The following is a 230,686-nucleotide window of genomic DNA, read 5'->3' as shown; positions in this document are numbered from 1 at the left end:
ACGATTTCACGGTCACCGAGGAAGCTCCACACCTTGTCGGCGGATCCCACTACGGTGAAAGCCGATCCTCTGATCGTGTCGGCGTCGTCGTCCATGATGATCCGGCCCTGGTCGATCACAATCACGTGCTCCAGCAGGTTGGCGACTTCATCGATCAGATGGGATGAGAGTACGACCGTGCGCGGATGCCGCGAGTAGTCCTCAACCAGCCGGTCGTAGAAGAGTTGGCGCGCGACGGCGTCCAGCCCCAGGTACGGCTCGTCGAAGAAGGTGATCTCCGCGCGCGATGCCAGTCCGATGATCACGCCGACTGCTGAGAGCTGCCCGCGGGAGAGCTTCTTGATGGTACGGCGTAGCGGTAGCTGAAAGTCTGCTGCCAGCCGGTCCGCCAACTCTTGATTCCAGTTGGCGAAGAAAAGCGCCGCGGACCTGAAGGCATGCTCGGCCGTGAAGGAGTCCGGGTACTTCTGGGATTCGCGGATGAAGCAGATGCGGTTGAGGACGCGCTCGTTCTCGTAGGGGTGCTCACCGAATACCCGCACCTCCCCGGACGATGCGAACCCCTGCGCGGTGAGGATGGACATCAGGGTGGTTTTTCCTGCACCGTTGCGGCCGAGAAGGCCGTAGATGCGGTCCGGCTGCAGTGCGAGGTTGACCCCCCGCAGAGCCTCCGACTTCCTGTACTTCTTGGTGAGGTCGTTGACCTCGATGATGGTATTCACTGTGCTCCCCCCTGGAGGGCGTGCTCGCCCTGCCTGATCATTTCTGCAAGTTCGTCCGGTTCGATGCCCAGCTTGCGCGCCTCCCGCGTGAGCGGCTGCACGTACTGGTCGAAGAACTTCTCACGTCGGCGCTGCATCAGCACGGTTCGCGCTCCTGGGGATACGAACATGCCGATTCCCCGTTGCTTGTACAGAATTCCGTCGTCGACGAGCCTGTTGACACCTTTGGCTGCAGTCGCCGGGTTGATGCGGTAGAAGGCCGCGAATTCGTTGGTGGACGGCACCTGAGACTCCTCTGCCAGCGTCCCGTCGATGATGTCGCTTTCGATGCGTTCAGCGATCTGGAGAAAGATCGGCCGACCATCATCGGTCAACACGTTGCTTCACCAACCACGGCCACGGCGGTTGCCCGCTTGGTTGGTTCATCACTCATGTAACTAACCATACAACCCGGCGGGTCAAAGTCAACAAGCAGTTGAGAGGAACGAGTTATCGCCCCTGGAGAAGGAGTAGTACAGGATGCCCGGGGTCACCCAGGACTGCTGGCGCTACGAGGCTTCGCGCTTGCGTCGGACCTTCCGCACCTTATTGACGACGAAGAACGCCATCACCAGCACGACGGCGGCAATCACCAGTTTTTGGAAGATGTCCGCGTACTGCTCCACCAGATGCCAGTTCTCGCCGAGGTAGTAGCCGGCCAGCACGAAGATGGAGTTCCAGATGAGGCTTCCGGCCAGCGTGAGACCCAGGAATTTCCACACGGGCATTCGTTCGATGCCTGCCGGAATTGATACGAGGCTGCGGAAGATCGGGACCATACGGCCAAAGAACACAGCCTTGTAACCGTGTCGGTTGAACCACGCCTCGACGCTGTCAACGTCCTCAAGGTCCACCAGCGGGACCTTGGCCACGAGGCGTCGCATCCGCTGCCGCCCGAGCAGAACGCCGAGCATGTAGAGCAGATAGGCACCCACAACGGAGCCCGCTGTGGTCCAGAAGAGGGCTTCGAACAGAGTGAAGTCTCCCCTGCTCGCTGTAAATCCGGCCAGCGGAAGGATGACCTCACTGGGGAGAGGCGGGAAGAGGTTCTCCAGTGCGATGGCCAGACCGGCGCCGGGCGCCCCGATGGTCTCCATCATGGCAACAGCCCAGTCAGCGACACCTCCGAGTGTGGATTCGTTTCCGGTCTGCAGGGGCAAGTTCTTCACGTCTGTTCTCATATCCCGGTTAAGTCTGCCCTATTGAACTGTGCACGCCGAAAGAGCAGGGGGCCGCAGGCGCTCCTCCCACCGGTCAGCGCAGGACGTCGACGATTGACGGCAGAAGTTCCTCGAACGCTTTGGCACGGTGACTGATGGCGTTTTTCTCCTCGGCCGTCAGTTCGGCGCAGCTGCGCTCCGCGCCGAGCGGCTGCAGCACGGGATCATAACCAAATCCCCCCTCGCCGCGCGGCTCACTCAGCAGAGTGCCGGCCAATTCCCCACGTTTGACGACGTCGGTCCCGCCCGGTACCGCAAGAGCTGCGGCACAGACAAACTGCGCGGCTCGCCGGTCCGCCGGAATATCCGACAGCTGGTTCAGCAGGAGATCGAGATTCGCCGAGTCATCACCATGGCGGCCTGCCCAGCGGGCCGAGAAGATACCGGGAGCGCCGCCGAGGACGTCAACGGCAAGGCCGGAGTCATCCGCGACCGCCGGGATGCCCGTGGCCTCGGCAACGGCCCGCGCCTTGAGCAGCGCGTTCTCCTCGAAGGTTGTGCCGCTCTCCACAACATCGGGGGCGCCCGCGGCAGCTGCATCGATCACCTGCGTGTCGACGTCGAGGCCCGGCACCTTGCCACGCAGCAACGCACGAAGTTCACGCAGCTTCCCGGCATTGCGTGTGGCGAGTACCAGCCGCGCCTGGGCCGGCGGTGTTTCCTCAGGCACCGGCCGCCTCCCCCAGAGTCTCCCGCTGAATCTGTGCAAGCTGCGCTGTACCGAGCAGTGCCAGGTCAAGGAGTGCATCAAGTTCCGACCGGTCGAAGGGGGCGCCCTCGGCGGTCCCCTGGACCTCAACGAAGCTCCCGCTTCCGGTCACGACGACGTTCATGTCGGTCTCTGCGCGGACGTCTTCCACATAGGGCAGGTCGAGCATCGGCACCCCGTCGATGATGCCGACGCTTACCGCTGCAACGGTATCGGTCAGGGGGCGGGAAGACGCCGGAATGATTCCATGCTCCTTCGCGTAGCGGATCGCTTCGGCGAGCGCCACATAGGCACCGGTGATCGCAGCGGTGCGGGTGCCTCCGTCGGCCTGGAGAACGTCGCAGTCGAGCACGATGGTGTTCTCTCCCAGCGCGCGCGTGTCAATGATCGATCGGAGTGACCGGCCGATCAGCCGGGAGATCTCGTGGGTGCGCCCGCCGATCCGTCCCTTCACCGATTCGCGGTCCGAGCGGGTGTTGGTGGCGCGGGGCAGCATGGCGTACTCAGCCGTCACCCACCCCTTACCCTCGCCCTTGAGCCAGCGGGGAACGCCTGTAGTGAGTGACGCGGTGCACAGCACCCTGGTGTTGCCGAATTCGATAAGCGCTGAACCCTCCGCCTGGTTCGACCAGCCGCGCGTGATGCTGATGTTCCTGAGCTGGTCCGGAGCACGACCGTCGGCACGGACAACCTCGCTTCCGGATGCGGAACGAGAGGTGGACGCGGAAGCCTGCCCGGCGGAGGATGGGGAAGTCATGGGATCCAGTCTGCCAGAGGCCTTCCGCGCGGGCGATTCGATCCCGCGGGGCGGTCCGCCGTCGTCAGACCAGGTATGAAACTCCGGCAACAGCTACGGCAACATCTCCCGTATAGCTGCTGCGCGCCTCTTCCATGGTCCGGACTGCGTCATTCCAGACGGGCAGGTGAGTCAGCAGCAGTCGGTGTGATGCGGCGGCCGAGGCCACATCGCCCGCACGCTTACCGGTCAGGTGGACGCCGCGGACGGCGTCATCCCTGCCCTCGTGGAAGGCTGCCTCACACAGGAAGATGTTGGAGTCAGCAGCGGCCTCGATGAGCCCGTCACAAGCATCGGTGTCGCCCGAATACGTCAGGACACGCTTGCCGCCCGGCGCCTCGGAATCGGCCACTTCAACGCGGAGGGCGTAGGCCTCATCCACAGGATGCAGTACCGGGAAGGGCGTGATAGTGAAGGGCCCTACCTGCACGGGCGTGCGCGGTGACCAGGCCCGGAACTCAAAGTCCTCGTGCATGCCCGGGTCCAGGTCAAGGCCGTATGCGGTGGCCATGCGGTCTGCGGTCGCAGCGGGCCCCCAGACGGGAATCCGCGGCTGGTTCCACCCCTCCGGGTCCCAGTGCACTGCCACATGCAGTCCGCACAGGTCCATGCAGTGATCGGGGTGAAGGTGACTCAACAGGACAGCGTCGATATCCCTCAGGTCCATGTAGCGCTGCAGGGCGCCGAGCGACCCATTACCGAGATCCAGCAGAATCCGCCACGTCTTGCCGTCCTCCTGCAGCGTCACGAGGTAACAGGAGGCCGGTGATTGCGGACCCGGGAAGGATCCGCTGCACCCGACGATGGTCAGCTTCATGCGAGGCGGTTCCCGCCCGCGCCCACATCCGCTCCCGCCGACGCAATCATCTCCGGCGTGATCCGGGCCATACTCCCGGTCGGATACTGGGCTGAGACGTGGTCAACATGCTCCACGCTCAGCACTTCCGGACCGAGGAAGCGCCGTGCGAGTTCCTCGAAGCGGGCGGCGTTCCCCGTCGCGACGAAATGGTGCCGGGGCTGGCCCGGGCCCTTGCGCAGCAGATCATGCGATACGAGGGCGCGGTAGACGTCCTTCGCAGTTTCCTCCGCGCTCGAGACGAGGGTCACCGAATCTCCCATGACGTAGGAAATCACGCCCGTAAGGAGCGGATAGTGCGTGCACCCGAGAACCAGGGTGTCGACGTCGGCCTCCTGCAGAGGGCGGAGATAGCGGGCTGCGGTTTCCAGCACGTCGGACCCCGCCGTGACACCCGCCTCCACGTAGTCGACGAACTCGGGACAGGCTACGGAAAAAATCTCCAGATGGGGAGCGGCGGCAAAGGTGTCCTCATAGGCGCGCGAGCCCACGGTAGCGCTGGTGCCGATGACGCCGATGCGTCCGGTCCGTGTGGATGCGACCGCGCGCCGCACCGCCGGCTGGATCACCTCGATGACGGGTATGCCGTAGCGCGCGGTGTAGCGCTCCCGGGCGTCGCGGAGCACCGCGGCCGACGCCGAATTACAGGCAATGACGAGGAGCTTCACTCCGGAGTCCACCAGTTCGTCCATCACCCCCAGCGCGTAGGCCCTCACCTGCGCAATGGGCAACGGACCGTAGGGCGCATGTGCGGTGTCTCCGACGTACATCACCGATTCGTGGGGAAGCTGGTCGATAACGGCCCGCGCCACGGTGAGGCCCCCGACGCCCGAATCGAAGATCCCAATGGGTGCCTCAGTGGACCTCAGAGCGGCCAGCTCGGCAGCCTCAGCTGCGGCAGTGTTCGAACTCATGATCCTCTGAGGATAGGACGCACCGCACCGGTTGGCTAAGCGGCGCGGCGTGGCCTTAATCACAGTGCAGGGATGTCCACTCGGCCTGCGGCCGCTCTTGGGCGACTAGTCGGAAGCGTCGACAGAGGCGAGAAGCGCCTGCATCAGCCCCTCCTGCACCCAGGTCACGAAGTTATAGACGAGGGCCAGGTAGGACTCGAGATCCTCGGCGTCCTCGAGATCTGAGATCTCATGCAGCCGTGCCGCATCCTCCTCGGATGTGATGTCGAGGCGGTCGGCCAGCACCAGCCGCACGTCGTTGAGCGCGCGGGCCAGCACCTGGGCCTGGTCGTTGTTCAGGACCACCTGCGTGTTCTCCAGCAGAAGCGCCGCGCCGCGCAGGGCACTGACTTTCTCCTCCCGGAGCGAGCGCTCGGTGAGGCGCCGGAATTCGAGCGCCTCGCCGTCGTCGTTCCTCACTGCATCCGGAAGCAGACGGATCACTGCGCTGTCATCCGGCTTCACCGCTTCCAGGTCGAGGCCCACCAATGCGGCCAGCGGATCCTCGTTCTCCCGCTTCTCCGGCTCAAGCAGCTGCACGACGTCGGCGAATAGCCGCCGCAGCAGCCTCACCTCCCCGGATTCGAACTCCCCGGTGATACCGCGCCGTGTCTTACGAAATGCCCTGGCCACTGCCGCTCCCTACGCGTCCGCTGTCTGGAAAGTGGCCCACAGGCCGTACGAGTGCATCGCCACGGTGTCCCGTTCGGCCTGTTCACGCGATCCCGTGGAGACCACCGATCTGCCCTGCTCGTGCACCTCGAGCATGAGGGTGCGGGCCTTCGCCTCGCTGTAACCGAAGTAGGTCTGGAAGACGTAGGTCACGTAGCTCATCAGGTTCACCGGGTCATTCCAGACGATGACCACCCACGGAACATCGCTGCTGGTCAGCGAGTCCTCTTCCGTTTCCTCAGCCTGATGGGTTTCGGGAACAACGCCAACACTCATGGTCCCCATTGTAGGTTGGCAGGCCCGTCCGTCCCGCCCGCTCCACTCCGCCGCCCACCTCGCCGCCCTACCTCGCCGCCACTGGCTGATCCGCTCACGGCTCCATCGCGGTACTCACGCAGCAACTGCAGGGCTAGAGTTTTCCTGTGAGCCCACACCGAACCTGGCAGCACCCGAACTCCGCTCTTTACACGGATCACTATGAGCTGACCATGCTGCAGGCTTCCCTCCATTCGGGAGCCGCGCACCGCAAGTCAGTCTTCGAAGTCTTCACCCGACGCCTGCCGGAGGGCCGCCGCTACGGTATCGTGGCCGGCACCGGCCGCTTGCTGGAGGGGTTGAGGCATTTCCGCTTCGAACAGGCACAGCTGGACGCGCTTTCCGCTGCCGGAGTCGTCGATGACGCCACGCTCGGCTGGCTCTCCGATTTCCGATTCACAGGCAATATCTGGGGGTACGCAGAGGGTGAGGCCTACTTCCCCTCCTCCCCCATCCTCATCGTCGAGGGCAGCTTCGCGGAGGCCTGCATCCTTGAGACCTACCTGCTCTCCGTCCTCAACCACGACAGCGCCATCGCGTCCGCTGCCTCCCGCATGACCGGTGCCGCCGGAACGCGGCCCTGCATCGAGATGGGCTCGCGGCGCACCCAGGAGGAATCCGCGGTGGCAGCCGCACGCGCAGCCATCATCGGCGGTTTCGCCAGCACCTCCAACCTCGAAGCGGGACGCCGCTACGGAATCCGCACCGTCGGCACGGCAGCGCACTCCTTCACGCTGCTCCACGACTCCGAGCCGGAGGCCTTCGCCGCGCAGGTTGCCGCCCTCGGTAAGGGAACCTCACTGCTCGTGGATACGTACGACGTCGAGCAGGGTGTCCGCAACGCTGTCGCGGCCGGCGGTCCGGACCTTGGTGCGGTACGGCTCGACTCCGGCGACCTCGTCGAGCAGGCCCGCTGGGTGCGGCAGCTGCTTGATGACCTCGGCAATCACCAGACACGCATCGTGGTCACCTCCGACCTCGATGAGTACGCTATCGGCCTCCTTGCCTCCGCACCCGTGGATTCCTACGGAGTCGGCACGTCCCTCGTGACCGGCTCGGGCGCGCCGACCGCAGGGATGGTGTACAAGCTGGTGAGCAGGACGGACGACGACGGCGAATTCGTTTCAGTGGCCAAGGCCGCCAAGAACAAGGCGTCGGTGGGCGGCCGCAAGTACGCCCTGCGCCGTCTCAACGAGTCCGGCACCGCCGTGGCGGAAGTCATCGGCATCGGTAGCCACCCGTACGACGACGGCAATGACCGCCCCCTGCTGCAGCAGTTCGTGACCGACGGTGAAGTCCTGCCCGGATGGACCGGACCCGAGGGCGTGCAGCGCGCCGTCGAACGCCACCGCGAGACCATGGCCGAGCTGCCGGGATCAGTGATGAGGCTCCAGCGCGGCGAGCCCGCGATTCCCACCGAATTCGAGGAGGAGTCCGAATGACACGGGCGCTGATCATCGTCGACGTGCAGAACGACTTCTGTGAGGGCGGCTCCCTTGCCGTGAGGGGCGGGGCGGAGGTCGCCCAGGCGCTCAGTGACTACCTTGACGCGCAGGGGGACCACTACGACTACGTCGTCGCCACCCAGGACTGGCATATCGATCCGGGCTCGCACTTTTCCGACAATCCGGACTTTGTTGACTCCTGGCCGGTTCACTGCGTGGCCGACCGGCCCGGCGCCCAGTTCCACCCGAATCTGGACACGGAAGGACTCGACGCAGTCTTCCGGAAAGGACAGTACGAGGCCGCATATTCCGGATTCGAGGGCGTTCTCGCGCCCGAAGACCTCGTGCCAACGGGTGAGCAGAAACTGGCCGCAGCCGTACCCGTCACTGCCGATGACGCCGTCTCGCTCGATGACTGGCTGCGCGACCACGAAGTGGACGAAGTGGCTATTGCAGGTCTGGCTGCCGATTACTGTGTGCGGGCCACCGCCCTGGATGCCGTGGGCGCCGGCTACACCACGCGCCTGCTGGTCGACTACACCCGTCCGGTGCACCCCGACCGCCTCAGCGAGGTGCTTGCCGAGTTGGAGGACGCCGGCGTCGACCTCGTAGGCTGAACCAGGCGGGGTCCAACTCAACCTGCTCCACAGCGTCCTAGGCGTCAGCGGCTTGCTCTACAGCGGCCTGGCGGTCAGCGGCCGATGAACCAGTCCTGCAGCTTCTTCAACCTGCGCCGAAGCTGTTCCTCGTTGGCTTGGGCCACGGCCGGACCGCCGCAGGCCTTGCGGAGTTCAGTGTGAACGACGCCATGGGGCATCCCGGACCGGGCCGACCAGGCCGACACGTTCTTGGCGAGCTGCCCGCGCAGTTCCGTGAGCTGGCGGTGATCGACGACTTCCGGCGCCGCCGGCTCGTGGGCGGCGACCGGCCGTCGTCGTCGTGATTGCTGTTCCTGCTGGCGCTGCCTCAGCAGCACACCCACCTGGTCCGCGTCGAGCAGGCCTGGAATCCCGAGGAAGTCGAGCTCCTCTTCGCTGCCCATCTCGCCGCCCGTGCCGAACTCGCCTCCGTCGAACAGGACGCGGTCAAACGCCGCCTGCGACTCAAGCGCTTCGAACTTCTGCTTCATCAGCTCGCCGGAGGCCTTCTCCTCCCGGTTGGCGGCTTCCATGAGGGCCTCTTCGGGCGCGAAGCCGTCCTCGTTATTATCCGGACGATCGAGCGCATGATCGCGCTCCACCTCCAGCTGGTTGGCCAGCATCATCAGGTTGGGCACCGACGGCAGGAAGACCGACGCCGTCTCTCCCCGCCGTCGGGCACGTACAAACCGGCCCACCGCCTGAGCGAAGAACAGTGGGGTGGCAGTGGAGGTGGCGTACACGCCCACCGCCAGCCGGGGGACGTCGACACCCTCGGACACCATGCGGACTGCGACCATCCAGCGGGTCTCGCCCGCCGAGAATTCCTCAATCTTTCCGGAGGCCTTGGCATCATCCGAGAGAATGACAGTGGGTGACTCACCGGTGATCTTCTTGAGCTGTCCGGCGTACGCGCGGGCGTCGTCGTGGTCAGTTGCGATCACCAGACCACCGGCGTCAGGAACAGCCCGGCGAACCTCAGTAAGGCGCCGGTCGGCAGCCGCGAGCACAGCGGGGATCCATTCGCCGTTCGGGTTCAGGGCGGTCCGCCAGGCCTGGGCCGTGATGTCCTTCGTGACGGCCGCTTCGCCCAGCGACGCCGCCATTTCCTCGCCCGCGCTAGTGCGCCAGCGCATCTGGCCCGAGTACGCCATGAAGATCACCGGGCGGACCACGTGGTCCCGGAGGGCATCGCCATAGCCGTAGGTGTAGTCCGACCGGGACCGGCGGATACCGTCGGCGTCCTCGGCGTATTCCACGAAAGGGATCGCCGCGGTGTCAGAGCGGAATGGGGTACCGGTGAGGGCTAGCCTCCGGGTTGCGGGTTCGAACGCTTCGCGGATACCGTCGCCCCACGACAGTGCGTCGCCGCCGTGGTGGATCTCGTCCAGGATCACCAGCGTCTTCGCCGCCTCGGTCTTCGCCCGGTGCAGCATCGGCTTGCTGGCGACCTGGGCGTAGGTCACAGCGACACCGATGAAGCCCTCACCATGCCGGCCGTCCGCGTTACGGAAGTTCGGGTCGATCGAAAGGCCGACGCGGGCTGCGGCGTCTGACCACTGCCGCTTGAGGTGGTCGGTAGGGGCCACGACGACGATGCGATTCACGATGCGCCGGTCAACCAGTTCGGTGGCGACACGCAGGGCGAAGGTGGTCTTACCGGCGCCGGGCGTCGCGACAGCCAGGAAGTCCTGGGGAGAGTTCGCGAAATACTTCGCGAGGGCCTCTTCCTGCCACTGTCGAAGCTTGGGTGCAGTGCCCCAGGCAGCACGCTCCGGGTACGCGGGAGGAAGGGTCTGGCCGGCTCCGAACAGTGCGTTATTGCTCACTCTTGGGACGGCACCTTTCCTGGATCTGTTGTTGCGGCAAGGGGTTCCCGGTCACCGCGGGCGGCCCTCAACCCGGCCACTATACCGACTACCGCAAAGACGCACAGAGCCAACCAGATTGCAACAAACACGGACACCTGTCCGGGTGCATCGGGGTCCCGCAGGAGGGCGAACAACCCTCCGGCGCCCGCCGTTCCTATGACACCTCCCAATTGGTCCGAGAGCTGCAGCGCCGCCGAATTGCGCCCCTGCTCGTGCGGCGCTGACAGCTTCAGGACGAGAACCGAGGTGCTGGAAAGCGTCAGTCCCATGGCAAAGCCGGCGGCAAGCCATACGAGCACGAGAACCCAGAAAGGGACCTCGGCCGCCGCGGCGAGGGCGAGACCGCCGATGCACAGGGACAGGAGGGTGGAGCCAATGACGAGCAGCCACTGGCGACGGAAACTCACCCTCGCCTGCACGAAGGAGCCTGCGCTCCACCCGATGGCGGCAGCGCTGAGGGCCAAACCAGCGGTCGAGGCGTCCAGGCCTCGGGCGGAGACAAGCATCAGCGGAACAAAGGCTTCTGCGCCGAAGAATGCGACGGTCAGCAACCCGCGGGTGGCAATGACGCTCGGCAGTCCGGGCGCGAGACGCACGGTACCGGTAGGCAGGAGACGAGGGAAAGCAACGGCGGCAGCTGCGAAGCCGGCTACTCCCAATGCAACGAGGAGCCAGGCAGAAACTGGATCGGCAAAACCATCGGCAGCAATCTTCGTCAGCGCGTACTGTGCAGCGAAGACCCCTCCGGCAAGCAGGACCCCGGTCGCGGCGTTCCTTCGCGCCGGGGCGTCAAGTGGTTCACGGGCGGCGGTCACGCGCAGGCTGGCCGTTCGCGGCCAGACCAACAGAAATGCGGCAACCACAACGGGAGCAACCCCGAGAAAGACCCAGCGCCAGCTCGCCTGTTCGGCCAGCACGCCTGAGACGTACGGTCCAATCAGGGAGGGCACTACCCACGCCGCCGCCAGCCAGCCGAACACAACCGGCTGCATCCGCTGCGGGTAAGCCTTGGCGATGATCACGTAGACAGCAACGATCATGAAGCCGCCCCCAAGGCCTGACACTGCCCGACCGAAGGTCATCAGCCAGAAAGCCGGCGCGCTACCGGACACCGCCAGCCCGGCGACCATCAGTGCAAGGCCGGCAGCCAACGCGGGACGCGGCCCCCGCCGGTCACACCAGATACCGCCCAGGACGCTGCCCAGCAGCGACGCGGTGAGGTACATCGAGAACGCGAGCCCGTAACTGGAAACGCCGTCGAGTTCTTGAGCGACTGAGGGCATCGCCGTGACCACCGCCATCGCCTCGAACGCGGCGCACGTGATGATTGCGATAACCCCGATGGTCAGGGGCCTCAGCGATGCGGACATTGCTCCGCCGCGCGGCAAAGCCTCGGATTGTGACATGGCTTCCTCACGAGCGCGCAAACGTCCGCCGGGCCCTGCCCGGCGGACGTTCTGTCATGCGGTATCCCTAGGACTTATCTCCGGGACGCATTGAATTGTAAATTTCCTTGCACGTTGGGCACACCGGAAACTTTTCCGGATCCCTTCCGGGGGTCCACACCTTGCCGCAGAGCGCAATGACGGGCTCTCCGGAGAGGGCCGACTCCATGATCTTCTCTTTGCGCACGTAGTGGGCGAACCGCTCCCGGTCGCCAGGTTCCAGCTCCTCGCGCAGTTCTTCGCGCTCAATCGTGGCCGTGGACGTACCGGAGTCTCCAGGCGAACCGTAGGGACTGTCGTCAAAGGGGTCTGCTGGCGTACTCATGGATCCATCCTACTGCCGATGAGTAGCTCCGACCGGGACTCACTTGTTGACGCTGACCGCCTGCAGCAGTTCCGGGCCCCGTTTGTCATACCAGGCACCGCCGAGCCGTATACCTCCGATCAGCGCCCCGGCCCCCAGGACCAACCCTGTAAGCAGCGTCAGCCAGCCGAACACGGCGTTCCCGGTCACAAGATACGCAATCGCGAACCCGAGCTCAGGCAGCAGGAGCACCGCCAGGACCACCCAGCCAATGAACTGGATGGCGAGCATGGAAAAGCCGGTTCCCGGGGGTGTCTTGAACGGACTCTCCCCCGGAAGCGGGACGTTGTAGGTATAGCGGGCCGACAGGACGCTGGAGAAGCCCGCACCGGTCAGGAGTGCGCCGGCGCTGAGCCCGAGCATCATGGGAAGGTCAGCCAGTGAGCCGCTCACTATAAGCGGAACGACAGTGAAAACGAGTACCACGGGCGTCGCAAAGACCATCAGGGCAAGCGCACGTCCAGCGCGGTCGGCCTTTCCGCTCAACCCGGCCGAAAGGTGGATCCAGAAGGCGGTGTTGTCGTAGGAGATATCCGCCGAGATGGACCAGGCAAGCAGGAATGCAGTGATCGGACCGAGATAGTTCAGCAGGGACAGGTCACCTGACTCACCGCTGATGAACCAGAGAAGAATCGGCAGCAGCGGCACCAGGATCACTGATGCCGCATACCTCGGATCCCGCATCCAGTAGGTCAGGGCCCGGGCAGCGACGGCGCCGGTGGGTGACGCCGGGAAGCGTGAGAACAAACCGAGGTCGCCTGCCCCCTTGCGGGTCACTGCATTGTGCGGCGGCGTGACCAGGGCGTGACTGAGGCTCTTCTGCCACAGGAACGCCATCACGCATATGGTGCCGACCCCGATTGCAAAGCGTGCCAGAGCAGTAGGCCACTCTCCCACAGCCAGGTCCGCAGGAACGGCGAGGAAGACGCCCAACGGTGTCCAGGCGAGGATATGTGCCAGCTCACCGGCGAACCCCGGGGAATTCTGGAATCCTGCCGTGATGCCGGCGAAAATGGGGCCGAGCAAGACCAGCGGGATGATCGCCACGGTGGAGCTGAGGTCCTTGAACCGACGTGACGACGCGAGGGCGGCGCCCGCCGTCGTAATCAAACGGGAACCGACCACGCACAGAAGGATTGCACCGGCAGCACACACGATCGCCGCGAGGGCTGCGACGGGATGGCGGATCCAGGTGACGGCCAGGGTCAGGAGCGCGATCAGCGTAACGATGCCGGGGATGCCGATGACCCCGCCAAGCGCAAGGCCCGTCATGAGTTGGCGCATGGGCACGGCGAAGGTGACGAAGCGGGCGGGATCCAGCGTCATGTCCACCCCGGAGACCACGAGCGGGATTACCAGCCAGCCCAGCACGGCGGCCGACCCACCCAGCACCACAACGGTCCGCACGAGCTCCAGGTCCAAAGCGCCGAGGGTTACCAGGCCCGCGACGACCAGCCCCAACAGGCCCAAGCCGTACAGGCCCCCGAGGATCACGCCGACAAGCTGCCAGGTGCTTCGGCGGAGTGAGTTGCGCAGGAGGAGGAGCTTGAGTTTCAGGAGGTGCGCAACCACGACAGCCCCTCCGCCGTGTTTCGGCCGCCGACGAGCTCCACGAACCGGTCTTCGAGGCTCGCATCACCGCGCACCGCGTCGACTGTTCCGGCGGCCAGGACGGTTCCGGCCGCGATGACCGCAACGTGGTCGCACATCCGCTGGACCAGGTCCATGACGTGGCTCGAGACGATCACTGTTCCACCGGAGCGCACGTAGGTGGTAAGGATGTCGCGGATATTCGCCGCAGACACAGGATCGACCGACTCGAACGGCTCATCAAGCACCAGGAGCCTCGGCGCATGCACGAGGGCCGAGGCGAGCGCAATTTTCTTGGTCATGCCGGCTGAGTAGTCCACCACGAGGGTCCCGGCGTCGTCTGCCAGGTCCAGCGCCTTGAGCAGGTCCGCAACCCGCTCTGCAACCTCGTCGCGGTCCATCCCGCGCAGCAGGCCTGCATACGTCACCAGCTGTTCACCGGTCAACCGGTCGAAGAGCCGGACGCCATCGGGCAGGATCCCCATGAGCCTCTTGGCCTCGAGCGGATCCTGCCAGACATCGACCCCGTTCACCCAGGCCTGACCGTAGTCAGGACGAAGCAGACCCGTGGCCATGGACAAGGTTGTGGTCTTGCCTGCGCCGTTCGGTCCGACCAGGCCGTAAAACGATCCGGTCGGCACATCGAGGTCAATGCCGTTGACAGCAATTTTGTCGCCGAAACGCTTGGCTAGTCCCCTCAGGGCAAGTGCCGGTCGGCCGGCCGCCGCATCGGCGCTGGCGGATTGCTTCTGCTTCTGCGGTTCCGGGGCAGGCGCGGGTGAGGAAACAGGCTGCGAGGTCATGCGTCAACGCTAACAACGGAGCCGGTGTCCGCCCCTCATCCAAAAGGACGAAAAACCCCTGCTTCACAGCGGGATAGTCCGGTGCTGCCCTGCGCAGCGGGACCCGGTTGAGGCTAGAACAGAGCTCTGGCGAGGGCGCTGCGTGCCTTGTTCACCCGAGGGTCGGTTGGGCCGACAATATCGAACAGTTCGAGGAGACGGACGCGCGCCGTCTCCCGGTCCTCGCCGGAGGATCGCGCAATAAAAGTGGTGAGACGTGCGAACGCATCCTCAACATGCCCACCGGACAGGTCAAGATCAGCGACGGCAAGCTGCGCCTCAACCGAGTCAGGAGCGTCCGCCGCCGCTGTTCGCAGGGAAGTGGCGTCGGCATCCTGGAGGCGCTGCATGAGCTGCACCTGGGCGAGTCCCGCCTTTGCATCAGCATCGGCCGGCTGCTCGGCGAGCGCCTTGCGGTAGGCCGCGGCAGCAGTTGCGTAGTCCCCTGCTTCGATGGCGTCGAACGCCTCCTGGTGATGCGGGGGAAGCGGTTCCTCTGCCGGTTCACCGGCGGCCGGGCCGGCCCCTGGCGCATCGCTCAACGAACCGCTCACGCCGTTGGCCTGTGCGACCTTCAGCAACTCATCCACATAGGTTCGGATCTGCGCTTCCGGGAGTGCGCCCTCGAACAGCGGTACAGGCTGTCCCTTGAGGATACCGACGACGGTGGGAACCCCCTGCGCCTGAAACGCCTGCGCGATTCCCGGCTGCGTTTCGAAGTCGACCCGTGCGAGCAATACCCGGCCCGCCTGCTCCACAGCGATCGATTCGAGAGCGGAGAGGACTTGCGACGACTGGTCGCTCCAGGATGCGCCGAGGGCGACAATCACCGGCACCTGCGCGGAGAGCTGCACGAGCTGCGGGAACACCTGCTCGGTGACGTCGACAATGTAGGGGCTGCCGCCGGCGGGTGCACTCCCGGCACCCGGGCTTGCGGCGCCCCCGGCGCCCTGGGCAGCCGTCGGGGCGCTTGACGCCTGGGCCTGGGCACGGGCTTTCAATGCGGAGAGGTCGACTGCTCCGCGGAGGTTCATCGACGACGGCGCAGCGCCGCCGGGTGTATTGGGAATCGTCATGTTGTCACCTTATTACTGGGGCAATATCGATGGGCAAAGGAAATTGCAGCAGTCTTGTTCCTTAGCGGAGCTCGGCGGACAGCAACTGCTGGGCTGCTCCGATCACGGTGATCTTCTGGTCACTGCCTGCGGCGGGAACATACATCATGACGGCTTCCCCATAACGGACGTCGATGCCGTCCTCCGTTGATTCCTCGCCGGTGAGTGTCTCGTAGACCGTTCCCTCGAGGGCGATCGAGTCACCCGGTCCTTCGGGAATGCTGCTGTAGGTATGGTCAAGGTAACCGAACACCATAGCTCCCCCGTCACCGGTGGAGATTGCCTTGGTGTACTCGGCCACCGGCTCATGCGTAAAGGTAATCTCGGCCGAGTCATTGCCTGCGTCCGCAACGACATCGGACTGGAATGATGTGATCGCATCCGCAAAGGAATTCGGTTCGAAGGTGGCCGCGTTCCCACCGTCCGGGCTGGTCAGGTAGTCAGCGATAGCCGCGACTGCGTCTTCGGGGGAAGCCACGAGCTCCTCGCCTGCATCCGCTGCCAACTCACTGAGACCCTCCGGGGACCCTGCCGTGGGGAAGGTGGTGCCCGGCAACATCTGGATGGACGAGGTAAGCCTGTAGTTCGACCGCGGATCCTCCTGCACCAGCACCAGGGCCTGGGGCACCGGGTTGGCATCGCCCTGCGTCAGGGCAACGACCGTCCGGGGCCAGTCGCTTCCGGTGGGAATCATCGTGGTGAGGACCGGATCGGCTGCTACCGGCGTCGGCGCGGGCACCTCGTCCGCCGTTGAGCGGACTGAATAATTGGCGCTGCGCAACGTGGCGGCTGCGTCCGCGACACGCGATTCGAGGAGCGTCGCATCAGCGGCGGCGTCGGCCTCTGTCACTGCAGTGGCGACCGAGGCGAGGATCCGGTCGAGCTGGCTGTCGAGGATCACTGGGTACTGTTCCCCGGATGTCCCCTCGGCCGGCGCAGCGGATTCAACCGGCGGCGCTGATTCTGTTTCCGATGCGGCACTCACTGCCGTTCCCGACAATCCGAGCACGGCGGCAAGACCCAGGACCGACCACGGACGGACCGTATGGACGGCGAAAGAATGCCCGTTGTTGCGACGACGGTTCTGCTGCCGCGTATGCGCCCGGGTTCCGGCAGCGACGGCTTCACGGCGGCTTCGACGAGGTCTGACGAACAGCAGCGCGATACCGAGAACCAAGAGCAGGGCGCCAAGAATGATCAGTGGAACAGCCCAGGGTGTGGCAGTGTCATTGGGGCTCGTGACTGAGATCGCGGTTGGTGCGGGCGCTTCGCCGTCGGCGGCAATGAGGATGGACCATTCGCCCTCTCCCGGATCGAGCCAGCGGTGAGTCAGGGTGCCTTCGGCGGTCTCCTCGCTCGTCCACAGGTCCGCACCGCTGGGGTTGGGAACCGTGTCTTCACCTTCGGCGAACTCAGTCTGAAGCTCATTCTCGCCTACGCCGGTGATGGTCAGGTGGGCAGCCTCACCCACCCAGGCATCGACGTCGGACGCCCTGCCCACTGCGAGCGTGAAAGCGCCCTCCGACTCCACCGTGATGTCGATGTCCTCGGCATCTGCTTCCTTCGCACCGGCGTCAATGACGGTGACCGGGCCGCTCGGGGCATCTGCCGGAACCGCAACAGTCACAGTGGCGGGCGGCGCCCACCACGTGAGCTGGCCGATTCCCAGCAATACCAGCAGCGTGCCGATCACCATGACGGGAACAGCAAAAGGAAAGCGCACTCGAGAACCTAACGTTGGTTGGGTCAAGCCCGGTGACCGGGCGGAAGGGACTAGACCCCATGGTAACGAAGAAGTCTCGGTAGAACCTGTCGGCCGCAGCGGGCGCACCTCGACCGTCCGACGGCGGGCGGTGCGGTCCTGTTACTGTTTCGCTAGTCATGCAACCGGCCCTGCCCGGACCGATACGCAAAGGAAAGCGGATCTTACGTGAGTGAACACGAGGACGTGCCGGTCGGCGAACCTCTGCCGCGTCCGGCGTCGTCAGTGGACCAGACGCAGCCTGAGCCGGCCGACGCAGGGGAAGCTGCGCCGGCCCGCCCGCAGGTCCGGCGCCGGGGTCTTGGCTTCGCCGTGACCCGGTTGCGGCACATGGTTCCGGTCGCGCAGCCCCGCCCGCGTTTCGAGTTTCCGCCCGAGCGCAGCGACGACATTCCAGTCGACGAATCCGTCAGCATCAGCGATGAGCGCTTGAAGTTCGGCGGCCCACAGCCGCGCTCGATGCGGCAGCACCCCATCCATTTCGGTTTCATGGCCAGTGTCGGTGCCGGGCTGGCGCTCCTGGCGTACTTCATGATCACCAACGTCGGCCAGCTGCTTGTCTGGATCGGTGCCGCACTCTTCATTGCACTCGGGCTCGACCCGATCGTGCGGTGGCTGGAAGGCAGAGGCGTTCCGCGCCCCGCCGGCATCTTCCTCGCCCTGCTCATGCTCGTGGGGATCATCGTCGGTTTCTTCGCGGTCCTGATTCCCACGATCGTTTCGCAGACGACCCAGCTCGTGGAGCGTGCGCCCGGCTATGCCCGGGACTTCCTCGCGTCCGACTTCTTCCAGACTGTGGACCAGCAATTCGAGGTGCGCGAGCGCGTCACCGACGAAGTGAACAGGTTCTTCGCCGACTCCGAAGCGGTGGGCGGCATCTTCGGCGGGGTTCTGGGAGTTGGAACCGTCATCCTCAACAGCCTGTTCGGCGTCCTCGTGATCCTCGTCCTGACCCTGTACTTCCTTGCGTCGCTGCCCGCGATGAAGAAGTGGGCCTACCGCCTTGCCCCGCGATCCCGGCGCGCCCGTGTTGAGAGGCTCTCGGAAGAAATCACCCGCAGCGTCGGCAACTACGTGATCGGCCAGGCCTGCGTCGCCCTTCTGAACGCCTCCTTCGCGTTCATCTTCATGTCGATCGCGGACGTTCCATTCTCCGTGCTGCTCGCATTTATCGTCGCGATGCTGGCGTTCATTCCGTTGGTCGGCGCGGTGATTGCCGCCGTCGTCGTCAGCCTCGTGGCGCTGACGGTGAGCTGGCAGACCGCGGCCCTGTTCGCGGTGCTGTATGTGGCCTATCTGCAGGTGGAGGCCTACTTCATTTCGCCGCGCATCATGCAGAAGGCAGTCGCAGTACCGGGCGCGGTCGCCGTCATCGCGGTGATCGCGGGCGGAACCCTGCTGGGCGTGCTTGGCGCGCTCATTGCCATCCCCCTGGCGGCGGGTGCGATGCTGCTCCTCAAAGAGGTCTTCATCGCGCGCCAGGACAACCAGTAACCACGGCTGATCAACCGTTAGTCGGCGCTTGCCGCCGGTCCGTCCCATTCAGTCGGGAGGGTCACCGGCCGCGAGAGTACGACGCCCGCAATCTCCTCCAGCACCCGGCTCACGAACTTCTCCCCCACCCAGAGATGCTTCGCCCCGTCGACGCCCACCACCTTGGCCTGCGGAATCCTAGCGAAACGCTCGGCGGCTTCCGGGGGCTGCAGGTAATCATCGTGCTCCGGTACGAGGACATGCAGCGGAAGCTCCGCTGCAGCCCAGGAGTCAAGGTCCGCGTCGACCGCGCGGTGGAGTGGCGGGGAGAGCAGCACTGCACCCTCGATCAGCTCGGCGACCGGTTCGCGCGCGCCATACTTCAGGCACAGCTCGGTGCCGAAACTCCAGCCGACCAGCCACACGTTGGTCAGTCCCTCGTTGACCGCCCAGTGCACGGCAGCTTCGAGATCGTGCCGTTCCAGCCCGCCGCCGTCGAACTCGCCGTCGCTGCAGCCGCGCGGGGAACAGGTTCCCCTGGTGTTGAACCGGAGGACCGCGATGTCTGCCATCGCGGGAAGCCGGAACGAGGCCTTGCGGTAGACGTGGGAGTCCATGAATCCGCCGGCCGTGGGCAGTGGGTGCAGCGTCACGAGCGTGGCCGCCGGCGTCTTGCCCTCGGGTGCGGCGAACTCCCCCACCAGCGTCTTGCCGTCCGCCGTGGTGAGCTCAATGTTGCGCCGGATTGCCGGCAGAACGGTGCCCGGACGGATCCTCGTGGGTTCGGGGCTGTCGGAAAACTGGTAGGCCGGCTCTGCGCTTGTCATCTGGTCGAGTCTACCGATGGAGCGCGGTCGTCCGCGGTAACGGCGAGGGCTTGGCTATCCGGAGCGTCGGGTGCGCCAGCACGTCAGATGCCAGTGGCGCCGGTCCGCAAGCGCCGTTTCAGCTCCGAACAGGGAATCTTCCTGCCACGCCACCAGATGCGCGACGCCGGGCGGAATGTCGCGGTGGCAACCGGGGCACAGGTAGTGCTTCGCGGCGTTCTGTTCAGTGATGCGCCTCACCGACCACACGCCGTCGGGCGCAGACTCCCTCGTCGGGATGCCGGCGCGCGCCCTCTCAAGATCCAGTTCCGGGGCGTCGGCCCACTTGCGGCGCGGCTGTCCGCGGGGCTTGCGCGGCTGGTTGGATCGGGGCATGGAACCAGTCTGCACCGAGTGCTCGATGATCAGGAAACCACCGACGGGCCGGTAAAGTGCCAAGGGTGCGTTTAGTCATAGCCCGCTGCTCAGTCGATTACATCGGTCGCCTTCGCGCCCACCTTCCGCTCGCCACCCGGCTCCTGATGGTCAAAGCCGATGGATCGGTGCTGGTGCATTCCGACGGCGGCTCCTACAAGCCGTTGAACTGGATGAGCCCGCCTGCCACCCTCCGCATTGTCGAGCCCGCGGCCGAGGACATCGAGCTTGGCGTGACCGAGACCTGGAACGTTCAGCATGCCAAGAGTGATGACCGCCTGGTCATCAGCATTCACGAACTACTTCACGAAAGTTCCCATGACCTCGGAGTGGACCCCGGACTGGTCAAGGACGGCGTCGAAGCTGACCTGCAGCGCCTGCTCGCCGAGCAGATCTCTCTCCTCGGGGATGGCTATTCACTCATCCGCCGTGAATACATGACTGCTATCGGGCCGGTCGATATTCTCGCCAGGGACGGACAGGGCCGTACTGTGGCCATCGAATTGAAGCGTCGGGGCGACATCGACGGGGTGGAGCAGTTGACCCGGTACTTGGAGTTGCTCAATCGCGACCCCCTCATGGCTCCGGTCAAGGGCGTGTTTGCTGCGCAGCAGATCAAGCCCCAGGCACGGGTACTCGCTCAGGATCGCGGCATCGACTGCCTCACCCTCGATTACGATGCAATGCGCGGCGTGGACGACGTCGATTCCCGTCTGTTCTAACGGCGTCGCCGCTGATTCTGGCTGTCAATAGTCAGGTTTGAACCGGTTAGCGCGTGGCTGTTCAGCCAGATATTCGAATTTCGGCTTAACAATCGGTTTAATCGTCGGATTGTCCGTTGACCAGTGCATACGGCTATGTGATGCTTATTTCAGTCTTTGTGTACGTGGTTTTCATGCTCGCAAGACAGGTTGCGAGCGTGAAGTTTCTCGTACGGCACAAGGTAATTCTTGTCCTCGATGGAATTTCCGCGAAGTAACTCGCGGTCGGCGCACAGTGTGCCGACTGGAAATTTGTTCCATTATGAGGAGAAATATAAATGGCACAGGGAACCGTCAAGTGGTTCAACGCTGAGAAGGGCTTCGGCTTCATCACGCCGGACGACTCCGAAGGCGATGTTTTTGTTCACTACTCCGAAATCCAGACCGGCGGATTCCGGACTCTTGATGAAAACCAGCGTGTACAGTTCGAGATCGGCCAGGGCGCCAAGGGCCCCCAGGCTACCGGCGTCACCGCCCTGTAACTCGTTCCAGCGCAAATAGTCAGGGCCCCCACTTGTGCGGGGGCCCTGACTATTTAACGGGTTTCCATAGGCTTTACCAGTGCGGGAGGCGTTGCGGCCGCCGGGCCGTTAACGCCAGGTTCCGATTCCGATGACCGGGCCGGCTTCAAGCCAGGATGAGAGACCCGCATAGACGTCGAACTTCATTGCGAGGAGCACTTCGGTCCCCTCGTAACTGAGGGTTACGACCACGGCGTCCGCTGGAATGGCCGCCTTCTCGGCCTCCGTAGGCGCACGCCGTCCCTTCAACTCAAGCGAGCTTCGCAGGTAGCGGTGCCTGGGCCGTGGGCTCAGCGAGACCAACCGCAGCCACTCCAGGTGCTTGTCCGTATACCGACAAACCCCCACCCGCCATCCCTTGTTAGGGAGGCGGATGGAGGCGTCGAACGTCCCGAGAGCCGTGCGTAACTGATAGCGCCGAAGACAGAAAGCGCCGATCACGAGCACCAGCAGGGCAAAGAGCACTGCGAGCGTGATGAACGTCAGATCGATACCGTCCATCAGGCTCTACGCTACTTTGCGTCTGCGGTCACTGAACCGCCGATCCTGGCGTTGTCGGCAACAATCACCACACGGTTGCTGTCCACGGAGAAGAAGCCCCCATCCACGCCCACGGTCAGGCGTTCGCCTGACACCGGCTGGATGGCGAGTTCGCCTTCGGCGAGGATAGCCAGTACCGGAGAGTGGCCGGGAAGGATCCCGATCTCACCGTCAGCTGTACGGGCCTTGACCATGGTCGCAGCGCCGGACCACACGAAGTGATCCGCCGCGACGATTTCAACTTCAAGTTCAGCCATGGGGGCTTACTTTCCGCTCTGCTCTTGGATCCGTGCCCACTGGCGCTCGACGTCGTCCAGGCCGCCGATGTTGAAGAATGCCTGCTCCGCGATGTGATCGAGGTCACCGTTGCAAATCGCATTGAAGCCCTCGATGGTGTCCTTGATGCTCACGGTGGAGCCCTCAACACCCGTGAACTGCTTCGCGGTGTAGGTGTTCTGGGACAGGAACTGCTGGATACGGCGAGCACGGGAGACGACGATCTTGTCTTCTTCAGACAGTTCGTCCACGCCCAGGATCGCAATGATGTCCTGGAGTTCCTTGTTCTTCTGCAGGATCTGCTTGACGCGGACTGCAGTGTTGTAGTGATCGTGACCGATGTACTGCGGATCGAGGATTCGCGAAGTCGAGGTCAGCGGATCGATAGCGGGGTACAGGCCGCGCGACGCGATTTCGCGCGAGAGCTCCGTGGTTGCATCCAGGTGCGCGAAGGTGGTGGCCGGAGCAGGGTCGGTGTAATCGTCTGCAGGGACATAGATGGCCTGCATCGAGGTGATCGAGTGACCCTTGGTGGACGTGATGCGCTCCTGCAGGAGGCCCATCTCGTCTGCCAGGTTGGGCTGGTAGCCAACGGCGGAAGGCATGCGGCCCAGCAGGGTCGAAACCTCGGAACCGGCCTGGGTGAAGCGGAAGATGTTGTCAATGAAGAGCAGCACGTCCTGCTTCTGAACATCGCGGAAGTACTCCGCCATGGTCAGTGCCGACAGTGCTACGCGCAGACGCGTGCCCGGCGGCTCATCCATCTGGCCGAACACAAGGGCCGTGTCCTTCAGGACGCCTGCCTCTTCCATTTCAACCCAGAGGTCGTTACCTTCACGGGTGCGCTCACCGACACCGGCGAATACCGAGGTACCACCGAAGTTACGTGCAACACGCGTGATCATTTCCTGAATGAGGACGGTCTTGCCGACGCCCGCGCCACCGAACAGTCCGATCTTTCCACCCTTGATGTACGGGGTTAGAAGGTCGATGCTCTTGATGCCCGTCTCGAGCATCTCGGTGGAGCCTTCGAGGGACGCGAAGGACGGAGCCTTACGGTGAATCGGCCAGCGCTCGGTGATCTGGAGCTGGGACTCTTCGACGTCGAGGGGCTTGCCCAGGACGTTGAAGATGTGACCCTTGACCCCGTCACCGACGGGAACCGAGATGGCTGCCCCGGTGTCCTGCACGACGGTGCCGCGAACAAGGCCGTCAGTTGCCTGCAGGGAGATCGCGCGAACCAGGTTGTCGCCGAGGTGCTGCGAGGTCTCGAAGGTGATCGTGTGTGTCTGGCCGTTGAGGGTCACCTCGGTGGTCAGCGCGTTGTAGATGGCGGGAATGGCGTCAGCCGGGAACTCGACGTCGACAACCGGGCCGATGACACGGGCAATGCGGCCGGTCGCGCCGGGGGCAACTGAGTCCGTACTGTTCTCAACAGTCTGGGCAGTCATCTCTCTCACTTCATTCGGTAGATGGCGTGGTGCTAATAGTAGTGCGGGGTGGGACCCGGAGGGATCCGCGGAGGCTGGGGGTCAGGACGCGCTCAGTGCGTCCGCGCCCGCCACGATCTCCGAGAGCTCCTGCGTGATCTCCGCCTGGCGGGCGGTGTTGCGAAGGCGCGTGTACTTTTTGATCAGTTCAGTGGCGTTGTCGCCCGCCGACTTCATAGCGCGCTGACGGGCCGCCAGCTCGCTCGCAGCCGCCTGGAGCAGCGCTGCGAAGATCCGGGACTCGATGTATCGCGGAAGCAAAGCATCCAGCACCCGCTCGGGTTCCGGCTCGTACTCGTACAGCGGAAGGATTTCCGATTCGCTGGTGGCTTCCTCTTCCACGACCTCCAGTGGCAACAGTCGGATGACTGTCGGTTCCTGGGTGACCATCGAACGGAAGCGGGTGTAGACGACATGGATCTCATCGACGCCACCGTCTTCGAAATCCGTCCCGAACTGTTCTAGGAGCACCTGACCCACCTCGCGTGCAGTCTCGAACTCCGGTGCATCCGTGCCTCCGGTCCACACCTGCTCGTACGGCCGGCTGCGGAAGTCGAAATACGCCTGGGCCTTGCGTCCAATCAGGTAGGTCTTGACTTCCTTGCCCTCCTCGCGCAACAGCTCGATGAGGGATTCTGCCTGCTTCAGCACGGTGGCGGAATAGGAGCCCGCCAGGCCTCTGTCCGAGGTAAGAATGAGCACTGCCGCACGCCGAATCTGCTCCGGCTCGGTGGTCAGCGGGTGATCGATCTCGGACTGCGACGCCACAGCGGAAACTGCGCGGGTGATTGCGTTGGCATAGGGCAGTGACGAGGATACGCGTGCGCGCGCCTTGCCAATGCGAGAGGTGGCGATCAGTTCCATCGCCTTGAAGATCTTCCGCATCGACGTCGTCGACACGATCTTCTGGCGGTAGACCCGGATCTGGGCTCCCATACTTGTCCTTTCCTTCGTAGTCCCGTGAAGGCACTACGGCTCAGGCGCCGGGCGTCCGCGCGCTATGCGCGGACGCCCGTGCCGTTAGCGCTTCTGCTTGACGATCTTTTCCTGGTCCACAGCGCCCTCGTCGAGCGGGCTGTATTCCTCGTGCCCCGCAACAAGACCGTCATGGCCCTCATTGAAGAAGCCCTGCTTGAAGTCCGTGATGTGGGTCTTCAGCTCCTGGACAGTGGAGTCCTCGAGCAGGTTGGTCTGCCCGATTGTCGTCAGCACAGAGGACTTGTGGCGCAGGTGCTCCAGGAAACGGGACTCGAACTTGCGGATGTCCTCAACCGGAACATCGTCAAGGTAACCGTTGGTGCCGGCCCAGATTGAAACAACCTGCTCCTCCACCGGGAACGGTGCGTACTGGCCCTGCTTCAGGAGCTCCATCAGGCGGGCACCACGCGTCAGCTGCTGACGAGAAGCGGCATCCAGGTCCGAGGCGAACATCGCAAAGGCCTGCATGTCACGGTACTGGGCGAGATCGAGCTTCAAAGTACCCGAAACCTTCTTCATCGCCTTCACCTGAGCGGCACCGCCTACGCGGGACACTGACACACCCACGTCTACGGCAGGACGCTGATTGGCGTTGAACAGATCCGACTGGAGGAAGATCTGACCGTCCGTAATGGAGATGACGTTGGTCGGGATGTAGGCCGATACGTCATTCGCCTTGGTCTCGATGAGCGGAAGACCGGTCATCGAACCTGCGCCGAGCTCGTCAGAGAGCTTGGCACAACGCTCCAGCAGACGGGAGTGCAGGTAGAAGACGTCGCCCGGGTAGGCTTCGCGTCCCGGCGGACGACGCAGCAGGAGAGACACAGCGCGGTAGGCTTCCGCCTGCTTCGACAGGTCATCAAAGATGATCAGAACGTGCTTGCCGCCGTACATCCAGTGCTGGCCGATGGCCGAGCCTGCGTAGGGTGCAAGGTACTTGAAGCCTGCGGGGTCAGACGCCGGAGAAGCCACGATGGTGGTGTACTCCAGGGCACCCTTGTCTTCGAGGGTCTGACGAACAGCAGCGATCGTCGAGGCCTTCTGACCGATGGCGACGTAGATGCAGCGAACCTGCTTCTGGACGTCTCCGGACTCCCAGTTGGCCTTCTGGTTGATGATCGTGTCCACGGCGATCGCGGTCTTGCCGGTCTGGCGGTCACCGATGATGAGCTGGCGCTGACCGCGACCGATCGGAATCATTGCGTCGATAGCCTTGAGCCCGGTCTGCATCGGCTCGTGTACCGACTTACGCTGGGTGACACCAGGCGCCTGAAGCTCGAGCGCGCGACGCGCCTCCGCCTTGATTTCACCGAGATCGTCGATGGGCTGTCCCAGCGGGTCGACTACGCGGCCGAGGAATGCGTCACCGACGGGCACGGAGAGAATCTCTCCGGTGCGGTGTACTTCCTGGCCTTCTTCGATGCCGGTGTAGTCACCGAGGACGACGACGCCGATCTCACGGGTGTCGAGGTTCTGGGCGAGGCCCAGAGTGCCGTCTTCGAAGCGCAGCAGCTCGTTCGCCATGACGGAGGGAAGGCCCTCTACCCTGGCGATGCCGTCGCTTGCGGTTGTTACGCGGCCGACTTCGACCCGCTCCGCGTTTCCGGGTTCGTAGGACGCCGCGAACTCGTTCAACGCATTACGGACGTCGTCGGCGTTGATGGTCAATTCGGCCATCTGCAGTCCCTGCTCTCCTGTGTTGTGATCACCGCGGGTGGCGGCGACCGGTGTTGTATTCGTCTGTGTCGAAGCCCGCGAGCTTCAGCGTTGCCGTAGCCCGAGGCTAAACAGCCATTTTCCGGCGGAGTTCGGACAGGCGGGTTACCGCCGTGGCGTCCACCACTTCGTCGCCCACCTTGACGCGAACGCCACCCACGAGGAGCGGATTCACGGTCACATTGATTTTGAGGTCCCGCCCGTACAGTGAGTTCAACCCGGCCTGAAGACGTGCGTACTGCTCATCAGACAGCGGACGGGTGACGCTGACGTGAGCAATCCACCGCTCCTGGCGCAGGGCCACGAGCTCAATGAAGCGTTCCACCAATGCAGAAGGACGCAGCCCGCGGGGCGAAAGAACCGCCTGGCGAATCAGCAGCCGCGCTTCATCTCCAGCCGCGGGAACGAGCTTCAGGGCAAGTGCCACCTTGGAAGATCCGGCAGCCTGGGGCTCCGACAGCGCGCGCTGGAGATCGTGGTTCGACTCAACGACACTCAGGAAGGAGAAAAGATCGTTCTCCAGACCCTCGAGGCCCAGAATTCCCTGTCCCCTGTTTTCCGCCACCGCGATGGCGACGGTCGCAGCAAGTGCTTCCAACGCATCCCCGAGGTCACGGGGCTTGGCCCAGCGGCGGGCTACAAGATCCCGGAGGATTTCCCCAGCCTCGGGGGAAACCCGACCCGCGAACAACCGTGTTGCAAGGGAAACCTTGTCCTCGCCTTCACGGTTGGGATCCGTCAGGGCACGGCGGAGTCCCGCATTGCTGTCGAGAGTATCGAGCACTCCGAAGAGCTCCTCCGCCAGGACCAGCGACGCTGACCGAAGGCGGGGTTCGAGCTCCAGCTGTGCCGCCGTGAGGGACTGGCTTGATACGCCTGCCATTATTTGGCTGCACCTGCGCTCTGGGTAGCGGACTGCGCCTCCAGGTCAGCGAGGAAACGATCGACGACGCGAGCTGAACGTGCGTCGTCGGCCAGGGACTCGCCAACGATTCGGCTGGCCAACTCGGTGGCGAGGGTTCCGACCTCTGCACGCAGCGAAACTACTGCTGCCTGGCGGTCCGCCTCGATCTGAGCCTCAGCCTGCGCGGAGATGCGGGTCGCTTCCACGACAGCCTTCTCCTTGAGCTCAGCCAGGATCTGGGCGCCTTCTGCACGTGCTTCCTCGCGAATGCGATTAGCCTCAGTGCGAGCGTCCAGGAGTTGCTGCTTGTACTCCTCGCGCGCTGCGTTGGCCTCGGCCTGTGCGGCCTCCGCCTTCGCGATGCCGCCTTCAATGGCCTCAGTCCGCTCTGCAAACGTCTTTTCAAACGCCGGCATGACGAACTTGATAACGATGTACATCAGTACAGCGAAGCCCGCGACCGTGACCAGCAACTCCCACAGGTTGGGTGCGAGGGGGCTTTCGGCTGCAAGTATGACTGCGTTATCCATGTTTCACCCGTCTTTCTACAACTAGTCCGTTTGGTTGACCAGCGACTCTTCTAGAGTACGAAGGCGAAGACCAGACCGAGAATGGCGAGGGCTTCGGTCAGTGCGAGACCAAGGAATGCGATTGGCTGCAGCACGCGCTGTGCTTCGGGCTGACGAGCAACACCGTTGATGTACGCGGCGAACACGAGGCCCACACCGATACCACCGCCGATTGCGGAGAGACCGTAACCTACGAGGTTCAGATTGCCTTCCATTTTTTTCCTTTCAAGATGCCGCGCTATGCGGCAGGTTGGTTGGGATCATCCCCAGCGGGGAAGACTTTTGTTACGTGTTAGTGGGCGTCCGCGTGGAGCGCGCCCTCAATGTAGATCGCGGCAAGCAGGGTGAACACATAGGCCTGCAGGACCATGATCAAAGCTTCGAGCATGTACATGGCGATCGCTCCGCCCAGAACCAGGAGCCCGGTCCCCTGCAGCAGTACGTTGCCGGAGAGCGCCATGAATTCGATCGCGCTGCCCGCCAGCATGACGATGAGGTGGCCGGCCAGCATGGTTGCGAACAAACGGAGGGAGTGTGTGACCGGTCGAACCAGGAAGTTGGAGATGATTTCGATCGGCACCACGAGCGGCATGATGTACCACGGGACGCCCGACGGGACGACCGCAAGTTTGAAGTAGCGCAGGCCGTGCTTCTTTACGCCGACCGCGATCCAGAGAATATAGAAGATCGCGGCGATCGCGTAGGCGCTGCCCGGGTGGGAGAAACTCGGGATCTGCAGCAGGGGAACTGCGCCGAAAATGTTGTTCACCAGGATGAAGAAGAAGGCGGTGAACAGCCACGGGACGTACTTCAGGAAGTCGCGACCGCCGATGATGTCCTTGCCGATGGAGTTGCGGACGAAGCCGTAGGCGGCTTCACCAACAAACTGCAGCTTTCCGGGCACCAGCTGGCCGCGACGGGATGCAATGTAGAAGAAGGCACCGATGAGGACGACCGACAGGATGACGAGCAGCATCTGCTTGCCGAATCCCGGGGCGAACCATACGCCGTACTCGGTGTTCCACGGAAGGATGTTCGGCGGATGCGCTTCTTCGATCGTGGGTGGGACGAAGCCCTCTTCAGTGGTGGTTTGAGCGGGGAGCGCAAGCGCGATCAACGCGTTTCCTCTCTGCAGTGTCCATCGTTGGGCGTGGTTAGATCGGGCACAGCATTACTGCTCCGACGCATGAAGTTATTTGACGTCACTCTGGGGACCTTCCTCCGAACCCTGCTTGCGTTCTGGCACTGAACCAGGACCGGAAGATGTGGATCGGGTGAGGTTGTGCTTGTAGGAGAGGTAGAAACCACCCACAGCACCCAAGAGGCCCCCGGCGAGCGCGAACCAACGCGTTCCCAGGAGATTGTCCAGACCCAACCCTATCAAACTCCAGACGAGGATCCCGCCAATGATGTAGCTGAAAACGGCCAGGCCGTCGTTGTATCCGCCCTCGCCGAATCGCCCGCGTGCGTCGGGGTTCCCGAAGTCATTTCCCTGGTTCCCACCAGTGCTGGAATTGTCCTTAGGCACGCCCATCGACCGCCTGCGCTCGGGAGGGCTGGCCATCAACTTCGTTGTAAAGCTGGTGACGCGAACGGCTGAAGACCACGACCTCAACGACCTGCCACAGGACAACAGCACCGACAGCGGATCCAAAGAACCAGGCCCGTTCAAGCCACGCCGGCGTGCCGATGACGAAAAGGACGCCGGCAAAACCGACCACCTTGATGGCGTAGGTGACGATGAAGATGCCGAGGGCTCCGCTGGGATTCGACCTGCCCACGAAGTGGCCGATGAGCAGGCTTACTCCGAAGAAAAGCGCGACGACTGCATAACCAAAGGCAGCGCTTGCTGCAGCATTCATGCCCTGCAGCAGTACGGCCACGAGGACCGCGACCAGGAGCGTGGAACCTGTCACAACCAGGCAGCGCAGCAGTATTCGCAGCCACAAGGAATCCGTGGGCCCTGAGGCGGGGACGCCGGACACACGGGCGCGCGAGGCGTCTGGTGTACTCATCGGGTTCCGTCCATCAAGGGGTGGCAAAGCCGGCGAGACTGGCCGGACTGTTCCATGAAATTCTACAACAGATAGAAATCACCCTTCCGCGGTAGTTGCCTCACCTAACTACAACCTGAGCGGTCCTCCGCCCGCCGAGAATTCTCGGGGAATAGATGTAAAGCGCTACAACCGACGCCGCAAACAGTGAACAGGCGATTGCCAGCGGCGGCGGAGCGGTGGCCAACACAAAGCCCGCAACACCGACCAGCGCTGAGCTGACGGTGACCACGAGCGCTGCCTGCACGTGGCTGAGTCCCACGTCCGTGAGCCGCTGGTAGACGTGCTCACGATGCGATGCGTACCAGCGTTCACCCGCCCGGACGCGCCGAAGGAAAGTGATGAAGGTGTCAGCCAGATAGATCAGCACGGGCGAGAAGAGATACTCGAGGTAGACCCCTGCCAGCAATCCCGCCACGGCCATTCCCGCGATGGATGCCCCCAGGAGGTAGCTGCCGACATCGCCCAGAAAGACGAAACCCCGCCCGAGATTCCAGGGAAGAAATCCGGCAAAAGCCGCGGCGACCACCAGGCCCGCGACGGTGAGCCAGAACTGACCCACCATGGCGCCGGCAACGGAGTAGAAGACTCCGACCAGAACGCCGTGGAACCCGGAGATCCCGTTGATGCCGTCCATGAAGTTGGCAGCATTCACGTAGGCCGCAACGGCAAGGGCACCGACCGGAATCCACCAGAACGACTGTTCAGTGGTCCAGGCGAGAGCGGCTGTGCCGATAGCGCCGATCGCCAGCTGGACCAGGGCACGCGAGCGGATGGACAGCCCCCTGTAATCCTCAATCCACCCGAGCAGCGCCGCAGCCGACACGATGGCGAGGATGATAAGAACTATGGATCGGTCGACAGGAACCAGACCGGTCAGTATTGACAATGACAACCCGACGAAAATACCGATCGCAACGGTAATCCCCACCCCGCGGATCACCACGGAGGTATGGGAAGAACGCTCGTTGGGTACGTCGAGCACTCCGAGCTTCTGGAGGATGGGCTTCAGCACGAACGGCAGGAGAAGACTGAGCAGCAGGGCCGCACCCACGACTACCCACAGCAGCATGGTCAGGCCCCTTTTTCAGCCGGAGGGTCGATACGCTCCGAATATACTTCGATGCCGCCCTTGGCTTTCCAGTCCCGCAGGTCCAGCATTGCCGGATCGAGCGCTGCCACCCGTGTGTGCGAAATCTTCGGATGGAGTGGCCGGGAGTCGTCCTCGTCGATGCCTACCAGGTCCTCATGCAGCTTTTCACCCTTGCGTAATCCGGTGAAAACGATGTCGATATCCTTCCCGGACATCGCGATCATGCGTCGCGCCACGTCCAGGATCTTGACCGGTTCGCCCATGTCCAGGATGAGCACCTCCCCTCCCCTGCCGATGGCCCCAGCCTGAATGACCAGCTGACACGCTTCGGGGATGGTCATGAAGAACCGGGTGACTTCCGGGTCGGTGACGGTGATGGGACCGCCCACCCGGATCTGCTCGGTGAAGAGCGGCAGCATGGACCCGCGGCTTCCAATGACGTTTCCGAACCTGACGGATACGTACTGCTTGCCGGACGCGCCGGCAGTCCAGGCGGTGAGTTTCTCTGCCACGCGCTTGGAATGTCCGAGAACGCTGGTGGGGTTGGCTGCCTTGTCAGTCGAGATGTTCACGAAGTTGCTGACTCCGGCCGCTTCGGCTGCGCGAAGGACATTGAGTGTTCCGAGCACATTGGTCTTCCACGCTTCCTCGGGATACTGCTCGAGAAGGGAGACGTGCTTGAGCGCAGCTGCATGAAAGACGACTTCCGGCTTGCGGTCCAGGAAGATTGCGCGGAGTGTGTCCGCTTCCCGAATGTCAGCGAGAACGGTGTCCCGTCCCGTCAGCAGTCCCCTGCCGGTCAGTGAGATCTGCGTCGTCTGGAGTCCTGTCTCGTCCCGGTCGAGCATGATCAGCTCCGCCGGACTGAACTCGGCGATCTGACGGCACAGCTCGGAACCGATCGAACCGCCGGCACCGGTCACCAGCACGCGTCGGCCCGCTATGTACCCGGCGACTTCATCAGGGTGGATGTCCACTGGTCGCCTGCCGATGAGGTCCTCGACTGCCACCTCCCTGAAGTCGGCCAGGTCCTTGCCGCCCCCTCCGGCAAGCATCTCGCTCAACGGAGGCAGAACCAGCACCCGCATGTTCAGCCCGTCCACAAGGTCCGAAACCCGCCGTACCTGGGAGGCTTCGACGTCGGAGAACGCAATGACCAGGGCGGTTGCGCGTGTGCGTTTGGCGATGTCGGGCAGGTCCTCGAGCCGCCCCAGCACGGGTACCGTCGCCAGCCGCAAGTGCTTCTTTGCAGGGTCATCGTCGATCAGGCCGACCGGAAAGTATGGGGATTCGCGGTCCTGCATCATGCGGGTGACCAGCGACTTGCCGAGGAACCCCGCGCCATAGATCAAGGTGCGCTGCGCGTCATCACCCGGCTTGGCCTTGCTCTCGACGTACATCCGCTTGAGGTAGCGCGTCGACGCCATGAAGATGCAGGCGAACGGGAAGGCGATGACCGCCACACTGCGCGGTATCTGGATGACACTGATGAAAGCAACGCTGACGAGCAGCAGAATGACCGACACGATCACCGTGACGATGACCAGCAGCCGCGCCTCGTGGAAGCTGCCGAACGCGTAGCGCCCCCGGTACAGCGCAAAGCTGATGCCGATGATGAGCTGTGAGAGGACAGCCACGGCACAGATGGCGACGGCTCCGGGAACGTTGATCTGGGTGACCAGGAGTTCGAGGCGGAGAATCAGCGCAAGGAAGACCGCCACGATCCAGGCGAGCGAGTCGAACGCGTACTGCGACCACAGCCACAGAGCCGGCTTGTCGGTCCTGCCGGCGGAGTCGTCGCTATTCGCGCGGTGCGCCGAATGCTGGTTGTCCGTCTGTGTCATGGTTCCTTTGAGTGGGCAGGCAGCTTGCGTTCCGCCACCACCGTCCGGCGCGAAATCGCCAGCCGGGCCGTGTAATAGACTTTCCGTACCCGAGAATACTAGCCCGACTGATGCGCGCCCTCCGGAACCACCGCACGGTGAGTGACCGCGTCCGACGAGGCTGGCCGAAAGGACTGTTTTGCAGGAAACCGTGGCTGTAGCGGCAGTGACTTTCGACAGGCCGGATGACGTACAGACACTCCTGGAGGCTCTCGCGAGGCAGGATCACCCGATCGAATCGGTGGCCCTCGTCGACTCGGGCACCTCGGACGTAGCTGCCCTGGCAGAGCGCTCGAACGCTCCGGTGAACTACATCCGGTCCCGCACGAACCTCGGTGGGGCGGGAGGATTCTCCCTCGCAATCCTCTCGGCCATGGCCAGCGGAGCTGAGTGGATCTGGATCATGGACGACGACGCCCACCCTGAGGACACTGCTGTCCTCAGTAGCCTGATGGAGGCTGCGCGCTCCCGCAATCTCGACGTCGTTGTCCCGCTGATTGTTGCGCCTACTGATTCGACCAGGCTCTCCTTCCCCTTCCGGATTCAGGGTCGTACGACTCACGACCGGGAACAGGTTGGGAAACTTGGCTTCATTCCGGATATTGCGCAATTTTTCAATGGCGCCCTTATTCGCACCAGTGTCTTCTTCCGAGTGGGCCTGCCGGACCTGCGGCTCTTCATCCGGGGCGATGAAACCGACTTCATGCTTCGGCTTCGCCGTGCGGGTATCCCTTTCGGCACCGTCACAACCGTTGCCCTGAGCCATCCTCCGGGATGGGCCGAAGTCCAGCACGTGATCGGTGACCGACTTCATGTGCTGGTGCCGGAGACGCCGTTCAAGCGCTTCTACTTCTTCCGCAACCGCGGTCATTTGACCCGCCGGTACCTGCGCGGACGCTCATTCATCGCGGACGTGGTGGGGTACCCGCTCTACTACCTGCGTCGCGGCGATGTTCGCGGACTTGCGGGCTGGGCACGCGCCTACTCAGCGGGAGTACGGGGACGCAGCTTCGGGCCGCCGTCGGACTTTGGGTTCTGAGTTGGAGGTGACGTACCCGCCGGTTACCGTGGTTGTCGCCACGTTCAACCGTGCAGATTACCTGGCGCGCCTGCTCGATTCACTCGGGAAACTGGATCCGGCGCCTGCCGCCGTCGTCGTCGTCGACAATGCAAGCACGGACTCCACGACCGAGGTGCTCGAAGCGGCCCGCGTTGCGTTGCCGGTGCCGCTGACTGTGCACCGGCTGCCGGTCAACGCCGGCGGTTCCGGTGGATTTTCCGCCGGGGTGGAGCGTGCACTGGCCGATGGAGCCGACTGGGTCTGGCTGATGGACGACGACGTCGAGGTCCTCCCCGACGCGCTCGCTGCGTTCGCTCCCTGGCAGCACAAGTACAGGTGCCTGCACGGCAGGCGCCTCGACCATAACGATGAACCGTTCTTCTGGCAGCACAGGTTCAACGCGTTCCTCGGCGTCCATTTTCCGGTACCCGGTGACGTCTTCGCGAGCTCGCCGGTCTTTCGAACCAATGTCGCCTGCTTCGAGGGCGTGTTGCTGCATTCCGACGTCGTCCGCGCGGTGGGGCTGCCCGACCCACGCTTCTTCATCAATGGGGACGACACCACGTACGGCTGGTTGATTTCCCAGCGCGAGCCGGTTGTCTACCTCGACGAGTTCGTCCTGCGGAAGGCCCGTCCGCAGAAGCAGATCGACCTGGGCGTGCGGCACCTGAACGACTCGAGCAACCTTGGCCGGTACTGCGGCATGCGCAACCGCGGCCACCTGGCGAGGTACCTGATGGTGCACGGGCGTTATAACAGGTTCGGATTCGGCATCGGCACCGCGCTGACTGCGGCGAAGGAACTGCTGCGGCTCGTAGCTGTCGAGCGCACCCTGTCGGGGGTGGGGTCGCTCTGGAACGGATGGCGGGAGTCCCGGTTCCTCCTGCATGACCCCGATTGGCAACCTATGCCGGCGCTTGACCGTGGAACGGAGCGCACCGCATGACGTGGTCTGTTGTGGGTGGCAGCGGGTTCATCGGCGGCGCCGTCCTGACGTCGCTTCGTGCGGCCGGCGAGACGGCGCGCCCTGTCGCCGCCCCGCGCGTCGCGTCGTCGGCGCGCACGCCGGGAGAGATTGCCGCTGAAGCGGACCGCCACTCCGACGTCGTGGAAGCACTCGCGCGGGAACTGGCCGGATCCACCGTGGTCGTGAACGCTGCCGGAGCCGCATCCCCCAAGAGCCCGGCGTCACCGGAGCTGACCGGGGCCAATGCGCTTCTGCCCGTCCTGGTCGCGCGCGCCTGCGCTGCCGCCGGGGTGAGACGGCTTGTGCACCTGAGCAGCGCCGCCGTACAGGGCCACCGACCGGTACTGGACGAGTCACCGGAAACAGAACCGTTCTCCCCCTACTCCCGCAGCAAGGCGCTCGGAGAGGAATCGCTCGCCCTGCTCAGCTCCGGTGCTCTGGAGGTTGTTTCAGTTCGCGCCACCTCCGTCCAGGGCGCCGCGCGCCCGACGACGGCGGCCCTGGCTCGGCTGGCAGCGTCGCCTCTCGCGTCGGTCGCCTCTCCCGGCACAGCGCCGAGCCCCCTCACCTCGGTTGATGCGCTGGCGGAACTGGTGCGGCAGGTGGGGCTTCATGACGGTCCAATGCCTGCCATCGTGCTGCAGCCCTGGGAAGGGATGACGGTACGAAGCGTGCTGGAAGCCACCGGGGGCACTCCCCTGGTGCTGCCGGCACCGCTCTGCCGCCTGATCCTGCGCGCCGGGTACGGTGTCTCAGCACTGCTGCGGGAACGCCTGCACGGATCGATCCGTCGGGTCGAACTGATGTGGTTCGGCCAGGATCAGATTGCCGGATGGACCGCTGAGCAGCGCATCACGCTTCCTGCCAGGGTCAGTTCAATCCTTGAGGAGGCCGGGGCGCGTCGACGCGGTCCTCGCCGGGCTCCGTGATCCGGTCCGCGGCGGGGTCGTCGTCGTCGGTGGATGCATCGTCGTCGGTGGATCCGCCCGGCTCAGCAGGCGCGCCGTCGTCGGTGGATGCGTCGTCGTCGCTGGTTCCAAGGACAATTCCCGGAACTACCGCGCGCATCTCCTCGAAGGAAATGGCCCCCTCGCGGACTATCACGGGCAGATCACCGGTGGTGTCCACAATGGTCGATGCGCCGGCATCGGCGGAGCGGGGACCGTCCTCGAGGTACACCTCCACGGCGTCGCCGAGTTGCTCATAGGCTTCGGCGGCAGTGGATGCAGCGGGGCGCCCGGTGCGATTCGCCGAGGAGACCGCGAGCGGGCCCGTCAGGATGAGCAGATCCAGCGCAACGCGGTCATTGGGCATGCGCAGGGCGACGGTTCCATAGGTGTCACCGAGATCCCAGGTCAAAGACGGCTGGGCGTGGCAGATGAGCGTCAGTCCTCCGGGCCAGAACTCCTCCGCGAGCGTGCGCGCCTCGAGGCTGATGTCAATGGCCAGCCCGTCCATTGTCTGCCTGCGCGGAATAAGGACCGGCGGCGGCATGCTGCGGCCCCTCCCCTTCGCTTCAAGCAGGGCAGCGACTGCCTGTGGGGAGAACGCGTCCGCGGCAATCCCGTACACAGTGTCGGTGGGAATCACCACGCACTGCTTTGCGGCAAGTGCCCGCTGCGCACGCGCAATTCCCTCGCTGCGCTCGGTGGGGTCTGAACACTCAAAAGTGGCACTCACGGCTGCCATCCTTTCATTTACTGCCTGCCCATGGCACATCGGTGCGAACTGCGGAGGTGGCCCGGTCCCGTCCGGTGAGGTCCTGATGCGTACACACCGACGTCCAGGAAGGGTTTGCGCCCAGGATCCGGGACAGTGCCGCGGCTTGCACCTCGGCGTGTTCCATGACGAAGTAGCCGCGCGGCTTCAATAGACGTGCCGCTGCGTCGGCTGCGGCGAGGGGCAGCCGCAGACCGTCGGCACTCCCACCGTACAGCGCGATCTCGGGATCATGCTCGGCCACCTCCGGATCACGCGGAACAGCCTCGGTGGGAATGTACGGAGGGTTGGATACCACGACGTCGAACGTCCCGTCGTGCTCACCCAGCGCCTTTGCGTAATCCCCTTTCACCAGCGTGACCGGCAGCGCAGCGAGATTGCGTTCTGCCCAGGCATACGCCAGATCGCTCAGTTCGACGGCGAACACCGTTGCGTCGGGCACCTCTTGCGCGATCGAACCGGCAATCGCGCCGGAGCCGGTACCGAGGTCCGCAACCCGCGCGCCGGGTACCGCCCGGGCTGCATCGATGGCGAGCTGAGCCACCGATTCAGTTTCCGGACGAGGGATGAAGACGCCCGGTCCTACCGCGAGGTCGAGAGCCCGGAAGTGGGCAACACCGGTGATGTGCTGCAGCGGTACGCGCCTTGATCGCTCAGCGACCAGTTCGTCGTACCGTGCCGGCGCGTCGGCTCCGATGAGCGCGAGCGCCCGGACCCGGCCTACGCTCTCCCCCAGCAGATGGGCAGCGAGCAGCTCCGCGTCTGTCCGGGGACTGGGCACACCTGCGTCCGCCAGTGTCGAAGCAGCGTTTCGCAGGGCATCGGCGAGCGACTCCATGATGTTTGGCGTTGAAACTATGCGTCGTCGCCGATGGCGGCCAGGCGGGTCTGCTCGTCAAGCTCGATGGCGGACTGGACCACCGGTTCGAGTTCACCGTTCATGACGGCGTCAAGGTTGTACGCCTTGTAACCGGTGCGGTGGTCGGCGATGCGGTTTTCCGGGAAGTTGTACGTACGGATACGCTCCGAGCGGTCCATGGTGCGCACCTGGGACTTGCGGATGTCGGAGTTCGCGGCGTCGATCTCTTCCTGCTTGGCAGCCAGGATGCGCGAACGCAGCACGCGCATCGCCGCTTCACGGTTCTGGAGCTGGGACTTCTCGTTCTGCATGGCGACGACGATGCCCGTGGGAAGGTGGGTGATGCGCACCGCCGAGTCGGTGGTGTTCACGGACTGGCCGCCGGGACCCGAGGACCGGTAGACGTCGATCTTGAGGTCGTTCTGGCTGATTTCGACCTCTTCCGGCTCATCAACCTCGGGAAGTACCAGCACGCCGGCAGCCGAGGTGTGGATACGGCCCTGCGACTCCGTAACCGGCACGCGCTGCACCCGGTGCACGCCGCCCTCGAACTTCAGGCGCGCGTAGACACCTTCGGCGGGATCGTTCGAGGACCCCTTGATCGCCATCTGGACGTCCTTGTAACCGCCGAGGTCCGATTCGGTGGCGGAGATGATCTCGGTCTTCCAGCCGCGCGACTCAGCATACCGGGTGTACATACGGAGGAGGTCGCCGGCAAACAGTGCAGCTTCGTCGCCGCCTTCACCGCCCTTGACCTCGATGATGACGTTGCGGGCGTCATTGGGGTCCCGTGGGATCAGCAACCGGCGGAGGCGCTCCTGGGCGGTGGCCAGCTGCTCTTCCAGTTCAGGGATTTCCGCAGCGAATTCCGGGTCGTCGGCCATTTCGCGTGCGGCTTCGAGGTCGTCCTGCAGTGCGTTCCACCGGGTATGGGCTTCGACGATCCCACTCAGTTCGGCGTAGCGTCGGCCAAGCTTCCGTGCCAGTGACTGATCGGCATGTACGGCCGGATCGGACAGCCGGACCTGCAGGTCAGCATGCTCGTCGAGCAGGCCCTGAATGGACTCAAACATGGCAGACACAACCTCTTTCGGCTCCTTCGAGCCAGTCTAGATTAGGACGGTTTCGTCGTCCCGTTTCGGAGCGACGGTGGCCTAACGCGGGAAGCCGCTCGAGACATGCCGGCCAGGGAGTGGCTTCGGGCCTGTCGGAGCGCGGAGCGCGAGTCCGACAGGACGAAGCCTCCGCGCGCAGGGGCGGGGCCGGCATGTCTCGAACGGCTACTTAGCTAATCGTTGTCGCTCTTCGATCCCAGTGTGGTCTTCTGGACCTGCATGAGGAACTCGACGTTTGACTGCGTCTCCCGGATCTTGTTGGTGAGCAGCTCAAGTGCCTGCTGCTGCTCCAGCCCGGAGAGGACGCGGCGCAACTTCCACATGATCTTGACCTCGTCCGGAGAGAGGAGGTTCTCTTCGCGGCGGGTACCGGATGCGTTGACATCGACAGCCGGGAAGATGCGCTTGTCCGCGAGATTGCGGGACAGGCGCAGTTCCATGTTGCCGGTTCCCTTGAACTCTTCGAAGATCACTTCGTCCATCTTCGAACCCGTCTCAACCAGCGCGGTGGCGAGAATGGTCAGCGAACCGCCGTTCTCGATGTTGCGGGCTGCACCGAAGAAGCGCTTCGGTGGGTACAGGGCAGCGGAGTCGACGCCGCCGGACAGGATACGGCCCGACGCCGGAGCGGCCAGGTTGTAGGCACGTCCGAGGCGGGTCATGGAGTCCAGAAGGACGACGACGTCCATGCCCATCTCGACCAGGCGCTTGGCACGCTCGATTGAGAGTTCGGCCACGGTGGTGTGGTCATCGGCGGGGCGGTCGAAGGTGGAGGCGATGACCTCACCCTTGACGGTGCGCTGCATGTCGGTGACTTCCTCGGGACGTTCGTCGACGAGGACCATCATGAGGTGTACTTCGGGGTTGTTCACCGTGATCGCGTTGGCGATTGCCTGCAGGATCAGGGTCTTGCCGGCTTTCGGCGGCGAGACGATGAGTCCGCGCTGGCCCTTGCCGATCGGCGCCACGAGGTCGATGACACGCGGGCCGATCTTCTTGGGCTCCGTCTCGAGGCGCAGGCGCTCGGAGGGGTACAGCGGTACGAGCTTCGCGAAGTCGACGCGGTCTTTCAGCTCTTCGGGGTTCTTCCCGTTGACTGAGGTCAGGCGCACCAGCGCGTTGAACTTCTGTCGCGTGCTGTTCTGGTTCTCACCTTCGCGCGGCGCACGGATGGCACCGACGACGGCGTCGCCCTTGCGAAGTCCGTACTTCTTGACCTGAGCCAGGGAGACGTAGACGTCGTTAGCGCCCGGGAGGTACCCGGACGTCCGAACGAACGCGTAGTTCTCGAGGACGTCAAGGATGCCTGCAACGGGCAGCAGAACGTCGTCGTCGGTAACCTCGACGTCGTCGACATCGGGGTTCTGACTGCGGCCCCTCCGACGCTCGTTGCGGTCCCGGAACCGGGTGTTGCGATCTTCTTCGCGGTTGTTCCGGTTGCGGTTGCGGCGGTTGCGGCTGTTGCCCTCGTCGCGGCTCTCGTCGTTCGAGCGGCGCTCGTTGCGGTTGTCGCGGCCTTCCTCGCTAGAGCGGCGCTCGTTGCGGTTGTCGCGGCCGTCCTCGTTGGAACGGCGCTCATTGCGTCGCTCATTGCGGTCGCGGCGGTCGTTGCGGCGGTCTCCCTGGCCTTCGCCCTGTCCATCCGCGGCTTCCGCGCTGTCGCCGCCCTGTTCGGTGCTTTCAGCCTCGGGAGCTGGAGCAGCCTGGGTCTCTGCCTCTGCGCGTCGTCCACCACGGCGGCCGTCGCGGCTGCGGCGTCCGCGTTCAACGGTTTCGCCGTCAGTTGCTGCATTCTCCTGCGCCTGGCCGGCTTCAGCATCAACGGGCGCGGCATCAGCAGGCGCAGCCGTTGCCGGCTCGGCGGACACGGCGTCCTGCGTGGTCTGCTCGGTCTTGACGACCCCGTCGCTGCCGGCGCGCCGGTTGCGGTTGCGGGTGCGCGAAGGCCTCTCGGCAGGCTCCGATGCCTGTTCCTGCTCGGGCGCAGCGGCACCGTTCTGGACGGCGCCGTTGCGGGTGGCAGGCGCCGCGTCTTCCTGGACGGGAGCTGCTGCTGTTGTTGCCTTGGGTCGGTCCGCTACTGCCGAACCGCGCTGGTGGTCGGAGATTGCAGCCACCAGGTCGCCCTTGCGCATGCGGGAGCCCACGGAAATGCCTAGCTGGCCGGCAAGGGCCTGCAGTTGAGCGAGCTTCAGTCCGGCAAGCCCGGAACTCTTGGAAGCTGGTGCGCCGTTCGTCTCGGCGGCTTGAGTATCCACGCCTGTCGGCAGGTCAGTGGTTTGAGTCACGAAGGATTCCTTCCCCCTCGTCGGGCGATCCATCTCTGATGTGGATCGCGGTTTTGGTTTGCCCGCCGCCAAGTCAGAAGAGTTGGTAGCTAAGGTTTTCGGTGCTGACCGGATGCTCTCCGGTGGGGCCGAGCTGAAACCTCTAACCCCAGTGCGGAGCAGTCACCACGTGACGAGCTGCCGCATCAGGTTCTGGGAGGTACACCTGAGATTGAGCCACTGCTGACACACAGGCAGTTTCACGACGGTCACAGAATGTGACGGCCAGATCAACAGAAGCACATCTGAGTACGGAATTGCCTTCGTGATATCAATGCGTGATTAGCGTCAGCGATACAAGCTGGCTATTACCGTTGGTGCACCTTCACTTTAGCACCTTCTGTGTCAACGTTCAGCCGAAGAACACGCCATTCAACGCTGTCCTCTTCGGCGGCAACAATGCGCTCGACGGCCTCAATGACCGCCGATGCCTGTCCCTCGCCGACAGCGAGGGTCATGACGGTGGGACCGGCGCCCGAGATGACGGCAGCGAACCCTTCCGCACGCAGCGCCCGCATCAACGTTGCACTCTGCAGCATGGCCTGGGCGCGGTAGTCCTGATGCAGCAGGTCCCGGGTCCCTTCGAGAAGGAACTCCGGCGCTGTTGTCATCGCGTGCACCAGGAGTGCGGCCCGCCCTGCATTCGAGGAAGCGCTGTTGTGCGGAACAGAGGCGGGGAGCAATGCGCGGGCCGCCTCCGTGGACAATTCGCTGGCAGGAATGGCCACGACGGGCACCAGATCAGGGTGTACCGGAATGATGGTGCTCTTGTAGGCCCGGCCGGTTTCCCAGGACACCGCCAGCGATCCCAGCAGTGCCGGCGCAACGTTGTCAGGGTGCCCCTCAAGCGTGGAACACAGCTGCAGTACCGCTGGACCGTCCATCTGAGCGGACTCCGGCAGCAGTGCGTTGGCCGCCAGAACCGAGGAGACGATCGCAGCAGCCGAGGATCCAAGACCACGGCCGTGCGGAATGACGTTGCGGGTTTCGATCTCCAGGCCCGGACTTGAGAAACCCGCACGCTCAAGGGTGCCCAGTATGGTGGCGGCGACAAGGTGTGTCTCATCTCTGGGAAGGGTTTCCTCACCCTCCCCCGTGACCGTCACCGTCGTCGTGCCGGACTCAGTGGTCCGGACGAGGATTGAGTCGTACAGGGTAACCGCCAGGCCCAGGCTGTCGAAACCCGGACCCAGGTTGGCGCTGGTCGCCGGCACTTCGACCGACACCTCCTGCCCGGAAGCGACTACAGCTGCCGAGGTCACCGCCTGTGCTCCACTAAGCATCTGCCGGCTGGCCCACGTGCGCATCGGCGAGACCCAGCGCGCCGGCAACACTGACGACGTCGAACTCCACCTTGGTGGGCTCGACATCGGAGCCGTCCGCTGCCTTCAACGCCCACTGCGGGTCCTTGAGGCCATGGCCCGTCACAGTGATCACGATGGTCTTGCCCTGGGGCACCTCGCCGGCGGCGTGCTTCTTGAGCAGCCCGGCCACTCCTGCAGCCGAGGCGGGCTCAACGAAGACACCCTCACGGGATGACAGCCAGCGGTGCGCGTCAAGGATTTCCGTGTCCGTCACTGCCTCGATGAGTCCTCCCGACTCATCCCGCGCTGCAATGGCTTGCTCCCAGGACGCCGGATTACCGATGCGGATGGCCGTGGCGATGGTGTCGGGTTCGGTTACGGGATAGCCCTTCACGAGCGGAGATGCGCCCTCGGCCTGGAATCCCCACATCACCGGAGTCTTGGTGGACACGGCGGGAAGCTCTCCGGCCGTCTGCGAGGTGTAAGGCTGTGAATACTCCTTATAGCCCTTCCAGTAAGCCGTGATGTTGCCGGCGTTGCCGACCGGGAGCAGGTGATAGTCCGGAGCGTCACCGAGGAAGTCGACAACCTCGAAGGCGGCGGTCTTCTGTCCCTCAATGCGGGCCGGGTTCACCGAGTTGACGAGGAACACCGGGTAGGACTCAGCGAGCTTCCGGGCGACCTCCAGGCAGTTATCGAAGTTGCCGTGGACCTGAAGCAACTCGGCTCCGTGCGCGATGGCCTGGCTCAGCTTGCCCATGGCGATCTTGCCGTCCGGGACGAGCACCGCGCAGGTCAATCCAGCCTGTGTGGCGTAAGCCGCGGCAGACGCGGAGGTGTTGCCGGTGGACGCGCACACGACTGCCTTGGCACCGGCCTCCACAGCGGCGGTGATGGCCATCGTCATACCGCGGTCCTTGAAGGATCCCGTGGGGTTCATCCCCTCAACCTTCAGGTACACACTGCACCCGGTCAGCTCCGACAGCGCCGGTGCGTGCACCAGGGGCGTTCCACCCTCACCGAGGGTGATCACCCGCGTCGATTCCGTGACGGGCAACCGGTCAGCGTATTCGCGGATTACTCCGCGCCATTGGTGAGCCATCAGACTCCCTCTACTCGGAGGACGGAGGTCACCGCGTTGATGACGTCAAGGTCCTGGATGTGTTTCACAGTCGCCGCCAGAGCGGATTCCGGCGCGCGGTGCGTCACGATCCGGAGTTCCGCACTGGCTGCACCGCCGTCGGCTGCTGGATGGATGGTCTGCCGCATGGTCTCGATCGACACGCCATGCTCGGCGAACAGGTGGGCGATCTTGGCGAGCACGCCCGGCTGGTCAGCGACGTCGAGCCCGATGTAGTAGCTCGTGTTGACCATGTCGATGCTCAGGGCGGGAACATGGCCGGTAGTGGTCTCGGTGCGTCCGGGACCACCGAGGACCATGCGCCTGGCCGAGCTGATCACGTCACCGAGGACGGCAGAGGCGGTGGGGGTTCCTCCTGCGCCCCGACCGTAGAACATCAGCTCCCCGGCATTCTCGGCCTCAACAAAGACGGCGTTGAAAGCACCGCGGACGGCCGCGAGCGGGTGCTCGCGGGGCAGCAACGTGGGGTGGACCCGAACGCTGACGCCGTCGTCGCCCGCGGCGTCCTTGATCAGCTCCGCGATGGCGAGGAGCTTGATGACAAACCCTGCATCCTTGGCGGCGGCGATGTCTTCTGCGGAGACCGAGCTGATGCCCTGGCAGTGGACGTTCTCTAGCGCGAAGCGCGTGTGGAAGGAGAGCGAAGCGAGAATCGCGGCCTTGGACGCGGCGTCGTATCCCTCGATGTCGGCCGTCGGGTCAGCTTCTGCGTACCCGAGACGCTGTGCATCGGCCAGTGCGTCCGCGAACTGGGCGCCCGTGCTGTCCATCTGGTCGAGGATGTAGTTGGTGGTGCCGTTCACGATGCCGAGCACGCGGGTGATGCGGTCGCCGGAGAGGCTGTCGCGGATCGGCCGGAGAATGGGGATCGCGCCGGCGACTGCTGCCTCATAGGACAGCTGCACGTGGGCAGCGTCCGCCCGCTCATACAGCGTCGGGCCGTCCTGAGCGAGCAGCGCCTTATTTCCGGTGACGACAGTGGCCCCGTGGTCGATCGCCCGCAGGATCAGCGTGCGTGCCGGCTCAATCCCGCCCATGAGTTCGATGACGATATCCGCACCCTCGACCAGAGCCTCGGCGTCCGTGGTGAACAGCTCACGCGGCAAATCAGCTTCACGGGGTGCGTCGATTGTCCGCACGGCAATGCCCGTGAGCTCCAGACGCGCACCGACGCGGGCGGCTAGATTATCGGCGTCCTCGAGAAGGATCCGCGCAACCTGCGATCCGACGTTTCCGCAACCGAGCAGCGCAACTCGCACTGTTCGGTTGGCACCGGTGGGATTGGTGGCGTTCATCAAATCGATCAGGCTCCTGGTTTCAGAGTTGCTCGGTCGTTGCTCTGCCCGCGCGGCACATCGCGCGAGAGCAGGTCTTCCTCGGTTTCGCCGCGCACGATCACGCGGGCTTCTCCGTCCTTCACCGCGACGACGGGAGGGCGGGTGAGGTAGTTGTAGTTGCTGGCCAGAGACCAGCAGTAGGCACCCGTCCCGGGTACCGCGATGAGGTCACCGTATGTGGTGTCCCCGGGCAGGTAGGCGCTGCGCACCACGATGTCGCCGCTCTCGCAGTGCTTGCCGACCACGCGCGACAGAACCGGCTCCTCGACGGAGGTGCGGGATGCCACCGTCGCTGAGTAGTCGGCGTCGTACAGCACAGGGCGGGCGTTGTCGCTCATGCCGCCGTCCACCGACACATAGCGCCGCGGATGGGAGCCGCCGTCGAGGTCCACCTGGACCGTCTTGGTGGTGCCTGCCGTGTACAGCGTGAGGGTGCTGGGACCGACGATGGCGCGGCCGGGCTCGATGGAGATCCGCGGCGCGCGCAGCCCGTGCCCGGCGCAGGCATCACCGACGACGGCGGCCATCGCCTGCGCGATGACGGCTGGGGAACGCGGGGTGTCGGCTTCGGTGTAGGCGATGCCGTACCCGCCGCCCAGGTCGAGTTCTTCCAGCTCGACGCCGTGGCGGTCGCGCACCTCGGCGAGGAACCCGAGCAGCCGGCGCGCCGCCAGCTCGAACCCCGCGGACTCGAAGATCTGCGACCCGATGTGGCTGTGAACTCCCAGCAGGTGAATACAGGGGTGGCCAAGCGCAGCTGCGACGGCCTGCGCGGCAGGTGAGTCCCCACCCGGCGACGACGGAGCCAGGGAGAGCCCGAACTTCTGGTCCTCGTGCGCGGTGGCGATGAATTCGTGGGTGTGTGCGTGCACGCCGGGGGTGAGACGGAGCATCACGTTGGCGGTCGCACCGCGGGCCTGCGCCAGCGCACCCACCCGCTGCAGCTCATCAAGGCTGTCCACGACGATGCGTCCGAGCTGCAGGTCCAGCGCGCGGTTCAGTTCGGCATCGGACTTGTTGTTGCCGTGCAGCGCGAGCTGGCGCCCCTGCAGACCTGCCCTCATGGCGACCGCGAGCTCGCCGCCGGAGGATGTATCCAGACGGAGGCCTTCTTCGGCAACCCAGTGGGCTACCTCCGAGCATAGGAAGGACTTGCCCGCGTAGTAAACGTCGACTCCCCCGCACAGATCCCGGAAGGCAGCATTGAACGCATCCCGGAAGCCGCGGGCACGGGCACGAAAATCTTTCTCGGACACCACGTAGACGGGCGTGCCGAACTGCTCGGCCAGATCAGTGACCGCAATACCGTCAACCGACAGGACGCCGTTGCGCCCCCTGGTGACAGTGGATGCCCACAGGGCGGGATTGAGAGAATTGACGTCCTTCGGGTAGGACAGCCATTCGGGGGCGAGAGGTGAGGCAGGCACGTTACATCCGTTCCGGAGCAGATACGCCCAGAAGATCCAGCCCGTTGGCGAGAACCTGCTGGGTGGCGTCGTTGAGCCACAGCCTGGTCCGGTGGACATCCTCGACCGGAGCATCGCCGATGGGAGCGATGCGGCAGGCGTCGTACCACCGGTGGTAGGTGCCGGCAATGACTTCAAGGTGCCGGGCGACCCGGTGCGGCTCGCGGAAGGTGACGGCCTGGGCCACCACACCGGGGTACTGACCCAGCGCCGCCAGCAGTTCACCTTCGGTGGCGTGCGTCAGGGCGGCAGCGTCGAATGCGCGGGTATCGACGCCGGCGGAAGCGGCGTTGCGCTGGACGGCATGGGTCCGGGCGTGCGCGTACTGCACATAGAACACCGGGTTCTCATTGCTTCGCTTGGTCAGCAGGTCGAGGTCGATGTCAATGTTCGAGTCGGCCGAGAACCGCGCGAGGGTGTACCGGGCAGCATCCACGCCGACGGCGTCCACAAGGTCTTCGAGGGTGACAACGGTTCCGGCTCGCTTGGACATGCGGACGGGCTGGCCGTCCTTCATGAGGTTCACCATCTGGCCGATCAGCACCTCGACAGTGTCCGGGTTGTCACCGAGCGCCGCTGCCGCTGCCTTCAGCCGGGCGACGTAGCCGTGGTGGTCCGCCCCCAGCATGATGATGTTCAGGTCGAAACCGCGCTGCCGCTTGTTCACGAAGTAGCCGATGTCGCCGGCGATGTAAGCGGGGCTGCCGTCCGACTTGATGACCACGCGGTCCTTGTCGTCACCGAACTCCGTGGACTTGAGCCACCAGGCGCCGCCTTCGAAGAAGAGGTTCCCCGAGGACTTCAACTGCTCGAGAAGTCCGCCCACGAAGTTGTCGGCGAACAGCGAATGCTCATGGAAGTAGACGTCGAAATCAACGCCGAAGTCATGCAGCGATTTCCTGATGTCACCGAACATCAGGTCGACGCCGACAGCGCGGAACTGCTCGAGCGCTTCCTCGTCCGGCTGGTCCAGGATGGCCGGAACGATCGCCAACACCCGGTCCTTGATGTCCGAGATGTAATCGCCGCCGTAACCGTCTTCCGGTGTGGGCTCGCCCTTGGCGCTGGCGTACAGCGAGCGCGCAAAGCGGTCGATCTGCGCTCCATGGTCATTGAAGTAGTACTCCCGCGTGACGGAAGCGCCCTGGGACTGGAACATACGCGCCAGCGCGTCGCCCACGGCAGCCCAGCGCGTACCGCCAAGGTGGATCGGCCCCGTAGGGTTCGCGGACACGAACTCCAGGTTGATCTTCGTGCCGTTCAGGGCATCCGACGTGCCGTAAGCGCGTCCGGCCTCAACGATCGAGCGTGCCAGTTCACCGGCGGCACCTGCGTCGAGGCGGATGTTGAGGAAGCCCGGACCGGCGATCTCGACGGAAGCAACGCCGTCGATCGCTTCAAGCCGGGACTTAAGGATGCCCGCGAACTCGCGGGGATTGATGCCGGCCTTCTTTGACAGCTGAAGGGCAATGTTGGTTGCCCAGTCTCCGTGCTCGCGGCTCTTCGGCCGTTCGACTCGTACCTCGGAAGGCAGCTCCACGTCAATTTCACCGGCTGCGACGGCGTCTTTCAGGCATGAGGAGATTGCGGAGGAGAGTTCTTCGGGAGTCACCCATCCAGCATAACGGCGCGGGTCTAATCCCCCTGATTCTGTGACGGACGCCAAGTCGCCGACCCATCCCGCAGCCGTTCTGAACCGAATGAGGGCCATTAGCGTTGTACAGGAGCAGAACCGCTTCCAGTTCCCCACCGAGGAGTTTGCGTGACTGACGCCGTGAAGAAGCCTTACCAGCGCTGGGCCCTGACGGGGCTTGCCGCCGTTTCCCTCATGGGATCGGCGGCGTGTGCTGCCAGCCCGACGCCGTCGCCCGGTGGCGGAGGTGACGCTGCCAACGCCGCCGAGCCCGGAGCCGGCGGATCCGGCAGTTATGCCGATGGCACCTACTCCGCAACAGGGTCCTACCAGACGCCCGGCGGCGAGGAGTCAATCGGCGTCACCGTCACCCTCGAGGCAGGCAGTGTTGCCGATGTGCAGACCGAGCCCATGCCGAGCAACGCCACCACCGAGCAGTACCAGGGCAAGTTCAGCAGCGGAATCAAGGAGCAGATCGTAGGGACCCCGCTCGACGAGCTGAGCGTCGACAAGGTCTCAGGCTCCTCCTTGACCAGCGGCGGCTTCAGCGACGCGATCGAGCAGATCAAGGGAGAAGCCGCGCAGTGAGCCCCGCGGGCTACGCGCACAGATTCAGCTTCGACGCCATCGGCACACGGTGGCATATCGACACTCCAGGCGAGTTGACCGCGGAGGTCCGTGCCGCCGTCGTCCGTGTGATCGACCACTACGATGCCACGTATTCCCGCTTCCGCGCCGACTCGCTGGTCTCGGCGCTCGCCGCCGACGGTGGTTGCGTTGACCTGCCTCCCAGTGGTGATGCACTGGGTCGCGTATTCCGAACGCTCCACCGGCTGACCGATGGAGCCATGTCACCGTTGGTGGGGCGGTCACTTGACCAGTTGGGATACGACGCCGACTACTCCTTTGTGCCCCGCGGCGCCCCCGTGCCGGCAGCGGCGTGGGACGCAACCTTCCAGTGGCGTGGGAGCACCATCTCCTCCGGGCAGCCGGTCATGCTTGATGTTGGGGCCGCCGGCAAGGGACAGCTTGTCGACCTTGTTTCGGCAACGCTGGCGGAGGCTGGTCACCGGGAGCACACCGTGGATGCCGGCGGAGACATGGTGCACTACGGAACCGGGGCCCTCCGCGTAGCGCTCGAGCATCCGTACGCTCTGGACACGGCAATCGGCGTCGTGACGCTGCAGGACCGGGCGCTCTGCGCATCGGCCTCCAACAGGCGCCGCTGGGCTGATGGCTTGCACCACGTGCTGGATGCAACAACGGGGCAATGCGTCGATACAGTGGTGGCTAGTTGGGTGCTGGCCGACAATGCGCTCGTTGCCGATGCTCTGGCCACCGCCCTCTTCCTTGTCCCGCCGGAAGTACTCCTTGCCGAGTTCGACTTCGACTACATCCGGGTTTCCTCGGAGGGACGCGCGCATTATTCATCATCATTGGCAGGAGCGTTGTTCTAGATGGTCGGACGGCTGAACTGGGTCACCAGGCTGGACACTTTCCTGGGCAGGGCCACCATGTACCGCCTGGTTTTTATTCTTCTGCTGATCCTGAGTGCATACGCCTTCGTCCTGTCCGCGTTCGGTCTCCTGGCCTTTACGCCAACGGAGCTCGGCGCGACCCTGGCTACCGCGGTGATCGCATCCTGGGGCGGTACGCGGGTGATGGCGATGATGCTCCGGGCACGTCCCCACACGGAGTCCTCTCTCATCACCGGGCTCCTGCTCTTCTTCGTGATGTTTCCGTCCGATGAGGCCTCCGGGGTAGGCGGCATCGCGATTGCCGGCCTTGCTGCCGCCGCGTCCAAGTACCTGCTCGCTGTCCGCGGCCGTCACATCTTCAACCCGGCCGCATTCGGCGCCGTCGCAGCGACCCTGCTCGGGTTCGGCGCCGCCGCCTGGTGGGCTGCCAACCCCGCAATGCTGCCGGTGGTATTGCTGGCCACCATCCTGATCCTGTTCCGAACCCGGAACTTCCCCATGGGCGCCGTTTTCCTCGCCCTCGCGGTCGGAATCCTGGTGGCGCGCCTGGCAGCGGGCGGAACGGATCCGATCACCGCTCTGCAGCTGGTCTTCGTGTCCTACCCCCTGCTCTTCCTGCTCGGCTTCATGCTGACGGAGCCGCTGACCCTGCCGCCAAGGCAGTGGCAGCAGCTCCTGGTCGCCGCCGTCGTTGCCGTGGTCCTTGCGCTGCAGATCAGCATCCCGCCCGTCTTCCTGGGACCCGAGTACGCTCTGCTGATCGGCAACGCCGTCGCATTCACGATGGGCCAGCGACGGCGTGTACGCCTGCGCTACGAGGGTTCCCGGCAGCTGACTCCCACCAGCGCGGAAGTCTCCTTCTCTCCGGAGTCACCGGTGCGCTTCACTGCAGGTCAATATATGGAACTCACCCTGCCGCACGCTCGGGCGGACAGCCGCGGCCTGCGCCGCATTTTCAGCATCAGTTCAGCGCCCGACGACGGCACCATCCGCTTCGGACTGCGACTCTCGAATCCACCGAGTTCCTTCAAGGCTGCCCTGTTGAGCCTTCGCCCCGGGGCGTCGGTGGAGGCAACGTCCGTGGGCGGTGATTTCGTGCTGCCCAAAGATCCGTCGGTGCCGCTGCTCCTGTTCGCCGGTGGAATCGGGATAACGCCGTTCCTCAGCCAGTTGGGATCGATCGCCGGGAACAATACCGCCGGGAGTAATAAGAGGCGCGACGTCGTCGTGGTCTATGTTGTCAGCCGGCCAACGGAACTCGGCTATGTCGACGAGCTTTCAAGCGCACGTGTGCTGCTCTTCTGCCCCGGAGATCCGGGACCGCTGCCGGAGGGCTGGACCCGAGGCAGCACGGACTTCCCGACTGCCGAGGAGTTGCGCTCGCTGGTTCCGGACCTGGGACGGCGGCGCGTCTACCTTTCCGGGTCACCGACCACCCTGGCGCGAGCCAAACCGGTTATTCGGAGCGCCGGTGGGAAGTCGATCAGGACCGACGCTTTCCTCGGCTACTGAGGCCTCTCCGAGCCCTTCAGGCGGCGTTTCGTTCAGCCAACTTTTCCCTGCTAAGCTTCATGAGTCCCTTTCGGCCACTGGTTCACTCCGGTGGCTGCGCCCTCGTAGCTCAGGGGATAGAGCGTCTGCCTCCGGAGCAGAAGGTCGTAGGTTCGAATCCTATCGAGGGCACATTTCTTTCACCTGAATCGCCCTTCGTCAGCGGTCATGACTGCCTGGTGAACCAGTATCAGGCCGGCCCGCGGTGCATATAGCCGTGAGCCCACAGATCCCGCAGCAGCGCCACCTCGGCGAGGTGATGGATCATCTCCCGATTGATGTGCTGGATGAGTGCAGCCATGGGAGCCTCTGCAAAGGGTCCCTCCGCCGGGCCGACCGGGCGGTCAAGCTCGTGCAGCGACAGGGCGGACACGGCACCGGACCAGTGAGCGTACATGCCGTCCAGCTGTTCGAGCGCTGTACCCGCACTGCCCGGATACTCATAGGTCTCGTAGCTGGCCGGCGGACCGCCGAAATGCGCCTCCAGCCGACCGCCCAGTACACCGACGAGGATGTGGCCCAACCGCCAGGCGATCGTGGTGACCGGCGCCGGCTTAGGTTCGGGCAGGGCAAAGTCGATCGTGTAGTCCCCTCCCCCAACCTGCAGAGGTGCCGTGCCAGTTCCGCGCGGACGCACGCTCCAGCTGCCGGGAACGGGTTCCCAGAAGTACTCCTCATCCTCCAGCCCGTCCAGGCGCGGCCGTGCGTGATTCTCCCAGTGCCACGCAAGCTGGTCGGTGAGCTCCCTGCTGATGTCCATCGTTCTTCCTTTCCTCCCGGATATTCGCTGAAAGAATAGAAGCCATTGCGGACAGCAACTGTCCGTGTTGCTGGGTACCGTGGTTCCATGTTGGAAACATCAGCGCGTCTGCTGCAGCTGCTGTCCCTGCTTCAGCTTCGGCGTGAGTGGACGGGTTCTGCGTTGGCGGAACGCATGTCGGTCACCGAACGCACGGTACGCAGAGACATCGGCAAGCTGCGCACTCTGGGCTATCCCATCCACGCGTCGCCCGGCATCGCGGGCGGCTACCAACTGGGCGCAGGAGCGCAGCTGCCCCCGCTACTCCTTGATGATGATGAGGCGCTCGCCGTTGCGATTGGCCTGAGCGCCGTCACCGCGAGCCCCGTGTCAGGGCTCGGGGAAGCCTCGGTCCGCGCCCTGACCAAGCTGGAACAGGTGCTTCCCGGCAGACTTCGGCCGAAATTCGCCGGGCTGCGGACAGCAGTTACACACATGGCTGCGGTGAGCACGCCGGTGAACCCGGAGGTCCTCACGGCCCTTTCCTCAGCGATTACTGAGCGCAGGGTGGTGGTGTTCCGGTATGCACGTCAGGACGGCGATTCCTCCCGACGTGTTGTCGAGCCCGTACGGCTGGTGGACACCGGACGCCGTTGGTACCTTGTCGCATGGGACACCGCCAGGCAGGACTGGCGAACATTCCGCGTGGATCGGTGCCAAAGCGTGCCTTCGCCGCGCGACAGGTTCGCCGCCCGGCCCCTTCCCGCCACAGACCTCGCCGCATACGTGCAGAAGTCGATTACGCGCTCCCCTTACAGCCACGACATCGTCGTGCGCGTCCATGCACCCGCGGTGGACGTCGGCCAGATGATCCCACCCAACATTGCGGAACTTGAGGACGATGCCGGAACCACCCTCATGCGCTTCGGGGCAGACTCGTTCGACTGGCCCCTGATGCATCTGGTGGCGCTAGGGTTGGATTTCGATATCCTCGGCCCTCCGGAGCTTCGGGACCACGCCGCCGCCGCCGCTGGGCGATTGGTCCGGGCAGCCCGGGCCGACGCAGGCGTCATGGAAAGCGCCGCGGGGGCTGAATCCCGAAAGCCCGCAAGCTAAGCCGGCACTCAGGACAGGAGACAGTAGTGGTAGAGACAGTACCGGCCGAGTCGATGCTTGGCGTTGTCATGGCCGAGTTGGCCACGCTTGAGGATCCGAGGACGCGTGAAGTGAACGCCAGGCACGGTGATGACCACGGGGTGAACCTCAGCAACCTGCGCGCACTGGCCAAGGGCTTGAAGACCAACCACGAGCTCGCCCTGCAGCTCTGGGAGACCGGGGACACCGCCGCCAAACTCCTCGCAACTCTGATCTGCCGTCCGAAGGCATTCGACCGGAACGAGTTGGACGGGATGCTTCGTACCGCACCTTCACCCAAGGTGCTCGACTGGTTCCTGAATTACGTGGTGAAAAAGAGCCCTCATGTGGAAGATCTGCGGGCTGCCTGGTTCACCGATCCGGATCCTGTGGTTGCAAGTGCCGGTTGGGCCCTGACGGCGGACCGCGTAGTGAAGAGCCCGGGTGAGCTGGACCTCCCGGCCCTGCTGGACAGCATCGAGGCAAAGATGAAGGACGCTCCGGATCGCCTGCAGTGGGCCATGAACACCTGCCTGGCGCACATCGGAATCAACCATCCCGGGCAACGCGATCGCGCACTCGCCATCGGGGAGCGCCTGGAAGTCCTCAAGGACTACCCCACCTCCCCAGGTTGTACATCGCCTTATGCACCCATCTGGATTAAGGCAATGGTTGACAGGCAGGAGGCCGGCTGACCGGAATCGAGCCTGTGGCGGCCGCAATCAGGTCCTGACCCGGCATGATCACGTAAACTTGCGGGTAATCATGTCGCTGACAATCTCTTACCCCGCCCAGCTCCCGGTTTCGGAACGGCGGGCAGACATCATGGCTGCCATCGCGGCGAACCAGGTCACCATCATCGCGGGTGAAACCGGCTCCGGGAAAACCACGCAAATCCCAAAGATGTGCCTGGAGCTCGGCCTTGCCGAGTCCGGGATGATCGGCCACACTCAGCCTCGCCGCCTGGCAGCGAGGACCGTCGCTGAGCGCATCGCCGAAGAACTCGACGTGAAGCTGGGCGAGGAAGTCGGCTATCAGGTGCGCTTCACCGGCGAGGTGGGCCGAAGCACCCGGATCAAGCTCATGACGGACGGCATCCTGCTTGCCGAGATTCAACACGACAGGCTGTTGAAGAAATACAGCACGATCATCATTGACGAGGCGCACGAGCGCAGCCTCAACATCGACTTCATTCTCGGCTATCTCAAGCGGATCCTGCCCAAGCGTCCGGATCTGAAAGTCATCATCACCTCCGCCACTATTGATCCGGAGCGTTTCGCCAACCACTTCGCAGCGGATGAGCTCGCGCGTGAGAAGGCGCCCGCGCCCATCATTGAGGTGTCCGGGCGCACCTACCCTGTAGAGATCCGTTACCGTCCGCTCAGTCAGCCTGCGGGTGACACAGAGTCGGACACCGATGACGAGCTTGAGGAAGACCGCGACCCGCTCGATGCCGTGTGTGACGCCGTCGACGAGCTTGCACGGGAAGCCCCCGGTGACATTTTGGTGTTTTTCTCCGGCGAGCGCGAGATCCGCGATGCGGCCGACGCGCTTCGTGCACGCGTCCAGGTGAATCCGCGTCTGCGAGGGACCGAGATCCTTCCGCTTTTTGCCCGGTTGTCGCTGCAGGAACAGCACCGCGTGTTCAATCCCGGGGGTGCAGGCCGGCGTATCGTCCTCGCGACCAACGTCGCGGAGACTTCTCTCACGGTGCCGGGAATCAAGTACGTCATCGATACGGGAACCGCTCGAGTCTCCCGGTATTCGCATCGGACCAAGGTGCAGCGGCTCCCGATCGAGCGCGTGTCACAGGCATCGGCGAACCAACGGTCGGGCCGTTGCGGCCGTGTTTCCGACGGCATCGCCATCCGCCTGTACTCGGAAGAGGACTTCGAGTCGCGGCGCCCCTTCACCGACCCGGAGATCCTGCGAACCAACCTTGCTGCCGTCATCCTCCAGATGACGGCGATGGGCGTGACCCGCGGACCAAAGGACGTTGCAGCATTCCCGTTCGTCGAGCCGCCTGATTCAAAGGCAATCAACGACGGCGTCACCCTCCTGCGCGAGCTGGGCGCCCTGGCCCCGGACGGCGGGATCTCTCCGGTGGGCAGGCAACTGGCCCAATTGCCGGTAGATCCCCGGCTCGGACGCATGATTGTCGAGGCGGGCAGGCGAGGCTGCGCGAAAGAGGTTATGGTCCTGGCTGCGGCCCTGACCATCCAGGACCCGAGGGAACGACCGCAACCCGACCAGGCCGCAAAGCTCCAGAGCGCCACCGAGAAGCACCGCAGGTTCGTGGACGAGACATCGGACTTCACCGGGTACCTGAACCTGTGGCGATACCTGCAGGACCAGCAGAAGGAACTGTCATCGACCCAGTTCCGCAAGCTGTGCCGCAACGACTTCATCAACTACCTGCGCGTGCGCGAGTGGCAGGACCTGTTCACCCAACTGCGCCAGCTCGCCAAACCGCTCGGCATCACCCTTCCGCCCGGTGAGGTGGACCCGGTCGCCCAGCATGACGCGGTCCATATCAGCATGCTGTCCGGGCTGCTCAGCCACATTGGCCTGTACGACCAGCGCAAACGCGAGTACGCCGGTGCCCGCGGCACCCGGTTCGCCATCTTCCCCGGCAGCGCTCTGTTCAAGAAGAGCCCGGACTGGGTGATGGCAGCAGAACTCGTAGAGACGTCGCGGCTTTGGGCGCGGGTGGTTGCCAGGTTCGACCCGCTCTGGGCTGAGGAGGTCGCCCCGGACCTGGTGAAGCGCAGCTACAGCGAGCCGCACTGGTCCCGCAAGATGGGCTCAGTCATGGCGTACGAGAAGGTCACACTCTACGGCGTGCCGATTGTCCCGCAACGGCGCATCAACTACGGCCGAATCGACAGGGAGGTCGCACGCGAGCTCTTCATCCGGCATGCACTGGTCGAGGGCGACTGGCGTACTCATCACAAGTTCTTCCACCGCAACAAGGCGCGGATCGCGGAGATCGAAGAGATGGAAAACCGGATGCGCCGCCGCGACCTCATGGTCGACGACGAGACTCTCTTCGCCTTTTATGATGCGCGTGTGGGCCCCGACGTTGTCTCGGAGCGCCACTTCGACAAGTGGTGGAAGCAGGCCCGGCAGGACAGCCCTGATCTGCTGGACTTCAAGCCCGAGGAACTGCTGAGCCGGGATGCCGATCTCGACGAGGGTGCTTTTCCGAAGACGTGGCACCAGCAGGGATTCGAACTGCCGCTGAGCTATGAGTTCTCGCCGAACGTTCCCGGCGCATCCGACGGCGTCACGGTGCAGGTTCCGATCCTTTTCCTGAACCAGCTGGAACCGGCGCCCTTCCAATGGCAGATCCCCGGATTGCGGGTGGAACTGGTGACTGCGCTCATCAAGTCCCTGCCGAAGCAGGTCCGCAAGAACTTCATTCCCGCACCGGATGTCGCCCGAACCGCCGTCGAAGCACTCCATGCCGACTTCGATCCCGCGCGGGATGAGCTCGAACCATCCCTGGAGCTCGTACTGCGGCGCTTGAAGGGACACATCATTCCGCCGGGATCATGGAACAGGGAAACGCTGCAGCCGCACCTGCTCATGAACTTCCAGGTAGTCGACGCCAACGGCCGGGTCCTGGACGAAGACACGGACCTTCATGCGCTTCAGGACCGGCTCGCGCCGCAGACCCGGCGGGCTATCGCCGACTCCCTCGGCGCTACACCGGGCTCGATCCAGCAGAAGCAGACGGCGGGGCGCCGGCACCGGCAGGAGCAGGCATCGTCGTCGTCGTCGGGGAATGGTGATCCGGGAATCAAGGAGATCACCGGCGCAATCGCCTGGACCTTCGGCACGGTGCCGAAGGAAGTGTCCCGCATCGTCGGCGGGCACCGCGTCACGGGTTACCCGGCCCTCGTCGACGAGCAGAACGCCGTGGGACTCAGGGTCTTTCCCAACCCCGCCGAACAGTCCGCCGCCATGCGCGCAGGGGTAATCCGCCTGCTCGCGCTGCGGGTCCCAAGTCCCGCCCGCTACGTCCTGGAGCACCTGAGCAACACGGAGAAGCTGACCTTCACCCAGAACCCTCACGGCAGCGTCAGCGCACTGATCGAGGACTGCTCTATCGCGGCCATTGACAAGCTCACGCCCGAGCAACTGCCCTGGTCGCCCGAGGAATTTGACGCACTATACGAGGCTGTCAGAGCCGAACTGATCGACACGGTCTTCACAGTCACAGCGACCGTGGAGAAGATTCTTGCAAGCGCGCGCCGGATCGAGAAGAGGCTGAAGGGATCGACCAGTTTGGCGCTCATCACCGCCCTCAACGACATGAGGAGCCAGCTGGAGCAGCTGGTCTTCCCCGGGTTCGTGGCGACTACGGGCTACGCCCAACTGGCGCACCTTCCCCGCTACCTCGCGGGCATCGAGCGGCGGCTGGAGAAGCTCGAAAGCAACGTGCAGCGCGACGGTCTCAGCACGGCCATCGTCCAGCGGCTGGAGGACGAGTACGACGACGCCGTTGCGTCCGTCGCTCCCCATGGACGCCCTGTGCCACCCGGCTTGGGCCGCGTTCGCTGGATGCTGGAGGAACTCCGCGTGAGTCTCTTCGCCCAGGAACTTGGGACCGCCTATTCCGTGTCGGAGAAACGTATCCGCGCGGCCCTCGGCGAGGCACTTGCCGCTTAGGGCTGTGGAACGAACTCCGTGTATCCAGCGGCACGCAGCGCGGTGCGCAACCGTTCCGCGTTCCCGTCGAGCTTCTCAGGATCCGCTGAGCGGTCCACGTTGTGCACGTCGAAGTCTGCAGGGCTGCGCGTCGGCCAGATGTGGACGTGGACGTGGGGAATCTCGTACCCCTCCATCAGCACGCCGATGCGCTTGGCGTTGAACACCGCCTCCTGCACCTTCGCTATCTTCTGCGCAACATTCATCACCTTGCCGAGCAGCTCCGGTTCAAGGTCGATCCAGTGCGCCACCTCCCGGCGGGGCACGACCATGAGGTGTCCGTCCGTGATCGGCTCAATGGTCAGGAAAGCCACCACGTCATCGTCCTTCCAGACGAAACGGCCCGGGATCTCACCGGCGATGATCCTGGTGAACAGCGTGCTCATGATTCCTCCTCAAGTGAAGCGGCATCAAGCACGAATCGGTACTTCACGTCTCCCGCTACCATGCGGTCGTAGGCCACGTTGAGCTGGTCGGCGGCGACGAGCTCGATGTCGGACACGACCCCGTGCTCCGCACAGAAGTCGAGCATCTCCTGTGTCTCCGCGATGCCGCCGATCAGCGAGCCGGCATACGTCCGCCGCTTCCGGATCAGCAATCCCGGGTCGACGGCCGGCATCGGGTCGGCCGGAAGACCGAGCTGGAATAAGGCCCCATCGAGCCGGAGCGTCCGGATCAATTGGTTGAGGTCATGCGGGGCTGCCACGGTATCGATGACAACATCGAGCGTGTTGGCAGCTGCTTCCATGGCGTCCGCATCCCTGGAAATAACCACGCGGTCCGCCCCCAACTCGTGCGCGGCGTCCACCTTGCCGGACGACGTCGTGAAAACAGTCACCGACGCCCCCATCGCTTTGGCGATCTTCACGGCCATGTGCCCAAGGCCACCCAAGCCAACGACCCCGACGGCGTCGCCCTTCTCGACACCGAAGTGGTTCAGCGGCGAGAAGGTGGTGATGCCGGCACAGAGCAAGGGTGCTGCTGCGGCCGGGTCCATCCCCTCCGGAATCCGCAGAACGTACCCCTCATTCACGACGATGGAGGTGGCGTACCCGCCCTGCGTGACTTCGCCGTCGTGCCTCCTGTCGGGCGAACCGTAGGTGGCGGTCATGCCCCGCTCGCAGTATTGCTCCAGACCGTCGGCGCAGCTTTCACACTCGCGGCAGGAATCAACCATGCAGCCGACCCCAACCCGGTCGCCCACGGCGAACGACGTCACGGAGCCGCCGACGCGGGTGACCCGGCCGACTATTTCGTGACCGGGCACCAGCGGGTACCGGGCGGAGCCCCACTCGCTCCGTGTGGCGTGAACATCCGAGTGGCACAGCCCGCAGAAATCAATGGCTATCTCGACGTCGTCGTGTGCCGGTTCCCTACGCTCAAGGGTGGTTCGGCCCAACCCGCTGGACGGCGACGTGGCGGCATAAGCGAATGCAGTGGTCATACCGGTTACTCTTCCATATCCGGGCTATCCAGCCGATCAGCAAATGGCGACCGTCACGGACCGGTTGCCACCGGCAGATCAGCGCGCTGGGACCACTGCGACCACGATCCCGGGTACAGCGCCGCCCGGAAACCGGCAACCTCAAGGGCAGCTATCTCGTGCGCGGCGGTGATGCCTGAACCGCAGTACACGGCGACGTCGGCGCTCTCCGTGATCCCGACCGCTGCGAACCTGCGACGCAGCTCAGTCGGCGGCTGGAAGGTCTTTTGGGGCGTGAGATTACCGGTCGTCGGTGCGCTGACAGCACGCGGGATGTGACCGGCCTTCGGGTCGACCGGCTCGACCTCGCCGCGGAACCGCTCAGGTGCCCTTGCATCGAGAAGGACACCGTGTTCGGTGAACGACAAAACGTCCTCGATCGCCAGAACCGGCATATGGCCCGAGCTCAGGTTCACATCGCCCAGGCAATGCTGCTCCTCGCCGCGCTCCGTCTCAAAACCCGCCGCTTGCCAGGCACTCAGTCCCCCGTCGAGAAGGTAGACACTGGTCAGGCCGGCGTTCCGAAGCAGCCACCACAGGCGTGCAGCGGCGAGGTTACCCGTGTCGTCATAGGCGACAACGACATCACCGTCGTTGATTCCCCACTGGCGGGCCGCTTCTTCAAGCTCTACGGGTTCCGGAAGCGGATGCCGTCCCTCGGATAGTGACGCGCCGGCGCAAAGCTGGGCTTCCAGGTCAACGTAGACGGCGCCGGGGATGTGAGCTGATCGGTACTGTTCATGGCCGTGGGGGTTGCCCAACGCCCAACGAACATCCAGCAGGACGGTCTGCTGACCGGAGGTCATCCGGTTCCGCAGCGCCTGCACGTCCATCAGAGTCTCCATGAAGATCTCCTTATGAAGTGTGACCGGTGGCACACCGGTCAGGGTGTGAACCAAGTTCATCACAGCTCCGGGAACGCACCAAGCCATGCCCGCGCCGGTTGCCCGCCGAGCTTCTGGCCCTCCGCGCCGTCAGGGAGTACAACAGGGTAATGACAGTCTCCCTGGTGCTCGGACCGATGCTCCGGTATGTCGACGAAACCTCTGCCACGGTGTGGCTGGAAACAAGCGAAGCATGCACGGTGGTGGTGCGGGTCGGCGGAGGCAAAGCCGCCGCGCCCACCTTTGCGGTGTATGACCACCACTACGCGCTGGTGGAGGTGCGGGACCTCCCTCCCGGGGAAACTCTCGAGTATTCCGTTGAGCTAGACGGCGAGCGCCTCTGGCCGGATCCTGTCTCACAATTCCCGCCCTCATCCATCCGGACCCTCCACCCGGAAAGGCGCTTGCGGCTCGCCTTCGGATCGTGCCGGACAAGTGTCCCCCACGACAGGATGGGCAACGCCACTCACGGCGTGGATGCCCTGCGTGCCTATGCGCTGCATGTCGCGAACGACGACGGCGTCCGTCCCGACCTAGTCGCTTTCCTCGGTGACCAGGTGTACGCCGACTCGACGAGCAGCCAGATGCAGGACTTCATCGAGTCCCGCCGGTCGTTGTCGGAACCGCCGGGCGAGGAACTGAAGGACTACGAGGAGTACGCGCATCTTTACAAGCTCGCGTGGTCGGACGAAGCAAACCGTTGGTTACTCTCCACCCTTCCCAGCGCGATGATCTTCGACGACCACGACATCCGCGATGACTGGAATGCGTCGCTGACCTGGAGGGAGAAGATGCATGCCACCGACTGGTGGCACGGCAGGATAGTTGCCGGACTTGCTTCTTACTGGGTGTACCAGCACCTCGGCAACCTCTCACCCAGTGCGAGAGCGGAGGATCCGTTGTGGAACAGGATCACGTCCCACGACGGCCCCGGTGAACTGGATCTGACCGGCGAGCTGGAATCATTCGCCGAGCAGGCCGACTCGGATCCGGTCAGTTACCGCTGGAGCTACTTCCGGGACATCGGTGACGTCCGGATCATCACCGTCGATTCGCGCGCTGCGCGGGTCCTGGACCCCGGTCGGCGTTCCCTGCTGGACGAGTCGGAACTGGCCTGGCTGAACGAGCACTTCCAGGGCGGCGTGAGGCATCTGCTCGTGGCAACCTCGCTCCCCTTCCTTCTCCCTCGCGGCCTGCACCACATCGAGTCATGGGACGAGGCACTCGCGGAAGGCGCCTGGGGGAAGCAGGGGTCGCGGATCGGAGAGGGACTGCGTCAGGCGCTCGACCTCGAGCACTGGGGGGCGTTCCAGCGCAGCTTCCGGGCGGTAGCAAACCTGGCAACGGAGGTCGCCGATGGGAAACGGGGGCCGGCACCGCAGACAGTCACATTCCTCTCCGGCGATGTCCACTTCTCCTATATCGCGGAAGTCAACCGGTCCTCGGGCAGCCGTATCCTTCAGGCAGTGTGTTCCCCCATCCGCAACCCGCTCCCGCGGGCGCTCCGCTTCGCCACTGTGGCGATGTCCTACGGAGTCGCAAGCCCCATCGGTGCCCTGGTGGCGCGTTCGGTGAGGGTTCCGAAGCCGCCGTTCTCCTGGGAGAACATCAAGGGGCCGTGGTTCGACAACAACCTGGCCGTGCTGGAGGACAGCGATGACGGACTGAGGCTGCAGTGGGCCACCGGTGTGGCCGAAGGCGACCCCAGAACTCCACGGCTCAAGGAAGTGGCCAGTTACACGGTGTCCCCGCGGTCACACGCACCCTCGCCGTCGAACGCTCCCTAGGCAGTGACGCTCTAGACAGTGACGCTCTGGACAGTGACGCTTCAGACAGTGACGCTCTGGCGCGGCTCGAGATGTTCGAAGTCAGTGCCGTAGTGCTTCCCCAGGCGGGCAACATGGCCTTCGACCATCGCAAGGCCCGTTTCGTTCAGCAGCGCATCATGGATCTGGTGTGCCCGCGGCGCGCGGACGGCCGTGACGAAGTCGATCACTTCGGCGGTCTTTGACCAGGGAGCGTGGACCGGCACAAGCAGCGTATTCACCTGGACGCCGTGCGGGACGATGAAAGAATCACCCGGGTGGTAGAGGTTGTCATCGATCAGGTATCCGATGTTTTTCACCACCGGGATGTGCGGATGAATGAGCGCGTGCTGCCCGCCGAAGGTTCTCACGTCAAAGCCTGCGATGGCGTAGCTGCTCTCAGGATCCACCGCGTGAACGCGCGCCCCGCCGTCATCTCCCAGCGCCTCCGTCAACTGCGACGCGACACCAGCCGGCGCATGGACCTCCAGTGAGGGATCAGATCGCATCGACTCAGCGATCCTCTCCACGTCGAAGTGGTCCGCATGTTCGTGAGTGATGAGGATCGCTGCCGCTCCGGCAACGGCCTCTTCGACCTCCGAGAAGTTGCCTGGATCCAGCACGAGGGCGGAACCATCCTTCTCCAGCCGGACGCACGCATGAGTGAACTTCGTCATCAACATCCGCCCAGACTACCGCCGTCGGTGCAGCCTGTCAGCGGCGGCGCCGCGGGCTTTTCCCCAGCCCGGTGCTACCCTTGACGCGGGTCAATCGAGGACAGGAAGGTGACCAGCCAGGCATGTCATCGGAGGCAGCACAGCCCGTCCGCAAAGGACCGGAACAACGCGTGACCAAGCAGCGCCGGGCCGTCGGCGCTACCCTCGATGAGCTCGACGATTTCGTAAGCACACAGGAGCTGTACCGGAAACTTCATGAACGCGGTGAGTCGGTCTCCCTCGCCACGACCTACAGAATCCTGCAGTCGATGGCCGACGACGGCCTCGTGGACGTCCTGCGGAACGGCGAGGGCGAGGCCGTGTACCGCCGCTGCGCAGTCGAGCACCACCACCATCACCTGCTGTGCCGCAAGTGCGGAAGGGCCGTGGAGATCGAGGCTCCGGCCGTTGAGCAGTGGGCGGCACGGATGGCACGGGAGTACGGCTACACCGATGTAGCCCACACAGTCGAGATTTACGGACTATGCCCGGAGTGCACTGCCGCGAAGGACTAGGAACCGGGCGAACTAGGCGGGCTGGACCGCACGCGACTCCGAGGCCGTCGCCTTTTTCGAGCGTCGCCAGTTGATTGTCCTGCACACGAGGTAGATCACGAAGGAAATAGTGGTCACGTAGGGGCTGATCGGGATCCGTCCCCCCAGTGCCAGCAGGATTCCGCCCACCACTGACGTGCACGCAAACACAACACTGAGCAACACGACCAGGCGGGGCGACGACGTAACCTTCAGGGCTGCGGCGGCCGGGGTAATGAGCAGCGCGAGCACCAGCAGCGCGCCGACCACCTGAATGGACAGCGCCACCGACACTCCCAGTAGGAACATGAACACCAGCGACAGCCCGCGGACCGGTACTCCCCGGGCTTCAGCCAGGTCCGGGTCCACACTGGCGAAGGTGAGTGGGCGCCAGATTGCGCCGAGTGCGGCCATGACAACCACCGCGCATCCCGCCAGGAGTGTCAGCTGAACCTGATCGACAGAAACAATCTGTCCGGTCAACAAACCGAATTTGTTCGCGGCCCTGCCCTCGTAGAGCGCCAGAAACAGGATCCCCAGGCCGAGGCCGAAAGGCATGATGACGCCGATGATCGAGTTGCGGTCCCGTGCCCGAATGCCCATCAGCCCGAGCAGCAGCGCCGCAATCACGGACCCGACCAGGGAACCGTATACAACGTTCGCGCCGACGAGCAGGGCGAACGCCGCACCCGCGAAGGAGAGTTCAGCAATCCCGTGGACCGCGAAGGCAAGGTCCCGCATCATCACGAAGGTGCCGATTAGCCCGCCCAACAGGCCCAGCACGGCGCCGGCCCAGATCGAGTTCTGCACCAGGGGCAGCAGCTCGGCGTAGTTGTCGAAGGTGAAGATGGCCCTCAGCATTTCCTCGAGGTTCACGGGTGCGCAACTTCGGCATGATGGTGCGTGGTGGCGTCAGGCAGACCGACCACAACGATGCGGCCGTTGTTGTGAATCACGTCGACCCTGCTGTCATAGAGGTCGGACAGCACTTCGCTGGTCATAACTTCCTTCGGTGTGCCCACGCGGAAACGTCCGCCCGCAAGGTACAGAACGCGGTCCACGTACTCAATGATGGGATTGATTTCATGGGTCACGAATACCACCGCGGTGTTGTACTCCCGGCATTGGTCGTTGATCAGCCGGCTCACTGCCTGCTGGTGGTGCAGGTCCAGTGAAAGCAGCGGTTCGTCGCAGAGCAGCACCTGCGGATCAGTTGCGAGCGCCTGGGCGGCGCGGAGCCGCTGCTGCTCTCCGCCCGACAATCGGCCGACCGGGGCGTCAGCGTACGACGACGCTCCCACCTTTTCGAGGAGTGCATCGACGGTTCGCCGGTACGCCGATCCCGCGCGGCGAAAGCCCCAACGGTGTCCGTCCACTCCCAGCCCCACCAGGTCACGGGCACGAAGTGGCGTTTCGGCGGCGAAGGACTTTTGTTGCGGGATATAGCCGAAGGCACGGCTTCCCCGGTGCAGGGCGTGGCCGTTCACCGTGGCCGTTCCCGAATCCAGGTCCTGCAGGCCGAGAAGAACCCGAAGAAGACTGGTCTTGCCCGACCCATTCGGACCCAGCACCGCTAGAAACTCCCCGGGCCGGATGTCCAGGTCCAGGTCGTGCCACAGAGTGCGACGGCCGAAGGAAAGTGAAGCTGAGCGCAGGCTGACTACGGGGCGTGCTGCAGCACCGCCGTCGTTGGCCACGCGGTCTCCTTGGTTCTGGGAAGGGAGGGTACTGGCCAATTCTGTCAGGACTTCAATGCTTCGGCGATGTTCTGGATGTTGGTGGTCATCCAGGAGATGTAATCAGCGTCGTCCGGCACCGTCTCGGTGAAGCTGACCACGGGCACGGAGGCGCTCTCCGCGGAGCTGCGGACCGCCTGCGTCTGCGCGCCTTCGGTCTGCTCGTTGTAGGCAAGGAAAGCAACAGAGCCGCTTTCCACGAGTTGCTGCATCTCGCTCATGGCAGCCACCGGAACATCGGAGCCCTCCTCGATGGCCTCCGAGTAATCCTCGGGGGTAACGTCTTCAAGGCCCGCCGCCTCCAGGAGGTAGGCAGGCACCGGCTCAGTAGCGGCAACGGACTTACCTTCAGCCTCGCGAGCCAGTGCCTGCGCCTCCTCAAGCAGCGCGGCGATGTCCTTCTCGAACGTCGCAGCGTTGCTCTCATAAGTTTCCGCGTTGTCGGGATCGAGTGCGGCCAGCTTCTCCGCCACAGCGCCTGCAAGATCGGCCATGGCGTCCAGCTTGTACCAGACGTGTTCATTGAAGGAGCCGTGCCCGTGCTCACCCTCGGAGTGAGCCTCTTCCTCGGCGTGAGCCTCTTCCTCGGCGTGGGCCTCTTCCCCGCCTGCTACTCCCGCGATGTCGACGGCGCTCAATACATACTCATGATCCACCTTGACCGAATCAGCGAGCGTGTGCAGGAAGGGGTCATAACCGCCGCCGTTTTCCACCAGCAGGTCAGCCTTCGATACAGCGAGCTTGTCCTGCACCGTCGCCTCGTAGGAGTGCGGATCCTGGCTCAAACTGTCGACGATCGCCGTCACTTCCACGAGGTCACCGCCGACGGATTCGACTATGTTCCCGTAGACGTTCGTGGAAGTCACCACCTGAAGAGTGCCCGCGTCCTCGGCGGAGGCCGTTCCATCGGCATTTTGGCCGCAGCCAGCCAACGCCAGCGGCAGAAGGGCCGAAGCGGAGAGAACCGCAGTGGTTCGCGCGAGAACGGAGCGCATGAGTATCCTCGATCTTTTTGGGGAGAGGGTCAGGCCATCAGGGCAAGGTCAACTCTAACCTAAACGCGAATCATTCGCAGTTTGTGCGGCGGCGTAGGAATGGTGCGACGATGATCCTTCCTGACCCTTTCTCCGCGGAGGTGCCGAAGCATGAACGGTGCAGCCGGCGTCGTCGCGCTGGCTTTTGGGCTCTACGCCGCGAACGCGGCTTTCGGCACGTCAGTGCGGACCGGGCTGATCAACTCGCAGGGATTCCACTGCATCCATCACGCGCTGTATGTCGCGACCCTCAGCCTCGGCCTCGTTGCGCTGAGTTCCCTGTGGTGGAGTTCCAGCACGGCAGGGTGGTTCCTCATTCCTGCGCTGGTGGCGCTGGTCGCCCTGCCGTACGCCGGGTCGGCTCGACGCCACCCCTACCGGCATATCTGGGCTGCGCTGGTTCCGCTGCCGTTCTATATTCTGAGCCTGATAGTCGCACTCCGAACGTGAACCGCAACCATTAGGACACCCGTGGAATTCCTCGATGTCGTATTCAACCGAAAGACCACGAACGGTCCCTTCCTGTCCGAGCCCGTGAGCACAGAGCACCAGAAGGTTCTGATGCAGGTGGCCGGCGCTGCGCCGTCACAGCTGAACAGCCAGCCATGGCGCTTTGTCCTCGTTGAGGACCAGGACACCATCGGCAGGATTGCAGCCATCAGCGGCGAGAGCATGACGCAGGTCATGGCTGAGGGAACGTTCTTCGAGCGCTACAAGCGCTATTTCCGCTTCAGCGAATCCGAGATGGAGGAGCGGAGGGACGGCATGCTGTTCGACCAGCTTCCGGCGCTGCTCCGCCCATTCACCAGGAAGGTGTTCACTCCGTCCGGTCAGACGCTGATGAACAAGCTCCGCGTCCCCCAGACCCTCGGCGAGGAAAACAGAAAGCTCGTTGCGGGCTCCCCGCTGCTACTGGGCGTCATGCTGGACAGGAGCGAGTATCGACCAGGCGAACTGTCCGGCTTCTATTCCGTCTTCAGCATGGGCGCCGCGATGGAAAATGTATGGCTGACCACCGTGGAGCTCGGGATGGGCATCCAGTTTGTCTCCTTCCCGATGGAAGTTCCGGAGAACTGGAGCCGGGTTGAGGCCATTCTTGGTGTGCCGGACGGTCTTGAGCTGATGGCGGTCTACCGCCTCGGCTACCTTCCCGAGAAGCAGCGCCGGCCTGCTATCGACTGGTCCAGCCGTCAACGCAAGCGACCCTCGCAGTACGTGTTCCGGGATACCTGTGCCACTCCTCAGCAAGGATGGGACTGACGTTCCCGCCATGACGGCCGGAGGTCCCCGTACTCCGATGGGAACCCCCGCTGCCTCACCGGAGACTAGCGTGCCGGTCGGGTTCGCAGGTCTCCGCCGTCCTGGAGGAACTCTCCGGTTCTCCGAAGTCCCTGGTTCTGCGTAGCGTCCCGGATCTCGCCCACCAATTGTTCGATAACGTCCTCCAGGAAGAGCACGCCCCGCGCCTGCCCGTCACTGGTCATTACCCGGGCGAGGTGGGAGCCGGTGCGCTGCATTGTTGCCAGCGCGTCCTCGATCTCATCGTCCACGCTCAGGTTGGCCAGAGCCCGCACCTTGTTCTCCGTGATAGGACGCGAGTAGGCGCCTTCCGGCATCGACATGACGTCCTTGAGGTGCATGTAACCCGTGAGGTTGTCGTGTTCATCCACGAGGACAAAACGGGAGAACCCCGTGCGCCCAACGGCTTTTTCGAATTCCTCAGGAGTTGAATCGGTACGAAGCGTAACCAGCTCGTCCAGCGGCACCATGACGGTTCCGGCCGTTTGTCCGGAGAACTCCAGTGCACTGCTGATCAGCCCCGCGTCGTCGTCCACGAGACCATGCCTCGTCGATTCCTGCACAATGGACTGCACTTCTTCGAGCGTAAAGGAGGAAGTGACCTCGTCCTTCGGCTCGATGCGCAGTGCGCGCAGAATATGGTTGGCGGTCCAGTTCAGCGTAGAGATGACGGGATGAACGATGCGCGCCACCATGACGAGCGGCGGCGCGAGGAACAGTGCTGCCTTGTCGGCGACGGATACCGAGATGTTCTTCGGCACCATCTCCCCGAACGTCACGTGCAGGAAGGTTACCAGGGCCAGCGCGATGCCGAATGCGACGCCGTCGGCCAGCGCTTCCGGCAGACCGATCGCCTCGAGCGGGACCACCATCAGGTGGTGAATGGCGGGCTCTGCCACCTGAAGGATCAGCAGGGAGCAGACGGTGATACCGAGTTGCGCACAGGCGAGCATGAGCGAAACGTGTTCCATTGCCCAGAGGGTGGTGCGGGCACGTTTCAGGCCTTGTTCAGCGAGAGGCTCAATTTGGCTTCGACGCGCACTCATGACCGCGAACTCGGCGCCGACGAAGAATGCGTTGCCGACCAGCAGGATGACCAGCCAGAGAATTCCAGCCCAGTCGCTCATCGGGAACCTCCCACTGCAGTTGGGCCGGATCCGGAGTGACCGGCGTCCTCCGGCTCTGCAGGAAGGAAACTAATGCGGTCGATCCTGCGTCCGTCCATACGTTCCACCTCAAGAGTTCCGCCGGACACCTCCACGCGGTCACCTGTCTCGGCGATCCGGCCGAGGACGGACATCATGAAGCCGCCGACTGTCTCATAACCGGATTCGTCAGGCACCACAAGGTTGGGAATCTGGTCGCTGACCTCATCCGGCCGCATGATCCCCGGGAAGAACCAGTTGCCGGCCGCACTTTGCAGGACGCCCGGCTTGAGCTTGTCATGCTCGTCGGCAACTTCTCCAACGATCTCCTCCACCAGGTCTTCAAGAGTGACGACCCCTGCCGTTCCACCGTACTCATCCAGCACGACGGCAAGCTGCAGGTTCGCTTCCCGGAGCTCGCTGAGCAGAGAGTCAAGGTGAACAGTCTCGGGGATGCGCAGGACATCGGTCATGATCGTGCCGGCCGGCAGCTCTGCGCGCCTGGATCGCGGCACGGCAACCGCCTTTTTGACGTGCACCACCCCGCGGATGTCATCGGGTGAGTCCCCGATGAGAGGAAAGCGTGAATAGCCCGTCCTGCGTGCAAGATCAACGACGTCGGCTACCGTCTGGTCCGATTCGACGGCTGCCATGCGGATACGGGGCGTCATCACGTCCGCTGCCGTGCGCTCCGAGAAACTGAACGTTCGTGCCAGGAACGTAGCAGTGCCCTGGTCCAGCGTGCCGAGTTCAGCTGACCGTCGGACCAGGGAGGAAAGTTCAGACGGAGTTCGTGCGCCCGAGATCTCCTCCTTCGCTTCGAGCCCGAACAGGTGAAGCACACGATTCGAGAAGCCGTTGAGGAGGACGATGGCGGGCTTGAAGATGGCGGTGAAGATCAGCTGGGGACGCGCCAGCGTCCGGCCGACCTTGAAAGGCAGCGCGATAGCCATGTTCTTCGGCACCAGTTCGCCGATCAGCATCGAAAGCAGGGTTGCCAACACCATGGCGAGGACGAGGGAGACGGATGCACTTGCAGCATCCGGCACACCGAGTGAGGCCAGGGGCGTCTCCAGCAGCCGGCCCACTGAGGGCTCCATGACGTAGCCGGTCAGCAGCGTGGTGAGCGTGATGCCCAACTGGCAGCTGGACAGCTGGGTCGACAGCGACTTCAAACACCTCAGCAGGGGTTCCGCGCGTTTGTCGCCTTCGTCCACCGCTCTCTGCACGTACGTCTGGTCAAGTGCGACCAGTGCGAATTCGACTGCGACGAAAAAGCCTGTGCCGAGGATCAGCAGGAGACCGGCAACCAGATAGAGCCATTCCACTACGCGATCACCGCCGGGGCGGTCAGCGGCGTGGCGGACCTAACGGGCGGGACGGGTTTCGGAGGTTCCGTCGGCTCGGAGGAGTCCTCCGGTTGAGACGGCTCCGAGACGGCGTCACCGCAGACGGCATCGCCGCCGGCGTCCGCACTGGGAAGCCCAGCCCGAGGCGAACCGCCTGTGGCAGTACGCGCGGAAGCTGAGTGATGGGCAAGTGAACGGGGTCTGCCGGCACTGGATGGCTGCGCTGCACATCGGGTCGATGTTGCCTCTCGCTGCGTGCGCGCCATGGGCCGGCCCCTAGAGGAACTGTCCATAAGATCTCCAGTTTACAGCACCCGAAGGGCCGCCGGCGCTTCAATCACTGCGGCCGACGCGGTTCTACCAGCTCTGCTGGAGCGGACGACCCTCTTCGTAGCCGGCGGCGGATTGCACGCCGACTATTGCCCGCTCACGGAACTCTGCGAGGGAACGCGCGCCTGCATACGTCATCGAGCTGCGTACCCCTGCCGTGATCATGTCCAGCAGGTCCTCAACCCCAGGGCGGGCTGGATCGAGGTACATGGTTGAGGTCGAGATGCCCTCCTCGAACAATCCCTTGCGAGCACGAGCGAATACATCGTCCCGTTGCGTCCGGTTCTGGACGGCGCGGGCGGAAGCCATGCCGAAGCTCTCCTTGTACTGGCGCCCCTGGCCGTCGGTCTGCAAATCGCCGGGACTCTCATAGGTACCCGCAAACCAGGAGCCGATCATGACCTGGCTGGCCCCAGCCGCAAGCGCGAGCGCCACATCCCGCGGATACCGGACGCCGCCGTCTGCCCACACATGTGCGCCGAGCTCGGCCGCAGCCTGTGAGCACTCATAAACAGCCGAGAACTGCGGACGGCCCACCGCCGTCATCATTCGGGTGGTGCACATGGCACCCGGACCCACGCCCACCTTGATGATCGAAGCGCCCGCCTCAACGAGGTCGCGAACGCCGTCTGCGCTCACCACGTTTCCGGCAACCACGGGAACCGACGGATCGAGCGCTGTCACTGCTTTGAGCGCGTCCAGCATCTTGCGCTGGTGGCCGTGCGCCGTATCAACAACGAGAACATCCACACCGGCGTCGAGAAGTTCGGCGGCCTTCGCTGCCACGTCGCCGTTGATTCCGACGGCTGCCGCCACCCGCAAACGCCCCTGACTGTCCGTCGCGGGCTGGTAGATGGTGGAGCGAAGCGCGCCCTTGCGAGTGATAACGCCGACGAGCTCACCATCCTGCTGGACTGCTGCCAGCGATACACCGGCGGCGTCCAGTTCCTCGTAAGCCTGCTGGAGGGCCGCGTCCCGGTCAGTCGAGAAACGTGTTGCGTCGAGGATCAGCGGCCGCGTCCGCATCACCGCTTCAAGGGAGGCGAAGCGGTCCACGCCCTCGCAGTCGGCCGCATGGACCACTCCGACGCAGCGGTTGGAGTCATCGACGACCATGACGGCGCCGTGAGCACGCTTATTGATCAGGTGCAGTGCGTCAATGACGGTGTTTGCGGGGTGCAGCTTCAGCGGTGTCTCGAACACCAGGTCGCGCTGCTTCACCCACTGGGTGACTTCGCTGATCACCCGGGTAGGAACGTCCTGCGGCAGTACGGCAAGTCCACCCCGCCGGGCCACGGTTTCCACCATCCGGCGGCCAGTCACGGCGGTCATGTTCGCCACCACTAGGGGGATGGTGGTGCCGGTTCCGTCATCGCTGGACAGGTCGACGTCGAACCGCGAGATGACTTCGGACGCCGATGGCACTAGGAAAACGTCCGAATAAGTGAGGTCGGTTGAGGGCGTGTTGATGAAACGCACGGGTGCTCCTGCAGTCGGTTACACAAGCGAGTGTATGCCGTTTTTGTGGCCGATCCGGACCGCTTCTGAACCGGATCGGAACATAAGCGCAAGGAAGCGGTAGAGATTGGCTTGTTGCCTGAAACTGTCATTAGACTGAAGTGCAGGTCAACAGGGTCAGGCGAGCGCCGACGTAACCTTTTTTGGGCCAAGGGCAACTCACGGAAGAGGGCGTATAACAAGTGCCACAACAACCCAACCACCGTCTACCGGAAGAATTCGGCGGAAATGAATGGCTTGTGGATGAGCTCTACGAGCAATTCCGGCAGGACCGGAACTCCGTAGACAAGAAGTGGTGGAGCCTTTTCGAATCCTTCGAGGCTGAGAACACCGGTTCTGACAATGGGCGGCACGCGGCCGGGCGGTCGGCTGGTTCCGAAGCCCATCCCCCAACACGGGAGCTTCCCGTCGTCTCAACTGAGCAAAATGCTCCCAAGGCTTCCGGCGAGTCCCCTGCTGCAACCCAGGAAACAGGCACTCCTCCTGTCGCCAAGGAAACTGCGAAGCCGGCGGCTGCGCCAAAGCCCGCCGCGAAGGCGGAACCCAAGACCGAGCCCAAGGCAGAGAAGGCTCCCATCCCGGCCCAGCTCCCGAAGTCGGATCTGAACCCGGAGATGGACGAAGACACCGTCACGGTTCTTCGCGGCCCCGCCAAGGCGATCGCCACGAACATGGATGCCAGCCTGACGGTTCCCACCGCCACCAGCGTTCGCGCTGTTCCTGCGAAGCTGCTGATCGACAACCGCGTGGTCATCAACAACCATCTGGAGCGTGCCCGGGGCGGCAAGGTCTCGTTCACCCACATCATCGGCTACGCGATCATCCGAGCCCTCGCGCAGTTCCCTTCGCAGAACGTGTACTACGACGTGGTCGACGGCAAGCCGGCAGCGGTACAGCCCGCCCACGTGAACTTCGGCCTCGCAATCGACATGCCCAGGCCGGACGGCACGCGCCTCCTGGTCGTGCCAAACATCAAGAAGGCGGAGACACTCAACTTCTCCGAGTTCTGGCATGCCTACGAAGACCTCGTCAAGCGCGCCCGCGCAGGCAAGCTCGGCGCTGACGACTACGCCGGCACCACTGTCTCCCTTACCAACCCCGGCGGCATCGGCACCGTACATTCGGTTCCCCGGCTCTCCAAGGGCCAGGCCTGCATCATCGGAGCGGGAGCCCTCGAGTACCCGGCAGCCTTCCAGGGCGCCAGCGAAAAGACGCTGGCTCAACATGCGATCAGCAAGACCATCACCCTCACCTCCACCTATGATCACCGGGTCATTCAGGGTGCGGGCAGCGGAGAGTTCCTGCGGATTGTGCACCAGCTCCTGCTGGGCGAGCAGAACTTCTACGACGAAATCTTCGAAGCCCTGCGTATCCCCTACGAGCCCGTGCGCTGGAGCGCGGACATCCAGGTTGATCCGATGGACGAGATCAACAAGGTGGCCCGGATCCAGCAGCTCATCCATGCCTACCGGGTGCGCGGCCACCTCATGGCGGACACAAACCCGCTGGAGTACGTGCAGCGCAAGCACGCCGACCTCGACGTCCGTACCCACGGCCTGACGCTCTGGGACCTGGACCGCGAATGGCCGACCGGCGGGTTCGGCGGAAAGCCTGCTCTCAAGTTCCGGACCATCCTCGGGGTTCTGCGTGATGCCTATTGCAGGACCACCGGCATCGAGTACATGCATATCCAGGACCCGGAGGAACGGCAATGGTTCCAGGACGAGCTGGAACACCCGTACTCCAAGCCAAGCCGTGAGGAACAACTGCGTATCCTGCACCGGTTGAACGCTGCAGAGGCTTTCGAGACCTTCCTGCAGACAAAGTTCGTCGGGCAGAAGCGGTTCTCGCTGGAAGGCGGCGAGTCGCTTATTCCGCTGCTGGACGCCATCCTTTCGGACGCGGCCGACGACGGACTGGACGAGGTCGCCATCGGCATGGCTCACCGCGGCCGCCTGAATGTACTCACCAACATCGCCGGCAAGACTTACGCCCAGGTCTTCCGCGAGTTCGAAGGTACTCAGGACCCCCGCTCAGTGCAGGGCTCGGGAGATGTGAAGTACCACCTCGGCACTGAAGGCACCTACACCTCCGACAGCGGCAATGAGACGAAGGTCTACCTCGCCGCCAACCCGTCGCACCTCGAGGCGGTCGACTCCGTGCTTGAGGGTATCGTCCGGGCCAAGCAGGACCGCCTGGACCAGGGCGACACTTTCCCGGTCCTTCCGATCCTGGTTCACGGCGACGCGGCCTTCGCCGGTCAGGGTGTCGTGGCGGAAACACTGAATCTCTCCCAGCTGCGCGGGTACCGTACGGGTGGAACAATCCACATCATCGTGAATAACCAGGTCGGGTTCACGACTTCACCGACCGCATCCCGGTCCTCGGTGTACTCCACCGACGTGGCGAAGATGGTGCAGGCACCGATCTTCCACGTGAACGGAGATGATCCGGAAGCTGTGGTCCGCGTGGCGCAGCTCGCGTACCAGTTCCGTCAGCGGTTCAACAAGGATGTTGTCATCGACTTGGTCTGCTACCGCAGGCGCGGTCACAATGAGGGCGACGATCCCTCGATGACCCAGCCGATGATGTACAACCTGATCGAAGCCAAGCGCTCAGTTCGCAAGCTGTACACCGAGGCCCTGATTGGGCGCGGTGACATCAGCCAGGAAGAAGCCGAGCAGGCATTGCGCGATTACCAGGAGCGGCTCGAGCGGGTCTTCGCCGAAACGCATGCTGCCCAAACCTCGCCTATTCCGGTGGTTACCAAGGACGCAGCAGCCGTCTCGAATATCGAGCGGCCGATCTCGCAGCGTGCGGACAGCGGCGTGGGAGTCCCGGCGAGCACGGCCATTACCGCCGAGACGCTGGCTCACATCGGCAAGGCGCACCTGAACTTCCCGGAGGGCTTCACAGTCCATCCCAAGCTGAAAGCGCTGCTCGAGAAGCGCGAGCAGATGTCCCGCGAAGGGGGGATCGACTGGGGCTTCGGCGAGATCGCGGCTTTCGGCTCCCTCCTCATGGAAGGCGTGCCGGTGCGGCTTGCCGGGCAGGATTCGCGTCGCGGAACCTTCGTACAGCGCCATGCGGTCTTCCACGACCGCGCCAACGGCACTGAATGGCTGCCGCTTGGCGAGCTGAGTGAGGGACAGGCGAAGTTCTGGATCTACGACTCCCTCCTGTCGGAGTATGCAGCGATGGGCTTCGAGTACGGGTACTCCGTTGAGCGGCCGGACGCGCTGGTGCTTTGGGAGGCGCAGTTCGGCGACTTCGTGAACGGTGCGCAAACCATCATTGACGAGTTCATCTCGTCCGCTGAGCAGAAGTGGGGACAGCGTTCGTCACTGGTACTCATGCTCCCGCATGGTTACGAAGGACAGGGCCCCGACCACTCATCCGCCCGCATCGAGCGTTTCCTGCAGATGTGTGCGGAAGACAACATGGTGGTCGCCAACCCCACCAGCGCTGCATCACACTTCCATTTGCTGCGGAGGCAGGCCTACAGCCGCCCGCGTAAGCCGCTCATCATCTTCACGCCGAAGCAATTGTTGCGCCTCAAGGCGGCAGCAAGCAGCGTCGAAGACTTCACGCAGGGTAGCTTCAAGCCGGTAATCGAAGACAGCGCTGGCCTCAACCCGGCGGATGTCACACGTGTCCTCCTGGTATCCGGCCGTCTCTACTACGATCTCGCGGCCGCGCGCCAGAAGGCGAATGACACCTCAACCGCTATCCTGCGCGTTGAGCAGCTTGCACCGCTTCCGGTCGAAGAAATCAAGGCCGCCGTCGCAGCGTACCCGAACGCTGAATTGGTCTGGGCACAGGATGAACCGGCCAACCAGGGACCCTGGCCATTCATTGGCCTCAACCTCCCTGAGCATCTGGATCGCCCGCTTCGCCTGGCATCCCGTCCGGCCTCGGCCTCGACGGCAACCGGATCGGCGAAGCACCACGCTGTGGAGCAGGAAATTCTCATCAAGAAGGCATTCGACCGCGGCTAAGCGAGCCTGAAGCCCGAACGTACAATGGGCAGGGTCTGTTGGAGACCCTGCCCATTGGCGTTTCCCGGACCAGTTGGGCGCCCTGTTGCCCTATCGAGAACCGACCACGACCAGCAAACCCGAGGTGATAAGTGGAACAGCGCAGAATAAGGCTTGCCGCAGTGGGAGACGAACTCCTTGCGGGTCTGGGTGATCCCCGTGCTCTGGGATGGATTGGCCGTGTCCTGGCGCGTACCACCCCGGACAATGCCACGCTCGAAGCGTTCAGCCTGGCAGCCCCCGGTGAGGGTACCGAAGCGCTCGCTGCGCGCTGGCTGGAGGAAGCTGGTCGGAGGTTCTCGGCTCACACGGAGAACCGGCTGGTCATCGCGCTCTCCGATCGCGACCTCGATCTCGATATCTCTACCGCGCGCAGTCGCTTGAACCTTGCCAACATTCTCGACGGTGCAGCGCAAATGAGCATCAAAGTTCTGGTTGTCGGTCCGCCGCCCGGACTGGATTCTGACCGTAACCGCCGTCTCGCCGATCTCTCCGCGGCCTTCGCGGACGTAACCACGCGCCGCAAACACGTCTTCGTGGATACATTCACTCCCCTGCACGCGCATGAACAGTGGCGCTCCGATCTGGCGGCGAACGGCGGCGGCCCCGGTCAGGCGGGCTATGGGCTCATGGCGTGGCTGGTTCTGCACCGAGGCTGGTTCCAGTGGCTGGAGATTCCAGCGCCGCTCTGACGGCACTTCTAAGAAAAAGTGCCCAGCTGCCTTGCCTGGACCTGAAGACGCGATATATCGTGATCTTAACGCGATATATCGCGTTTCTCCTCCATCCATACCCCAGGAGCAGCCATGCAGCAGGACCGTTGGGAGATCGGAACTCCTCAGACCCTTGAGTTCGATGACGTGCTGTCCGTGAAGGCGGGCATCATCGCCGGGCGCATTGACATCCTGGTGCATGATGAGCCGACAACCCGGGTGGAGGTCTCCGACGTCAAGGGGCAGCCGATCGACGTCCGCCTGAACGGGGGCGCGTTGGAAATCTCGCACCTCAGCGGGTCGTCCCGGAGTTGGCTGGGAGTCACGAGCCAGGTAATTCTGGGCAAGCCGAAGGAAGCCGCCGTCATCAGCATCGCGGTACCCGAAGGAACCTCTGTTGCGCTGAGGACTGTCAGCGGCGACGGACTGGCGTGCGGTACGCGGGACACATCCATCGACACCGTGTCCGGTTCCATCATGGCCGATGACACCTCCGGAAGGCTGACGGTCAATACCGTCAGCGGGGAGGCCATCGTGCGCCATCACTCCGGGCATTTGGTGATCAAGACCGTTTCGGGTGAGGTCACAGCCTCGGGCTACTGCGAAAGCATCCGCACCAATAGCGTCAGCGGGGCGGTCACCCTGGACCTCCTGGGGGAGCCCCGGGACCTGGCCGCGCGAACCGTTTCCGGTGACCTGGTCGTACGGCTGTCGCAGACGCTCGGAGTCGACGTCGCGGCCTCCACCGTTTCGGGCTCCCTCTCCGTGAACAACCGAAAATTCACCGGTCACGGGAAAAATACGTTCATCGAGCCGGGCTCCTCCGGCTCCACCCTGACGGTGCGGGCCAACTCTGTTTCGGGTGATGTGGCGATCTTCCATCGTTCCCCGGACGCAGCCGCCGAGCAGGGTGCCGGCGAAGCACAGGACGGTGGGCACTAGTGCCCCCTGTCTTCGCCCACGGCGCTCTGCGTCTCTATCTGCTGGCACTCCTTGAGGACGGCCCCAAACATGGATACGAGATAATCCGGGCCCTTGAAGACCGGTTCGGTGGGACCTACTCCCCCAGCGCAGGCACTATCTACCCGCGGCTGGCCAAGCTGGAGGCGGAGCGCTTGGTGTCAACCCAGGCACAGGGGCGTCGAACCACCTACCTCATTACCGAAGAAGGGCGCCGCGAACTAACGGAACGGCGCGGGGAGCTTGCTGACATCGAGGAGGACATCTCCGCGTCAATACGCCGGCTCGCAGATGGCCTGCGGGAGGAGATCCGGGCAAACATGCGCGGCCTTCGGGCGGACCTTGCGGCGTCGGCCGAAAGTGCGCGCCGGTCCGGACGGCAGGCGGCTGCGGACAGCAGCCGTTCCGACCAGCGGCGATCGCTGAAGGAACTTGAAATGGTCGTCAACCAGTTCCGGGACGACGTTCGCATGGAGCTGCGGAGACACGCCGCCGAGACCGAGCAGGGAATCAGCGATGCCGTCGCCGAAACTGTGGTGACAGTCCTACGCCAGGCACAGGCATCAATCCGGGCGTCGCTCTCATCGAAACAGCGGCCGTAGCCGTCCCCCTCGGAAAGTCGCGGTTCAGTTCCCGTGGTTGAAAATGACCTTTCCGAAAACCTCACCCTTGGCCATCCGTTCGAATCCGGTCCGCGCGTCTTCCAGCGGGTACACGGAATCGATGATGGGTCGCACGCCAGTGACGGCAAGAAACTCCGCCAGTCGCTGGAGCTCATCGCGGGAGCCCATCGTTGAACCCAGTACCCGCAGCTGGAGGAAGAAAACGCGGTTGAGGTCCGCCGACGGACTCGGTCCGCTTGTCGCGCCACAGGTGACGACGGCGCCACCGGGCTTGAGTGCCTTCAACGAATGCGCCCAGGTCGCTTCCCCGACCGAATCGAAAACGACGTCAACGCGCTCCGGAAGGCGAGCACCGGCGTCGAACGCATCCTGCGCTCCCAACTTCAGGGCCAGTTCACGTTTAGCCTCACTGCGGCTGGTCACCCACACACGGTAGCCCGCCGCGCCGGCGAGCAGGATGAGCGCGGTGGAGACCCCTCCCCCCGCGCCCTGCACCAGAACGGTGGAGCCCGGAGCGGCCGGCGACGTCGTGAACAGCATCCGGTATGCGGTGAGCCAGGACGTCGGTAAGCACGCTGCTTCCTCAAAGCTCAGACCGGACGGTTTGGGTACCAGATTACGTGCCGGCACCCAGACGTAATCGGCCATCGTGCCTGGATGGAGTTCTGAGAGGAGCGAGCGGCGGGGATCCAGCGTCTCGTCGCCCTGCCAGTCGGGAGAAGAGATGACGCTGTGGATGAGGACTTCATTACCGTCGTCGTCCACTCCGGCGCCGTCACAGCCCAGGATCATCGGCAGCTTGTCCTGTCCGAGGCCCACTCCCCGCAATGACCACAGATCGTGGTGGTTCAGAGCGGACGCCCGGACACGCACCCTGCGGAATTCTCCGGGATGCTTCGGTTCGGGAAGCTCTCCCACCCTCAACCCGTCAAGCGGGGACTGGGCGGACAGGGACTCTGCGTACACTGCGCGCATCGGCGCTCCTTTGCTCCGGGGTCGCTCGGATCATTCCGTTCCATCCTAGGCACCGGTGCGAGCAGGTAGCCGCCGACTGCCCCGGCCGTTTAGGTTCAGTGCGTCCGGGTGTGGGAGACTGGAGGGCAGTCCGGACCCATGTGGTCGATCGGCAAAAGCCCTATAGGCAACGTAAGGAGGCAGCCATGAGCAAGCGTGCACGCAAGCGCCGTGATCGCAAGCGCGGCGGCGCTAACCACGGTAAGCGCCCCAACACCTGACATCACAGTCAAAGCAAACAGAAGAACCCCCGTACTCGTACGGGGGTTCTTCTGTTTGTATGGGGCTGGCCATCAACAGAGCGCAGATGACGCTAGTGGTCGACGGTCTTGATCTGGCTGATCCGGTCCAGAATGTTCGACTTCAGTTTCGCAGGCGCGACCTCTGTGCAGGAGCGCTTCACTACAGACCGGATGAGGCACTCAAGATCGTGTTCCTGGGCGCACTCCGGGCAATCCTCAAGGTGGTCCTTGATTTCGACCAGGTCAGCGTGCGAGAGAGCCCCGTCAAGGTACTCATACAGCCGCTCGATGCGTGAGTCGTCGCAGTCGCCAAGGCTGTGGCAGTCGCTCATTTTCCGTTCTCCTGTGTAGTTCCACCATCTCCGGTGGAAGCGCGTGCCGAACCGCCCATTCCGCGCTCGTGCGCGTACTCGGACAGCAGGTCCCTGAGGAGCTTGCGTCCGCGGTGCAGCCGTGACATCACGGTGCCGATGGGGGTGTTCATGATTTCCGAGATTTCCTTGTACGCGAAACCCTCGACGTCCGAGAAGTAGACCGCCAGGCGGAACTCCTCCGGAATTGCCTGCAAAGCTTGCTTCACGTCCGAGTCAGGGAGGTGATCGAGTGCTTCAACCTCAGCCGACCGCAGCCCTGACGAGGTATGCTCGGCTGCCTTCGCGAGCTGCCAGTCCTCGATGGTGTCCGAATTCGACTGCAGGGGTTCCCGCTGCCGCTTGCGATACAGGTTGATGTACGTGTTCGTGAGAATCCGGTACAGCCAGGCCTTCAGGTTGGTTCCCGGCTTGTACTGATGGAAGGCGGAGAAAGCCTTGGTGTAGGCCTCCTGCACCAGATCTTCCGCGTCAGCGGGGTTACGAGCCATTCTCATGGCAGCCGAATACAGCTGGTCCACGTACTGCATGGCGTCCCGCTCGAACCGCGCCGTCCGTTCCGCAACGGACTCGGTGGACAGATCCAGTTCCTCATCTTCGGTCGGGGTGGGTCCCGCCGCGGCTGTGGTATTCATTGCTGCAAAGTCTACGCGTCCGACGGTCTGACGGCGCGGCGCCGGCCGTGCCGGTGCGTCCACCTGGATAAGCGGAAAATGGTCCCGTACCGATGTCGCTGTACCCATCTGCTCCTCGTATCGTCTGCTGCCTCATCCGGGCTTCCCTATCGCTAACCAGAAGCCGGGGTGGGATATTCCGTCGCAGGCCCCGGGACTGGATCGCCTCGTTGCGCTAAAGGTGCAAAACTAGACTCATCCATCCACGGTTGTAACTGACTTTGTTCGCATGAGTAGATCCGGTGCCCTTGATGGTGCTGGAAGCCAGGAGGCATTGTGACCCTTGTTCGTGTATTCGCCCGCCCATTGCTTGCCAGCAGCTTCGTTCTGACGGGCCTTGACCGGCTCCGGAACACCGACGCCGCGGCCACCGCCCTCCGTCCCACGCTGGACCGCATCACGAAGATGGTGCCCTCCGCCGCATCGGTGGCGAGCGACGAACAGCGCGTAGCGAAGGTACTCGGCGCCGCACATATCGGTGCTGCCGTGCTGCTGGGAATCGGGCGTTTCTCCCGACTTTCGGCGGTCATACTGGTCGGTACGTCCACCCTCAATGCCGTCGTCGAGTTCAACAATGCCGACTCCTCCACAGCGAAGGCGCGCAAGGACCGGCGCAATCAGCTCCTCAAGAACATCTCCTTGATCGGTGCCGTGCTGCTTGCAGCGGTGGACACAAACGGCCGTCCGAGCTGGGCCTGGCGCGCGGAACACTTCGCCGAAGATGCCCGTCGTAACGCCCTGGCGCTCACTCACGACACCAAGAAGGGCATCAGGAAGGCCGAGAAGGCTGTGCGCAAGACCGCCTCGGAAGTCACGGGCAGCTAAGGGGAATGAACGCGCTGTCCGCTGCACCATCGGCCACGTCATTCTGGCCTGCACCCCACGCACAAGGTCCCGTCGATGCAACCGTTGAGGTCCCCGGCTCAAAGTCGTTGACCAACAGGTACCTCATACTCGCTGCGCTTGCCGACGGACCAAGCCGGCTGCGCGCTCCCCTGCATTCGCGGGACTCGCAACTGATGGTCGCCGCGCTGCGGTCGCTCGGTGCCGGTGTCGAGGAGGTCGACGGTGACGGCAGTTTCGGGCCGGACCTTCTTGTCACCCCCATCCCCGATGGGGCGTCGGGCGATGCAAGCGTTGATTGCGGACTGGCAGGCACGGTCATGCGCTTTGTGCCTCCGCTGGCTGCGCTCCGTCACGGCCGGACTGCCTTCGACGGCGATCCCCACGCGCGTCGCCGTCCGATGGGTGCCGTGATCAGCGCGCTCCGGGGCCTCGGTGTCCAGCTTGAGAACGACGACGACGCCCTCCCATTCACCGTCGTCGGCTCCGGCGCGGTTGAGGGCGGGCCGCTGGTTATTGACGCGAGCGCTTCGTCGCAGTTTGTTTCGGCACTGCTTCTCGTCGGCGCCCGGTTCACCAACGGCCTTCACCTGCAGCATTCGGGCGCGAAGGTTCCCAGCCTGGACCACATCGCCATGACGGTTCGGGTGCTGCGTGAGGCCGGCGTCACCGTGGATGACTCCGTCCCGAATTCCTGGCGTGTGGAGCCTGGAGTCATCGGCGCATTCGACGTACGGATCGAACCCGATCTCTCCAACGCCGGACCATTCCTTGCGGCCGCGGTCGCAACTGGGGGCACCGTCCGGATGCCGCACTGGCCGCGAGACACCACGCAGGTCGGCGAGAAATGGCGGACCATCCTTCCGATGCTGGGCGCGGAGGTCGAGCTGACCGACGATTCCACCCTCGTGGTCCGCGGATCAGGAGTGGTCAGCGGCGCTGAACTGGCTGACACGAGCGAGCTGGCACCCACCGTCGCAGCACTGTGCGCTTTGGCCCAGTCACCGTCCTTGCTGACGGGCATCGCCCACCTGCGTGGGCATGAAACTGACCGGCTGGCAGCGCTGGTCGCCGAGATCACGCGTCTGGGTGGTGACGCGGAAGAGACCGAAGACGGCCTGATCATCCGTCCGGCCGCACTCCACGGCGGCCGTTTCCAAACCTATGATGACCACCGCATGGCCACCGCTGGAGCGATCCTGGGTCTTGCAGTCGAAGGCGTCGAGGTCGAGAACATCGCCACGACCGGGAAGACCATGCCGCAGTTCCCTGCCCTTTGGGAAGCGCTGACGGCCACGGCCGAATCGAGCGGCTCGCGGTGACACCAGCCGGTTCCCGGCGCGGGACCTCCTCCTGGGATGAGTCGGACGTACGCATCAGGCCGAACAAGAAGGGCTCCCGTCCGCGCACCAAAGACCGCCCGGCCCACGACGATGCAGTGACAGGACGCATCATCACGGTCGACCGCGGTCGGTATACAGCCATAGTGGACGAGGACACCGAGGCGGAGCGGGTGGTCATCGCTGCCCGTGCACGCGAACTCCGCCGCTCCCCCGTCGTGGCCGGGGACCTTGTCTCCCTCGTGGGAGACGTCAGCGGCGAGCCGGACACCCTGGCCCGTCTGGTGCGGATACAGGATCGTCTGACTCTCCTGCGCCGCAGCGCCGATGACACCGACCCGGTGGAACGCGCGGTGGTTGCTAATGCTGAACAGCTGGTGATCGTAGTGGCGGCCGCCAACCCGGAACCCCGCACCGGTTTCATCGACCGCGCCATGGTCGCCGCGTACGACGCCGGCATCCAGCCGCTGCTCTGCGTCACCAAGGCGGATCTGAAGGATCCTGCGGAACTGCTGGCCAATTACGAGCACCTTGACCTGCCGATCATCACCAGCCAGACCGCGTCCACCCCCGATGCCGTGGCAACAACCTCGGCCAGCGGCACATCCGCCCTCTTAGCGCCCGGTGCGGTGGCACGTTTGAAGGGTCTTCTGGACGGTAGGGTGAGCGTGCTTCTGGGCCACTCGGGCGTGGGCAAGTCAACGCTCGTCAATGCCCTTACTGGAGCGAATCGTGCAACCGGCGGCGTGAACGCGGTGACCGGCCGCGGACGCCACACCTCATCTTCGGCGTACGCGCTGAAAGCCGCCGATTCGGCCCCCGGAACCTGGATCATCGACACGCCCGGGATACGCTCTTTCGGCCTCGCCCACGTCGACGCCGACCGCATCCTTGCTGCATTCCCTGACCTCGCACCCGGAACGGGAGAATGTGAACGAGGGTGCAGGCACGACGACTCTGCGGTCAATTGCGGACTGGACGGATGGGTTGATTCCGGGGCAGCCGGAGAGTCCGGCCCCGTACGCCTTGCTTCCCTTCGGCGGCTTCTCGGCGCCGGCATTGAACCCACCCAGGGAACCAAGGAATTGGGCCTGCAATAAGAAATGCGTTTACAGCGGCCCAATGCCTGCTAGACTGATGGAAGTTGTTGTGTTGCGCACGAATGTTAAGCCTTGATTTCTCTACGGAGTTCGAAAGCTTTTTTTGCAGGCGAAATGAACACCGCGACGGGAACCCCGAAGTACGGGGGGATCCTCACACTCAAGGAATAAAAAAATGGCAACAGGTACAGTCAAGTGGTTCAACGCTGAAAAGGGCTTTGGATTCATCGCTCCTGATGACGGCGGCGCTGACGTCTTCGCTCACTTCTCCGCAATCAACTCCGGCGGCTTCCGCTCGCTCGAGGAGAACCAGAAGGTCAGCTTCGAGACCACCCAGGGCCCCAAGGGCCCCCAGGCTGAGAACATCTCCGTTCTCTAAGGCTTAGAGCTTCCAAGAAAGGCGCACCGGCCAATCGGCCGGTGCGCCTTTCTTTCGTTTAAGATCGTGGTTCTGAAAGTCGTCCATGTCCACGCCAGCGCGCCAGTTCCGACCTGGCGCATCTGGAAGCCCTGACCATATAGGTTGAAGGGTATGAACCTCCAGAGCTACAACGATGACCTCCGCCTTGCCCATGTAATGGCCGACTCCGTGGACGACCAGACCATGTCGAGGTTCAAGGCACTGGATCTGGCGGTTGAAACCAAGCCTGACTTCACTCCGGTCACGGATGCCGACAAGTCGGCCGAAGAAGCTATCCGCGGACAATTGTCGCGAGCCCGCCCCCGCGACGCCGTTCTCGGTGAGGAATTCGGAAGCAGCGGCGCCGGCTCCCGGCGATGGATCATCGACCCGATCGACGGCACCAAGAACTTCGTCCGAGGGGTTCCGGTGTGGGCAACCCTCATCGCCCTCGTTGATGAGGGTCGTCCGGTTGTCGGCGTCGTCAGCGCTCCTGCCCTGGGCAAGCGCTGGTGGGCGGCGACCGGAACCGGTGCGTTCATGGGCAAGTCGCTTGCCGCAGCAACCCGCCTGCGGGTTTCGAGCGTTTCCCGGCTGGAGGACGCCTCCCTCTCCTATTCCAGCCTCACCGGGTGGAAGGAACGCGGGAACTTAGACGAGTTTATGTCGCTCACCGACTCGGTCTGGCGTACCCGCGCCTATGGCGACTTCTGGTCGTACTGTCTGGTCGCGGAGGGTGCAGTGGACATCGCATGCGAACCGGAATTGAATCTGTACGACATGGCTGCGTTGGTGCCCATTGTTACGGAGGCCGGCGGGCGGTTCACATCACTCGAAGGTGCTGACGGCCCCTTCGGCGGGAACGCACTGGCTACCAACAGCATTCTGCACAACGATGTGCTGAAGATGCTCAACCCCTCGCTGGACGATCTCCTGCAGAAAGGCGCCGGCGCCTGACAACGCCGCGTAACAAAATCCGCATCCTATTCGGGACTGCCCTATTCTGAACTACTAGGTCACGAGTGCCAGCGCTAAACCCCGGTTTGCTGGCCGGCAACCCTCCTTCCGCGGTGGGGTGCCCCGGGTGACGACCAGGCCGTCCAGAAAATTGGTTCGGCAAGCGCGGGGCCAACCTCGGTGGAGCCCCATGAGAATTTGTGGGGTAAATTCCTGTGACCAATGCACTTCTCGAAGACGTTGATGGGCTGACCACTGCACCACTTGCTGCAGTTCTCGGCGCAGAACTGCAGGCACCGGTGATTGACGGCGCGACGGTTCGCTACGTCAACCTGGATTACGCAGCATCTACGCCCGCGCTTCAGTCGGTAAATGACTATGTGCAGCGCGTGCTTCCCTACTACGCGAGCGTTCATCGGGGTGCCGGATACGCTTCGCAGATTTCAACGTCTCTGTATGAGAACGCTCGGAGAACGGTCAGGACCTTCGTCGGTGGCCGAGAAGACGACGCGGTCATCTTCACCCGCAACACCACGGATTCCCTCAATCTCCTGGCAGGCTGCGTACCGGTGGACGGGGAGGTTCTTTACCTCGACCTGGAACACCACGCCAATCTCCTCCCCTGGTTCGACCGCCCTCACCGCGGAATCGTCGCAGCAGAGACCATCGAAGGAACGCTGACTGCGTTGGAGGAAGAACTGGAGTCGGGCCGGGTGAGTCTCCTCGCCGTGACGGGCGCCTCGAACGTCACCGGGGAGATCCTGCCGATCGACCGGCTCGCCCGTGTGGCGCATGAGCACGGGGCGCGCATCGTCGTCGACGCCGCCCAGTTGGCCCCGCACCGGCGGCTGGACCTCGTCAGGGATGGCATCGACTACGTCGTTTTCTCCGGTCACAAGCTGTACGCCCCCTTCGGAGCCGGTGTGCTGGTTGGGAGGCCTGACTGGCTCGACGCCGGGACGCCGCACCTCGCCGGTGGCGGAGCTGTGAAAACGGTGAAGGTTGATTCGGTGTCCTGGACAACCGGCCCAGCCCGGCATGAGGGCGGCTCCCCGAATGTCCTCGGCGCGGCAGCGCTCGCGCATGCGACAGAAGTCCTCGCGGCTCTCGATGCGGATGACTGGCTCGCGCACGAGTCGGCTCTCCGGAACGCTCTGATTGAAGGGCTTGCCGCCCTGTCCGGCGTGACGGTGCACCGTATCTTCTCGGACAGCACCGATGCGATAGGAGTGGTGAACTTCTCAGTTCACGGTTACGACGCCGGCCTCGTCGCCGCATATCTTTCCGCTGAGCATGGCGTGGGGCTTCGCGACGGGAAGTTCTGCGCGCACCCGTTGCTGAAGCGTCTCGGCCTGCCCTCCGGATCACTCCGCGCCAGCTTCGGCCTGGGCTCCCGGCACGACGACGTCGACAGGCTGCTTGCAGGCCTCGCTTCGCTCATCAGGAACGGGTTGGGAACCGACTACGTGGTTGACGCCGGACGCTGGGTGCCTGCAGTGGAGACACGGGCCTTCCCCGACTGGGCTCCACATACGCCCGGAACGGCCGGGGCTGCCCCCTGCACCACCGACTGACATTCGCGAGCGGGACCGGGACTGCCGACGGATGATTTAATTGACGGGTTCTGTAGCCGTCCGGCTGTACCCGTCAATCCAGGAGTTGCCGTCATGGGCGTTGGAGGTCCGCGTCTCGCCGCGCACCGCCGTCGTGAGATGGCGCGGAGCTACCTGCAGGACAGTGAACGCTATGACCGTGTCCGTCCCGGCTACCCTGCTGCATCCGTGGATTGGTTGGTGCCGGCGGGGACACAACGCGTCGCAGACGTCGGCGCGGGAACCGGTAAGTTCACACGGGAGCTGGCGCTGCGCTGCCCGGACGTGACCGCAGTCGATCCCTCTGACGACATGCTTTCAATCCTCGCCCAGCACCTTCCCGATGTCAGAAGGACTGAGGGCACTGCGGAGGCGACCGGACTCGATACCGCGAGCGTCGACCTTGTCACCATCGCGCAGGCGTGGCACTGGTGCGATCCTGTTGCCGCGAGCGCCGAGTCTGCGCGCATCCTCATCCCGGGTGGTAGTTTCGCTCTGGTCTGGAACCAGTTGGATGTGAGCATGCCCTGGGTGCACCGGCTCTCGAGGATCATGCACGCTGGCGATGTCTTCAAACCCAGCTATCGCCCTGCCCTCGGCCCCGGATTCTCGGTACCGGAATCGAAGGTAGTCGGCTGGGCGCAGTCCATTCGGGTTCCGGACATCGTGGAACTCGCCCGGTCCCGCAGCTATTACCAGAACGCTTCTCCCGGTGTCCGTGCGAAGGTCGAGTCGAACCTGCGCTGGTATCTTCACGACCACCTCGGCCACGAGGCCGACGCCGTGCTGCCGCTCCCGTATTTGACCTACTGCTGGCGGGCCACTCGCCTCTAGTCTTGCCCTGAGTCGTCAGAAGTTTCCGATTCGGTATCTGCGCCCTCAGCCGGGTCCTGCGAGTGTATCCCCGTATCAGCAGGATCCTGGGAGGGCTTCCCCTCCGCCGGCTGTTCGGTGTGCTGGCGCGGCTCTTCTTCATACTGCGATTCGTTGCTCATCCCTCATACCCTCCGTGTGTGCTGATCCTGAAGTTGTGTGTCGATCCTGAAGACGTTCCGTGCCTCATAGTTGGTGTCTAACGGTCGGTCCAGCCGACACCTTCGGCGTAGCTTGCAATCAGTGTGCCGGCACCCATCTGGTCTGAGTTGTCACCATCTTCATACAGTTTCGCTTCGGACGCCTTGCTGTGCGCAATGATTTCCTCGGCAGCCTTTCGAGCCTCCTCCGCCGACGAGCCGAAGACACCGCTTCGGATGGGAAGCGCGCCCGCTGTGACTACGGGCGCGTCAGTTTCAGTGAGTGGAACTGTGTAACCCGATTCCTCGTCGCTGACCGGCATCTCAAACTTCTCATCGGCAGCGGCCGACACGGTGTATTCAACGTAAAAAGCCATGGTGCCACCTTGCACCGCGGGGCGCGTCGCTGTCGAGGGGGCGCCCCGGGGGCGGTGGCGAAAACACTCGCTCAGCGCTATGGTTTCGGTATGCCGAAATTCTTGGTTACGGCTTTCCTAATGATCGCCGTTCTTCTGCTCTCGGGCTGTACTGGACCGCGGGTGGAACGAACCGGAGCCGGCGAGGATCCGCGGCCGGTCGTCCTGACTACGTTCTCGGTGCTCGCCGACCTTACCCGCACGGTGGCCGGGAATCACGTGCGCGTGGAATCAATCACCAAGGTTGGCACGGAGATCCACGGCTACGAACCCACACCATCCGACCTCATCAGCGCGCAGCAGGCCGATCTGATCCTCGACAACGGGCTGGGCCTTGAGCGCTGGTTCGAGCGGTTCGTTGTGTCCGTGGATGCGCCGCATGTCGTATTGTCCGAGGGCGTTGATCCTGTCGATATCCGTTCCGGCGATTACCAGGGTCTGCCTAACCCGCACGCGTGGATGTCGCCGAAGGCAGCGCAGATTTACGTCAACAACATAGTCGCCGCTCTCTCAGACCTCGATCCCTCCCACACAGCGGACTACGAAGCGAACGGCGACATGCTGAAGCAGGAGCTTGAGAACCTGCTTGCCGAACTGCAGTCGGCTTTTGAGACCGGTACGGCAACACCCGCCCTGGTCACCTGCGAAGGCGCCTTCTCCTATCTCGCCCGCGACGCCGGATTGGAGGAAGCCTTCATATGGCCGGTCAATTCCGACAATGAGGGTACTCCACGCCAAATCAAGGACGTCATCTCCTTTGTCGAGGAGCACGATGTTCCGACCGTCTTCTGCGAGTCCACGGTGAACCCTTCGGCGCAGCAGCAGGTGGCCCGGAGCACCGGCGCCGCGTTGGCTGGACCGCTGTACGTAGACTCCCTCTCCGAGGCCGACGGCCCTGTGCCAACCTTCCTTGACCTCCTACGGCACGACATCGATCTCATCGTCGAAGGATTGGCCCCATGACCCTTTCACACGCTGCGGGCGCTACCCAGCCAGCAATCGCCGTCGAGCACCTCAGTGTCCACTACGGCGATGTCACTGCCCTCGACAGCGTGAGCTTCACCCTTGACCGTGCCCAGGTCTGCGGCCTGATCGGGGTGAACGGCTCTGGGAAGTCGACGCTGTTCAAGTGCCTGATGGGGCTGGTCACCGCGCAGCACGGTTCTCTGTCGCTTTTCGGCCAGACGTCCACCGCCGCAAGGAAAGGCAGATTGGTCGCCTATGTTCCACAGTCCGAGGACGTGGACTGGAGCTTCCCCGTGTCCGTCGGCGACGTCGTCATGATGGGCCGCTACGCGCACATGGGCCCGCTGAGGCATCCCACGCGTGCCGACCGCTCCGCCGTGGAGGATGCACTGCAGCGGGTAGGCCTCACCGAACTGCGCAATCGCCAGATCGGCGAACTATCCGGCGGTCAAAAGAAGAGGGCTTTCGTTGCGCGCGGCATCGCTCAGGACGCGCAACTCCTCCTCCTCGATGAACCCTTCGCCGGTGTCGACAAGAGTAGTGAGGCCACCATCGTCGAGCTCCTTCACGAACTGAAGAGTGAGGGCCGGACCGTGCTCATCTCCACCCATGACCTCGCGGGCCTACCCCGCCTCTGTGACCGCGCCATCCTCCTTCATCAGCGCATCCTTGCCGAGGGTACGCCCAGTGATGTGCTCACCCATGCCAATCTTGCGAGAGCCTTCGGCGCGGCCGGCACTTCGTCCGTCACTACTCCTACCGCTCCGGGAGCATGAATGGACCCGGTGACCTTTCTGCTCGAGCCGCTTCAGTACGGATTCCTGACCCGCGCACTGCTCGTGACCCTTGCGGCCGCCGTCGTCGCGTCCGTCCTCTCGTGCTGGCTCATCCTGATGGGCTGGTCGCTCATGGGCGACGCCGTCTCCCATGCTGTGCTGCCCGGCGTCGCCCTGGCCTACATAGTCGGTCTTCCGTTTTCCATTGGCGCCTTTATCTTCGGTGCCGGAGCGGTTGCCCTCATCGGGGCAGTCAAGTCGACCACGAAGCTGAAGTCGGACACGGTGATCGGCGTGGTGTTCACGGCACTGTTCGCCGTGGGCCTGGCCATCATCTCGCGAACACCGTCCCAGGTGGATCTCATGCATATCCTCTTCGGCAACGTTCTTGGAGTTACAGACGGTGAACTCTGGCAGGTGCTGATCCTCGGTGCGCTGACCCTCGCGATCGTACTGGTCAAGCGGCGGGATCTCACGCTGCTCGCGTTCGACCGGACTCAAGCCCACGTCATTGGGCTCAACACCAAAGCGCTGGGCGCGCTGCTGCTGGGGCTGCTTGCGCTCAGTGTTGTGGTAGGACTACAAGCCGTCGGAATAATTCTCGTGGTGGCAATGCTCATCACCCCCGGCGCGACGGCGTTCCTGCTGTCACGCAGCTTCGACCGCATGCTGATCCTCGCCGTCGTGATCACCACCACGGCCGCCGTCGCGGGGGTCTACGCCAGCTACTACCTCGACCTTTCCACCGGGGCGTCCGTGGTACTCGCGCAGGCGGTTGCCTTCGCTGTCGCGTACTTCGCAGCACCGCGCACCGGACTCATCCATCAGCTGAGGCAACGACGACGGCGGCGCGCCGGCTCCGCTGCTGGAACGGCCGGCTGACGTGGCGACAAAGCCCAACCCGTCGGGCAGCGACTCCTCCAGCGTGCAGGACTATGTGAAGACCATCTATGCACTGTCGGAGTGGCACGACGAGCCGGTGACATCCTCACGGCTGGCAGCCCGGCTGTCAGTGGCCAACTCCTCCGTCTCCGAGATGATCCGGAAGCTGGCGGAGCTTGGCTTGGTGGATCACACGCCGTACCGGCCTGTCGAGCTGACGCCAAGCGGCCTACGTCTCGCGCTGGCCATGGTCAGGCGGCACAGGCTCCTCGAGACCTTTCTGGTCCAGGATCTCGGCTACCGCTGGGACGAGGTACACGACGAAGCCGAGTTACTCGAACACACCGTCTCCGACACTTTCATCAACCGGCTGGACGCCCGCCTCGGTTTTCCTCCAATAGATCCCCACGGTGACCCGATCCCCACCGCCGAGGGGTCCATCACGCTTCCCGACGCGCTCCCCCTCGGCAGCTTCGACGACGGGCACTCCGGACGCGTCTCCAGAATCAGTGACGAGAATCCGCAGCTGCTGAGGTTCCTGGCGGACGAGGGCATCGGCATCGGCTCGGCCGTGACTGTTGTGGGGCGTACCCCCTTCGGAGGTCCGCTTCAGGCGCGCGTCGGCACAGGCGGTGCTGCGCGCGAGCTCAGTCTCGGGGATGAACTCACCCGGGCGATCTGGGTGGAAACGGTCGGCGAGCACACTGGCTGTAGCTTGGTGCGATGACTGCATCTCGACCCGGTGCACCGGACCGCGCCGGCTGGAAGGTTTGGGTTGCCGTGGCCGCCGGCGGCTTCGCCGGAACGGAAGGGCGGTACCTCCTGAGCCTGCTGTTTCCAGAGCCGGCCGGTTCGTTCCCGTGGACCACGCTCACCATCAACGTGGTCGGGAGTTTCCTGCTGGGCCTGCTGACCGTCCGTTGGTCCGGAGGAGCGCGGAGCCCCCGATGGGTGCAGGCCGCCGTGGGGCCCGGCCTCATCGCCTCCTTCACCACCTTCTCGGCCATCACCCTGACCGGGGTAATCCAACCGGATCTCCTGCTGCCGTACCTCGGCGTTTCCGTGGTGCTCGGTCTGGCCGCAGCGGCCGCCGGGATGGCTCTCGGGCGGAAGAAGTCGGCATGATCGCGGCGCTGGTCGTGGGTCTTGCCGGCTCTGCCGGCGCTCTGGTTCGCTTCGCCGTCGACAGGTCTTTTGAAACACTCCGCGCACGACGGCGGCACTCTGTGCCGCCCCGTCCCCCCTTCCCCGGGGGAACCCTCGTGGTCAACATTCTCGGATCCGGTGCGATCGGCGTGCTGTGGGGGCTGCTCCAGAGCTCTGCGCTCGACCCTTTCTGGTACTCCGTGTGGGCAACCGGGCTGGCCGGTGGCCTGACAACGTTCAGCACCTTCTCGGTCGCTGCTGCCTCGCTGTGGCAGGGCGGGAGGCGGGGCGCCGCCGTCGTGCATGTGAGTGCAAATCTGGTGTGTGGTCTCACAGCAGCGTGGCTGGGGCTGCACGGAGCGAGCCTTCTGTGACCGTGCGGTCCCTCGACGCGACGCGGCCTGCCTAGACTGGGTGCGAACCGTCGATGCATCGAAAGGCTCCCATGACCACCCTGGGTATCGAAGAAGAGTATCTCCTGCTCCATCCGGAATCAGGCCTGCCCGTATTCAATGCGACGGAAGTGCAGGCGCTTCTGGAGACCGGCGACTCCATCAGTACCGAAGATATACAGCGGGAGCTTTTGAGCTGCCAGATCGAGACTGCGACGCCGGTGTGCGAGACGCTTACCGAAGCGGAGGAATCCCTGCTGAATTTCCGGCGTCAGCTTTCAGCGGCGGCCAGGAAGTCAGGGGTACGGGCGAGCGGTTCGGCGACGGCGCCCCGCATCGAGGAGGGATACCCGCAGCTCACGGACAAACAGCGCTACTACGAGCTGAAGTCGAGCGCTCCCGGGATCGTCGCTGACCAGTTCGTCAACGGGCTCCATGTGCACGTGGGAATTCCGGATAAGGAGACCGGAGTCCAGGCGCTGAACCGCATCCGCCCCTGGCTGCCGATTATCACGGCCCTCAGCACCAATTCGCCGTTCTGGCTCGACCGCGACAGCGGTTTCGCAAGCTGGCGCACCGTGCACTACCGACGCTGGCCGGTGCAGGGCTGCCCGCCGGTCTTCGCCGACGCCGGGGAATACGAACGTCGTATCCAGCGACTGGTGGACACCGGTGTCATCATCGACCGCGGAGTCCTTACGTGGGTGGCGCGGCTGTCGGATCACTACCCCACCCTTGAGGTGCGCACGGCGGACTCACAGCTCGAGGCGCAGGATTCGGTGCTGATCGCTGCGCTTGTGCGCGGTCTTGTGACCACCGCGGTCGACGACGCACTAGCCGGAAAGCCGTACGCCGACCCTGACGCGGAGTTGCTGGATGCAGCGCAGTGGCAGGCGGCGCGGCAGGGTCTGAGCGACGTCGTCGTCAATCCGCTCAGCGGCAAGCTGGTGCCCGCCCGTGAACAAATGGACCGGCTCCTTGAGTACACCGGCTCGGCTTTGGATGCAGCCGGTGACACGAACTGGGTCCTCGCAGGGCTCAAGACCGTCTGGGACCGGGGAACCGGTGCGGTCCGGCAGCGGCGCGCGATGCACCACAGCGGCATGACAGGACTGCTCGACCTTTACGCCGAAACGCTGATTGCCGAGCGCTAGTCCATGAGTTGGCAGGACTTGCCCTCTTCGGGGGTGAGAAGGGGTATGTCCTGCCACTCGGCATCAGGTCATCTGCAGGACCCGTACTTCCCAGGGACGCAGTTCGGGAGTCAGCCCGCCGTCGTAGTTTCCGAGGACCAGCGACCCGCCAAGCGACGAGTCCTTCAGCGACGGGTCATCGGGCAGTGCGAGGTCGCTACCGGAGACGTTGCCGACGACCAGAAGCTTGCTCCCCGAAAGCGTGCGCGTGAACGCGTAAAGCGTGGGATGGTCCTCCGCCAGCATCGCGAAATCGCCCAGGCGAACCGTCTCGTTCTTGTGCCGCAGCTCGATGAGCTGTTGGTAGAACCGGAACACAGACCTGCTCGACGCCCGGTCCGACTCGGCGTTGATCGAAGCATGGTTCGGGTTGACTCCGATCCACGGCGTTCCGGTCGTGAACCCTGCGTGCACACCCGGGGTCCATTGCACCGGTGTGCGCGCGTTGTCCCGGCTCATGATCCGCAGATTGCGCAGTACTTCCTCAGGCTCGTGGCGCAATGGGCCCGTCGCCTCGTAGAAGTGGTTGATTGATTCGATATCCCGGAAGTCTTCGACGGTCTCGAACGGCGCGTTGGTCATGCCGATTTCCTCGCCCTGGTAGATATACGGCGTCCCCCGGTGCAGGTGGAGCAACGCCGCCCAGAGCGTGGCCGATTCGTAGCGGAACGCGCCGTCGTTGCCGAAACGGGAGACGAGGCGCGGCTGGTCGTGGTTGTTGAGGTACAGGCTGTTCCAGCCCGTCTGCGCCAACCCCTTCTGCCACCGGTTCCAGGAGGTTTTGAGATCCCTGAGGTCCAGGCCCTTGTAGTCCCATTTGCCGCCTGGTCCGTGGTCGAGCCCGACATGCTCGAACTGGAAGACCATGTCCACCTCACGTCGGGTGGGATCGGTGAAGAGTTTCGCCTCGTCGATGGTGACGCCGGGCATCTCGCCGACCGTGATCAGCTCCGCCTCGCGGCCGTCGAAAACCTCACGATGCATTTCCTGAAGGTAGTCGTGGATGCGCGGACCGGAGATGTAATACTGCGAGCCGTCGCCCCAGAGCTTGCCAGGCTGTACCGGGCCGTCGGGCAGCGCCGGATCCTTGGAGATGAAGTTGATGACATCCATCCGGAAGCCGTCGACCCCGCGGTCCAGCCACCAGTTCATCATCGCGTAGACCGCCTGCCGTACCTGCGCGTTCTCCCAGTTCAGGTCAGGCTGCTCGGGAGCGAAGAGATGGAGGTAGTACTGCCCCGTCGTCGGGTCCAGCGACCAGCTGGGGCCGCTGAAGGCGGAACCCCAGTTGGTGGGTTCGGCGCCTTTCTCGCCGGCCTCGAAACCTTCCCGGGCATCCCGCCACCAGTACCAGTCGCGTTTGGGATTATCGGTCGACGACGAAGACTCACCGAACCACGGGTGTTCGCTGGAGGTGTGGTTGACCACGAGGTCCATGACCAGCTTCATGCCGCGCTGGTGCACTCCTTCGAGGAGCTCGTCGAATTGCTCAAGCGTGCCGAAGGTCGGGTCGATCTGTTGGTAGTCGCTGATGTCGTAACCGTTGTCATGCTGCGGTGAAGAGTAGATCGGCGAAAGCCACACAACGTCGACACCAAGCTCCTCCAGGTGGTCGAGCTTGCTGATGATGCCACGGAGGTCGCCGATACCGTCCCCGTTGGAGTCTGCGAAGCTGCGGGGGTAGATCTGGTAGACGACGGCGCCTGTCCACCATGCGGGTTCACTCACTGTTTCCTCCGGATCTCGGTTCATGTCGGAGCTACCGCCCTTCGTTGCGTCGAGTAAGGCCCACGATCAGGCAGATCAGTCCGACCGCGAGGGGAAGCAGTGTGTAAAGTGTGTGAGTCCCGCCCAGATAGCTCATCACGAAGATGTAGATAAAGGTGGCGATGACGAGCACCAGCCCGACCGTGATCAACGCCCGGCCGCGGTGGGGCGGCGGCAAAGGCGGCAGCCACGGCGGGCGGTCATTCATCGAGCTCACACGCACAGTCTACGTTTGTCCTCGTGCCTGCCGGTGGGAGGCTTAGCGGAAGAGGTTGAAGCTGCCCCAACCAGAGCCGACGATGGAACGCGCTCCCCAGCCTCCACTCGCGTATGGATAGTAGGCAAGTGATCCGTCGGTGAGCCGAGTCATCAGACCCTGTTGTCCCGTTCCGGTGAACCCTGTTGTCGGTGCCATGGAGTCGGCGATCTGCCAGCCGCTTCCGACGGTCTTGCGCGCTTCTGACAGAAAGCGCCCACTTCCGTCAGACCGATACTGAATCAGTTTCCCGTCAGCCCGCTTCGCAAGGATGTCCATTCTCGCATCACCGTCGAAATCGGTCATGGTGAGGTACAGTCCCCGCCAACCTGTACCGATACCCGTCCGGGGGCTCAGCGCCCCGCCGCTGGCGTTTGCGTAGAACCAGAGAGCGCCGTTCGGATCGGTGGCGACAATGCCCGGGAAGCGATCTGAGGATCGCCACTGTCCCACGGTTATGAAATAGTCGCCCCATGCGGTTCCGATTGACCTCGCGGTCGCGAATCCGCCGTCGTACCGCCCGGCATAGAACGTCAGTCGTCCGTCCTTCCATTGGGCGATGATGTCCAGGACGCCGTCGGAGTTCCAGTCAGTGACGAAACCCTGCTTCAGCGACGACCATCCGCTACCCACTTTCTCGCGCGGCAGGAAACCGCCCCTGCCGTTCGACGGATAGTTCCACAGAGTGCCACCGGAGTCCGCAGCGACGACGTCGGCGGAACTGCGCAGAGAAGGCGAACTGCTGACGCCGGCGGCCAGGGTAACAGCGGCGGTGGCGTCGACGATGCCGGTACCACAGCCCCCGGCGCACGTGCCGGGAAACGGCTGGGCGGAATCGCGCAGCATCTGTTCAATCTGTGCGGGAGTCAGCGCCGGGTTGATCGAAAGCATCAATGCCGCTACCCCGGCGACATGCGGGGCGGCCATGGATGTGCCCTGCATGTACGCGTAAGTTGCGGTGCCGGGCGTGGTCATCCCGGTGTTGAAGGTCGACAGGATGTTCTCGCTACCGGTACTTCCGTCTCCGCCCGGCGCGCTGACGTCCACTTCGGGACCATAGTTGCTGTAGCTGGCGCTGTCGCCTGCCCTGCTGGTGGCTCCTACGGTGACCACGTTCCTGCAGTTCGCCGGCATCACGTTCGCTGCGGGCTGGAACTCGTTGCCGGCCGCAGCGATGACGACAGAGCCCTGCTGCACCGCGAAATCGATAGCGTTCTGCAGGGTGCGGCTGCAGGCACCCTCGCTTCCCAGGCTCAGGTTGATGATCCGGGCAGGGCTCGCATTGGCGGGAACACCGCTCACCATGCCGCCCGCCGCCCAGGTGAGCGCGTCGACCGTATCCAGAAGATCCCCGCCACAGGCTCCCATAACGCGGATTGGAAGAAGGTTCGCGCCGTGAGCCGCTCCAGCTACGCCGATAGTGTTGTTGCCCTTGGCCGCGGCGATGCCCGCCACGTGGGTTCCGTGCCAGGAGGACGCGCCAGCTTCGCCTAGTTCGGGGTCCTGGCAAGCGTCGCCCGGGTCGCTTGGGTCGGCATCGCGGCCAGTATCGTCGACCGCGATCTCGGGGTCAGCGACGAAATCGTATCCCGGCAGGACGTTGTCCAACAGGTCATTGTGCGCGGTGATTCCCGTGTCCAGAATTGCGATCGTTTGGCCCGCGCCCGTTGACCGGTCCCATGCAGCAGACACGCGCAGACCCGAGAAGTCATTGAAGAGATTCCACTGGAACCCCTGATATTCATCATTGACGGCCGCGAGCGGGCGCATGAGCACGTCTTTCTCGGCGTACTCCACCCCCGGAAGCAAGTTCAAAAGCGCAACCGCGCTGTCAGCGCCCTGGGATGGGACCTCGCCAGCAGCTTCCACAACGACGGCGCCGCTGACTGTCTGACGCACCTCCTTCACGGAGATTCCCAGGTCCTTGGCTACGCGGCCGAAGGCGTTGCCCTTGATGTTCGAGGCGGCTGATGCACCGCCTTCGAACTTGACGATGAAGCGGTTGGTGGATTCGGTTGGGACCGAGTCCACTCTGGACGCGCCTGCAACCACCTCGTCCGTAAGGCCCTGTCCCGGCGGGGTGGGAGCAGCTCCGGCAGGTGGCGCGGCGAGCAAGGTGCCAAGCACCGCCGTCGTGATGGCGGCGGGTAGAAAGGTATGAAAGCGCGGGGACAGGAAAGGCATAGAGAGAATCCTGAGAGGTGGGGAGCAGGTGGCACTTTCATCAACGGTACAGAACCTCTGCAGCCCGAACCACAGAGCTGTGCGTAACTTGCGGGTCTGCACCGGGCAAAACTGAGCAACGAAAAAGCCCCGGCGAACCGGGGCTTTGTCAGTGGAGATGGCGGGAATTGAACCCGCGTCCGATGCAGTTTAGTCAGGGCTTCTCCGGGCGCAGTTTGCGTCGGTTTTTCTCAGCTCCAGCCATCATGCAAACAAGTGGCTGCCGAGCTCAGTTGCATAAGAGTCCCCTTGGTTCCTGCAACGAAAACCAAGAGCAGTGGCCCTCTAAATGACGCCAGGAACCGGGTCGAGAGCATACCCGGGCTGACGGACTAGCTCTGCTGCTTAGGCAGCGAGAGCGAAGTCAGTGCGCTTCTGTTCGGCACTTATTGTTTTACAGAGAGCGTTTACGAGATAACTCTGTATCCTCGGCCCGCTTCCCCTGTCGCGACTAACATCGTCGAAACCTGTCATCCCCGTGTTCAATTTTCAAGCAGCGTTACCACTCGCTGATTCCCCGAATTGCTCCGGGCTATCTAGTCTAACGCACCCTTCGCTGGAATCATTCCCCAACACGTGGAGTTCCGAAGGTCTCGCTAGAACCTGACGCCGAGAATGACGATCTCCGATTGCCAGATCATCAACACAACAAAGGAAACGGCCACGAAAGCCAGGCCCAGAGCGGCCAGCGCCGTCGTCGCCGCCTGTTTGCGCCGGAAGCTCCACCAGAAGACGCCGATATTGAGCAGGATCAGGACCGGCGAAATCCACACGAGAATTTGCGCGAAAAAGACGTAGATCAAGAAAAAGAACGGTATCAGGGCCAGGAAGCCTGCCGGAACTACGGCGAACAGCAACAGCAGGTTTACAACGGCACCTGCCGTTACCCACCAGGGGCGTTTATACCTGAGTTCCGAGCCTTCCTCAACGTCGTCCGGTTCCTGCGCGTCCCAGAAGACATCGCTCATGCGCCAAGGTTCCGCTCTCGCATGGCGCGCTGCGCCTCACGGTTGTCCTGTTGCTCGCGGAGGGTCTGACGCTTGTCGTAATCCCGCTTGCCGCGCGCGATGCCGATCTCCACTTTTGCTCGCCCATTGAGGAAGTACAACTGCAACGGCACGATGGTGAAACCACTCTCCCGGATCTTGTGCGAAATTCTTGTCAGCTCTTCGCGGTGCAAAAGCAGCTTACGACGACGGCGCGCGGCGTGGTTGGTCCAGCTTCCCTGCGAATACTCGGGAATGTGGATTCCCTCGAGCCAGAGCTCGTCGTTATAGAAGATGGCGAACCCGTCCACCAGGGATGCGCGGCCCGCCCGAAGGGATTTCACCTCGGTGCCCTGGAGGGCGATTCCCGCCTCATAGGTGTCCAGCACCTGGTAGTCGTGCCGGGCCTTCCGATTGGTGGCCACTACCTGACGGCCACTTTCCTTCGGCACGGTTCAACTCCTTCAATAGTGCGGTGCGCTTCAACCCGCAGATGCGGACGGTGCGTCCTAGTCTACGGCGTCGATCAGCTCACTGTGTCGTGCGGTGTCCGGCCGCCAACCGGGCCACGCCGACAGTCCTAAAGGAGGCCCATCGGGTCGACCAGGCTTCCGTTGAGTACTGTTTCGAAGTGCAGGTGGCAGCCGGTGGAGTTACCGGTGGTACCTGTGTAGCCGATCAGCTGCCCAGCGCTCACGCGCTGGCCCGGACCCACCACGTAGTTCGATAGGTGGTAGAAGTTGGTGGCCAGAGCGTTTCCGCCGACCACGCCGTGGCTCAATACGATCCGGTTGCCCGCACCCGGAAGCACGTTCGAGTCCGCATACCAGACTTCGCCGGCCGCGGGCGCATACAGCGGAGTTCCACACGCGACGCCGTAGTCGATGCCCGTGTGAGTGTACCCGCCGGTACCGTTGAAATCGATTGTTCCCAGCGGTGTCGGACGCCACCCATATCCGGACGTAATCGGTCCGCTGACAGGAGCCCGCAACCCGAAGGCGGACGGGCTCGACGTCGGAGGCGGGACGATGACGGGAGCCACAGGCTGCGGGACGACTGGTTTCGGCACCACGGGCGGGGGTTTGGGACGATTCGCTGCGGCTGCTGCTTCGGCAGCACGCCGGTTCGCCTCTGCCGCTTCTGCTGCTGCACGACGGTTGGCCTCCGCCGCTGCGGCTGCGCGCCGTTCGTTCTCGATCCGCGCCCGTTCCTCAGCCTCGGCCTTCAGCCTCGCCTCTTCACGCTTGCGCGCCTCTTCGATCAGCTTGCGCTGGCGTTCCGCAATATCGACAACGACTTGCTGATGTGCTTCTTCCACCTGCGCAAGCTTTGCCTCAATGACGGGCTTCTGCTTCTGCAGTTTTTCTGAGAGCTTGGACGTATCGGAGATGAGGGTGTCGACCTTCGCCTTTTCGGCAGCGGCCTCATCCCTGGCAATCTGTTCTGCGACAAGGGCTGCATCAGCCTTCGTTTTCAGGTCAGCTATCTCCTCCTCGACGGCGACGAGACGGGCCTGCGAGTTCACGTTTGTCGCGTTCTGCTGCGCCAGACGCTCCAGTGCGGAATTTTGGTTGCGCAATGCCTGCTCAACCAGTTCCATGGATGCGAATCCATCGGATCCCTTGCTGCCAAGCATCAGTGAGAGGCCGGTGGGCACACCCCCGCTCTTGTAGGCCTGGGTGGCAATCTGGCCAATCACCGTCCGGGTCTCAGCCATCTCGGCCTCATCCTGCTTCAACTGCTCGGTGATCTTGTTCTTCGTCTCCTGGGCCAGCTGCACCCGCTGAGCGAGAGCGTTGACCTCGGCCGTAGCGGCTTCCACCCGACCCTGCGCATCCGCGAGTGCCTGCTGCGCTCCCGGCAGTTGGCCCTGGTAAACCTTCAGCTGGGCAATCGTCTCGGAGATGTCGGCGTCGAGGTACTCGATCGATTGCTGAACTTCCTCGATCTGCTGCTCCAACGCCGACTTGCGGTCCTCCAGCTCATCGGCGTGGACCGGCCCACTCAGCGTCAGCGTCAGGGCCGTTACGGCAGCCAGTGACAGGGCGATCAGGCTTTTTCCAGCCGCGGGCCGGGCAGTCAGGCCGGGCTTGCAGGGGATCACGCGGGGCATACGGTCTCGTTTCTCACAATCAACAATCCTAAACCTTCAAGTAACGTCTGAGGGTTAGGAGGGACGACGCACCGGCCAGTAACGCTCCGAGGAGGAACAGGGCCGGGACCACCAGGAGGAGTTCCTGCGTCGAGATGAACCCCATCTGCGGGTACTCCCTCGAGAGCCACTCGCCGCCATATCGCAGCACCGCCCACAGCGTCCCCGAGGCGATTGCCGCTCCCAGGATGGCCGCAATGACGCCCTCCAGGACGAAAGGTAACTGAATAATCGCTTTACTCGCGCCGACCAGCCGCATGATGCCCGTTTCCCGCCGACGGCTGAAGGCGGACAGTCTGATGGTGGTGGCAACCAGCAGGATTGCCCCCACACTCATGACGACGGCGATTCCGAGGGCGACGAGGGAGGCGATATTGATGTACCCGAAGATCTCTTCCAGGTATTCACGCTGATCGCTGACGATATCCACTCCCGGTTCCGAGGAGAAGGCCTCACTGATGACCTCGTACTTCTCGGGATCGACAAGTCCCACCCGGAACGACTCGGGAAGCTGCTCGGCAGTCACCGCCTCCACGATGGGCGAGTTGGCAAGCTGGTCACGGAAGTGAACCAGTGCCTGGTCCTGCGATTCGTACTCGACCGTGTCGACGTACGCGCTGAGTTCGGGCGACTTCAGCTTCGCCTCGATCGCTGCGCGCTGTTCGTCCGTGACAGGTCCGGATGCGCAGCTCTCCGAGGTCGAGTTTTCGACGCACAGGAATACTGCGACCTGGACGCGGTCGTACCAGTACCCCTTCATCTGGTTGATCTGTAACTGTAGAAGACCCGCAGCGCCGACGAAGGTGAGCGAGATGAAGGTGACAAGAACGACCGAAACCACCATGACCAGGTTCCGTCGCATGCCGGAAGCGATCTCGCCCAGAACGAATGCAAATCTCATCCGGCGGCCGCCGTCGTCGTCGTTGGTTCTCCGATGTAGATGCCCTGCGCGTCATCGCGGACCACGGAGCCATCCCGGAGTTCGACCACGCGTTTGCGCATGGTGTTCACGATGTCGTCGTCGTGCGTTGCCATTACTACTGTCGTGCCGTTCTGATTGATCTTGTCGAGCACCTTCATGATTCCCATGGAGGTTGTGGGGTCGAGGTTTCCGGTGGGCTCATCAGCGAGCAGGATTCCGGGTTTGTTCACGATTGCGCGTGCAATCGCTACGCGCTGCTGCTCGCCGCCCGACAGTTCATGGGGCATGCGGTTGTTCTTGCCTTCAAGGCCGACTGTTTTCAGAACCTCCGGAACCGTTTCCCTGATGACCGCGCGGCTCTTCCCAATGACCTGCATGGCGAAGGCCACGTTGGCGAACACCGACTTGTTGGGCAGAAGGCGGAAGTCCTGGAAGACGACGCCGATCCCCCGCCGGAGTTTCGGCACTCGCCAGCTGGGGATGTTGGCGACGTTCTGGCCTGCCACGTACACCCCTCCGCGTGTTGCCCGGTCCTCCTTGAGCACAAGACGGATGAACGTCGACTTACCGGAACCGGAAGCACCCACCAGGAAGACAAACTCACCCCGGTCGACGTCCAGGCTAACGCTGTCCAGGGCGGGCTTCGACTTCTGGTCGTAGACCTTTGTGACTTGCTCGAATCTGATCATGACTACTCTGCGCCCACAAAATGCTGCCGGTACACGGGCATGGGTGGGGGAAGGAGAGACCGGCCTCCTCGACTATAGGCAGCCGGTCCCCGCGGACCCGGACAGCTTCGCGGTGTGTCGTGGATTCGAAACGTGCAGCGCTGTGCGGATCAGGCCTCGCTGTTGCGGTTGTTGGCCCGCCAACGAATGCCTGCGTCGATGAAGTCGTCAATCTCGCCATCGAAGACGGCAGAGGGGTTGCCCACCTCATGCTCCGTGCGAAGGTCCTTCACCATCTGGTACGGATTAAGAACATAGGAGCGCATCTGGTCCCCCCACGAAGCCTTCACGTCGCCGGCGAGCGCCTTCTTCTCGGCGTCCTCCTGCTCCTTCTTCAGCAGCAGTAACCGGGACTGGAGAACCCTGAGCGCTGCTGCCCTGTTCTGGATCTGGGATTTCTCGTTCTGCATCGAGACAACGATGCCGGTGGGGATGTGGGTCAGACGGACAGCAGAGTCCGTCGTGTTGACCGACTGGCCGCCAGGACCCGACGAGCGGAAGACGTCGACGCGGATCTCATTGTCGGGGATCTCGATGGAGTCCGTCTGTTCGATGAGCGGGATGACCTCGACCGCGGCGAAGGATGTCTGGCGCCTGCCCTGGTTGTCGAACGGGCTGATCCGGACCAGGCGGTGCGTGCCGGCTTCAACGGACAGCGTACCGAACGCGTACGGGGCCTTGACCTCGAACGTTGCCGATTTGAGTCCGGCTTCTTCCGCGTAAGACGTATCCAGCACCTGGGTGGGGTAACCGCGGCGTTCCGCCCAGCGCAGATACATGCGCAGCAGCATCTCGGCGAAATCTGCGGCGTCCACTCCCCCGGCCCCCGAGCGGATGGTGACAACCGCCTCGCGCTCGTCCCATTCCCCTGCCAGCAGGGTGACGACTTCGAGTTCGTCCAGGGCCTTGCTCAGGGAGGTCAGTTCCTTGACGGACTCAGTGCGGGAGTCTTCGTCGTCCTCATCCTGCGCGAGTTCGACGAGGACCTCGAGGTCATCGATGCGTGCCGTGAGTTTTTGCAACCGGTCGATCTCGGCTTGCTTGTGGGACAGCCTCGACGTGATTTGTTGCGCTGCTGAGGGATCATCCCAGAGGTTGGGTTCACCCGCCTGCTCGCTGAGTTCGGCTATTTCTGCGCGGATCGCTTCTACGTCCGTTACTGCCTCAATGGAGTCGTATTTTGCTCGGAGCGCGCGGATTTCCGCGGAAAAATCAATATCTGCCATGGTGTTTCAAGACTACGTCATGGTCCTGTTCGCTTGGTCAACGTGTAAGGTCGGCGCGTGCATCCGCGGTCGCCGCGATGGGTATGCCTGCAGGAACGAGGAAGTTGACGATCGGCGGGTGGACGACGGCGGTCAGAACCACCCTGGCCGTGCGCTCGTCTGGCGCTCCGGTTGCGGGATCTATGGCGAGGTCGTTGAAGCGCGCTACTGAGCCGGAGCGCTCAAGGTACGCGGCGGCGGCCTGGGACACCGACGTCGAATCGAGCGCGGGAGTCGGTTCGCCGCCGCCGGAGTTGATGGAGGCCACCGAGAAAGTATCGGCTGCACTGAGCGCCGCTCCATCTGCAACGGAGAGCAGCTTCTTGTGCTCGATATATACGGCGGACGCAGCGGTGACGACGGCGACGACGAGCAGTGAGAGCAGCATGTAGCCGATGATCAGCACGGTGATCTGGCCGTCGTCGTTGCTCATGACGTCGTTGTTCATGACGTCGTTGTTCATGACGCGCGAACGTGGGTTGTCTGCTCCGGTTTCCGTCATCCGAACCGCTCCACAAGTTGGGTTGCGCTTGAGTCGACCATTGCTGCTGACGTGTTCAACCCGGGCATTGTGGGGACCAACGGGAGTGGAACCCGTAGATCAACGTCGACAGTCACGCTTGAGCCCGGTTCGAGGCACCTTCCGCCGCAGGTGATGGTCACGCCGGCGTCGTCAGCGGGCAGCCCGAAGTCGGAGATAGCAAGATCGACTGCCTGCTGTGCCCGCACGTGTGCTTCTTCCGGAGTTTCCGAATCCACGAAGACCTTCGCGGCCTGGTCGGCCGCACCGACGACAGCGAAGGACGCTCCCTGGATGGCGCCGACGGTCAGCACCAGATAGACCACGGGCACCAGCAGGAGTAGTCCAAGGAAAGTGAACTCAAGAACGGCGCTGCCGGCGTCGTCGTCGGGCACGGCAGTTTCGACCCGCTCAGGAAGTGAGCGCAGCATGGCCGGTCACCTCCATGGTCCCGCTCGGACCGATAAGCCCGATCACAGGAATGGGCGCGCGAACCGTGACCTGCAGAATTGGCGAACCTCCCTGCTCGATCCGGGCTACCGACACGTCCTGCGCATAGGCGCTGTTGATTGCACCGGTGATTAGAGAGGTGGTGCGAGCGGCTGCATCAGCGGGTGAACGGTCGGCGAGGGTGCCATAGCGGGCACCCGAGGATGCAGCGTCGATCAGCGTGTTCCTGACATGCAGCACCAGAGTGAGTTGAACGATCGCGAGGAAGATGACGGTCAATAATCCGCCGATGAGCGCGAAGTCGACGGTGGCGGCACCTCGTTCTCGTTCTCGTTGAGTCGAGGGCCGTGGCGCGCCTTTGCGCGGCGAGAATTCCACCGGCTTACGGGCTTACGCGGTTGATCGCTTCGTTGAACAGCCCTTCAAGGGCGGGTGCGGCGATCGCCAGAAGGGCAGCAACAAGGACCGCAGACATCAGGGTGATCATGACCCAACCTGGGACGTCTCCGCGCTCCCGATGGTCATCGGATGGTGCTGCCGGCACATGGGCGCGTAGAACGGCAGCAGTGAGCAGGAAGCTTGCGATGAGGCGGTTACGCATGCTGGTTTTTCTCTCTTTCCGTGGTGTTCGTTTGAGGTCTAGGCGGAGTTGCCCGGTGGTCAGAGTCCCAGGTTGATCAGGGCTATGCCGGGGTACACGGCAAAAAGAACGGTGAGCGGCAGGACCCCGAATACCAGCGGGACCATCATGGCGATCTCCTTGCGACCAGCGGACTCCATCAACTCCCGTTTGGACAGGTCCCGAACATCCTGCGCCTGAGCGCGCAGCACGTCAGCCAGCGGCGTTCCGCGGTCTACAGCGACGCTGACACCATCCACGAAGCGCACGAGCGGCGCCAGTTGTGTGCGGTTGGAGAAGTTCTGGAGCGCCTGCAGTAGTGGTGTTCCCGCTCGGGTCTCTGAGAGGACACGGCCGAACTCTCTCGCGAGCTCGCCATGACCCGTGCGGCAGATCCGTTCCAACGCACCCGTGGCACTCTCCCCCGCGCTGACGGCAAGAGCCATAAGCTCGGCGAGACTGGGGAACTCCGCAAGGATGCGGCTCTCCCGTTTTCTTATCTCCGCGCCCAGTAGGTAGTCCCGGAGCAGGTACCCACCGGCCGCACTTCCGAACACGATGAGCACCGCCAGCATCGGGTTGAAGCTGCCGGAGGCAGCGAGGGTAAGGATGACGGTCGTTGACGCGGCGAGCCCGACACTCCCCCAGATGACCTGTTCCGCGCGGAAGTCGAGGACGGACTGCGTCCGCCCGGCCTGTTCGAGTCTGCGGGCGAGTACAGATGACGCTGGACTGAACTTGTTCAGCCAGGTGACGGCGTCGCGCGCGACCGGGCGGATGATCCGTTCCAACGGGCCGAAGGGAGTCACTGCCTGAGTCTTCAGCAGGCGGGATTGCACATCGACGGACTTAAGCTGGGGTGCAATTCGCTCGACGAAGCGGGGTTGACGCATCACCGGTAGCCGCACGAACGTGAGCCAGAGCCCAGAGCCGAGTGTCGCCCCCGCCAAGGCCGCCAGAGCAAGTTCCATCAGCGAAGCACCCTCTCGTCCTCGGGCAGCGCACCGATCCGCAGCATCACCCAGTAACAGAAGGCTGATACGAGCAAGCCTCCAATGAGTACAGCAGCCCCGCCCGTGGTGTTGTAAGCGGCCACTGCCTCCGGTCTCGTCGACAGCAGGGCGAGTACGATCCAAGGTGCGGCTACCGCGAGTCGGGCTGCGTTGACTGTCCACGACTGGCGGGCCTCAAGTTCGCTACGGGTCCGCGCGCTATCGCGCAGGAATTCGGCCAGTGTGCCCAAAAGCCGCCCCAAATCGGTCCCACCAACTTCGCGGGTTAGTCTCAGTGCTTCGACGATCCTGTCCGCCACAGGATCCGCCAACCGGTCCTTAAGACGGTCCAATGAATGGTCGAATTGTCCGCCTGCCCGGTAGTCGCGTGCAAAGTCGCCGAAGGCGGGGCGGAGTTCTTCAGGGCCTTTTACGCCCAGTTGCATCAACGCTTCGGGCAGTGAGAGGCCAGCCCGGATGGCCGAGCGCAGGTGATCCACGACGTCCGGCCATAGCTCCCGGAGTGACGCCGTCCGTTTTCGCGCGCGCCAGTGCACCAGCATGAAGGGTGCAAGCGCGCCGAAGAGCGCGAAACAGGCAGCAATGGCGGGCGTTGCTGTAAAGACGAAAGCGATGAGAAACACGAACAGCCCTGCGGCGGCGCTTGCCGTCAACAAACCCATCGCGGATACCCGCTCTACTCCGGCACGTAGCAGTAGCTCGTCGACCTTGCCGGCGCGGTGTTTGATTCTGGCTGGACGGGGCGGCTCCGTCCATGTCGACCACCAGATCATGAATAGGCCCGCGCCCAACGCCGCCCCCACAGCGACGGTCACGATGGGCTCAGAATGGAGGCAACACTGTAGCCCGCAGCAGCGAACTTCTCTTCGGCCGGCATGTTCGAAGCCGTCATTCGCAATTCACCGTCGACTCGCCGAAATACCGTCGACGTTTCAATCACGCCATTTTCGACCCTGCGGCCGAGCGCAACTATCTCAACCACCCGGCGTTGACCGGTCCGCTCTCGAACGCAATGTACGACCAGGTCAATGCAGGAGGCGACGGTAGGCACCACGAACGCACTTGAGATGTTGTCCCCCGCCAGCAAGGGCAGCGTGCAGATCTTGGTTATTGCGTCGTGCGCACTGTTGGCGTGGACGCTACACATCCCTGGGAGACCTGAATTCAAGGCGATCAGCATGTCCAGGCTTTCAGCCTCTCGGACCTCACCCACGATAAGACGGTCCGGACGCATGCGGAGCGCTTCCTTCACAAGACGACGCAGCGGAATTTCCCCTTGCCCCTCAAGGTTGGGCTGTCTGCACTGCAGGCCGACGACGTCACGCAGCGGAAACTGGAGTTCGAAAATCTCTTCAACGGTCACAACCCGTTCTCGCGGCCCGATGCTGGCTCCAAGACAATTGAGCATCGTCGTCTTCCCCGCCTGGGTCGCTCCGGATACCAGGATATTCAGGCCGCTTGCTACCGCGGCGCTCAAGAATCTAGCCGCGTGCGGCGACAGAGACCCCAGCTCGACGAGATGCTCCAGACGAGTGGCCCGGGAAATGAACTTCCTGATGTTGACTGCCCAATGGCGGCGGGTGACGTCAGGGATGACCACGTGCAACCTCGAGCCATCGGGCAACGAAGCGTCGACGAACGGGGACGAAAGGTCCAGCCGACGACCGGATGATTTCAGCATCTTCTCCACGAGATCGCGGACCTGCTGCTGGGTGAGCGTAAGGGAGGTGAGTTCTGATTCGCCCGCCCGTGCGACAAATATTTCCGATGGGGCGTTGATCCAGATTTCTTCGACAGTGGGATCATCGAGCAGCGGCTGCAGTGCACCGTACCCTGCAACGGCGTCGAAGACATGCCGGCTTGCCTGTTCGATATGCCCCAGCGGGGGAAGCGAGCCGACAAGGGACCGCTCGTCATAGTCCTGGACTGCGGCTTCGACCAGACGCCGCACTTCCGAGCTTTGCATCGTCGGGTCCAGCCCACGGCGACGAATGAGCTCTCTTACCTCATCCTCAACAATGCGCACTGCATCCATAGTTTTCCCCAAGGATTCGGCATGCAGACGGGAGACGCATGCCGGAGACTGTCAGACTGGTAATACACGTTCGAAGTTGTTTCCTGCCTCAAAGCGTAGGACACACTGAATCCACTTACCTAGCCTGATGAAGGCCTGTGGAAAACCTTCCGCGGGCCATCGCATCTGTCCCTCTAGTCACTCATGTAACACGCAGGTACCCTTTGTGGGGAAAATGCCCGGTGCAATCCGGGGCTTGCACCATCTGGAGATCCCTCGTGATAGTTTCCCGCGCGTCCAAATCCCTCGCTCTCTCATCGCTGGTCACGCTTAGTCTTCTCATCGGTATGACGCCGGCAGCAGGAATGGAGACGGCAGATACAGTTCCGGCTGTTCCAGCTGCTCCTACTGCAATAGCAACTGCTACCACCGAGTCAACCGCTCCTCCAGCGGAAGGCACGCCCTCGCCGTCGGATTCGGCAGGCCAGAACGCGGAGGAGAGCAAAGTTGACGCAAGCAGTGTGGGCGATGCTTCTGAATTAGGCAGCGCGCGCATGGGACAAGGCCTGTCGAGGATGGCGGAGGGCGGCGATTCACCGGTTCCGCCAACTCGTGAGCTGGATGGGAAAGCGATCCCATCCCCACTCGAGCACGGGGCAGCCGCAAGCGATGGGACTCTGGTAACTCCGCAGGCAACCACCTGGCGTCCTTCGGGCGGCGTCTTGGGTGTTGATGTCTCGAACTGGCAGGGGACGGTCGACTGGGCTTCTGTATGGGCAAACGGTGCCCGCTTCGCCTACGTAAAGGCCACTGAAGGCAACTATCACGAGAGCAACACCTTCGCGAACCAGTATTCGCAGTCGTACTCACAAGGCTTCATACGGGGTGCCTACCACTTCGCCATCCCTAGTAACAGCTCAGGCGCTGCGCAAGCAGACTACTTTGTAGCCCGCGGCGGAGGCTGGTCCGCCGACGGACGAACGCTTCCGCCCCTGCTGGATTTCGAGTACAACCCCTACGATGCGAAGACGTTGCCCTCGGGTAAGGGCGACACGTGTTACGGGATGTCGGCCTCGCAACTTGTGAGTTGGGTACGCGACTTCTCGAATCGGATGGTTGTTCTCACTGGCCGGAAGCCCATGATCTACACAACCGCTGGCTGGTGGAACTACTGCACCAACAACTCCACTGCGTTGTCCGACCATGCTTTGCACGTTGCGCACTACCAGACAACCCGTCCAGCGATCCCGGCAGGCTGGGGTTACTACAGCGTGTGGCAGTACACCGATGATGGCCCCGTGGTCGGTGACTGGAACCACTGGAACGGCACCCTCACGGACTTGCAGAACTTCGCTCGCGGCGGCGAGACGCCGACTCCTGCTCCGCAGCTGCCGTCTGTGCGTTCATTGGCGGATATGGTGGCGATCGACTCCTCCGGTCGATTGTGGAACTACCCGGCCAACGGCACGGGTAGCTTCGGTACCCGCTTCCAAATCGGTTCGGGCTGGACCGGCATCAAGTCAATCAACCCGGTGGACTGGAACTCTGACGGAACCATCGACCTCCTCACTCAGTGGAAGAACGGAACCCTGAGCTATTACCCCGGCAGTCCGTCCGGTGGATTCAGCCCCTCGGTTCAGATCGGCTCGTCCGGCTGGCAGGACTTCAGCCTGGCTGTTGGACCGTGGGTGAAGGGGCAAGCGGTCACGGTCGTCGGTGCACGATCCGATGGCGAGCTCTACTACTGGCCGCGCACCTCGGCCCACGGGCTGGGGACGGCCGTCAGAATCGCATCCGGGCTCGTGGACATGCCCATCGTCATGGCCGACCAAAACCGTGACGGGCAGATGGACCTCCTCGCCCGAGACGCCAATGACAACCTGTTGCGCTACACCGGCAGCGGAACCGGAGCCCTCGTCTCCGGCTCACGCACCACCGTCGGAAGCGGCTGGGGCTCAGTCAACGCGGTCAACGTTGTCGACGGCTTCGACGGCGCTACCAGCCGCGGGATGATCGGACGCAACACCACCGGTGCTCTGACGTACTACCCCTTCACCACCAGCGGATTCGGTCGCGCCACCAGTGTGGGCTCGGGATGGAGCACCTTCACCATTGCGGGAACGGATTTCACGAAGGCCACTCTTGATCCGGCGCCAGCTCCAACGCCTGCCCCAGAGCCAGTACCCACTCCCGAGCCGGAGCCGGAGCCTGATCCCGCGCCGGCCCCTGAGCCCGCACTGCCGTCGGTACGGTCCCTGGCCGATATGGTGGCGACTGATCCAGGTGGTCGCTTGTGGAACTACCCGGCCAACGGGAAGGGCGGCTTCGGCGCCCGATTCCAGATAGGAACCGGATGGACCGGCATCAAGTCCATCAACCCGGTGGACTGGAACGCCGATGGCACGATCGACCTCCTCACCCAGTGGAACAACGGAAGCCTTAGCTACTACCCGGGCAAGCCGAGCGGCGGGTTCAGCCCTTCGGTCCAGATCGGCTCCTCCGGCTGGCAGAACTTCAGTCTCGCAGTCGGGCCCTGGGTCAAGGGACAAGGGACCACGATCGTCGGTGCACGCTCCGACGGAGCCCTCTACTACTGGCCCCACACCTCGACGCACCGACTCGGCAGCGGCGTGAAGATCGGGTCCGGCTTCGTCGGCATGCCTATTGTCATGGCGGACCACAACCTCGACGGACGCATGGACCTGCTATCCCGCGATTCCAACAACAACCTGCTGCGCTACACCGGCAGCGGAACGGGAACAATTCTGTCGGGGTCGCGTACCGCTGTCGGAAGGGGTTGGGGCGGAGTCGACGCCGTCAATGCGGTGGACGGTTTCAACGGGACAACCAGCCGCGGCATCATAGGTCGCAACACGGCCGGGTACCTTACCTACTACCCCTTCACCACCAACGGCTTCGGCGAGGCCGCTACCGTCGGCTCAGGATGGAGCGCCTACACCATCGCCGGCACACCGTTCAATTGATCCGGCGAGAACAGGCGAATCAACGGCCGGCAGCGGACCTGTAGATCGCTGCCAACTGGGGTATCAGCGACTCGGGACCGTGGTGCTGACGAACCCAGGCAGCAGCATTTGAAGCTTGGGCAGCCGCAAGGGGGTCTTCCAGTACTTCGCTAACCCGCGCTACAAGCCCGTCCCGGCCGACATTTGTCGGGAAAGGACTATCAGGATAGTAGTCGTTCCCTACCTCGATCACGGTCGGGGCACCCATCGCTACGGCCTCAAGTTCGCTTGTCGCAAGAATTCCTGACGTTTGTCCGACGACACAGTGGGCCCGGGAGAGCCATTCGAGGAACTGAGCTTTGGGCATACGTGGGACCAACCGAACTCCCAAGGCCCTGGCTTCCTCGGCGCGGCCGCCCCAGTCCAAGCCTTCAAACACGACATCCTTACCAAGTTGCGCCCTCAAATCACGCAGGAGCTCAAGTTGGGCGCTGCCGCCCTTCGACTCATCCCACCGCGACGAGAAAATCACCTTGGGCCCGCCCTCCGGACGCCACATCGGGAGCTCCATGAAGTCAACCGGAATGGGCAGATATGTCGCATCAGGGCGAAGCCGATGGGCGTGTGGACGCAGGTCAGGCGTGGCATAAACCACGTGCGCCGCCCTTCTCGCCCCCCACTCAATTGCCGGTTTGCTTGCCGCTTGATAGGAGAACTTCCTGATATCCGTTCCATGCCAGTGCATAACAAACGGGATATACGGGCGACTGTTGGCCGCGCCGGTACGGGTCCCGAAATGTATATGCATGACGTCGCACTGAACCGCTTCAAGGGTTCTCCGTACACTCCATTGAGCCCTCGTCAGGACGGGGAACGTCGGCTTTCGGTCCAGCGGACGCATGCTTTCAGGAAGCCATGGCCGGTACCGCCAACGGTGTCCTGCCTCCCGACCGTACTTCACCAATGTCTTTCCGACGTCGGCGCAATCGAAGAAGTGAACTACCTTGGGATCGGTTCCCTCGCTGGTCATGGAGCCTAATGTAACGCTGAACGACAGGTTCGTGGGGATGCCCGCCAAGACGGCCTTTGAAGTGTCTGTCGTTGCCAGCAGCGGCCCTGCTAGACGCGTTGTCCTTCAAGATTGAGGATCGAATTCACTGCGTCGGCCCAAGGCCTAATAGCCTGGTCAGCAGATAAGGAATGGGCAGCGGCGTGGCTGTTCGCTTTGAACCTATTGACGTCAGCAGCGGAGAGCGATCGGATTGCCGCCCGGAGGGACTCGGAGGTGAAGTCGTCGGAGACCACTCCCAGATCATGTTCACGAACGACCCTTGCCATCTCTGGAGACGGGCCGATCACTACGGCAAGGCGCGCTTGAACATACTCGAACAATTTATTGGGAAGCGCCATTTCGTAGTTGAAGTTCGTCGGCGGGAGGAGAAATATCCCTGCATCGTACTCGCTCAAGGTGGAGACCAGATCCTTGAAGGGGACAGGGTCACGGAAACGAACATTCTCTATTCCTTCGGCGTGAGCCTTCAATGACTCGACAGTTCCCTCGCCGGTAGGCATGAGCATGAGGTCCAGGGTCGCGTTCTCAAGTCCCCGCATCGCATCAATCATCAAATCAATTCGCCTAGCGGGATTTGCCCCGCCGCTGTGAACGAGGCGGAGCGGAGTGCGGACCGCAGACGGTTGCAGATCAGCGTACTCGGACGCGTTCATAACGACGCTTGCCTCAATGCCATAGTCACTGCGATAGCGGTCTGCTATGCCCTGGCATACCGTGGAGACCGATTTGGCGCCATGCACTTGCCGCAACTGCCATCGGAGGTAGGGCAATCCCATCAGTGTCCAGTTGAATCCACGTCCCGGCAGTCTAGGTTCCCACTCGTGCAGGTCAGCATGGAAGCCTTTAACTGGTTCGAGCAGTGCGGCAAGAGGAACCGTATTGAGATCGTTCGCGATGATGACATCGAAGGTCCCCTTCGGTACAAGATTCAAGGCGGCACGAACCCTGGGCTCATTCCGGTAGAAAGCTTCGAATCGTCGTCCCAGCAGCAAGGCACCCGCCATGCGCACCTCAGATGGCCACCATCCGATGGCATCTTCAGCGATCTCATAGTGCTCCTGAACGCCATCGGGCGCGGGCCCAAAGCCACACGTTGAAATCTCGTATGAATCACTCAACAGCGCAAGCTGGCGGAGAACACGCGGATCTCGTCTCAGTGGTGAAAAACAAAGGATCAGCAGACGGGGTTTCATGGCAACCAGCCTAGCGTTCACAAGTTCGCGCACCGTACCTGCAAGCATGGGTCGAGTATTCTGAAGCAGGAATGAAAAATTTATTCAAGATTCTTCGGCCGCTTCTTGCAACACTCCCAGCGGGAAGCAGACGCTTTCTGCTGGGGTACGGGCTCGCAAGTGCGTGCCTGGCCGTCCTAGACATGGTCGCTCTTGGCACGATCGCGCTCCTGCTTCCTTCACTTGTCAGCGGCAGTGCTGTGGTCCTCCCCGTGCTGGGTGACGTATCCAACTTCGTCCTCCCAATACTGGTCGCGGTATGCGTACTCATCATTCTCAAAGGTGTTCTTGCGGTTGTTCTCCTACGGTTGGCCACCGCAAGGTTCGCGCAACATGAAGTTTCCATCGGAAACCAGCTGTTCGCTTCCTACCTGTCCTCTCCCTGGTCCGAACGTCTGAAAAAGAACTCGAGTGAACTCGTTCGCATGGTCGATGTAGGCGTTGGCATCACCGTCTCTGGCGTGCTGATTCCCGCGATGACTCTCTTCGGCGAGTTCGGAACGCTCATCGCGGTCATCGTCGTCCTTTTCGTGGCGGAACCGGTGATCGCGGTTGTTACGCTTGTCTACCTCGGGCTCGTCGCCCTTGTTTTGGCAAGGATCATCTCGCCACGGGCGGTGCAAGCGGGCAGAGACAACCGACTCTGGTCAAGCAAGACCGTCATGATGCTCACCGAAGCTATGAACACCCTTAAGGAACTGACTTTAGCTGGGCGCGCTCCCGATGTGCAGGAACGGGTAAACGAGACGCGGACCAGGAGTTCGAAGGCTCGTGCGCAGTCGATCTTCCTTAGTCAGGTACCGCGATACGTCCTCGAGACAGCGCTTATCGTCGGCTTCGCGCTCGTTGGGGGTGTAGGACTTGCGATTGGCGGCCCCGAAGGTGCCGTCAGCGCTGTCGGGCTGTTCGCCGTGGCGGGTTTCAGACTCGTGCCGTCGCTGACCCGACTCCAGGCCGTGCAATCACAAGCGAATTCGAGCGCTTCTTTTGCCAACAACGTCATGCGCGACATTCGTGCAGGAGAGGAGCTCCTCGCGGCTCGGAAACGAGATCGTCCGCAGCAAAAACTCAGCTCCGGCAAATTGGATATCCAATTGCGGGACGTCAGTTTCACCTACCCCAATTCAGACTCCCCGGCTCTCGACGATGTGACGATAACGATTCCTGCTGGTGCTCACGTCGCTTTTGTGGGCTCATCCGGCGCGGGCAAGTCAACAATCGTGGACTTGCTGCTCGGACTACTTGAGCCCAGCAGCGGTTACCTCGAAGTGGGGGGTACACGCATGGAGTTCGTGTTGGATGACTGGCGGAAGCGGATCGGATATGTCCCACAGGAGGTATCCCTCTTTGATGCAACCGTCGGTCAGAACGTAGCGCTCACGTGGAATCCTTCCAATGTTGATAGGGCAAAGGTCGAGACGGCTCTACGGCGTGCTCAGCTCTTGGAAACGATTAGAAGCCGCCCTGACGGAATCGACGCTATGGTGGCCGAGCGCGGACTCTCACTTTCGGGGGGTCAGAGACAACGACTGGGAATAGCTCGCGCTTTATACAACAATCCCAACGTCCTTGTTATGGATGAAGCCACCAGCGCACTTGATACCTCAACAGAAGCGGCAGTCACCACCGCGATCAACGAACTCCACGGAGAAGTCACCGTAATTACGGTGGCGCACCGACTTTCAACGATCAGGACCGCCGATATCGTTTTCTTCATGAAGGACGGGCGTGTCGAGGCCCAAGGGTCCTTCCATGAGGTCGTTGCGCAGGTTCCCGATTTCGCGCGCCAGGCTGCTCTAGCAGGATTAAGCTAGCTCGCGGTAGATAGCAGCGAGGCGCTCCACAGCAACATCTGGAGAATGATGTGCTTCGATCCACCGCCGGGCCTGGAGCTTCTCCGACATTGCAACCGGGTCACAAACAGCACTAGACACTTTGTCTGCGATTTCCTCGGGCGTATCCCCGCCAAGTACGGGAATGGGTGGTGGGTAAAATCCGCTGTCGACCGGAGCCGCCAGCGGAACCCCGATCGCCATCGCTTGCAACTCGCTCATCGCCAGAATTCCGGAGGTTTGCCCGACAACACAGTGCGCGCGGGAGAGCCATTCCAGGTACCTGTCCTTGGGCATCTTCGGGACGAGCTCAGCTCCTCGAGCTCGTGCTTCAGCGGCACGATCGCCCCAATCAAGGCCCTGAATACGCACTTCAGGACCCATTGCCCGACGGACCGCTGACAGCAACTCGAGTTGCCGCTCTCCGCCCTTCGAGCTTTCCCATCGGGATGAGAACGCTACGACAGGTTCACTTGTCGGTTTCCACGTGGGCACTTCAGCCAGATTGACCGGGTTCGGGAGATAGATTGCGTCACCACGCGCTGCCTCAGCGTGCGGCTTCAAATCGGGCGTGGAATACAGCACAGCAGCTGCGTTGTCCGCGCCCCACTGAATCTTCTCCCGCTGCGAAGGGTCATAGTAGAAGGTCCGAATATCAGTGCCGTGGTAATGGACGACGAAGGGCCGGCGCGGCCGCTTCGTAACAACGTCCAGCCTGGTGCCGAAGTGAATGTGCAGCAGGTCAGAATTGGCACTGTCAAGCCAGCGCCGGGCAGTCCAGCCTGCTATCCCGGAAGCCCTTCGGAGCGATCCCAAAACGTTGGGCCCATCAGCAGCCGTATCCCGTGCGGGCAGGTACCGCCATGGCCGACCTGCGGCCCGGCCATACTCAACGAGTGTCGCGCCGACGTCGGCGCAGTCGTAGAGGTGAAGTGCGCGGGGCTCATGGGTGCCAGAGAACATAGTCCGAACCTAGCAGAGGTGTTTGGTGCCGTGGTTCTGCCCCGATGTAGAGTTGCTAGCGGCCTAGCCGAGGGAGATAACTGGATGTCCGCTGAGAAAAGACCCCATCTGCTTTATGTCGCGTGGGGGTATCCCCCTTCTCGAGGTGCAGGCGTGTATCGCGCGCTCGCCACCGCAAACGCATTCGTTCGCCATGGATGGGATGTCACCGTTCTCACTGCAAGTCGCGAGGTCTTCGAGTATCAGACCGGCACCGACACAGAGCTTGAGAAGAACGTCGATCCAAGGGTGAACGTAGTACGGGTGCCGTTCAGTTGGATCCGTGGTGAGCCGGATCTGTCCAAGTGGTCCCGCGGCCGAGTGGCATCGAATCTCCTGTGGACTTACCTACGCGCGCAGAAGGACCGTATCTCCTTCCCTGAACCGGTATACGGAGGGTGGAAGAGCGCACTGCTGAGTGCGACGGACGAGGTGCACCGGAACCATCCTGTGGACCTCGTCATTGGTACGGCGAATCCTAACGTTGACTTCATTCCCGGTTGGCACCTTTTCAAGAAGGCCGGAGTCCCATACGTCATGGACTATCGGGACACCTGGCATTTGGATGTGTACCAGGACAAGCGTCTCGGATCAGTGCGCTCGCGCTCCGCACGGGCTGAGCGGCGCCTTTTGGCCCATGCTGCGGAGGCATGGTTCGTCAACGCCCCTATTCGCGACTGGCACGAGCGCGAGTATGCTCCGCGTGCATCCAATTACCACGTTGTCGCGAACGCTTTCGAGGAGGAGTTTGCTGATCAGTTCCGTGGCATGAAGCCTGCCTCCGTCGACCCATTCGATAGCGGTCTTGTATTTGGCTACCTCGGTACGATCTACGGTCCGATGCCGCTGCGTGAGTCGCTGAACGGCTGGAGGCTCGCCCGCGAAAAATCGGAGCTTGTCAGAGCGTCCCGTCTCATCATCAGGGGACGTCTTGGGCACTATTCCGAGCCTGATCCCAAAGTTCTCTCGCTTCTCGACGAGTATCGGGATGTTGGTGTCACTTATGAAGGTCCTGTCAGCAAAACGGAGGTGGCCGCCGTTTACAAGACATTTGATGCCTTGTTGCTCATTCTCGGACGAAGCAAGTATGTAACCAGTGGAAAGGTGTTTGAGTACGCTGCGACCGGACTCCCCATAGCATCACTGCACCATCCGGAGACCGCTGCAACCACTGTTCTCGAGGGACGGCAGGATTGGTTTGCCCTTAGCGAGGTTAGCGCCGAAAGTGCTTGCGAAGTATTCCTTCAAACGGCGGATCGCGCGGCGTCGATGACAGAAGATGATTACGCGAAAAACCAAAAGTGGGCGGCTCACCTCTCCAGAGAGAAACAACTCCTCCCTCGCATTCAGCACCTGCGCTCGCTCATCGGAAAGGACAGCGGCTCGTGAACGCCCAGCTTAAGGTTGTCGCGATCATCGGATCCCCGACGGATCCCGACCAGTTGCTTCGCTCCGGATTGGGTGAAGCGTCTCTCGAGGAAGAACTTGAGAGAGTTTCTCAGCGCGATGTAGCCGTGCGTCTCGTTAGCTGGCTGCCCTCCCGGGACATTCCGGAAGGCGTAGTCGTAGGCACGCCCCAGCGGGCCCCGCTGGTGGATCGTCTGCTTGCGCGCATCGGAGCCGGGAAGCTCCAGCGGGTGCTCCAGCGTTATCCCGCTGGTCGGTTGCTGAACTCCCTGGGACCGCTGGACCAGTCCCGAGTTTTCTGGCGGGCCGTGCGAGAAAACAAGAGCGCACTGTCAGTCCTCGATGCGGCCGACGTGCTCATTGCAGTTGACCTGTCGGCAGTGCGAACAGCCTGGATTACAAGTCGTCGCAATCCATCCGTCGACGCGTACTACGGACTTGCCTCAACGCTGAAGGTCTTTGCCACACGATTCGCTCACAAAACGTCGTCGTAGTGATCAGCCAGCTCAGCGCAACTCTTGTGCAGGCTTCGTTCTTCGACCGTGAACCTCCGTGCGGCTGCGGACATTGCACGGTACTCATCGGGTGGAAGCCCCAGCATCTGCTTGATCGCATCCGCTAGCGCTTCGGTGTTGCCTTCTTCAACCAGCACGCCGGTTGTGCCGTCGACGATCATTTCACTCAAGCCCCCGCAATTGTTGGCGATGACGGGGGTTCCACATGCGGCAGCTTCCAGGGCAACAAGTCCCGCGGCCTCGCGCCATCCGTTGTGCGTCCGGCTGGGGACAGCGAGTGCCTTTGCGTCCCGCAACAGCTTCCGAACTGCTGCGCGGTCCTGGGAACCGACGAGCTCGACCCGAGGATCAGATGCAGTTGTCTGCCGGATATGCTCGCCGAGCTCACCATCTCCTGCAATCACCAATCGGTGCGGTACTTGTAGTTGCACGGACGAAGATGCGCGAAGGAGGTCCCTGACTCCCTTCCGTTCGCTCAACCCACCGACGAAGAGCAGGACAGGCTCTTCGTCTGTCTGAGCCCGATCAACCGCGTCATCCGGCGTGAAGTAATCGGTGTCGATACCCTGATAGTGCACCTCGAGCTTTTGCCGATCCAATCCGGCGGCGACAGCCTCTCCGGCAAGGAAATTACTTACGGCAAGGAGCTTGCCGCTTTGCTCGTTGGCCGCACTGATATTGCGATGATGCCACCTGGCCATCGCGGTCGAAGCCTGACGTCCGAAGGCGAAAACGTCGGCACCATGAAGAGTGGTCACCAGCGGAATACGTGAGCTTTTTGCCGCCCGTGTGGCCGGCAGAGCCCAGGTACCGAAATGCTGGTGGATGAGATGGGGCTGGAATTTGGTGACCGCGTGCACCATCGCGGGAATGAACGCAGGCATGATGACTTCTCGCTTGCGAAACCCAAGCCGGCGCAGAGGTACGAAGTCGTGGACCGGAACTCGTGTTGCGGCCTGGACGTCTGCTACCAGACAAAACATCTCGAACTCGTGCTCTCCGGCCATCAGCTCGGCATGAGTCAGGGCGAAATACGTCGGGGGAACGCGCAGCGTCCCCTTGGTGACAGCGACTTTCACACGCACCCCATCCTTGTGAAGGCAGCCATTGATACGCGGCCTAGACTGCCGGTCCGATATGGCTGTCGGAAGACTTCTTGCTCTCCCATGGCCGAACGGCTTCATCCAACGCCACACGGCGCGCGAGCTTGGTTATCGACGCCTCCGTATGCCGGAAGCGTTGGTGCGTTGTCGACATGTAGACGAGGAAACTGACGATGAAGGCGTACAGGACCAGGTCGGTGCCGCGACCAATCCCGAGCAGGTGAGCAGCCTCTGTCAACAATGACGGGAAGAATATGGAGAGTGCCGCGGTCAGCGCGAAGAGCAGGACCATGATCCTGCGAACAGCCATGTGCTTTGCATTTGACCCGCCGCGGATCAACACCAGCGAGACGATGGCGACGGCAAGGACCAGCAAGATTTGCACGATGAATAGCACGTTAGATCACCTAAAAAGTAGGTCAGCAATGATGTTGACCGAATTGAGGAGGGACTGTCCCTTGGACTTCGAATAGTCCGTGTAAATAATCTGGACCGGATGTTCGGTCCAGCGTGGTTTCAGCACGGCCAGCAACTGCACGAGCTCGGACGCATGCGCCATCCGGTTCTGCGTCAGATGGATATTGGACGTGACGCTGCGTGAAAATGCCCGGAGCCCGTTGTGCGCGTCAGTCAGCGGCATCCCGGTTGTGAGGCGGGTCTGAAATGCTGCGGTCCGCAGGACCAAGCGCTTCAACCACCCAATATTAGTGCGGTTATCCAGGAACCTGGAACCCAGTACAACCTCCGCCTCGCCCGAGTTGAGCCGTGCGACCATCGCCATCGCGTCCTCGACCCGGTGCTGGCCGTCCGCGTCGAAAGTGACCACGCTGGTCATCTCCGGATCCGAGAGCGCGTACTCGAACCCGGTCTGCAGGGCGGCTCCCTGGCCCAGATTGACCGGGTGCTGAACAACGACGGCCCCCGCCTCGCGGGCAGCCTCTGCCGAAGTGTCGGAGCTGCCGTCGTCGACACAAACCACATAGGGAAAGTACGGAAGCAGTCCCCGGACAACCTCGCCAATTACGGGGGCTTCGTTGTAGAGGGGAATGACGATCCAGGTGCGACTCACCCAGCAAGTATCCCATAGCAGGCACCCCTCCCTCCGAAGGCCGCCCTAGCCGAACGCATGCAAGCTCCCGCGGTTACGGATGACGGCGGTTCTTCCAGCAGCGACGTCGTGCCGGCACACCAAGCGGCGTACGTGCGCTGCGCTAAGGTCTTTCTATGAATCGCAAGCCCCTCTATCTTGTCGGCCCGTCGGGACACCCGAATTTCGGCGACGAGTTCATCACGGCGTCCTGGCTCCGATTCCTTGCAGCTGAAAGGCCCGACGACGATGTCTGGCTCGATTGCCCGCACCCCGGTTCGGCGCAAATCCTCTTTGCCGGCCTTCATCCGCGTCTGCACATCACGAATACGCTGTGGCGGTGCGCGGCCGAGAACCAGGATCTGCCGGCATCCGAACTCACGGAACGGATGATGTCGCTGGTAACCGACCTCGGTTCCCCTTCCTTCGACCTGGGTCTGCTGATGCTGCGTGAGGCGGCCTCGCTCCATCTGATTGGCGGCGGTTACATCAACGGCATGTGGGCTCATCACGCGGCCCTCATCTACGGGATGCGTGCCGTACACAATCTGACGGGTGCCCCGCTATACGGGACCGGTCTTGGGCTCATGCCGGGTCTCTTTGACGAACCTGCCAATCGCACCCTGTTCGACGATTTCGCGCATGCAACCGCTCGGGATGCGGCGAGTTCGGACGCGTACGGGCTCGCTCAGACTCCAGACGATGCGTTTCTTGGGATAAAGCGCGAACTTGGGAGAAACCAGCGCGACGGCGTTTTCGTATGCATTCAGAGCGACACGGCCGATCCCGGCCTGGCGGACAGCGCGATCGCCACCGCGCGGGCCATCCTCGAGCCCATGGTTGCTGCCGGACGTTCCATCCATTACGTGGAAGCGGTTCCGGGAGCAGACCGCGTCGCGTTCGATCGCCTCGCTGAAATCATTCCCGCTGAGAACTTTCTGTCCTTCGCGGAAATCTGGCAGCAAGGGCTACCGCTGTCCGGACGGCAGACATGGATCACCACGCGGTTCCATTTTCATCTTCTGGCGGCAGCGGCAGGAGCGGACGGCGTCGCGCTACCCGTCAAGCCCGGCTATTACGACGTAAAGCACCAATCTCTCATTGATTTGGGGAGCCGGTGGAGCCTGGGAGGCGGTCATGCGAACAACAGCCCGGAAGGCGCCGGATCACTTGCCCTGCGACTTGACGAGCTCAGTGTGCTCAAGGAGTCCGAAGCGCGGGAGCTCTACGGCCAGCAAAGCCCCGCGCCGGCGCTCCGCGGTCCGTTGACCCGGTTCGGACGGTCCGCGGGCAGGTCGCTGGGCAGCCGGCTTCGTCGATGAGCCCTGCCTCCTGATGCTGCAGGAAATCGTTCACCTGGCAGCACTAGTGCCTGTGGGTTTGATCGCCGCCGCAATTCTCGTTGTGCCTGGTCTACTAGTCCTGCTGCCTCTTGGCACCTCTCTGCCGTCTGCCCTGGTTCTTGCGCCCGCTGTCGGGCTTGTCCCCTTGAGCGTCGCCGGCGTCGTGCTCGGAGTGCTGGATATTCCGTGGAACCTCACGACGGCGGCACTCGCCACGGCGGTCACTTTCGGTATCTTTTGGCCGGTTGGACGGCGGTTCCGGTTCGAACGGAAAGCGGTACCCGACTACGGGTGGCTGTTCGTTTCGGCTCTTGGTGCCGCCGTCGCCGCTTCATCATTGTTGACGGTGGTCGCGCTCCATAGGGGCATGGGAAGCGTGGACACCGCGTCACAGGGCTGGGACCCGATCTTCCACATGAACGCTGTCCAGTGGATACGCGAGTCCGGACAAGCCACTCCCTGGAGCGTGTCCCCTATTTTCGCTGCAGGCGGCAGCTACTACCCCGTCGGCTGGCATGTGGTGGTATCGCTGATACCGGATGACGTTGTTACAGCCTCCAACATCTTGACGCTCGTCATCGGTGGGCTCCTCTGGCCGGCCGGGCTTGCCTACCTGGCGTCGGTGATTTTCCCTGAACGCCGCGGCATCTGGCTTCTTGCCCCAGTCCTCGGTGCCTCGTATCTCAGCTTTCCCTTCGCCCAGCTCATGCGCAGCGGACAGTGGCCCAACGGCCTCGGCACTGCCCTTGTGCCTGCCGCTCTAGCCATACTCATTCTCGCCCTGCGGCTGCTGCGCACATCCCACCGGGAACGTCTTGCCGCGCAGGAATTCTGGCAGCGAAGAGTGCTCCCGACTGTGCTGGTAGCCGTCCTCACCCTGGCGGGCGCCGCGGCTGCCCATCCGGGCGCGGTGATGGCCGTCGCGGTGGCGGCGGGGCCTTTTGTGGTCGCCTATGGTGTCCCGTGGCTCGGCAGGGCCTTTCGGCACCACCGGAAGAGTGCCGTTATCTCGGCGATTGCCGGAGTTGGGCTCTTCATCACAGCGACAGCCGTCCTGGGGCAGTCCCGCCTGCTGGAGTCTGTGATGAGCTACAACCGATCCGTCCGGGCAGAGCTTCCGGAAGCGGTGCCCTTCGCGGTCTTCGATCTGGCGACCTTCCCCGTGCTGCAGCCGCCGGACATCGACGGGTTCAACCTCTACGTTGGACTCCTGGCAGCGGTGGGCGCGCTTGCCTGCCTGATCCTTCGGGGCCACCGCGCACTGGCAGTGGCCTGGATATTCTTCGTGCTCCTTCACATTCTTGCCGCGGGGCCCGAGAATCCTGCCCGGTGGCTGACAGGCTTCTGGTACAAGGACACACAGCGGATCGCTCCGATGATTGCCATGACAGGCGCCCTTCTGGCCGCCTGGGCCGTGGACCAGCTCGCGCGGGGCACGGCCCGGGTAGTACAGCGCGCAATGGAAGGCAGAAGCGCCCGTGCACATCGGCTCACCTCCGGCTACACCGCCGCTGCTACCGCCCTCCTGCTCATCGCCGTGATCTACGTGGCGTCCGACAATTTCCGCGCTGCCGAGCGGATCGCTGTGACTGCGAGGAACTATAGCGTTGACGCCAGCGGTATGGGCGTCCTCACCGTAGGAGAGCAGGATTTCATCGAGGAGGCGTCTCGCCTTCTACCTGACGACGCCGTCGTCATTGGGGATCCGTTCAATGGCGAAACCTACTTCTACACGCTCGGGCAGAGCCGGGTGGTGTACACCCAGCTTGGCTCAGCCACCTCGGGCAACGAAGCCAAGGAGTACCTGCGCACCTCGTTCAACGGGATTCATTCCGACCCGGCTGTGTGCCACGCGCTCAGCACGCTTGGGGCGACCCACTTCTACGAGGATCAGCCGGGGATGTCACACGCCAGCGACGGCCTTGCCGACTGGCCGGGTTTCTACGGCACGAACACCGCCCAGGGCTTCGAAGTTGTACACAGGCAGGGACCACACACCCTGTACAAGATCACCGCCTGCTGATTCAACCGTCGCCCTTGCGCGTCAATCCATCGTGATAGTGTCGATGGGTTCGCCAGCTTGGGTTTTTGTCCCTGATGCTCGCGCCGACCACGTCTTCTAAGATTCCGCAGGAGTACTAAATGTCCTGGTGGGCTGCCCTGCCGGCGATCGCTACGGCGATCGCCTTACTTTTGATACCTGGACTTCTGTTTTCGGCAGCGCTGCGCGCACGTGGACCCCTCGCGGTGGGCCTGGTGCCGATGTTCTCGGTGGCGCTTGCCGGTGTGACAGGCATCGTGGCAGCTTTCCTGGGGCTGGAGTGGTCGGTTTTGACCTTTCTGCTCCTGAGCCTCGTGCTGTGCGCTATCGCCTTCGGAGTAACCAGGCTGGTTGATGCACGGTTTACCCGCACTTTTTCCCCGCGGTTGGACCGGTTTTCGGTGACAGCTGGGCTCGTCGGACTGGCCATCGGCGGGGCGGCTTCCGTGTACAACATTTCTCGGGCACTCGGGGCCCCGGACAATATTGCGCAACGCTACGACAACGTCTATCACCTGAACGCGGTGAGGTATGTCCTGGAGGAAGGCCAGGCATCGAGCCTCACCCTCGGACGCATGGTCAACCCCGACGCCGGTATAGCCATTTACCCTGCGGCCTGGCACAGCTTCGCCTCGATCGTTGCACAGCTGAGCGGCCAGTCGATCCCTGTGGCGATCAATGCCTTCAACATCGTTATCTGCTCGCTGGTCTGGCCCCTCAGCGCGGTCCTGCTTACCCGGGTCATCGTCGGCCCGCGGCCGTTCGCGGTCCTCTTTGCCGGCATCTTCGCGGCAGCATTTCCCGCGTTCCCCCTGGGTCTGCTCGACTTCGGTCCCCTCTACCCGAATCTGCTCTCCTATTCGATCCTTCCGGCTGTCCTTGCCGTCGTCGTATCCGTCCTGAAGTCACCCGGCGGCTTGGGGTTCAGTCCGATGGGCTCTTTCATAGCCCTTGCCGCCGGCCTGTCAGGTTTGTTCACCGCTCAACCGAACGGCTTTTCGGCGTTGCTGGCCCTCAGCGTGCCACCCCTCGTGTGGAAATGGTGGACTTGGGCGCGGACGAGATATCGGACCGGCGCCGCCCGGTCACTGGTGGTTCCCGGCGTCGTCGCGGTCATGACAGCAACAGCTTTCCTTGCCCTTTGGCGGGCGTTGCTCATCACTGGCTATGACAATTGGCTACCATTCAATGACAGCCGTTGGGATGCGATCGGTGAGGCGCTCACCAGCGCACCGCACGGGCGCGATGCCGCCGTGGTTCTAGGCATCGCCACCGCGGCCGGGATAGTCGGCATCCTGAAAGGGAGAGCCCCGCTCTGGTTGATCGGCGTGTTCGCGGTCGCCGTTCTGCTCTATGTGATCGCGGCAAGCGAGCCTCGTGGCTTTGTCCGCATGGCATTAACTGGATCCTGGTACCAGGATCCGCAGCGGCTGGCCTCCCTTCTGCCGATCCCGACCATCGTTGTTGCGGCTTTCGGAGCGGCCTACCTCCTCACCGGCGGGCGTCGTCTCGTGCAGTGCGTCCTCAATGCTGGATCCTCACGCCGAAGGGCGTCAGTAATACTTGCGGGAATGCTGACCCTGGCTTTCGTCGCCCTGGGCGCGTTATATAGTCAGCGCGGACCAATCGACCAGATGGTCGTCGCCACCCATCTGAACCACACATACGCGGGCAATCCCACTATTCTCTCGCCCGCCGAGCGCGAGCTGCTCGAGCGCCTAGACGAGGTTGTTCCGGACGATGCGGTAGTCGGTGTCAATCCCTGGAATGGAAGCGCTCTGGCCTATGCGTTCAGCGGGACCGAGGTCACCCAGTACCACATGGGAAAACTGTCGACGAATTTGTCACTCATTGCACGTGAGCTGGACTCGGCTGGCGCTGCGTCGGAGGCGTGTGCCGTAGCTGAGGAACTGGGAGTCAAGTATGTCCTCGACTTCGGTGATTATTACCTGCTGGATCGTCCGCTGGCACACTCCTACCCGGCCTTTGATGAAGTCGATGGCGCTACCAACTATGAACTGGTGGACGAAGAAGGAGATGCCAAACTCTATCAAGTGACCAATTGCGGCTAGCGCCGAGAACCGAGAATTTACTGTCTCCGGATGTGTGCGATGGCCTCAGCGACGGGCGCGTCGTGGACGACGCGCCCTTTTTCCAGCACGATGCCGCGCCTGCAGATCTGCGCGATCAGATCGAGATCGTGGCTGACTACTACCAGTGTCTTCCCGGCCTCCGCCAGTTCCTTGATCTTGCTGATGCACTTGCGCTGAAACGGCTCGTCCCCCACCGCGAGGATTTCGTCGATCAGGAAGACATTAGGGTCCGTATGAACAGCAACCGAGAATGCCAACCGCAGGTACATACCGGAAGAGTAGAACCGGACCTCTGTATCGATGAACTCGCCGATTTCAGCGAAGTCGACGATTGAATCAAATTGTCGGTGAATGTCCTTCTCGGACATTCCAAGGATGGCGCCGTTAAGAAAGACGTTGTCCCTCCCGCTCAGATCAGGGTGGAACCCGGCCCCCACTTCAATGAGCCCCGCTACCCGTCCCCGCGTCCGTACCGTGCCGGTGTCCGGCAGCATAACACCTGAGATGTGTTTGAGAAGGGTGGATTTTCCGGAACCATTGAAACCCAGCAGGGCTACCGTTTCCCCCTCTTCCACTGTCAGGGAAACGTTATTTAGCGCGGGGAAGGTTTTGGACAGGTCGCCCTTCCTTCCCTTCAGGAGCCACAGCACCGTCTCCTTGAGAGACCTCGTATGCCGCAGGGCGAACCGCTTCTGGATGCCTGCTATCTCAATCGCCAACGCCATGTCTATAACTCCTGCGCGAAGCGGCCCTCAAGGCGCCTGAAAAGGTACTGTCCGAGGATGACCGTAAATAATGCAACAGCGAGGGCAACCGGAAGCCACACCGGCAGAAACCCCGGTGGAAGTTCAAACTGCTGATCTGTGGTCGGCAACCAGAAGGCGTAGTGGAAAGTTTCTACGCTAACTGTCAGTGGATTGAGCATGTAGATGGACAACGCTGTGTCGCCAAGTTGCCGCCGTACCATTTCCCAGGAATAGAGGACGGGCGATGCCCACGTGGCCACCATCAGCAGCATGTCAACGACATTCTCGGCGTCGCGGTAGTAGACGTTGATGGCACCGAAGATCAGGCCCAATCCGGTAGCGATCAAAGCAGCGATAAGAAATCCCACGACGGCCACGATCAACTGCAGGACGGACGGAGACCAACCGGTAAACAGACACGCCACTACCAGAATGACTATCTGCGGGAGGAAGTGAACACCCGATACCCATATTGCTGATACCGGGAATAGCTCCCGCGGCAGATAGATCTTTTTGATCAGGCCGCTGTTACCTACGATAGACCGCGATGCATTGCCAAGGGCTTCCGAGAAGAAGTTGATCAGCACGATGCCCGAAAACAGGTAGATCGCGTAGTTCGGAAGCCCGTCAGGGTTCCTGTCGCTCTGCTCGAGCCCAAGGAAGATGCCAAGTGCTATATAGAAAACAATGAACTGGACGCCAGGTTTCACATAGGACCAGAGAAGCCCAAGCACCGATCCGCGGTACCGGACCTTGATCTCCTTGTCGACCAGGAGTTTGAGGAGGAATCGATGGCGAGCGACATCGCGCAGACCCGCTCCCCGCCCGGGTACCCTCAGCTCCGCCTGCGCAGGCCCCTCTGGCTCACCTGAAACTGCCGTCATTCCGCCTTGTTTCCGTGCGCACCGGCTGCGTAGAAAGTCTCAGCCCATACCGTGGGCGACGTGAATTGCGGCAGGGCGGCCTTGTAGGCTTCGGCGAGTTCGTCCCACTGCGCCAACAGACGTCGGTGAAGCGATGCGCTGCGGAGCGCCAGCTCCCGGGCCTTGCCGGTGTCGCGTTTGTGCCAGGAAACCCCGGACCCGTCGGATGAAGTCACGAGCGCGGAGTCCAGCTGCGAGAGCCTCCACCAGCGAGCGTCCATGGCCGCGATGTGCTCTTCGGGATGTTCCCTGGCCTCTCCCGGAACGGGCTTGACCTGGTGAAGAACACCGCTCGCCACCTTGACCAGTGCCGCCGGAATGCTGCGGGCCTGCGTCGGTCCCTTGCCCTTTCGTGGCGGCTTGCTGCGCTTCACCGCGGGGAAGGATGCAGGGTCGGCTGCGACCCGTGCATCGTCGAACTGCGCCCGCGTCGCGCGTACTTCCCCGAGCTTCGAGCCGAGTGACCGGTGCAGATGGTCAGGACCCTCCAAAATGTCTTCGAGTGCCTGCAAACGCAGCTCTACCGACGAATACTGCATGGACAGAAGGTGACGCACGTCCACAGCGAGACTTTCCTGAGGCATCCGCCCGCCCCGCTTGTACGGCGAGTACAGGAGGGTCGCGAGCCACCGGTTGCGCTGGTGATAGTACGCCTGCCAGTCGATCGTGTCGTCTTTTTCGGTCCACGGCATGTGCCATACGGCGGCGCCGGGCAGCGTGACAGTCCGGTACCCGTTCGCCTGTGCACGGATACCGTACTCGACGTCGTCCCACTTGATGAAGACAGGCAGTGCCAGACCAATGCTATTGATGATCTCGCTGGGAATGAGGCACATCCACCACCCGTTGTAATCGACGTCGATCCGGCGGTGCATCCACGGGGTGTCACGCAGATTGCTCGCTGCGAAGTCGTGAGCCTCTTCCGTGTTCGGCGAGGATCCGTAGCGAAAGCGGTACCAATCCACGGATTCGCCGAAGTGGTGCATAACGGAGCGCTCAAAGAGGTTGAACATGTGGCCGCCCACGATGGTGGGCTCCGTCGTGAAGTCAGCGAACTGCGCCGCCCTCAGAATTCCCTCTGTTTCCATCTCGACGTCATCATCGAGCAGCATGACGTAGCTACTCTCGGAGTCGTTGATGGTTTCCAGCATGCCCCTGGCGAAACCGCCCGAGCCGCCCAGGTTCGGCTGGTTCACAACGACCAGCCTTCCACCAAGGCTGGCTTCCGCTTCGGCGAACCCTTCTTCTGCGGCTACCTTCTGCGTTCCCTGATCCGTGACGATGACGCGGTGAATGACGTCCATCAGTTCAGCGGATGAAGCGATGGTCTTCAAATTTCGAACGCAGTAGTCCGGCCGATTGAACGTGGTGACCGCGATTGTGAGTTTGCCGGTGCCAACGTGCTGAGGCGCTTGGACACTCCAGTGAGCGTCCTGAAGGGTGACCTGATCATCGTGTGCAGAAAGATCGAACCAGTACCAGCCGCCGTCGCCGAAGTTGGCGAGCGGCAGGTCGACGGTCAGCGAGTGGCCTTCCGCCGCACCGACCTTCTGGCTACTGACCCTGTTTACGATTCCGCGAGCTGTGGATCGGTAGATGGCGATAGTTGCATCGGCATCAAGAGTGACGCTCAGCCGAACCGTGCGGATGCCCGTGTGCGCGCGCCAGTAGCTGGCCGGGAATGCATTGAAGTAGGTGCCCATCGACACCCGTTCGCGCGGCGGAAGTGCCAGTTGACGGCGGTTGAGAACGTAATCAGGGTGGGTCTCGGCAGGCAGGGCGGTCGCGGACGTTCCCTTCGAGGACTGTCCGTCCGGCTCCGGTCGTACCCGCCGCGGGCTGTTGAAGTCGGCATATAGCGGCATGGTGTCCACGTCGCCGCCCTCCGGAAACACAACTCTGTGGACTGTCCGCCAAGTCTGTTCCTGGTCGGGGCTGCTCATCTGATCATTCACAACTGCAGGAGTACTCATGCGTCGATTCCCCCACTCTCGAGCGTTGCGCCACCGTTGAAGTGGGGCTTGATCTTGTTATCGAACATGGACAGCGCGGACCCGATGGCCATGTGCATGTCGAGGTACTTGTAGGTTCCCAAACGTCCGCCGAACAGGACCATGTCCTCGCCTTTGGCAAGGTCCCGATATGCCAGGAGCTTCCTGCGGTCGGCTTCGGTGTTGATGGGGTAGTACGGTTCATCACCCTTCTCGGCGAACCGCGAAAACTCACGCATGATAACTGTCGCATCCTTTGTGTAATCCCGCTCCGGATGGAAGTGCCTGAACTCGTGGATGCGAGTGTAGGGAACGTCTTCGTCGGGATAATTCATCACCGGGCAGCCCTGGAAGTCCTCGATCGGGAGCACCTCCTCCTCAAGGTCGATGGTCCTCCATGACAGGTCACCCTCGACGTAATCGAAGTACCGGTCAACAGCGCCCGTATATACAACTGGAACCTGGCCACGGGTGGCCGTTCGGGAATACGGGTGCCCATCATCGAAGAAGTCAGTGTTCAATTCCACAGTGATGTTGGGGTGCGCAGCCATGCGTTCAATCCAGGCGGTGTAACCGTCAATTGGAAGGCCCTCGTACTTGTCGTTGAAGTACCTATTGTCATAGGTGTAACGGACAGGCAGTCGCGAGATGATTTCTGCCGGAAGGTCTTTGGGATCGGTCTGCCACTGCTTGCCCGTGTAGTACTTGATGAACGCTTCATAGAGCGGTCTGCCGATGAGCTGGATTCCCTTGTCATTCAAATTCTCGGGATCTGTCCCAGCGAGCTCCCCTGCCTGCTCCTGAATCAGCGCCCGCGCCTCACTGGGACCCATTGAAGCGCGGAAGAACTGGTTGATAGTTCCAAGGTTGATCGGCATCGGGTACACCTCACCTTTGTGGCTCGTGTACACCTTGTGCTGGTAACTCGTGAAGTCGGTGAAGCGATTGACGTATTCCCACACGCGTTCGTTGGAAGTATGAAAGAGGTGCGCTCCGTAGCGGTGCACCTCTATACCCGTTTGCTTCTCGTTTTCGCTGTAGGCGTTGCCGCCGATGTGATGGCGGCGGTCCAACACTGCGACCTTCAGGCCGAGTTCCTCGGCAGCACGCTCGGCCACTGTGAGGCCGAAAAAGCCGGAACCTACGACGATAAGGTCAACGTTCACAAAGTCTCCTGTAATGGATGAGCAGCAGCGCGGCAGGTTTCCCCGCCCGGTCTAGGTTACCCGACCCAACATTGGCGTGCCGACGGGTGGTATGCCCAACTACAGTGGTGCCATGCGTCCCAGGATCCTTTGCATCTCCTTTTCCGATATCCGTGCAGACTCGCGGGTGCTTCGGCAGATCGCGGTTCTAGCGGAGTTCGGTGACGTGACGACCGTAGGGTACGGAACCAAACCAGAAGGTGCTTCGAATCACCTCGAAATCGAGTCCGACCTGCCGTCACTACCTCAAACGCCCCTTGGTGTGGCCCTCTTGGCGGCGCGTCTGTATCGGCTGGTCGAATTCCGAGCCCCAGCTGTGAAGAGGGCCCTTAACCTCGCCCAAGGCGACTGGGATCTAGTCGTTGCAAATGAAGCTCGAGCACTCCCCTTGGCCCGCCGAATAGCGGGAGAGGGCACACCCGTCTGGGGCGACATGCACGAGTGGGCGCCAGAAGAGCGGGTGCACGTTCTGTCCTGGAAGATCCTGATCAAACCCTTCATGACCTGGGTATGTGCTCGGCACCTCCCCCACGTCACAGCTGTGTCCGTGGTCAACGATTCGATCGCCGCCCTCTATCGTGCCCAGTTCGGAATCCAGACGGTGACAGTTCGGAACGCCCGCCGACTCGTCGACGTCGAGCCATCGCCGATGCTGCCTGGCACCATCCGACTGGTTCACAGTGGAGCAGCTGTACCGGGGCGAAACCTCGAAGGGATGATGCAAGCAGTTGGAATGCTCGGACGGGGCTACACGCTGGACCTCTATCTGGTTCCAGCGCGCGACGGCGGGAAATACAAGGCTCATCTGGAGGGTTTGGCGAGAGATTACGGCAACGTACGGCTCCTGCCGCCGGTGGCTCCGGATGATCTTCCCAACGTTCTTAACGCGTATGACGTCGGGATATTCAGTCTTCCACCGCAGACCCGCAATCACGCTCTCATGCTTCCCAACAAGTTCTTTGACTTTGTGCAGGCCAGGCTTGCGATCGTTTTCAGCCCATCTCCAGAGACATCGCGCCTCATTGAGCAGTACAAGCTCGGTGCAATAGCAGAAGATTTCTCGCCGGAAGCCCTTGCGCGAGCTATCGGCTCACTGAGCAGGGAAGCCATTGCCGCCTTCAAGCAGAACGCACACGCGAGCGCCCGTGCCCTCAGCTCGGAAACCGATGAAGATGCAGAACGGACTGTAGTCAAGGAGCTCCTGATCTCGGCGACCTGAGCGCCGGAGCATCAGGAACTAGAGTGGAACCCATGCAAATTCTCAGCGTTGTAGGCGCGCGCCCTCAGTTCGTGAAGTTGGCGCCGATCGCTTCCGCACTCCGGGGCAAAGCCGACCATCTCATAGCGCACACCGGACAGCACTATGACGAATTGATGTCAGATGTCTTCTTCCAGGATCTTGGTATCCCCGCACCGGACTTCAATCTGGCCGTGGGCTCGGGAACGCACGGACGGCAGACAGGGGCCATGCTGGCAGGGCTTGAAGAGGTACTCGAGCAAACCCGGCCAGACTGGGTGCTCGTCTATGGCGACACTAATTCGACGCTCGCGGCCGCCGTAGCCGCAGTCAAGATGCACATTCCGGTAGCGCACCTGGAGGCGGGGCTGCGCTCGTTCAACCGACGGATGCCGGAAGAGCATAACCGGGTGCTGACCGACCACGCGGCCGATCTCCTCCTCGCACCCACCGAAGTTGCAATGAAACACCTCGCAACGGAAGGTCTGGCTGGCCGCAGCGTACTGGTCGGAGACGTTATGACCGATGTGCTGTACCGGACCAGGGATGCTGTGCAGGCAAAGCACGAGCCGCTTCCCGAAGGCCTCGCTGCGGGTCAGTACTACGTCAGCACCATCCATCGTCCAGACAATACAAACGACGCGGACCGGCTGGGTGAGATTGTGGATCAGCTGGCGAGTCTGGACAAACCTGTCCTCCTTCTGGCCCATCCCCGCCTGCGCTCTCTAGCGGAAGGTCATGGCATCGCGCTGAATCAGGGCGCGGTTAAGTCAATATGTCCCCTTGCGTACCCGCAACTAATCAACGCCGTCCAGCACTCCGCGGGCGTAGTCACCGATTCGGGCGGGTTGCAAAAGGAAGCGTTCCTGCTGCGCGTTCCCTGTACAACTGTGCGGCCAGAGACAGAGTGGGTTGAGACGGTCGAGCTTGGCTGGAACGTTCTCGTGTCGGCTGACTTGAGCGAACTGAAGTCAGCGGTCACCCGGCCGACGCCATCGGCGACCAACGCAGCTCCGTACGGATCGGGACAGGCAGCACACCAGGTGGCGGCTGCCCTTCTCGGCAGTATCGGAATTCACTAGGCCGAACTTCTTCGGCAAGTACCTGAACCTATGCAGGTTGCGCAGCCAATACGGCTGCGGCAGCCCGCTCACCAGCCGTGCGCAGCGATGCGTTGCGCCGCACCCAGTCAATGCGCGACTCTGAGTTCCCGTCTTGCCCGGCAAGAAATCTTCGCATTGCCTCCGCAACCAGGGACGGCTCGTAGTCGACGCTTTCTCCAAGATGGTTGTCAGCAACCATGGTGGCGCACTCCCCGGCGCCGGCGTATATGACAGGCGTTCCGCACGCCGCCGCAGCGTAGATCTTCGTGGGCTTAGCGAAGTCGTATCCCTTCCCCGGAACGATGCTGACGAGCGCAGCAGCGGCTCCGCGGATCCATGAAGCAGTCTCCTCGGGGGACTTCACCCCGCCAAAGATCACCCTGCCCGGCACGACCTCCTCAGCAAGTTCGCGCAGTTTTGTTTCTGACGCACCCTGGCCGAGGAAGTACAACCGAACATCTGTGTCGTCTTCAAGCATTTTGAGGGCCTCGATGAAGACCTCGGCGCCTTGCCATTCCGACATCGTGCCCGTGTAAACAAAATAGGGATGTCCCGGCAGTACACGCGGCCCGTTCGGGCTGAAAACCTCAGTGTCTATACCGTTGCCTACAACAATTACCCTGTCCGGCGAAACACCGAATTGCGGTAGCTGATCCGCCACCCCGTCAGATATGGCAAGCACATGCGAGGCGTTCCTTAGGGCGACGCCCTCGATCCAACGCATAACTGAAACCACTGGCGCCGAAGCGCCCATGGCGATCACGGCATCGGTCCACACGTCCGCCGCATAATAGACGTAAGGCCGCCTCCTCACCCAGGAGGACACAGCAACGATCAGCCCGGTGGTGGGTGGCGGCTCTGAGACGATCACATCTGCGCGGCTCAGGATCAACCGGAAAAACAGTGGCAGGTCGAAACTCAGATACTGAACATACCCGCGAACATTCCCCCCGCGGTCACGGAGAACCGGCCAACGTGAAATGCCACGCTCCGAACGGCCCCCATTGGGCGGCACGGTCGTCATTACCGTCACCGACGCCCCTGTACTCTGCAGAGCAGTCACGAGCGCTTTCAGCCGAAAAGCGGCGGCTCCAACTTCAGGTGGAAAAAGTCTGGTGGCAAGAACGATGCGCGGATTCACGCCGGGATGTCCACCATTTGGCCGGCGCGGGCTGAGTCGATCATTGCCTCAGCCACACGGAGCGTGTTCAGGCCTTCGCGCATGGTTACGACGTCATCGCGTGTTCCCAGGACAGCGTCACGGAATGCTTCATGTTCGGACTTCAACGGCTCGCGCTTGGTGAGCGCCAGGCGGGTGATGTTACCTTCGCTCACGCCACGGAAGTTGGAGACGGCTTCCCATTCGGTGTTGATGGTGCCGTTCTCGTAGAAGGTGAGATCGGCGGTGAGGGTGTCAGCGACGAACGCGCCTTTCTCCCCTGTCACGACGGTGAGCCGTTCCTTCATTGGGGACAGCCAGTTCACCAGGTGTGAGGTGATAACACCGCTTTCGAGCTGGCATGACGCGGTCACCATATCTTCGTGGGGCCGTCCGGACCGGGTACTGGTACGCGCCGAGACGGACTGATAGGGCGACTGCGCCAACCAGGCTGTCAGGTCAATATCATGGGTGCCGAGATCCTTGACGACGCCGACGTCGGCGATGCGCGATGGGAAAGGCCCCTGCCTGCGGGTGGCGATCTGGTAAACGTCGCCGAGGTCACCGTTCTCGATGCGGGAGCGCAGTGACTGCAGGGCGGGGTTGAACCGTTCAATGTGTCCGACGGCGCCGACCAGTCCTGCGGCCTCGAACGCGTCCGCGAGTTTGACACCGCCTTCGATGGTCGAAGCGATCGGCTTCTCCACCATGGTGTGCACTCCGGCTGCCGCGAGGGCCAGGCCGACTTCCTCGTGCAGGCCGGTGGGCACTGCGCACACGGCCATGTCGATCCCCTGCGCAATCAGCTCGTCAACCGAACCGCACAGCGGCAGATCCCCGGCAACGCCGTGGGGATCACCGTACGCATCGGCGACCGCGACCAGCTGGACACCGTCAAGTTCACGGGTGACGCGCGCGTGGTGGCGGCCCATCATCCCGAGACCGATGATCCCGACCCGCAGATCCCCCATTACGCGCCCGCTCCGGCGAGCTTGTTCACCGCGGTGACGATCCGGTCCAGATCCTCGTCATCGAGTGAGGGATGAACAGGAAGGGAGAGCACTTCGCGTGCGGCGATCTCCGTGTTGGGCAGGTCCTCAGTGCGATTGAACGAGGGGAGACGGTGGTTCGGGATCGGGTAGTAAACCCCGCTGCCGATGTTGTATTCGTCCTTGAGCGCGGCAGCGAAACCGTCGCGGTCACCGGAAACCCGGATGGTGTACTGGTGGTACACGTGTTCGGCGCCGTCGGCTACTACCGGCGTTCCAACACCTTCGAGGTTATCGGTGAGGAACTTCGCGTTGGCCTGACGCTGCGCGGTCCAACCCAGAACCTTGGTCAGCTGAACCCGTCCAATGGCTGCATGCAGATTGGTCATACGTGCGTTGAAACCGACCAGCTCGTTCTCGTACTGGCGCTCCATGCCCTGGTTCCGTAGCAGGCGGAGGTTCCGCTCGACGGTCGCATCTCCTGTGGAGACCATGCCGCCTTCGCCCGATGTCATGTTCTTCGTCGGGTAGAGCGAGAACATCGCGAAATCACCGAAGGTGCCGACTTTACGGCCATCGATCCCCGCGCCGTGCGCCTGCGCAGCATCTTCAAACAGCTTGATCCCACGCGCATCAGCGAGTTCCCGGAACGCCACGACGTTCGCCGGGTGCCCGTACAGATGCACCGGCATGATTCCCTTGGTCTTGTCTGAGATCAGCGATTCCACATGGGCGATGTCCAGGCAGTAATGGTCCAGTTCAATGTCGGCGAAGACCGGCGTCGCACCGGTAAGTGCCACCGAATTCGCGGTAGCAGCGAACGTGAAAGAGGGAACGATCACTTCATCGCCCGGCCCGATCCCCGCAGCCAGCAGACCAAGGTGCAGCCCGGACGTCCCCGAGTTCACCGCCACGGAAGCCCGGCCATCAAGAAGGACCTCCGAGAACTCCTTCTCGAACTGCGCAACCTCGGCGCCCTGCGCGAGCATGCCCGACACAAGCACTGCATCGACGGCTGCGCGCTCTTCGTCCCCCACGATCGGCTTAGCCGCCGGAATGAATCCTGTGCTCATTTCTGATCCTCTACTGGTGCCAGTGTTCCGTCTGTTTCGCTATATTTCTCGCCGGTCTCGGGACAGACCCACAACCCGTCCTGCTCCTTGAGCGGGTGACCGGCCTTACCAACCCATCCCAGACGGCGCGCAGGCACTCCTGCCATCAGACCGTAGGCGGGAACATCCTTGGTGACGACGGCGCCGGCAGCCACGGTAGCCCACGCGCCAATGGTGACCGGCGCAACGCAAACAGCCCGTGCGCCGATGGACGCACCGTCTTCGATGGTGACGCCCACAGGAGTCCAGTCGTGTGCGCTCTTCAACGTACCGTCCGGCGATACCGAGCGCGGATACGTGTCGTTGGTCAGGACAACGGCAGGACCAATGAACACGCCCTTGCCGAGTGAGGCCGGCTCATACACCAGCGCGTAATTCTGAACCTTGGTGTTCTCCCCCATCGAGACGCCCGTACCGATGTAGGCCCCACGTCCGACGATGCAGTTAGCACCCAGCTTCGCGTTTTCACGCACCTGCGCCAGATGCCATACCTTCGTGCCCTCGCCCAGTTCCGCCTGATCGGAAACGTCGGCGCTATCAGCGATGTAGGTCATATCGACTACCTTTCGTCGCGAGTCAGGCTTTACCGATGACCCGGTAGGTCACCCCGGCCCACTTATCCGCCGAGCTGACACGCCGGCCGTCGATGAACGTCTTGACCCCCGGCAGATCCGACGGCGTGAGGTCCGCATACTGCGCATGATTAGCCTGCACGACCGCGGCATCCACCGGATCACCGACGTGGTAAGCGTCAAAGCCCAGCGACGCCAACTCCTCATCCGTATACATCGGGTCGTGTACCAGCACCTTCGCGCCGCGCGCCTTCAGCGCGTCAACCGTCGCGAAAACACCGGAGAATGCTGTCTCCTTCACCTCACCACGGTAGGCAGCACCCAGTACGACGACGGTGGCACCGTCGAGCTCACCATGGGCACCTTCCAGCAGACCGACGGTGTACTCGGGCATCCCGGCATTAGCTTCACGAGCTGCCCGCACAACAGTCGCGGAAGGATCATTCCACAGGTACAGGCGCGGGTACACCGGAATGCAATGACCACCGACCGCAATGCCAGGCTGGTGGATGTGGCTGTACGGCTGGGAATTCGAAGCCTCAATCACCTGATAAATGTCGATACCGGCCGTCGCCGCGAACCGCGCGAACTGATTAGCCAGTCCAATGTTCACATCACGGTAGGTCGTCTCAGCGAGCTTCGCCAACTCCGACGCTTCCGCTGACCCAAGATCCCAGACACCATTACCGCGGGACAGATCCGGCCGGTCATCAAAGTCAAGCACCGCCTCGTAGAATTCGACCGCGATCTTCGCACCGTCGTCGGACAGTCCACCAACAAGCTTGGGGTACTTCCGCAGATCCTCAAACACACGTCCGGTCAGCACACGCTCAGGAGAGAACACCAAGTGGAAGTCCTGGCCCTCCACAAGACCCGAACCCTCCTCCAGCATCGGCTTCCACCGCGTGCGGGTAGTCCCGACCGGCAGGGTCGTCTCATAGGAAACCAGCGTGCCCGGGGTCAGGTGCTTGGCCAGCTCCGCAGTTGCCCCGTCCATCCACCCGAAATCCGGCTTCGCGTCCGCATCGACGAACAAAGGCACCACCAGAACCACTGCGTCAGCGTTGGGAACGGCCTCCGCATAATCAGTCGTCGCCCGCAGCTTTCCCGCCGGAACGAGTTCGGAGAGCTTCTCCTGCAGATGCGCCTCACCGGGGAACGGCTCCACCGCATCATTGATGAGTTCGACAACCTTGGCGTTGACATCGACGCCCACCACTTCGTGGCCCTTTGACGCAAACTGGACCGCCAGCGGCAGACCGATCTTCCCAAGAGCAATAACAGCAATCTTCACGACGAAGTAAACCTCTTCTGTATGGCTTGTACCCGACCCAGCGATTCAGTGACCAAGACTATCGGATCACTTGCGGATATCCGCCCACCCGGTCGCCTCCTGGTACAGGTCTTTGAAAGCCGGGTACATCGACTCGACGTAAGTCTCAGTGAGGTGATTGTCATCGATATAGACGTGCATGTTGCCGACGATCGGCTCGCAGGAAACCTCCGAGCAGATCAGATCAGTCGCGTCAATAAGCGCTGTCTGCGGCGCTACGCTAAGAATTTCTTCGAAAGGCGGCTGTTCGACAAGTGTCGTTCTCCGGTCCTGTCCGCAATCCGATGCTTCTGCGCCTGATTGCTCGAGGCAGGTCATCATGTTGAATGCAAAGCGCGGGTTGTCACGAACACCGATCACTTCGATTCCCAACTTCTGCAGACGGTCCGCAGCGAGCGCAAAACCGGGAACCACTGTGTCCCTCGGAGTATCCGCGTGCGCGCTGGTCACTACTGTGAAAACGGCATCAGGCTGAAGGTCGGCGAGGTAGGACAGGGCTGCACGGTTGAAGTCTGGGCATCCCCCTTTCAGGTCCTGGGCAGGGATGCCGAAGTCACAACCGCCGTAGAGGAGCGCTACAAGGGTCCAGTTATTCTCTGCCGCGAGCGGCCGCATGACCCCTAGCCACTGCTCAGCATGCGAATCACCCACTACCACGACCGTCCGGGTGCTCGATGCCGGATCGATGCCGTTATCACTGCAATGTCCGGTTAGAGCGCCACCATCGTGGGTGATGAGGGGATTGCCGCATCTACCGGGCAGGGAGGCCCACTCTGCGTTGATGTCGGCCGCTGGTGGCACGACAGGCGCGTCGTAACTGGAGCTGGGTTCGACCAATCCCGCAAGCACCCTGGCGCCGGGGTTCTCTGCGATGGTCTGTGCACTCAAGCGGTCGGCCTCAACCTTCAGCGCCAACTGCCATCCACCGAGCGGTATTGCAACTGTCAGGCAGGAGATGGCCACCGCCGCAGTCGCATATCGGCGGGCAGAGTGTGTGGCATGCCGCACTGGGTTTTCGACGAAACGGGTAGTCAGGTAAGCAAGCACCAGGGACAGTCCAATAATTGCCACGCCCGACAGCGGACCGGCTTCAGCCCGCTGTCGGAACGCGAGGTAAATCACAAGAATGGGCCAATGCCACAGGTACAGCGCGTAGGAGTAATTGCCCAGGCCTACCAGTGGTTTCCAGCTGAGCAATCGGTCGACGCCGATTGTGCTGCCGGTTTGTCCGGCAATCATGATCGTGCCGGCAGCGAGAAGAGGCCACAGCGCGACATAGCCCGGGAACTGGCGTTCCACATCGAGCAGGAATCCGCCGCTCATCATCGCCAGCAGCGCAATCCACCCCGCACCGATCCGTACCAACCGAGGAGCGGACACGTAGGGCAGCGCCACTGCAAGAAGGGTGCCCAGAGCGAATTCCCACAGTCTGGTCCTCGTATCGAAGTAGGCATAGGACTGATTGCCATAAGTCTGGGCGATCGAGTAGGCGAGGGAAGCAACGAAGATTGACCCGAAAATTACGGTGACCACGAATCGGAAGCGCACCTGAGCCGCCTTCGCCATCACTGCACATAAAGCGAAAAGCAGAGGCCAGAGGATGAAGATTTGCCCCTGAACGGAGAGGGACCAGAAATGCTGAAGGGGACTTGCAACGCTGTCGTCGGCCGCGTAGTAGTCAACCGACCTTTCAGCTAGCAGCCAGTTCTGCACATAGAAGAGGGATGCCCACGTTTGGTCGAAGACCTCGGTCCAGCGGGACCTTGGGATGAACAGATAGGTGGCAATGAGTGTGGCAAGGAGCACTACAACGACGGACGGCAAAAGCCTCTTGAACAGCTGCAGCCAGTAACGCCCCAGGTCAAGCTTCTTCCCCTCCTCAACCTTCCGGATGAAGGTGAGCGTAAGCAAGAACGACGAGACGAGCAGAAAGACGTCAACGCCACCTGAAACCCGATCGAACCATATGTGATAAACGACCACCATGAGGACGGCAAGGGCACGCAGGCCCTGGATTTCCGGCCGATAGGAGGCGGGGCGCGTGGTTTGAATGGACGCTCGGTCCAGGCGGGAAGTTGCCAGAACAGCCAACAGATGTCTCCAGGAATCGCTCTTCGAATCGGGCGCACCGTGCGCTAGAGCCGCCGACTACTTTACCGCGCACTGTACGGCGTTCCTGGCAGGACGGACTCAATCGGTGGGGAGGGTTATCCACATACGAGGCGGCACCGCAACAAGTCCAACTTCAGGGCTCCTAGGCTCGCAGCATGGATCTGCATGTGACGCTGGCGGCAGGGCCCGGTGTAAGCCTGCCTGGAGGTGCAGCCACAGAGGAACTCGTCATCACGAGGGCGCACCTGGCCACCGGTGAACAGTTGCACCAACAGTTCACGGAGCGGGCCGGCGTCGAGCATTTTTTTGTCGGCGAGAAGCCGCTCAGCGTACTTCAGCCCGGCGTCCCGCCGTTCACCTCAGGGGCAGTCATCGTGGCCTCGACTGGTCCACTTCAAGCGGGGAGTTCATCCCGTCCAGGAAATCTCTTCTTCCTTGTGCGCTCCGGTCCCGACGCCGGCAAGGTTGTCTCATTATCCCGCGGGACATACACCATCGGGCGCGGCTCTGCGGATATCACCATCCAGGATCCCGAACTCTCGCGAGTCCATGCCGTCCTGTCCGTCACCAACAACTCCCTCACGCTGCGCGACCGGCGATCCGCGAACGGTGTCTGGGTGAACGGAGAACAGGTTGCGGAGACCGTGGTGTCCACGGATTCCGACATTGTCATGGGCCGGAGCCGATGCGCTCTCATCCTCAACGATGCACCTACCGAGCCAACTTCGGCAGTGGACGTCAGCGAACCGTGCGAGGTGAGCGCTCCTCCGCCTCCTGAGGGCCAGCGCCTGCTGATCCTCACATCCCTGCTGCCGCTTGTGCTCGGGATAGGTTTGGCAGTCGCCACCGGTATGTGGTTTTTCCTCGCGTTCAGCGCACTATCCGCTGTCACCGGCTTGGTCCCACTGGTCAACGGGCGCAGGAAGACGCGTGCGTTCGGGGCAGCTGTCGCTGCCGCTGTAGCTGCGGACAGCGCACGACGACGGTGCGCGGCACCCGACGTCGGGTTGCTGGCAGCCGCTGCTTTGCAGCCGCTCGTACACCCCTCGATTCAGCCCTCCCACTCATCCTCCGCAGGCTTGTACTTGCGGTTGGGAACTGCTGATCAGCCCGCAAATATCGCGCTCGGGTCGAAGGCCCCGGGCTGGAGATCGCCGTGCCTCAAGGGGATGCCTGTGCTTCTGCCCCTAACGGAACCCAATGGTGGAAAGCCACTGCACCTGCTCGTTCGAGGCCCGGGCGAGACAGTCCTCCGCGTTGCCCATCTCCTACTCCTCCAACTCGCCACGGCCAGAGAGGCGGAAGAGATATTGTGCTTCGGGTCAATTTCACAGCTACCGGCGGCGGCTCGCTTTCTGCCGGGCGTCACGCTCGTTGCACATCCTGATCGTCTCATCGAACTCCTCGCAACCGGCCGATACTCCTCCCTTGTGTTGCTTGACGCAGACCCTGTGGTGTCAACGCCCGGGCTGCGAATCTTGCATTTCGTGTCATCCACGGGATCTAAGGATGGGCCGTGGACCGCGGATTACTTCTCTGCCGAGCCGAAGCTTTCCAGCCCGGCTGGATCGCTCACCTTCGAACCTGATAACATGCATGGTGAGACGTTCGAGGGATTGGCTCGCGCGGTCGCCGCCCGTGGCGGTCGGACCACTGTGAGCCCAGCGGACGGGTCAATCCCTGCCGCGGTAACGCTGAAAGATCTGATCACGACCGACGATGCGAGCATCGCGGCGAGGTGGTGCGAGCCTTGGGACGGCACGCATCTGGGCGCGCCAGTCGGTTCGTCGGCTTCCGCGCCCGTCACCCTCGACCTCGTAGCTGATGGCCCTCACCTGCTCGTAGCGGGCACAACCGGCTCCGGAAAATCCGAATTCCTCAGGACGATGGTCCTGGGTCTTGCGATGAAGTATTCGCCCGCCAACCTGAACTTTCTCTTCATAGATTTCAAGGGAGGTTCCGGACTCGGCGCCCTCGCTTCGCTCCCCCACGTGACCGGCATTCTTACCGACCTGTCCCCCGCCGACGTTTCGCGCGCTCTCGTCTCGCTCACCGCCGAGGTCAAGCGCAGGGAACGTGCCTTCGCGGAGACTGGAGCATCGGACTACCGCGAGCATCGCGGGAAATCAGCGGAACAGTTACCGCGCCTCGTCATAGTGATTGACGAGTTCCGAATTCTGAGCGAGGAGGTCCCGGGTTCCGTTCATGAGCTCATGCGGATCGCCGTTCTCGGCCGATCCCTCGGAATGCACCTGTTGCTTGCAACACAACGTCCGCAGGGCGCAGTCACGTCGGAAATCCGCACCAACATTACGGCAAGCGTTGCCCTGAGAATGCAGTCTGCGATGGAATCGCAGGACGTCCTCGACTCGCCGGTCGCCAGTTCCCTCCCGATTGGTTCACCCGGACGCGGGTACCTGCGCGTAGCGTCGGCACCGCCAGTCGAGTTCCAGACAGCGACGACGGATGCAGACCCTTCGTGGCCGTCGGCGTCGATCCTCACCTTCACCGCGGCGATGTCGGCAGGCCCGTCGGTTGTGGCAGGCAACCCCGTCGCAGTGCCGAAAGCCCTCGCCGGAAAGGACGGTCTTCGGGTCATCGTGCGGACTGCAGTCGACGTGGCCCGAAGCTTACCGCTTCCGGCGCTACGCCAACCGGTGCTCCCACCTTTGCCCGCGATGGTCGTGCTACCGCAGACACTCCCGCCCGATGTCCTTCAGTTGGGGCTCCTTGATATCCCGGAGAAACAAGAACAACGGTCTCTGGCGTGGAATCCCGCCCGCCACGCCCATCTTGCTTTCCTGGGTCAGGGCAGCGGAGGACTTGAGGTTGTGGTTCCCGCCGTCACCGCAGAGCACCTTCGCGCGCTCCCCGACCGGCACCTCTACCTGCTCGATGCCACCTCAGCGCTGCGATCCTTCAGGCACGCTCCTCAGGTCGGTGCCTACGTGACCCCCTCCGAAGTTAAGCGAGCAGCCCGGGTGCTTCAGCGGATCGCCGAACTTGTCGCTGACCGACTTGGGGAAGTCGGGACTTCGGTTGAAGAATCGTCGATCACAGTGGTTGTCACCGGGTGGGGCCGGTGGGCCGCGGCCTTTCGGTCGGGACGCTTCGCCTGGGCGGAAGACGCTTTACAAGACATCGCCCGAGACGGTGAAGCGTGCGGAATCACCCTCATCATCGCGGGTGAACGCGAACTCATCGCCAGCAGGTTCTTCACGCTGCTGCCCAACCGGCTTTACCTGCCCTTCGATGCCAGCCCGGAATCGTTGCTCAGCTGGCCGAAGTTACCGCCGATGGATGCTGTCCCCGGTCGCGCTTTCGTGCAGGGAAGACTCAGTACAGACATCGGCTCGGTGGCCCAACTGCTCACCGCCTCTGCGGTGGGGCCGTCAACGTCTCCAACCCGCCCCCCGTTCAAAGTGTCAACGCTGCCCAGCTCCGTCAGCAGCGCGTCCCTCCGATCTTCAGCAACCGCGCGTCCACGGGTGGTACATGTTCCGATTGGCGTAGGTGGAGACGACTTGGCAACGGTTCACATCGATCTGCCGCAGCGTGCTGTCGCTCTGCTTGTGGGAGCTGCAGGAACAGGCAAATCGCAGGCCCTTGATCTCATCGCGCAGACGGCCCCGCGGTCGGTTCGATGTTCACGACCAGCAGCAGGAGAAGACCCGGAAGCCTATTGGCAGCGTGCTTCGAAAGTAGCCGGCCCAGAGGATCTGCTGCTAATCGACGACGCCGACCAGCTGTCCCGAGAAACACACCAGACTCTCGCCGCTATGGTGTCAACCGGCGCCAGGGCAGTATTCGCCGGTTCACCCTCACCTGCACTGGGCACGAGCCCTGCACTGACCCGCCTGCGCGTCAACCCTTTAGGCGTTATTCTCGGCCCTCGGGCGCAAACGGACGGAGAATGGTTCGGCCTCCGTGTTGACGTAGACGGCAAGGCTCCACCCGGTCGCGGCATTTTGGTCAACTCACGTGGGTCGACGGAGATTCAGATCGCGCTCTGCACCTGAAACGGGCTCCTGACTAGATGGAACACCTGTCAACGAGAGCCCTAGAGCATCGGTATACCGTCGCCGGACCTGCGCGTGTACGTCATGACGGGACGCGTGAAGAGTTGATGCGTCACCACTACTGCAGGGACGAGAAGCAGGAGGCCGACCCAAATCACGCCACTTGTCAGCGTGGGAATCGCTACAACTATGACGAAAAACTGGAACACCAGCGCCGCTGAACGGGTCCAGCGATATCCCCGAAAGAAGAAGTGACCGACGACGAGGAGCCACACGGCGAAGACAAGCAGAAGGACCAGCATGAACACTGCACCACCGAGGGACGCAGGCGTGCTGGTCAGAAGACCGAGGGCAAACCACCCGGCAATTGCGAGCAGCCCTGCTGCCTCACACAGGAGGATTAGGGCAATGAGCTTCACACCAACAGGCCGCGTGCTTCCGTCAGGCTGGGACAGGGGTACGGGTCTTGACACAGTGGCACACTACCGGACATAGTCGATGACATCTACGACCGCTTTGCCTCGATGTCAACTGTGTGACGCATCCCTCACCGTTTGAGGCGATTACCTGTTCGTTACCCCTTGTTTGCGCCCGCGTAACGTGACAGCCTTTATGAAGGAAAATGCGGGGGCCGTAGTGGCCCCCTTTACTATGACACCCCTCGTGAATGTTTTCACAAAGCTCGCGAGTCGTAAGGAGAAAGTGATCAGCATGGACTGGCGTAGCCGCGCTGCCTGCCTAGACAAAGACCCGGAGCTGTTCTTCCCGGTCGGCAATACAGGGCCCGCCCTGCTTCAGATTGAGGAAGCGAAGAGCGTCTGCCGCCGCTGCCAGGTGATAGACACCTGCCTGCAGTGGGCCATCGAGTCCGGCCAGGACGCCGGAGTTTGGGGCGGCCTGAGCGAAGACGAGCGCCGCGCGCTCAAGCGCCGCGCAGCCCGGGCCCGCCGCGCTTCCTAGCAAACCTTGTACATGCTGAAGGGAGGGCATCGCCTGATGCCCTCCCTTCAGCGCGTTTGCGGCCTTGCCCTGCGAGGATCAGCTCCGGGTCGGCGGAGCGCCGATTGCGCCCGTCTTGCGACTGGCTCCGGGGATACCCATTTCGATTGTCACGACGGTTCCGCCGCCCTCGCGTGATGCCCACTCGATCGTTCCCCCAAGCTCGCTCATCACCAGCGTACGCACGATCTGCAGGCCCAAGCCTTCGCTATACCCTTCGGAGGGCAGTCCCGCGCCGTCGTCCATGATGGAAACCGTAAGCACTTCACCCTCGTCGCTCACGCTCCGGTTCGCCCTTAGCCACACCGTCCCCGGTTTGTCGGCCAGACCGTGCTCAACGGCATTCGTCACCAGCTCGTTGATCACCAGTGCCAGCGGGGTGGCGAAGTCGCTGGGGAGCTCCCCGAACTCACCTGACCTCTCGGTCCGCACGGCCTGGTTAGGGGACGCGACCTCTGCCGACAGACGGAACTGCCTGGCAATGAGTTCATCAAAGTCAACGCTCTGGGACAGGCCCTGGGAGAGGGTTTCATGCACCAGCGCAATCGTGGCCACCCTGCGCATAGCCTGCTCAAGGCCTTGCTTCGCTTCATCGCTCACCATGCGCCGGGACTGCATCCTCAACAGAGCGGCGACGGTCTGCAGGTTGTTCTTCACCCGGTGGTGTATTTCCCGGATGGTGGCGTCTTTGGACACCAGCTCCATTTCTCTGCGCCGAAGCTCGGAGACGTCCCGGCAGAGCACTAGAGCTCCGAAGCGTTCCTTATCGTCACGCAGCGGAATGGCGCGCAAAGAGAGACTTACTCCGCGCGACTCAATCTCCGTCCGCCAAGGCATTTTGCCGGTGAGCACGAGCGGAAGCGTCTCGTCTACCATCCTGCGGTCCTTCAGCAGGGAGGTGACGATCTCCGCGAGCGGACGGCCCTCCAGCGTCTCGACGTCGCCGAGCCTTCGGAACGCCGACACGCCGTTAGGGCTTGCGTACTGCACGACACCGTCAACATCGAGCCGGATCAGACCGTCACCGACCCGCGGCGCACCGCGCCTCGATCCCGTCGGAGTGGCGAAGTCGGGCCAAAGTCCGAGCGTGCCCATCCGTAGGAGGTCGTACGCACACTGACGATAGGTCAACTCCAACCTCGAGGGCATACGCGAGCTGGAGAGATCCATGTGCGAGGTGACGACGGCCAGCGTCCGCCCATTTCGCACCATCGGCACAGCCTCAACGCGCATGGCCATCTCGGTGGTCCAATTGGTTTCCCCGGAACGTTCGATCTGCTGGCTCTCCCAAGCCTTGTCCACCAGCGGTTGAAGGTCAGCCCGTATGCGCTCCCCCACAAAGTCGCTGTGAAAGACAGTATGGGACGTCGAGGGGCGGACGTGTGCAAGAGCAACGTATCCGCCGTCGTGCAGAGGGAACCAGAGTGCGAGGTCGGCGAACGCGAGGTCCGCGACCATTTGCCAGTCTCCCACCAGCAGGTGCAGCCACTCAGCATCTCCCGGAGCAAACCCTGTATGTTCCCGGATTGGATCCGTGAAGATTGCCATCGACTTATTCCTTACTGCCGCACGATTGAACGCAGCAAGCGTAATGCAACGGAGAGCGACGCCATATCATCGCGCTCAAGCTGATTCACCTCAGCGAACATCTTTTTCGCCCGTTCCAAGTGTTCTGCGTTGAGCTGCTCCCACTCCTGAAGCCTGCTCGAGGCGTCAGACGATGCCATCTGTGCCGAACTGTTCATGACGGAGACAGTCATCTCGGACACCGTGGAGTAGAGGTCATCCCGCAGGGCCGCGCGAGCCAGCGCCTGCCATCTGTCTTCCCTCGGCAGCGAAGTGATGCGTTCGAGCAGATCGTCCACATTGAAGCGGTCGTAGATCGCATAGTAGACCTCTGCGATGCGCTCCACCGGTTCATCGACACGACGGGAAATGAGTGCGATGTCAAGCAGAGCGAACGACTCGAACTGCTCTGCCCAGTAATGTGCGATCGAGTCAGGCAGTCCCCACTCCTCGGCGCGCCGGTACCAGCTGCGAACCCGCTCCAGGTCTCCCCCGCGGACGTAGCTGACTAGTCGGGTGCGCAGCGGATCGATGAGCGGCTTGAAGGCTGCGATATCTTCCTGCACAGTTGTGCCGCGTCCTACATGGTTGACGAACCACCGAACCGCCCGGTCCAACAGCCGTCGAACATCAAGGTGCACCGCTGTCCGGTGTTCAACCGGGAAACTGGGAGGCAGTTCGGCGAGTTCGCCGACGATCCGGTCAAGCTCGTAAATCTCACGCAGCGCCACAAATGCACGCGCCACTACAGGCTCGCTGACCGAGGTTTCCTCCATGACCCGGAAAACGAAGGTGATGCCTCCCAGGTTGACCATGTCGTTTGCGATGACCGTAGAGATGATCTCGCGGCGCAGCGGATGGCTGTCGAGCTCTTCGTCGAAGCGTTCAACCAGTTGCTGCGGGAAGTAACGACGAAGCGTGTCCTTGAACCACGGATCGTCTGCAAGGTCGCTCTTGGTCAGCGCCTTGGTAAGTTCGATCTTGGCATAAGCAGCCAGAACGGACAGCTCGGGCGAAGTAAGCCCCTGCCCCCGCTCGACTCGCGCCCTCAGCTCTTTCGTGGTCGGCAGTGCTTCCAGTTCGCGATTCAAGTCCGCGTGCGACTCCAGCCAGTCCATCAGCCGTTCGAACGTGGGGCTCCACTCGAGAACCCGCTGCCGGTCATTGAGCAGCAGCACGTTCTGGTCAATGTTGTCCTGCAGAACGAGCTCGGCTACTTCATCAGTCATTGAGTGGAGGAACTGAGCACGCTCGTCCGCCCGGAGGCGGCCGATACGCACCATCCGGTCAACGAAGATCTTGATGTTGACCTCATGATCGGAACAGTCAACGCCCGCTGAATTATCGATCGCGTCCGTATTGAGGATCACTCCACTGAGTGCCGCCTCGATCCGTCCGCGCTGCGTCATCCCGAGGTTTCCGCCTTCACCGACGACCCGTGCCCGCAACTGGTTACCGTCGACCCTGATCGCGTCGTTTGCCTTGTCTCCGACATCGCTGTGGGTCTCGGTTGAAGCCTTGACGTAGGTACCGATTCCACCGTTGTAGAGGAGGTCGACCGGGGCAGTGAGGATTGCTCGCAGAAGCTCCGGAGGACTCAACGCAATGACGGACTCGTCCAGACCAAGCGCCGCCCGCACCTGCTCGCTGATAGGAACGGATTTCACGTTACGCGCATATACGCCGCCGCCGTCGCTGATCAGTTCAGGGCTGTAATCCGCCCAGCTGGACCGGGGCAGTTCGAAGAGCCGCTTACGCTCAGCGAACGACGCCGATGCGTCCGGATTGGGATCGAGGAAGATATGCCGGTGGTCGAAGGCCGCAACTAGTCGGATGTGTGCCGACAGCAACATGCCGTTCCCGAAGACGTCGCCGCTCATGTCTCCGACACCGGCAACCGTGAAGTCCTCGGTCTGCGTATCGACGCCGAATTCGCTGAAGTGGTGCTTCACCGACTCCCAGGCGCCGCGGGCAGTGATGCCCATTGCCTTGTGGTCGTACCCGACGGAGCCGCCGGAGGCGAAGGCATCACCCAGCCAGAAGCCGTATTCCGCTGAAAGTTCATTCGCTATGTCCGAGAACGATGCGGTGCCCTTGTCCGCCGCAACCACCAGGTAGCTGTCATCCCCGTCATGCCGAACCACCCTTTCGGGTGGGACTACCTGCTCGCCCTCTTCTGTGGTCACCAGATTGTCGGTGACATCGAGAAGGGCTCGGATGAATGTTCGGTAGCTTGCCTGACCTTCCGCCATCCAGCCGGCCCGGTCCTGGGCAGGATCCGGCAATTGCTTGGCGTAGAAACCGCCTTTCGCTCCGGTGGGCACGATCACGGCGTTCTTCACCGTCTGGGCCTTGACGAGGCCGAGTATCTCCGTTCGGAAGTCTTCCCTACGATCGGACCACCGCAGACCTCCACGGGCGATATCTCCAAAGCGCAAGTGCACACCCTCGATCTGAGGCGAATACACCCAAATCTCGAACTTCGGACGGGGATGCGGAGCGCCGTCGATCGCAGCAGTGCTCAGCTTGTAACTGATGTGGCGCTTGTTCTGGAAGTAGTTCGTGCGAAGGGTCGCTTCGATAACATTGGCGAATGTCCGCAGCACACGGTCTGCATCGAGTGTCGGGACTTGCTCAAGACTGGAATCCAGTTCCTGACGCACCAGCGCCGTGGCCTCTGCTCGCTGCGTCGAACTGAGATCCGGATCAAATCGGGCCTCAAAGAGCCCGACCAATCTGCGTGTCACTTCAGGGTTGGCCAAAAGGGTATCGCTGATGAAGCCATACGAGTTCATATTGCCCATCTGGCGCATGTACTTGGCATAGCTGCGAAGGATGGCGACCTTTCGCCAGTGAAGGTTCTCCTTCAGCACGAGTCGGTCGAACGAGTCTGATTCACTGGCGTTGGCGACGGCAGCAGCGAATGCGCCCTCCAACAATTCCCCGGTGCCTTCCGGATCGATGCCGGCCGGATATCGCAAGCCCAGGTCGTAGAGGAAGAAATCCCGGCCATCAGAACGCTCGATCTCGAAGGGACGCTCGTCGAGCACCTCCAGTCCGAGATTATGCAGGAAAGGCAGGATCTGGCTGAGGCTCTTGGGCTCGGTCAAGTAGAGCTTGAGCCGCGCGTCCTCCTCCAGGTGCTCACCCGCTCCCGTCGGCACGTAAACGTGCATGATCGGACCAGGTGTATCTGTGCGGTCGTAGATAGAGAAGCGCTCGATGTCTTCGAGCGCGTCTTCGACTTCATAGTCCACTCGATAAGCCGCTGGAAAGGCTTCCGCCCATAGGCTGGAGAACTGCTCTGCCTCCTGTCGGCTCAGACGGTTCCGTGCCACCTCGTCAATTCCCTCGGACCAGGAACGAGCAGCCATCACAAGGCGCTGTTCCAACTCCGCCAACTCGACATGTGCCACTTCAGCGCCCTTGGGAAGCCGAATCCGGAAGAACAGTCGCGCGAGGGCTGACTCACTCATCCGCGCCTCGTAGTCGATGGACTCGGCATTGAAGGTACGACGCAACTCGTCTTCTATCCGCAGCCGAACGCTGGTTGTGTAGCGGTCCCGCGGAAGGTAGACAAGAGCGGACATGAAGCGCCCGTACGTGTCAGGACGTAGGAACAGCCTGGTACGGCGCCTCTCCTGTAGACGCAGGATGCCCATGGCTGTAGTGACCAGATCATCGACGTCTATCTGAAACAGCTCGTCCCGCGGATAGGTCTCCAGGATCGAAAGCAAGTCCTTGCCTGAGTGGGAGTCGGACGGGAATCCGCATCGGTGCAGGACCTCGTTCACCTTGTCCCGAATGATCGGCACATTGCGGACGGATCCGGTGTAAGCGCTGGTTGCGAACAGTCCAATGAAGCGCCGTTCACCGCAGACGTTCCCCTGCTGATCGAATCGCTTGATCCCGATGTAGTCGAGGTAGGCAGCGCGGTGGACGGTCGACCTTGAGTTCGCCTTGGTGATGACGAGCGGCTGCTTTTCCCGAGCCTTTGCGCGTCCGGCCTGAGTCAGATGCTGGATAGGCCGACCGTCAATCGGATGGCGCAACAGGCCTAGCCCGCTGTCGTCGCGGACACGAAGAACGTCCTCCCCGTCGATGGTTTCAAGGTCGTATTCCTTGAAGCCTAAAAAGGTGAAGTTGCCCTGGTCCAGCCAGGCCAGGAGTTCCTGTGCCTGATCCAGACCTGGAACACCCGCGTTGTCTGGGACGCTTTTCAGCGTGTCCGATACCTCACGGAGCTTGATTCGCATTGCCGTCCAGTCCTCGACGGCGGCACGCACATCCGAGAGAATCCGGTACAGACCCTCGATAAGTTCAGCCCGCCGGGTCTCGTCGACGATTCGGGCCACCTCCACCGCAATCCAGGACTCGACATGCGCACTGATGTCGCCTTCGGCCACCAGATCAGTCAGATTAGGCAACGCCGCGGTATCTCCGCTGGATGAGCCGGCGGAGGAGGGAACGCGCCGCAGCTTCAGCAGTTCTGACGATGCGCGGTTCCGCACTGCAACGAAGGTCGGGTGGACGACCAATCGGATGGCGGCTTGCTGACGTACGAGTTCGGCAGTCACGGAATCGACGAGGAATGGCATGTCGTCCGTGACGATCATGACGATGCTCGCGTCATCCTGATCGAACACTTCCACTCGCGCCTCACCGGTCGACCGGATGGAGGCCACAGAGCGATGCTCGAGCGCCCGTTCCGTCAGCGCGTCCGGCGAGTAGGCGCCGGCGTCGTCATCCGCGAGGTGCTGGTAGTAGTGCTGAAAGAACTCGGTGAGTGAAGTGTCAGAGCTGGACTGTTCCGTGGTGCTGGATCCAGACGACATGAACCGCCTCCGTAACGAGATGAAAGGCCGCCCCTTCGCGACCCCCTTACTGTGAGAGCCTAACGCCGTTACCGAAAAACTTCATTTCGTTGTGAGATGAGCCAGCAGGGCGCCGTCTCCGTTGTTCAACCGGTGCATCCACAAGCCCGGCGATGGCACTTCGGAGCGGTGAGCCGGGGGCCGTCTCGCAGAGCGCCTCGCCGTTGAGGAGGGCGGCGTCGGCGGCGTCGAAGTCTGCCGGCAGGAAAGCCGAGATCGGAGTTGATGGACCGAACCTGTCCCATGCCTCCCGTAACTGCCGATCAGGTGATCGACCCACAGAAGCCGCCCTCACCTTGTTGAAGACGACTCGCGGCACTGCGGTTGGCACCGCTTCATCCAGTTCCGCAAGAGCTCGAACCAGTCGAGGCACTCCAACGGAGTCCGCCGAACCCACCGCGTACACCTCGTCCGCGAGTTCAAGACAACGCAGAGTTGCCCCGTTACGGCGGGGAGCGAGGGTATCAAAGCTCAGCTCCTCATCAGCCTCGATGCCGAACGCACAGTCAATGACAACGGTGTCAAAGACAGAACGCGCAACAGTAAGCAAAGCGGAGAGCGCCGAAGGCCTTACCTCTGCCCACCGATCCGCCCGCGTGACGCCTGTCAGGACGTACAGAGAATTTCCTCCTACGTTCACCTCAGCACACACCCGCTTCAGAGAAGGTGGGTCCAATACTCCCTGATCCGCGATCCTGCAGGCTTGAGCGATGCCGGCTGACTCATCCAGGAGCCCAAGGAAAGCGGCCACGCTCGCGCCGTATGTGTCTGCGTCCATCAACAGGATCCGAGAGCCCGTCGCGGCCAGTTCCGCCGCGATATTGACTGCGACCGTAGTGCGGCCAGTGGCACCCGTAGGGCCCCAGACAGCAATCACGGTTCCGTCGCCAGCCGGTTCCTGACTTTGACCAGAGGGCGGAATCATCGGGGCTAGAGCGTACGACGGGTCAGCAAAAGCAACGCTCGGAACGCCGCTGCGATGCTGTTCCAAGTCGGCTACAGCAGCAGCGACCTCCTCCGCAAGTACACCCGGATCTATCGCCGAGCGGGTGTGTCGCACGCCTAGCGCGCGCATCCGTTCCCGAGCGTCGTCGTCGTCTGCCAACGCGACAATGGCGACTTCCGCCGCGCGCAGGCGCTCGACCAGAGTCGTCGTTATCTCGCCGGCGTCGACTGCAACTATCGCAGCGCGCGCAACTCCGGTCTGGCAAGCTGCGATCATGTCGGCGAATTCGTCGCAGCGGCGAACCACAGTGACCGGTCCGCGCAGTTGTTCAAGGCCTGTTACGCAGTCGCTGGCTGAACGCCCTACGGTCACTACGGGGATAGTCACTTTGTGCTGCCCGCGTTGACGAGAACTGCGATCTTGGCTTCATTGGAAAGCGCATCGAGAAGAGCCGGGAGGCTCTCTTCACCGACGAGCACGAACACCCGCGCCGACTGGGTAGCGCCCAACGCGGAATCCTGTTCTGAGTAGTCATAGATCTCGGCGCTTTCAAGCAGCAACTCCGGCTCCAAAAACTCGTTCCCCTCTCCTCGCGGGGAGATCCACACGTCGACGCGATCCCCGATGGCAGTGCCTATCGGGAGCGGCTCCTCGATGGTCAAGCCCACCGGCTTCCGGTCGAGAGCATCGGCGGATCCGATACCGGACGCAGGGAGGAGCTCTCCCGCTGAAAGCATGCGCTGAGCCACAGCGTCGTGAGGCAGCCCATCGCTCACGGTCACATAGGATCCCTCAACCTCGCCCAGGTGCACCGGCACGACCCGCAGGCTATCCTCTGTGAGTTCCTGACCGACGGGAAGGTCCTTCCTGGCTGCATAGACGCCGACCGTCCTATCCGCATTCTCGACAATGACTATGACCCCGGCGATGGACACACACACCAGCAGCAGCCCGACGAGCAACCGCGGATCCTTCCATGAGGGCTTGCGCAGCCGAAGTGGCGTATCCGCATTTGCCGGACTATCGAATGTGAGACTCACGCGTTGTTTCCCCTACTCCCCTGGTGCTGCCGTTTAGGCGAAGCGCGGTGAGACCACGCGCTTCAAAAACCAATTGTCTTTCAGGGGCACGGCAAACGGAAACGACTTTGCACGATTGACGTCAAACTGTGGATAACGGCACCGACCGCGCCTCCGAGGTGGCAAGATGTACAGATAAGGTTTCCTGCCTTGTACGAAGGGAAGGCGGCTTTCGTGGCACAGAAACGATTTATGACCCTCGCGGATGTTGGTGAGGTGCTCAATATCTCCTCGTCGCAGACCTACGCGCTGGTGCGCTCGGGTGAACTACCGGCCATTCAGGTGGGTGGCAGAGGGCAGTGGCGGGTCGAGACCCAGGTTCTCGAGGACTACATCGCCCGCGCCTACCAAAAGACTGCCGCCAGCGTGAAGGAAGGATTGCACGTCGAGCAGGATGTGTAGCGCCTCCTTGCAGCGCTGACCGCGCATTCGGTGTAGGCCACCCGCGTCCGTCTTTGCCCTCAGCGCGAAGAAACCGCAGCTATGCCAGCGAACGGGACCGCATAGACAGCCGACACCGTGGCCGCGCGCCGCGCCTCACCCGGCAGTACCACAGCAATCTCCGCAAAATCCTTTCCCACGCGATCGATGACTCCCTCAAGCCGTGGACCGCCATCGACCGTATGGATGACTACCCGAGCGCGATCCCTGGCGAGAGTCCGCAGAACGGATCCCAATCCGAGGGCCCTTAACACCTGCGATTTCTCCCCGACTACGGTTCGGCTCAGGCCGTCGACAAAGCGTATGGCCGTCAGTGGTACAACAATCTCGGCTGTCTGGCCTCGCAAAACCAACCATTCCGCGCCCACGTGCGTCAATTGGCCCTGGAAGATTTCACCGCCGAACGTGCTCACCCTGAGCGTGAGTCCCAGCTGGCCCCGAAGTCGATCGGCCAGTGGCACTTCACTATGGCCACGACGCACTCTGTCCGCGATCTCTGCGTCATCCGCAACACGCGTTGCGGCATCGAGCTGAGTCTCAAGATCCTCGAAGAGGGCGGTCCAACGCATTAGTTCACCCTATGGTTCCATTCTTCCCTCGGTCAACTGGTAGACATCGAATGACATTCAGGGTAGACAAGTAGCCATGCAAAGCAGCAAATCACATCAAACTGCATCAAATGCGGGGGTGCGAATCTCAGGCAGGGGTGGCTCGGGATTGGCCGCTGTCGTATTCATTCTTGGAATCACGCTCCTTTCATTGGGGAGATTTCTTGCCGACGGTCAGGATGCCGCACCTGGTACGGCACTCACCAGGCTGATTGGGCTCGGGGTAACAGGTATTGGCGGTCTCGTGGTGCTTTGGTGGGCGTTAAGTTTCTGTCTCGCGGTCAGCGCGGAACTCCTTCGCCGAGGAGGCAGCACTGACGCCGCCCGCCGGGTTGGAGCGCTCGCTCCTGTCTTCATGCGACGGACGGCCTGCCTCGCCCTGGGCATGAACCTTGCGGTGCTGCCGGCAGCTCAAGCGGCAACCGGCCTTACGTCTGCCTCCTCTGCCTCCTCTGCCTCCTCTGCCTCCGAGCAGATCAACACCGTCCTTGAGGATGCGGTTCTCACTCCCCAATGGATACCGGTTGAGTCACGGCACATGCTTGAGCCGTCCTGGCAACCGACAACCCCACTGCCGGGTGGCGGGCTACTGGTGAAGAAATCAAGGGAAGGCCGCTCATCCCCCAGCGCCACAGCCCAGGTGGAGACAGTCGTTGAGCCTGGCGACTCCCTCTGGACAATTGCCGCCCGACATCTGGATCCACATGCGTCGGATGCGAGCGTGGCGGAAGCTTGGCCCCGGTGGTATGAGGCGAACCGATCAGTAATCGGCGAGGACCCCGAACTACTTCAGCCCGGCCAAGTACTCAAAGCGCCCTCGGCTGCCCCTTCCGAATCGAAATAAGCGAGGAACTGACATGAGCACCATCTCACACATGCCGCTACCGCACAGTGTCGATTCCCTCGCCGAGGCCAGCGGAGCGCCCAGACCCATCGTGCAGTCGCCTACGTTTGCGTCCACCGGAACGGTCGACGCCGCGGTACTTCCGCTCCCACGTCCGCCGGCACCTGCGCCGACAGCAGAACCAGAGATCCCGCTGGAACTCGAGGCTCTGGCTCGTAAAGTCGCCCGAGGTTCACTTGAGGTTCTCGGCGGCACAAGGCCCTTACAGCAAATGGCACGGCTACTCGACGGACGCAGCTATGAGCGTCTTCAGCTGCGTTCCAACCTGGTTCGCAGCATAGATGGGTTGCACGGAGCATCTCCTAGAGCGAATGCCGCCGCTCGCCCCCTGCGACTTCACCGCAATATCCTCATCCGGGCGGTACGCATATGCGCCATAACACCAAGTGTCTTTGAGGCTTCTGTAGTGGCGGCAGAGCAGAAGCGGGCCAGGGCAATCGCTCTCAGGATTGAGCGATGGCGCGGTCAATGGCGCGTCACGGAACTCGAGATTGGATGACGCGCCTCGCCGCTGCGTTGGGTCCTGCCCGAGCTACTTCCGTCGGCGCTTTGCCGTTGCGCGCTGTTCGGCCCGTCCGCCCTTCACTGCATCCCCGTCGGAGGCGCTTCCGCTGCGTTCAACCCGGGTCTCCACCTCGCCCTGCGCATTGGGGGCGGTGAATGCCAAGCTGGCCGGCTTCTCCGGTGCCTCAAGACCTGCAGCCTTGATAGTGGGGGTGCCCACGAGTCCGCGACCATCCGCCACTCCTGGGAGCCCGGTCTGCTGGGCGGGGGTAACCTCAACCTCGAGATTGAAGATGTAGCCAATGCTCTCCTCGCGGATGGCTTCCATCATGGCTTGGAACAGCACAAAACCTTCGCGCTGATACTCAACGAGCGGATCACGCTGGGCCATGGCCCGAAGGCCGATGCCCTCTTTCAGGTAGTCCATTTCATACAGGTGTTCCTGCCACTTTCGACCGATCACGGAGAGCACTACGCGGCGCTCCAGCTCGCGCATTGACTTTTCACCGAGAGCTTCCTCCCGCTGTTTGTAGGCCACTTTTGCGTCCGACAGGATCTCCGCGTGAAGGAAGTCCCGGGTAACTTTCGACTTTCCGCCGGCTTCCTCAACTACTTCGTCGATGGTCAGGCTGATCGGGTAGAGCGTCTTCAGGTTGCTCCACAGAAGCTCGTAGTCCCAATCGTCGCCGTGGCCCTGGGCCGTGGCTTCGTCGACCATTGCGGTGACGACATCTTCCAGGAAGTGCTCGACCTTCTCGTGCAGGTCGTCACCCTCCAGGATTCGTCGCCGATCACTGTAGATCGCTTCGCGCTGCCGGTTGAGAACGTCGTCGTACTTCAAAACGTTCTTGCGCTGCTCGGCGTTGCGGCTTTCGACTTGGCCCTGAGCGCTTTCAATAGCCTTGGATACCATCTTCGATTCGAGGGCGACGTCGTCGGGCATTGACGAGCTGTTCATGATGCGCTCAGCGGCACCGGAGTTGAACAGACGCATCAAATCGTCGGTGAGCGACAGGTAGAAGCGGGATGCACCGGGGTCACCCTGACGGCCGGAACGGCCTCTCAGCTGGTTGTCGATACGGCGGGATTCATGCCGTTCAGTACCGAGCACGTAAAGCCCGCCAAGCTCTCGGACCTCTTCCTGCTCGGCCTCAACCGCATCCTTCGCCTCCGCGAGTGCCTTCGGCCATTCCGCCTCGTACTCTTCAGGATTCTCGGCCGGGTGAAGGCCCTTCTTCTCCATCGCGGCGACCGCGTTGAACTCCGCGTTTCCGCCGAGCATGATGTCCGTACCGCGACCCGCCATATTGGTTGCTACGGTGACTGCACCTTTGCGCCCCGCCTGTGCGACAATCGCTGCCTCACGCGCGTGATTCTTTGCATTCAGGACCTCGTGGCGAATGCCTGCTTTGGCCAACTGCTTGGACAGATACTCGCTTTTCTCGACCGAGGTAGTGCCAACCAGGACCGGCTGGCCCTTCTCGTGACGCTCCACGATGTCCTTGACGACAGCATCGAACTTGGCGACTTCATTCTTGTAGATGAGGTCAGAGCGGTCTTCACGGACCATGGGCCGGTTGGTCGGAATGGGAACGACACCCAGTTTGTAGGTGCCCATGAACTCGGCCGCCTCGGTTTCAGCTGTGCCTGTCATGCCCGAAAGCTTGCCGTAGAGACGGAAGTAATTCTGAAGCGTGACAGTAGCCAGAGTCTGGTTCTCTGCCTTGATCTCGACGCCCTCTTTGGCCTCGATCGCCTGATGCATTCCCTCGTTGTAGCGCCGGCCCGCAAGGATACGACCGGTGTGCTCGTCGACAATCATGACTTCGCCGTTGAGAACGACGTAGTCCTTGTCACGCTTGAAAAGTTCCTTGGCCTTGATCGCATTGTTGAGGAACCCGATCAGGGGCGTGTTCGCCGATTCGTAAAGATTATGAATCCCGAGGTAGTCCTCAACCTTCTCGATGCCGCTCTCGAGAACACCGACGGTCCGCTTCTTCTCGTCGACTTCATAGTCGGTTTCCCTCGTGAGCCGAGTGACGACTTTGGAGAATTCCGTATACCACCGGTTCACGTCTCCGGATGCCTGACCCGAGATGATCAGCGGCGTCCTCGCCTCATCGATCAGGATCGAATCCACCTCATCGACGATCGCGAAATTGTGCCCACGCTGAACCAGCTCTGCTGCGCTCCAGGCCATGTTGTCGCGCAGGTAATCAAACCCGAACTCGTTGTTCGTGCCGTAGGTAATATCCGCTGCGTATTGTGCTCGTCGGGTAGCAGGGTCCTGCTTGGACAGGATGCATCCGCAGCTCAGTCCGAGGAAACGGAAGACACGGCCCATCAGGTCGGACTGATACTCGGCCAGGTAGTCGTTCGTTGTGACGACGTGGACGCCCTTACCCGTGAGTGCGTTCAGGTAGGCGGGCGCAGTCGCGACGAGCGTCTTGCCTTCACCCGTCTTCATCTCAGCGATGTTTCCGAGATGCAGGGCTGCGCCGCCCATCAACTGGACGTCGAAATGGCGGAGTCCGAGTGTGCGGCCGGCGGCTTCCCTCACAGCTGCGAATGCTTCGGGCAGCAGCGCCTCGAGGGTTTCGCCGTCTTGATAACGCTTCTTCAGCTTGTCGGTTTCTCCACGCAGCTCCTCGTCACTGAGGGCGCGGAATTCGTCTTCGAGTACGTTGATCGCGTCGGCGTAGTTGCGGAGTTGCTTCAGTGTCTTCTTATCGCCGGTACGAAGGACTCGTTCAAGAAGTGATGGCACTGGTTTTTGCTCCCAATCTAGGTACGCCGTTTCCTGGCGAAATCAGTCTACGTGAGAGACGTGCTGTCCCCCGATTTAGTTCCCACCCGTACTCTTCGGCCAGGTGGGCAGCCAACGGCTGGTGCAGATCTCCCCGCGGTTTAACCACCACTTCATCGAGTTCCAGCCAGCCAGCCATGAGAACCAGTTCGGCCGCAAGTTCGACGACGGTGTCTGCCGGTGCAGAAGGTTCGCCGTGGGCAGCCCGCACCAGCAGCTGATTCTGTGCACGGTCCGCCTTGAGATCCACCCTCGCAACCATAGAGTCTCTGAGGAGGAAGGGAAGCACGTAATAGCCATACTTGCGTTTCTCTGCCGGAGTGTATATCTCAAGGCGATAGTGGAAGTCGAACAGCGCCTCGAGCCGCCGACGTTCGAAGACAGCCGAGTCAAAGGGGCTGAGGAGCGCTCTGCCTGTTGCAGCCCGGGGCAAGACGGATCCGGCATATCTATAGGCGGGCTGTGCCCAGGAGTCAATCGAAACCGGAACCAAAGTCCCTCGCTGTGTGAGGGTATGGATAGCCGCGGTTGCCGCCTTGATGGGTATGCGGAAATAGTCCGCAATGCACCGGACGGTACCAACCCCGAGCGCGCGGGCAGCGCGTTCCGTCAAGTGCAGGTAAGCGTCTTCCGCCGGAACCTCCAGCCCGGCCAGCGACCTGTTCGGCAGAACCTGCTTCGTCAGCGCGTAGCGGCGCTCAAACTGCGCGGTCCTGCCCGCCGATGAAATGAGCCCATGCTGAAAGAGGTCCTCAAGTACCCTCTTCACCGAGCTCCAGTTCCAGCCCCATTGATCGTAAGTCTTCACTTCGGTATGGCCGATCCGATCCTGAACCTGCGCTGCAGTCAGTGGCCGGCTCGTACCTAACAGTTCAAGGATCCTCCTACTGAGTTCCTGTCTGGTATCCGTGGGAAGGGAAGATGCGCCCGCCCATTTCCGGCTCTGCGTTGCGACAAGATAGGGGTACAGCTCGGGCAAGATCAGGCTGGCTTCGTGCGCCCAATACTCGACCAGACGCCGCGGAGCCCGGGACGAAAACCGGTCGAGGATCGATCGATCGTACGGGCCCAAGCGAGCGAAAAGGGGCAGGTAGTGGCTTCGCGAGAGTACGTTGACGGAGTCGATCTGAAGGAGTTGCAGCTGGGCAAGGGTACGGCCCACCTCCCGTGTTCCCGGGGATCTGGTGGGCCGCTCCCGTGCCAGTCCCTGCGCCTCCAGCGCAATCCGACGTGCCTGGAGGAGAGTCAGGGAAAGGGTCATTGCTCGATCATAGGTGCCAGTTCAGTCCTCAGGCGGTTGCCGATTCTCGCGCTCGGTATGCAACGAGCTCCTCGTGCGGGTCCTCGGGACCGTCCGCGCACTTAGAGTCAAGCGTGATCACTCCATAGGTCCAACCCTGTCGCCGGTAAACAACCGAGGGCGCACCCGTCTGTGAATCCACAAAAAGGTAGAAATCGTGGCCGACAAGCTCCATATTGTCGACCGCATCGTCAAGGCTCATCGGGGTTCCCGAAAAGACCTTCCGACGGATAAGGACCGGTGAATCGCCCGCCGGGATGTCGGTGTCAATTTCGTATCCGGTTTGATCGCCGGTGTCAGCGTCGGTATTGCCCGTGTGATTGGCAGATGCCGCATAGATGGGTTGCTCCGTGCTGGCGGGTTCCAGCGTGGCGGTCGCTTCCCGGACTGCTACGGGTGTGTGCCGTCCGTGGTGTACCTTCCGACGGTCCCGCGCCCTGCGAAGCCGCTCGAGCAACTTGCTGTATGCGAGGTCGAACGCGGCGAACTTGTCCGCAGCTGATGCCTCGGCCCGGATAACCGGACCCTTCTGCAGAACGGTGAGCTCAACCGTAAGTGCACTGTCTGCCTGACGCGCGTTTGGTTCCTTCGTCACTTTTGCGTCAAGCCGCTGGACCTTGTCCCCCAGTTGTTCGATTTTGTCGATCTTCTCTTCCGCGTATTCCCGGAATCGGTCAGAGACTGCGAGGTTCCGTCCGTTGATCATGAATTCCATAGTGCCCTCCAAAATCGCTCAGGTGACACAACAGCGGCCGAGGATGTGCTCCTTCCAGCCGCTGTCGATGGGTAACTGTCTTCGTTGTGATACCCATACTTCACGGTAGTTCACCCGTTGTTTGAATTCACCCCTACCCGCCGGTTTTTTTCGGTGGGTTCGCTGGAAGCTCCCTCTACGGAAGCTGGAAAGGCCGTAACCGTCGCCTGATTCTCTCCGCGTGGGGCGGGAGTTGCAGCGACGACGACAGCACCCGCCACGATGATTCCGGCGGCACGAAGTACGCGTGCAGTCTCGGCGATGGTGGCGCCCGTTGTCAGGACGTCGTCGACGATGAGGCAGGGCGCACCCTTTGGGATGTTCCGGATCATCGGAGATGCCTCCATGCTGCCATGCACATTCCGGCGCCTGCCTCGCCGCCCAAGAGACTTCTGGGACAGTCCGTCCGGCACAAGGGTTGCCGGGCCAAGCGAAGGCCGGCTGAGTCGGACCGCACCGACAACCCTTGTTCCAGCCGGGAACTCCCGTCGCCTGGCTAGACCACCGAGCAGAAGACCCAACGGGTCATAGCCACGCCGCCGGATAGAGACACCCCGGGAAGGAACAGGAATGAGCAGCACGTGTTCATAGTCCCCGCAGAGCCTCCACCTGGCGTCATGGAGAGCACCGGCAAGCGCAGCCTGAAGCCAGCGTGCGATGTCAGTGTGGCCGTGGTTCTTGAATGCCAGGATGGCGGCCGCCACCGCCTTGGCGTACTCGCCGGCAGCGACGACGGGTAGAGGGGAAAAGAGATGCACAGCCGGGTTTAAGGAGACCGCAAGCCCAGCTTCCGCTTCCGGCAATCCCTCCGCTCCGTGCTCCGCTCGGAAGGGGCGCACTGTTGCCCGCCGCAGAATCACTGCGCAATCAACGCACAATGAGCTGTCAGCCTGCTCGCAAACCACGCATTCCGTGGGCAGAATCAAGGACCAGAACTCCCGCAGCGCCCCACCGGTCCGATCCCAGAGAGGATGCAGACGCGCCTCGTCCAGATATCGCTCCAGTCGTTGCCGCATGTCTCCACCGTCCCACAACGCTAGACGGAGAAAAACGAATCCAGCACAGTGTGGATAATAGACCCGGCCTAAGGATTATCCGGCAAAAGCGGGATCGCGTGCCGTAACGCTCTGGTCTGTCCAGGTATTACCTACTACCCCCCAAATACTGTCACCGCTCTGAGCATAGACATTGGTGCGTCCCGTGCCGGCGCTGAGATGCTCCAGCCCTTCGAGTGGCAGGTAATCGTCTGCCTCGGCGGCGAATGGGATCAGCGTGACCGTCACTGGTCCTTCGCTTGCAGTATCAGCAACCACAACAGAGGTTTCCGTCACCCACTTTGCTGTGTCGATTGTCCCGGGCGGGTTGAGTGACACAGGATCACTCAGTGTCTTTGGTACACCGTCTTCGCTCCGGCTGATCCCGGACAGCAGCAATTGGCTCTGCCCCGACTGCTGGGCAACGATAAGTGCCCGAGCCCCGTCGCGCGAGATCCTGATTTCACTGATGGTCCTGTTGCCGAGCCACGGCGCGAGGACCTCAACGGCGTTGCTCGCGCTTCCGCCGGGCGGAACGGCGCGAATATATGACCGTCCGTCTGATGTACCCGCCGTCCAGATCCAGTTGGCTGGGTCATAGCTCGGTGTCGTCAAGCTCGAGCCGGCTGTGACCGCCCTTACCGTCTGTCCTTCACCTGTAGCCAATAACTCCGTGCGGTCCTCGTTGAGAAAGGCGAAATTTCTGCCGTCATAGGACATAGCCGGGTCCACGGGGTTGAACTCCGCTATGGACGGCACATCTTCCACGGAGATGAGCTGGCCGCCCTCAAAAAAAGCCAGTTCGTCCTCGCTGAGCACGACCTGCCTGCTTGGCACGGCTGAATTCAGTTCAGGCTGCACCAGGTCGGGATCAGGTTCGATTGGTATGGGTTGGCCGGCGCGAAGCTCCACTGAGTTCACCGTATTCAGCCCGGACAGTGTGACGCTCAGCTGTTGTTCCATCTGCAGGCGCCGCAGGTTATCCGTCGCCGTACGTATATCAGCGGTGAAATCGACCGTAGCCGTTCCTGACTCGATCGGAACGGATTCAACGGCGAGGGCTGCGTTCTCAGGGAAAGCACTGGTCACTGCCCCCTGCAGATACGGTGCCGGGCCATCGATCAGCGCTTGGACTATGTTGGTGGCAATGCCCTGACGATTCACAAACCAGCGAACATCCGGCACCCAGTACCGGTAGGAACTGCTGTAGAAGTAGAGCTCATGCGGCTGCAGGAGAATCTCCGCGTCCGCCGCCGAAATCATGATTCCGCTGGGTATCTCCGCAACCCGCCATTGTCCTCGGACCTGTTCCATCCGCACCGTGATGGTCTCAGTGGTGCCCGGACCCACGTCCCTTCGAATGCCGGCGGCATCAATGTATCCGGCGACCTCCACCTGCAGCTGCAGCTGGCCTTCAGTAGGAGTGGAACTGATCTTGGGATCCGACCGGTAGATCGTTATCTGTTCCTCGGGCTCCCAGACCTGCGACAGCGCGGGCGTCAGGTATTCGCGAGCCACACTGTAGTTCTCGGACACACCGATTCCCGCTACGAGGAAACCGGAGAGCGCCTCTGTTGCGCTTGCACCCTCGCGCGGGGGCGCCGGGTTGTTGACGAAGAGAGCATCCGTTTCAGCCTCGGCCGTGGCTTCGATGGTGCCCACGGGGCCGGCCGTCGGAATTGCCGAGCAGGCCCCCAGCATCCCAAGAAGCGAGAGCGCTGCAATGGCTCGCAGGGAACGGTCAGCGCATCTCATTGGTCCCCTCCTGGAACTCCGTGCATCGACGGCACAGCGTCGGGGGTGGTGCCGGCGTTCCGTCCGGGAGGCAGGGCGGCCTGGCGCGGCGGGAGCGGAAGCGGCGAGACCTTCAGCACTGAGTCCCGGCGCTTGGGCAGAGTGAGGCGGAAGCAGGAACCTTCTCCGGGTGAACCCCAGGCCTGGAGCCAGGCACCGTGCAACCTGGCATCCTCGGTGGCGATGGAGAGCCCGAGCCCACTGCCGCCGGTTGTCCGCGCACGAGCGGGATCAGCTCGCCAGAACCTGTCGAATACCCGGGCTGCATCGAGCGGAGTCATACCGATGCCATAATCCCGAACAGCCACCGCCACTGCATCAGGATTGGAGGCAATATAAATGTTGATTGGCTTTCCTTCGCCGTGCTCCAGGGCGTTGACAACTAGATTCCTCAGGATGCGGTCAATCCGCCGGGGATCGACGTCCACCACGCACTTGGACTCACTCGAAATGATCGTGACGTCGGAGTTGTGACTCTCTGCCAGCGGCTTCGTTCCCTCAATGACGTGATGAACGAGTTGGAAGATGTCCGTCGGCTCGGCGTCGAGCACCGCTGCGCCTGCGTCGAATCGGGAAATTTCCAGAAGGTCCGCAAGCAGTGCCTGAAAGCGCTCCACCTGGTTATAAAGAATCTCCGCTGATCGCCGATTCACGGGATCAAAGTCCTGGCGTGCGTCGTGCAGTACCTCGGCCGCCATGCGGACTGTGGTGAGAGGCGTCCTCAGCTCGTGCGAGACATCGGAAACAAAACGCTGCTGCATCTGCGACAACTGGGCGAGTTGGGTGATCTGGTCCTGGAGACTGGCGGCCATATGGTTGAAGGAAGCCCCCAGCCGCGCGACTTCATCCTCGCCCTGAGTCTCCATGCGCTCCTGTAGCTGTCCCGCGGCCAGCTTCTCGGAAACCAGCGCAGCATGGCTGACGGGACCCACCACGCTCCTCGTGACGAGCCAGACGATGGCGCCGATGGTCACGAGAAGCAGCGTCCCGCCGATCCAGGTGACCCCGTGGATGTAGTCCAGAGTGGCCTGCATCGAGGACAGATCGTAGATGAGGTACAGCGAGTATTCCGTCTGCTCGGGAGGCAGTGTCACCTTGGTGCCGAAGGCGATACCGGGCACGTTGAACTCCGTGCCGGATGCGGAAGTGGCGAGGGTAATTGGGGACCAGTACTGGTCGTCCCCGTTCCGGACGGCTTCAGCGAGAGCGTCCGGAATGGCTGAGGACTCCACCAGATTTGAGCTCGCGGTCGGTGTCACGAAGATAGGGGTTTCCTGATTGGGCACGCTGTTGAGCACGAACTGCCTGGGCGCGTCCGCTCCCCCGCCTTCGAGGCTGGGCAGGGTATCGCGCACCAACTGGGCAGTGGACTCACGGTCGGTGACCGAGGTCTGCGCGAAAATTTCCCGCACCTCGCTCAAGCCGGCACTGGCCTCAACCTTGAACTGCTCAAGCCTCTCCTGATAAAGCCCATTGGCGATCTGACTGGAGAGGAAAGCGCCGACAGCCATCAGCGCGACGGCGGTGAGTACCAGAGTGGAAGTCACAGTCCGGAACAGCAGCGACCGGCGCCAGCGCCGCGAGACCTGCGCCGTCATGGAATGAACCCACCGCCAGCCCCGCGCGGCGCCGGTGGACACCGAGCTCAGGGACCGACCTGCACGCCCTTCCAAAATTACGCTTGTCCTGCCTTATATCCGACGCCGCGAACAGTGAGTACGATTTCCGGTGCTTCGGGATCCCGCTCAATCTTCGAGCGCAGCCGCTGCACATGTACGTTAACGAGCCGGGTGTCTGCTGCGTGCCGGTACCCCCACACCTGCTCAAGCAGCAACTCGCGGGTGAATACCTGCCAGGGCTTCCGCGCAAGGGCGACGAGGAGGTCGAACTCAAGGGGTGTCAAAGAAATGCGTTCCCCAGCCCGTGTTACGGAGTGCCCCGCCACGTCGATGCTGACCTCGCCGATCCGCAGGGTTTCAGGTGCCTTCTGGTCACCCGGCCGCAAGCGAGCGCGGACTCTCGCCACCAGCTCGGCCGGCTTGAATGGTTTAGGCACATAGTCGTCAGCTCCGGATTCAAGTCCGCGGACGACGTCGGACGTGTCCGATTTGGCAGTCAGCATCACAATCGGCAGGTCGGACTCATTGCGGATCTGCCGGCACACCTCTATGCCGTCCATCCCTGGAAGCATGAGGTCTAGAAGAACGAGGTCCGGCTTGGTGCTTCTGAAGACATCTACCGCCTGCGCGCCGTCTGCGCAGAACACCGGGTCGAACCCGTCATTGCGCAGCACGATGCCGATCATCTCAGCCAGTGCTTCGTCGTCATCTATGACCAGAATGCGTGCCTTCATATCCTCATATTCTCCCATTGCCCCATCAATGTCGCATCGGCGCGCGCCTGGCATGCCTTTGTCATCCTAGAGGACGATTTACAGGAAACTTCCCGGGAACCACTGCCGACGAACCGGCGGTGGAGAAGAATGGAACGGGGCAGTCCCTGAACGTGATCGCGTTCAGGCGGAATCGACCGCGCCGGTAACTATAGTTCTAGGTGAAGGTGCCGGAAGAGCCGCGACAGATCGCGCTGTGAAGCATGAGGCAGCTCGACCGGATCGCGCGCAGTGAATAGACATGAGGCGTAAGGGGATAAGCATGAGCGGGAACGTCCCGGGAGGGAATCCAGAGGACCGGCCATGGCAGTCCCCGTCCGGGCAGCCCCAGTGGGGCCAGAACCAGCAACAGCCTCAGTGGGGCCAGAACCAGCAACAGCCTCAGTGGGGCCAACAGCCCGGATGGCCGGTCCCTCCGCCCGGCCACTTCCACGGATATCAGGCACCACCGAAGCCCGGCATCATTCCCCTGCGCCCGCTGGGTCTCGGCGAGATACTTGACGGCGCATTCCAGGCCTGCCGCCGCAATCCCCTCTCGACCTTCGGAACGGCGATCCTGTTCCAGGTGATCGTCGCTGTTCTCACTGTTCTGCTGACCATCGGCCTGACAGGATCACTAGCTACCTTCGATCCGATCACGGCATCGTCGGCAGAAGTGACCGGGCTGGTAGCCTCGGCGCTTTCGGTCGGTTCCGTTCTGATCCTTCTGACATCGGTGGGTGTCCTCATCCTGCAGGGCGTCCTGATTATTCCGATCGCCCGGGCGGTACTCGATGAACGAACAGGGTTTGCGGAGCTATGGAAGCTCGCCGGCCGCCGTATCCTCCCGTTGATCGGCCTCGGAGCAATCCTTTTCCTTTTGTGGACGGTTTCAGTCGTCGTCCTCGTATTCATCCTGGTGGGGTTGTCGCTGGCACTCGAAGACGCTGCTATTGCCATCGTGATCATTGGTGTCCTTGCAGCAGTCGCCGCTGCAATCTGGCTCAACATCAAGTGGGTCATGGCTCCCGCCGCCCTGATGCTGGAAGGAGTCGGCCCCATAGCAGCGCTTCGCCGGTCCTGGACACTCACAACCGGCAACTGGTGGCGGACCTTTGGCATCCTCGTGCTGACATCCATCATCGTTTCGATCATCACCCAGGTTGTGGCCGCGCCCGTCTCGTTCCTCGCTTTCGGATTCGGGTCCTTCTCCACCGCGCCCGCGTCGACGGAAGCGGCGCTGCTCGAGTCCCTTCCGGTGCTGTTGATTGCCCAGGCAGTGACAGCTGTCTTCACCGCAGTCGGCTTCGCGTTCCAGGCGGGCGTCACAGCCCTGCTCTACGTGGACCTCCGGATACGGCGGGAGGGGTTCGACATCGTCCTGTTGCGCGAGAACGAGGCCCGGGCAAAGGGCACTTACTCCCCCATCCCGGGGCAGTCAGCAGGCGGCCCTGGAGCTTCCGCTCCCCCGCCCCCTCGCAGCGGACCGGAAATTTGAGCTTCATGCAGGCCGGACCCGAGTCACGGCTCCTTCCGTCCACCGTGCCACTTCAACCGGACGACGACGAAGCCCGCCGGCTCCTTAAGGACGAGCTCGCACAAGGCATCTACCAGGAAGCTGAACCTTCCCTGTTGGAACGCGCGTGGACAGCGTTCCTCAACTGGCTGGGCGAGCTCCTCGGTCAGATCCGCAGCGTTGACGCCGGATTAGGGACGATTCTGCTTGCGGTGGGCGCCGTCGTCGTTATTGCTGTAGCTATTCTCCTGATCAAACCGCGATTGAACGCCAGAAGGCGCCCCGAGCCGTCGGTCTTTCAGGCATCAGCCCGCAGCTCTGCGCAGACGCACCGGGCTGCTGCCGACGCGGCTGCCCGGAACAGCCAGTGGGATGAGGCTCTGACTGAACGTTTCCGCGCCATTACCCGCTCTGCCGAGGAGCGGGTAATCATCGACGAGCAGGCCGGACGCACCGCTGTCGAGGTGGCCCGGCAGCTGCAGGACCTCTTCAATGCTCAATCAGGCGATCTCGACTGGTTGGCGCTCCGCTTCAACGAGGTGCATTACGGCGCGCGCCCTGCAACCCAGGGCGATTACCAGCGAACAGTGGAGCTCGATCAGGTGCTGCTCCGTTCACAACCCCGGCACCGGGCCGTAAGCCAGCAGTGGACGGTGCCGGTATGAGCAGCGTCATCCAGTCGGGTCCACCTGCACACGAGCTGCCTCCGAAGAAAATCGAACAGGAGGCCGGCAACGAGATCATGGGGGACGGCAGTAGCGCGCGTTCGACCGTTCTGGACAGGCTCACCCGGGCACGAGGGTGGATTGCTCTCGGTGTTCTCCTTGGGATCGTCGTCGTCATCGGTGTTGTGTTCGCGGGTTCCGGCGCGCAGGATCCGCTTTCGCCCGACAACGCTGCCCCGGAGGGAGCGCGGGCGGTGGCGGAGGTCCTCCGCGACGAGGGGGTAGAGGTTGTCCGTGCGGAATCGCTCGAGGATGCCATCGACCGGCTGGAGGGGCCGGACGACACGCTGCTCCTGCACGATCCCAATACCTGGCTCACTGCGGGGCAGCTCGGAAACATCGGGAGCCTTGCCGACCGCACCGTCCTGATCGAACCGAGCCTGGGCATGCTGACGCAGCTCGCAAACGGAATAAGGTCTGCCGGAGTTGTGCCTGCGGACGTCGAGGAGCCTCTGCAGGCAGCGTGCGCTGATCCCGATGCCCGAGCCGCTGCGGCTGTGAGTCCGGGTGGATTGTCCTATCGAGGCGCGGTGACCTGCTTTCCGCTTCCCGGGGGCGAAGGCGGACGTCCGGCCGGAGTATTCGCGACTACCGCAGACGCAAGGGTGGCCGTCCTGGGTAACGGCGACATCATCAGCAACGGTTTCATTGACGAGCAGGGCAACGCAGCGCTTGCACTTCGGATTCTGGGCAGCACGTCCACCCTCGTCTGGTACCAGCCCACGGAAAACGACCTCGCCATAAGTTCCGGACCGGTTGATCCGCTGAGCCTGCTGCCGGACTTCGTCAATCCGTTGATGATCTGGCTGTTGATCACCGCCCTGCTCGCCATCCTTTGGCGAGGCCGCCGCTTGGGACCGCTGGTCACGGAGCCGCTGCCCGTCGTCGTGCGCTCTGCTGAAACCGCCGCCGGACGTGCACGCCTTTACCAGGATGCGGGGTCGGTGGACCACGCCGTCCAGACCCTTCGCGCGGCCACTCTGAATCGCCTGGCCTCAGCCCTGCGCATACCGCCCTCCAGCAGCAGGGCGACCGTTGTTGCCGCTGCTGCACAGAAGACCGGCCGGGAGTTTGGCGACCTCGACCAGCTGCTCAACTCCTACAGCCCACGCTCCGATGCCCAGTTGGTGCAGTGGAGCCAGGAATTGGAAAAACTCGAACAGGAGATCCGTCGTTCATGAATCAGCACCCCCAGCACACGCCAGCTCCCCCGGCGTACCAGCCTGGAGCCAATGGAGCTTCACAGGTGACGCCGTCGTCGGGCGAGGCGTCCCGGGCGGACCCAACACGCCGAGCCCTCGTTGCAGTCCGCGAAGAGGTGGCCAAAGCCGTCGTCGGGCAGGACGCGGCAGTTACCGGCCTATTAATTGCTCTCCTCGCGAAGGGGCACGTCCTGCTGGAGGGCGTACCGGGTGTGGCAAAGACCCTGTTGGTCCGGAGTGTTTCCGCGGCCCTGAGCCTCGATACCAAGCGGGTCCAGTTCACCCCGGACCTCATGCCGGGTGATGTGACCGGATCCCTGATCTTTGAATCCCGCACGGCTGAGTTCACGTTCCGCGAGGGTCCCGTCTTCACCAACATCCTCCTCGCGGACGAGATCAACCGCACCCCGCCCAAGACACAGGCGGCTCTGCTTGAGGCGATGGAGGAGAGGCAGGTATCCGTAGACGGCGTGAGCCGGCCCCTGCCGGAGCCTTTCATCGTGGCGGCGACCCAGAATCCCGTGGAATATGAGGGTACGTACCCGCTTCCCGAGGCCCAACTGGACCGCTTCCTCTTGAAGCTGACCCTTCCGTTGCCCGGGCGCGATGATGAGATCGAGGTTATTCGACGGCACAGCGCGGGATTCGATCCGCGCGACCTCAATGCTGCAGGCGTGCGAGCTGTCGCCGGTGAGAGTGACCTTGCGGCAGCAAGGCAGGCAGTTCAGCGGGTGGGCATGGCGCCGGAGGTGTTGAGCTACATCGTCGACCTCGTGCGGGCCACCCGTACTGCGCCCTCATTCCAGCTCGGAGTCTCACCCCGTGGGGCCACGGCCTTGCTGAACACCTCCCGGGCGTGGGCCTGGCTGTCCGGCCGCGACTTCGTCACGCCTGATGACGTCAAGGCCCTGGCTCTACCCGCCCTCCGGCACCGGGTGGCGCTGCGCCCTGAAGCGCAGATGGACGGCGTGAGCGTCGACTCCGTGCTGGGGAACATCTTGGCAACCGTTCCCGTGCCGAGGTAGTCATGAGCTTCCCAACATGAGTATCACTGCCCGCCTCGTCCTCCTGGCCGTTCTCGGCGTCATTCCGGTGATCCTCTATCCGGGCGCTGTGTCTATCGCTGTGTGGCTCGCGCTTCTTGTTGCGGGCTGCGTCGTCGATTTGGTGCTCGCCGCTTCTCCCCGTGCGATTGGCCTCCAGCGCAAGCTTCCGGAAACCGTCCGTCTCACCGAGGAGACAACGAGCACCCTGACGGTACGCAATCACGCCAGGCGGACGTTTCGGGGCTGGATACGTGAGGGGTGGCAACCTTCAGCCGGTGCCCAGAATCCGGTGCACCACCTGAGCATTCCTGCAGGCGAAGGCCGCAACCTACAGGTCCGGTTGGTCCCCCGTCGTCGCGGCGACCTATCCGTTCACCACGTGACCATCCGCAGTGCCGGCCCTCTCGGATTGGCTGCCCGGCAGGTTACCATTCCGATGCCCGGCACCCTACGGGTGTTGCCGCCGTTTCATTCCAAACGGCTCCTGCCGTCGAAGTTGAGGCGGTTGCGTGAACTCGATGGCCGCGCCGCAGTGCAGATCCGTGGTGCCGGCACTGAATTCGATTCGCTGCGGGACTACGTCCGCGGGGATGACGTCCGGTCCATTGACTGGCGCGCGTCAGCTCGCCGACGGGATACGGTGGTGCGAACCTGGCGACCCGAACGTGACCGCAGGGTGGTGATCGTGCTCGACACCTCCCGCACCTCGGCAGCACGGATCGAGGATGAGCCCCGTCTGGACACGGGAATCGAATCGTCTCTCCTCCTGTCGGTGCTGGCCCAGCGCGGCGGGGACCGTGTGGACTTTCTCGCTTTCGACCGGCGTCCTCGTGCACGGGTGGAATCGGCGGCCAAGGGGAATATGCTCGCTTCGCTCGTGTCGGCGATGGCTCCGCTGGAGTCAGAGCTCATTGAAGCCGACTTTTCGCGGATTCCATCACAGGTGCGCTCCATCTCCGCGCACCGCAGCCTGGTGGTACTCCTAACCGCACTCGATTCGGGCGCAGTGGAGGAAGGCCTGCTTCCCATGCTTCCATCCCTCACCGCACAGCACGTGGTCGTCGTTGGATCTGTGCGGGACCCGCATCTCGATGAGCTGCGCAGTCAGCGAGGCACCGCCGCGGAGACCTACCGGGCTGCAGCCGCGGAACGCGCGCTCCTGGACCGGGCTGCCATCAAGGAGCGGCTTCGGCAGCTCGGCGCCGAAGTAGTGGACGAGCCTCCCCACGAGCTTCCGTCGAAGCTGGCTGATGTCTACATTCGTCTCAAAGCGACCGGGCGCCTGTGAATGCTGGGAAGGCGAACCATAAGCACCCCGAGTCCTGCACGCTTCCCTGCCTGCACCCCCATAGACCGAAAATTCCGAAGGAGAAGTGTATGACGCCGTCGGTGTACCAGCGCGCGCTCGGAGCGGAGTTCGGACGCCTGCAACCGGAGCTCCAGGAGTACTTCAGCCTAAACGAGGGCTCCCATGCATTCGGCCTTGGCTGCGGCGTCTTTACGGTAGCGGGGAGTCCTGCCCCTCTCGTGAGGCCCTTTTTCGCGTTGGCTGCGAAGGAAAACAGCTTCTTCCCCGAGTACGAGAACGACGTCGAGTTCACGGTGCGGAACTGGGCCCATTCCGATCCGTACGGCAGGCCCTCCCTGACCGCGCGCCGCGACATCTCGTTCAGCAGCGTATCCCGAGTGTTCGAAGACACCACGTCCTGGGCCGGGGACAGCCTGGTCGACTACCTCGGGCGTCATCGCCGCATGGCCACGGCGCTGACCTGCGAGGTGACGACCGACGGCCATATGCGAATGATCTCGTCAGCAACGCGCCTGTTCGCCGGCCGGCTGAGACTGCGGCTGCCCGACGTGGTCGGCGCACAGGCGTACATGGAGCAGTGGTGGGACGGCGCCGAGAACCGGTTCCGCATCAAGACGAACGTCCTGCACCGGCAGCTCGGGCCAGTCCTGGTGTACGCCGGGTGGTTCACCTATGACCTGGTTGCTTACGACGGCGGCCTGCCCGCTGACGTCGCCCCGGCACGGTGGGAGCCGCGAACCTGAGCGTCAGGCGTCGGCGATGGCCTGGTTGAGCGCGTCGGCGCTCTGGTGAAGGTGGGAGAGCACGCGGCGGCTGTGATCCGCCCCGCGCTCCGCAAGGTTTCCGGAGGGGACAAGCCGGATTGATCCGAGCGACTGAAGGGCCAGTCCGAGTCCCCGCCACGGCCGCAGAAGCGCATCGGCTGTTTCCTGCACACGCAGGGGCTTGCGGCCGGGCACCTGTACACCCGCCCACAGGGTGCGTCCCGCCTCGACCAGTTCGGCTATCGCTTCCCAGTCCCGGTTGGTCACTCCGCTGACCGGGACAGCGAATCCCACGTCGGGCACGCGCTGAAGCAGCGCTATCTGTTCCGCTTCACTCAGGGAAAGCACGACGGCGGCAGCCCCGGCTGCGCGCGCGCCCTCGGCCAGCAGCGTCCAGGCTTCGATGACTTCCTGCTCCCCTACGGCGCGGAGGGTCCGGTATCCGCTGGCGGTCGGGATGGCACCTTGCAGGACTTCCGCAATTTCGGGTTCGTCCAGCTGGAGAGTGAGGGCAGCCCCGGGACTGGCCGCAGCGGCCCGAGCCAGAAGCGATCCGACGCCGTCGATCAGTGCGTCGCGGAGGTCACGCCTGGCGCCGTGGTCCAGCAGGGCTCGTTCACCGCTGTGCAGGTGCAGGTTGGCCGCGAGGGACAGCGGTCCCCGACAGTGCACCTTGAGTTCATGGGTGGGACGCTCCTCGGCCCCCACGAGATCCGCGAGGACGTTGAAGTCTGTGGAGAGCGCTGACACCGCCCGCCGGATATCCCGTCCGGGGCGGTCAACGAGTCTCCAGCCATGCGGCTGCAGATCGACCGGAAGTTCCGGCAGCAGTCCGGCGGTCCTGCCGACCTCGTCACTGCCTACACCGCGTTCGGGAAGGGATGGCAGGAACGGCAGGTTCGGGCTGCCCAGCTCACCGCGGATGATCCGCAGCGCTTCGACCGGATCCTGGCCCGGCCAGTCACCGAGGGCGGTGACCGTCACCGCGCCGGAGTCGGGCACAACGGCGTGCGACGCCGCAGCGGGATCAAGCACCATCGCGCGAGGAATGATTCTGTGAGATGTCCTGATGATGGCGAATGACCTCGGAGATGATGAAGTTCAGGAACTTCTCGGCAAAGGCCGGATCAAGGTGGGCTTCTTCCGCGAGCGCCCGCAGCCGCGCGATCTGCGCGGCTTCACGAGCGGGATCAGCTGGAGGAAGCTTGTGCTCAGCCTTCAGATGACCCACCCGCTGGGTTGCCTTGAACCGTTCAGCCAGCAGATAGACCAGGGTCGCGTCGATGTTGTCGATGCTGCCCCGAACTGAGAGCAGTTCTTCCATGACGGCGGGGTCGACCTCACCGGCGATTGAACTCGCCGCGGGGTCGAAGCGCCGGGTTTTCTCAGTCATGGTTCCAGTTAAGCAGAACCGGCAGACGCACAGCGCATTGTGTCCCGGGACGCCGAAGGGTCAGCGCGCTGCCGCAAGGTCCGGCCGCTCAAGCGAGCGGGCGGAATCCAGCGTCGCCTGCCCCAGCACGCGGGTGCCCTGGTAGATGACCACTGTCTGTCCGGGAGCGACACCGCGCATCGGCTCGATCAACCGCACCACGAGACTCTGGCGACCATCGTCGTCGTACTCGACCTGCGCGCGGGCGTCCACGGGGTCACCGTGGGCGCGCACCTGGGCCATGCAGTCGAACTCCTCCCCGCTCTCGACGGCGGGAATGGGCAGACCCGCCCAGGAGACCTTGATGCCCCGCAGCTGATCGACCGCGAGCATGCGCTCCGGACCGACGACTACCGTGTTTTCCTTCGGTCGGATTTCAAGCACGAAGCGGGGCTTTCCGTCCGGTGCCGGGCGTCCTAGTTTCAGGCCCTTGCGCTGCCCGACGGTGAAGGCGTTCGCTCCCGGATGGGTGCCGATGGTTTCGCCGTCCACATCGACGATGTTGCCCTCGGTGAGCTCGATGCGTTCCTCCAGCCAGCCGCGCGTGTCGCCGTCGGGGATGAAACAGATGTCATGGCTGTCGGGCTTGTTGGCGACCGACAGGCCCCGCCGCTCAGCCTCCGCGCGCACCTCGGCCTTGGACGGCGTGTCCGCGAGCGGGAACATCGAGTGCTTCAGCTGCTCATGCGTGAGAACGCCCAGGACGTAGGACTGGTCCTTTGCCCAGTCGGCCGCACGGTGCAGCTCCCGGCTGCCGTCGGCATTCTCTATCACCTTCGCGTAGTGGCCGGTGCAGACGGCGTCGAACCCGAGGGCTAGCGCTTTTTCCAGCAGCGCAGCGAACTTGATCCGCTCGTTGCACCGCATGCATGGGTTGGGGGTACGACCGGCGGCGTACTCGGCGATGAAGTCGTCAACCACGTCCTCCTTGAACCGCTCGGAGAAGTCCCAGACGTAGTACGGGATGCCGAGGATGTCGCAGGCACGCCAGGCGTCCCGGCTGTCCTCGATGGTGCAGCATCCACGGCTTCCGGTTCGTAGGGTTCCCGGCATCCGGGATAGCGCTAGATGAACACCGACGACGTCGTGCCCCGCCTCAACGGCGCGGGCAGCCGCGACGGCCGAATCGACTCCGCCGCTCATCGCTGCGAGTACCTTCATGAACTGAAACCCGTTCCTGCTGTCTGGATGGATGATGCGTGGCCGGACATCCCCGCCTTCCGCGCACGCTCGTACGCGTCGGGCAACGCGGCCACCAAGGTGTCAACGTCCTCAGGCGTCGATGTATGCCCGAGGCTGAATCGCTGGGCACCACGCGCCTCGGTTTCGGTCAGCCCCATGGCCAGGAGGACGTGCGATGGCCGCGGCACTCCGGCGGTGCAGGCAGACCCTGTGGAGGACTCCACTCCCGCCACGTCGAGCAGGAAGAGCAGCGAGTCTCCCTCGCATCCCGGGAAGGTGAAGTGGGCGTTTCCCGGCAGCCGCTGTGTGCGCGGGCCCCTCAGGACAGCTTCCGGAACAACGCGTTCGACGCCGGAAATCAGCTGGTCGCGCAGGCCGGAAATACGTGCGGACTCAACTGAGAGGTTGGTGACGACGTCGTCGGCTGCTGCTGCGAAGGCGGCGATGCCCGCGGCGTCAAGGGTGCCCGATCGGATGTCGCGCTCCTGTCCGCCACCGTGCTGGACAGGGGTCAGTTTCACTGCCCGACCCACCAGCAAGGCTCCGACACCTACAGGGCCTCCGATCTTGTGCCCGCTGATCGCCATGGTGGCAAGTCCGGAATCCGCAAAGGACACCGGAACTGACCCGAACGCCTGAACAGCGTCGGAGTGCACGGGGATGCCGTGGCGGGCAGCGGCAGCGGCAATGTCCGCTATGGGCTGGAGCGCGCCCACCTCGTTGTTGGCCCACATGACGGTGACCAGCGCGATCTCGTCGGCGGCGGCGGCGAGCTCCCGCTCGAGCACGTCCATCCGGACGATCCCCTCGTCGGTGACCGGCAACCAGGTAACTTCGGCGCCTTCGTGACGTTCCAGCCACTCGACGGTGTCCTGAACGGCGTGATGTTCGACGGCGCTGCACAGTATCCGTAGGCGGCGCGGGTCCACGTCGCGGCGGGCCCAGAAGAGACCCTTGACGGCGAGGTTGTCCGCTTCGGTTCCGCCGGAGGTGAAGATGACTTCCGAGGGATGCGCGCCGGCGGCCCGCGCAATGGTTTCCCGGGAGTCCTCGACCACCCGGCGGGCACGGCGGCCCGAGCCGTGCAGCGACGAGGGGTTGCCGCTACGGCTAAGTTCGGTGGTGAGAGCGGCGAGCGCGGGCGCCGAGAGAGGCGTGGTCGCCGCGTGGTCAAGGTACACGGGCACCCCGCAATTCTATCGTTGGGTGTCGCCAAAGCCGAACGGGCCTGTGAGTTGTCTCCCCCGGGAGGAACGGTCAGGAACGCCTGATAGAAATAAGCCGTGGAAAAGCTCCCCGTGCGCACAGGCGCCCAGTTCATTCCCCAACTGCTGCACGCCAGGCATGACTTCGGATCACGGGTCCTTGATTTCGACAACCAGATCGCCCTCATGGCCATCATCAACCGCACTCCTGATTCGTTTTACGACGGCGGACGCACCTTTGCACTGGAGGCTGCGGTGGACGCGTCACTTCACGCAGTCGCCGACGGCGCAGACTGGGTTGACATCGGCGGGGCGCCCTTCGCCCCAGGCCCTGCGATACCGGCCGCCGAGGAAGCTGACCGTATTGTTCCTGTCATCCAGGCCGTGCGGGAAGCCTCCGACGTGGTCATCTCAGCGGACACGTTCCTCCCGGAGGTGGCGGAACAGGCAATCATGGCCGGTGCCAACGTCGTCAATGACACCACCGGCCTGCGCAACCGCGATCTTGCCGCGGTGATCGCGCAGACGGGCGCCCACGTCGTGATCACTCACAGTCTGGCCGAACCGAGGACCGTTCTTGGCCGGCCGAACTACACCGACGTGGTGACCGAGGTAGCCGACTTCCTCGTGCGCCAGGTTGAGCTCGCGGTTTCCCTGGGTATCAGTGAGGACCGGATCCTGGTTGATCCCGGCCACGATTTGAACAAGAACACGATGCACTCCCTGGAGATCACACGGCGGTTCTCAGAAATCGCCGGACTCGGGTACCCGACCCTTGCGGCTGTATCCAACAAGGACTTCATCGGCGAAACCCTGGATCGGCCGAAGAAGGCCCGGGACGAGGGTTCCCTCGCTGCAGCAGTCATGTGCGCGCTCGGCGGGGCGAGGATCCTCCGGATGCATAACGTCACTGCCGCCCGGTCCGCGATCAATCTGATCGAAGCAGCGATGGGGTGGCGTGAGCCGGTCTACCTCCGGCACAACATGGGAGAGTTCAACCAGCCATGATCAACCAGGTCCTCCCGGCGGGTGCCGTCGATCGGACGGACGAGGATCTGCTCGCCCTGTACGCTTACCCGGCCCACAGCCCGTGGGTGCGTTTCAACTTCATCGCCAGCCTCGACGGATCCGCAACCCACCAAGGCGTTTCCGCACCCCTGGGCAACGAGGGCGACCGCCGTTTGTTTGGTCTCCTCCGCAGGTTGTGCGACGTCATCCTGGTGGGAGCAGGGACGGTGCGGGCCGAGGGATACGCAGGACCCCTCGTCAGCGAAGAGGACACCCGGTGGCGCATAGCTCACGGGATGTCCGGCCATCCGGCGCTCGCGATCATCTCCGGCACTCTCGGGCTGGATCGGGACAGCGAGCTTTTCCAACGGTCTCCGGTTCGCCCGGTTCTGTTCACAGCAGCGACTGCGGACCCGGAGCGGGTGCGATCATTCTCCGAAGTGGCCGACGTCGTCGTCGTGGGTGAGGACGGCGCCGATTCCCGTACCTGCGCAGACTGGCTCCATAGCCGCGGGTTGGGACGGATACTGTGCGAAGGCGGACCGGGCATCTTCGGAGGATTCATCGCCGAGGACTCCGTCAATGAGCTGTGCCTTTCAGTGAGTCCCCTGTTGACCGGCGGCGAGGGTACCCGCATTTCGGCCGGCGCTGACAGCCCGCAACTGCGAGCGATGACGCTTGCCTCACTGCTTGAATCGAACTCCGCCCTCTTCGGTCGCTGGGTGAGGTCGGGGGGCGCCTAGCCCGGCGGAACAACCGAGATTCGGCTCCGGATGTCTGCGACGGCGGCTGTGAGATCTTCGTCCGACGGGCAGGACACGACGAACGCCAACCCCGTGCCGGTGGCGTGAAAGAGCCGCAGCGAAATCGCGCTGGCGGGCGTATCCCCCGTCGCCTCCTGGATGTACGTCAGGAACTCGACTGAGGCCTTCGATTTGCCCGCGGACTCTCCCCACAGCCAGTCCGTGATGACCAGATATTCGGGCAGGATACTCGGGTCCATGAAGCGGAACAGAGCCTCGGTGGACGCGCGGTCGTCGCCGTCGACCAGGAGCGGACCCTGTGCGGGTGTGTATCGCAGCGACGCAGTACATCCGGCCTCGCTGACGTAGATGGACTCCCCGTTGACGAGCAGCTTCTTCTGGGTCCAGCCCGGGGTGCGGGTGATGCCGTCGGAGAACGCGACCATATCCGCCTGCTCGATGTACCCACCGCGGTCAAACGTCATGTCGTTGCCCACGATGTCGGCGCGGGGAAGCGGGGGAAGTTCGGGCGGACCGGAAGCCTCCGCCGCTGCGTTGTCCACCGGCGCAGGCTGCACGGGCGTCGTCGTGCTGCTGGCGGGGGTCTCAGCACCCGGCATCACCGGCACTTCTATACGGCACCCGGCGAGCACCGGAGCAAGGCAGAGCAGGACCAGGCACGCCGGAAGCGGTCTTTTGCGCCATGTCTGCACCACGCACTCCCTAATGTCTGGACCTTCCGAATTGCCCTGCCCACTCTACCGAGCGCGGTGCATGGCACCCATGGGGAGGCGTGCCCATACGGTTTGTTCCTACGGTGCGAGCACCCTGAGCGCCCGCGGCACAACGTCGATCTGCACCGGGCCGCCCCCGACCGGCTCGCCATCGGCAAACAGTTCGACGTCCCGCACCTCAAGCTCAACCGACGACACCCGGCGGATGTGGACTGCCCGCAACCGAACATGCCCGCCGGAGAAGAGGAGCGGAAACAGCATAAGAAGACGCAGGCGCGGCAGCGGGTCAATCACGAGGAGGTCCAGTCGACCGTCATCCGGGCGTGCATCAGGTGCAATCAACATGCCCCCGCCGATGGAGCGCATGTTTGCGATGCAGACAAGTACCGCGTGCGGATCGGTCCGGTGGCCGTCGGCGCTCAGCCGGTACTGCGGCGGCCGGAAGAATGGCAGCTCGCGGAACAGCGCCAGAACGTACCGCGCCCGCCCCCGCGGCCAGGACCAGCGGTTCGCCCGGGCGTTCACCACCGCATCCAATCCTGCCGAACAGGCGGCCGCAAACCAGACGTCGGGGCGGTCGGTGCCGCGAATCCGTCCGAGGTCAATCAACCGCGGATCGCCGGTCAGCGACTTCATAATGACGGCGAGCGCGGCCGACGGCGAGCCGAGCGGAACGCCCAGAGACCGCGCGATGTCATTGCCCGTGCCCGCCGGAATGATGCCCAGCGGCACACTGGTACCGGCGAGCGCATTGATCGCCACATGCACGAGACCGTCTCCACCGATTGCGATGAGTCCGTCCGGGTCTCCCGCGAGCGCTGTCTCAAGCTCGGCCTGCAGAGATGAAAGGCCCTGTAGCCCCACCACCCGAAGCGTGTGGCCGGAAGCCTCCAGCCCGGCCAGCGTACCGGGCATTGCGCGTGCGCCTGCGCCGGATCCCGCCGTCGGGTTCACTGCAAGGACAAGTCTCACCGGACTACCCTGCCGTGTGGCTCCGCGATGACCATCGCCTGTGAAACGTCGACGAAGCGGGCTCTTCCACTGTCCTCCCGCTCGCCGCTCAGCCCGTACCAGTCCAACCTGCTCGGTGCCTGATCCTTGCCCGCCATGCTTTCGATGCTATCGGCCCATTTGCCGGAGGTGGACGCACCGTTTACAGTCAAGCGCGGAACCTGCGAACACCGTTCCCGATCCCCTTCCGGATGAAAGGCCACCATGGCAGCCCCCGAACGCACGTACTACGCCGTGCTTGGGGTGAGCAGGAGTGCGACCGCGAAGGAGATCAAGGACGCCTACCGCCGGGCTGCGCGGACGGCCCATCCTGATGCCGGCGGAAGTGCGGAACTGTTCCATGACGTGGCCGTGGCCTATGAGATGCTTGCCGATCCCGAACGCCGCCGGCGCTACGACCGCACACTCGGAGTTGAGGATCCGCTGCCCGATGCCCGGCCGAGATCCAACTCTTCCCGGCCATCGCGGCCCGCCCCATCCGAGGATCACGCCCTGCCGCCCCGGTATGAGCCCCCGTACGACGGCGGCGCAACAGCCGGTCCGGTCCCGCTCACCCTCGCGCAGCAGCAGGTTCACGGTACAGCCCGTCAACCGGGCGCCCTTGCCCGCCTTCGCCCCGGGGCGACGGCGCGATACGACGGGGAACGCGCCACTGCACGCCTCGTCGAGGGCAGCCTGCTGCCCGGCTTCCCTGCGGCGCGGCTCGTCAACGGGCTGGCGTTCGGCGGCGGAGTCGAAGTAGGGCATGCGCTGTTGGCCGGCTACCGCATCGCCGTGGTGGACTCACTCGTGGCGCCGCCGGGGAACTACTCCTGGGACGGACACCGGCTGCGGCACCGCGGGCGGCAGGCCGGCGATGTGCGCATCACCCAGACGGTGCGTCAGGTGCAGGACCTGTTCCCCGAGTGCAACGTGCGCGGCTGGTTGGTGCTTCACGGCAGGCTGGACAATCCGTTCGAGCCGATTGTCGATTACCCGCCCTCCCTCGACCGCTCGGCACTGGCGTCCGTGCACGTCGCCAATGCCGGGACGCTCCTCCGGGAGCTACGGCGCTTCCTGTCCGAGGGTCCTCAGCCCAACACTGTGCAGGTGCCGGTGCTTGCGAGGCTGCTCGACGCGGCCGGACGCTAGGATTGCACAGTGTTCCGCATCCTCTTCTACACGCCCGAAATTCCCGGCAATACCGGCAACGCCATTCGGCTGGCTGCGGTCACCGGAGCTGAGCTCCATCTGGTGGAACCGTTGGGCTTCGACCTCGATGACACGAAGCTCCGACGGGCCGGGCTGGACTACCACGACCTCGCCGTACTGACGGTTCACCCGGACCTCGATACAGCGCTCGGCGTGCTCCGGCCCGAGAGGCTCTTCGCCTATACCTCCGAGGGAACAGTCACTTACTCAGATATTCAGTACCGGCCAGGTGATGTCCTGCTGTTCGGGCCGGAATCTGTCGGGCTTCCCCTCGAGGTGAAGAACCATCCCGCCGTGACAGCCAGGGTGCGCCTCCCCATGCTGCCTTCACGCCGGTCCCTGAATCTGGCCAACTCGGCATCGATCGTGGTGTACGAAGCATGGCGCCAGCAGGGGTTCGGGGGCGCACAGGATGTGCAACCCGTCGCAAAGGAGCACTCATGACCGGCGTAGGTAACCTTTTCGACGACGGCGCGGAGCATTTTGAGCGCCTGGCACCCGTTCTGTGGAACACCATGGGAAACGTGCTGGTGGCCGCCGCGGACCTACACCTGGGACACAGAGTTCTGGACGCGTGCTGCGGCAGCGGTTCGGGTACCATTCCCGCCGCACAGGAGGTGGGTCCCGAAGGACGGGTGGACGCTGTGGACCTGTCTGTCGAGCTGCTTGCACTCGCCGAAGCAAAGGCAGCCGCGCTGGATCTCAGCTCGATCAACTTCGTGAACGCAGACGCCTCCACCTGGACCTCGGGCGAACCCTATGATGCAGTGCTGTGCGGGTATGGCCTCTTCTTCCTTCCCGACATGGCTGCCGGCGCCGTCCACCTCGCGTCGCAGTTGCGCAGCGGCGGCAAGCTGGCGGTGAGCACCTGGCAGGAACACGCCCACGAACCCTTCGCATCGCTCCTGCGCGAGGTGTGCTTCGAGGAACAGCCGCAGTTGCGGGAAGCTGCTGTCCCCAAACCGACACGCCAGATGGCAGAGGTCGCATCGGCCGAGAAACTGCATGCTTTCCTCACCACAGTGGGGTTCGAGTCGATTGAGGTACACGAGACGCCCCTGCAGGTACCGCTCGACGCCGAACTGGCCTGGACGCTGGTACTCGGCACGGGGTACCGCTTCATGCTGCCGTCCGACCCGGACGGCAGGGAACGGGTACGAACGCGGTTCCTCGAAAGCCTGGGACAGGACATGACCCTCAACGCTGACTCGTTGATCGCCGTCGCGACCCGCTCCTAGCCCCCAGCGTAGGCCGACCCATCCGTTTCGCCCGCCGTTTCGAATGAGGGGTAGTACCGGCAGCAGGCCGGTGAAGACTGGCGCAGAAACGGGCGGTGCAGCATGGGCGGAACGGTGGTTGGTCACGTACTGACCCGCGCGGCCGCTCGACCTGTTCGGGATACCCGGCGGGGCGCTTTATGCTTGAAACCTATGGATACGCCACGTGTGAGCCGGATAACGCCCGCCAGGTCGGACCCCGACCAGGCTGCCGGTGAATCCTCAGGAGCGGTTGACCTCGCTGATCTTCTAGCGCGGGTCGCCCTGCAGGACCAGAGCGCCTTTGCTGAGTTCTATGCACAGACCTCCCGCAGGGTTTACGGCCTCGCCCGACGAGTGCTCATCGATCCCGAACTCAGTGAGGACACAACGCAGGAGGTTTACCTGCAGGTGTGGAACATGGCCGACCGTTTCAACCCGGACGCCGGCAGCCCTATGGCTTGGCTCATGACTCTGGCGCATCGCCGGGCCGTGGACAGAGTGCGCTCCGAACAGAGCTCCACCGACCGGGAGGCTCGGTACGGAGCGGCGATGCAGGTGAAGGACCATGACGACGTCGTCGATACAGTGACGCAGCGCCTGGAGGCCGAAGCTGTGGTCCAGTGTCTGGAAACACTGACGAAGACGCAGCAGGAGTCCGTTCGGCTCGCTTATTACGGCGGCCTGACGTATCGCGAAGTGGCAGAAAAACTTGGCGTGGCGGTGCCCACGATCAAGTCGAGAATCAGGGACGGACTGATTCGGTTGAAAACATGTTTGGGGGTGAACTGAGATGCAGGACAAGGAAATGAACAAGCACTTTACAGATGATCTCCGGCAGGACGTGGCCAAAGGCCTGGTCGCCGAGTGGGCCGAGATGTACGCCCTGGATGCTGTGACTGACGAGGAGCGCACCACACTCGAGGACTACATCTCAGACGCCGCTCCCGAGGTACGCGAGACCTTCCACCGCCGGGTCCGCTCGACACGTGAGGCACTGGCGCAGTCGTTCGCAACCCATGAGGAAGAACCCCCCGCCGACCTGCTCTCACGCATTGTTGCGAATCTTCCGGCTGACGGACCGTCAGCTGCCGAGCCGGCAGGCGCTTCAGCGACGGATGAGTTGAGCGCACGCCGCAACGCGCGCCGGGGCCAGTCCCCGGCCGCGAGGTGGCTGCTCGCCGCCGCGGCTGCAGTGGTCGTTGCCGTCGGCGGTGTCACTGTGGCGCAGAACCTGCAGCCACCATCAGTTCAGGAGCAAGTTCTGCAGGCGGACGACGTCCAGCGCGAAGAGGTTGAGATCGGTGACACCGGTACCGCTGTACTGGCGTTCTCGGAGTCCCGGGATGCAGCCGTCGTTACCCTGGACGGTGTGCCGTCCCCGCCGGAAGGCAAGGTCTACCAGATGTGGCGGGTCCCTGCTGACGGTGCTTCCCCTGAATCGCTGGGGACGATGACCGGCGAGGACGTCGCCCATACCGAGCTGGCTATCGAAGGCATCAACACCTACAGCGGACTTGCGATTACTGTGGAGCCGGAAGGCGGATCTGAGACGCCGACCCTTCCGATCGTCGTGCAGATTCCTTTCGGGGACGCCTAGTCAGAAACCGGCAATCGTCTCGTCAGTGTTGATAGGCACAACCTGGAAGACTTCCGCGCTGCGCCCTTCCGGCAGACCGCCACGGCGAGCATTGGCGGCGAGAAACCCCCGGACTGCGCTGTCCATGCGCTCGATGTCAGGGTGCTGGCTGGCGTGGAACCGCAGAGCCCGCATCTTGTCTTCCACGTGGTCGGTCACGTCGACGAAGTGGTTTTCGAGTTGGGTGGGCCCGCCGAAGAACCAAAGCCACGGCACCCGGTAGGCGTCGAGTCCCCGGGCGGCGAGTTCAGGGAAGGCGTACGGATTTTCCACGGCCGGATAGATCGCGCGCGCCACCGCTTCCCCGCATGCGAGGTGATCCGGATGGCTTTTCTGAATTCGCTCCCAGTTGCGCTCAGGGTGCATGGAGAGGACTACCTGCGGACGCACCGTTCGAATGAGTTCAACAACGCTCGCAACGAGCTCTTGGCTAGGCTCCAGATAGCCATCCCGATGACCAAGAAAATGCACATTCTCAACACCGACCAGACGCGCAGCGGCGCGCTGCTCCTCGCGACGCAACTCCACGATGTCGGGCCGGTGCTCGTCGGAAAATCCCCCGGCATCACCGTCGGTCATGATGCAGTACTCAACGACGACGCCGCCCGCACGCCATCGTGCGACCGTCCCCGCCGCACCGAAATCAATGTCATCCGGGTGCGCTACGAAACAGAGAACACGGCTCACGCCGTCCAACGACTGTTCAGGGACTTTGGCCATTTCAGCTCTGGCGCTTCTTGATTTCTTCGGTCGCTTGCGGCAGGACGGTTGCCAGGTCTCCCACAACGCCGAAGTCGGCGATCTCGAACACCGGGGCATCCGGATCCTTGTTGACTGCGACGATCACCTTCGCGGTCTGCATTCCTGCCTTCTGCTGGATAGCACCCGAGATACCAGCCGAAATGTAGAGCTGCGGGGAGACCGTCTTGCCGGTCTGGCCGATTTGAGCCGAATGATCGATCCACCCGGCGTCGGTCGCTGCCCTTGACGCCCCGACAGCTGCACCCAACGCATCCGCGAGGTCTTCGACGGGACCAAAGTTACCGTCCACTCCCCTGCCGCCGGCCACCACGATCCGGGCTTCATCCAACGACGGCCTGCCGCTCGCAGTCTTTTCGGTCCGTCCTGTAATGCGTGCGGCCGCGTCCGGCACTGCCACGTCCACCGTGCGTATTTCGGGCGCGGAACCGCCCTCCGGGTTTGCAACCTCGATGGTATTGGCCTTGACCGTGATGATGGGACGTCCGGTCGTCACGGCGCAGTTCACGCTGTATGACCCTGCTAAGACCGATTTCGTCGCACTGAAGTCCTCATTCACCGCTACTGCATCAGTGATGACGCCCGAGGACAGACGGATACCGGTCCGTGCTGCGATCTCCTTGGCTTCGAACGTGTTGCCGAGGAGCACGGCGTCGGCCTGTGATTCCTGGGCCGCTGCGGCGAGGAATGCGGCTTTCCCTGCCACCAGCAGCTCACCAAGCCCATCGGATGAAGGACGGTAGACGGTCCCTGCGCCGTAAGCGCCAAGCTCCGCTGCAACGCCGTCGGTCAGGTCACCGAGCACCGCGGCCGCCGGCTCGCCGAGGCTTCCCGCAAGGGTCAACAGTTCTCGATCGGTCTTGTGCAGGTTCTTACCGGGCGTGTCGATGTATACGAGGACTTTTGCCATACCAAAGGCTCCTTGAAGAGTTGTGTCGCTGGGAGGCTCTGCGGTCAGAGCAGCTTTTGCTCGGCGAGGAAGTCAACCAGCCGGCGTCCGGCGTCGCCTTCGTCGGTGATGATGACGCCTTGCGAGCGCGGCGGGCGCTGCTGCGCCTCATTGACCCGGGTCCAGGCACCTGTGAACCCGACCTCCGAAGCCTCCAGTCCGACGTCGGCCAGACCGAGGGTGGTGATCTGCTTCTTCTTGGCCGCCATGATGCCCTTGAAGTTCGGGTACCGCGGCTCATTGATCTGGTCCGTAACCGAGACGACTGCCGGAAGATTGCTTTCCACGGTCTCGGCCACATTGTCGCTCTCGCGCTGCGCCGTGAGCTGCCAGGCGCCGCCGTCGTGCTGCAGTTCCAGTTTCGAGGCGAACGTGACCTGCGGAAGGTTGAGCAGTTCAGCGAGCTGTGCCGGGACAAGGGAGGTCTCCCCGTCGGTGGAGGCCATGCCGGTCACCACCAGATCGACGTCGCCAAGATGGCGCACGACGGCGGCGAGGGCACGCGACGTGCCGGAGGCATCCGATCCGGCCAGGGCGTCGTCACTGAGATGGACGCCCTCGTGGGCACCGATTTGCAGGGCCTTCTTCACGGCATTGACCGCCTGCGACGGACCCATTGTGACGGCCGTGACTTTGTGGTCCGTTCCACCCAGGGCTTCCACCAGCTGCAGTGCCGCTTCGAGAGCGTACTCATCGAGTTCCGACAGGATGCTTTCCGAGCGATCGGTGGTGTTGTGCTCTCCGTTGAGGTGACGGTCGAACTGCGCATCCGGTACGTGCTTCACCAACACTGCGATATTCAGCGCGGAATGTGTCTCGTCCATTGGTGCCTTTCCTCCGGCTAGTAGCTGCCCGCACACAAGCTAACCACACAGGCATGCCGTTTACCGCAGCTATATGACGAAGCAGCAGCCCCCTCGAACGGGGGCTGCTGCTCGGTGGTTTTCGCTTGCTCTAGGCGGGTGCCTGTCCGACCGTGACATCGAGGGTCAGGGTCTCCTCACCGCGTTTCAGTTCCACCTGGGTGGACTCCCCTTCGGCGAGCATCCGTACCGCTGCGGTCAGGGACTTCGGATCCTCAATCGACAAGTCGCCGACTCGGGTGATGATGTCCCCTTCCCTGATACCGGCGGATTCTGCCGGGCTGCCGGCCTCGACGGACTGGACCTGGGCGCCGACGGAGAAGGAACTGCCCTCCCCGCTGCCGGATGCGGCGCCGACACTCACCCCGAGGAACCCGTGGGTCGCCTCGCCGTTGGCGATGATTTCCTCAGCCACGCGCTTCGCGTAGTTGATCGGGATCGAGAATCCGACGCCGATGTTGCCGGCGCTCTCGCCCGTTCCGGCCGACGCGATTGCCACGTTCACGCCGATGATGTGGCCCTGTGAATCGACCAGCGCTCCTCCGGAGTTCCCCTGGTTGATCGCCGCGTCGGTTTGAATCACATTGAGGTAGATCGAACCCTGGCCTCCCTGCTGCGGCGCCTGGGAGCCGTCAGGCGGGAGGAAGTTGAATCCGTCGCCCGGATCCTGCTCGGGTGCGTCGGCCTGTTCTTCCGGAACCGCCGAGGACTGCACGCTGATGGTCCTGTTGAGGGTCGACACGATGCCGTCCGTGACGGTTCCGCTGAGACCAAGGGGTGCGCCGATCGCGATGGCGACGTCTCCCACGTTCAGTTCGGAGGAGTCCGCCAGTGTTGCCGGCTGGAGGTCCGGAGCGTCGATCTTGATCACTGCAAGGTCGGAGAGCGGGTCTGTTCCGACGATCTCTGCCGGGAAAACCCGCCCGTCATTGGTTCGGACTTCTACTGCCGCGTCTGCAACCTGGCCGCCGAGGGTCACCACGTGCGTGTTGGTGAGAATGTGGCCCTCCGCGTCGAGAATGATGCCCGACCCGGATCCCCCGGAACCGCCGCCGTTGACGGAGATAGTCACTACGCTGGGCGAGGCTTTGGCAGCAGCGCCAGTGATTTCGTTGACGTTCTCGGTGTCGTTGACCACAACGGACTGCGCCTGCGAGCCGCCGTTGTTTGAGGCCGGGTCGCCGGAGTCCAGCAGCGCGTCGGCACCGACAGCGACGCCACCGCCGAGGAGGCCCGCAACGAGCATTCCCGTAATGAACGTGCCTGTTCCCACCCGCTTCTTGGACTCGCGCTTCTTCGGGGGTCCGCCGGGGGTGGCGTAGGGTCCATATCCATTCGCCGTGCCCTGCGGCCGTGGATGTGCCGCGAAGGAGTCCCCGCGTTCCTGTCCGGTTGTGTCGATCGGCGCCGTGAGGGGGTGGGCCTGATGCTGTTGCGTGGGCGGGATATTTGGGTTGTGGCTGGGGGGATTCTGCGGGCGGGGTGGAAGCGGTCCATCGTACGACCCGTTGTTCTCGGTCATCGTTTGTCCTTTCACTGGTGCTTCCTGAAGTATGGCAAATCAGGCTGTATTAAAAGCTGATGTTTCCTGTACGAGCGCTGTGAACCAGCCGAATGGAGCCTTCACTTTCATTCTCCCGCATAGGCCGATCTGTCGCACCGTATGCAGTTTCGCTCGGGGCATAGCGCTCTCGGTGGACTGCCCCAGAAGCGCGCCATAGAATCGCAAGCAGGCGGACCGGGGGATTAATGCCTTGCATTACGGCGGTTCGCCCGTTCCCGGAGCGCCCGGCGGACATGGCTGAAGGGTTGTGAATGAAGTCAAGCATCACGCGCGTCTGCTCCGCCGCGGGAGTTGGAACACTGGTTCTGCTCAGCCCACTCCTCGCAACTCCGGCATTTGCCGTTGACCCGGTCGACTTCAGTTCTGAGACCGTGATTGACCAGGCTGATGTCCTCTCCGACGCAGAGCAGCAACAAGTGGAGCAGGCGATCGGGCAGCTGCAGAGCGAGCACGGCTATACCCTGCACGTTGCCTACATCGATTCCTTCAGCAACCCGTCCAGCCCCCGCGACTGGGCCGCGGCAACTGCTGAAGCGAGCTCATTTCAGGCCGACGACGCGATTTTCGTTGTCAGCGTCGATGAAAGCAGAGGTGGCATTCTCGCCGATAGTTCAAGCGAGATCGACAATGAATCCACAGCTATCTACGAGAGTCTCGCCAGACCGGAGCTGAGTGGGGGTGACTGGGCAGGGGCTGCGATCGCAGCCGTAACCGGGGTTGACCAGGTTCTCGACGGCGGCGCCATTGGTACCGCCGGGACTTCCGCCGACGGCGGGGGTGGGGGCTCATTCCTTTTCATCGGCGGGCTACTCGTACTTGCCGGAGTCGGCGGTTACTTCTACCTGAGATCCAAGGGTAAAAACCGCGGCTTGCAGCAGCAGACCCAGTCGGCCTCAGAGATCGAGTTCGGACCGGGCCGCGGAGCGGACGGTCAGGTGCTGGATCCGCTGGCGTCACTCAGCGTGGAAGATCTCCGGCGCCGTGCCGGAACCCTGCTCATCGCAGCCGATGACGCCATCAAGTCCAGCGAGCAGGAGCTGGGTTTCGCCCAGGCCCAATACGGTGATGAGGCAGTTAAGCCCTTCGCGGAGGATATCGCCGCTGCGAGGGCTCACATGAGCGAGTCCTTCAAGTTGCAGCAGCAGCTCGACGACCACATCCCCGACACCGAAGAGGATCAGCGGAAGTGGCTCGGCGACATCATCCGCAGGTGTGAGTCAGTCAACGCCAGCCTCCAGGAGCACAAAGCCGATTTCGATGCCCTGCGGAAGCTGGAACGCAATGCGCCCCAGGCCCTCGCTGAGGCACAGGCCGCAGCTGCGGATGTCAGCGCACGTCTTGCGGCGGCAGAGGGAACGCTGCGCCAGCTTCAGGGACGTTACGCTGGCTCAGCCACATCGCAGATCGAGGACAATGTTGACCAGGCACGGGAGCGGCTGCAGTTCGTCGACAACGCTGCTTCGACAGCCCAGAGACACCTGACAGAGGGCAACACCAGCGCGGCAGTTGTAGCCGTCCGAGCCACTGAAGAAGGGGTCCACCAGACAAAGGTCCTGCTGGAAGCCATAGACCGGCGTGCCGCCGAGCTGTCCACCGCTGAGCGGGAGATGGAAAGAGCCGTGTCAGAGACGGCCCAGGACCTTGCCCAGGCACAGGCGATGGTCGCTGCTGGATCCAATCCGGAACTTGCAGGTCCAGTTGCCGGTGCAACCGCCGCCCTTGAGTCTGTACAGCGGGAGATTGCGTCGGGCAGGATCGATCCCGTCTCGCTTCTTCAGCGGGTCGAGAACGCCCACACACAGCTTGACGCTGCCGTTGGGGGCGTCCGTGACCAGGCGGAGCAGACCCGCCGGGCACGCGAGACGCTGCAGCACACCATCATGGCTGCCCAATCACGGATATCCGGTACCGCCGATTATATTCGGGCTCGACGCGGAGGGGTGGGCAGCGAAGCCAGGACACGTCTGGCCGAAGCGGAACGCAACCTCGATTACGCGGTGCGCATTCAGTCGCAGGATCCGGTCACCGCGTTGTCGCACGCTCAGCAGGCCGTGTCACTTGCGGAGCAGGCCGGCCAGATCGCGCAGAGCGATGTGGACGGCTTCGGCGGAAGGATGGGTGGTTTCGGTGGAGGCGGTATGTTCGGTGGCCGTGGTGACGGCATGGGGGGTGCCCTGCTCGGCGGTATCCTGATCGGCTCCATCCTCAACGGTGGCGGCGGCCACGGTGGGGGCTTCTTCGGCGGAGACGGCGGAGGCTTCAGCGGCGGGGACGGCGGCATGTTCGGTGGAGGCGGTTTCGGCGGGTTCGATGCCGGCGGCGGCGGTTTCGGTGACTTCGGAGGCGGCTTCGGAGATTTCTAGGAGAGCGACCTCAACCAGGCAGTAAATAGTCAGGCAGATCGAAAGGTATCCCATGGTAAAGCAATCAATATTCGGACGTATGGCAACACTGGCAAAGGCCAACATCAACGCGCTGCTTGATCAGGCGGAAGATCCGCAGAAGATGCTCGACCAGATGGTGCGCGATTACTCCAACAGCATCGCGGAGGCCGAAAGTGCGGTTGCGCAAACCATCGGCAACCTGCGGATGCTGCAGGAGGATTACAACGAGGACCGGGAGAACGCCCGCACCTGGGGCAACAAGGCCCTGGCAGCATCCAAGAAGGCCGACGAGTACCGGGCGTCCGGTGACACGGCGGACGCTGAGAAGTTCGACAATCTGGCCAAGGTCGCGATCCAGCGCCAGATTACCGCCGAGAACGAGGCCAAGGGCGCCGAGCCGACCATCGCGTCTCAGACTGAGATCGTGGAGAAGCTCAAGGGCGGGCTTAACCAGATGAAGGGGAAGCTCAACGAGCTGACCAGCAAGCGTGATGAGCTCATCGCCCGCTCCCGCACGGCAGCAGCTCAGGCGCAGGTTCATGACGCCATGAAGAGCATCGACTTCATGGATCCCACCAGTGAAGTCGGCCGATTCGAAGAGAAGATCCGTCGCGAGGAAGCACGCGTCCTCGGGCAGGCTGAACTTGCCAACTCAAGTCTTGACGCGCAGTTCGAAAGCCTGGAGGACCTCGGTGAGCAGAGCGAGATCGAGGCCCGGCTCGCCGCTCTGAAGTCTGGCAGCGCAGGCGCCGGCCAGTCCGCCATCGAGCAGGGTGAGGAAGTTCCCAAATACTGACGGCAGTTCCTGAACGCGAGACGGCGGTTCCTGGCGGAGCCGCCGTCTTGTATTCAGGCCTCCTGCCCTATCGAAAGCGCATAAGGCTAGGGCCGGCATAAACGACGCCTGTAGCCCGCCGGTAGATTGACCAGTATGGCTCTGACCGTAGTATGGCTTCGCGACGACCTCCGTCTAGCCGACAACCCTGCCCTGCACGCAGCAGCGGAGAAGGGTGACGTCGTCGTCTGTTACGTGCTGGATGAGGCGAGCGAGGACATAAGACCGCTCGGCAGCGCCTCCCGTTGGTGGCTCCATCACTCCCTGACGGCCCTCTCCGCTGGACTCGAAGCGCGCGGAATCCCGCTGGTCCTTCGGGCGGGCCGGGCTTCGGATGCAATACCGCGCCTTGTCGAAGAGGCAGGAGCGGATGCCGTCTACTGGAATCGTCGGTACGCGCAGGCCGAGCGAACTGTTGATGCGTCACTCAAAGCGTCCTTGCGCGCCGGCGGATGTGAGGTGAGCAGCTTTCAGGCGAACCTGTTGTTCGAACCGTGGGAGGTAACTACCGGAAGCGGCTCCCCGTACCGGGTGTTCAGTCCCTTCTGGAGGGCTTGCCGGCGCCTGCCCGACCCGCGCATGCCTCTCGAGGCTCCGTCCGCCCTGAGGGGTCCTTCACTCCCCTCTGCTGAGCTCGACAGCTGGCAACTGCTCCCCCGCACTCCTGACTGGGCAGGGGGTCTCCGTGAGACATGGACGCCGGGTGAGAAGACGGCACAGGATCTGCTTGCGAATTTCCTCAGTGACACTGTTGACGGTTACGCACAGGCCCGGCAACTGCCCAATGTGGAGGGCACGAGCCGTCTGTCTCCTCACCTCCGGTTCGGCGAGATCAGCCCCTTTCAGGTCTGGCATGCCGCTCGCGCCGGATCAGCACCATCGGCAGCAAATGACCTTGCCGTCTTCATCCAGGAGATCGGTTGGCGTGAGTTCTGCTGGCAGCTGCTCTATTATCACCCGCACCTCGCCACCGACAACTACAGAACGGAATTCAACGCCTTTCCGTGGCAGCAACCGGACCCGGAGGAACTGAACGCCTGGCGTTATGGCCGCACGGGTTATCCCCTGATTGACGCCGGGATGCGTCAACTGTGGCACACCGGCTGGATGCATAACCGGGTTCGCATGGCCGTCGGATCATTTCTTGTGAAGAACATGATGGTGGACTGGAGAGTGGGCGAACAGTGGTTCTGGGACACCCTCGTTGACGCAGATCCGGCGAATAATGCCGCGAACTGGCAGTGGGTGGCCGGCTCGGGAGCAGACGCCGCCCCCTATTTCCGCATCTTCAATCCAGTAACTCAGAGCAGGAAGTTCGACGCCGCCGGCGACTACCTCCGGCGGTGGGTGCCGGAGCTGCGCTCCGCAGCCCATGTCCACGAACCGTGGAAGGACGCGCCGCCGGGATACCCCGCGCCGCTGCTCGATCTCAAAGACTCACGCAACAGGGCGCTCACCGCATACCAGGAGCTGCGTCAGGGTTAGCAGCTCTCACCGACCGCCGCTTGAGCATCTCTGGAACGACCACCCAGAGAGCGAGAATGAGCACGAACAGACCGCCCGCAGTAATGGTTCCCGCCGTCCGGTTCAACACGATATCGAAGATGAGACCGGTGGTCCCCACCAGGACCAGCGCTACCAGGAGCATGGTCATGCGCAGAATCCGGTCTGCGTTGCGCACAAGCGTTTCCTTGATCCTCAACCGGAAGAACGTCCGGTGCATGATCACGGTGCTCAGCAGCAGCGCCGTGATGAGGGCGGAGAGCACCACCAGGACCAGATACACGGTCACTTGGAACGCATCAAGATCGCTGAAACGGGACTGGAAGGGCAGCGTCAGGAGGAATCCCGTGAGGATCTGGATACCGGTCTGAAGCACGCGGAGTTCCTGCAATAGTTCAAGCCAGTTACGGTCGACGCGTTGCAGCGCGGTTTCTCCCCGTTCTTCATCACCACCCACCGGTCCCTGATCGATCATGGACATAGTGTAGGTGAGCGGCGCTGCCGACGGGCGAAACCGGCTAAGGAAACAGAGAAGGTCCTGGAAGCCGAACTTCCAGGACCTTCATCTACTTGTTGCGGGGGCAAGATTTGAACTTGCGACCTCTGGGTTATGAGCCCAGCGAGCTACCGAACTGCTCCACCCCGCGGCGTGATTACTACTCTACCCGCCGCGGGCTCGGATCCCAAATCGGGCTGATTCACCCTATTCGGTGGCTCCTCCAGAAGCCTCCGAGAGGCGCGTTTCAGCGTCCAAAGCCCGCTGCAGGGCCTGGTCGAGCCGCTCCTGCGCTTCCCCATAGGCTGCGAAGTCGCCTTCTGCGAGGGCCGTCTGGCCCTCCTGGATGGCGGTGTTAGCTTCCTGCAGAGCAGCCCGAAGATCGGCGGCCGGATCACCCGTACCCGGATCGGCCGGCGTGGTGGGCTCTTCGGTAGGCTCCGCCGTCGGTTCTTCCCCTGCAGGTGGAGCAGCCGGGTCGTCCGGCGTTTCACCGACATTTTCACTGTCGCCCGTTACTGCCCCGGAGTCGCCTTGGAACACCTGATCCAGGGCTTCATCCAGCGTCGGAGCAAAACCGACCTGCTCGCCGAAGCTCACCAGCACGCGCCGCAGGACGGGGAAGGACGAATCTCCCGAGGACTGGACGTATACGGGCTGCACGTAAGCGATGCCGCCGCCGATGGGCAGGGTGAGCAGGTTTCCGCTGATCACCTCGGACGCGCCCTGGCGCAGAAGGTTCAACTGCTGTGACACTTCGGTGTCGGAGTTGAAGAGGTTCGCTGCCTGGCCCGGGCCAACCGCCGAATCCTGCCCGGACGAATCAAGCAGCCGGAGTGTTCCATAGCTCTCCGCCTTGACCCCGTCCTCACCGGTGCCCGCGTCGCCGTCCGCCGCGAGGAACCCGTAAAGGATGTTTCGTGGTTCCTGGCCTTCGGGAACAAACGGGATGAATGGAGTGGTGAGCGAGAAGCTGGCGGAATCCTGATCGGGCATCTGCAGCGAGAGGTAGAACGGAGGCTGCTTGACGTTCTGCTCGCCGTCCTCCAGCGTTGGGTCCACAGGGACCGCCCAGGCCTGGTTGTTGCTGTAGAAGGGTTGGGTCTCGGTCACGTGGTAGCGGGCAAGCAGTTCACGCTGAACCTTGAACAGGTCTTCCGGGTACCGGACGTGTGCCATGAGGTCTGCCGACATCTCGCTGAAGGGCTGCAGGGACGTCGGGTAGACCTTTTGCCAGGCCTTCAGGATGGGGTCCTGGTCATCCCAGGCATACAGGTTGACCGAGCCGTCATAGGCATCAACCGTTGCCTTCACCGCGTTGCGGATGTAGTTCACCTGTTCTGCCGGTAGGGCCGCGGTAACACCTTCCGCAGTGAGTGAGTCAACCGTTGCTGACTGGAGTTCCTGCTGCGTGGAGTACGGGTAGTCCGCGGTGGTGGTGTATCCGTCGATGATCCACTTGACGCGCCCGTCGACGATGGCCGGGTAGGTGTTGCTATCCAGCGTCAGGTACGGTGCCACCTTCTCGACGCGGTCGACGGGGTCCCGGTCGTAGAGAATCTGCGATTCGCCGTTCACCTGGTCGGAGAGGAGCAAATCCGTCGATTGGAACTTCAGGGCATACACGAGCCGGTTGAAGAAGTTCCCCACCTGCGGGCCGCCCTCACCCTGGAAGGTGCTGCGCGCCTCTTGGTCGGATTCCTCCGTCTGCGGACGGTCGATTTCCAGGGGTGTTGCTCCATCCGGGGCACCCACGATTGAGTATTCGGGAGATTCCTCGCCGAAGTAGATGCGGGGTTCGAACGTGGTCTCGTCGCCGAGTACACCGGTCGAAGGGATGCCGGACTGGATGAACTCCGGACGACCGTCGGGTTCCACAGTGGAACCCGCAGCAGCCACCACGCCGTAACCATGCGTGTAGTAGACGTGTTCGTTGATCCAGCCTTCGGGAACGCCGGCGGTGTTGAGCTCGCGGACCGCAATGACGGTGTCCTCGATCTCACCGTCGATCTCGTAGCGGTCGACGTTGAGGATTTCGGGGAACTGATAGTACTGACGGAACTGCTGGAGCTGACTGAACGCGTCGCTCACCAGGTTGGGGTCAAGAAGCCGGATATTGGCGGTCGTCTCGCCGTCTTCGTTGAGCGCTCCTTCCTGGGGGACGTCCTCGACACCATAGTCATTGACCTGCACTTCATCGAGACCGTAGGCGGCACGTGTCATGGTCATGTTGCGCTCAATGAAGGGCTCTTCACGACTGAATTCCGAGGGGACTACCTGGAAGCGCTGTATCACCCACGGGTAGACACCACCGGCAAGAATGGCGGTGATGACCAGCATCGCCGTGCCGATCATGGGCAGACGCCACCGCCCGATGATCGCGGAAACGATGAAAAGCACAGCGACGATGACAGCGGCGGCGGCGAGGATTGCCTTGGTCGGAATGACCGCGTTGACATCGGTATACAGGGCACCGGCCCACTTGCCGTCACCGCTGGTAACCGTGGCGTACCGATCCAGCCAATAGTTCACGCCCTGAAGAATCAGGAATAGTGCTGCGAGAACCGCGATGTGCGTCCGGGCAGCCCTACTTGTGAACAGCCCTTTCTCCTCCAGACGGATGCCACCGTACAGGTAGTGGGTGAGCACACCTGCGATGCCGCTGATCACCACAACACTGACAAGGAAACCGATCAGGAATCCGAGGAACGGCAAGGTGAAAACGTAGAACCCGATGTCCAGTCCGAACTGGGGGTCCTCCTCACCAAATGCCTCGGTGTTGAAGAAGAGGAGCATGCGCTCCCACTGAGACGAGGCCGCCGTGCCCGCGAAAGCGCCGAGCACAAGGGGGATGCCGAGCATGAGCAGCCGGCGAATGGGCTCGAGTTGAGCCTGGTAACGGTTCAGGTTGTCCTGGATGCTGCTGTCCGGCGCGTAGATCGGCCGTGATCGGTATGCGATCCGCAGACTCAGATAGACGCTTGCGCCCATGATCAGGAAGGCGGCGACAAAGAGACCGATACGTGCGAGATTCTCGGTGACAAATACCTCAAGGAATCCAAGCTGGTTGTACCAGAGCACGTCGGCGTAGACCTGGGAGAAATACACGAATCCCACCACCAGCAGACCGAGAACGATCAGGGTAGGAATCAGCGGTCCACGCCGCCTGCTTGGGGCCGAGTACGGTTGGCTCGGCCTGCTGCTGAATGGCCGGTCTGGTCCGGATGTCACTATTACCTCATCCTCGGGGGTACGGAGTGCTGTGTGCGCTCAGCGGCGCATGGGTCCACTGTTGTTATTCTGCCCTGTGCACGTACGGGCCACACAATTCAGTTCCGCCCGGCGGGGGCCGGCCGTGAATCGTTTCCCAATCGTGTCCATCGCGGGTCTCACCGGCGAAATCAGTCCTCGCAGGACGGAAGATCAGCACCGCCGTCGTTCTCTTCACCCAGAGTGCGGACGGCTGTCACCGCGTCCTCAAGGGTCTCAACGCGGACCACCCTCAAGCCGTCGGGAACATGACCGGCGACTTCACCGCAGTTAGCCGCCGGAGCGAGAAAGACTTCCGCTCCAGATTCCCGGGCGCCCGCCAGTTTCTGCCGGATGCCGCCGATGGGTCCGACAGCGCCTGAGGAGTCGATGGTCCCGGTGCCGGCGAAATGCTTCCCGCCCGTCAACTGCCCATCAGTCAGCTTGTCCACGATTCCCAGCGCGAACATCATGCCGGCTGACGGGCCACCCACGTTGTCGAGGGCGATGTCGACGTCGAACGGGAACTGGAATTCGGACATCAGGAAGACGCCCAGCTGATAGTCGCCGGACTCCCCCTTGCGTGGCTTCACCGTTTCGACGACCGTTTCACCGTCACGCGTGACGGTGATGTTCACGTCGTCGCCGCCCGAGGCATTCAGCGCATCCTTGAGCGGCTGCAACGCTTCGATCTCCTCGTTCCCGACACGGTTGAGCTGGTCTCCCTCCTGCAGAAGCCCTTCGGCGGCAGACTCAGGTGCGAATCCCACGACAGAAAGAGTTTCCTCGTACGGGATTTCCAGGTGGGCCAGGGCTGCAGCAACCGCCGATTCCTGCGATGAGGTCATTGCCTGTGCGTTCTGCTGTTCGACATCCGACTCGGAAACGTCCGGGGGATAAACCAGTTCACGAGGGGTTACGGCCTGGGATGGGTCTGCCCAGGCACGGAACGCGTCGAAGATGCTGACGCTCTGACCGGGCCCGCCAGCGACGAACACGGTCGTGAGATCCAACGCACCGCCCGTGGGGTAGGTCTCTTGTCCGTCGATGGAAATCAACGGTTCGTCGTTGATCGCGCCGATGGTGTTGAATGTCGGACCGGGAGACTCGACCACGTACGGGGACGGCAGGAGGACTGCCGCAGCGCCAAGGCCAACCGCAAGCAGGCCGGAAACCGACATCACCGTGAAGCGGGGATCCCGTTTCACGGGGTCGTGCCGGGGCCTGTCCGTTTTCTGGGCGAGGGGCTGAATCAAGTGGTTCACCTTCGATTTGGGGGCGCCAAGTATCCCGGGATGGCGAGATTTCAGGGCATTCCACTCCAAGCCTACAAGCCCACCCTGCGCTCGAGGCGCCCCTGCAAACGTAGGTGCTTTGCCTAGAGCGAACTCATTCACGCTGTGCAGGACAAGTCCATTGGCTCCCGGTAACGTTTGAGGTCCTGAGCGACCGCAGCTGCAGGTTGGAGTAGGGCACCTTCGAAGCCCCCGCCGGATCCCGTCCGGCTTGCCATGCTCCGTCCAGCTTCAACCAGTTTCGACCAAGGACCGGTGGTATCGATGAGTTCCAATCCGTCGAACAACGAAGACGACACTCCCAAGGATCCGCTCTCTGAGATGCTTGAGCGTCTCATGGGCGGGAACATGCAGGGCATCGACCCACAGGAAATCGCGAAGGCAGCAGGGCTGCCCAATGACCCCCAGGCCATGGCGATGATGATGCAGCAGGTTCAGGCCATGTTTGCGGCACGGTCTGAAGGCCCGGTGAATTGGAGTCTCGCCCGCGATCAGGCCCGCCGCGCCGCCGCGACCGGCGGGGATCCCTCAGTGAGCAGCACCGCGAAGCGTGAGGTGGACGACGCACTCAGGCTCGCCGAGATGTGGCTGGACCCCGTCACCGACTTCCCGTCCACAGCCCTATTGGGCAAGGCGTGGTCCCGCGCCGAATGGGTCGAAGCCACCATGGACACTTGGCGGCGGCTCACGGAACCGGTAGCTACCAGCATCGCGCTCGCGCTCTCCAACGCCATCACGGAACAGATGCCGGAAGAAATGAAGTCCATGATGGGCGGTGCGGCATCGATGCTTCAGAACATGGGCGGCGCAATGTTCGGGATGCAACTGGGGCAGGCGGTCGGTGCGCTCTCGCGCGACGTCGTCAGTTCCACTGACATCGGCATACCCCTGGCTGAACACAGCATGGCCCTCCTCCCGGCGAACGTTGAGGCATTCGGTGAAGGCCTGGATATCTCCGACTACGATGTCCGACTGTTCCTCGCGGTGCGGGAGGCTGCGCACGTTCGGCTGTTCACCCAGGTGCCCTGGTTGACGGGACACCTTCTGGGTGCAATTGAGAGTTACGCCCGCGGCATTCACATCGACATGTCGAAGATCGAGGAAGTCGCCCGCGACATCGATCCGTCGAATCCCGAGTCGCTGCAGGGCGCGCTTTCCGAGGGCGTTTTCATGCCGGAGCGCACTGCCTCCCAGGAAGCGGCTCTCGCTCGTCTGGAGACCACTCTGGCCCTTGTCGAAGGCTGGGTCGATGAGTTGAGTGCGGCCGCCACCGCCAAGCTTGAGTCGTCGGTCGCGCTTCGCGAGATGGTTCGCCGCCGCCGCGCCACCGGTGGCCCCGCGGAGAACGCGTTTGCCTCGCTTGTGGGCCTGGAATTACGCCCCCGGCGCCTGCGCGATGCCGCTGCCCTGTGGGAACAGTTGCGCCAGGAGCGCGGAATCGCCGGGCGGGATGCCATCTGGCAGCATCCCGATCTGCTTCCCACACCTGAAGACCTTGACGATCCGGCAGGATTCAGCAAGCGGCGGCAGCTGGCCGAATCAGAGGACGCAGACGTCGACGCCGCCCTGGAAAAACTCCTCGCCGGCGGTTTCGAGCCGACCGCGAATGAGAAGTCCCAGGACGAGGATGCTCCTCCTGCAGCTGACGACGGCGACGATACCTCAAGCGGCACAAGCGACGACGGCCGCTGACCCGAGCGGCCGGGTTACCGGCCGCTCAGACCGTGGTCTGCTGCATAGGCTGCACCAAGCAGGAACGCTTTGGCGGTTTCGGTGTGCGGGTAGCTTTTGAGCAGACTCCAGAAAGTCGCGTTGTGTGTTGGCTCGATGAGGTGTGCCATTTCGTGCAGGATCACGTAGTCGATAACCCAGTCCGGCATCCCCTGCAGCTTGTGGGACAACCGGATAGCGCCGGAAGCGGGTGTCGCGGATCCCCAGCGGGAGTTCTGGTTCGTGACCCAGCGGATGCTCGTGGGCATGCCCCTTCCGACCAGGTATTGCTTTGAAAGCTCGGAGGCCCGGTCGCTCAACCCGGATTCGGAGTGTGCCGGCCGCTGGGAATTCGCGTGAAGCTTGGCAACCATTCTCTCCACCCACTGCTTTTCCTGGCGCGCGCTGAAGGAAGCCGGAATCGAAACCACTGCAACGCCGTCGCGCAGGTCCACGCTGACCGTCCGGCGACGGCGGGCCGACCGACGCACCTCCACCGGGTATGGTGCCGGCGAATTATTCGCGGTCATGCGGCGTTTCCTTCCACGTGTGCGCTCTCAGCTGCCCTGCGCAAGGACGCTAAGCACCGACTCCCCGTAACGTTCCAGCTTGGTTGGGCCGACACCGGCAAGCTGCGCCAATTTCTCCAGCGAGTCAGGACGAGCTTCTGCGATCGCGACCAGTGTGGCGTCTGTGAAGACAACGAAGGCAGGAACGTCCGTTTCCCGGGCTGCCTGCAGACGCCAGTTCCGCAGCGCTTCGAACGTCTCCTCGCTGTAATTCGCAGGGCAGTCCCGGCAACGGCCAATCTTGCGTTCGGCTCCCGTTCCGAGGACCTTCCCGCAGCTGCGGCAGTTCGCAGGCGCAGACATCTTCCGCTCGCGCCGGGCAGTAGGTTGTCGGAAGGATCGTGTACCACCGGAGTCAGGACGGAGGCCGTCGAGGAACCGGGAAGGCTTCCGCGATGCCCGACCGCCCGGAGTGCGGGAGGTAGACCAGGAGAGGGCAAGGTGCTTGCGGGCACGGGTTATGCCGACGTAGAGGAGGCGGCGCTCCTCATCGACGGCGTCCGGCGTATCGGCGAACGAGATGGGCATCAGTCCCTCGCTCAGCCCTACGAGGAACACGGCGTCCCACTCGAGGCCTTTCGCTGAGTGCAGTGACGCGAGGGTTACGCCCTGAACTGTGGGTGCGTGCTGTGCAGCCGCCCTTTCGTCGAGTTCGACGACGAAGTCTTGGAGTGTGAAGCCCTGCTCTGAGCGCGCCGCGTGAAGCTCGTCGGCGAGTGAGACCAGCGCGGCCAGCGACTCCCACTTCTCACGGACGGCACCGGAGCTCTGCGGAGCTTCGCTCGTGTACCCGAGGGATGCGAGGACATCGCGCACCAGCTGCGGCACATCATCGTCAATCGCCGCGCGCGCGGCAGCCCGAAGCTGAAGCAGGCTCTCCCGTACTTCACGCCGTGCGAAGAATCGTTCCGCTCCGCGCAACTGGTATCCAATGCCTGCGGCCGCGAGGGCCTGCTCATACGCCTCTGACTGGCCGTTGGTCCGGTAGAGGATTGCGATTTCGCTGGCGGGCACACCGTCATCGAGCAGGGCCGAGATCCGTCGAGCGACATCAGTGGCCTCTGCTTCATCGTCGCTGCACTCAGTGAAGCTGGGCGCCGGCCCCGGAGGTCGTTGGGCAATCAGTTGTAGCGGCGTAGCCCAGGTGCCGGCGCCGCCCCGACGCTCAACTTCGGCTGTTCTGGCGGCGAGCAGCGAATTGGCAAGGTGCACGACCTGGGGCGTCGAACGATAGTCCCGGACGAGCTTGATGACCTGGGCCTTCTGATACCTCCCGGTGAAGTTCAGCAGGTGGGCGCTGGTGGCGCCGGTGAAGGAATAGATGGTCTGGCTGGCATCTCCCACGACACAGAGCTCATCCCGCTCCCCCAGCCACAAGTCCAGCAGGCGCTGTTGCAGCGGCGACACGTCCTGGTATTCATCCACCACGAAGTGCCGGTACTGAGCACGGACGGTCGCTGCCACCTTGGCATCTTCCTGCAGTATTCCCACCGTGATGAGCAGTACGTCCTCAAAGTCGATGACGTTGCGATCCACTTTGAGATCCTCATAGGTGCTGAACACACGGGCAACCGTGGTGGTGTCCATACCCGCCGGTTCCACCCGGCCGCTGGCAGCCTCGACGTAGGTGTCCGGCGTCAGCATGGATACCTTTGCCCATTCGATTTCAGCAGCGAGGTCCCGGATGGTGGCGCGGTCAGTACTCAGCCTCAGCCGGCGCGAAGCTTCCGCCAGCAGTTGCGCCTTATGGTCGACGAGAGCAGGCAGCGTTCCTCCGACTGCCTGCGGCCAAAAATACTGAAGTTGACGCAAGGCAGCCGCGTGGAAGGTGCGCGCCTGTACGCCCTGGGCTCCCAGGTCGCGGAGACGTGTGCGCATCTCCGCTGCTGCCCGTGCAGTGAAGGTCACCGCAAGGACCTGTTGGGGTTTGTACACTCCGGTGTGCACACCGTACGCAATACGGTGGGTGATTGCCCGGGTCTTTCCCGTTCCGGCTCCGGCAAGAACGCAGAGCGGACCGCTCAATTGAGATGCCACCGCGCGCTGTTCGTCATCGAGGCCGGCGAGGATCTTTTCTTCGACGGAACCCTCCACTACGGTCTCCCGGCGGACGGTTCTTCATCGAGGGGGCCACCGTACCAATTCTCGATGAGCGCGCGTGCAATGGATGCTCCAGAGGCCACGGACAAGCGCTCTTCCCGAAGGCCGACGAACAGTTCCTCCCGGGTGAACCAGCGCACCTCCCTGATTTCGACGCCGTCGGCCACGGGCTCAGCGTGCGATGCCCTGGCGGTGAAGCCTAGCATCAGGGAGGCCGGGAACGGCCAGGGCTGCGATCCCAGATAAGTCGGCGAATGCACGACGATGCCCGACTCTTCCTCCACTTCGCGTATCACGGCGGCTTCAAGAGACTCACCCGGTTCGACAAACCCTGCGAGAGTGGAGAAGCGATTTTCCGGCCAGGCGGCGGAAGATCCCAGGAGCAGGCGGTCCTCCTCGTCCGTCACCGTCACGATGATTGCCGGATCCGTCCGTGGAAAATGCTGGCTCTCATCGGCCGGGCATCGCCGGACCCAACCGCCGTCGATCGGGTCGGTTCGTTGACCGCAGCGCGGACAGTGCGTATGGGTGGCGTGCCAGTTGGAGATGGCCACGGCTTCAACGAACAGGCCCGATTCCTGAGGGGTCAGTTCAGCCGCGGCGTCCCGCAACGTGACCCACGACTCTTCCGGTGAAACCTCAGGTTGAACTTCCTCGTACTGCACAAGGACGATGTGCGTGCCGGAGGGTAGGTCCGGCGTTGGTTCAACTGTGCTGCCGAGGTAAATCGGATTCTCCGGGCGAGCGACCTCTGACACAGGACTCAGCACGAGCCTCCGCTGTTGAACGGGCGCACGCAGTTGGGCAAGATGAAGGATCCGGGTTCCGGGTTCCTCCCACAGCCGGTCGAACAGGTCAGGGGTGGTGCGGAAGGTTGAGCCGCGATCAGCCGTGCCGCGGGCCAGAGGCAGGGATCCGAGTGGGGGGAGGCTGGCAGTACCGGCTGCCTGCATGCCGACGGCTTGGGTCATATTTCTACGGTACGGTCCCGCACCCCCAAAAGGACATTCGGAGCACTTTTCTGGAGGAATAGTGATGGCGAGCAGCGACTCGCCGTCCGGGACATTCGGGCGCATGACCTTGCGCGCTTACGGTGGATGATGTGAAACGCTCGCCAATGGAACTTGCCGCCCTCGCCAGCGCGGCCGTGCCGGGTCTCTCCCCGACGGGCGTCTCCGGCGCGCCCGATGATCCCGCCGATTTCGAATCGGCCCTTCTGATTGATGGCTCAGGCAAACAGTGGCGCGTCCGTGCACCCCGGCATGCCGAGGCGAGCATGCGGCTGGAAACAGAGCTGCAGGTACTGCGCGCCTTCACGCCCGGAGTGAGGGCGGAGCTTCCATTCCTCGTCCCCCACGTCGCGGGCACGGTGCGGATCGGCGACCTGCGCACCTTCGTCTACTCGCACATTGAGGGTTCTACGCGTTCCCTCGATGATCTCGCAGCGGGCGGTCGTGAGTTGGCGAGGGAAATCGGCCGGTCGATAGCCGCCATCCATGAACTCCCGCGGACGCTCGTCAGTGAAGCGGACCTGCCCGCGTACGAAGCGAATGAAGTGCGGCAGCGGCGTCTCAACGAGCTCGACCAGGCGGCCACAACCGGGAGAATCCCGTCAGACCTGTTACGCCGATGGGAGCATGCGCTGGAAGACGTCTCGCTGTGGCGCTTCAATCCCACCGTGATCCACGGGGACATCCACGAAGACAATCTGCTCCTCGCGGCGGGACGGGTGTGTGCTGTCACCGGCTGGACCGACCTGTCGGTGGGGGACCCGGCGGATGACTTCGCCTGGTTGGCGGCGACACAGGACGCGCATTTCTCCGATGAAGTACATGCGGCCTACCTCGGCGCCCGAACGGATGCAACCGATGATCACCTGTTGCGGCGGGCATCACTCGCTGCAGAGTTTGCCCTGGCGCAATGGATGGTGCGCGGCCTCGCCCTGGGCGATGAGGACATGATCGAAGAGGCAGAAGAAATGATGCGCACGCTTTCCGCTGATCTTGCGGCCGAAGAGGCGGCCGTTGCCGCCGCGGCTGAAGACGACTCAGCCGAGGATGTAGAAACGCCCTCCGGCACATCCCGAATCATTATCGAAGCGGATAACCGCCCGGGTAGCACACGGATTTCCGGCCCCTCGAACACCGAACCTCCTGCGCACCAGGCACCGGGCACAGAATCTCCAGCGACGCAGGACCAGGAAAACCTGGAAACATCCGCCCTGCCCGTGGTGCCCCGACCCTAGCCGGACCCGCTTGCGGATGTTGCGCGGCGGATGATGTCTTCAAGCGCTCTGCCGTCCGCGAGGTCGTGTGGCCGTACGAGCAGGTCCTCAGCCACGTAGTAGAACGCGGCTCTCACTGATGCCAGCGGTACATCCATCACGCGCGCCCATGCAAGCCGGTAGACGGCCAGCTGAATTGACTTCGCCTCCCTGCTTCCCGCTGCGGGAGGTCGCCCTGTCTTCCAGTCGATAAGGTCCCAGCCGCCGTCGTCGTCCCTGAAGACCGCGTCCACCCGACCGCGCACCACAACAGACTCGACACGGGTTTCCACCGGCACTTCGATGCCATAGGGGACGCGATCCGCCCACGGCGACTTCCTGAACGTGTCCGTGAGCACCTCCAGTTGTAAGCCCTCTTCCACGAAGGAGTCGGCGGCCCCGGGGAACTCCCCCAGGTCGAGCATTCCCGTCGTGCCGTAGAACTCCTCGATCCACGCGTGGAAGGCAGTGCCGCGCCGGGCAGCCGAGCCGGGACGACGTGGCACCGGCCGTCGCAATCGCCTGGCCACAGCCGCGCTGTCTTCCGTTAGTTCAACCATCAGCGAGGCAGAGATATGGGTGGGAAGCTCGACCGGCGCCAGGACAGCCCTACTCTGCTGGCGGGCGAGGGCTTTCCGGACTTCGTTACCCCATCGTCCGAGAGAAGGTTGTCCGCGGGTGGGTGCCTCGTGGTCCGCGGACCCTAGGTCATGCGCCGCTGCACGGACAGCCGCTGCTGCCTGTTCCACGGTGTCGCGGCGCTCGCGCAGCGGATCGATGGGCCATACCGCCCGGTCGCTGTGGGCGCGCGCCGGGTTCTCGTCACCGACCGAGGAATCTTCGATCCAGGCGAGTTCGCGGTAACCCTGTGCACCGGCAGCCGCGAGCTCCCGCAACTGTTCAAGATAACGGCTGGGGGCCGTCGGCTTGGATCTTCCGCCTCCCCATGCCGAGGCGGAACAGAACAGGACATGGCGTGCCCTGGTGAGGGCCACGTAAGCAAGCCGCCTTTCCTCCCGTTCGCTGTGGGTGAGGGCGTCTTCGGCAAAGAGCTTCTCGCTCTCGAGCCATGACTTCTGGTCGGGCTGGTCCCAGTCCCACTGCGGCAGTTCGGGAGCATCACCGCGCAGCGGCCACGGAACAGATGAGTCCCCTGAGCTCCAGCGCGAGCCTGTACCGCTGGGAAAGGATCCCTCGTTCATGCCCGGCACCAGTACAACGTCCCATTCCAAACCTTTGGACGCGTGAACCGTGAGGAGTTGAACCGCTTCCCTGCTGGTCTCCAGGGCCGTTACCGGCAGTCCGTCTTCTTCCGCGTCGGCCGCCTCCAGCCAGGCGAGAAAGGCGGGCAGGTCGATACGATCCGAGGTCGAAACAAAACTGCTGACGGCGTCAGCGAAGGCGTCCAGGTTTCGTCGTGCCTCGTGGACGCTCACCCCCGGTTTCGCTGCGAGTTCGATGTCTAGCAGGAGTGTCTGTTCTATCTCGCCGATCAGGGTATGCAGATCGTCTCCGACTGACTGACGGAGCCCGCGGAGTTCGTCCCGAAGCAGCATGAGTCGTTCTCTTGCTGCAGGTGAGAGAGTGCGGCCGCTGCCCGAGACCCATCCAGCTGGCGGAAGATGATCGACGGCGTCCACAAGGCTGGCCGGCTCCGAGTCCTCTGTCGGCGTCGGAACAGACTCGCTATGACTTTCGCTCTCGGATGCTCCTCCTGCCTGACCTTTGACCGAAGTGCCCTCCTCTGGCGCCTCGCTGGCGGATTTGAGGCGGTGGATACGGGCGTCGCGATCATAGGCGAGCTGACGGGCCCAGTCGCCCAGCGCCATCAGATCCGCGCTGCCCAGACGCCAGCGTGCTCCGGCGAGAAGGCGCAACATTGCGTCGGATCGTTCGGGGTCGCCGAGGACCCGGAGAACCGAGAGAATTTCGATGACCTCCGGTGTGCGAAGGAGTCCGCCGAGGCCGATGATCTGTACGGGTATACCGGCCGATTGAAGCGCTCGGCGAAGCGGTTCGAATTGGCGGCGGCCACGGCAGAGGACGGCGATAGTCGGCCGCAGCGGCCGCCCGTCCTCATCCATGTCGAAAAACTGGCGGCGTTTTGCCTGGATGAATCGCGTCAGCGCAGCAGCCTCGTTGGCGAACGGGCTATCGGGGTCGGAGGGGTCGGCCTCCTGGGCGGCGCTCTCGCTGAGATAGCGTGCGAGGTAGACCTCTCCGGTTGGTGCGTTGGGCCGGGGCAACAGCCCGGGCACCTGAAGCTGCTGCTGCGGACCAACCCAAGGAGGCGGAACGTTGAGCGGAGCCGCCACGGCGTTCGCCGCTCCCAGGATGCTCGTGGAGTTCCGCCATGCCACCGAGAGGTTAACCATGGGCGCCGGCTTCCGCCCTCTGTCCGTATGCAGCGGGAAGCGCGATCTGAAGGTACCCAGTTGCCCTGCTGAAGCGCCCCGGAAACCGTAAATGGACTGGTGCGGGTCGCCCACTGCCGTCACAGACCTGCCGTCACCGAATAACCTGGAGAAAAGGACCATCTGAGCGTGCGAGGTGTCCTGAAACTCGTCAAGGAGGACGACCGAGTACTTCTGTCGCTCGATCTCGACGGCCTGCGGAACTTCGCTGACAATACGTGCTGCCAGTGAAACGAGGTCGCCGTAGTCGAGCTGCCCTGCATGTTGTTTGGCTTGGGTATACCGCTCCACGAGCTCAGTGACGGTAACTCGCGTTCGCAATTTGTCCAGGAGGTCTTTTGCGCGCTGGGTGGAGGCTTTCGGTTTGTTTGCCTCATAAGGGCGGGTAGTCATTGATTCGATGTGTTCCAACAACGATGCCCGCACGGCAGCAGGTTCCACGAGGTGCTCCGCACATTCCGACGCCATGGTCAGGACTGCGTTTGTCAGCGTAGCCTTTGCTGCGGAAAGGTGTTCCCACGGACCGCGGTGGGACTCGACGATCCTGCCCGCCAGCTGCCAGGACTGTGCCGTGCCAAGCATGACGGCGTCGCGTTCCACTCCTATGCGCAGGCCGTAGTCCTGAACGATGCCGTTGGCATAGGAGTGATAGGTGGAGATGGTAGGTTCCAGCCGGTCTTCTCCGGATTCGAAAACGCCCTCCCCTTGCGCCCGATACAAGGCGTGAAGTTGCTGGCGAATGCGTGCGGCCAATTCCCCGGCCGCTTTCCGGGTGAACGTGACCCCAAGGATCTGCTCCGGCCGCACCAATCCATTGGCCACCAGCCACACGACGCGGTCGGCCATGGTCTTGGTCTTTCCTGAGCCTGCTCCAGCGATGACCAGCTGCGGCTGCAGCGGCGCCTCGATGATGCGCGTTTGTTCCGGCGTGGGGTAGTGAACGTCGGCATCATTACCGCCCGCAAGCAAGCGAGCCAGTGATTCCGCAGAGAGGTGCTGTTCCGGCTTGGGCGGCACCGCTGCCGTATGAGCCGTATCGGTGCTCATTCGGTTACCTGCCTTCCTTCGACGCAGAGCGGACATATCTCCGGGAGACGGCATGCACCGCCGCCGTAAGCCGAACGTTTAGGATCATGGACCGCCTCGAACTCGGCAGCTGACATCAGTCCCGCCGCCTGCTCAATCATCTCGTGTGCCCAGGGATCGTCAGGGTGCAGAGCTGGCTGGTCCTGGACCTTGGGTGCCTTCGCGCTCGTGCCGAGATGCACCAGGGCGGCTCCCCCGACGGACCGCGATCCCTCGGGCTGATCATGTGACGGGCGGTCCGACTCACCGAAAGCCCCGGCCAGCGCAGCGACCTGGTACGCCGCCAATTGCGGGTGGGAGGAGACCTCGGAATCTGGCGGGGCTGACTTGCCTGTCTTAAGATCCACGATGAAGACATGTCCGTCATGTGTCAGTTCAAGGCGATCTACAGAACCGCGGAGCCTGGCCTGACGTTCCGAACCGTTGACGAGGACGGTTAGATCGACGCTGAAGTCCACCTCTGTACGTAGCAGGGAACGGTCCGCCTTCCGCATCTCCACCAGGTAGGCTCCAAGTTTCCTCACCATGTGCTCGGCACGCCGCAGGTCGCTTTTCGACTCCCAGGTGTCCTTCATGCCGAGAGCCGGCCATCGGCGGACCAGTTCCGCAGCATACTGATTACCGGTGGCATCCGGCATGTCCTGGGCAATCGAATGGACGAGCGTTCCGAGAGAACGGGCGAAGTCGGTGGGCCGCTCGCCGCCGGCAGCCGAGACGAACCAGTTCAGCGGCGAAGCGAGTACTGCCTCCACCTTCGAGGGGGAGACGGGAATGACCGCTTCGGGAGGCACCACAGGATCGGTTGATGAGAGACCGGCCAACCCCCACCACTGCGCGGGATCTGCGCCCGGGACAAGGGGACGGTGCAACATCATCATCCCCAGATGATGCACTGCTTCAGCGGCAGCGTCGGGTTCACGGTCAGGCTGCTGGGTGTACCTGCGGAGTTCGGCAACCAGCGCCCGAAGGGTGAGAGGCCGCTTCACCTCGGTGCGCGGGCGTTCGTAGATCCCGAACGGCAGGGGGTCGAGAATCTCGAGGAATGACGAGGGCTGCTGATCTTCCGAGGAAACGGCTACACAGATCAGCTCCTCGGCTGCACGGCTCACCGCCGAAGAGAAACTTCGCAGTTCGTCCGCTCTGGTGAACTGCATGAGTGAAAGCGGGTCGCGATGGTGTCGAAACTCGCGGCCATGCTCAAGCAGGGCGACGAGGTCCCCCGATCCGAGCAACTCACCCCGGATCCTCAGGTTCGGCCATACACCTTCCTGCACTCCGGCGAGGATGACTACCGGCCACTGGCGTCCAGCTGCTGCGGCTGGGGTCATGATTGCCACAGCTGCACCCTTCTGTGCACGGGCGGCAAGAGTGTCCATGGGGAGTTCCTGGCTCAGCAGGTATTCCAGGAAACCGGATGCAGGGGCCCCGGGTACCTGGTCCACGTAGCGTTCAGCGGTCTGAAAGAGCGCGACGACGGCATCCAGGTCCCTGTCGGCTCGCGCCGCCGCGGGTCCGTGCCGCAATGCCGCCTCTTCCCACCGCGAAGAGAGCCCGGATGCCGACCACACGGACCACAGGACCGTTTCGGGCGTGCTCGCCTCGTCCTGCAACGCCTCACGGCCCGCACTCACCATCGAGTGCAGCCGACGGGCGGGCCGGAACTGCGGGCGGGGGTCGTCAATGTGCGGTTGAGCCAGTAGATCGACGATCAGTTGATCGGAGTCCCGCTCTCCCCCGGTCAATCGTTCCTCCTGCCTCAACAGCTGGCGCAGCCTACGGATCTCCAGGGCACCGACGCCGCCGATCCGGGAGGTCATGATCGAAACGGCCAACTCGGCGTCCAGTTCCTGAGCGCCCGTGACCACGCTGAGGATTTCCAGTAACGGGCGCACAGCGGGTTCATCGCGGATGGCCCGTTCAGCCGGTGGAACACTCACCGGTATGTCCTGGCCCGCGAGATACCGTTGCAGTTCGGACACCTGTGCGCCGGTTCTTGTGATGACGGCGATCTCGTCAAAGCTTCTGCCCTGCTCGACATGGGCTTCCAGGATCCGCTGTGCGACGTAGCGCTGCTCGTGATATCCGGAATCGACCACATGCACCGACACGACGCCATGCCTGGGGGACTGGGCCTGGGCGTCAGGGCCCATTTCCGGCACGGTCAGCCGTCGGTATCCCACCGGTGTGCCGCTCACCGGTGTCCTTGCGGCGATGGCGGCCCATCTCTCGGCGAGCGCACCCGCTAGACGGTGCGAACCGATCAGTTGGACAGTGTGCACCTGACCCAGAATCTCTGGGAGACGTGCTGCCAGTTCGGGGCGTGCGCCGCGGAATCCCTGCACGGCGGTGTCCGGGCATGCCGAGATTAGGCAATCCTTTCCTTCTGCCAGCACTCCGCACAACGCGTGCACTGCCGTGTTCGACTCCTGATAATCATCAATCAGGATCAGCGTGTACTTGTCCCGTTCTTCGCTCAAGAAGTCCGGGTTTGTTTCAAGGATGCCGCGGGCGGCCGTGAGGATTCCCGCGGGATCGAACGCTTCCGGCATTCTGAGGTCCAGGACATCCCGGTACTCGCTGTACAGTGCGGCTGCGGACACCCAGTCAGGGCGATCAAACCTGCGCCCAAGCTCTGCCAGTTCATCCGCATGCAGGCTGTACTCACTGACCCTGTCAAAGAGTTGCCTCACCTCCTGACGGAATCCCCTCGTCCCCAGTGCCTGACGTAGTCCCTCCGGCCAGAGGGCATCGAGCAATCCAAGCCTGCGGTGTCCCTCGAGGAGCTCCTTGATGATGAGGTCCTGTTCCGCGCCCGATAAAAGCCGCGGGGAGCGTGTCAGCTCAGGCAGAAGGCCTGCCACACGGGCCCGGCGGATGAGGTCGAAGGCATAGGACGACCAGGTCCGGGCGGGAGGCGCACTGATGCTGCGGTGCAGCCGTGCCGTCACGTCATCACGAAGGCGTGCTGCTGCCAGCCGGGTGGGGGCCAGAATCAGGACCCGGCCCGGATCCACCTCACCATCCGTAATTCTGCTGACCGCTGTCTCGATCAGGACTTCGGTCTTGCCTGTGCCCGGACCGCCGAGAACCAGTACCGGACCTACCCCTGCCCCGAGACCCAACACTTCCCGTTGTTCCGGGTCGAGGCGGGGCCGCTGTAAGAGCTGAGCCGCACCCGAAGGCGACCTCAGACTGACTATGGACGGCGTGGGTGCCGTGTCCCGAAAGGAACTACTACTCATGGCTCCACACCATCATCCGCCTCCGACAATCCGAACGAGCGATCTCCGCGCCCGGGAACGCATTCCAGAGACGCGCGCACGCGCTGCAAGGCGTCCTCTTCGTCAGGAGTCGGATTCCAGCGGGCCACGGCCAGGTTCACGCGGTACCCGGCTCCGGACCTGCTCCCCCTGCCTGCAACCTTCCGCAAAGCGGTGGATTCTCTTAGATAGTGCTCGACGGCGGCGGTCTCCAGTCTCTGGGGTGGTCTGCCGTCGGCTCTCAGAACCCGCCACCACGGCACGTCGACGGGGCCTCGGGACATGACTGCTCCCACCTGACGCGGTCCGCCAGTTTCGAGGACCTCCGCTATGTCGCCATACGTCAGAACTTTCCCGGAGGGAATGAGCTTGACGATGTCCAGGACCGCCTCTTCATAGTCCAGACCTCTGCCGCGCACCGAACCACAGTACCGAAAGCCCTGGAGGGGAACGATGTCGGGTCGCCGGCGCGGCGTCGGCGAACAAGATTGTCATACCCGGCGGATACCGTCTGGGCCATGAACAGCTGGCACATGCATCCCAGGGCGGCTTTTGACCTTGAAACCACCGGCCGCGATCCGCTCACTGCGCGCATCGTCACCGCCTCGATCATCCTCGTCGACGGGCAGGGAGAAGTCCTGCACCACCACGAGTGGCTTGCCGATCCAGGCGTGGACATCCCCAGTGAGGCAACATCCGTCCACGGGATCTCCACCAGCACCGCAAGAGAACAGGGAGCACCTGCCGCGCAGGTAGTGCACGAGGTAGCCGAAGTGTTGCGTTGCTACTTTCGGAGGAGCATTCCCGTCCTGGCGTTCAACGCCCGCTATGACTTCACGGTCCTCGCCAGCGAAGGTTCCAGGCATAACGTCTTCACGCCCAACCCATTCCCTGTGCTGGATCCCTATGTCATGGACAAGTACGCGGACCGTTACCGCCGCGGGAAACGAACGCTCAGCGCGACATGCGCCCATTACGGCGTCCCCCTTGAGAACGCGCATACCTCCGCAGCTGACGTCCTGGCCACACTCGGCGTCGGTGCAGTGCTTGCGGACCGGTTCCATCAGCTTCAAAAGCCGGCGCCCGACCTGCATGGATTCCAGGTGACCTGGGCTCGTCGCCAGGCTGAAAGTTTCCAGGAATATCTACGCCGCAGTGACCCAGCAGCGGTGGTCGAGGGCGGATGGCCTGCAATTGCGTGCTGAATCTACAGGCAGGTCACGCAGCAACGACCCCAAGTAGGTGCCGCTCGTCCATGAGATCGAAGATTATTCGACCCCGCTCCGGGATACTACTTCTCCATAGCCGGCGACGTGATCCCCCGCACTAAATTTCAGTCGGATCTTTCGACCGTGCCATACTTGCTTGGCATTACTCTGCGTCCATCCGCGCCGAATTCCGGCCGGCTGAGGACCCATCACGCTCCCGAACGACGCCCTGAAGGATGCCGCTTTCCTGCTCGCGGAGTAGCGGAGTTCACAGAGATCCTGTGAACTCCCAGACAGCATGAGGACGAATGATCACAGTCACCAACCTGCGCAAAACCTACCGCCAGGGTGAGCGAACCGTTACAGCACTGGACGACGTCACCCTCGCAGTACCGAAAGGTTCCATCCACGGAATCGTCGGACACTCCGGGGCCGGCAAGTCAACGCTTGTCCGTTGCCTGACACTCCTCGACCGCCCAACCTCGGGATCCGTCGTCATTGATGGTCGCGAACTGACCAGCGTCAAGGATTCTGAGATCCGCACAGCTCGTCGCCGGATCGGCATGGTCTTCCAGCACGCCAACCTGATGGATTCCCGGACTGCAGCGCAGAACGTCGCTCATCCGCTCGAGCTTGTAAAGACCCCGAAATCCGAGATCAGCCGCAAGGTCGACGAACTCCTTGGCCTTGTTGGCCTCACCGAGTTCGCTGATGCCTATCCGTCCCAGCTTTCGGGCGGTCAGAAGCAGCGGGTGGGCATTGCCCGCGCTCTGGCTTCGGATCCGGATGTGCTGCTGTGCGACGAACCGACCTCGGCGCTTGATCCCGCGACCACCGAGGACATCCTGACGCTCATCAGGAACCTGACCCGTACCCTGAATTTGACCGTTCTGGTCATCACGCATGAGATGCACGTCGTAAAGCGGATCTGCGACTCGGTCTCGCTTCTTGAGCGCGGCCGAATCATCGAGCACGGACCCCTTCACGAAGTTGTGGGCGACCGCTCCGGCTCCCTGGGGAAGTCCCTGATGCCGTTGCCCTCAAGCTCTCTCGATGCGACCCTGCCCGAGCTTGATCTGCTGCTTGTCGGTGAGACAGCCTCAGCACCGATCCTGTCGGAGTTGACCCGGCGGTTCGACGCCAATGTGAACGTCATCGCAGGAACCGTGGAAACTCTCGCAGGGTCACGTTTCGGCCGACTCCGGGTAGAGGTTGACTCTCCCGTGCCGCTCAGCGAGATCACCGCCTACCTTGAGGGTGCCGGCGTACATGTGGAGGTGGCAGCGTGAATTTCCTCGACAGCCTTTTCAAAAATCCCGGAATCACCCAGGCGCTTCCTGAGGAGTTCCTCGCCACGCTTCAGATGATCGGCATCTCGGGATTCTTCACTCTGCTTATCGGTCTCCCGCTGGGAATCTTCCTGCATACCAGCAGCCCCGGCGGACTCCGGCCGATGCCCGTGACCAACCGCATTGTGAGCGACGTCGTCGTCAACATCACCCGGTCCATTCCCTTCGCCATCCTGATGGTGTCCCTGATCCCGCTCGCCCGGTTCCTGACCGGTTCCTCCATCGGTCCAGTCGCAGCTTCCGTATCCCTGAGCATCGGCGCCATACCGTTCTTCGCCCGCCTCGTCGAGACCAGCCTGCGTGATGTGTCGTCCGGAAAAATTGATGCTGCGCTGGTTATGGGATCGACGCGTCTTCAGGTGATCACCAAGGTCATGATCGCCGAAGCCCTCCCGTCGCTCATCGCGGCGTTCACCACCACGCTTGTCACCCTTGTCGGATACTCGGCAATGGCCGGAATCATCGGTGGTGGAGGCCTGGGCCGGCTCGCGTATAACTACGGACTCCAGCGGTTCGACACTACGGTCATGGTGGTCATCATCGTGATCATCGTCGCCATCGTGCAGATCATCCAGTTGATCGGCGACCGCCTCGCTCAGCGTGTGGACCACCGGACTGCCGCCACGGCAGGTGCCCGCCGCAGCAGGCGGAACCGTCGTCAGGAAGCAGCCAACAACGTGATCGGCGTCTGAAGGCGCTCCCCCAACTTGCTCCGCCCGCCAGGCGGGGCCGACGACGGCCGGTAGCCGCCAGCCGTCATCCTCCCGGCGTCCACGGTCCCACCCGACCGCCGGTCCAAAGAAAGGAACGCACATCACCATGCGTAAGCAGTTCTCGCTGGCAGCCGCCGGGCTGGCCACACTTCTCACCCTCTCAGCATGCGGTGCGGGCGACAGCGCTCCCGCCGCCGTTGAAACCCTCGACCCCGCCAGTCCGGCCACGGTCACCGTCGGTGCAAGCCCCGTACCCCATGCCCAGATCCTCGAATTTGTCCGCGACAACCTCGCCGAGGGAAGCGGTATCGAACTCGAAATTCAGGAGTTCGACGACTACACCACGCCGAACATCGCGCTGAGCGAGGGCGACCTGGATGCTAACTACTTCCAGCACCTGCCCTACTACGAGAGCCAGGTTGAAAGCCAGGGCTACGAGTTCGCGCACGGTGAGGGCGTCCACATCGAGCCTTATGCTGCGTTCTCCGAGAAGCACGACGACGTCTCAGCAGTACCCGACGGCGGTCGCGTAGCGATCACAAACGACCCCTCGAACCAGGCGCGCGCACTGACGCTGCTCCAGGAAGCAGGCCTGCTCGAGAACATTGAGGCCGACGCTTCGGTGCTGTCCCTGACTGAAGAGCAGAACCCGAAGGGTCTCGAGTTCGTGGAGAACCAGCCCGAACTGTTGCTCAACGACCTGCAGGACCCCACCGTGGACGTTGCAATCATCAACGGCAACTACATCCTGGATGCCGGCCTCAGCACTGAGGACGCCCTGATTGTCGAGTCCGTCGAGAACAACCCGTACGCCAACTTCCTGGCATGGAACGCATCCTCCGAGGGTGATGCGCGGATCGCCAAGCTTGAGGAACTGCTGCACTCCCCCGAGGTGAAGCAGTACATCGAGGAGACCTGGCCGAACGGGGACGTAGCCCCCGGCTTCTAAGCCGCCCGCGGTAATCCGCAAAGATGTACACAGAAGAATGGCCGGCGTACCCTCACGGGTCCGCCGGCCATTACTGTTCCAGGACGTTCCGGACGGATGCCGACCTATACTCCCGACGGCGTAGCGCCCGCGGCGGCTGCAGCCCGAGCGGCTGCGGGCAATGCGGCCACAATGCGTTCCATGGCGGCGTCGTCGTGGGCCGAGGAGAGGAACCAGGCCTCAAAGACAGACGGCGGCAGGTAAACCCCGGAGTCCAGCATTGAGTGGAAGAACGGCGCGTAGCGGAAAGTCTCCTGTGCCTGGGCGTCAGCATAGTTGCGTACGCCGCGCTCCGAGGTGCCGAAAGCAATGCTGAACAGGTTTCCCGCCCGCTGGACAGAATGATCGACGCCGGCCCGCGTGAGCTCCTCCGACACAGCCGCGGACAGCTCCAGCGAACGGGCATCGATCGCGCGGTACACCTCGTCAGTGGCGTGGGTCAGCTGGGCGACACCCGCAGCCATGGCGAGCGGGTTCCCCGAAAGGGTTCCGGCCTGGTAGACCGGTCCCAAAGGCGCCAGATATTCCATGACGTCCGCGCGGCCGCCAAGTGCTGCCGCCGGAAGCCCGCCGCCAATGACCTTGCCGAAGGTCAGGAGATCCGGAGCCCAGCCTTCATCCTTGCCGGTTAGCCCCCAGTAGCCGCCGGGACCCACACGGAATCCCGTTAGGACTTCATCCACGATCAGCAGTGCCCCGTGCTCGGCGGTGATACGCGACAGCGCCGCATTGAAACCGGGGGCCGGTTCGACCACGCCCATGTTCGCGGGAGCCGCTTCAGTGATGACTGCGGCGATCGATCCACCGTGCTCAGCGAACGCCGCTTCGACTGCTGCAACGTCGTTGTACGGCAGTACCAGTGTTTCGGCAGCTGTGGCATCCGTGACCCCTGCAGATCCGGGAAGGGCAAGAGTTGCCACTCCCGATCCGGCTGCGGCGAGGAGCCCGTCAAGGTGACCGTGGTAGCAGCCCGCGAACTTCACGATGAGGTTCCGGCCCGTGTAGCCGCGCGCCAGGCGCACTGCCGTCATGGTGGCTTCGGTCCCGGTCGAGACCATCCGGATGCGTTCGACGGCGGACACCCGCTCGCGGACCAGCTGCGCCAGGTCGGCTTCAGCCGGGGTCGATGCGCCGAAGGACAGTCCCCTGTCCGCGGCACGGTGAACGGCCTCGAGCACGGCCGGATGGGCGTGTCCAAGGAGCGCCGGGCCCCAGGAGCAGACGAGGTCAACGTACTCGCGGCCGTCGGCGTCCGTCACATACGCCGCCTGCGCAGACACCAGGAATCTCGGCGTGCCGCCGACCGAGCCGAAGGCCCGCACCGGCGAGTTCACCCCACCGGGCATCAGGGTCTGTGCGCGCGCAAACAGGTCTTCGGACTGTGTCATTTACTTGCTCTCCTTCAGCCAGGTGGCCAGTTCAGTTGCCCAGTACGTGAGGATGATCTGCGCGCCGGCACGCTTGATTCCCAGCACTGATTCCTCGATGGAACGACGCCGGTCGATCCAGCCGTTCGCGGCGGCCGCCTCGATCATGGCGTACTCTCCCGAGATCTGGTAAGCCGCAACCGGGACGGGCGACATCGCGGCGACATCCGCCACGATGTCGAGGTAACTCATGGCCGGCTTCACCATCACCATGTCGGCACCTTCCTCAAGATCGAGCTTCACCTCGACGAGGGCCTCCCGGCGGTTGGCCGCGTCCATCTGGTAGGTCCGGCGGTCGCCGGTCAGCTGCGAGTCCACCGCTTCCCGGAAGGGTCCGTAGAAAGCCGAAGCGTACTTGGCGGCGTAAGCCAGGACGGCGGTCTCCTGATGACCGGCTGCGTCGAGAGCCTGGCGGATGACTCCTACCTGGCCGTCCATCATGCCTGAGGGGCCAAGGACGTGGGCGCCCGCCTCAGCCTGTACAACGGCCATCTGTGCGTAGAGGTCCAGCGTGGCATCATTGTCCACAGCACCATCGGCATCCAGTACGCCGCAGTGCCCGTGATCGGTGAATTCATCGAGGCAGACGTCGCTCATCACGACGAGGGCATTCCCCACCTCCGAGCGCACATCAGCGATAGCCCGGTTCAGGACGCCGTCGGGGTCGAGACCGGCGCTGCCGGTGGCATCACGCTGGGCCGGTATACCGAAGAGCATGATGCCTCCGACGCCGAGATCCGCAGCTTCGACGGCGGCGCGCTTCAGTGTGTCGGTGGTGTGCTGGACGACGCCGGGCATCGAGCTGATAGCGGCAGGCTCACTCAGGCCCTCCCGGATGAAGGCGGGCAGAATCAGCTCAGACGGGCTGAGACGGTTCTCAGCGGTGAGCCGGCGGATAGCCGGGGTCGAGCGAAGTCGGCGTGGCCGGTGCTGAGGGAAGCTCATGGGTCAGGTCCTCTTCCGATGATTGACGACGGCGTTGCTCACCGCATCTGCGATTCCTGTTGGGCTGGGGGACGCGGCTATTGCGTCGATCCTTAGTCCGAGGGCGGAGGCGTCCCGCTCCGTCCGTCGCCCGATCGCGACTGTCATCACGGTCTCGGGCAGGGTTCCCATCATGGCATGCAGGCGCCCGGCGATGCTGGGCGAGGTAAGCACGACGGCGTCAATCGTCCCGTGCAGTATCCCCTCCGACAGCTCCTCCCGCGTCACCGTTCGAGCGGCGTGGGCAGCGATCTCAGCGGGTCCGCTCAGCCGCCGCTCCGCGGCTGCTGGATGATCCACGGTGCAATAGGCAGTGACTGCATCGACGGTCCAGCCGCGCCCGGTCAGCCCCTTCTCCAGGGTGTCGGCAGCAAGGTCAGACTGCGGGAGCAGCGCCCGCGCAGGCTCCGCGGGCAAGGCGGCCAGGAGCCCCTCCGCGGATTGGTCCTCGGAGGGAACCAGATGGACCCGCACTCCTCTTTCCACCAGGGCGTCCCGGGAAGCGGTGCCAACCGCGGCGACCCTGGCGGAACCCACAAGCGATGCCAGTGACAGCCGTCGGGCTTCAGCCCGGTGGGCAAGGGCACGCACTGTGGTCACGCTGGTTATCACCATCCAGTCGTACGTGGGCGCCGCGTCGAGAAGCCGGTCCAGCTCGCTCGTGTCCGCGGGCAGCTCCCAGTCCACCAGGGGAACCAGCAACGTCTCGGCTCCCCGCCGGACAAGCTCAGACGACATCGCAGCTCCCCGGTCCGGACTGCGCAGCAAAGCTACGGTGAGCCCGGACAGGCTGCCGACCGATGAGCCGACGGTCATGAACCTGGAGTCAGCTCGGCAATCTCCGCTGCCCCGTGGGCAAGGAGCTCCTCGGCGAGGACGACGCCGACGGCGGCCGCCCCCTCCACGGTGAGTGCCGTCGTCGTCTGTGTCCGCCGCAGCAGCCTGCTGCCGTCCGCACTGCACACCACTGCCTCAAGGGTCAGGACACCTGTGTCCACGGCAGCATGAGCTCCGATGGGGGCGGTGCAGCCCGCCTCCAGCCGACGCAGGACGGCACGCTCAGCGGTGACCGCCAGCCGGGTAGGCATGTGGTCATACTGCCGGAGAGCCTCGGCAAAGGCAGAAGCTCCGGCGTCACCGGTCCGGCACTCGACGGCCAGGGCTCCCTGGCCAGGAGCCGGAAGCATGAGCGCGGGGTCCAGGTACTCGGTGATGAGATTCTCACGACCCAGCCTCGAAAGACCAGCTGCTGCCAGCACGACGGCGTCGAGGTCACCCGGTCCCCCGTCCACCAGACCAGCCACCCGCCCGAGTCGCGTATCGACGTTGCCGCGGATGTCGATGACCGAGAGGTCTGGTCGTGCAGCGCGCAGCTGCGCGGCACGGCGGGGCGAGCCCGTGCCTACGCTGGCACCTGGCGGCAGCTCGGCGAGTGTCAGCCCGTCACGCGCACAGAGCGCGTCGCGGATGTCCGCGCGTTCCGGCACAGCTCCCACCGTGAGCCCCTCCGCGTCGCCGGTTGGAAGATCCTTCAGCGAGTGAACCGCGACGTCGCAGCTGTCATCCAGCAGTGCCTCCCGCAGAGCAGCCACGAACACCCCTGTGCCGCCTATCTGCGACAGCGACGCGCGGTTGACGTCACCTGTTGTGCTGACCCGGACAAGCTCGTAGTCGAACCCGCCAAGGCCGGAGAGGGCTTCGGCGACGGTCGTGGTCTGCGTCAGTGCCAGGGCGCTGGCCCGGGTTCCGACCCGTACGGCTTGAGTCATGCCTGTTCTGTTTCCGGAAGCCCCACCGTTGAGTCGGCACCCGCGACGGTCGGTTTCTCTCCGCGCCGGTTGGCACAGCAGTTGGGACGGCAGACGTCGTACCAGGGGCCCAGATCCGTGGTGGCGGGACGTTCGACAATGGTGTTGTCCGCAGTCCGCTCGCTGACGAGGTCGATCAGCCCGGCAACGAACTTGGCGTGCGTTCCCGGCGTGGGGACGCGTTCTGCCACCAGTCCGAGTTCGGCACACGTTTCCATGGCTTCAGTGTCGAGGTCCCAGACCACCTCCATGTGGTCACTGACGAACCCGAGCGGGACGATGACCACGCCCTTCGCGCCGGTCGCCGCGAGGTCACCGAGGGCATCGTTGATGTCCGGCTCGAGCCAGGGAACGTGGGGAGCGCCGGAACGTGACTGGTAGACCAGCGACCACTCGGCGCCGGCTGCTTCCGGCACGCGATCCAGGACGGACTGCGCCGTGGCCAGGTGCTGGGCAACGTAGGCGCCGTCCTCAAGGACGGGTCCACCGTCCGCGTCGCGGGGACCGGCGGCCTCGGCGTCCGTCATGGGAATCGAGTGAGTCGCGAACATGATGTGCACGGGTGCGTCGGCCTCGCCTGCGGCAGCGAGGCGCTCACGCACGGACTTCAGCCCCTTGCTGACGCCCTCGACGAACGGCTCGACGAAGCCCGGGTGGTCGAAGTACTGGCGCACCTTGTCCACCTCGAGCTGTCCGGCCAAGCCGGTCTCCACCAGCGCCATGCCGAGATCTTCCCGGTACTGCCGGCAGCTGGAGTAGCAGGAATACGCACTCGTGGTGACGGCCAGGATTCGGCGGTGACCGGCGTCGTACGCCTCTTTCAGGGTGTCAGCGATGAAGGGCGCCCAGTTCCGGTTTCCCCACAGCACCGGCAGGTCGATGCCCCGGCGGGCCAGCTCGGCCTCCATTGCGGCCTTCAGCTCTCGGTTCTGCTGGTTAATCGGACTGATCCCGCCGAACGCGCGGTAGTGATGCGAGACCTCTTCGAGACGCTCATCCGGGATACCGCGGCCGCGGGTGACGTTGCGCAGGAACGGAATGACGTCTTCCTGACCCTCGGGGCCACCGAAGGAGGCCAGCACGATCGCGTCGTACTTCTTCGGCGCCATCCGGCCGTTCTCGTCGACGCCCTCGAGGGGGTGGAAGGTGTGCGTGCTCATCGGAGTACCTCTGCTACTTCCTTGGCGTTGATCCGCCGGCCTGTGTAGAACGGAACTTCCTCGCGGACATGACGGCGTGCCTCGGTCTCCCGAAGATGCCGCATGAGGTCAACCAGATCGACCAGTTCGGGAGCCTCAAGAGCGAGGATCCATTCCCAGTCGCCGAGCGCGAAGGAGGACACCGTGTTGGAGATGACCTGCGGGTACTGGCGGCCCTTCATGCCGTGGTCGTACAGCATTTCCCGGCGTTCCTCGCTGGGCAGGATGTACCAGTCGTACGAGCGGACAAAGGGATAGACGCAGACCCATTGTTCCGGCGCCACACCGCGCGAGAACGCCGGCGAGTGGCTCTTGGAGAACTCCGCATCCCGGTGTACGCCCATGGCCGACCAGACGATCTCGGCGTCGGCCAGAGTTGCGGTTCTCCGCAGGGTACGCACACCGGCCTGGAGCTCCTCGGGCTTCGGACCGTGGAGCCAGACCATGATGTCGGCTTCGGCGCGCATGGCGGATACGTCGTAGAAACCGCGTACGACGACGCCGGCCGCCTCAAGCTCCGACACTGCGGATTCGAGCGCACCGCCGTCGTCTGGCGCGGCCGCTGACCGCTTGAAGACGGTCCAGAGAGTGTAGAACTCGGAACCACCGTTCCCGTCGCCGCTCTGGAGGGTGTCGCTGGTGGAGGTACTCTGCACGTGGTCGCGCCCCGCATTCTCGCTCATGAATCCAGTCTGCTCCTGTCAACAGGCAAATAAAAATTGATCGGTTCTACAGCCGGTAGAAGTTTATCAACCTCCCGGCTCACCGCGTTAGCGGCCCGGCTGAAGACGCCGCGCGAGCGCCGCCCCGCGGTCCCGAGCGTTATCGATTACCGCCACCAGGCCGGTGCCGGCCAGCCAGGCGCCGGTGATCTCCAGACCACTTACCTCCGCGGCGGCAGCCCGGATGCGCGCCACGCGGTCCCTGTGGCCCAGCGTGGCGTGGGGCAGCGCATTGGTCCACCGGACCACATCCCAGTCGACGACGTCGGTCGGGTTGACTTCCACGCCGAGCAGCACCGAAGCGTCCCGCAGGGCCAGTTCATACAGGTCGTCGTCAGCGAGCCTCGCCGAGTCGTCGTCGTCCGCTCCCCTGCCGTAGGAGAGGCGCACCACGTGGTTACCGGGGCCCGCGCGTTCCGCCAGCCAGGACCATTTGGCTGTGGCGTGCGTAAGGGCCTTCGCCCGGACATCCGGAACATCGCGGGCAACCAGAACACCCGTCCCGCGTGGCGCGGCGTCGAGTTCGGGTACGTCCATCACCAGGCTCACCAGCGCCACTGCGGGCACCACCGCCGGCCGGTCATCGTGCAGCCGCGGCACGGTCGGCGCCAGCAGGTCAACCGCGGTGGGACCGCCGGTGGCAACGATGACGGCGTCGGCGGCCAACGACCCGTTCTGAGTGTTCACGGTCCAGCCGTCGCCGGTACGGACGAGGCTTCGAACGTCCTGCTGCGCCTGCAGGTTCGCGCCGTCCTGCCTGAGGCGCTCGATAAGGGCTGTGGCGAGCTGGTGCATTCCGCCGTCCAGACCGGCAACGGCAGTTCCGGCGGGAGCGGCCTGCCGCATCGCGCCGACGGCCGCACCGAGTGACCCGTGCTTGCGCATCATCGCCCGCAGTCCCGGCACGGCGGCATCAACATCGAGATCGTCCGGATCGGCAGAGAGAACACCCCCGACGACGGGAGCCACCAGCCGCTTCAATACCTCGGAGCCCATCCGTGCCCGCACCACCGCTCCCAGACTGAGCTGATCCTGGTTCAGCAGTCCGCCCAGGGGCAGGGCGCGGTCAAGACCGGCCCGTACGCTGGCTGCCCGGCCGATCAGCCGCGGCAGGTCCGGATCCCGTACATCTGCCGGGATCCCGAGCAGCCCGGATTTCGGAAGCGGGACGGCGGTGGAGCCGCCCTCGGGCCCGGGCAGGTGCAACCACGCGCCGACGGGATCGGGACTGCAGACCAGGCTCCCAAGGCCCAGTTCCCGTGCCAGGGCCGGCACGGTGTCGGAGCGGGTCGAGAAGGACTCTGCACCGGCGTCGAGCGTGAGGCCGGCCAGTTCGTGGCTGGCCACTGACCCGCCGAACCTCTCCGACGATTCGAGCACGGTCACACGCAGGCCGGCCGCCACGAGCTCACGCGCCGCGCAGAGCCCTGCGATACCGCCTCCGATGACGACGACGCCGGGACCTGCCTCGACCTGCTTTTCGCGGCTCATGGGGCGGGCGGCACCGAGTGGATAAGCGAAACGACCCGGGTCAGCACGTCGGGGTCCGCTTCCGGCGGGACACCGTGACCGAGATTGACCACGTGCCCGGGAGCTGCTGAGCCGGCGTCGAGAACTTCCCGTACATGCGCTTCGAGTACCTCCCATGGTGCTGAGAGCAGCGCGGGGTCAATGTTTCCCTGAAGCGCTACTGTTCCGCCGAGCCGCCTGTTCGCCTCGTCGAGCGGGAGGCGGTAGTCGACCCCGACGACGTCAACGCCGACGTCCCGCATGGCTACGAGCAGCTCCGAGGTCCCCGTTCCGAAGTGCACGAGTGGTGCACCGAGGCCGCGGACGTGGTCCAGGGCACGGGAGGACGCAGGCGCAACATGCTCGATGTAGTCCCTGAGCCCCAGCGATCCGGCCCACGAATCGAAAAGCTGGCCGGCACTGGCTCCGGCTTCCAGCTGGGCGCGCAGGAACTTGCCTGATGCGTCCGCTGCCCATTCAGTGAGGGCACGCCAGGCGGCCGGGTCTGCGTGCATCATGGTGCGCGGGCCAAGGTGGTCGCGTGACGGCCTGCCCTCAACCATGTAGGCGGCGAGGGTGAAAGGTGCCCCAGCGAAACCGATCAACGGCGTAGTGCCCAGTTCTGAGACGGTACGGGATACCGCTTCGCGGATCGGCTCCAGTGCTGCATCTGTCAGTTCGGGCAGCGAAGCCACGTCCGCTGCGCTGCGGATGGGGCTTCCGAGCACGGGACCGACGCCGGGAACGATGTCCACATCGACGCCTGCCAGCTTCAGCGGGATCACGATGTCTGAGAAGAAGATCGCGGCATCGACATCGTGCCGCCGGACCGGCTGAAGCGTGATTTCGGCGGCCATGGCCGGGTCCAGACACGCGTCGAGCATGGCGGTACCCTCACGGAGCGAACGGTACTCCGGCAGCGAGCGCCCGGCCTGACGCATGAACCAGACCGGACGGCGGGACGGCGTGCCGCCACGATAGGCCTGGATGAGCGGGGACTGTGACGTCGTGCCGTCAGTCAGGGGGTGCGTTGCGCTGAGGGTCATGAGTCGATTCTGCCGAAGTTCCACCCGGTTGGATAACTTCACCCGTGGGTGGTGGCCGAAATCACGGTAACAGCTCCCACATTCTCCTCCGTGCACGCTTGCCCACTTCCCTGCAACGGCGCGGTTTTTGGACGCTGGAGAAAGGCTGGAGGTTAGGTTCCCCTATTAGGGTTCAAGAGGTCGTTTTGGCTATGCTGGGAGGGCTGTGAACTACTTTTCCCTGGTTGCAACCCACTCGGATATCGATCTGGAGACCGTCGCCCGCCTCAGCGTCGGGGCGTCCCAGGTCGCTTCGTCCGCGCTTCGGGACAGTCAGGCTCTCAGCGGAGCCGTTGCCCTTGCAACCTGCAACCGCTACGAAATCTATGGCGAGGCAGCATCGGAAGCAGACATTGAGTCTGCCCGTTCCTCCATCATCGCAGCCATCAGCGACCAGTCCGGACTTCCCAAGAGCAAAGTCTCGCAATCGTTCACCACACTGACGGGACAGGACGTGCCGCGCCACCTCTTCAGTGTGAGCGCAGGGCTCGATTCCGCCGTCGTCGGCGAACGCGAGATTGCCGGCCAGGTACGGCGTGCGCTCGTTGAGTCACAGGGGATCGGCACCGCCAGCGGTGGCCTGGTACGCCTGTTCCAGGCCGCTTCACGCACCGCCCGGGACGTCGGAGCGCAGACCGCCCTGGGCGCCCGCGGCCGTTCAATTGTCTCTGTTGCACTCGACCTCGCCGCAGACCTCTCCAGCACCCGTGATCTGGCGGAGAAATCCGTGGTTGTTTTCGGCACTGGAGCATACGCCGGCGCCACCATGGCGCTGCTTCGTGAGCGCGGCTGCACCGACATCTCCGTCTACTCTCCTTCCGGCCGGGCAGAAAGCTTCGTGGCTACCCGCGGCGGAACAGCCCTGACCGATGAGACACTCGCAGCCGCACTGACGCGCGCCGACGTCGTTATCGGCTGCAGCGGCAGTGAGCGTCGCGTGGGCGCCGAGGACATCCGTCAGCTTCGGGACGGCGTCGAGCACACCCTGGTCATCGTTGATCTGGCCCTGTCCCACGACTTCGATCCAGCGGTGGACTCAGTGGAGAACGTAGAGCTCATCACGCTTGAGTCCGTCCGGCTCGCGGCTCCGGAGGAACAAGCCGAATCCCTCCGCCAGGCGGGCGAGCTGGTATCCAACGCGGCGCACGCCTTCCAGGAGCAGGTCAACTCCCGCTCTGTTGATGCCGCTATCGTCGCACTGCGTAAGCACACACAGCAGGTTCTCGACGCCGAAATGACCCGTGTGCGGGCGCAGCACGGCTGCACCGCTGCGGCCGAAGAAGTCGAGTTCGCCCTTCGACGCATGGTTCGCCAGCTCCTGCATGTTCCCACCGTCCGTGCGCGGCAACTGGCAGCCGAAGGCCGCCAGGAGGACTACACCGCGGCACTTGAAGCGCTCTACGGCATCGAACCCGAGACCGGCGCCGGCACGGCTCCTGCGCAGTCCTGCCCGGTGCACGAAGTCAACGAGTCCCGCGCCGACACAGCCTGACAAGGATCTGCTGCAAGTCAGTAGCCGAGCAGGGGCAGTAGCCGGGCAGGGTCAGTAGACCGGCTTGTCCGGTTCTACGTCGCGAACCCACTGCAGAATGCCGCCCTCCACGTTGTAGACCTTCCGCGCGCCGTGTTCGCGCAGATAGCGGACAACGTTGGCGGAACGGGAACCGGCCTTGCAGTGCACGTACATCTCCCGGCTGGGATCAAGCGCCGTTTCCCCTGTCAGGATCCGGTTCTGAGGAACAAGGGTTGCTCCCGTTATGCGGACGATCTCGTATTCGCCAGGCTCCCTCACGTCGATCAGGTCGAAGTCATGGGCACCGGCGGAGCGTTCCTGGAGGAGCTCCTCCAGACGCTCAGCTGTGACGGACGGAACCTCCTCCCCTTCCGTATCGGCCGGGACGATTCCGCAGAACGCCTCATAGTCTGAGAGTTCAGTGATGGGCGCCGCGGAAGGATCCCTGCGTACGCGCAGTTCCCGCCACGTCATATCGAGGGCATTGAAGATCAGGACCCGGCCCAGAAGCGTGGAGCCGATGCCCGTGATCAGTTTGATCGCCTCATTGACCATGACTGAACCGATCTGGGCACACAGCACGCCGAGCACTCCGCCCTCCGCGCAGGAGGGGACGGCGCCGGGCGGCGGCGCTTCGGGATAGAGGTCGCGGTAGCTGGGCCCTCCGACGGACGGCTTGGGCCAGAAGACGCTCACCTGGCCGTCGAACCGGAGAATGGAGCCCCAGACGTACGGTTTGTCCAAAATTTCAGCGGCATCGCTCACCAGGTACCGGGTAGCGAAATTGTCAGTGCCGTCAAGGATCAGGTCATACTGCGCGAAGATGTCCAAGACATTGCTGGTGTCGAGCCGGACTTCGTGCCGGATGACCGCCACGTGAGGGTTGAGCTCCTTGATGCTCTGCTCGGCCGAGCGGGCCTTGGCCTGACCCACATTGCTGACTCCGTGAATCACCTGCCGCTGCAGGTTGGAGACATCGACGACGTCGTCATCCACAATGCCCAGCGTTCCCACACCGGCAGCGGCGAGGTAGAGAAGCGCGGGCGAGCCCAGGCCACCGGCCCCGATAACGAGAACCCGGGCGTTCTTGAGTCGTTTCTGGGCCTCGAGACCGAACTCCGGAAGGATGAGGTGGCGGGAGTATCGCTCCGTCTCCTCCCTGCTCAGTTCGGCGTGCGGCTCCACCAGCGGGCCAGGGACGGGAGTCAAGGAACTCATGCTTCAATGTATGCCCACCGACGCTGCACAACGCAATACAGGGCCGACATATCAGGCACACATTCCCCCGGCGATGTTCCCTCCGGCATGGTGCTGCGCGGGTAGACTGGGAGACCCGCTGTACCGGCGGGTTTATGAAGACGTACAACGAAAGCCCAGACAGTGAGTTCAGAGGCACCGGCAAGCGGAAAGGCCACACGGCTTCCGCGAGACGAGCGACGACGCCAGTTGCTGAATGCCGCCCACGAGGTGTTTGTTGTCAACGGCTACCATGGCGCGGCAATGGACGAGATCGCTGAAGTGGCCCATGTCAGCAAACCTGTGCTTTACCAGCATTTTCCGGGCAAGCGCGAACTGTATCTGGCGCTGCTTGAGAGCCATCTTGCGTCGCTGACCGAACTGCTGGTGGATGCGCTGAAATCCACGACGGACAACAAACTTCGCGTGCACGCCACCATGCGCGCATACTTTCAGTTCATCGCCCAGGACAGCCAGGCCCACCGGATCGTGTTCGAGTCCGATCTGAATAATGATCCTGATGTGAGCCGCCGTCTCGAAGCTTTCAACGCCCACTTCGCGGATCAGATTGCCGGTGTGATTTCCGGTGACACCCGGCTCTCCCACCTGGAGGCCACCCTGCTGGGGCGGGCCATGGCCGGGATGGCACAGGTGAGTGCGCGGTATTGGCTCGAGACAGACGGCAGCCTCGACATCGACACAGCCAGCGAGCTTATCTACCGTTTAGCTTGGCGCGGAATAAGTCGATTCCCCAAGGAAATCTGAGTTACATTTCCCTAAGTGGTGGCGCTGATGTACGAGCGTCGCCAAAGTCATCTGCCCGTCTATGAAAGGCCTTAGCTGTGGAGATCAAAATCGGCGTTCAGAACGTCAACCGCGAGATTGTCCTGGAGTCCAACCAGTCTGCAGATGAGGTCGCTGAGATTGTCAGCAGGGCCATGAACGGTGGTGCCGAGTTGCGCCTGGCCGACGCCAAGGGGCGCCAGGTCATTGTTCCCACCGGTGTCCTGGGCTACGTGGAGATCGGCGAGAGCGAATCACGCCGAATCGGGTTCGGCGCTCTCTGACCGAGCAGGTGCCGCCGTGGTCTCGCTGATAATCGTTACCGGCGTCGCCGTGTGCGTCGGCTTCTTCGTGTGGTTCGCGGACCGTCGGCATCATCGCTACGGCGTTCTCCTGCTCCCCGCCATTTCCCTCTGCTCAGCGCTGATTCTGTGGATCATCCTGCAGTTTGCGGGTCTGGGCTACCATCCCGACCTTTCCTGGTTGGCCTGGATCCTCCCGCTGGTTGCATCCACCGCCCTTACCGTGGCGGCGGCCTGGTGGTTCGGCCGGCACCGGGAGCAGGCTGACGCCGAAGCCATGACGGCGATCCTGAAACGGCGCTGAAGGGACAGCCCGGGCAGCCCGTTTACAGGTCCGCCCTGCCGTCAAAGGACGACGACGCGAGCGCGTGCTCCCGCTTCGGAATCCGCCCCGCCTGAGCAGCCAGGCGTCCGGCGATGACAGCATGGCGAAAAGCCGACGCCATCGTCACCGGTTCCTGGGCCCTGGTGACGGCAGTGGCGAGGAGCACCGCGTCGCAGCCCAACTCCATCGCCAACGCGGCGTCCGAGGCCGTGCCGATTCCGGCGTCGAGCACAATGGGCACCCCTGCCCGGGCCACGATCAGTTCAATGTTGTGCGGGTTGAGGATGCCCAGCCCGGTACCGATGGGCGCGCCCAACGGCATGACCACGGCAGCTCCCAGCTGCTCCAGCCGAAGTGCCAGGACCGGGTCGTCATTGGTGTAGGCGAAAACCGTGAATCCGCGTGCCACCAGGGCTTCAGTGGCTTCGACCAGTTCGACGGCGTCGGGCAGCAGAGTCTGTTCATCGGCGATGACTTCGAGCTTCACCCAATCGGTCTCGAGCGCTTCGCGTCCCAGTTCGGCAGTCAGTACGGCTTCGCGTGCGGTGAAGCAGCCCGCGGTGTTCGGAAGGATGCGCATCCGGCGGCCGTTCAGCAGCTGAAAGAGCGACGCTCCGGATTGCGGCGTATAGCGCCGCATTGCGACCGTGGTCAGCTCGGTACCGGAAGCGGCCAATGCCTCGCCCAGCCCCTCAATGCTCGGTGCTCCCCCGGTTCCCATGATGAGCCTTGAGGTAAGTGGAACGCCGTCGATGACCAGCGGGTCAGCGTTCACGATTGTGTCCGTCTGCATTTTCATCCTCCCTGTACGGCGGTGACGAGTTCGACGTCGTCCCCCTCGGTAAGTGCCTTGCCGGACCACTGGCTGCGGGGAATTACGGCAGCATTGACAGCGACCGCCACCCCGAGCCGCGAGCCGTCGACCGGTTGCCCGGTCGGTGCCAGCTCCCTCCCCGTAAGCTCTGCCACCAGACACAGCAGGTCCGGGGCTGTTGTGACCGAGTCCTCCCCGTTCACCGTGATGGTCAACTTCTCCATGCTCGTCCTTCCTCGAATCGATCGGGCTTGTACCGCTCCTGTTCCGCCGGGCCCGGTTTGCCCTCCAGCAGGTCCACGCACAGCGCCGCTGCAGCCGGCGTCAGAAGTACGCCGTGGCGGAAGAATCCGGTGGCGATGACCAGGTTGTGGGTACCCGTTACACCACCAAGTAGAGGCGCGTTGTCCGGCGTTCCCGGCCGCGCGCGGCACAGCACCTCGACAAGCTCGAGCTCGGCAACGGCGGGTATCAGTTGCTGGGCGTCGCGCAGCAGCTGATACACCCCTCCCGCGGACACGGCGCTGCTGCCGTCCTCCCGCATGGTCGCTCCAAGCACGACTGTTCCGTCTTCACGCGGCACCAGATAGACGGCGTGCCCGCGCACCAGCCCGCGGATGGTGTGGGTCAGCAGGGGCTGCAGCGCCTCGGGAACCCGAAGGCGAAGAATGTCGCCGTAGACCGGCCGGAGGGGAAGCTGACAGGGCAGGCCGGCGAGGTCTGCAGCAGCCAAGCCGTTGGCAACGACCGTGTGCCGGGCGCCCACGAAAGTGCCGTCCTCGAGACTGACGCCAGTGACGCGGTTTCCGGTTCGCTCGATCCCGGAAGCCCGTCGCCGTACCAGGCGGCCACGCTCGGACACGGCAGCGATCAGCGCTTGCGCCAGCCTGCGTGGATCCAGTTGGTGATCGTCAGGCGCATGGAAAGCCGCGGTCGCTGCCGGACCAATCAGAGGCTCCGACCGGCGCGCTTCACGCAGGGGAATCTGCTGCACCGACAACGAATTGCGCTGCTGTACCGTCTGGAGATCGGCGAGCGCCGTGCGGTCGGCGCCGTCGAGCGCAAGGACCAGGGTTCCGGTTCTGCGATAGCCGGGGTCGACGCCCGTCCAGGCAAGCGAGAACAGGAACTCGGGGTAGCGGGATGCGGAGTCGACCGTGAGCCGCAGCAGATGCTCCTCGCGGTAATGCAGCTCGCTGGCCGGGGCGATCATGCCCGCGGCGGCGTGTGTTGCCCCTCCTGCGGGATCCGGGTCGATCAACGCAACCGAGTGGCCCCTGCGGATCGCTTCCCACGCGATTCCCAGCCCGATGATCCCTCCGCCGACGACGGCGACATCCACGTCCGTATTCACCCACAGCCCTTCCCTACGCCGGCATGACCCGGATCAGGTTCGTTGTTCTCACAACGCGGTCGGCGTCGAACGCCCTCTCAGCCGGTGTGGCATCCGGTGATTCCCGGATGCGGCACGGCTCCCGCAGTACGCCTTTATTGT

At 63.2% G+C, this 230,686-nt stretch carries 210 protein-coding genes, 2 tRNA genes, 1 other RNA gene and 1 riboswitch (1 of these 214 running past the window's edge); of the genes, 78 read left to right on the top strand and 135 right to left on the bottom strand.

Annotated features, from left to right (window positions below; genetic code table 11):
• The 9 genes from AC5RU3_RS03835 to clpS form a co-directional block, all read right to left on the bottom strand.
• Positions 1-722 carry the 5' portion of an ABC transporter ATP-binding protein gene (locus tag AC5RU3_RS03835; protein WP_493964892.1) on the bottom strand. The gene continues 199 nt to the left of window position 1, outside the view, so the window shows 722 of its 921 coding nt (coding positions 1-722); its start codon is at positions 720-722; the stop codon falls past the left edge of the window.
• Entirely contained in the window at positions 719-1,096 is a 378-nt protein-coding gene (locus tag AC5RU3_RS03830; RefSeq protein WP_309071106.1) for a GntR family transcriptional regulator, read from the bottom strand. Before AC5RU3_RS03830 ends, AC5RU3_RS03835 begins: the two co-directional genes overlap by 4 nt.
• Before the next feature lie 174 nt (positions 1,097-1,270).
• Positions 1,271-1,930 (bottom strand): DedA family protein, encoded by a 660-nt coding sequence (locus AC5RU3_RS03825; RefSeq protein WP_309071088.1) that lies wholly within the window; start codon positions 1,928-1,930, stop codon positions 1,271-1,273.
• Positions 1,931-2,015: 85 nt separating this feature from the next.
• Positions 2,016-2,651, bottom strand: a complete 636-nt coding sequence (gene rdgB, locus AC5RU3_RS03820; protein ID WP_309071087.1) for an RdgB/HAM1 family non-canonical purine NTP pyrophosphatase — start codon at positions 2,649-2,651, stop codon at positions 2,016-2,018.
• The gene (rph, locus tag AC5RU3_RS03815) at positions 2,644-3,447 is read right to left on the bottom strand and encodes a ribonuclease PH (protein WP_309071086.1); all 804 of its coding nucleotides are present in this window, start codon (positions 3,445-3,447) and stop codon (positions 2,644-2,646) included. Before rph ends, rdgB begins: the two co-directional genes overlap by 8 nt.
• A gap of 64 nt (positions 3,448-3,511) precedes the next feature.
• The gene (locus AC5RU3_RS03810) at positions 3,512-4,303 is read right to left on the bottom strand and encodes an MBL fold metallo-hydrolase (RefSeq protein WP_309071085.1); all 792 of its coding nucleotides are present in this window, start codon (positions 4,301-4,303) and stop codon (positions 3,512-3,514) included.
• Positions 4,300-5,256, bottom strand: coding sequence for a glutamate racemase (gene murI / locus AC5RU3_RS03805; RefSeq protein ID WP_493964891.1), 957 nt, complete (start codon positions 5,254-5,256; stop codon positions 4,300-4,302). Before murI ends, AC5RU3_RS03810 begins: the two co-directional genes overlap by 4 nt.
• A gap of 105 nt (positions 5,257-5,361) precedes the next feature.
• Entirely contained in the window at positions 5,362-5,928 is a 567-nt protein-coding gene (locus AC5RU3_RS03800; protein WP_309071083.1) for a DUF2017 domain-containing protein, read from the bottom strand.
• A gap of 9 nt (positions 5,929-5,937) precedes the next feature.
• On the bottom strand, positions 5,938-6,243 hold the full coding sequence (clpS, locus tag AC5RU3_RS03795; RefSeq protein ID WP_309071082.1) for an ATP-dependent Clp protease adapter ClpS: 306 nt from the start codon (positions 6,241-6,243) through the stop codon (positions 5,938-5,940).
• 146 nt (positions 6,244-6,389) lie between these two features.
• On the opposite strand from clpS, the gene AC5RU3_RS03790 reads away from it, so the two are divergent.
• Positions 6,390-7,724, top strand: coding sequence for a nicotinate phosphoribosyltransferase (locus tag AC5RU3_RS03790; RefSeq protein WP_309071081.1), 1,335 nt, complete (start codon positions 6,390-6,392; stop codon positions 7,722-7,724).
• The gene (locus AC5RU3_RS03785) at positions 7,721-8,344 is read left to right on the top strand and encodes an isochorismatase family protein (protein WP_309071080.1); all 624 of its coding nucleotides are present in this window, start codon (positions 7,721-7,723) and stop codon (positions 8,342-8,344) included. The genes AC5RU3_RS03790 and AC5RU3_RS03785 overlap by 4 nt, the downstream gene beginning before the upstream one ends.
• Before the next feature lie 74 nt (positions 8,345-8,418).
• Here AC5RU3_RS03785 and AC5RU3_RS03780 read toward each other — a convergent pair whose 3' ends face one another.
• From AC5RU3_RS03780 to AC5RU3_RS03750, 7 genes are all read right to left on the bottom strand, one after another.
• Positions 8,419-10,194: a DEAD/DEAH box helicase gene (locus AC5RU3_RS03780; protein WP_309123909.1), complete on the bottom strand. Its 1,776-nt coding sequence runs from the start codon at positions 10,192-10,194 to the stop codon at positions 8,419-8,421.
• Positions 10,191-11,642, bottom strand: a complete 1,452-nt coding sequence (locus AC5RU3_RS03775) for an MFS transporter (protein ID WP_309072769.1) — start codon at positions 11,640-11,642, stop codon at positions 10,191-10,193. Before AC5RU3_RS03775 ends, AC5RU3_RS03780 begins: the two co-directional genes overlap by 4 nt.
• A gap of 67 nt (positions 11,643-11,709) precedes the next feature.
• The gene (locus AC5RU3_RS03770; RefSeq protein WP_309072207.1) at positions 11,710-12,006 is read right to left on the bottom strand and encodes a DUF3039 domain-containing protein; all 297 of its coding nucleotides are present in this window, start codon (positions 12,004-12,006) and stop codon (positions 11,710-11,712) included.
• Positions 12,007-12,045: 39 nt separating this feature from the next.
• Positions 12,046-13,617 (bottom strand): ABC transporter permease family protein, encoded by a 1,572-nt coding sequence (locus AC5RU3_RS03765; protein ID WP_493964890.1) that lies wholly within the window; start codon positions 13,615-13,617, stop codon positions 12,046-12,048.
• Positions 13,599-14,438: an ABC transporter ATP-binding protein gene (locus tag AC5RU3_RS03760; protein WP_493964889.1), complete on the bottom strand. Its 840-nt coding sequence runs from the start codon at positions 14,436-14,438 to the stop codon at positions 13,599-13,601. The genes AC5RU3_RS03765 and AC5RU3_RS03760 overlap by 19 nt, the downstream gene beginning before the upstream one ends.
• A gap of 113 nt (positions 14,439-14,551) precedes the next feature.
• Entirely contained in the window at positions 14,552-15,553 is a 1,002-nt protein-coding gene (locus AC5RU3_RS03755; RefSeq protein WP_309072210.1) for a tetratricopeptide repeat protein, read from the bottom strand.
• A 61-nt stretch (positions 15,554-15,614) separates the two neighbouring features.
• Positions 15,615-17,315: a DUF8094 domain-containing protein gene (locus AC5RU3_RS03750; protein WP_309072211.1), complete on the bottom strand. Its 1,701-nt coding sequence runs from the start codon at positions 17,313-17,315 to the stop codon at positions 15,615-15,617.
• Between the two features lie 207 nt (positions 17,316-17,522).
• Here AC5RU3_RS03750 and AC5RU3_RS03745 point away from each other — a divergent pair, with 207 nt between their 5' ends.
• Positions 17,523-18,848: an AI-2E family transporter gene (locus AC5RU3_RS03745; RefSeq protein ID WP_375164846.1), complete on the top strand. Its 1,326-nt coding sequence runs from the start codon at positions 17,523-17,525 to the stop codon at positions 18,846-18,848.
• A 17-nt stretch (positions 18,849-18,865) separates the two neighbouring features.
• Here AC5RU3_RS03745 and AC5RU3_RS03740 read toward each other — a convergent pair whose 3' ends face one another.
• Positions 18,866-19,654 (bottom strand): alpha/beta hydrolase, encoded by a 789-nt coding sequence (locus tag AC5RU3_RS03740; RefSeq protein WP_309124431.1) that lies wholly within the window; start codon positions 19,652-19,654, stop codon positions 18,866-18,868.
• 54 nt (positions 19,655-19,708) lie between these two features.
• Entirely contained in the window at positions 19,709-20,029 is a 321-nt protein-coding gene (locus tag AC5RU3_RS03735) for an Rv1322 family protein (protein ID WP_309072213.1), read from the bottom strand.
• Positions 20,030-20,094: 65 nt separating this feature from the next.
• Here AC5RU3_RS03735 and nucS point away from each other — a divergent pair, with 65 nt between their 5' ends.
• Together nucS and AC5RU3_RS03725 are read left to right on the top strand one after the other, a co-directional pair.
• The gene (gene nucS, locus AC5RU3_RS03730) at positions 20,095-20,790 is read left to right on the top strand and encodes an endonuclease NucS (protein WP_309072214.1); all 696 of its coding nucleotides are present in this window, start codon (positions 20,095-20,097) and stop codon (positions 20,788-20,790) included.
• 317 nt (positions 20,791-21,107) lie between these two features.
• Positions 21,108-21,311 (top strand): cold-shock protein, encoded by a 204-nt coding sequence (locus AC5RU3_RS03725; RefSeq protein ID WP_026545871.1) that lies wholly within the window; start codon positions 21,108-21,110, stop codon positions 21,309-21,311.
• Between the two features lie 108 nt (positions 21,312-21,419).
• On the opposite strand, the gene AC5RU3_RS03720 is transcribed toward AC5RU3_RS03725, so the two are convergent.
• The 13 genes from AC5RU3_RS03720 to AC5RU3_RS03660 form a co-directional block, all read right to left on the bottom strand.
• Positions 21,420-21,851, bottom strand: coding sequence for a DUF2550 domain-containing protein (locus AC5RU3_RS03720; RefSeq protein ID WP_309072215.1), 432 nt, complete (start codon positions 21,849-21,851; stop codon positions 21,420-21,422).
• Between the two features lie 11 nt (positions 21,852-21,862).
• Positions 21,863-22,147, bottom strand: coding sequence for a F0F1 ATP synthase subunit epsilon (locus AC5RU3_RS03715; RefSeq protein WP_204531162.1), 285 nt, complete (start codon positions 22,145-22,147; stop codon positions 21,863-21,865).
• 6 nt (positions 22,148-22,153) lie between these two features.
• Entirely contained in the window at positions 22,154-23,617 is a 1,464-nt protein-coding gene (gene atpD, locus AC5RU3_RS03710) for a F0F1 ATP synthase subunit beta (protein ID WP_309072065.1), read from the bottom strand.
• A gap of 81 nt (positions 23,618-23,698) precedes the next feature.
• Complete coding sequence (locus AC5RU3_RS03705) at positions 23,699-24,592, bottom strand: F0F1 ATP synthase subunit gamma (protein ID WP_309072064.1); 894 nt, start codon at positions 24,590-24,592, stop codon at positions 23,699-23,701.
• Between the two features lie 84 nt (positions 24,593-24,676).
• On the bottom strand, positions 24,677-26,311 hold the full coding sequence (gene atpA, locus AC5RU3_RS03700) for a F0F1 ATP synthase subunit alpha (RefSeq protein WP_309072063.1): 1,635 nt from the start codon (positions 26,309-26,311) through the stop codon (positions 24,677-24,679).
• 106 nt (positions 26,312-26,417) lie between these two features.
• Entirely contained in the window at positions 26,418-27,233 is an 816-nt protein-coding gene (locus AC5RU3_RS03695; protein ID WP_493964888.1) for a F0F1 ATP synthase subunit delta, read from the bottom strand.
• Positions 27,233-27,784 (bottom strand): F0F1 ATP synthase subunit B, encoded by a 552-nt coding sequence (locus AC5RU3_RS03690; protein ID WP_309072061.1) that lies wholly within the window; start codon positions 27,782-27,784, stop codon positions 27,233-27,235. The genes AC5RU3_RS03695 and AC5RU3_RS03690 overlap by 1 nt, the downstream gene beginning before the upstream one ends.
• Positions 27,785-27,834: 50 nt before the next feature.
• The gene (atpE, locus tag AC5RU3_RS03685; protein ID WP_009356484.1) at positions 27,835-28,038 is read right to left on the bottom strand and encodes an ATP synthase F0 subunit C; all 204 of its coding nucleotides are present in this window, start codon (positions 28,036-28,038) and stop codon (positions 27,835-27,837) included.
• A 77-nt stretch (positions 28,039-28,115) separates the two neighbouring features.
• A complete protein-coding gene (atpB, locus tag AC5RU3_RS03680) occupies positions 28,116-28,940 on the bottom strand; it encodes a F0F1 ATP synthase subunit A (protein WP_493964887.1) in 825 nt (274 codons plus the stop codon).
• Positions 28,941-29,015: 75 nt separating this feature from the next.
• Positions 29,016-29,357: a hypothetical protein gene (locus AC5RU3_RS03675; RefSeq protein WP_375164403.1), complete on the bottom strand. Its 342-nt coding sequence runs from the start codon at positions 29,355-29,357 to the stop codon at positions 29,016-29,018.
• Positions 29,344-29,838 (bottom strand): Cg1360 family ATP-synthase-associated protein, encoded by a 495-nt coding sequence (locus AC5RU3_RS03670; RefSeq protein ID WP_309072058.1) that lies wholly within the window; start codon positions 29,836-29,838, stop codon positions 29,344-29,346. Before AC5RU3_RS03670 ends, AC5RU3_RS03675 begins: the two co-directional genes overlap by 14 nt.
• Before the next feature lie 100 nt (positions 29,839-29,938).
• On the bottom strand, positions 29,939-30,949 hold the full coding sequence (locus AC5RU3_RS03665; RefSeq protein ID WP_309072057.1) for an MraY family glycosyltransferase: 1,011 nt from the start codon (positions 30,947-30,949) through the stop codon (positions 29,939-29,941).
• Between the two features lie 2 nt (positions 30,950-30,951).
• Positions 30,952-32,814, bottom strand: a complete 1,863-nt coding sequence (locus tag AC5RU3_RS03660; protein WP_493964886.1) for a polysaccharide biosynthesis protein — start codon at positions 32,812-32,814, stop codon at positions 30,952-30,954.
• Between the two features lie 178 nt (positions 32,815-32,992).
• Here AC5RU3_RS03660 and AC5RU3_RS03655 point away from each other — a divergent pair, with 178 nt between their 5' ends.
• The 3 genes from AC5RU3_RS03655 to AC5RU3_RS03645 are packed head-to-tail and all read left to right on the top strand — an operon-like array spanning position 32,993 to position 35,809.
• On the top strand, positions 32,993-33,892 hold the full coding sequence (locus tag AC5RU3_RS03655; RefSeq protein ID WP_309072055.1) for a glycosyltransferase: 900 nt from the start codon (positions 32,993-32,995) through the stop codon (positions 33,890-33,892).
• Between the two features lie 7 nt (positions 33,893-33,899).
• Entirely contained in the window at positions 33,900-34,859 is a 960-nt protein-coding gene (locus tag AC5RU3_RS03650) for a glycosyltransferase (RefSeq protein WP_493964885.1), read from the top strand.
• Positions 34,856-35,809 (top strand): NAD-dependent epimerase/dehydratase family protein, encoded by a 954-nt coding sequence (locus AC5RU3_RS03645; RefSeq protein ID WP_493964884.1) that lies wholly within the window; start codon positions 34,856-34,858, stop codon positions 35,807-35,809. Before AC5RU3_RS03650 ends, AC5RU3_RS03645 begins: the two co-directional genes overlap by 4 nt.
• On the opposite strand, the gene AC5RU3_RS03640 is transcribed toward AC5RU3_RS03645, so the two are convergent.
• The 9 genes from AC5RU3_RS03640 to argS form a co-directional block, all read right to left on the bottom strand.
• Positions 35,751-36,560, bottom strand: a complete 810-nt coding sequence (locus tag AC5RU3_RS03640) for an L-threonylcarbamoyladenylate synthase (protein ID WP_493964883.1) — start codon at positions 36,558-36,560, stop codon at positions 35,751-35,753. The two genes, AC5RU3_RS03645 and AC5RU3_RS03640, sit on opposite strands and share 59 nt — an antisense overlap.
• Before the next feature lie 13 nt (positions 36,561-36,573).
• Positions 36,574-37,437 (bottom strand): peptide chain release factor N(5)-glutamine methyltransferase, encoded by an 864-nt coding sequence (prmC, locus tag AC5RU3_RS03635; RefSeq protein WP_493964882.1) that lies wholly within the window; start codon positions 37,435-37,437, stop codon positions 36,574-36,576.
• A 17-nt stretch (positions 37,438-37,454) separates the two neighbouring features.
• Positions 37,455-38,531, bottom strand: a complete 1,077-nt coding sequence (prfA, locus tag AC5RU3_RS03630) for a peptide chain release factor 1 (protein WP_309072275.1) — start codon at positions 38,529-38,531, stop codon at positions 37,455-37,457.
• Positions 38,532-38,746: 215 nt separating this feature from the next.
• Positions 38,747-40,861, bottom strand: a complete 2,115-nt coding sequence (rho, locus tag AC5RU3_RS03625) for a transcription termination factor Rho (protein WP_493964881.1) — start codon at positions 40,859-40,861, stop codon at positions 38,747-38,749.
• Positions 40,862-41,208: 347 nt separating this feature from the next.
• Positions 41,209-42,183: a homoserine kinase gene (gene thrB / locus AC5RU3_RS03620; RefSeq protein WP_309072270.1), complete on the bottom strand. Its 975-nt coding sequence runs from the start codon at positions 42,181-42,183 to the stop codon at positions 41,209-41,211.
• Positions 42,176-43,306 carry a threonine synthase gene (gene thrC / locus AC5RU3_RS03615; RefSeq protein ID WP_309072269.1) on the bottom strand — a complete coding sequence of 377 codons (1,131 nt, stop codon included), beginning with the start codon at positions 43,304-43,306 and terminating at the stop codon, positions 42,176-42,178. Before thrC ends, thrB begins: the two co-directional genes overlap by 8 nt.
• Positions 43,306-44,640 carry a homoserine dehydrogenase gene (locus tag AC5RU3_RS03610; RefSeq protein ID WP_493964880.1) on the bottom strand — a complete coding sequence of 445 codons (1,335 nt, stop codon included), beginning with the start codon at positions 44,638-44,640 and terminating at the stop codon, positions 43,306-43,308. The genes thrC and AC5RU3_RS03610 overlap by 1 nt, the downstream gene beginning before the upstream one ends.
• A gap of 8 nt (positions 44,641-44,648) precedes the next feature.
• Complete coding sequence (lysA, locus tag AC5RU3_RS03605) at positions 44,649-46,109, bottom strand: diaminopimelate decarboxylase (RefSeq protein WP_493964879.1); 1,461 nt, start codon at positions 46,107-46,109, stop codon at positions 44,649-44,651.
• A 1-nt stretch (position 46,110) separates the two neighbouring features.
• On the bottom strand, positions 46,111-47,760 hold the full coding sequence (gene argS / locus AC5RU3_RS03600) for an arginine--tRNA ligase (protein WP_493964878.1): 1,650 nt from the start codon (positions 47,758-47,760) through the stop codon (positions 46,111-46,113).
• 150 nt (positions 47,761-47,910) lie between these two features.
• Between argS and AC5RU3_RS03595 the strand changes: the two genes are divergently transcribed.
• The 4 genes from AC5RU3_RS03595 (at position 47,911) to AC5RU3_RS03580 (ending at position 50,942) form a co-directional block, all read left to right on the top strand.
• On the top strand, positions 47,911-48,369 hold the full coding sequence (locus AC5RU3_RS03595; RefSeq protein WP_309072415.1) for an FMN-binding protein: 459 nt from the start codon (positions 47,911-47,913) through the stop codon (positions 48,367-48,369).
• Positions 48,366-49,238: an FAD:protein FMN transferase gene (locus tag AC5RU3_RS03590; RefSeq protein WP_309072414.1), complete on the top strand. Its 873-nt coding sequence runs from the start codon at positions 48,366-48,368 to the stop codon at positions 49,236-49,238. Before AC5RU3_RS03595 ends, AC5RU3_RS03590 begins: the two co-directional genes overlap by 4 nt.
• Positions 49,239-50,771, top strand: a complete 1,533-nt coding sequence (locus AC5RU3_RS03585; protein ID WP_493964877.1) for an FAD-dependent oxidoreductase — start codon at positions 49,239-49,241, stop codon at positions 50,769-50,771.
• Between the two features lie 98 nt (positions 50,772-50,869).
• Positions 50,870-50,942, top strand: a tRNA-Arg gene (locus AC5RU3_RS03580).
• 58 nt (positions 50,943-51,000) lie between these two features.
• On the opposite strand, the gene AC5RU3_RS03575 is transcribed toward AC5RU3_RS03580, so the two are convergent.
• Positions 51,001-51,570 (bottom strand): DinB family protein, encoded by a 570-nt coding sequence (locus AC5RU3_RS03575; RefSeq protein WP_493964876.1) that lies wholly within the window; start codon positions 51,568-51,570, stop codon positions 51,001-51,003.
• A gap of 87 nt (positions 51,571-51,657) precedes the next feature.
• Between AC5RU3_RS03575 and AC5RU3_RS03570 the strand changes: the two genes are divergently transcribed.
• The 3 genes from AC5RU3_RS03570 (at position 51,658) to hrpA (ending at position 57,357) form a co-directional block, all read left to right on the top strand.
• On the top strand, positions 51,658-52,665 hold the full coding sequence (locus tag AC5RU3_RS03570; protein WP_309072329.1) for a helix-turn-helix transcriptional regulator: 1,008 nt from the start codon (positions 51,658-51,660) through the stop codon (positions 52,663-52,665).
• A 53-nt stretch (positions 52,666-52,718) separates the two neighbouring features.
• Positions 52,719-53,378, top strand: coding sequence for a DNA alkylation repair protein (locus AC5RU3_RS03565; protein ID WP_493965142.1), 660 nt, complete (start codon positions 52,719-52,721; stop codon positions 53,376-53,378).
• Between the two features lie 70 nt (positions 53,379-53,448).
• Positions 53,449-57,357 carry an ATP-dependent RNA helicase HrpA gene (gene hrpA, locus AC5RU3_RS03560; RefSeq protein ID WP_493964875.1) on the top strand — a complete coding sequence of 1,303 codons (3,909 nt, stop codon included), beginning with the start codon at positions 53,449-53,451 and terminating at the stop codon, positions 57,355-57,357.
• On the opposite strand, the gene AC5RU3_RS03555 is transcribed toward hrpA, so the two are convergent.
• The 3 genes from AC5RU3_RS03555 to AC5RU3_RS03545 are packed head-to-tail and all read right to left on the bottom strand — an operon-like array spanning position 57,354 to position 59,724.
• Positions 57,354-57,782, bottom strand: coding sequence for an HIT family protein (locus AC5RU3_RS03555; protein WP_493964874.1), 429 nt, complete (start codon positions 57,780-57,782; stop codon positions 57,354-57,356). The two genes, hrpA and AC5RU3_RS03555, sit on opposite strands and share 4 nt — an antisense overlap.
• On the bottom strand, positions 57,779-58,840 hold the full coding sequence (locus tag AC5RU3_RS03550; RefSeq protein ID WP_493964873.1) for an NAD(P)-dependent alcohol dehydrogenase: 1,062 nt from the start codon (positions 58,838-58,840) through the stop codon (positions 57,779-57,781). Before AC5RU3_RS03550 ends, AC5RU3_RS03555 begins: the two co-directional genes overlap by 4 nt.
• 53 nt (positions 58,841-58,893) lie before the next feature.
• Positions 58,894-59,724, bottom strand: coding sequence for a sulfurtransferase (locus tag AC5RU3_RS03545; protein ID WP_458115274.1), 831 nt, complete (start codon positions 59,722-59,724; stop codon positions 58,894-58,896).
• Between the two features lie 149 nt (positions 59,725-59,873).
• Here AC5RU3_RS03545 and AC5RU3_RS03540 point away from each other — a divergent pair, with 149 nt between their 5' ends.
• On the top strand, positions 59,874-61,550 hold the full coding sequence (locus tag AC5RU3_RS03540; RefSeq protein ID WP_493964872.1) for an alkaline phosphatase D family protein: 1,677 nt from the start codon (positions 59,874-59,876) through the stop codon (positions 61,548-61,550).
• Between the two features lie 41 nt (positions 61,551-61,591).
• On the opposite strand, the gene AC5RU3_RS03535 is transcribed toward AC5RU3_RS03540, so the two are convergent.
• The gene (locus AC5RU3_RS03535; RefSeq protein WP_493964871.1) at positions 61,592-62,251 is read right to left on the bottom strand and encodes an MBL fold metallo-hydrolase; all 660 of its coding nucleotides are present in this window, start codon (positions 62,249-62,251) and stop codon (positions 61,592-61,594) included.
• Positions 62,252-62,367: 116 nt separating this feature from the next.
• Between AC5RU3_RS03535 and AC5RU3_RS03530 the strand changes: the two genes are divergently transcribed.
• Positions 62,368-62,799, top strand: a complete 432-nt coding sequence (locus AC5RU3_RS03530) for a Fur family transcriptional regulator (RefSeq protein ID WP_309070769.1) — start codon at positions 62,368-62,370, stop codon at positions 62,797-62,799.
• Between the two features lie 12 nt (positions 62,800-62,811).
• On the opposite strand, the gene AC5RU3_RS03525 is transcribed toward AC5RU3_RS03530, so the two are convergent.
• Genes AC5RU3_RS03525 through AC5RU3_RS03515 form a run of 3 tightly spaced genes read right to left on the bottom strand, consistent with a single transcriptional unit; the run spans position 62,812 to position 65,548 of the window.
• Positions 62,812-63,693 carry a metal ABC transporter permease gene (locus AC5RU3_RS03525; protein WP_309070768.1) on the bottom strand — a complete coding sequence of 294 codons (882 nt, stop codon included), beginning with the start codon at positions 63,691-63,693 and terminating at the stop codon, positions 62,812-62,814.
• Positions 63,690-64,514 carry a metal ABC transporter ATP-binding protein gene (locus tag AC5RU3_RS03520; RefSeq protein WP_309070767.1) on the bottom strand — a complete coding sequence of 275 codons (825 nt, stop codon included), beginning with the start codon at positions 64,512-64,514 and terminating at the stop codon, positions 63,690-63,692. The genes AC5RU3_RS03525 and AC5RU3_RS03520 overlap by 4 nt, the downstream gene beginning before the upstream one ends.
• 44 nt (positions 64,515-64,558) lie before the next feature.
• Positions 64,559-65,548, bottom strand: coding sequence for a metal ABC transporter substrate-binding protein (locus AC5RU3_RS03515; RefSeq protein ID WP_309123748.1), 990 nt, complete (start codon positions 65,546-65,548; stop codon positions 64,559-64,561).
• Positions 65,549-65,698: 150 nt separating this feature from the next.
• Between AC5RU3_RS03515 and AC5RU3_RS03510 the strand changes: the two genes are divergently transcribed.
• Positions 65,699-66,037 (top strand): hypothetical protein, encoded by a 339-nt coding sequence (locus AC5RU3_RS03510; protein ID WP_493964870.1) that lies wholly within the window; start codon positions 65,699-65,701, stop codon positions 66,035-66,037.
• A 21-nt stretch (positions 66,038-66,058) separates the two neighbouring features.
• Positions 66,059-66,847: a nitroreductase family protein gene (locus tag AC5RU3_RS03505; RefSeq protein WP_493964869.1), complete on the top strand. Its 789-nt coding sequence runs from the start codon at positions 66,059-66,061 to the stop codon at positions 66,845-66,847.
• Positions 66,848-66,912: 65 nt separating this feature from the next.
• Here AC5RU3_RS03505 and AC5RU3_RS03500 read toward each other — a convergent pair whose 3' ends face one another.
• The 3 genes from AC5RU3_RS03500 to guaB1 all read right to left on the bottom strand — a co-directional run bounded on the left by AC5RU3_RS03500 (position 66,913) and on the right by guaB1 (position 71,189).
• Positions 66,913-68,013: a hemolysin family protein gene (locus AC5RU3_RS03500; protein ID WP_309070763.1), complete on the bottom strand. Its 1,101-nt coding sequence runs from the start codon at positions 68,011-68,013 to the stop codon at positions 66,913-66,915.
• Positions 68,010-69,359 (bottom strand): hemolysin family protein, encoded by a 1,350-nt coding sequence (locus tag AC5RU3_RS03495; protein WP_309070762.1) that lies wholly within the window; start codon positions 69,357-69,359, stop codon positions 68,010-68,012. The genes AC5RU3_RS03500 and AC5RU3_RS03495 overlap by 4 nt, the downstream gene beginning before the upstream one ends.
• Before the next feature lie 378 nt (positions 69,360-69,737).
• The gene (gene guaB1 / locus AC5RU3_RS03490) at positions 69,738-71,189 is read right to left on the bottom strand and encodes a GMP reductase (RefSeq protein ID WP_309070761.1); all 1,452 of its coding nucleotides are present in this window, start codon (positions 71,187-71,189) and stop codon (positions 69,738-69,740) included.
• Between the two features lie 221 nt (positions 71,190-71,410).
• On the opposite strand from guaB1, the gene AC5RU3_RS03485 reads away from it, so the two are divergent.
• From AC5RU3_RS03485 to AC5RU3_RS03470, 4 genes are all read left to right on the top strand, one after another.
• The gene (locus AC5RU3_RS03485) at positions 71,411-75,226 is read left to right on the top strand and encodes a multifunctional oxoglutarate decarboxylase/oxoglutarate dehydrogenase thiamine pyrophosphate-binding subunit/dihydrolipoyllysine-residue succinyltransferase subunit (RefSeq protein ID WP_309070760.1); all 3,816 of its coding nucleotides are present in this window, start codon (positions 71,411-71,413) and stop codon (positions 75,224-75,226) included.
• Positions 75,227-75,357: 131 nt separating this feature from the next.
• Positions 75,358-75,957, top strand: coding sequence for a GDSL-type esterase/lipase family protein (locus tag AC5RU3_RS03480; protein WP_309070759.1), 600 nt, complete (start codon positions 75,358-75,360; stop codon positions 75,955-75,957).
• A gap of 114 nt (positions 75,958-76,071) precedes the next feature.
• Complete coding sequence (locus tag AC5RU3_RS03475) at positions 76,072-76,920, top strand: DUF4097 family beta strand repeat-containing protein (RefSeq protein ID WP_309070758.1); 849 nt, start codon at positions 76,072-76,074, stop codon at positions 76,918-76,920.
• A complete protein-coding gene (locus tag AC5RU3_RS03470; protein ID WP_309070757.1) occupies positions 76,920-77,540 on the top strand; it encodes a PadR family transcriptional regulator in 621 nt (206 codons plus the stop codon). The genes AC5RU3_RS03475 and AC5RU3_RS03470 overlap by 1 nt, the downstream gene beginning before the upstream one ends.
• A gap of 24 nt (positions 77,541-77,564) precedes the next feature.
• Here the strand turns inward: AC5RU3_RS03470 and AC5RU3_RS03465 are convergent, their stop codons facing one another.
• Positions 77,565-78,536 (bottom strand): zinc-binding dehydrogenase, encoded by a 972-nt coding sequence (locus AC5RU3_RS03465; protein ID WP_309123746.1) that lies wholly within the window; start codon positions 78,534-78,536, stop codon positions 77,565-77,567.
• Between the two features lie 185 nt (positions 78,537-78,721).
• Between AC5RU3_RS03465 and AC5RU3_RS03460 the strand changes: the two genes are divergently transcribed.
• Positions 78,722-78,796, top strand: coding sequence for a 50S ribosomal protein bL37 (locus tag AC5RU3_RS03460; protein WP_369299106.1), 75 nt, complete (start codon positions 78,722-78,724; stop codon positions 78,794-78,796).
• A gap of 92 nt (positions 78,797-78,888) precedes the next feature.
• Here AC5RU3_RS03460 and rsrA read toward each other — a convergent pair whose 3' ends face one another.
• Together rsrA and AC5RU3_RS03450 are read right to left on the bottom strand one after the other, a co-directional pair.
• Positions 78,889-79,149, bottom strand: coding sequence for a mycothiol system anti-sigma-R factor (gene rsrA, locus AC5RU3_RS03455; protein WP_309070755.1), 261 nt, complete (start codon positions 79,147-79,149; stop codon positions 78,889-78,891).
• A complete protein-coding gene (locus tag AC5RU3_RS03450) occupies positions 79,146-79,931 on the bottom strand; it encodes a sigma-70 family RNA polymerase sigma factor (RefSeq protein WP_375164386.1) in 786 nt (261 codons plus the stop codon). Before AC5RU3_RS03450 ends, rsrA begins: the two co-directional genes overlap by 4 nt.
• A 207-nt stretch (positions 79,932-80,138) precedes the next feature.
• Between AC5RU3_RS03450 and AC5RU3_RS03445 the strand changes: the two genes are divergently transcribed.
• From AC5RU3_RS03445 to AC5RU3_RS03415, 7 genes are all read left to right on the top strand, one after another.
• Entirely contained in the window at positions 80,139-80,687 is a 549-nt protein-coding gene (locus AC5RU3_RS03445; protein WP_309070753.1) for a DoxX family protein, read from the top strand.
• Between the two features lie 5 nt (positions 80,688-80,692).
• Positions 80,693-82,027, top strand: coding sequence for a 3-phosphoshikimate 1-carboxyvinyltransferase (gene aroA / locus AC5RU3_RS03440; protein WP_309070752.1), 1,335 nt, complete (start codon positions 80,693-80,695; stop codon positions 82,025-82,027).
• A complete protein-coding gene (rsgA, locus tag AC5RU3_RS03435; RefSeq protein ID WP_309070751.1) occupies positions 82,024-83,145 on the top strand; it encodes a ribosome small subunit-dependent GTPase A in 1,122 nt (373 codons plus the stop codon). The genes aroA and rsgA overlap by 4 nt, the downstream gene beginning before the upstream one ends.
• Positions 83,146-83,320: 175 nt before the next feature.
• A complete protein-coding gene (locus AC5RU3_RS03430) occupies positions 83,321-83,524 on the top strand; it encodes a cold-shock protein (protein WP_026545912.1) in 204 nt (67 codons plus the stop codon).
• A gap of 153 nt (positions 83,525-83,677) precedes the next feature.
• Positions 83,678-84,502, top strand: a complete 825-nt coding sequence (gene hisN / locus AC5RU3_RS03425) for a histidinol-phosphatase (protein WP_309070750.1) — start codon at positions 83,678-83,680, stop codon at positions 84,500-84,502.
• 57 nt (positions 84,503-84,559) lie between these two features.
• A riboswitch (SAM riboswitch) is annotated at positions 84,560-84,674 on the top strand.
• A gap of 43 nt (positions 84,675-84,717) precedes the next feature.
• A complete protein-coding gene (locus tag AC5RU3_RS03420) occupies positions 84,718-86,076 on the top strand; it encodes an aminotransferase class V-fold PLP-dependent enzyme (RefSeq protein ID WP_309070749.1) in 1,359 nt (452 codons plus the stop codon).
• Between the two features lie 93 nt (positions 86,077-86,169).
• Complete coding sequence (locus AC5RU3_RS03415) at positions 86,170-86,928, top strand: class I SAM-dependent methyltransferase (RefSeq protein ID WP_309070748.1); 759 nt, start codon at positions 86,170-86,172, stop codon at positions 86,926-86,928.
• On the opposite strand, the gene AC5RU3_RS03410 is transcribed toward AC5RU3_RS03415, so the two are convergent.
• Positions 86,925-87,089, bottom strand: coding sequence for a hypothetical protein (locus AC5RU3_RS03410; RefSeq protein ID WP_309070747.1), 165 nt, complete (start codon positions 87,087-87,089; stop codon positions 86,925-86,927). The two genes, AC5RU3_RS03415 and AC5RU3_RS03410, sit on opposite strands and share 4 nt — an antisense overlap.
• A 77-nt stretch (positions 87,090-87,166) precedes the next feature.
• Complete coding sequence (locus AC5RU3_RS03405; protein WP_309070746.1) at positions 87,167-87,484, bottom strand: hypothetical protein; 318 nt, start codon at positions 87,482-87,484, stop codon at positions 87,167-87,169.
• A gap of 90 nt (positions 87,485-87,574) precedes the next feature.
• Here AC5RU3_RS03405 and AC5RU3_RS03400 point away from each other — a divergent pair, with 90 nt between their 5' ends.
• From AC5RU3_RS03400 to AC5RU3_RS03370, 7 genes are all read left to right on the top strand, one after another.
• The gene (locus AC5RU3_RS03400) at positions 87,575-88,486 is read left to right on the top strand and encodes a metal ABC transporter substrate-binding protein (RefSeq protein WP_309070745.1); all 912 of its coding nucleotides are present in this window, start codon (positions 87,575-87,577) and stop codon (positions 88,484-88,486) included.
• Complete coding sequence (locus AC5RU3_RS03395; RefSeq protein ID WP_309070744.1) at positions 88,483-89,265, top strand: metal ABC transporter ATP-binding protein; 783 nt, start codon at positions 88,483-88,485, stop codon at positions 89,263-89,265. Before AC5RU3_RS03400 ends, AC5RU3_RS03395 begins: the two co-directional genes overlap by 4 nt.
• Positions 89,266-90,147, top strand: a complete 882-nt coding sequence (locus AC5RU3_RS03390; RefSeq protein ID WP_493964868.1) for a metal ABC transporter permease — start codon at positions 89,266-89,268, stop codon at positions 90,145-90,147. It abuts the gene before it with no gap.
• A 1-nt stretch (position 90,148) separates the two neighbouring features.
• Positions 90,149-90,874 (top strand): metal-dependent transcriptional regulator, encoded by a 726-nt coding sequence (locus AC5RU3_RS03385; protein ID WP_309070742.1) that lies wholly within the window; start codon positions 90,149-90,151, stop codon positions 90,872-90,874.
• A complete protein-coding gene (locus tag AC5RU3_RS03380; RefSeq protein WP_309070741.1) occupies positions 90,871-91,272 on the top strand; it encodes a fluoride efflux transporter FluC in 402 nt (133 codons plus the stop codon). The genes AC5RU3_RS03385 and AC5RU3_RS03380 overlap by 4 nt, the downstream gene beginning before the upstream one ends.
• The gene (locus AC5RU3_RS03375) at positions 91,269-91,667 is read left to right on the top strand and encodes a fluoride efflux transporter FluC (protein WP_309070740.1); all 399 of its coding nucleotides are present in this window, start codon (positions 91,269-91,271) and stop codon (positions 91,665-91,667) included. Before AC5RU3_RS03380 ends, AC5RU3_RS03375 begins: the two co-directional genes overlap by 4 nt.
• 71 nt (positions 91,668-91,738) lie before the next feature.
• Positions 91,739-92,839 (top strand): carboxylate-amine ligase, encoded by a 1,101-nt coding sequence (locus tag AC5RU3_RS03370; RefSeq protein ID WP_458115295.1) that lies wholly within the window; start codon positions 91,739-91,741, stop codon positions 92,837-92,839.
• Between the two features lie 63 nt (positions 92,840-92,902).
• Here AC5RU3_RS03370 and AC5RU3_RS03365 read toward each other — a convergent pair whose 3' ends face one another.
• From AC5RU3_RS03365 to AC5RU3_RS03285, 17 genes are all read right to left on the bottom strand, one after another.
• Positions 92,903-94,630 (bottom strand): alpha-glucosidase, encoded by a 1,728-nt coding sequence (locus AC5RU3_RS03365; protein ID WP_493964867.1) that lies wholly within the window; start codon positions 94,628-94,630, stop codon positions 92,903-92,905.
• Between the two features lie 7 nt (positions 94,631-94,637).
• Positions 94,638-94,862, bottom strand: coding sequence for a hypothetical protein (locus AC5RU3_RS03360; protein WP_309070737.1), 225 nt, complete (start codon positions 94,860-94,862; stop codon positions 94,638-94,640).
• A 42-nt stretch (positions 94,863-94,904) separates the two neighbouring features.
• Entirely contained in the window at positions 94,905-97,085 is a 2,181-nt protein-coding gene (locus AC5RU3_RS03355; RefSeq protein ID WP_493964866.1) for a S8 family serine peptidase, read from the bottom strand.
• Positions 97,086-97,234: 149 nt separating this feature from the next.
• Positions 97,235-97,602, bottom strand: a transfer-messenger RNA (tmRNA) gene (gene ssrA, locus AC5RU3_RS03350).
• 118 nt (positions 97,603-97,720) lie between these two features.
• Positions 97,721-98,092, bottom strand: coding sequence for a hypothetical protein (locus tag AC5RU3_RS03345; protein WP_493964865.1), 372 nt, complete (start codon positions 98,090-98,092; stop codon positions 97,721-97,723).
• Positions 98,089-98,562, bottom strand: a complete 474-nt coding sequence (smpB, locus tag AC5RU3_RS03340) for an SsrA-binding protein SmpB (RefSeq protein ID WP_309070734.1) — start codon at positions 98,560-98,562, stop codon at positions 98,089-98,091. Before smpB ends, AC5RU3_RS03345 begins: the two co-directional genes overlap by 4 nt.
• 128 nt (positions 98,563-98,690) lie before the next feature.
• A complete protein-coding gene (locus AC5RU3_RS03335; RefSeq protein WP_493964864.1) occupies positions 98,691-100,223 on the bottom strand; it encodes a peptidoglycan DD-metalloendopeptidase family protein in 1,533 nt (510 codons plus the stop codon).
• Positions 100,224-100,251: 28 nt separating this feature from the next.
• Positions 100,252-101,163: a permease-like cell division protein FtsX gene (gene ftsX, locus AC5RU3_RS03330; RefSeq protein ID WP_309072634.1), complete on the bottom strand. Its 912-nt coding sequence runs from the start codon at positions 101,161-101,163 to the stop codon at positions 100,252-100,254.
• Positions 101,160-101,873, bottom strand: coding sequence for a cell division ATP-binding protein FtsE (ftsE, locus tag AC5RU3_RS03325; RefSeq protein ID WP_458115301.1), 714 nt, complete (start codon positions 101,871-101,873; stop codon positions 101,160-101,162). Before ftsE ends, ftsX begins: the two co-directional genes overlap by 4 nt.
• 149 nt (positions 101,874-102,022) lie before the next feature.
• The gene (gene prfB / locus AC5RU3_RS03320; RefSeq protein ID WP_309072632.1) at positions 102,023-103,138 is read right to left on the bottom strand and encodes a peptide chain release factor 2; all 1,116 of its coding nucleotides are present in this window, start codon (positions 103,136-103,138) and stop codon (positions 102,023-102,025) included.
• 37 nt (positions 103,139-103,175) lie between these two features.
• A complete protein-coding gene (locus AC5RU3_RS03315; RefSeq protein WP_493964863.1) occupies positions 103,176-103,679 on the bottom strand; it encodes a pilus assembly protein TadG-related protein in 504 nt (167 codons plus the stop codon).
• The gene (locus AC5RU3_RS03310) at positions 103,676-104,128 is read right to left on the bottom strand and encodes a hypothetical protein (protein WP_493964862.1); all 453 of its coding nucleotides are present in this window, start codon (positions 104,126-104,128) and stop codon (positions 103,676-103,678) included. Before AC5RU3_RS03310 ends, AC5RU3_RS03315 begins: the two co-directional genes overlap by 4 nt.
• Positions 104,109-104,525, bottom strand: a complete 417-nt coding sequence (locus tag AC5RU3_RS03305; RefSeq protein ID WP_309072738.1) for a TadE/TadG family type IV pilus assembly protein — start codon at positions 104,523-104,525, stop codon at positions 104,109-104,111. Before AC5RU3_RS03305 ends, AC5RU3_RS03310 begins: the two co-directional genes overlap by 20 nt.
• Positions 104,526-104,529: 4 nt before the next feature.
• Entirely contained in the window at positions 104,530-104,748 is a 219-nt protein-coding gene (locus AC5RU3_RS03300; protein WP_309072739.1) for a hypothetical protein, read from the bottom strand.
• Between the two features lie 59 nt (positions 104,749-104,807).
• Positions 104,808-105,737 (bottom strand): type II secretion system F family protein, encoded by a 930-nt coding sequence (locus AC5RU3_RS03295; RefSeq protein ID WP_309072740.1) that lies wholly within the window; start codon positions 105,735-105,737, stop codon positions 104,808-104,810.
• Positions 105,737-106,594, bottom strand: a complete 858-nt coding sequence (locus tag AC5RU3_RS03290; RefSeq protein WP_309072741.1) for a type II secretion system F family protein — start codon at positions 106,592-106,594, stop codon at positions 105,737-105,739. Before AC5RU3_RS03290 ends, AC5RU3_RS03295 begins: the two co-directional genes overlap by 1 nt.
• Positions 106,591-107,814, bottom strand: coding sequence for a TadA family conjugal transfer-associated ATPase (locus AC5RU3_RS03285; RefSeq protein WP_493964861.1), 1,224 nt, complete (start codon positions 107,812-107,814; stop codon positions 106,591-106,593). Before AC5RU3_RS03285 ends, AC5RU3_RS03290 begins: the two co-directional genes overlap by 4 nt.
• A gap of 533 nt (positions 107,815-108,347) precedes the next feature.
• Here AC5RU3_RS03285 and AC5RU3_RS03280 point away from each other — a divergent pair.
• Positions 108,348-110,777, top strand: coding sequence for a GH25 family lysozyme (locus AC5RU3_RS03280; RefSeq protein ID WP_493964860.1), 2,430 nt, complete (start codon positions 108,348-108,350; stop codon positions 110,775-110,777).
• Between the two features lie 19 nt (positions 110,778-110,796).
• On the opposite strand, the gene AC5RU3_RS03275 is transcribed toward AC5RU3_RS03280, so the two are convergent.
• Together AC5RU3_RS03275 and AC5RU3_RS03270 are read right to left on the bottom strand one after the other, a co-directional pair.
• A complete protein-coding gene (locus tag AC5RU3_RS03275) occupies positions 110,797-111,327 on the bottom strand; it encodes a glycosyltransferase family protein (protein ID WP_309071275.1) in 531 nt (176 codons plus the stop codon).
• A 548-nt stretch (positions 111,328-111,875) separates the two neighbouring features.
• Positions 111,876-113,069 carry a glycosyltransferase gene (locus AC5RU3_RS03270; RefSeq protein ID WP_493964859.1) on the bottom strand — a complete coding sequence of 398 codons (1,194 nt, stop codon included), beginning with the start codon at positions 113,067-113,069 and terminating at the stop codon, positions 111,876-111,878.
• A gap of 23 nt (positions 113,070-113,092) precedes the next feature.
• Between AC5RU3_RS03270 and AC5RU3_RS03265 the strand changes: the two genes are divergently transcribed.
• A complete protein-coding gene (locus tag AC5RU3_RS03265; RefSeq protein ID WP_493964858.1) occupies positions 113,093-114,874 on the top strand; it encodes an ABC transporter ATP-binding protein in 1,782 nt (593 codons plus the stop codon).
• On the opposite strand, the gene AC5RU3_RS03260 is transcribed toward AC5RU3_RS03265, so the two are convergent.
• Complete coding sequence (locus tag AC5RU3_RS03260; RefSeq protein ID WP_309071278.1) at positions 114,866-115,855, bottom strand: glycosyltransferase family protein; 990 nt, start codon at positions 115,853-115,855, stop codon at positions 114,866-114,868. The two genes, AC5RU3_RS03265 and AC5RU3_RS03260, sit on opposite strands and share 9 nt — an antisense overlap.
• 84 nt (positions 115,856-115,939) lie before the next feature.
• Here AC5RU3_RS03260 and AC5RU3_RS03255 point away from each other — a divergent pair, with 84 nt between their 5' ends.
• Both AC5RU3_RS03255 and AC5RU3_RS03250 read left to right on the top strand, forming a co-directional pair.
• Positions 115,940-117,283 carry a glycosyltransferase gene (locus AC5RU3_RS03255; RefSeq protein WP_493964857.1) on the top strand — a complete coding sequence of 448 codons (1,344 nt, stop codon included), beginning with the start codon at positions 115,940-115,942 and terminating at the stop codon, positions 117,281-117,283.
• Positions 117,280-117,795 (top strand): hypothetical protein, encoded by a 516-nt coding sequence (locus AC5RU3_RS03250; protein ID WP_493964856.1) that lies wholly within the window; start codon positions 117,280-117,282, stop codon positions 117,793-117,795. The genes AC5RU3_RS03255 and AC5RU3_RS03250 overlap by 4 nt, the downstream gene beginning before the upstream one ends.
• Here AC5RU3_RS03250 and AC5RU3_RS03245 read toward each other — a convergent pair.
• Genes AC5RU3_RS03245 through AC5RU3_RS03235 form a run of 3 tightly spaced genes read right to left on the bottom strand, consistent with a single transcriptional unit; the run spans position 117,777 to position 119,988 of the window.
• On the bottom strand, positions 117,777-118,901 hold the full coding sequence (locus AC5RU3_RS03245) for a glycosyltransferase family 4 protein (protein ID WP_493964855.1): 1,125 nt from the start codon (positions 118,899-118,901) through the stop codon (positions 117,777-117,779). The two genes, AC5RU3_RS03250 and AC5RU3_RS03245, sit on opposite strands and share 19 nt — an antisense overlap.
• A gap of 34 nt (positions 118,902-118,935) precedes the next feature.
• Positions 118,936-119,304, bottom strand: a complete 369-nt coding sequence (locus tag AC5RU3_RS03240) for a DUF2304 domain-containing protein (protein WP_309071282.1) — start codon at positions 119,302-119,304, stop codon at positions 118,936-118,938.
• 18 nt (positions 119,305-119,322) lie between these two features.
• On the bottom strand, positions 119,323-119,988 hold the full coding sequence (locus AC5RU3_RS03235) for a glycosyltransferase family 2 protein (protein ID WP_309071283.1): 666 nt from the start codon (positions 119,986-119,988) through the stop codon (positions 119,323-119,325).
• Positions 119,989-120,143: 155 nt separating this feature from the next.
• On the opposite strand from AC5RU3_RS03235, the gene AC5RU3_RS03230 reads away from it, so the two are divergent.
• The 3 genes from AC5RU3_RS03230 to AC5RU3_RS03220 all read left to right on the top strand — a co-directional run bounded on the left by AC5RU3_RS03230 (position 120,144) and on the right by AC5RU3_RS03220 (position 125,462).
• Positions 120,144-121,328 carry a polysaccharide pyruvyl transferase family protein gene (locus AC5RU3_RS03230; protein ID WP_309071284.1) on the top strand — a complete coding sequence of 395 codons (1,185 nt, stop codon included), beginning with the start codon at positions 120,144-120,146 and terminating at the stop codon, positions 121,326-121,328.
• A 13-nt stretch (positions 121,329-121,341) separates the two neighbouring features.
• Positions 121,342-123,372, top strand: a complete 2,031-nt coding sequence (locus tag AC5RU3_RS03225) for a DUF6541 family protein (RefSeq protein ID WP_493964854.1) — start codon at positions 121,342-121,344, stop codon at positions 123,370-123,372.
• Between the two features lie 119 nt (positions 123,373-123,491).
• Positions 123,492-125,462: a DUF6541 family protein gene (locus AC5RU3_RS03220; protein WP_493964853.1), complete on the top strand. Its 1,971-nt coding sequence runs from the start codon at positions 123,492-123,494 to the stop codon at positions 125,460-125,462.
• 17 nt (positions 125,463-125,479) lie between these two features.
• Here the strand turns inward: AC5RU3_RS03220 and AC5RU3_RS03215 are convergent, their stop codons facing one another.
• The 4 genes from AC5RU3_RS03215 to glf are packed head-to-tail and all read right to left on the bottom strand — an operon-like array spanning position 125,480 to position 130,309.
• Positions 125,480-126,208, bottom strand: a complete 729-nt coding sequence (locus tag AC5RU3_RS03215) for an ABC transporter ATP-binding protein (RefSeq protein WP_493964852.1) — start codon at positions 126,206-126,208, stop codon at positions 125,480-125,482.
• 2 nt (positions 126,209-126,210) lie between these two features.
• A complete protein-coding gene (locus AC5RU3_RS03210; RefSeq protein WP_493964851.1) occupies positions 126,211-127,113 on the bottom strand; it encodes an ABC transporter permease in 903 nt (300 codons plus the stop codon).
• Positions 127,110-129,125: a glycosyltransferase gene (locus AC5RU3_RS03205; RefSeq protein WP_309071289.1), complete on the bottom strand. Its 2,016-nt coding sequence runs from the start codon at positions 129,123-129,125 to the stop codon at positions 127,110-127,112. The genes AC5RU3_RS03210 and AC5RU3_RS03205 overlap by 4 nt, the downstream gene beginning before the upstream one ends.
• A complete protein-coding gene (glf, locus tag AC5RU3_RS03200) occupies positions 129,122-130,309 on the bottom strand; it encodes a UDP-galactopyranose mutase (protein ID WP_309071290.1) in 1,188 nt (395 codons plus the stop codon). Before glf ends, AC5RU3_RS03205 begins: the two co-directional genes overlap by 4 nt.
• A gap of 91 nt (positions 130,310-130,400) precedes the next feature.
• On the opposite strand from glf, the gene AC5RU3_RS03195 reads away from it, so the two are divergent.
• Positions 130,401-131,567, top strand: a complete 1,167-nt coding sequence (locus tag AC5RU3_RS03195; RefSeq protein ID WP_493964850.1) for a glycosyltransferase — start codon at positions 130,401-130,403, stop codon at positions 131,565-131,567.
• 32 nt (positions 131,568-131,599) lie between these two features.
• A complete protein-coding gene (gene wecB / locus AC5RU3_RS03190) occupies positions 131,600-132,667 on the top strand; it encodes a non-hydrolyzing UDP-N-acetylglucosamine 2-epimerase (RefSeq protein WP_309071292.1) in 1,068 nt (355 codons plus the stop codon).
• 28 nt (positions 132,668-132,695) lie between these two features.
• Here wecB and AC5RU3_RS03185 read toward each other — a convergent pair whose 3' ends face one another.
• The 6 genes from AC5RU3_RS03185 to AC5RU3_RS03160 all read right to left on the bottom strand — a co-directional run bounded on the left by AC5RU3_RS03185 (position 132,696) and on the right by AC5RU3_RS03160 (position 139,944).
• Positions 132,696-133,829 carry a glycosyltransferase family 4 protein gene (locus tag AC5RU3_RS03185; protein WP_309071293.1) on the bottom strand — a complete coding sequence of 378 codons (1,134 nt, stop codon included), beginning with the start codon at positions 133,827-133,829 and terminating at the stop codon, positions 132,696-132,698.
• Positions 133,826-134,818, bottom strand: a complete 993-nt coding sequence (locus AC5RU3_RS03180; protein WP_493964849.1) for a Gfo/Idh/MocA family oxidoreductase — start codon at positions 134,816-134,818, stop codon at positions 133,826-133,828. Before AC5RU3_RS03180 ends, AC5RU3_RS03185 begins: the two co-directional genes overlap by 4 nt.
• Entirely contained in the window at positions 134,818-135,909 is a 1,092-nt protein-coding gene (locus AC5RU3_RS03175; RefSeq protein ID WP_493964848.1) for a DegT/DnrJ/EryC1/StrS family aminotransferase, read from the bottom strand. Before AC5RU3_RS03175 ends, AC5RU3_RS03180 begins: the two co-directional genes overlap by 1 nt.
• Positions 135,906-136,502 (bottom strand): acyltransferase, encoded by a 597-nt coding sequence (locus AC5RU3_RS03170; protein ID WP_493964847.1) that lies wholly within the window; start codon positions 136,500-136,502, stop codon positions 135,906-135,908. Before AC5RU3_RS03170 ends, AC5RU3_RS03175 begins: the two co-directional genes overlap by 4 nt.
• 22 nt (positions 136,503-136,524) lie before the next feature.
• Complete coding sequence (locus AC5RU3_RS03165) at positions 136,525-137,814, bottom strand: nucleotide sugar dehydrogenase (RefSeq protein ID WP_493964846.1); 1,290 nt, start codon at positions 137,812-137,814, stop codon at positions 136,525-136,527.
• A gap of 66 nt (positions 137,815-137,880) precedes the next feature.
• Positions 137,881-139,944 carry an acyltransferase family protein gene (locus tag AC5RU3_RS03160; RefSeq protein ID WP_309071079.1) on the bottom strand — a complete coding sequence of 688 codons (2,064 nt, stop codon included), beginning with the start codon at positions 139,942-139,944 and terminating at the stop codon, positions 137,881-137,883.
• Positions 139,945-140,120: 176 nt separating this feature from the next.
• Between AC5RU3_RS03160 and AC5RU3_RS03155 the strand changes: the two genes are divergently transcribed.
• Positions 140,121-143,984: a type VII secretion EssC family protein gene (locus tag AC5RU3_RS03155; RefSeq protein ID WP_493964845.1), complete on the top strand. Its 3,864-nt coding sequence runs from the start codon at positions 140,121-140,123 to the stop codon at positions 143,982-143,984.
• Between the two features lie 41 nt (positions 143,985-144,025).
• Here AC5RU3_RS03155 and AC5RU3_RS03150 read toward each other — a convergent pair whose 3' ends face one another.
• Positions 144,026-144,457, bottom strand: coding sequence for a hypothetical protein (locus AC5RU3_RS03150; RefSeq protein WP_493964844.1), 432 nt, complete (start codon positions 144,455-144,457; stop codon positions 144,026-144,028).
• 238 nt (positions 144,458-144,695) lie between these two features.
• Here AC5RU3_RS03150 and AC5RU3_RS03145 point away from each other — a divergent pair, with 238 nt between their 5' ends.
• Complete coding sequence (locus AC5RU3_RS03145; RefSeq protein WP_056549944.1) at positions 144,696-144,944, top strand: WhiB family transcriptional regulator; 249 nt, start codon at positions 144,696-144,698, stop codon at positions 144,942-144,944.
• A 78-nt stretch (positions 144,945-145,022) separates the two neighbouring features.
• Here AC5RU3_RS03145 and AC5RU3_RS03140 read toward each other — a convergent pair whose 3' ends face one another.
• Genes AC5RU3_RS03140 through AC5RU3_RS03125 form a run of 4 tightly spaced genes read right to left on the bottom strand, consistent with a single transcriptional unit; the run spans position 145,023 to position 153,409 of the window.
• Positions 145,023-146,531 (bottom strand): sensor histidine kinase, encoded by a 1,509-nt coding sequence (locus AC5RU3_RS03140; protein WP_309071076.1) that lies wholly within the window; start codon positions 146,529-146,531, stop codon positions 145,023-145,025.
• An 11-nt stretch (positions 146,532-146,542) separates the two neighbouring features.
• A complete protein-coding gene (locus tag AC5RU3_RS03135; RefSeq protein WP_493964843.1) occupies positions 146,543-151,384 on the bottom strand; it encodes an NAD-glutamate dehydrogenase in 4,842 nt (1,613 codons plus the stop codon).
• Between the two features lie 46 nt (positions 151,385-151,430).
• Complete coding sequence (locus AC5RU3_RS03130; protein ID WP_493964842.1) at positions 151,431-152,741, bottom strand: CpaE/TadZ family protein; 1,311 nt, start codon at positions 152,739-152,741, stop codon at positions 151,431-151,433.
• 11 nt (positions 152,742-152,752) lie between these two features.
• Positions 152,753-153,409, bottom strand: coding sequence for a hypothetical protein (locus tag AC5RU3_RS03125; RefSeq protein WP_309071073.1), 657 nt, complete (start codon positions 153,407-153,409; stop codon positions 152,753-152,755).
• Between the two features lie 213 nt (positions 153,410-153,622).
• Here AC5RU3_RS03125 and AC5RU3_RS03120 point away from each other — a divergent pair, with 213 nt between their 5' ends.
• Positions 153,623-153,850 (top strand): helix-turn-helix domain-containing protein, encoded by a 228-nt coding sequence (locus AC5RU3_RS03120; protein WP_309071072.1) that lies wholly within the window; start codon positions 153,623-153,625, stop codon positions 153,848-153,850.
• Positions 153,851-153,909: 59 nt separating this feature from the next.
• On the opposite strand, the gene AC5RU3_RS03115 is transcribed toward AC5RU3_RS03120, so the two are convergent.
• Positions 153,910-154,458 carry a hypothetical protein gene (locus tag AC5RU3_RS03115; RefSeq protein ID WP_458115335.1) on the bottom strand — a complete coding sequence of 183 codons (549 nt, stop codon included), beginning with the start codon at positions 154,456-154,458 and terminating at the stop codon, positions 153,910-153,912.
• A 190-nt stretch (positions 154,459-154,648) separates the two neighbouring features.
• Here AC5RU3_RS03115 and AC5RU3_RS03110 point away from each other — a divergent pair, with 190 nt between their 5' ends.
• A complete protein-coding gene (locus tag AC5RU3_RS03110; protein WP_493964841.1) occupies positions 154,649-155,341 on the top strand; it encodes a LysM peptidoglycan-binding domain-containing protein in 693 nt (230 codons plus the stop codon).
• A 13-nt stretch (positions 155,342-155,354) separates the two neighbouring features.
• Positions 155,355-155,900, top strand: coding sequence for an Rv3235 family protein (locus AC5RU3_RS03105; protein ID WP_458115337.1), 546 nt, complete (start codon positions 155,355-155,357; stop codon positions 155,898-155,900).
• Positions 155,901-155,933: 33 nt separating this feature from the next.
• Here the strand turns inward: AC5RU3_RS03105 and secA are convergent, their stop codons facing one another.
• From secA to mtrA, 7 genes are all read right to left on the bottom strand, one after another.
• Positions 155,934-158,672, bottom strand: coding sequence for a preprotein translocase subunit SecA (gene secA, locus AC5RU3_RS03100; protein ID WP_309123612.1), 2,739 nt, complete (start codon positions 158,670-158,672; stop codon positions 155,934-155,936).
• Positions 158,656-159,972 (bottom strand): winged helix-turn-helix domain-containing protein, encoded by a 1,317-nt coding sequence (locus tag AC5RU3_RS03095; RefSeq protein ID WP_493964840.1) that lies wholly within the window; start codon positions 159,970-159,972, stop codon positions 158,656-158,658. The genes secA and AC5RU3_RS03095 overlap by 17 nt, the downstream gene beginning before the upstream one ends.
• A 28-nt stretch (positions 159,973-160,000) precedes the next feature.
• On the bottom strand, positions 160,001-160,726 hold the full coding sequence (gene hpf / locus AC5RU3_RS03090; RefSeq protein ID WP_309071066.1) for a ribosome hibernation-promoting factor, HPF/YfiA family: 726 nt from the start codon (positions 160,724-160,726) through the stop codon (positions 160,001-160,003).
• 110 nt (positions 160,727-160,836) lie between these two features.
• Positions 160,837-161,523, bottom strand: coding sequence for a ComF family protein (locus AC5RU3_RS03085; protein ID WP_309123611.1), 687 nt, complete (start codon positions 161,521-161,523; stop codon positions 160,837-160,839).
• Between the two features lie 333 nt (positions 161,524-161,856).
• A complete protein-coding gene (locus tag AC5RU3_RS03080) occupies positions 161,857-163,554 on the bottom strand; it encodes an LpqB family beta-propeller domain-containing protein (RefSeq protein WP_493964839.1) in 1,698 nt (565 codons plus the stop codon).
• Positions 163,551-165,191 carry an MtrAB system histidine kinase MtrB gene (gene mtrB / locus AC5RU3_RS03075; RefSeq protein ID WP_309071063.1) on the bottom strand — a complete coding sequence of 547 codons (1,641 nt, stop codon included), beginning with the start codon at positions 165,189-165,191 and terminating at the stop codon, positions 163,551-163,553. Before mtrB ends, AC5RU3_RS03080 begins: the two co-directional genes overlap by 4 nt.
• A 77-nt stretch (positions 165,192-165,268) precedes the next feature.
• The gene (gene mtrA / locus AC5RU3_RS03070; RefSeq protein ID WP_309071062.1) at positions 165,269-165,946 is read right to left on the bottom strand and encodes an MtrAB system response regulator MtrA; all 678 of its coding nucleotides are present in this window, start codon (positions 165,944-165,946) and stop codon (positions 165,269-165,271) included.
• A 301-nt stretch (positions 165,947-166,247) separates the two neighbouring features.
• Between mtrA and AC5RU3_RS03065 the strand changes: the two genes are divergently transcribed.
• The 6 genes from AC5RU3_RS03065 to AC5RU3_RS03040 all read left to right on the top strand — a co-directional run bounded on the left by AC5RU3_RS03065 (position 166,248) and on the right by AC5RU3_RS03040 (position 172,505).
• Positions 166,248-167,462, top strand: coding sequence for a DUF7847 domain-containing protein (locus AC5RU3_RS03065; RefSeq protein ID WP_493964838.1), 1,215 nt, complete (start codon positions 166,248-166,250; stop codon positions 167,460-167,462).
• 5 nt (positions 167,463-167,467) lie between these two features.
• Positions 167,468-168,145, top strand: coding sequence for a DUF4129 domain-containing protein (locus tag AC5RU3_RS03060; protein WP_493964837.1), 678 nt, complete (start codon positions 167,468-167,470; stop codon positions 168,143-168,145).
• Positions 168,142-169,386: a DUF4350 domain-containing protein gene (locus tag AC5RU3_RS03055; protein ID WP_493964836.1), complete on the top strand. Its 1,245-nt coding sequence runs from the start codon at positions 168,142-168,144 to the stop codon at positions 169,384-169,386. The genes AC5RU3_RS03060 and AC5RU3_RS03055 overlap by 4 nt, the downstream gene beginning before the upstream one ends.
• Positions 169,383-170,432 carry an AAA family ATPase gene (locus AC5RU3_RS03050; RefSeq protein ID WP_309071401.1) on the top strand — a complete coding sequence of 350 codons (1,050 nt, stop codon included), beginning with the start codon at positions 169,383-169,385 and terminating at the stop codon, positions 170,430-170,432. The genes AC5RU3_RS03055 and AC5RU3_RS03050 overlap by 4 nt, the downstream gene beginning before the upstream one ends.
• Positions 170,433-170,448: 16 nt before the next feature.
• Positions 170,449-171,741: a DUF58 domain-containing protein gene (locus tag AC5RU3_RS03045; protein ID WP_309071402.1), complete on the top strand. Its 1,293-nt coding sequence runs from the start codon at positions 170,449-170,451 to the stop codon at positions 171,739-171,741.
• A gap of 89 nt (positions 171,742-171,830) precedes the next feature.
• Positions 171,831-172,505 (top strand): DUF4166 domain-containing protein, encoded by a 675-nt coding sequence (locus AC5RU3_RS03040; protein ID WP_309071403.1) that lies wholly within the window; start codon positions 171,831-171,833, stop codon positions 172,503-172,505.
• Positions 172,506-172,508: 3 nt separating this feature from the next.
• Here AC5RU3_RS03040 and AC5RU3_RS03035 read toward each other — a convergent pair whose 3' ends face one another.
• From AC5RU3_RS03035 to AC5RU3_RS03020, 4 genes are read right to left on the bottom strand one after another with little or no spacing between them, the layout of a single operon-like run.
• Positions 172,509-173,564, bottom strand: a complete 1,056-nt coding sequence (locus AC5RU3_RS03035) for a uroporphyrinogen decarboxylase/cobalamine-independent methonine synthase family protein (protein WP_309071404.1) — start codon at positions 173,562-173,564, stop codon at positions 172,509-172,511.
• Positions 173,554-173,919, bottom strand: coding sequence for a chorismate mutase (locus tag AC5RU3_RS03030; RefSeq protein ID WP_309071405.1), 366 nt, complete (start codon positions 173,917-173,919; stop codon positions 173,554-173,556). The genes AC5RU3_RS03035 and AC5RU3_RS03030 overlap by 11 nt, the downstream gene beginning before the upstream one ends.
• A 60-nt stretch (positions 173,920-173,979) precedes the next feature.
• A complete protein-coding gene (gene mnmA / locus AC5RU3_RS03025) occupies positions 173,980-175,119 on the bottom strand; it encodes a tRNA 2-thiouridine(34) synthase MnmA (RefSeq protein WP_309071406.1) in 1,140 nt (379 codons plus the stop codon).
• Positions 175,116-176,327 (bottom strand): cysteine desulfurase family protein, encoded by a 1,212-nt coding sequence (locus AC5RU3_RS03020; protein ID WP_493964835.1) that lies wholly within the window; start codon positions 176,325-176,327, stop codon positions 175,116-175,118. The genes mnmA and AC5RU3_RS03020 overlap by 4 nt, the downstream gene beginning before the upstream one ends.
• A 96-nt stretch (positions 176,328-176,423) precedes the next feature.
• On the opposite strand from AC5RU3_RS03020, the gene folP reads away from it, so the two are divergent.
• Together folP and AC5RU3_RS03010 are read left to right on the top strand one after the other, a co-directional pair.
• Complete coding sequence (folP, locus tag AC5RU3_RS03015) at positions 176,424-177,353, top strand: dihydropteroate synthase (protein WP_493964834.1); 930 nt, start codon at positions 176,424-176,426, stop codon at positions 177,351-177,353.
• Entirely contained in the window at positions 177,350-178,096 is a 747-nt protein-coding gene (locus AC5RU3_RS03010) for a dihydrofolate reductase family protein (RefSeq protein ID WP_493964833.1), read from the top strand. The genes folP and AC5RU3_RS03010 overlap by 4 nt, the downstream gene beginning before the upstream one ends.
• On the opposite strand, the gene AC5RU3_RS03005 is transcribed toward AC5RU3_RS03010, so the two are convergent.
• From AC5RU3_RS03005 to AC5RU3_RS02995, 3 genes are all read right to left on the bottom strand, one after another.
• A complete protein-coding gene (locus AC5RU3_RS03005; protein WP_493964832.1) occupies positions 178,093-178,812 on the bottom strand; it encodes a hypothetical protein in 720 nt (239 codons plus the stop codon). The genes AC5RU3_RS03010 and AC5RU3_RS03005 overlap by 4 nt on opposite strands.
• 96 nt (positions 178,813-178,908) lie before the next feature.
• Positions 178,909-179,802 (bottom strand): diacylglycerol/lipid kinase family protein, encoded by an 894-nt coding sequence (locus AC5RU3_RS03000; protein WP_493964831.1) that lies wholly within the window; start codon positions 179,800-179,802, stop codon positions 178,909-178,911.
• Positions 179,799-179,939, bottom strand: a complete 141-nt coding sequence (locus AC5RU3_RS02995) for a hypothetical protein (RefSeq protein ID WP_493964830.1) — start codon at positions 179,937-179,939, stop codon at positions 179,799-179,801. Before AC5RU3_RS02995 ends, AC5RU3_RS03000 begins: the two co-directional genes overlap by 4 nt.
• 106 nt (positions 179,940-180,045) lie before the next feature.
• Between AC5RU3_RS02995 and AC5RU3_RS02990 the strand changes: the two genes are divergently transcribed.
• From AC5RU3_RS02990 to AC5RU3_RS02970, 5 genes are all read left to right on the top strand, one after another.
• Positions 180,046-180,972 (top strand): J domain-containing protein, encoded by a 927-nt coding sequence (locus AC5RU3_RS02990; RefSeq protein ID WP_309071413.1) that lies wholly within the window; start codon positions 180,046-180,048, stop codon positions 180,970-180,972.
• Between the two features lie 9 nt (positions 180,973-180,981).
• Positions 180,982-181,476 (top strand): tRNA (cytidine(34)-2'-O)-methyltransferase, encoded by a 495-nt coding sequence (locus AC5RU3_RS02985; protein WP_309071414.1) that lies wholly within the window; start codon positions 180,982-180,984, stop codon positions 181,474-181,476.
• A complete protein-coding gene (locus AC5RU3_RS02980; RefSeq protein ID WP_309071415.1) occupies positions 181,473-182,270 on the top strand; it encodes a methyltransferase domain-containing protein in 798 nt (265 codons plus the stop codon). Before AC5RU3_RS02985 ends, AC5RU3_RS02980 begins: the two co-directional genes overlap by 4 nt.
• A 192-nt stretch (positions 182,271-182,462) precedes the next feature.
• A complete protein-coding gene (gene sigK, locus AC5RU3_RS02975) occupies positions 182,463-183,080 on the top strand; it encodes an ECF RNA polymerase sigma factor SigK (protein ID WP_309071416.1) in 618 nt (205 codons plus the stop codon).
• Between the two features lie 16 nt (positions 183,081-183,096).
• Positions 183,097-183,888 carry an anti-sigma factor gene (locus AC5RU3_RS02970; RefSeq protein ID WP_493964829.1) on the top strand — a complete coding sequence of 264 codons (792 nt, stop codon included), beginning with the start codon at positions 183,097-183,099 and terminating at the stop codon, positions 183,886-183,888.
• Here the strand turns inward: AC5RU3_RS02970 and AC5RU3_RS02965 are convergent, their stop codons facing one another.
• From AC5RU3_RS02965 to AC5RU3_RS02950, 4 genes are all read right to left on the bottom strand, one after another.
• Entirely contained in the window at positions 183,889-184,647 is a 759-nt protein-coding gene (locus AC5RU3_RS02965) for a PIG-L deacetylase family protein (protein ID WP_493964828.1), read from the bottom strand.
• 1 nt (position 184,648) lies between these two features.
• Entirely contained in the window at positions 184,649-185,596 is a 948-nt protein-coding gene (locus AC5RU3_RS02960; RefSeq protein ID WP_493964827.1) for an electron transfer flavoprotein subunit alpha/FixB family protein, read from the bottom strand.
• Positions 185,597-185,640: 44 nt separating this feature from the next.
• Positions 185,641-186,459, bottom strand: coding sequence for an electron transfer flavoprotein subunit beta/FixA family protein (locus AC5RU3_RS02955; RefSeq protein ID WP_309071420.1), 819 nt, complete (start codon positions 186,457-186,459; stop codon positions 185,641-185,643).
• Between the two features lie 130 nt (positions 186,460-186,589).
• Positions 186,590-188,020, bottom strand: a complete 1,431-nt coding sequence (locus AC5RU3_RS02950) for a S1C family serine protease (RefSeq protein ID WP_309123602.1) — start codon at positions 188,018-188,020, stop codon at positions 186,590-186,592.
• Positions 188,021-188,313: 293 nt separating this feature from the next.
• Between AC5RU3_RS02950 and AC5RU3_RS02945 the strand changes: the two genes are divergently transcribed.
• The 3 genes from AC5RU3_RS02945 (at position 188,314) to AC5RU3_RS02935 (ending at position 192,766) form a co-directional block, all read left to right on the top strand.
• Positions 188,314-190,425 (top strand): TPM domain-containing protein, encoded by a 2,112-nt coding sequence (locus AC5RU3_RS02945; RefSeq protein ID WP_309070926.1) that lies wholly within the window; start codon positions 188,314-188,316, stop codon positions 190,423-190,425.
• 52 nt (positions 190,426-190,477) lie between these two features.
• Positions 190,478-191,242 (top strand): PspA/IM30 family protein, encoded by a 765-nt coding sequence (locus tag AC5RU3_RS02940; RefSeq protein ID WP_309070927.1) that lies wholly within the window; start codon positions 190,478-190,480, stop codon positions 191,240-191,242.
• 135 nt (positions 191,243-191,377) lie between these two features.
• Positions 191,378-192,766 carry a cryptochrome/photolyase family protein gene (locus AC5RU3_RS02935; protein WP_493964826.1) on the top strand — a complete coding sequence of 463 codons (1,389 nt, stop codon included), beginning with the start codon at positions 191,378-191,380 and terminating at the stop codon, positions 192,764-192,766.
• Here AC5RU3_RS02935 and AC5RU3_RS02930 read toward each other — a convergent pair.
• The 4 genes from AC5RU3_RS02930 to AC5RU3_RS02915 all read right to left on the bottom strand — a co-directional run bounded on the left by AC5RU3_RS02930 (position 192,735) and on the right by AC5RU3_RS02915 (position 197,794).
• Positions 192,735-193,259: a DUF6328 family protein gene (locus tag AC5RU3_RS02930; protein ID WP_309070929.1), complete on the bottom strand. Its 525-nt coding sequence runs from the start codon at positions 193,257-193,259 to the stop codon at positions 192,735-192,737. The genes AC5RU3_RS02935 and AC5RU3_RS02930 overlap by 32 nt on opposite strands.
• A gap of 98 nt (positions 193,260-193,357) precedes the next feature.
• A tRNA-Met gene (locus AC5RU3_RS02925) sits at positions 193,358-193,431 on the bottom strand.
• A 56-nt stretch (positions 193,432-193,487) separates the two neighbouring features.
• On the bottom strand, positions 193,488-196,433 hold the full coding sequence (locus AC5RU3_RS02920) for a UPF0182 family membrane protein (protein ID WP_375164370.1): 2,946 nt from the start codon (positions 196,431-196,433) through the stop codon (positions 193,488-193,490).
• A 248-nt stretch (positions 196,434-196,681) separates the two neighbouring features.
• Positions 196,682-197,794: a YlbL family protein gene (locus AC5RU3_RS02915; protein ID WP_375164368.1), complete on the bottom strand. Its 1,113-nt coding sequence runs from the start codon at positions 197,792-197,794 to the stop codon at positions 196,682-196,684.
• A gap of 294 nt (positions 197,795-198,088) precedes the next feature.
• On the opposite strand from AC5RU3_RS02915, the gene AC5RU3_RS02910 reads away from it, so the two are divergent.
• Complete coding sequence (locus AC5RU3_RS02910; protein WP_493964825.1) at positions 198,089-199,516, top strand: zinc-dependent metalloprotease; 1,428 nt, start codon at positions 198,089-198,091, stop codon at positions 199,514-199,516.
• Between the two features lie 14 nt (positions 199,517-199,530).
• On the opposite strand, the gene AC5RU3_RS02905 is transcribed toward AC5RU3_RS02910, so the two are convergent.
• From AC5RU3_RS02905 to nudC, 3 genes are read right to left on the bottom strand one after another with little or no spacing between them, the layout of a single operon-like run.
• The gene (locus tag AC5RU3_RS02905) at positions 199,531-200,064 is read right to left on the bottom strand and encodes a M48 metallopeptidase family protein (protein WP_309070932.1); all 534 of its coding nucleotides are present in this window, start codon (positions 200,062-200,064) and stop codon (positions 199,531-199,533) included.
• A gap of 27 nt (positions 200,065-200,091) precedes the next feature.
• Positions 200,092-202,197: an ATP-dependent DNA helicase UvrD2 gene (locus AC5RU3_RS02900; RefSeq protein WP_493964824.1), complete on the bottom strand. Its 2,106-nt coding sequence runs from the start codon at positions 202,195-202,197 to the stop codon at positions 200,092-200,094.
• Positions 202,197-203,174 carry an NAD(+) diphosphatase gene (gene nudC / locus AC5RU3_RS02895; protein ID WP_309070934.1) on the bottom strand — a complete coding sequence of 326 codons (978 nt, stop codon included), beginning with the start codon at positions 203,172-203,174 and terminating at the stop codon, positions 202,197-202,199. Before nudC ends, AC5RU3_RS02900 begins: the two co-directional genes overlap by 1 nt.
• A 131-nt stretch (positions 203,175-203,305) precedes the next feature.
• Between nudC and AC5RU3_RS02890 the strand changes: the two genes are divergently transcribed.
• Positions 203,306-204,448, top strand: coding sequence for a macrolide 2'-phosphotransferase (locus AC5RU3_RS02890; protein WP_493964823.1), 1,143 nt, complete (start codon positions 203,306-203,308; stop codon positions 204,446-204,448).
• Here AC5RU3_RS02890 and AC5RU3_RS02885 read toward each other — a convergent pair.
• The 3 genes from AC5RU3_RS02885 to AC5RU3_RS02875 are packed head-to-tail and all read right to left on the bottom strand — an operon-like array spanning position 204,445 to position 211,645.
• The gene (locus AC5RU3_RS02885) at positions 204,445-207,927 is read right to left on the bottom strand and encodes an ATP-dependent helicase (protein ID WP_309070936.1); all 3,483 of its coding nucleotides are present in this window, start codon (positions 207,925-207,927) and stop codon (positions 204,445-204,447) included. The genes AC5RU3_RS02890 and AC5RU3_RS02885 overlap by 4 nt on opposite strands.
• Positions 207,924-211,208, bottom strand: coding sequence for an ATP-dependent helicase (locus AC5RU3_RS02880; RefSeq protein ID WP_493964822.1), 3,285 nt, complete (start codon positions 211,206-211,208; stop codon positions 207,924-207,926). The genes AC5RU3_RS02885 and AC5RU3_RS02880 overlap by 4 nt, the downstream gene beginning before the upstream one ends.
• A complete protein-coding gene (locus AC5RU3_RS02875; RefSeq protein WP_493964821.1) occupies positions 211,205-211,645 on the bottom strand; it encodes an MGMT family protein in 441 nt (146 codons plus the stop codon). The genes AC5RU3_RS02880 and AC5RU3_RS02875 overlap by 4 nt, the downstream gene beginning before the upstream one ends.
• 99 nt (positions 211,646-211,744) lie before the next feature.
• On the opposite strand from AC5RU3_RS02875, the gene AC5RU3_RS02870 reads away from it, so the two are divergent.
• From AC5RU3_RS02870 to AC5RU3_RS02855, 4 genes are all read left to right on the top strand, one after another.
• Positions 211,745-212,431, top strand: coding sequence for a 3'-5' exonuclease (locus AC5RU3_RS02870; RefSeq protein ID WP_309070939.1), 687 nt, complete (start codon positions 211,745-211,747; stop codon positions 212,429-212,431).
• A gap of 311 nt (positions 212,432-212,742) precedes the next feature.
• Positions 212,743-213,723: a methionine ABC transporter ATP-binding protein gene (locus tag AC5RU3_RS02865; protein WP_309070940.1), complete on the top strand. Its 981-nt coding sequence runs from the start codon at positions 212,743-212,745 to the stop codon at positions 213,721-213,723.
• Positions 213,720-214,475: a methionine ABC transporter permease gene (locus AC5RU3_RS02860; RefSeq protein ID WP_309123594.1), complete on the top strand. Its 756-nt coding sequence runs from the start codon at positions 213,720-213,722 to the stop codon at positions 214,473-214,475. Before AC5RU3_RS02865 ends, AC5RU3_RS02860 begins: the two co-directional genes overlap by 4 nt.
• Before the next feature lie 127 nt (positions 214,476-214,602).
• Positions 214,603-215,445 carry a MetQ/NlpA family ABC transporter substrate-binding protein gene (locus tag AC5RU3_RS02855; protein WP_309070942.1) on the top strand — a complete coding sequence of 281 codons (843 nt, stop codon included), beginning with the start codon at positions 214,603-214,605 and terminating at the stop codon, positions 215,443-215,445.
• A 104-nt stretch (positions 215,446-215,549) separates the two neighbouring features.
• Here AC5RU3_RS02855 and hemL read toward each other — a convergent pair whose 3' ends face one another.
• From hemL to hemE, 8 genes are all read right to left on the bottom strand, one after another.
• On the bottom strand, positions 215,550-216,872 hold the full coding sequence (hemL, locus tag AC5RU3_RS02850) for a glutamate-1-semialdehyde 2,1-aminomutase (RefSeq protein ID WP_493964820.1): 1,323 nt from the start codon (positions 216,870-216,872) through the stop codon (positions 215,550-215,552).
• The gene (gene hemB / locus AC5RU3_RS02845; protein WP_493964819.1) at positions 216,873-217,856 is read right to left on the bottom strand and encodes a porphobilinogen synthase; all 984 of its coding nucleotides are present in this window, start codon (positions 217,854-217,856) and stop codon (positions 216,873-216,875) included.
• Positions 217,857-217,859: 3 nt separating this feature from the next.
• Positions 217,860-218,711, bottom strand: a complete 852-nt coding sequence (locus tag AC5RU3_RS02840) for a uroporphyrinogen-III synthase (RefSeq protein WP_309123593.1) — start codon at positions 218,709-218,711, stop codon at positions 217,860-217,862.
• A complete protein-coding gene (gene hemC / locus AC5RU3_RS02835) occupies positions 218,708-219,664 on the bottom strand; it encodes a hydroxymethylbilane synthase (RefSeq protein WP_309123592.1) in 957 nt (318 codons plus the stop codon). The genes AC5RU3_RS02840 and hemC overlap by 4 nt, the downstream gene beginning before the upstream one ends.
• Positions 219,661-220,863: a ferrochelatase gene (locus AC5RU3_RS02830; RefSeq protein WP_309070691.1), complete on the bottom strand. Its 1,203-nt coding sequence runs from the start codon at positions 220,861-220,863 to the stop codon at positions 219,661-219,663. Before AC5RU3_RS02830 ends, hemC begins: the two co-directional genes overlap by 4 nt.
• Entirely contained in the window at positions 220,860-221,585 is a 726-nt protein-coding gene (gene hemQ / locus AC5RU3_RS02825) for a hydrogen peroxide-dependent heme synthase (RefSeq protein ID WP_309070690.1), read from the bottom strand. The genes AC5RU3_RS02830 and hemQ overlap by 4 nt, the downstream gene beginning before the upstream one ends.
• Positions 221,586-221,672: 87 nt before the next feature.
• Entirely contained in the window at positions 221,673-223,115 is a 1,443-nt protein-coding gene (gene hemG / locus AC5RU3_RS02820; protein WP_309070689.1) for a protoporphyrinogen oxidase, read from the bottom strand.
• Positions 223,112-224,179, bottom strand: coding sequence for a uroporphyrinogen decarboxylase (gene hemE / locus AC5RU3_RS02815; RefSeq protein ID WP_309070688.1), 1,068 nt, complete (start codon positions 224,177-224,179; stop codon positions 223,112-223,114). The genes hemG and hemE overlap by 4 nt, the downstream gene beginning before the upstream one ends.
• 205 nt (positions 224,180-224,384) lie before the next feature.
• On the opposite strand from hemE, the gene AC5RU3_RS02810 reads away from it, so the two are divergent.
• Positions 224,385-225,710, top strand: a complete 1,326-nt coding sequence (locus AC5RU3_RS02810) for a glutamyl-tRNA reductase (RefSeq protein WP_309070687.1) — start codon at positions 224,385-224,387, stop codon at positions 225,708-225,710.
• Positions 225,711-225,761: 51 nt separating this feature from the next.
• Here AC5RU3_RS02810 and moeB read toward each other — a convergent pair whose 3' ends face one another.
• Complete coding sequence (gene moeB, locus AC5RU3_RS02805) at positions 225,762-226,949, bottom strand: molybdopterin-synthase adenylyltransferase MoeB (protein WP_309070686.1); 1,188 nt, start codon at positions 226,947-226,949, stop codon at positions 225,762-225,764.
• 162 nt (positions 226,950-227,111) lie between these two features.
• Between moeB and AC5RU3_RS02800 the strand changes: the two genes are divergently transcribed.
• The 3 genes from AC5RU3_RS02800 (at position 227,112) to AC5RU3_RS02790 (ending at position 228,356) form a co-directional block, all read left to right on the top strand.
• Positions 227,112-227,732, top strand: coding sequence for a TetR/AcrR family transcriptional regulator (locus AC5RU3_RS02800; RefSeq protein WP_309070685.1), 621 nt, complete (start codon positions 227,112-227,114; stop codon positions 227,730-227,732).
• Positions 227,733-227,809: 77 nt separating this feature from the next.
• Positions 227,810-228,034, top strand: coding sequence for a DUF3107 domain-containing protein (locus tag AC5RU3_RS02795; protein ID WP_309070684.1), 225 nt, complete (start codon positions 227,810-227,812; stop codon positions 228,032-228,034).
• 16 nt (positions 228,035-228,050) lie between these two features.
• On the top strand, positions 228,051-228,356 hold the full coding sequence (locus AC5RU3_RS02790) for a hypothetical protein (protein ID WP_309070683.1): 306 nt from the start codon (positions 228,051-228,053) through the stop codon (positions 228,354-228,356).
• A gap of 22 nt (positions 228,357-228,378) precedes the next feature.
• On the opposite strand, the gene AC5RU3_RS02785 is transcribed toward AC5RU3_RS02790, so the two are convergent.
• From AC5RU3_RS02785 to thiO, 3 genes are read right to left on the bottom strand one after another with little or no spacing between them, the layout of a single operon-like run.
• Positions 228,379-229,170 (bottom strand): thiazole synthase, encoded by a 792-nt coding sequence (locus tag AC5RU3_RS02785; RefSeq protein WP_493964818.1) that lies wholly within the window; start codon positions 229,168-229,170, stop codon positions 228,379-228,381.
• A gap of 2 nt (positions 229,171-229,172) precedes the next feature.
• Positions 229,173-229,406: a sulfur carrier protein ThiS gene (gene thiS / locus AC5RU3_RS02780; RefSeq protein WP_375164369.1), complete on the bottom strand. Its 234-nt coding sequence runs from the start codon at positions 229,404-229,406 to the stop codon at positions 229,173-229,175.
• Positions 229,403-230,545 (bottom strand): glycine oxidase ThiO, encoded by a 1,143-nt coding sequence (gene thiO / locus AC5RU3_RS02775; RefSeq protein ID WP_309070680.1) that lies wholly within the window; start codon positions 230,543-230,545, stop codon positions 229,403-229,405. The genes thiS and thiO overlap by 4 nt, the downstream gene beginning before the upstream one ends.
• Positions 230,546-230,686 lie beyond the last annotated feature (141 nt).

The organism is Arthrobacter sp. MDB1-55 (assembly GCF_059092925.1).
This window is presented reverse-complemented; position numbering and strand designations above follow the sequence as displayed.

Excerpts from the sequence above, each read along its gene's own strand:
- rph (WP_309071086.1), bottom strand. The coding sequence starts at position 3,447 with ATGACTTCCCCATCCTCCGCCGGGCAGGCTTCCGCGTCCACCTCTCGT.
- AC5RU3_RS03810 (WP_309071085.1), bottom strand. The coding sequence starts at position 4,303 with ATGAAGCTGACCATCGTCGGGTGCAGCGGATCCTTCCCGGGTCCGCAA.
- murI (WP_493964891.1), bottom strand. The coding sequence starts at position 5,256 with ATGAGTTCGAACACTGCCGCAGCTGAGGCTGCCGAGCTGGCCGCTCTG.
- clpS (WP_309071082.1), bottom strand. The coding sequence starts at position 6,243 with ATGAGTGTTGGCGTTGTTCCCGAAACCCATCAGGCTGAGGAAACGGAA.
- AC5RU3_RS03785 (WP_309071080.1), top strand. The coding sequence starts at position 7,721 with ATGACACGGGCGCTGATCATCGTCGACGTGCAGAACGACTTCTGTGAG.
- AC5RU3_RS03775 (WP_309072769.1), bottom strand. The coding sequence starts at position 11,642 with ATGTCACAATCCGAGGCTTTGCCGCGCGGCGGAGCAATGTCCGCATCG.
- AC5RU3_RS03770 (WP_309072207.1), bottom strand. The coding sequence starts at position 12,006 with ATGAGTACGCCAGCAGACCCCTTTGACGACAGTCCCTACGGTTCGCCT.
- AC5RU3_RS03760 (WP_493964889.1), bottom strand. The coding sequence starts at position 14,438 with ATGACCTCGCAGCCTGTTTCCTCACCCGCGCCTGCCCCGGAACCGCAG.
- AC5RU3_RS03755 (WP_309072210.1), bottom strand. The coding sequence starts at position 15,553 with ATGACGATTCCCAATACACCCGGCGGCGCTGCGCCGTCGTCGATGAAC.
- AC5RU3_RS03740 (WP_309124431.1), bottom strand. The coding sequence starts at position 19,654 with ATGACAAGCGCAGAGCCGGCCTACCAGTTTTCCGACAGCCCCGAACCC.
- AC5RU3_RS03735 (WP_309072213.1), bottom strand. The coding sequence starts at position 20,029 with ATGCCCCGATCCAACCAGCCGCGCAAGCCCCGCGGACAGCCGCGCCGC.
- AC5RU3_RS03725 (WP_026545871.1), top strand. The coding sequence starts at position 21,108 with ATGGCACAGGGAACCGTCAAGTGGTTCAACGCTGAGAAGGGCTTCGGC.
- AC5RU3_RS03720 (WP_309072215.1), bottom strand. The coding sequence starts at position 21,851 with ATGGACGGTATCGATCTGACGTTCATCACGCTCGCAGTGCTCTTTGCC.
- AC5RU3_RS03715 (WP_204531162.1), bottom strand. The coding sequence starts at position 22,147 with ATGGCTGAACTTGAAGTTGAAATCGTCGCGGCGGATCACTTCGTGTGG.
- atpD (WP_309072065.1), bottom strand. The coding sequence starts at position 23,617 with ATGACTGCCCAGACTGTTGAGAACAGTACGGACTCAGTTGCCCCCGGC.
- AC5RU3_RS03705 (WP_309072064.1), bottom strand. The coding sequence starts at position 24,592 with ATGGGAGCCCAGATCCGGGTCTACCGCCAGAAGATCGTGTCGACGACG.
- atpA (WP_309072063.1), bottom strand. The coding sequence starts at position 26,311 with ATGGCCGAATTGACCATCAACGCCGACGACGTCCGTAATGCGTTGAAC.
- AC5RU3_RS03695 (WP_493964888.1), bottom strand. The coding sequence starts at position 27,233 with ATGGCAGGCGTATCAAGCCAGTCCCTCACGGCGGCACAGCTGGAGCTC.
- AC5RU3_RS03690 (WP_309072061.1), bottom strand. The coding sequence starts at position 27,784 with ATGGATAACGCAGTCATACTTGCAGCCGAAAGCCCCCTCGCACCCAAC.
- atpE (WP_009356484.1), bottom strand. The coding sequence starts at position 28,038 with ATGGAAGGCAATCTGAACCTCGTAGGTTACGGTCTCTCCGCAATCGGC.
- AC5RU3_RS03675 (WP_375164403.1), bottom strand. The coding sequence starts at position 29,357 with ATGGGCGTGCCTAAGGACAATTCCAGCACTGGTGGGAACCAGGGAAAT.
- AC5RU3_RS03670 (WP_309072058.1), bottom strand. The coding sequence starts at position 29,838 with ATGAGTACACCAGACGCCTCGCGCGCCCGTGTGTCCGGCGTCCCCGCC.
- AC5RU3_RS03665 (WP_309072057.1), bottom strand. The coding sequence starts at position 30,949 with ATGCTGCTGTGGGTAGTCGTGGGTGCGGCCCTGCTGCTCAGTCTTCTC.
- AC5RU3_RS03660 (WP_493964886.1), bottom strand. The coding sequence starts at position 32,814 with ATGACACAGACGGACAACCAGCATTCGGCGCACCGCGCGAATAGCGAC.
- AC5RU3_RS03645 (WP_493964884.1), top strand. The coding sequence starts at position 34,856 with ATGACGTGGTCTGTTGTGGGTGGCAGCGGGTTCATCGGCGGCGCCGTC.
- prmC (WP_493964882.1), bottom strand. The coding sequence starts at position 37,437 with ATGGAGTCGCTCGCCGATGCCCTGCGAAACGCTGCTTCGACACTGGCG.
- prfA (WP_309072275.1), bottom strand. The coding sequence starts at position 38,531 with ATGTTTGAGTCCATTCAGGGCCTGCTCGACGAGCATGCTGACCTGCAG.
- thrB (WP_309072270.1), bottom strand. The coding sequence starts at position 42,183 with ATGCTTAGTGGAGCACAGGCGGTGACCTCGGCAGCTGTAGTCGCTTCC.
- thrC (WP_309072269.1), bottom strand. The coding sequence starts at position 43,306 with ATGGCTCACCAATGGCGCGGAGTAATCCGCGAATACGCTGACCGGTTG.
- AC5RU3_RS03610 (WP_493964880.1), bottom strand. The coding sequence starts at position 44,640 with ATGAACGCCACCAATCCCACCGGTGCCAACCGAACAGTGCGAGTTGCG.
- AC5RU3_RS03585 (WP_493964877.1), top strand. The coding sequence starts at position 49,239 with ATGGTCGGACGGCTGAACTGGGTCACCAGGCTGGACACTTTCCTGGGC.
- AC5RU3_RS03575 (WP_493964876.1), bottom strand. The coding sequence starts at position 51,570 with ATGGACATCAGCAGGGAGCTCACCGACCAGCTTGCGTGGCACTGGGAG.
- AC5RU3_RS03570 (WP_309072329.1), top strand. The coding sequence starts at position 51,658 with ATGTTGGAAACATCAGCGCGTCTGCTGCAGCTGCTGTCCCTGCTTCAG.
- AC5RU3_RS03565 (WP_493965142.1), top strand. The coding sequence starts at position 52,719 with ATGCTTGGCGTTGTCATGGCCGAGTTGGCCACGCTTGAGGATCCGAGG.
- hrpA (WP_493964875.1), top strand. The coding sequence starts at position 53,449 with ATGTCGCTGACAATCTCTTACCCCGCCCAGCTCCCGGTTTCGGAACGG.
- AC5RU3_RS03555 (WP_493964874.1), bottom strand. The coding sequence starts at position 57,782 with ATGAGCACGCTGTTCACCAGGATCATCGCCGGTGAGATCCCGGGCCGT.
- AC5RU3_RS03550 (WP_493964873.1), bottom strand. The coding sequence starts at position 58,840 with ATGACCACTGCATTCGCTTATGCCGCCACGTCGCCGTCCAGCGGGTTG.
- AC5RU3_RS03545 (WP_458115274.1), bottom strand. The coding sequence starts at position 59,724 with ATGGAGACTCTGATGGACGTGCAGGCGCTGCGGAACCGGATGACCTCC.
- AC5RU3_RS03540 (WP_493964872.1), top strand. The coding sequence starts at position 59,874 with ATGACAGTCTCCCTGGTGCTCGGACCGATGCTCCGGTATGTCGACGAA.
- AC5RU3_RS03535 (WP_493964871.1), bottom strand. The coding sequence starts at position 62,251 with ATGTTGATGACGAAGTTCACTCATGCGTGCGTCCGGCTGGAGAAGGAT.
- AC5RU3_RS03530 (WP_309070769.1), top strand. The coding sequence starts at position 62,368 with ATGTCATCGGAGGCAGCACAGCCCGTCCGCAAAGGACCGGAACAACGC.
- AC5RU3_RS03515 (WP_309123748.1), bottom strand. The coding sequence starts at position 65,548 with ATGCGCTCCGTTCTCGCGCGAACCACTGCGGTTCTCTCCGCTTCGGCC.
- AC5RU3_RS03510 (WP_493964870.1), top strand. The coding sequence starts at position 65,699 with ATGAACGGTGCAGCCGGCGTCGTCGCGCTGGCTTTTGGGCTCTACGCC.
- AC5RU3_RS03500 (WP_309070763.1), bottom strand. The coding sequence starts at position 68,013 with ATGAGCGACTGGGCTGGAATTCTCTGGCTGGTCATCCTGCTGGTCGGC.
- AC5RU3_RS03475 (WP_309070758.1), top strand. The coding sequence starts at position 76,072 with ATGCAGCAGGACCGTTGGGAGATCGGAACTCCTCAGACCCTTGAGTTC.
- AC5RU3_RS03465 (WP_309123746.1), bottom strand. The coding sequence starts at position 78,536 with ATGCGCGCAGTGTACGCAGAGTCCCTGTCCGCCCAGTCCCCGCTTGAC.
- rsrA (WP_309070755.1), bottom strand. The coding sequence starts at position 79,149 with ATGAGCGACTGCCACAGCCTTGGCGACTGCGACGACTCACGCATCGAG.
- AC5RU3_RS03450 (WP_375164386.1), bottom strand. The coding sequence starts at position 79,931 with ATGGGTACAGCGACATCGGTACGGGACCATTTTCCGCTTATCCAGGTG.
- aroA (WP_309070752.1), top strand. The coding sequence starts at position 80,693 with ATGAACGCGCTGTCCGCTGCACCATCGGCCACGTCATTCTGGCCTGCA.
- AC5RU3_RS03430 (WP_026545912.1), top strand. The coding sequence starts at position 83,321 with ATGGCAACAGGTACAGTCAAGTGGTTCAACGCTGAAAAGGGCTTTGGA.
- hisN (WP_309070750.1), top strand. The coding sequence starts at position 83,678 with ATGAACCTCCAGAGCTACAACGATGACCTCCGCCTTGCCCATGTAATG.
- AC5RU3_RS03415 (WP_309070748.1), top strand. The coding sequence starts at position 86,170 with ATGGGCGTTGGAGGTCCGCGTCTCGCCGCGCACCGCCGTCGTGAGATG.
- AC5RU3_RS03410 (WP_309070747.1), bottom strand. The coding sequence starts at position 87,089 with ATGAGCAACGAATCGCAGTATGAAGAAGAGCCGCGCCAGCACACCGAA.
- AC5RU3_RS03405 (WP_309070746.1), bottom strand. The coding sequence starts at position 87,484 with ATGGCTTTTTACGTTGAATACACCGTGTCGGCCGCTGCCGATGAGAAG.
- AC5RU3_RS03400 (WP_309070745.1), top strand. The coding sequence starts at position 87,575 with ATGCCGAAATTCTTGGTTACGGCTTTCCTAATGATCGCCGTTCTTCTG.
- AC5RU3_RS03395 (WP_309070744.1), top strand. The coding sequence starts at position 88,483 with ATGACCCTTTCACACGCTGCGGGCGCTACCCAGCCAGCAATCGCCGTC.
- AC5RU3_RS03390 (WP_493964868.1), top strand. The coding sequence starts at position 89,266 with ATGGACCCGGTGACCTTTCTGCTCGAGCCGCTTCAGTACGGATTCCTG.
- AC5RU3_RS03380 (WP_309070741.1), top strand. The coding sequence starts at position 90,871 with ATGACTGCATCTCGACCCGGTGCACCGGACCGCGCCGGCTGGAAGGTT.
- AC5RU3_RS03375 (WP_309070740.1), top strand. The coding sequence starts at position 91,269 with ATGATCGCGGCGCTGGTCGTGGGTCTTGCCGGCTCTGCCGGCGCTCTG.
- AC5RU3_RS03370 (WP_458115295.1), top strand. The coding sequence starts at position 91,739 with ATGACCACCCTGGGTATCGAAGAAGAGTATCTCCTGCTCCATCCGGAA.
- AC5RU3_RS03365 (WP_493964867.1), bottom strand. The coding sequence starts at position 94,630 with ATGAACCGAGATCCGGAGGAAACAGTGAGTGAACCCGCATGGTGGACA.
- AC5RU3_RS03355 (WP_493964866.1), bottom strand. The coding sequence starts at position 97,085 with ATGCCTTTCCTGTCCCCGCGCTTTCATACCTTTCTACCCGCCGCCATC.
- AC5RU3_RS03345 (WP_493964865.1), bottom strand. The coding sequence starts at position 98,092 with ATGAGCGATGTCTTCTGGGACGCGCAGGAACCGGACGACGTTGAGGAA.
- AC5RU3_RS03335 (WP_493964864.1), bottom strand. The coding sequence starts at position 100,223 with ATGCCCCGCGTGATCCCCTGCAAGCCCGGCCTGACTGCCCGGCCCGCG.
- ftsX (WP_309072634.1), bottom strand. The coding sequence starts at position 101,163 with ATGAGATTTGCATTCGTTCTGGGCGAGATCGCTTCCGGCATGCGACGG.
- ftsE (WP_458115301.1), bottom strand. The coding sequence starts at position 101,873 with ATGATCAGATTCGAGCAAGTCACAAAGGTCTACGACCAGAAGTCGAAG.
- prfB (WP_309072632.1), bottom strand. The coding sequence starts at position 103,138 with ATGGCAGATATTGATTTTTCCGCGGAAATCCGCGCGCTCCGAGCAAAA.
- AC5RU3_RS03315 (WP_493964863.1), bottom strand. The coding sequence starts at position 103,679 with ATGACGGAAACCGGAGCAGACAACCCACGTTCGCGCGTCATGAACAAC.
- AC5RU3_RS03310 (WP_493964862.1), bottom strand. The coding sequence starts at position 104,128 with ATGCTGCGCTCACTTCCTGAGCGGGTCGAAACTGCCGTGCCCGACGAC.
- AC5RU3_RS03300 (WP_309072739.1), bottom strand. The coding sequence starts at position 104,748 with ATGCGTAACCGCCTCATCGCAAGCTTCCTGCTCACTGCTGCCGTTCTA.
- AC5RU3_RS03295 (WP_309072740.1), bottom strand. The coding sequence starts at position 105,737 with ATGGAACTTGCTCTGGCGGCCTTGGCGGGGGCGACACTCGGCTCTGGG.
- AC5RU3_RS03285 (WP_493964861.1), bottom strand. The coding sequence starts at position 107,814 with ATGGATGCAGTGCGCATTGTTGAGGATGAGGTAAGAGAGCTCATTCGT.
- AC5RU3_RS03280 (WP_493964860.1), top strand. The coding sequence starts at position 108,348 with ATGGGACAAGGCCTGTCGAGGATGGCGGAGGGCGGCGATTCACCGGTT.
- AC5RU3_RS03275 (WP_309071275.1), bottom strand. The coding sequence starts at position 111,327 with ATGGAGCTCCCGATGTGGCGTCCGGAGGGCGGGCCCAAGGTGATTTTC.
- AC5RU3_RS03270 (WP_493964859.1), bottom strand. The coding sequence starts at position 113,069 with ATGCTTGCAGGTACGGTGCGCGAACTTGTGAACGCTAGGCTGGTTGCC.
- AC5RU3_RS03265 (WP_493964858.1), top strand. The coding sequence starts at position 113,093 with ATGAAAAATTTATTCAAGATTCTTCGGCCGCTTCTTGCAACACTCCCA.
- AC5RU3_RS03260 (WP_309071278.1), bottom strand. The coding sequence starts at position 115,855 with ATGTTCTCTGGCACCCATGAGCCCCGCGCACTTCACCTCTACGACTGC.
- AC5RU3_RS03255 (WP_493964857.1), top strand. The coding sequence starts at position 115,940 with ATGTCCGCTGAGAAAAGACCCCATCTGCTTTATGTCGCGTGGGGGTAT.
- AC5RU3_RS03230 (WP_309071284.1), top strand. The coding sequence starts at position 120,144 with ATGAATCGCAAGCCCCTCTATCTTGTCGGCCCGTCGGGACACCCGAAT.
- AC5RU3_RS03225 (WP_493964854.1), top strand. The coding sequence starts at position 121,342 with ATGCTGCAGGAAATCGTTCACCTGGCAGCACTAGTGCCTGTGGGTTTG.
- AC5RU3_RS03220 (WP_493964853.1), top strand. The coding sequence starts at position 123,492 with ATGTCCTGGTGGGCTGCCCTGCCGGCGATCGCTACGGCGATCGCCTTA.
- AC5RU3_RS03215 (WP_493964852.1), bottom strand. The coding sequence starts at position 126,208 with ATGGCGTTGGCGATTGAGATAGCAGGCATCCAGAAGCGGTTCGCCCTG.
- AC5RU3_RS03210 (WP_493964851.1), bottom strand. The coding sequence starts at position 127,113 with ATGACGGCAGTTTCAGGTGAGCCAGAGGGGCCTGCGCAGGCGGAGCTG.
- AC5RU3_RS03205 (WP_309071289.1), bottom strand. The coding sequence starts at position 129,125 with ATGAGTACTCCTGCAGTTGTGAATGATCAGATGAGCAGCCCCGACCAG.
- AC5RU3_RS03195 (WP_493964850.1), top strand. The coding sequence starts at position 130,401 with ATGCCCAACTACAGTGGTGCCATGCGTCCCAGGATCCTTTGCATCTCC.
- wecB (WP_309071292.1), top strand. The coding sequence starts at position 131,600 with ATGCAAATTCTCAGCGTTGTAGGCGCGCGCCCTCAGTTCGTGAAGTTG.
- AC5RU3_RS03180 (WP_493964849.1), bottom strand. The coding sequence starts at position 134,818 with ATGGGGGATCTGCGGGTCGGGATCATCGGTCTCGGGATGATGGGCCGC.
- AC5RU3_RS03175 (WP_493964848.1), bottom strand. The coding sequence starts at position 135,909 with ATGAGCACAGGATTCATTCCGGCGGCTAAGCCGATCGTGGGGGACGAA.
- AC5RU3_RS03170 (WP_493964847.1), bottom strand. The coding sequence starts at position 136,502 with ATGACCTACATCGCTGATAGCGCCGACGTTTCCGATCAGGCGGAACTG.
- AC5RU3_RS03155 (WP_493964845.1), top strand. The coding sequence starts at position 140,121 with ATGGATCTGCATGTGACGCTGGCGGCAGGGCCCGGTGTAAGCCTGCCT.
- AC5RU3_RS03145 (WP_056549944.1), top strand. The coding sequence starts at position 144,696 with ATGGACTGGCGTAGCCGCGCTGCCTGCCTAGACAAAGACCCGGAGCTG.
- AC5RU3_RS03140 (WP_309071076.1), bottom strand. The coding sequence starts at position 146,531 with ATGGCAATCTTCACGGATCCAATCCGGGAACATACAGGGTTTGCTCCG.
- AC5RU3_RS03135 (WP_493964843.1), bottom strand. The coding sequence starts at position 151,384 with ATGTCGTCTGGATCCAGCACCACGGAACAGTCCAGCTCTGACACTTCA.
- AC5RU3_RS03115 (WP_458115335.1), bottom strand. The coding sequence starts at position 154,458 with ATGCGTTGGACCGCCCTCTTCGAGGATCTTGAGACTCAGCTCGATGCC.
- AC5RU3_RS03105 (WP_458115337.1), top strand. The coding sequence starts at position 155,355 with ATGAGCACCATCTCACACATGCCGCTACCGCACAGTGTCGATTCCCTC.
- AC5RU3_RS03095 (WP_493964840.1), bottom strand. The coding sequence starts at position 159,972 with ATGACCCTTTCCCTGACTCTCCTCCAGGCACGTCGGATTGCGCTGGAG.
- hpf (WP_309071066.1), bottom strand. The coding sequence starts at position 160,726 with ATGGAATTCATGATCAACGGACGGAACCTCGCAGTCTCTGACCGATTC.
- AC5RU3_RS03080 (WP_493964839.1), bottom strand. The coding sequence starts at position 163,554 with ATGAGATGCGCTGACCGTTCCCTGCGAGCCATTGCAGCGCTCTCGCTT.
- mtrB (WP_309071063.1), bottom strand. The coding sequence starts at position 165,191 with ATGACGGCGCAGGTCTCGCGGCGCTGGCGCCGGTCGCTGCTGTTCCGG.
- mtrA (WP_309071062.1), bottom strand. The coding sequence starts at position 165,946 with ATGAAGGCACGCATTCTGGTCATAGATGACGACGAAGCACTGGCTGAG.
- AC5RU3_RS03065 (WP_493964838.1), top strand. The coding sequence starts at position 166,248 with ATGAGCGGGAACGTCCCGGGAGGGAATCCAGAGGACCGGCCATGGCAG.
- AC5RU3_RS03060 (WP_493964837.1), top strand. The coding sequence starts at position 167,468 with ATGCAGGCCGGACCCGAGTCACGGCTCCTTCCGTCCACCGTGCCACTT.
- AC5RU3_RS03055 (WP_493964836.1), top strand. The coding sequence starts at position 168,142 with ATGAGCAGCGTCATCCAGTCGGGTCCACCTGCACACGAGCTGCCTCCG.
- AC5RU3_RS03050 (WP_309071401.1), top strand. The coding sequence starts at position 169,383 with ATGAATCAGCACCCCCAGCACACGCCAGCTCCCCCGGCGTACCAGCCT.
- AC5RU3_RS03045 (WP_309071402.1), top strand. The coding sequence starts at position 170,449 with ATGAGTATCACTGCCCGCCTCGTCCTCCTGGCCGTTCTCGGCGTCATT.
- AC5RU3_RS03040 (WP_309071403.1), top strand. The coding sequence starts at position 171,831 with ATGACGCCGTCGGTGTACCAGCGCGCGCTCGGAGCGGAGTTCGGACGC.
- AC5RU3_RS03035 (WP_309071404.1), bottom strand. The coding sequence starts at position 173,564 with ATGGTGCTTGATCCCGCTGCGGCGTCGCACGCCGTTGTGCCCGACTCC.
- AC5RU3_RS03030 (WP_309071405.1), bottom strand. The coding sequence starts at position 173,919 with ATGACTGAGAAAACCCGGCGCTTCGACCCCGCGGCGAGTTCAATCGCC.
- mnmA (WP_309071406.1), bottom strand. The coding sequence starts at position 175,119 with ATGAAGGTACTCGCAGCGATGAGCGGCGGAGTCGATTCGGCCGTCGCG.
- AC5RU3_RS03010 (WP_493964833.1), top strand. The coding sequence starts at position 177,350 with ATGATCAACCAGGTCCTCCCGGCGGGTGCCGTCGATCGGACGGACGAG.
- AC5RU3_RS02995 (WP_493964830.1), bottom strand. The coding sequence starts at position 179,939 with ATGGCGGGCAAGGATCAGGCACCGAGCAGGTTGGACTGGTACGGGCTG.
- AC5RU3_RS02990 (WP_309071413.1), top strand. The coding sequence starts at position 180,046 with ATGGCAGCCCCCGAACGCACGTACTACGCCGTGCTTGGGGTGAGCAGG.
- AC5RU3_RS02980 (WP_309071415.1), top strand. The coding sequence starts at position 181,473 with ATGACCGGCGTAGGTAACCTTTTCGACGACGGCGCGGAGCATTTTGAG.
- sigK (WP_309071416.1), top strand. The coding sequence starts at position 182,463 with ATGGATACGCCACGTGTGAGCCGGATAACGCCCGCCAGGTCGGACCCC.
- AC5RU3_RS02970 (WP_493964829.1), top strand. The coding sequence starts at position 183,097 with ATGAACAAGCACTTTACAGATGATCTCCGGCAGGACGTGGCCAAAGGC.
- AC5RU3_RS02965 (WP_493964828.1), bottom strand. The coding sequence starts at position 184,647 with ATGGCCAAAGTCCCTGAACAGTCGTTGGACGGCGTGAGCCGTGTTCTC.
- AC5RU3_RS02960 (WP_493964827.1), bottom strand. The coding sequence starts at position 185,596 with ATGGCAAAAGTCCTCGTATACATCGACACGCCCGGTAAGAACCTGCAC.
- AC5RU3_RS02955 (WP_309071420.1), bottom strand. The coding sequence starts at position 186,459 with ATGGACGAGACACATTCCGCGCTGAATATCGCAGTGTTGGTGAAGCAC.
- AC5RU3_RS02950 (WP_309123602.1), bottom strand. The coding sequence starts at position 188,020 with ATGACCGAGAACAACGGGTCGTACGATGGACCGCTTCCACCCCGCCCG.
- AC5RU3_RS02945 (WP_309070926.1), top strand. The coding sequence starts at position 188,314 with ATGAAGTCAAGCATCACGCGCGTCTGCTCCGCCGCGGGAGTTGGAACA.
- AC5RU3_RS02940 (WP_309070927.1), top strand. The coding sequence starts at position 190,478 with ATGGTAAAGCAATCAATATTCGGACGTATGGCAACACTGGCAAAGGCC.
- AC5RU3_RS02935 (WP_493964826.1), top strand. The coding sequence starts at position 191,378 with ATGGCTCTGACCGTAGTATGGCTTCGCGACGACCTCCGTCTAGCCGAC.
- AC5RU3_RS02930 (WP_309070929.1), bottom strand. The coding sequence starts at position 193,259 with ATGATCGATCAGGGACCGGTGGGTGGTGATGAAGAACGGGGAGAAACC.
- AC5RU3_RS02910 (WP_493964825.1), top strand. The coding sequence starts at position 198,089 with ATGAGTTCCAATCCGTCGAACAACGAAGACGACACTCCCAAGGATCCG.
- AC5RU3_RS02905 (WP_309070932.1), bottom strand. The coding sequence starts at position 200,064 with ATGACCGCGAATAATTCGCCGGCACCATACCCGGTGGAGGTGCGTCGG.
- nudC (WP_309070934.1), bottom strand. The coding sequence starts at position 203,174 with ATGACCCAAGCCGTCGGCATGCAGGCAGCCGGTACTGCCAGCCTCCCC.
- AC5RU3_RS02885 (WP_309070936.1), bottom strand. The coding sequence starts at position 207,927 with ATGAGCACCGATACGGCTCATACGGCAGCGGTGCCGCCCAAGCCGGAA.
- AC5RU3_RS02880 (WP_493964822.1), bottom strand. The coding sequence starts at position 211,208 with ATGAGTAGTAGTTCCTTTCGGGACACGGCACCCACGCCGTCCATAGTC.
- AC5RU3_RS02870 (WP_309070939.1), top strand. The coding sequence starts at position 211,745 with ATGAACAGCTGGCACATGCATCCCAGGGCGGCTTTTGACCTTGAAACC.
- AC5RU3_RS02865 (WP_309070940.1), top strand. The coding sequence starts at position 212,743 with ATGATCACAGTCACCAACCTGCGCAAAACCTACCGCCAGGGTGAGCGA.
- AC5RU3_RS02855 (WP_309070942.1), top strand. The coding sequence starts at position 214,603 with ATGCGTAAGCAGTTCTCGCTGGCAGCCGCCGGGCTGGCCACACTTCTC.
- hemL (WP_493964820.1), bottom strand. The coding sequence starts at position 216,872 with ATGACACAGTCCGAAGACCTGTTTGCGCGCGCACAGACCCTGATGCCC.
- hemB (WP_493964819.1), bottom strand. The coding sequence starts at position 217,856 with ATGAGCTTCCCTCAGCACCGGCCACGCCGACTTCGCTCGACCCCGGCT.
- AC5RU3_RS02840 (WP_309123593.1), bottom strand. The coding sequence starts at position 218,711 with ATGACCGTCGGCTCATCGGTCGGCAGCCTGTCCGGGCTCACCGTAGCT.
- hemC (WP_309123592.1), bottom strand. The coding sequence starts at position 219,664 with ATGACTCAAGCCGTACGGGTCGGAACCCGGGCCAGCGCCCTGGCACTG.
- AC5RU3_RS02830 (WP_309070691.1), bottom strand. The coding sequence starts at position 220,863 with ATGAGCACGCACACCTTCCACCCCCTCGAGGGCGTCGACGAGAACGGC.
- hemQ (WP_309070690.1), bottom strand. The coding sequence starts at position 221,585 with ATGAGCGAGAATGCGGGGCGCGACCACGTGCAGAGTACCTCCACCAGC.
- hemG (WP_309070689.1), bottom strand. The coding sequence starts at position 223,115 with ATGAGCCGCGAAAAGCAGGTCGAGGCAGGTCCCGGCGTCGTCGTCATC.
- hemE (WP_309070688.1), bottom strand. The coding sequence starts at position 224,179 with ATGACCCTCAGCGCAACGCACCCCCTGACTGACGGCACGACGTCACAG.
- moeB (WP_309070686.1), bottom strand. The coding sequence starts at position 226,949 with ATGAGTTCCTTGACTCCCGTCCCTGGCCCGCTGGTGGAGCCGCACGCC.
- AC5RU3_RS02785 (WP_493964818.1), bottom strand. The coding sequence starts at position 229,170 with ATGCAGACGGACACAATCGTGAACGCTGACCCGCTGGTCATCGACGGC.